This window comes from Rhizobium changzhiense, from assembly GCF_013087625.1.
Classification (GTDB): Bacteria; Pseudomonadota; Alphaproteobacteria; order Rhizobiales; family Rhizobiaceae; genus Rhizobium; species Rhizobium sophorae.
This window is the reverse complement of sequence record NZ_JABFCQ010000005.1, coordinates 57518-288203: the sequence shown is the minus strand read 5'-3', so window position 1 is coordinate 288203 and position 230686 is coordinate 57518. Positions and strand designations below refer to the sequence as shown.

General features: G+C 61.2%; 201 protein-coding genes, 2 tRNA genes, 2 pseudogenes and 1 riboswitch (2 of these 206 cut by a window edge). Of the genes and pseudogenes, 89 read left to right on the top strand and 116 right to left on the bottom strand.

The genetic code is table 11. From position 1 onward, the window contains the following. The 3 genes in view from G9X68_RS24205 to G9X68_RS24195 are tightly spaced (at most 2 nt apart) and all read left to right on the top strand, a layout consistent with a single transcriptional unit that may run on beyond the window. Positions 1–698, top strand: partial view of a heme ABC transporter permease gene (locus G9X68_RS24205; protein WP_171604548.1) — the 3' portion only. It extends 64 nt beyond the left edge of the window; only the last 698 of its 762 coding nucleotides appear in the window; its start codon lies beyond the left edge, outside the window; the stop codon is at positions 696–698. 2 nt (positions 699–700) lie between these two features. Then, positions 701–880, top strand: a complete 180-nt coding sequence (ccmD, locus tag G9X68_RS32085; protein ID WP_168312941.1) for a heme exporter protein CcmD — start codon at positions 701–703, stop codon at positions 878–880. Next, positions 877–1485, top strand: a complete 609-nt coding sequence (locus G9X68_RS24195; protein ID WP_171604547.1) for a DsbE family thiol:disulfide interchange protein — start codon at positions 877–879, stop codon at positions 1483–1485. The genes ccmD and G9X68_RS24195 overlap by 4 nt, the downstream gene beginning before the upstream one ends. Positions 1486–1561: 76 nt before the next feature. On the opposite strand, the gene G9X68_RS24190 is transcribed toward G9X68_RS24195, so the two are convergent. From G9X68_RS24190 to G9X68_RS24165, 6 genes are all read right to left on the bottom strand, one after another. After that, positions 1562–2149, bottom strand: coding sequence for a DUF2585 family protein (locus G9X68_RS24190; protein WP_171604546.1), 588 nt, complete (start codon positions 2147–2149; stop codon positions 1562–1564). Beyond that, positions 2146–2790, bottom strand: coding sequence for a septation protein A (locus tag G9X68_RS24185; protein ID WP_003543660.1), 645 nt, complete (start codon positions 2788–2790; stop codon positions 2146–2148). The genes G9X68_RS24190 and G9X68_RS24185 overlap by 4 nt, the downstream gene beginning before the upstream one ends. A 76-nt stretch (positions 2791–2866) precedes the next feature. Continuing rightward, positions 2867–4462 carry a signal recognition particle-docking protein FtsY gene (ftsY, locus tag G9X68_RS24180; RefSeq protein ID WP_171604545.1) on the bottom strand — a complete coding sequence of 532 codons (1596 nt, stop codon included), beginning with the start codon at positions 4460–4462 and terminating at the stop codon, positions 2867–2869. 16 nt (positions 4463–4478) lie between these two features. Continuing rightward, positions 4479–5753, bottom strand: coding sequence for a tRNA (N(6)-L-threonylcarbamoyladenosine(37)-C(2))-methylthiotransferase MtaB (gene mtaB, locus G9X68_RS24175; protein WP_171604544.1), 1275 nt, complete (start codon positions 5751–5753; stop codon positions 4479–4481). Next, positions 5750–6655, bottom strand: a complete 906-nt coding sequence (gene dapF / locus G9X68_RS24170; RefSeq protein WP_171604543.1) for a diaminopimelate epimerase — start codon at positions 6653–6655, stop codon at positions 5750–5752. The genes mtaB and dapF overlap by 4 nt, the downstream gene beginning before the upstream one ends. Positions 6656–6772: 117 nt before the next feature. Then, on the bottom strand, positions 6773–6997 hold the full coding sequence (locus tag G9X68_RS24165) for a hypothetical protein (RefSeq protein ID WP_017962453.1): 225 nt from the start codon (positions 6995–6997) through the stop codon (positions 6773–6775). Positions 6998–7489: 492 nt separating this feature from the next. On the opposite strand from G9X68_RS24165, the gene ffh reads away from it, so the two are divergent. The 9 genes from ffh (at position 7490) to leuC (ending at position 15553) form a co-directional block, all read left to right on the top strand. Then, on the top strand, positions 7490–9073 hold the full coding sequence (ffh, locus tag G9X68_RS24160) for a signal recognition particle protein (RefSeq protein WP_171604542.1): 1584 nt from the start codon (positions 7490–7492) through the stop codon (positions 9071–9073). A 16-nt stretch (positions 9074–9089) separates the two neighbouring features. Then, positions 9090–9410 (top strand): chorismate mutase, encoded by a 321-nt coding sequence (locus G9X68_RS24155; RefSeq protein ID WP_037101839.1) that lies wholly within the window; start codon positions 9090–9092, stop codon positions 9408–9410. 48 nt (positions 9411–9458) lie between these two features. Next, positions 9459–9830 carry a 30S ribosomal protein S16 gene (gene rpsP / locus G9X68_RS24150; protein ID WP_003543667.1) on the top strand — a complete coding sequence of 124 codons (372 nt, stop codon included), beginning with the start codon at positions 9459–9461 and terminating at the stop codon, positions 9828–9830. 113 nt (positions 9831–9943) lie between these two features. Beyond that, on the top strand, positions 9944–10513 hold the full coding sequence (rimM, locus tag G9X68_RS24145; protein WP_168312949.1) for a ribosome maturation factor RimM: 570 nt from the start codon (positions 9944–9946) through the stop codon (positions 10511–10513). Between the two features lie 4 nt (positions 10514–10517). Beyond that, positions 10518–11249, top strand: coding sequence for a tRNA (guanosine(37)-N1)-methyltransferase TrmD (trmD, locus tag G9X68_RS24140; RefSeq protein ID WP_171604541.1), 732 nt, complete (start codon positions 10518–10520; stop codon positions 11247–11249). Between the two features lie 286 nt (positions 11250–11535). Beyond that, positions 11536–12090, top strand: coding sequence for a 50S ribosomal protein L19 (gene rplS, locus G9X68_RS24135; protein ID WP_003582945.1), 555 nt, complete (start codon positions 11536–11538; stop codon positions 12088–12090). 145 nt (positions 12091–12235) lie between these two features. Next, positions 12236–13033: a basic amino acid ABC transporter substrate-binding protein gene (locus tag G9X68_RS24130; protein WP_171604540.1), complete on the top strand. Its 798-nt coding sequence runs from the start codon at positions 12236–12238 to the stop codon at positions 13031–13033. Positions 13034–13049: 16 nt separating this feature from the next. Beyond that, positions 13050–13862, top strand: a complete 813-nt coding sequence (locus G9X68_RS24125; RefSeq protein ID WP_171604539.1) for an amino acid ABC transporter permease — start codon at positions 13050–13052, stop codon at positions 13860–13862. A gap of 281 nt (positions 13863–14143) precedes the next feature. Next, positions 14144–15553, top strand: a complete 1410-nt coding sequence (gene leuC / locus G9X68_RS24120) for a 3-isopropylmalate dehydratase large subunit (RefSeq protein WP_020052055.1) — start codon at positions 14144–14146, stop codon at positions 15551–15553. Positions 15554–15710: 157 nt separating this feature from the next. Here leuC and G9X68_RS24115 read toward each other — a convergent pair whose 3' ends face one another. Both G9X68_RS24115 and G9X68_RS24110 read right to left on the bottom strand, forming a co-directional pair. Continuing rightward, positions 15711–16541, bottom strand: a complete 831-nt coding sequence (locus tag G9X68_RS24115; RefSeq protein ID WP_171604538.1) for an aldo/keto reductase — start codon at positions 16539–16541, stop codon at positions 15711–15713. Positions 16542–16669: 128 nt separating this feature from the next. Next, positions 16670–17191, bottom strand: a complete 522-nt coding sequence (locus G9X68_RS24110) for a L,D-transpeptidase family protein (protein ID WP_171604537.1) — start codon at positions 17189–17191, stop codon at positions 16670–16672. Between the two features lie 167 nt (positions 17192–17358). Here G9X68_RS24110 and G9X68_RS24105 point away from each other — a divergent pair, with 167 nt between their 5' ends. Both G9X68_RS24105 and G9X68_RS24100 read left to right on the top strand, forming a co-directional pair. Further along, positions 17359–18042, top strand: coding sequence for a response regulator transcription factor (locus G9X68_RS24105; protein WP_027666953.1), 684 nt, complete (start codon positions 17359–17361; stop codon positions 18040–18042). Between the two features lie 138 nt (positions 18043–18180). Continuing rightward, on the top strand, positions 18181–18636 hold the full coding sequence (locus G9X68_RS24100; RefSeq protein ID WP_029870886.1) for a cyclic nucleotide-binding domain-containing protein: 456 nt from the start codon (positions 18181–18183) through the stop codon (positions 18634–18636). A gap of 48 nt (positions 18637–18684) precedes the next feature. Here G9X68_RS24100 and G9X68_RS24095 read toward each other — a convergent pair whose 3' ends face one another. The 6 genes from G9X68_RS24095 to tesB form a co-directional block, all read right to left on the bottom strand. Next, on the bottom strand, positions 18685–19488 hold the full coding sequence (locus G9X68_RS24095) for an exodeoxyribonuclease III (protein WP_026230959.1): 804 nt from the start codon (positions 19486–19488) through the stop codon (positions 18685–18687). Positions 19489–19696: 208 nt separating this feature from the next. Continuing rightward, a complete protein-coding gene (locus G9X68_RS24090; RefSeq protein ID WP_171604536.1) occupies positions 19697–20365 on the bottom strand; it encodes an outer membrane lipoprotein carrier protein LolA in 669 nt (222 codons plus the stop codon). Positions 20366–20504: 139 nt separating this feature from the next. Further along, complete coding sequence (locus tag G9X68_RS24085) at positions 20505–23198, bottom strand: DNA translocase FtsK (RefSeq protein WP_171604535.1); 2694 nt, start codon at positions 23196–23198, stop codon at positions 20505–20507. Positions 23199–23446: 248 nt separating this feature from the next. After that, positions 23447–24874, bottom strand: coding sequence for an ammonium transporter (locus G9X68_RS24080; protein WP_171604534.1), 1428 nt, complete (start codon positions 24872–24874; stop codon positions 23447–23449). Between the two features lie 27 nt (positions 24875–24901). Continuing rightward, positions 24902–25252, bottom strand: coding sequence for a P-II family nitrogen regulator (locus G9X68_RS24075; RefSeq protein ID WP_017962468.1), 351 nt, complete (start codon positions 25250–25252; stop codon positions 24902–24904). Positions 25253–25463: 211 nt separating this feature from the next. Further along, a complete protein-coding gene (gene tesB / locus G9X68_RS24070; protein ID WP_171604533.1) occupies positions 25464–26348 on the bottom strand; it encodes an acyl-CoA thioesterase II in 885 nt (294 codons plus the stop codon). A gap of 83 nt (positions 26349–26431) precedes the next feature. Here tesB and G9X68_RS24065 point away from each other — a divergent pair, with 83 nt between their 5' ends. Continuing rightward, entirely contained in the window at positions 26432–27646 is a 1215-nt protein-coding gene (locus G9X68_RS24065; protein WP_171604532.1) for a ubiquinone biosynthesis hydroxylase, read from the top strand. 41 nt (positions 27647–27687) lie between these two features. Here G9X68_RS24065 and G9X68_RS24060 read toward each other — a convergent pair whose 3' ends face one another. The 4 genes from G9X68_RS24060 to G9X68_RS24045 form a co-directional block, all read right to left on the bottom strand. Beyond that, a complete protein-coding gene (locus G9X68_RS24060; protein ID WP_017966162.1) occupies positions 27688–27876 on the bottom strand; it encodes a Trm112 family protein in 189 nt (62 codons plus the stop codon). Between the two features lie 9 nt (positions 27877–27885). Continuing rightward, positions 27886–28572, bottom strand: coding sequence for an LON peptidase substrate-binding domain-containing protein (locus G9X68_RS24055; RefSeq protein WP_171604531.1), 687 nt, complete (start codon positions 28570–28572; stop codon positions 27886–27888). 244 nt (positions 28573–28816) lie between these two features. Then, entirely contained in the window at positions 28817–29791 is a 975-nt protein-coding gene (gene trxA, locus G9X68_RS24050; RefSeq protein ID WP_138389426.1) for a thioredoxin, read from the bottom strand. Positions 29792–29951: 160 nt separating this feature from the next. Further along, positions 29952–30461 carry a prolyl-tRNA synthetase associated domain-containing protein gene (locus tag G9X68_RS24045; protein ID WP_171604530.1) on the bottom strand — a complete coding sequence of 170 codons (510 nt, stop codon included), beginning with the start codon at positions 30459–30461 and terminating at the stop codon, positions 29952–29954. Positions 30462–30716: 255 nt separating this feature from the next. Here G9X68_RS24045 and G9X68_RS24040 point away from each other — a divergent pair. After that, positions 30717–30791 (top strand) — tRNA-Gly (locus G9X68_RS24040). Positions 30792–30928: 137 nt separating this feature from the next. Here the strand turns inward: G9X68_RS24040 and G9X68_RS24035 are convergent. Beyond that, positions 30929–31828: an HNH endonuclease gene (locus G9X68_RS24035; RefSeq protein ID WP_171604730.1), complete on the bottom strand. Its 900-nt coding sequence runs from the start codon at positions 31826–31828 to the stop codon at positions 30929–30931. 291 nt (positions 31829–32119) lie between these two features. Between G9X68_RS24035 and G9X68_RS24030 the strand changes: the two genes are divergently transcribed. From G9X68_RS24030 to G9X68_RS23990, 9 genes are all read left to right on the top strand, one after another. Beyond that, positions 32120–33562 (top strand): M81 family metallopeptidase, encoded by a 1443-nt coding sequence (locus tag G9X68_RS24030; protein WP_171604529.1) that lies wholly within the window; start codon positions 32120–32122, stop codon positions 33560–33562. 211 nt (positions 33563–33773) lie between these two features. Next, positions 33774–34505: a FadR/GntR family transcriptional regulator gene (locus tag G9X68_RS24025; RefSeq protein ID WP_171604528.1), complete on the top strand. Its 732-nt coding sequence runs from the start codon at positions 33774–33776 to the stop codon at positions 34503–34505. A 91-nt stretch (positions 34506–34596) separates the two neighbouring features. Further along, on the top strand, positions 34597–36105 hold the full coding sequence (locus tag G9X68_RS24020) for an ABC transporter substrate-binding protein (protein ID WP_171604527.1): 1509 nt from the start codon (positions 34597–34599) through the stop codon (positions 36103–36105). A 166-nt stretch (positions 36106–36271) separates the two neighbouring features. Beyond that, a complete protein-coding gene (locus G9X68_RS24015) occupies positions 36272–37219 on the top strand; it encodes an ABC transporter permease (protein ID WP_171604526.1) in 948 nt (315 codons plus the stop codon). Then, positions 37216–38091, top strand: coding sequence for an ABC transporter permease (locus G9X68_RS24010; protein WP_171604525.1), 876 nt, complete (start codon positions 37216–37218; stop codon positions 38089–38091). Before G9X68_RS24015 ends, G9X68_RS24010 begins: the two co-directional genes overlap by 4 nt. A gap of 21 nt (positions 38092–38112) precedes the next feature. After that, complete coding sequence (locus G9X68_RS24005) at positions 38113–39897, top strand: gamma-glutamyltransferase family protein (protein WP_171604524.1); 1785 nt, start codon at positions 38113–38115, stop codon at positions 39895–39897. A gap of 2 nt (positions 39898–39899) precedes the next feature. Further along, positions 39900–40655, top strand: coding sequence for a DUF1028 domain-containing protein (locus tag G9X68_RS24000; protein ID WP_171604523.1), 756 nt, complete (start codon positions 39900–39902; stop codon positions 40653–40655). Positions 40656–40679: 24 nt separating this feature from the next. Next, positions 40680–42518: an ABC transporter ATP-binding protein gene (locus tag G9X68_RS23995; protein WP_171604522.1), complete on the top strand. Its 1839-nt coding sequence runs from the start codon at positions 40680–40682 to the stop codon at positions 42516–42518. A gap of 254 nt (positions 42519–42772) precedes the next feature. Further along, complete coding sequence (locus tag G9X68_RS23990; RefSeq protein WP_171604521.1) at positions 42773–44107, top strand: glucoamylase family protein; 1335 nt, start codon at positions 42773–42775, stop codon at positions 44105–44107. A gap of 78 nt (positions 44108–44185) precedes the next feature. Here G9X68_RS23990 and G9X68_RS23985 read toward each other — a convergent pair whose 3' ends face one another. The 6 genes from G9X68_RS23985 to hglS all read right to left on the bottom strand — a co-directional run bounded on the left by G9X68_RS23985 (position 44186) and on the right by hglS (position 52613). Next, entirely contained in the window at positions 44186–45223 is a 1038-nt protein-coding gene (locus tag G9X68_RS23985; RefSeq protein ID WP_171604520.1) for an ABC transporter ATP-binding protein, read from the bottom strand. Continuing rightward, positions 45220–46887: an ABC transporter permease gene (locus tag G9X68_RS23980; protein ID WP_171604519.1), complete on the bottom strand. Its 1668-nt coding sequence runs from the start codon at positions 46885–46887 to the stop codon at positions 45220–45222. Before G9X68_RS23980 ends, G9X68_RS23985 begins: the two co-directional genes overlap by 4 nt. A gap of 149 nt (positions 46888–47036) precedes the next feature. Continuing rightward, positions 47037–48053, bottom strand: coding sequence for an iron ABC transporter substrate-binding protein (locus G9X68_RS23975; protein ID WP_171604518.1), 1017 nt, complete (start codon positions 48051–48053; stop codon positions 47037–47039). A 211-nt stretch (positions 48054–48264) separates the two neighbouring features. Next, positions 48265–49803 carry an L-piperidine-6-carboxylate dehydrogenase gene (gene amaB / locus G9X68_RS23970; RefSeq protein WP_171604517.1) on the bottom strand — a complete coding sequence of 513 codons (1539 nt, stop codon included), beginning with the start codon at positions 49801–49803 and terminating at the stop codon, positions 48265–48267. 24 nt (positions 49804–49827) lie between these two features. Further along, positions 49828–51111, bottom strand: coding sequence for an NAD(P)/FAD-dependent oxidoreductase (locus G9X68_RS23965; RefSeq protein WP_171604516.1), 1284 nt, complete (start codon positions 51109–51111; stop codon positions 49828–49830). Between the two features lie 68 nt (positions 51112–51179). Continuing rightward, complete coding sequence (gene hglS, locus G9X68_RS23960) at positions 51180–52613, bottom strand: 2-oxoadipate dioxygenase/decarboxylase HglS (protein ID WP_171604515.1); 1434 nt, start codon at positions 52611–52613, stop codon at positions 51180–51182. A gap of 84 nt (positions 52614–52697) precedes the next feature. On the opposite strand from hglS, the gene G9X68_RS23955 reads away from it, so the two are divergent. From G9X68_RS23955 to G9X68_RS23945, 3 genes are all read left to right on the top strand, one after another. Next, positions 52698–53606, top strand: coding sequence for a LysR family transcriptional regulator (locus G9X68_RS23955; protein ID WP_171604514.1), 909 nt, complete (start codon positions 52698–52700; stop codon positions 53604–53606). 68 nt (positions 53607–53674) lie between these two features. Beyond that, complete coding sequence (locus tag G9X68_RS23950) at positions 53675–53911, top strand: Lrp/AsnC ligand binding domain-containing protein (RefSeq protein WP_003543721.1); 237 nt, start codon at positions 53675–53677, stop codon at positions 53909–53911. A 251-nt stretch (positions 53912–54162) separates the two neighbouring features. Beyond that, on the top strand, positions 54163–55341 hold the full coding sequence (locus G9X68_RS23945) for a glycosyltransferase family 4 protein (protein WP_171604513.1): 1179 nt from the start codon (positions 54163–54165) through the stop codon (positions 55339–55341). 69 nt (positions 55342–55410) lie between these two features. Here the strand turns inward: G9X68_RS23945 and G9X68_RS23940 are convergent, their stop codons facing one another. The 9 genes from G9X68_RS23940 to epmA form a co-directional block, all read right to left on the bottom strand. Beyond that, on the bottom strand, positions 55411–58722 hold the full coding sequence (locus tag G9X68_RS23940) for an oligosaccharide flippase family protein (protein ID WP_171604512.1): 3312 nt from the start codon (positions 58720–58722) through the stop codon (positions 55411–55413). Between the two features lie 190 nt (positions 58723–58912). Next, on the bottom strand, positions 58913–60091 hold the full coding sequence (locus tag G9X68_RS23935; RefSeq protein WP_171604511.1) for a glycosyltransferase family 4 protein: 1179 nt from the start codon (positions 60089–60091) through the stop codon (positions 58913–58915). A gap of 109 nt (positions 60092–60200) precedes the next feature. Further along, a complete protein-coding gene (locus tag G9X68_RS23930) occupies positions 60201–62675 on the bottom strand; it encodes a glycoside hydrolase family 2 protein (protein ID WP_171604510.1) in 2475 nt (824 codons plus the stop codon). Between the two features lie 16 nt (positions 62676–62691). After that, entirely contained in the window at positions 62692–63684 is a 993-nt protein-coding gene (locus tag G9X68_RS23925) for a DUF1839 family protein (protein ID WP_171604729.1), read from the bottom strand. Continuing rightward, complete coding sequence (locus G9X68_RS23920) at positions 63675–64583, bottom strand: amino acid--[acyl-carrier-protein] ligase (RefSeq protein WP_171604509.1); 909 nt, start codon at positions 64581–64583, stop codon at positions 63675–63677. The genes G9X68_RS23925 and G9X68_RS23920 overlap by 10 nt, the downstream gene beginning before the upstream one ends. Positions 64584–64588: 5 nt before the next feature. Continuing rightward, positions 64589–65770 (bottom strand): acyl-CoA dehydrogenase family protein, encoded by a 1182-nt coding sequence (locus G9X68_RS23915; RefSeq protein ID WP_171604508.1) that lies wholly within the window; start codon positions 65768–65770, stop codon positions 64589–64591. Then, positions 65770–66021 carry an acyl carrier protein gene (locus G9X68_RS23910; protein ID WP_003543737.1) on the bottom strand — a complete coding sequence of 84 codons (252 nt, stop codon included), beginning with the start codon at positions 66019–66021 and terminating at the stop codon, positions 65770–65772. Before G9X68_RS23910 ends, G9X68_RS23915 begins: the two co-directional genes overlap by 1 nt. 264 nt (positions 66022–66285) lie before the next feature. Then, entirely contained in the window at positions 66286–67338 is a 1053-nt protein-coding gene (locus tag G9X68_RS23905; protein WP_171604507.1) for a lysine-2,3-aminomutase-like protein, read from the bottom strand. Next, positions 67335–68396 carry an EF-P lysine aminoacylase EpmA gene (epmA, locus tag G9X68_RS23900; RefSeq protein WP_171604506.1) on the bottom strand — a complete coding sequence of 354 codons (1062 nt, stop codon included), beginning with the start codon at positions 68394–68396 and terminating at the stop codon, positions 67335–67337. Before epmA ends, G9X68_RS23905 begins: the two co-directional genes overlap by 4 nt. 147 nt (positions 68397–68543) lie before the next feature. On the opposite strand from epmA, the gene efp reads away from it, so the two are divergent. Further along, complete coding sequence (efp, locus tag G9X68_RS23895; protein WP_028758989.1) at positions 68544–69113, top strand: elongation factor P; 570 nt, start codon at positions 68544–68546, stop codon at positions 69111–69113. A 61-nt stretch (positions 69114–69174) separates the two neighbouring features. Here the strand turns inward: efp and G9X68_RS23890 are convergent, their stop codons facing one another. From G9X68_RS23890 to metA, 6 genes are all read right to left on the bottom strand, one after another. Then, a complete protein-coding gene (locus G9X68_RS23890) occupies positions 69175–69903 on the bottom strand; it encodes an SIS domain-containing protein (protein ID WP_012759421.1) in 729 nt (242 codons plus the stop codon). 17 nt (positions 69904–69920) lie between these two features. Then, positions 69921–71072 (bottom strand): N-acetylglucosamine-6-phosphate deacetylase, encoded by a 1152-nt coding sequence (nagA, locus tag G9X68_RS23885; protein WP_171604505.1) that lies wholly within the window; start codon positions 71070–71072, stop codon positions 69921–69923. Continuing rightward, entirely contained in the window at positions 71072–72103 is a 1032-nt protein-coding gene (locus tag G9X68_RS23880) for an SIS domain-containing protein (RefSeq protein ID WP_017989786.1), read from the bottom strand. The genes nagA and G9X68_RS23880 overlap by 1 nt, the downstream gene beginning before the upstream one ends. Beyond that, the gene (locus G9X68_RS23875; RefSeq protein WP_171604504.1) at positions 72100–72873 is read right to left on the bottom strand and encodes a GntR family transcriptional regulator; all 774 of its coding nucleotides are present in this window, start codon (positions 72871–72873) and stop codon (positions 72100–72102) included. Before G9X68_RS23875 ends, G9X68_RS23880 begins: the two co-directional genes overlap by 4 nt. A 130-nt stretch (positions 72874–73003) precedes the next feature. Beyond that, on the bottom strand, positions 73004–74026 hold the full coding sequence (locus tag G9X68_RS23870; RefSeq protein WP_171604503.1) for an aldose epimerase family protein: 1023 nt from the start codon (positions 74024–74026) through the stop codon (positions 73004–73006). 225 nt (positions 74027–74251) lie between these two features. Next, on the bottom strand, positions 74252–75175 hold the full coding sequence (gene metA / locus G9X68_RS23865; protein ID WP_003543755.1) for a homoserine O-acetyltransferase MetA: 924 nt from the start codon (positions 75173–75175) through the stop codon (positions 74252–74254). A gap of 47 nt (positions 75176–75222) precedes the next feature. Next, positions 75223–75300, bottom strand: a riboswitch (SAM riboswitch). A 152-nt stretch (positions 75301–75452) separates the two neighbouring features. Here metA and G9X68_RS23860 point away from each other — a divergent pair. After that, on the top strand, positions 75453–77303 hold the full coding sequence (locus tag G9X68_RS23860; RefSeq protein ID WP_171604502.1) for an ABC transporter ATP-binding protein/permease: 1851 nt from the start codon (positions 75453–75455) through the stop codon (positions 77301–77303). A gap of 71 nt (positions 77304–77374) precedes the next feature. On the opposite strand, the gene G9X68_RS23855 is transcribed toward G9X68_RS23860, so the two are convergent. From G9X68_RS23855 to G9X68_RS23840, 4 genes are all read right to left on the bottom strand, one after another. Continuing rightward, a complete protein-coding gene (locus G9X68_RS23855; protein ID WP_171600247.1) occupies positions 77375–78004 on the bottom strand; it encodes a DUF5666 domain-containing protein in 630 nt (209 codons plus the stop codon). A gap of 120 nt (positions 78005–78124) precedes the next feature. Continuing rightward, positions 78125–79945 carry an ABC-F family ATP-binding cassette domain-containing protein gene (locus tag G9X68_RS23850; RefSeq protein WP_171604501.1) on the bottom strand — a complete coding sequence of 607 codons (1821 nt, stop codon included), beginning with the start codon at positions 79943–79945 and terminating at the stop codon, positions 78125–78127. Between the two features lie 3 nt (positions 79946–79948). Then, entirely contained in the window at positions 79949–80605 is a 657-nt protein-coding gene (locus G9X68_RS23845; protein ID WP_171604500.1) for a thiamine diphosphokinase, read from the bottom strand. 57 nt (positions 80606–80662) lie between these two features. After that, the gene (locus G9X68_RS23840) at positions 80663–81190 is read right to left on the bottom strand and encodes a MarR family winged helix-turn-helix transcriptional regulator (RefSeq protein ID WP_171604499.1); all 528 of its coding nucleotides are present in this window, start codon (positions 81188–81190) and stop codon (positions 80663–80665) included. Positions 81191–81305: 115 nt separating this feature from the next. On the opposite strand from G9X68_RS23840, the gene G9X68_RS23835 reads away from it, so the two are divergent. Together G9X68_RS23835 and G9X68_RS23830 are read left to right on the top strand one after the other, a co-directional pair. Continuing rightward, positions 81306–82844 (top strand): MDR family MFS transporter, encoded by a 1539-nt coding sequence (locus G9X68_RS23835; RefSeq protein WP_171604498.1) that lies wholly within the window; start codon positions 81306–81308, stop codon positions 82842–82844. A 390-nt stretch (positions 82845–83234) separates the two neighbouring features. Then, on the top strand, positions 83235–84779 hold the full coding sequence (locus tag G9X68_RS23830) for a M48 family metalloprotease (RefSeq protein ID WP_171604497.1): 1545 nt from the start codon (positions 83235–83237) through the stop codon (positions 84777–84779). Between the two features lie 134 nt (positions 84780–84913). On the opposite strand, the gene G9X68_RS23825 is transcribed toward G9X68_RS23830, so the two are convergent. The 5 genes from G9X68_RS23825 to G9X68_RS23805 form a co-directional block, all read right to left on the bottom strand. Next, on the bottom strand, positions 84914–85777 hold the full coding sequence (locus G9X68_RS23825) for an RNA polymerase factor sigma-32 (RefSeq protein ID WP_171604496.1): 864 nt from the start codon (positions 85775–85777) through the stop codon (positions 84914–84916). A gap of 375 nt (positions 85778–86152) precedes the next feature. Then, the gene (locus tag G9X68_RS23820; RefSeq protein ID WP_003543775.1) at positions 86153–86725 is read right to left on the bottom strand and encodes a CarD family transcriptional regulator; all 573 of its coding nucleotides are present in this window, start codon (positions 86723–86725) and stop codon (positions 86153–86155) included. 393 nt (positions 86726–87118) lie between these two features. Beyond that, positions 87119–87457, bottom strand: a complete 339-nt coding sequence (gene fdxA / locus G9X68_RS23815) for a ferredoxin FdxA (protein ID WP_003567552.1) — start codon at positions 87455–87457, stop codon at positions 87119–87121. 194 nt (positions 87458–87651) lie between these two features. After that, complete coding sequence (locus G9X68_RS23810; protein WP_171604495.1) at positions 87652–88056, bottom strand: RNA-binding S4 domain-containing protein; 405 nt, start codon at positions 88054–88056, stop codon at positions 87652–87654. 2 nt (positions 88057–88058) lie between these two features. Then, on the bottom strand, positions 88059–91331 hold the full coding sequence (locus G9X68_RS23805; RefSeq protein WP_171604494.1) for a helicase-related protein: 3273 nt from the start codon (positions 91329–91331) through the stop codon (positions 88059–88061). An 809-nt stretch (positions 91332–92140) separates the two neighbouring features. On the opposite strand from G9X68_RS23805, the gene G9X68_RS23800 reads away from it, so the two are divergent. Both G9X68_RS23800 and G9X68_RS23795 read left to right on the top strand, forming a co-directional pair. Continuing rightward, positions 92141–92296, top strand: a complete 156-nt coding sequence (locus G9X68_RS23800; protein WP_017962528.1) for a DUF3309 family protein — start codon at positions 92141–92143, stop codon at positions 92294–92296. A 27-nt stretch (positions 92297–92323) separates the two neighbouring features. Continuing rightward, entirely contained in the window at positions 92324–92584 is a 261-nt protein-coding gene (locus G9X68_RS23795; RefSeq protein WP_003543792.1) for a YMGG-like glycine zipper-containing protein, read from the top strand. A gap of 485 nt (positions 92585–93069) precedes the next feature. Here the strand turns inward: G9X68_RS23795 and phbB are convergent, their stop codons facing one another. Both phbB and G9X68_RS23785 read right to left on the bottom strand, forming a co-directional pair. After that, positions 93070–93795: a beta-ketoacyl-ACP reductase gene (gene phbB, locus G9X68_RS23790; protein ID WP_171604493.1), complete on the bottom strand. Its 726-nt coding sequence runs from the start codon at positions 93793–93795 to the stop codon at positions 93070–93072. 68 nt (positions 93796–93863) lie between these two features. Beyond that, positions 93864–95045 (bottom strand): acetyl-CoA C-acetyltransferase, encoded by a 1182-nt coding sequence (locus G9X68_RS23785; protein ID WP_171604492.1) that lies wholly within the window; start codon positions 95043–95045, stop codon positions 93864–93866. A 238-nt stretch (positions 95046–95283) separates the two neighbouring features. Here G9X68_RS23785 and phaR point away from each other — a divergent pair, with 238 nt between their 5' ends. Then, positions 95284–95856 (top strand): polyhydroxyalkanoate synthesis repressor PhaR, encoded by a 573-nt coding sequence (phaR, locus tag G9X68_RS23780; protein WP_064649540.1) that lies wholly within the window; start codon positions 95284–95286, stop codon positions 95854–95856. Here phaR and G9X68_RS23775 read toward each other — a convergent pair. The 5 genes from G9X68_RS23775 to mtgA all read right to left on the bottom strand — a co-directional run bounded on the left by G9X68_RS23775 (position 95851) and on the right by mtgA (position 98962). Continuing rightward, on the bottom strand, positions 95851–96258 hold the full coding sequence (locus G9X68_RS23775) for a hypothetical protein (protein WP_003543801.1): 408 nt from the start codon (positions 96256–96258) through the stop codon (positions 95851–95853). The genes phaR and G9X68_RS23775 overlap by 6 nt on opposite strands. 145 nt (positions 96259–96403) lie before the next feature. Continuing rightward, a complete protein-coding gene (gene rpmF, locus G9X68_RS23770) occupies positions 96404–96589 on the bottom strand; it encodes a 50S ribosomal protein L32 (RefSeq protein WP_003543812.1) in 186 nt (61 codons plus the stop codon). A gap of 155 nt (positions 96590–96744) precedes the next feature. Further along, positions 96745–97392 carry a glutathione S-transferase family protein gene (locus G9X68_RS23765; RefSeq protein WP_171604491.1) on the bottom strand — a complete coding sequence of 216 codons (648 nt, stop codon included), beginning with the start codon at positions 97390–97392 and terminating at the stop codon, positions 96745–96747. A gap of 13 nt (positions 97393–97405) precedes the next feature. Further along, positions 97406–98128, bottom strand: a complete 723-nt coding sequence (locus G9X68_RS23760) for a DUF1868 domain-containing protein (protein WP_171604490.1) — start codon at positions 98126–98128, stop codon at positions 97406–97408. 96 nt (positions 98129–98224) lie between these two features. Continuing rightward, positions 98225–98962, bottom strand: a complete 738-nt coding sequence (gene mtgA, locus G9X68_RS23755) for a monofunctional biosynthetic peptidoglycan transglycosylase (RefSeq protein ID WP_171604489.1) — start codon at positions 98960–98962, stop codon at positions 98225–98227. Between the two features lie 135 nt (positions 98963–99097). Between mtgA and G9X68_RS23750 the strand changes: the two genes are divergently transcribed. Further along, positions 99098–100012 carry a polyprenyl synthetase family protein gene (locus G9X68_RS23750; protein WP_171604488.1) on the top strand — a complete coding sequence of 305 codons (915 nt, stop codon included), beginning with the start codon at positions 99098–99100 and terminating at the stop codon, positions 100010–100012. Positions 100013–100021: 9 nt separating this feature from the next. Here G9X68_RS23750 and hisC read toward each other — a convergent pair whose 3' ends face one another. From hisC to G9X68_RS23730, 4 genes are all read right to left on the bottom strand, one after another. Next, positions 100022–101083 (bottom strand): histidinol-phosphate transaminase, encoded by a 1062-nt coding sequence (hisC, locus tag G9X68_RS23745; RefSeq protein ID WP_171604487.1) that lies wholly within the window; start codon positions 101081–101083, stop codon positions 100022–100024. A gap of 16 nt (positions 101084–101099) precedes the next feature. Then, positions 101100–102350: a flavodoxin-dependent (E)-4-hydroxy-3-methylbut-2-enyl-diphosphate synthase gene (gene ispG, locus G9X68_RS23740; protein WP_171604728.1), complete on the bottom strand. Its 1251-nt coding sequence runs from the start codon at positions 102348–102350 to the stop codon at positions 101100–101102. Between the two features lie 95 nt (positions 102351–102445). Further along, positions 102446–103639: an MFS transporter gene (locus G9X68_RS23735; RefSeq protein ID WP_171604486.1), complete on the bottom strand. Its 1194-nt coding sequence runs from the start codon at positions 103637–103639 to the stop codon at positions 102446–102448. 64 nt (positions 103640–103703) lie between these two features. Beyond that, entirely contained in the window at positions 103704–104480 is a 777-nt protein-coding gene (locus G9X68_RS23730) for a DeoR/GlpR family DNA-binding transcription regulator (protein ID WP_171604485.1), read from the bottom strand. Between the two features lie 210 nt (positions 104481–104690). Here G9X68_RS23730 and G9X68_RS23725 point away from each other — a divergent pair, with 210 nt between their 5' ends. From G9X68_RS23725 to G9X68_RS23710, 4 genes are all read left to right on the top strand, one after another. Next, on the top strand, positions 104691–105560 hold the full coding sequence (locus tag G9X68_RS23725; RefSeq protein WP_171604484.1) for an EamA family transporter: 870 nt from the start codon (positions 104691–104693) through the stop codon (positions 105558–105560). 154 nt (positions 105561–105714) lie between these two features. Continuing rightward, on the top strand, positions 105715–106488 hold the full coding sequence (locus tag G9X68_RS23720; RefSeq protein WP_171604483.1) for an amino acid ABC transporter substrate-binding protein: 774 nt from the start codon (positions 105715–105717) through the stop codon (positions 106486–106488). Positions 106489–106592: 104 nt separating this feature from the next. After that, positions 106593–107273: an amino acid ABC transporter permease gene (locus G9X68_RS23715; RefSeq protein WP_168309163.1), complete on the top strand. Its 681-nt coding sequence runs from the start codon at positions 106593–106595 to the stop codon at positions 107271–107273. Continuing rightward, on the top strand, positions 107270–108031 hold the full coding sequence (locus G9X68_RS23710) for an amino acid ABC transporter ATP-binding protein (protein ID WP_171604482.1): 762 nt from the start codon (positions 107270–107272) through the stop codon (positions 108029–108031). Before G9X68_RS23715 ends, G9X68_RS23710 begins: the two co-directional genes overlap by 4 nt. Positions 108032–108090: 59 nt before the next feature. On the opposite strand, the gene G9X68_RS23705 is transcribed toward G9X68_RS23710, so the two are convergent. From G9X68_RS23705 to G9X68_RS23695, 3 genes are all read right to left on the bottom strand, one after another. Beyond that, positions 108091–108663, bottom strand: coding sequence for an NADPH-dependent FMN reductase (locus G9X68_RS23705; RefSeq protein WP_171604481.1), 573 nt, complete (start codon positions 108661–108663; stop codon positions 108091–108093). Between the two features lie 189 nt (positions 108664–108852). Beyond that, on the bottom strand, positions 108853–112317 hold the full coding sequence (pyc, locus tag G9X68_RS23700) for a pyruvate carboxylase (RefSeq protein WP_171604480.1): 3465 nt from the start codon (positions 112315–112317) through the stop codon (positions 108853–108855). 217 nt (positions 112318–112534) lie between these two features. Continuing rightward, positions 112535–113290, bottom strand: a complete 756-nt coding sequence (locus G9X68_RS23695) for an autoinducer binding domain-containing protein (protein WP_171604479.1) — start codon at positions 113288–113290, stop codon at positions 112535–112537. A 319-nt stretch (positions 113291–113609) separates the two neighbouring features. Here G9X68_RS23695 and G9X68_RS23690 point away from each other — a divergent pair, with 319 nt between their 5' ends. Then, a complete protein-coding gene (locus tag G9X68_RS23690; protein WP_171604478.1) occupies positions 113610–115373 on the top strand; it encodes a glucan ABC transporter ATP-binding protein/ permease in 1764 nt (587 codons plus the stop codon). Between the two features lie 390 nt (positions 115374–115763). After that, positions 115764–116117 (top strand): VOC family protein, encoded by a 354-nt coding sequence (locus tag G9X68_RS23685; RefSeq protein ID WP_171604477.1) that lies wholly within the window; start codon positions 115764–115766, stop codon positions 116115–116117. 49 nt (positions 116118–116166) lie between these two features. Here the strand turns inward: G9X68_RS23685 and G9X68_RS23680 are convergent, their stop codons facing one another. Both G9X68_RS23680 and G9X68_RS23675 read right to left on the bottom strand, forming a co-directional pair. Beyond that, positions 116167–117405, bottom strand: coding sequence for an OpgC family protein (locus tag G9X68_RS23680; protein ID WP_171604476.1), 1239 nt, complete (start codon positions 117403–117405; stop codon positions 116167–116169). A gap of 100 nt (positions 117406–117505) precedes the next feature. Next, positions 117506–126025: a glycoside hydrolase family 94 protein gene (locus G9X68_RS23675; protein WP_171604475.1), complete on the bottom strand. Its 8520-nt coding sequence runs from the start codon at positions 126023–126025 to the stop codon at positions 117506–117508. 303 nt (positions 126026–126328) lie between these two features. On the opposite strand from G9X68_RS23675, the gene G9X68_RS23670 reads away from it, so the two are divergent. Continuing rightward, positions 126329–126487: a hypothetical protein gene (locus G9X68_RS23670; RefSeq protein WP_171604474.1), complete on the top strand. Its 159-nt coding sequence runs from the start codon at positions 126329–126331 to the stop codon at positions 126485–126487. A 215-nt stretch (positions 126488–126702) separates the two neighbouring features. On the opposite strand, the gene G9X68_RS23665 is transcribed toward G9X68_RS23670, so the two are convergent. The 11 genes from G9X68_RS23665 to G9X68_RS23615 form a co-directional block, all read right to left on the bottom strand. Continuing rightward, positions 126703–126867: a hypothetical protein gene (locus G9X68_RS23665; protein ID WP_171604473.1), complete on the bottom strand. Its 165-nt coding sequence runs from the start codon at positions 126865–126867 to the stop codon at positions 126703–126705. Between the two features lie 127 nt (positions 126868–126994). Beyond that, the gene (locus tag G9X68_RS23660; RefSeq protein ID WP_171604472.1) at positions 126995–127183 is read right to left on the bottom strand and encodes a hypothetical protein; all 189 of its coding nucleotides are present in this window, start codon (positions 127181–127183) and stop codon (positions 126995–126997) included. Positions 127184–127345: 162 nt separating this feature from the next. Beyond that, complete coding sequence (locus G9X68_RS23655) at positions 127346–128095, bottom strand: ABC transporter ATP-binding protein (protein ID WP_171604471.1); 750 nt, start codon at positions 128093–128095, stop codon at positions 127346–127348. Continuing rightward, the gene (locus tag G9X68_RS23650) at positions 128092–128925 is read right to left on the bottom strand and encodes an ABC transporter ATP-binding protein (RefSeq protein WP_171604470.1); all 834 of its coding nucleotides are present in this window, start codon (positions 128923–128925) and stop codon (positions 128092–128094) included. The genes G9X68_RS23655 and G9X68_RS23650 overlap by 4 nt, the downstream gene beginning before the upstream one ends. Next, positions 128922–129857 carry an ABC transporter permease gene (locus G9X68_RS23645; RefSeq protein WP_171604469.1) on the bottom strand — a complete coding sequence of 312 codons (936 nt, stop codon included), beginning with the start codon at positions 129855–129857 and terminating at the stop codon, positions 128922–128924. The genes G9X68_RS23650 and G9X68_RS23645 overlap by 4 nt, the downstream gene beginning before the upstream one ends. Next, positions 129854–130921 carry an ABC transporter permease gene (locus G9X68_RS23640; RefSeq protein ID WP_171604468.1) on the bottom strand — a complete coding sequence of 356 codons (1068 nt, stop codon included), beginning with the start codon at positions 130919–130921 and terminating at the stop codon, positions 129854–129856. The genes G9X68_RS23645 and G9X68_RS23640 overlap by 4 nt, the downstream gene beginning before the upstream one ends. A gap of 18 nt (positions 130922–130939) precedes the next feature. Next, entirely contained in the window at positions 130940–132583 is a 1644-nt protein-coding gene (locus G9X68_RS23635) for an ABC transporter substrate-binding protein (RefSeq protein WP_171604467.1), read from the bottom strand. Positions 132584–132620: 37 nt separating this feature from the next. Continuing rightward, on the bottom strand, positions 132621–133679 hold the full coding sequence (locus G9X68_RS23630; protein WP_171604466.1) for a dipeptidase: 1059 nt from the start codon (positions 133677–133679) through the stop codon (positions 132621–132623). A 147-nt stretch (positions 133680–133826) separates the two neighbouring features. Continuing rightward, positions 133827–134852: an ABC transporter permease gene (locus G9X68_RS23625; protein ID WP_011653996.1), complete on the bottom strand. Its 1026-nt coding sequence runs from the start codon at positions 134850–134852 to the stop codon at positions 133827–133829. 34 nt (positions 134853–134886) lie between these two features. Next, positions 134887–136428: a sugar ABC transporter ATP-binding protein gene (locus G9X68_RS23620; protein WP_171604465.1), complete on the bottom strand. Its 1542-nt coding sequence runs from the start codon at positions 136426–136428 to the stop codon at positions 134887–134889. A gap of 70 nt (positions 136429–136498) precedes the next feature. Then, positions 136499–137428, bottom strand: coding sequence for a sugar ABC transporter substrate-binding protein (locus G9X68_RS23615; RefSeq protein ID WP_171604464.1), 930 nt, complete (start codon positions 137426–137428; stop codon positions 136499–136501). Positions 137429–137799: 371 nt separating this feature from the next. Here G9X68_RS23615 and G9X68_RS23610 point away from each other — a divergent pair, with 371 nt between their 5' ends. Beyond that, a complete protein-coding gene (locus tag G9X68_RS23610; RefSeq protein WP_171604463.1) occupies positions 137800–138297 on the top strand; it encodes a DUF1993 domain-containing protein in 498 nt (165 codons plus the stop codon). Positions 138298–138403: 106 nt separating this feature from the next. Here G9X68_RS23610 and G9X68_RS23605 read toward each other — a convergent pair whose 3' ends face one another. After that, positions 138404–139948: an alkaline phosphatase family protein gene (locus G9X68_RS23605; RefSeq protein WP_171604462.1), complete on the bottom strand. Its 1545-nt coding sequence runs from the start codon at positions 139946–139948 to the stop codon at positions 138404–138406. After that, on the bottom strand, positions 139926–140909 hold the full coding sequence (galE, locus tag G9X68_RS23600) for a UDP-glucose 4-epimerase GalE (RefSeq protein ID WP_171604461.1): 984 nt from the start codon (positions 140907–140909) through the stop codon (positions 139926–139928). The genes G9X68_RS23605 and galE overlap by 23 nt, the downstream gene beginning before the upstream one ends. Before the next feature lie 245 nt (positions 140910–141154). On the opposite strand from galE, the gene G9X68_RS23595 reads away from it, so the two are divergent. Further along, the gene (locus tag G9X68_RS23595; protein ID WP_171604460.1) at positions 141155–141799 is read left to right on the top strand and encodes a ThuA domain-containing protein; all 645 of its coding nucleotides are present in this window, start codon (positions 141155–141157) and stop codon (positions 141797–141799) included. A 57-nt stretch (positions 141800–141856) separates the two neighbouring features. Then, positions 141857–142426, top strand: coding sequence for a GNAT family N-acetyltransferase (locus G9X68_RS23590; protein WP_171604459.1), 570 nt, complete (start codon positions 141857–141859; stop codon positions 142424–142426). 34 nt (positions 142427–142460) lie between these two features. Here the strand turns inward: G9X68_RS23590 and G9X68_RS23585 are convergent, their stop codons facing one another. After that, the gene (locus G9X68_RS23585; protein ID WP_171604458.1) at positions 142461–142715 is read right to left on the bottom strand and encodes a DUF2934 domain-containing protein; all 255 of its coding nucleotides are present in this window, start codon (positions 142713–142715) and stop codon (positions 142461–142463) included. A 200-nt stretch (positions 142716–142915) separates the two neighbouring features. Here G9X68_RS23585 and G9X68_RS23580 point away from each other — a divergent pair, with 200 nt between their 5' ends. The 5 genes and pseudogenes from G9X68_RS23580 to G9X68_RS23565 all read left to right on the top strand — a co-directional run bounded on the left by G9X68_RS23580 (position 142916) and on the right by G9X68_RS23565 (position 148875). After that, entirely contained in the window at positions 142916–144352 is a 1437-nt protein-coding gene (locus G9X68_RS23580; protein WP_171604727.1) for a DUF6880 family protein, read from the top strand. 36 nt (positions 144353–144388) lie between these two features. Beyond that, positions 144389–144949 (top strand): DsbA family protein, encoded by a 561-nt coding sequence (locus G9X68_RS23575; RefSeq protein WP_171604457.1) that lies wholly within the window; start codon positions 144389–144391, stop codon positions 144947–144949. Positions 144950–145252: 303 nt separating this feature from the next. Beyond that, a complete protein-coding gene (locus tag G9X68_RS23570) occupies positions 145253–146881 on the top strand; it encodes an ArnT family glycosyltransferase (protein ID WP_171604456.1) in 1629 nt (542 codons plus the stop codon). A 4-nt stretch (positions 146882–146885) separates the two neighbouring features. Next, positions 146886–146998, top strand: a pseudogene (locus G9X68_RS32075) (thioredoxin); the annotation flags it as partial. 428 nt (positions 146999–147426) lie between these two features. Further along, positions 147427–148875: an adenylate/guanylate cyclase domain-containing protein gene (locus G9X68_RS23565; RefSeq protein ID WP_171604455.1), complete on the top strand. Its 1449-nt coding sequence runs from the start codon at positions 147427–147429 to the stop codon at positions 148873–148875. 127 nt (positions 148876–149002) lie between these two features. On the opposite strand, the gene G9X68_RS23560 is transcribed toward G9X68_RS23565, so the two are convergent. Continuing rightward, positions 149003–149092 (bottom strand) — tRNA-Ser (locus tag G9X68_RS23560). A 304-nt stretch (positions 149093–149396) separates the two neighbouring features. On the opposite strand from G9X68_RS23560, the gene rplU reads away from it, so the two are divergent. From rplU to G9X68_RS23540, 4 genes are all read left to right on the top strand, one after another. Beyond that, positions 149397–149714, top strand: coding sequence for a 50S ribosomal protein L21 (gene rplU / locus G9X68_RS23555; protein WP_003543907.1), 318 nt, complete (start codon positions 149397–149399; stop codon positions 149712–149714). 33 nt (positions 149715–149747) lie between these two features. Beyond that, a complete protein-coding gene (gene rpmA, locus G9X68_RS23550) occupies positions 149748–150017 on the top strand; it encodes a 50S ribosomal protein L27 (RefSeq protein ID WP_003543909.1) in 270 nt (89 codons plus the stop codon). Between the two features lie 126 nt (positions 150018–150143). After that, the gene (locus tag G9X68_RS23545; RefSeq protein WP_027668026.1) at positions 150144–150800 is read left to right on the top strand and encodes a GNAT family N-acetyltransferase; all 657 of its coding nucleotides are present in this window, start codon (positions 150144–150146) and stop codon (positions 150798–150800) included. Then, positions 150797–151384, top strand: a complete 588-nt coding sequence (locus tag G9X68_RS23540; RefSeq protein ID WP_171604454.1) for a GNAT family N-acetyltransferase — start codon at positions 150797–150799, stop codon at positions 151382–151384. The genes G9X68_RS23545 and G9X68_RS23540 overlap by 4 nt, the downstream gene beginning before the upstream one ends. A 92-nt stretch (positions 151385–151476) precedes the next feature. Here G9X68_RS23540 and G9X68_RS23535 read toward each other — a convergent pair whose 3' ends face one another. Then, entirely contained in the window at positions 151477–152343 is an 867-nt protein-coding gene (locus tag G9X68_RS23535; protein ID WP_171604453.1) for an endonuclease/exonuclease/phosphatase family protein, read from the bottom strand. A gap of 84 nt (positions 152344–152427) precedes the next feature. Here G9X68_RS23535 and obgE point away from each other — a divergent pair, with 84 nt between their 5' ends. From obgE to modC, 7 genes are all read left to right on the top strand, one after another. Beyond that, positions 152428–153522 carry a GTPase ObgE gene (gene obgE, locus G9X68_RS23530; protein WP_171604452.1) on the top strand — a complete coding sequence of 365 codons (1095 nt, stop codon included), beginning with the start codon at positions 152428–152430 and terminating at the stop codon, positions 153520–153522. Beyond that, complete coding sequence (gene proB, locus G9X68_RS23525; protein ID WP_171604451.1) at positions 153509–154678, top strand: glutamate 5-kinase; 1170 nt, start codon at positions 153509–153511, stop codon at positions 154676–154678. The genes obgE and proB overlap by 14 nt, the downstream gene beginning before the upstream one ends. Continuing rightward, on the top strand, positions 154671–155954 hold the full coding sequence (locus tag G9X68_RS23520; protein WP_171604450.1) for a glutamate-5-semialdehyde dehydrogenase: 1284 nt from the start codon (positions 154671–154673) through the stop codon (positions 155952–155954). The genes proB and G9X68_RS23520 overlap by 8 nt, the downstream gene beginning before the upstream one ends. Before the next feature lie 37 nt (positions 155955–155991). Beyond that, positions 155992–156591: a nicotinate-nucleotide adenylyltransferase gene (locus G9X68_RS23515; protein WP_244956245.1), complete on the top strand. Its 600-nt coding sequence runs from the start codon at positions 155992–155994 to the stop codon at positions 156589–156591. A gap of 526 nt (positions 156592–157117) precedes the next feature. Continuing rightward, the gene (gene modA / locus G9X68_RS23510) at positions 157118–157909 is read left to right on the top strand and encodes a molybdate ABC transporter substrate-binding protein (protein ID WP_171604448.1); all 792 of its coding nucleotides are present in this window, start codon (positions 157118–157120) and stop codon (positions 157907–157909) included. A gap of 262 nt (positions 157910–158171) precedes the next feature. Next, positions 158172–158873 carry a molybdate ABC transporter permease subunit gene (modB, locus tag G9X68_RS23505; protein ID WP_138332029.1) on the top strand — a complete coding sequence of 234 codons (702 nt, stop codon included), beginning with the start codon at positions 158172–158174 and terminating at the stop codon, positions 158871–158873. Next, a complete protein-coding gene (modC, locus tag G9X68_RS23500) occupies positions 158870–159937 on the top strand; it encodes a molybdenum ABC transporter ATP-binding protein (RefSeq protein WP_171604447.1) in 1068 nt (355 codons plus the stop codon). The genes modB and modC overlap by 4 nt, the downstream gene beginning before the upstream one ends. On the opposite strand, the gene G9X68_RS23495 is transcribed toward modC, so the two are convergent. Beyond that, on the bottom strand, positions 159938–160315 hold the full coding sequence (locus G9X68_RS23495) for a winged helix-turn-helix domain-containing protein (RefSeq protein ID WP_171604446.1): 378 nt from the start codon (positions 160313–160315) through the stop codon (positions 159938–159940). A gap of 211 nt (positions 160316–160526) precedes the next feature. Here G9X68_RS23495 and rsfS point away from each other — a divergent pair, with 211 nt between their 5' ends. The 6 genes from rsfS (at position 160527) to G9X68_RS23465 (ending at position 166329) form a co-directional block, all read left to right on the top strand. After that, positions 160527–160970, top strand: coding sequence for a ribosome silencing factor (gene rsfS, locus G9X68_RS23490; RefSeq protein ID WP_032984631.1), 444 nt, complete (start codon positions 160527–160529; stop codon positions 160968–160970). A gap of 116 nt (positions 160971–161086) precedes the next feature. Further along, positions 161087–161569 (top strand): 23S rRNA (pseudouridine(1915)-N(3))-methyltransferase RlmH, encoded by a 483-nt coding sequence (gene rlmH / locus G9X68_RS23485; protein ID WP_112905560.1) that lies wholly within the window; start codon positions 161087–161089, stop codon positions 161567–161569. A gap of 173 nt (positions 161570–161742) precedes the next feature. Continuing rightward, the gene (locus G9X68_RS23480) at positions 161743–163158 is read left to right on the top strand and encodes a murein hydrolase activator EnvC family protein (protein ID WP_171604445.1); all 1416 of its coding nucleotides are present in this window, start codon (positions 161743–161745) and stop codon (positions 163156–163158) included. Then, entirely contained in the window at positions 163148–164470 is a 1323-nt protein-coding gene (locus G9X68_RS23475) for a S41 family peptidase (protein WP_065281649.1), read from the top strand. The genes G9X68_RS23480 and G9X68_RS23475 overlap by 11 nt, the downstream gene beginning before the upstream one ends. Before the next feature lie 77 nt (positions 164471–164547). After that, the gene (locus G9X68_RS23470) at positions 164548–165744 is read left to right on the top strand and encodes a divergent polysaccharide deacetylase family protein (RefSeq protein WP_171604444.1); all 1197 of its coding nucleotides are present in this window, start codon (positions 164548–164550) and stop codon (positions 165742–165744) included. Between the two features lie 51 nt (positions 165745–165795). Beyond that, entirely contained in the window at positions 165796–166329 is a 534-nt protein-coding gene (locus G9X68_RS23465) for an RNA pyrophosphohydrolase (protein WP_171604443.1), read from the top strand. 172 nt (positions 166330–166501) lie between these two features. On the opposite strand, the gene bfr is transcribed toward G9X68_RS23465, so the two are convergent. From bfr to G9X68_RS32065, 5 genes are all read right to left on the bottom strand, one after another. Then, a complete protein-coding gene (gene bfr, locus G9X68_RS23460; protein ID WP_003543950.1) occupies positions 166502–166987 on the bottom strand; it encodes a bacterioferritin in 486 nt (161 codons plus the stop codon). Next, a complete protein-coding gene (locus G9X68_RS32070) occupies positions 166953–167351 on the bottom strand; it encodes a (2Fe-2S)-binding protein (RefSeq protein ID WP_240603957.1) in 399 nt (132 codons plus the stop codon). Before G9X68_RS32070 ends, bfr begins: the two co-directional genes overlap by 35 nt. 122 nt (positions 167352–167473) lie before the next feature. After that, positions 167474–170938, bottom strand: coding sequence for an error-prone DNA polymerase (locus tag G9X68_RS23450; protein WP_171604441.1), 3465 nt, complete (start codon positions 170936–170938; stop codon positions 167474–167476). Beyond that, complete coding sequence (locus G9X68_RS23445; protein WP_342355382.1) at positions 170935–172380, bottom strand: Y-family DNA polymerase; 1446 nt, start codon at positions 172378–172380, stop codon at positions 170935–170937. Before G9X68_RS23445 ends, G9X68_RS23450 begins: the two co-directional genes overlap by 4 nt. Before the next feature lie 10 nt (positions 172381–172390). After that, positions 172391–173335, bottom strand: a complete 945-nt coding sequence (locus G9X68_RS32065; protein ID WP_244956239.1) for an ImuA family protein — start codon at positions 173333–173335, stop codon at positions 172391–172393. A gap of 161 nt (positions 173336–173496) precedes the next feature. On the opposite strand from G9X68_RS32065, the gene G9X68_RS23440 reads away from it, so the two are divergent. After that, a complete protein-coding gene (locus tag G9X68_RS23440; RefSeq protein ID WP_131628227.1) occupies positions 173497–173934 on the top strand; it encodes a metallopeptidase family protein in 438 nt (145 codons plus the stop codon). Positions 173935–174058: 124 nt separating this feature from the next. Here G9X68_RS23440 and G9X68_RS23435 read toward each other — a convergent pair whose 3' ends face one another. Next, positions 174059–174265, bottom strand: a complete 207-nt coding sequence (locus G9X68_RS23435; RefSeq protein WP_171604726.1) for a DUF1737 domain-containing protein — start codon at positions 174263–174265, stop codon at positions 174059–174061. Next, on the bottom strand, positions 174265–175185 hold the full coding sequence (locus G9X68_RS23430) for an HpcH/HpaI aldolase/citrate lyase family protein (protein WP_171604439.1): 921 nt from the start codon (positions 175183–175185) through the stop codon (positions 174265–174267). The genes G9X68_RS23435 and G9X68_RS23430 overlap by 1 nt, the downstream gene beginning before the upstream one ends. A gap of 139 nt (positions 175186–175324) precedes the next feature. Between G9X68_RS23430 and G9X68_RS23425 the strand changes: the two genes are divergently transcribed. The 3 genes from G9X68_RS23425 (at position 175325) to leuD (ending at position 176848) form a co-directional block, all read left to right on the top strand. Then, positions 175325–175558 carry a hypothetical protein gene (locus G9X68_RS23425; RefSeq protein WP_077977998.1) on the top strand — a complete coding sequence of 78 codons (234 nt, stop codon included), beginning with the start codon at positions 175325–175327 and terminating at the stop codon, positions 175556–175558. Positions 175559–175686: 128 nt separating this feature from the next. After that, positions 175687–176106 carry a VOC family protein gene (locus tag G9X68_RS23420; RefSeq protein ID WP_171604438.1) on the top strand — a complete coding sequence of 140 codons (420 nt, stop codon included), beginning with the start codon at positions 175687–175689 and terminating at the stop codon, positions 176104–176106. 133 nt (positions 176107–176239) lie between these two features. Continuing rightward, complete coding sequence (gene leuD / locus G9X68_RS23415) at positions 176240–176848, top strand: 3-isopropylmalate dehydratase small subunit (RefSeq protein ID WP_171604437.1); 609 nt, start codon at positions 176240–176242, stop codon at positions 176846–176848. A 32-nt stretch (positions 176849–176880) separates the two neighbouring features. Here the strand turns inward: leuD and G9X68_RS23410 are convergent, their stop codons facing one another. After that, a complete protein-coding gene (locus tag G9X68_RS23410; RefSeq protein ID WP_171604436.1) occupies positions 176881–177840 on the bottom strand; it encodes a pyridoxal-phosphate dependent enzyme in 960 nt (319 codons plus the stop codon). A 166-nt stretch (positions 177841–178006) separates the two neighbouring features. On the opposite strand from G9X68_RS23410, the gene leuB reads away from it, so the two are divergent. Together leuB and lpxE are read left to right on the top strand one after the other, a co-directional pair. After that, the gene (gene leuB, locus G9X68_RS23405) at positions 178007–179119 is read left to right on the top strand and encodes a 3-isopropylmalate dehydrogenase (protein WP_003543987.1); all 1113 of its coding nucleotides are present in this window, start codon (positions 178007–178009) and stop codon (positions 179117–179119) included. 175 nt (positions 179120–179294) lie between these two features. Further along, on the top strand, positions 179295–180029 hold the full coding sequence (gene lpxE / locus G9X68_RS23400; protein ID WP_171604435.1) for a lipid A 1-phosphatase LpxE: 735 nt from the start codon (positions 179295–179297) through the stop codon (positions 180027–180029). Positions 180030–180158: 129 nt separating this feature from the next. Here the strand turns inward: lpxE and G9X68_RS23395 are convergent, their stop codons facing one another. The 5 genes from G9X68_RS23395 to G9X68_RS23375 all read right to left on the bottom strand — a co-directional run bounded on the left by G9X68_RS23395 (position 180159) and on the right by G9X68_RS23375 (position 186615). Beyond that, a complete protein-coding gene (locus G9X68_RS23395; protein WP_171604434.1) occupies positions 180159–182045 on the bottom strand; it encodes an MFS transporter in 1887 nt (628 codons plus the stop codon). Positions 182046–182293: 248 nt separating this feature from the next. After that, complete coding sequence (locus G9X68_RS23390) at positions 182294–183610, bottom strand: ABC transporter permease (protein ID WP_171604433.1); 1317 nt, start codon at positions 183608–183610, stop codon at positions 182294–182296. Next, on the bottom strand, positions 183607–184299 hold the full coding sequence (locus G9X68_RS23385) for an ABC transporter ATP-binding protein (RefSeq protein WP_171604432.1): 693 nt from the start codon (positions 184297–184299) through the stop codon (positions 183607–183609). The genes G9X68_RS23390 and G9X68_RS23385 overlap by 4 nt, the downstream gene beginning before the upstream one ends. A 5-nt stretch (positions 184300–184304) precedes the next feature. Then, entirely contained in the window at positions 184305–184766 is a 462-nt protein-coding gene (locus G9X68_RS23380) for a hypothetical protein (protein ID WP_171604431.1), read from the bottom strand. Between the two features lie 94 nt (positions 184767–184860). After that, positions 184861–186615 carry an alkaline phosphatase gene (locus tag G9X68_RS23375; RefSeq protein ID WP_171604430.1) on the bottom strand — a complete coding sequence of 585 codons (1755 nt, stop codon included), beginning with the start codon at positions 186613–186615 and terminating at the stop codon, positions 184861–184863. Between the two features lie 90 nt (positions 186616–186705). Between G9X68_RS23375 and G9X68_RS32360 the strand changes: the two are divergent. From G9X68_RS32360 to G9X68_RS23365, 3 genes and pseudogenes are all read left to right on the top strand, one after another. Continuing rightward, a pseudogene (locus G9X68_RS32360) lies at positions 186706–186915 on the top strand (hypothetical protein); the annotation flags it as partial. A 112-nt stretch (positions 186916–187027) separates the two neighbouring features. Continuing rightward, positions 187028–188062, top strand: coding sequence for an aspartate-semialdehyde dehydrogenase (locus G9X68_RS23370; protein WP_012759513.1), 1035 nt, complete (start codon positions 187028–187030; stop codon positions 188060–188062). 278 nt (positions 188063–188340) lie between these two features. Continuing rightward, on the top strand, positions 188341–189162 hold the full coding sequence (locus tag G9X68_RS23365; protein ID WP_171604429.1) for a lytic murein transglycosylase: 822 nt from the start codon (positions 188341–188343) through the stop codon (positions 189160–189162). Between the two features lie 45 nt (positions 189163–189207). On the opposite strand, the gene G9X68_RS23360 is transcribed toward G9X68_RS23365, so the two are convergent. The 3 genes from G9X68_RS23360 to pdxY all read right to left on the bottom strand — a co-directional run bounded on the left by G9X68_RS23360 (position 189208) and on the right by pdxY (position 192512). Then, positions 189208–190827 carry a GGDEF domain-containing protein gene (locus G9X68_RS23360; protein WP_171604428.1) on the bottom strand — a complete coding sequence of 540 codons (1620 nt, stop codon included), beginning with the start codon at positions 190825–190827 and terminating at the stop codon, positions 189208–189210. 96 nt (positions 190828–190923) lie between these two features. After that, positions 190924–191565 (bottom strand): carbonic anhydrase, encoded by a 642-nt coding sequence (locus G9X68_RS23355; RefSeq protein WP_171604427.1) that lies wholly within the window; start codon positions 191563–191565, stop codon positions 190924–190926. Between the two features lie 71 nt (positions 191566–191636). Continuing rightward, positions 191637–192512 (bottom strand): pyridoxal kinase PdxY, encoded by an 876-nt coding sequence (gene pdxY / locus G9X68_RS23350; protein WP_062940004.1) that lies wholly within the window; start codon positions 192510–192512, stop codon positions 191637–191639. A gap of 276 nt (positions 192513–192788) precedes the next feature. On the opposite strand from pdxY, the gene G9X68_RS23345 reads away from it, so the two are divergent. Further along, positions 192789–197564 (top strand): NAD-glutamate dehydrogenase, encoded by a 4776-nt coding sequence (locus G9X68_RS23345; protein WP_171604426.1) that lies wholly within the window; start codon positions 192789–192791, stop codon positions 197562–197564. Positions 197565–197591: 27 nt separating this feature from the next. Beyond that, complete coding sequence (locus G9X68_RS23340; protein WP_171604425.1) at positions 197592–198980, top strand: MFS transporter; 1389 nt, start codon at positions 197592–197594, stop codon at positions 198978–198980. Between the two features lie 33 nt (positions 198981–199013). Here the strand turns inward: G9X68_RS23340 and purH are convergent, their stop codons facing one another. From purH to htpX, 4 genes are all read right to left on the bottom strand, one after another. Continuing rightward, complete coding sequence (gene purH / locus G9X68_RS23335; RefSeq protein WP_171604424.1) at positions 199014–200630, bottom strand: bifunctional phosphoribosylaminoimidazolecarboxamide formyltransferase/IMP cyclohydrolase; 1617 nt, start codon at positions 200628–200630, stop codon at positions 199014–199016. A gap of 107 nt (positions 200631–200737) precedes the next feature. Further along, the gene (locus tag G9X68_RS23330) at positions 200738–202411 is read right to left on the bottom strand and encodes a heparinase II/III family protein (RefSeq protein WP_171604423.1); all 1674 of its coding nucleotides are present in this window, start codon (positions 202409–202411) and stop codon (positions 200738–200740) included. Positions 202412–202630: 219 nt separating this feature from the next. Next, the gene (locus G9X68_RS23325; RefSeq protein ID WP_171604422.1) at positions 202631–204019 is read right to left on the bottom strand and encodes a transcription antitermination factor NusB; all 1389 of its coding nucleotides are present in this window, start codon (positions 204017–204019) and stop codon (positions 202631–202633) included. After that, on the bottom strand, positions 204010–204972 hold the full coding sequence (htpX, locus tag G9X68_RS23320; protein ID WP_171604421.1) for a zinc metalloprotease HtpX: 963 nt from the start codon (positions 204970–204972) through the stop codon (positions 204010–204012). The genes G9X68_RS23325 and htpX overlap by 10 nt, the downstream gene beginning before the upstream one ends. 109 nt (positions 204973–205081) lie before the next feature. Here htpX and G9X68_RS23315 point away from each other — a divergent pair, with 109 nt between their 5' ends. After that, a complete protein-coding gene (locus G9X68_RS23315) occupies positions 205082–205306 on the top strand; it encodes a DUF1674 domain-containing protein (RefSeq protein ID WP_065282598.1) in 225 nt (74 codons plus the stop codon). 226 nt (positions 205307–205532) lie between these two features. Here G9X68_RS23315 and acs read toward each other — a convergent pair whose 3' ends face one another. Next, positions 205533–207488 carry an acetate--CoA ligase gene (gene acs, locus G9X68_RS23310; protein WP_171604420.1) on the bottom strand — a complete coding sequence of 652 codons (1956 nt, stop codon included), beginning with the start codon at positions 207486–207488 and terminating at the stop codon, positions 205533–205535. 232 nt (positions 207489–207720) lie between these two features. On the opposite strand from acs, the gene G9X68_RS23305 reads away from it, so the two are divergent. Further along, positions 207721–208425, top strand: a complete 705-nt coding sequence (locus G9X68_RS23305; RefSeq protein WP_032984599.1) for a DUF1013 domain-containing protein — start codon at positions 207721–207723, stop codon at positions 208423–208425. A gap of 78 nt (positions 208426–208503) precedes the next feature. On the opposite strand, the gene G9X68_RS23300 is transcribed toward G9X68_RS23305, so the two are convergent. The 3 genes from G9X68_RS23300 to G9X68_RS23290 form a co-directional block, all read right to left on the bottom strand. Beyond that, positions 208504–209439, bottom strand: coding sequence for a flagellin N-terminal helical domain-containing protein (locus G9X68_RS23300; protein ID WP_168309228.1), 936 nt, complete (start codon positions 209437–209439; stop codon positions 208504–208506). 155 nt (positions 209440–209594) lie between these two features. Beyond that, positions 209595–211505 (bottom strand): propionyl-CoA synthetase, encoded by a 1911-nt coding sequence (locus G9X68_RS23295; RefSeq protein WP_171604419.1) that lies wholly within the window; start codon positions 211503–211505, stop codon positions 209595–209597. A gap of 75 nt (positions 211506–211580) precedes the next feature. Continuing rightward, positions 211581–212240 (bottom strand): YggS family pyridoxal phosphate-dependent enzyme, encoded by a 660-nt coding sequence (locus G9X68_RS23290; protein ID WP_171378220.1) that lies wholly within the window; start codon positions 212238–212240, stop codon positions 211581–211583. 201 nt (positions 212241–212441) lie between these two features. On the opposite strand from G9X68_RS23290, the gene leuS reads away from it, so the two are divergent. The 3 genes from leuS to holA are packed head-to-tail and all read left to right on the top strand — an operon-like array spanning position 212442 to position 216634. Continuing rightward, positions 212442–215072 carry a leucine--tRNA ligase gene (leuS, locus tag G9X68_RS23285; protein ID WP_171604418.1) on the top strand — a complete coding sequence of 877 codons (2631 nt, stop codon included), beginning with the start codon at positions 212442–212444 and terminating at the stop codon, positions 215070–215072. Continuing rightward, the gene (gene lptE / locus G9X68_RS23280; RefSeq protein WP_171378218.1) at positions 215062–215583 is read left to right on the top strand and encodes an LPS assembly lipoprotein LptE; all 522 of its coding nucleotides are present in this window, start codon (positions 215062–215064) and stop codon (positions 215581–215583) included. Before leuS ends, lptE begins: the two co-directional genes overlap by 11 nt. 10 nt (positions 215584–215593) lie before the next feature. Next, positions 215594–216634, top strand: coding sequence for a DNA polymerase III subunit delta (gene holA, locus G9X68_RS23275; RefSeq protein ID WP_171604417.1), 1041 nt, complete (start codon positions 215594–215596; stop codon positions 216632–216634). An 83-nt stretch (positions 216635–216717) separates the two neighbouring features. Here holA and G9X68_RS23270 read toward each other — a convergent pair whose 3' ends face one another. The 8 genes from G9X68_RS23270 to hemE all read right to left on the bottom strand — a co-directional run bounded on the left by G9X68_RS23270 (position 216718) and on the right by hemE (position 225498). Further along, the gene (locus G9X68_RS23270; protein WP_168314948.1) at positions 216718–217599 is read right to left on the bottom strand and encodes a ParB/RepB/Spo0J family partition protein; all 882 of its coding nucleotides are present in this window, start codon (positions 217597–217599) and stop codon (positions 216718–216720) included. Positions 217600–217631: 32 nt separating this feature from the next. Then, positions 217632–218426 carry a ParA family protein gene (locus tag G9X68_RS23265; RefSeq protein WP_011654065.1) on the bottom strand — a complete coding sequence of 265 codons (795 nt, stop codon included), beginning with the start codon at positions 218424–218426 and terminating at the stop codon, positions 217632–217634. A gap of 19 nt (positions 218427–218445) precedes the next feature. Beyond that, positions 218446–219063 (bottom strand): 16S rRNA (guanine(527)-N(7))-methyltransferase RsmG, encoded by a 618-nt coding sequence (gene rsmG, locus G9X68_RS23260; RefSeq protein WP_171604416.1) that lies wholly within the window; start codon positions 219061–219063, stop codon positions 218446–218448. 12 nt (positions 219064–219075) lie between these two features. Next, positions 219076–220965 (bottom strand): tRNA uridine-5-carboxymethylaminomethyl(34) synthesis enzyme MnmG, encoded by a 1890-nt coding sequence (gene mnmG, locus G9X68_RS23255; RefSeq protein WP_171604415.1) that lies wholly within the window; start codon positions 220963–220965, stop codon positions 219076–219078. A gap of 73 nt (positions 220966–221038) precedes the next feature. Continuing rightward, complete coding sequence (gene mnmE / locus G9X68_RS23250) at positions 221039–222358, bottom strand: tRNA uridine-5-carboxymethylaminomethyl(34) synthesis GTPase MnmE (RefSeq protein WP_171604414.1); 1320 nt, start codon at positions 222356–222358, stop codon at positions 221039–221041. A 106-nt stretch (positions 222359–222464) separates the two neighbouring features. After that, positions 222465–223730, bottom strand: coding sequence for a transcription termination factor Rho (rho, locus tag G9X68_RS23245; protein ID WP_011654069.1), 1266 nt, complete (start codon positions 223728–223730; stop codon positions 222465–222467). A gap of 197 nt (positions 223731–223927) precedes the next feature. Further along, a complete protein-coding gene (gene hemJ, locus G9X68_RS23240) occupies positions 223928–224464 on the bottom strand; it encodes a protoporphyrinogen oxidase HemJ (RefSeq protein WP_131708583.1) in 537 nt (178 codons plus the stop codon). Positions 224465–224466: 2 nt separating this feature from the next. Beyond that, positions 224467–225498, bottom strand: a complete 1032-nt coding sequence (gene hemE / locus G9X68_RS23235) for a uroporphyrinogen decarboxylase (protein ID WP_171604413.1) — start codon at positions 225496–225498, stop codon at positions 224467–224469. A gap of 401 nt (positions 225499–225899) precedes the next feature. Here hemE and G9X68_RS23230 point away from each other — a divergent pair, with 401 nt between their 5' ends. From G9X68_RS23230 to dnaQ, 5 genes are read left to right on the top strand one after another with little or no spacing between them, the layout of a single operon-like run. After that, the gene (locus G9X68_RS23230) at positions 225900–226721 is read left to right on the top strand and encodes a pyruvate, water dikinase regulatory protein (RefSeq protein WP_011649834.1); all 822 of its coding nucleotides are present in this window, start codon (positions 225900–225902) and stop codon (positions 226719–226721) included. 33 nt (positions 226722–226754) lie between these two features. Then, entirely contained in the window at positions 226755–227354 is a 600-nt protein-coding gene (locus G9X68_RS23225) for a Maf-like protein (RefSeq protein WP_171604412.1), read from the top strand. Continuing rightward, on the top strand, positions 227347–228204 hold the full coding sequence (locus G9X68_RS23220; RefSeq protein WP_171604411.1) for a shikimate dehydrogenase: 858 nt from the start codon (positions 227347–227349) through the stop codon (positions 228202–228204). Before G9X68_RS23225 ends, G9X68_RS23220 begins: the two co-directional genes overlap by 8 nt. Beyond that, positions 228204–228815, top strand: coding sequence for a dephospho-CoA kinase (gene coaE / locus G9X68_RS23215; protein ID WP_171604410.1), 612 nt, complete (start codon positions 228204–228206; stop codon positions 228813–228815). Before G9X68_RS23220 ends, coaE begins: the two co-directional genes overlap by 1 nt. Then, positions 228808–229530, top strand: a complete 723-nt coding sequence (dnaQ, locus tag G9X68_RS23210; RefSeq protein ID WP_171604409.1) for a DNA polymerase III subunit epsilon — start codon at positions 228808–228810, stop codon at positions 229528–229530. The genes coaE and dnaQ overlap by 8 nt, the downstream gene beginning before the upstream one ends. A 66-nt stretch (positions 229531–229596) precedes the next feature. On the opposite strand, the gene secB is transcribed toward dnaQ, so the two are convergent. Both secB and G9X68_RS23200 read right to left on the bottom strand, forming a co-directional pair. Further along, entirely contained in the window at positions 229597–230079 is a 483-nt protein-coding gene (secB, locus tag G9X68_RS23205; RefSeq protein WP_003544086.1) for a protein-export chaperone SecB, read from the bottom strand. Between the two features lie 114 nt (positions 230080–230193). Further along, on the bottom strand, positions 230194–230686 hold the 3' portion of the coding sequence (locus G9X68_RS23200; protein WP_342355381.1) for an FxsA family protein. 14 nt of this gene lie beyond the right edge of the window; the window shows 493 of its 507 coding nt (coding positions 15–507); its start codon lies off the right edge, out of view — the gene reads right to left on this strand; its stop codon occupies positions 230194–230196.

The window sequence follows — 230686 nt, the reverse complement described above, 5'->3', positions numbered from 1 at the left end:
CGCTGGCGGCGCGCGCCATTCCGTGGCTGGCCGGCATCACCGCCCTCTGTTTTATCGTCGGCCTCTATCTGAGCTTCGTCACCGAAGGCGATTACCAGCAGGGCGAGACCGTGCGCATCATGTATGTGCATGTGCCCTCAGCCTGGCTTTCGATGATGTGCTATACGATCATGAGCGTTTCGGCGATCGGCACGCTGGTCTGGCGCCATCCGCTGGCCGATGTCTCCACCAAGGCCGCAGCCCCGCTCGGCGCCGCTTTTACCCTGCTTGCACTTGTCACCGGTTCGCTCTGGGGCAAGCCGATGTGGGGCACCTGGTGGGTCTGGGATGCGCGGCTGACCTCCGTCTTCGTCCTCTTCCTGATGTATCTCGGGCTGATTGCGCTCAGCCGCGCCATCGACGATCCGTCGAAGGCCGCGCGCGTCAGCGCCGTGCTCATTCTCGTCGGCTTCGTCAACATCCCGATCATCAAATTCTCGGTCGAGTGGTGGAACACGCTGCACCAATCGGCAAGCGTGCTGCGCCTCGACGGCCCGGCGATCGATCCGGAATTCCTGCGGCCGCTCTTCGTCATGGCGATCGCCTTCACCCTGCTCTTCTTCACGCTGCACATCATGGCGATGAGGAACGAGATCTGGCGCCGCCGCATTGCCGCCCAGCGCCGTCTTGCCGCTCGCATGGCGAGCCGGGAGGATTAGTCGTGACTCATGCCTTCTACGTCTACGCTTCCTATGGCTTTGCCGCCCTGGTGACGGTCGCCGTCACCGCTTGGACTTGGATCGACGGCCGCGCCCGCCGCAGGGAGCTTGCAGCCCTTGAGGCTGCCGGCATCCGCCGCCGTTCGGCGCGCCCCAAGGATAGTGTGGGGGATGGCGAATGAACGACACGCCGGAAAACACCGCAGCCAAGCCGCGCGGACTGAGCCGTTACGCATTGGCGCTGTTGCCGCTCGTCGTCTTCGGCGGCATTGCGGCCACGGCGGCAAAGATGCTCTACGACCAGGACTTCCACGGCAAGAACATCGCCGAAATTCCCTCCGCCCTGATCGGCACCAAGGCGCCGGCGCTCAACCTGCCGCCGCTCGACGGCGCCAACCTTCCGGCGCTGACCGACGCGGCAATCAAGGGCAAGCTGACCCTCGTCAACGTCTTCGCCTCATGGTGCCTCCCCTGCCGGGACGAACATCCGCTATTGAAGGAACTGGCAAAAGACGGACGCCTGAACGTCGTCGCCATCAATTACAAGGACCAGGGCGACAACGCCCTGCGTTTCCTCAGCGAGCTCGGCAACCCCTTTCAGGCGATCGGCGTCGATCCGAACGGCAAGGCAGCGATCGACTGGGGTGTCTACGGCATTCCGGAAAGCTATCTGGTTGGTCCCGACGGCACCATCCTCTACAAGCGCGTCGGACCTTTCGACGATATCAGCCTGAAGGAAGGGCTGTTTCCAGCGATGGAAAAGGCGCTCGGCAAGCCGGTTTCGTAGCGATTACTCCACAAAGACCCCTCCCCACAATGGGGAGGGACTAACTCGTGGCAGGGGACTTAACGGAAAAGAAGCGTTAAAGCCCACCCTGCCAGACCTTGATCGCCTCAACCGGCCAGATCAGCATCACGACGTTGAGCGTCAGGTTGTCGCGGATTATGTAGCCGGTGAAAATCTCGAAGAAGATGGCAATCGCCACCGTCAGCGCCACCGGCGCGCGCCGCGCGAAGAAGAAGCCGACGCACATGAAGACGGTGTCCATCGCCGAATTCAGGATGCTGTCGCCGTAATAGTCGAGCGCGATCGTCGCCGTGCGGTAGCGGTCGATGATGAGAGGGGAGTTTTCGAGCAGCTCCCAGCCGGATTCGATGACGAGCGCCAGCAGCAGCCTTGCCGCCAACGGCTTGCCGCGCAGGATGAGATGCGCGAGCCCGTAAAACAGGAAGCCGTGGATGATGTGCGACGGCGTGTACCAATCCGACAGATGCTGCGAGTTGCCGCTGGTATTGACCCCGCCCTCCCACAGCTTGACATAACCGCAGGCGCAGATCGGCACGCGGCCCATCATAAATTCGGCAGCGATCTGAATGACCAGGACCACAAGGCAGGCGACAAACCAGAAGTTCTGGTGTCTTACGCGAGATTCTACATCGACCGCGCTCACTTCTCGCCTTCCGTTTCCAGGTTGACGCTATGTTTCAGCACCAGCGGCATCTGCGCCAGCGTGAAGATGATGGTGATCGGCATCGTGCCCCAGACCTTGAAGGCGACCCAGGTACCGTCGGAAAAATTGCGCCAGACGACTTCGTTCAGCACCGCGAGGAAGAGAAAGAAGATGCCCCAGCGGATGGTGAGCTTGCGCCAGCCCTCGGCATCGAGCTGGAAGGCGGCGTTGAAGACATAGCCGAGCAGCGACTTGCCGAAGGCCAGCCCGCCGAGCAGCGCCACGCCGAAGAGCGCGTTGACGATGGTCGGCTTCATCTTGATGAAGGTCTCGTTCTGCAGCCAGATCGACAGCGAGCCGAAGATGACGACGACGATGCCGGATACAAAAGGCATGATCGGCAGATGGCCGAGCACGATCTTCGAAACGATCAGCGAGATGATCGTCGCCGCCATGAAGAGCCCGGTCGCGACGAACAGCGGTCCGCCCAATTCGGAAAGAGCGGGAAACGTCTCCACCAGCCACTGGCCGCGCAGATTGGCGAAGAAGAAGATCATCAGCGGCCCGAGTTCCAGCGCCAGTTTCAGCAGCGGGTGATGCCGGTCGGCAGCAGACGGGGTGATATCGCTTTCGGTGCTCATGCGTTCTTCAAACCTGTTTTCCTGGAAACCTGTTTCCGGCCCTGCCCTGCAGGCTTTCGGCGGCATATCTGTGGCATCATTGCCCAAGTCCGGCAATGGCATGGGCAAAATCCTCGGCCTCGAACGGCTCCAGATCCTCGACGCCCTCGCCGACGCCGATGAAATAGACCGGCAGTTTGTGCTTGGCGGAGATGGCAACAAGAATGCCGCCGCGCGCCGTGCCGTCGAGCTTGGTCATGATCAGCCCGTTGACGCCGGCGACGTTGCGGAAGATCTCGACCTGGCTGAGCGCGTTCTGCCCCGTCGTGGCATCGAGCGTCTGCAGCACGGTATGCGGCGCATCGGGATCGAGTTTGCCGAGCACGCGGACGATCTTCTCGAGCTCGGCCATCAGCTCTGCCTTGTTCTGCAGGCGGCCGGCGGTATCGACGATCAGCACGTCGCATTTTTTTGCCTTCGCCTGCTCGAAGGCGTCATAGGCGAGGCCTGCGGCATCGGCGCCGAGTTTGGTGCCGATGAATTCGGATTTCGTCCGGTCGGCCCAGATTTTCAGCTGCTCGATCGCCGCCGCACGGAAAGTATCGCCGGCAGCCAGCATCACCTTCAGCCCGGCGCCGGAAAGCTTCGCCGCAAGCTTGCCGATCGTCGTCGTCTTGCCGGTGCCGTTGACGCCGACGACGAGGATGACATGCGGCTTATGCGAAAGGTCGAGCTGCAACGGCTTGGCGACCGGCTTCAGCACCTTGGCGATTTCCGACGCCATGATCCGGCTGACATCCTCGCCGGTGACATCCTTGCCATAGCGCTCGGAAGCGAGCGTATCGGTGACGCGCATGGCGGTCTCGACGCCGAGATCGGCCTGGATCAGCAGGTCTTCGAGATCCTGCAGCGTCTCGTCATCGAGCTTGCGCTTGGTGAAAAGCGCGGTGATCTGGCTGGTCAGCTGCGAGGACGTGCGCGCAAGGCCGTTGCGCAGGCGCTGGAACCAGCTGAGTTTCGGTTGCGGGGCAATGGGCCCCGGTTCGACGACCTTCGGGCCTGTTGCGAAGCCTTTGGGGAGGATGGGAGAGCCGGTCTCCGGTTCTGCCGGGGGGCTACCCCCCTCTGCCCTGCCGGGCATCTCCCCCACAAGTGGGGAGATTGGCTGGAAGGGCGAATCCAGCCCTGCATCATCCTCAGCCGGAATCTCTTCCGGCTCAGTGGGAATCTCTTCCGGAAGCTTTTCGACGATCTCTTCGAGGTCAGCCGGCTGTTCTAGCGCTCCGGTCTCCACAGGATCTCCCGCCTCGTGAGGGAGATGTCTCAGAGGGACAGAAGCGGGTATTTCCGCAACGGTTTCGGCGACCGCCTGGATTTCAGTCTCCGCCTCCGCTGCTGCCTCGGCTTCCAGCAATGAAAGCGGTACGACACCCATATCGAGGAGTTGGTCTGCAGCTGGCAGGATTGAGGGTTCGACATCATCGTCTGCAAACGGTGCTTCGACCCCGGCCTCGCCGATATCGGCAGCCGGTCCGCCGGCCGTGTCCATTTCTTCCGGAAGAACAGGATCATCCGCGATTGGCAGATCTTCGTCGCGCGAACGCGGCTCCAGCTCCCTTTCCACGGCCGCAGGCACAGGTTCTTCAGCCGGCTTGCCGAAGGTGAAGACCTTTTTGATGAAACTGAGCGCCATGAGGATTCCGTGAAAGTCAGGCCGCGGCTGCGGCCGTCAATTGCATGTCGAGATGCTTGCCATTGTGGCCGGTGATCGTGACCGGCACAAGTTCGCCGGGACGAAGGCCGGGGGCTGCGACCAGCGTGAAGTTCTCCGTGTGCGCCAGGCCGTTGTTTTCAACAAGCAGCCATTGCCGGGTTCCGATCATCTGATCGAGATGGGATTGATGCAGCCTATGTCCAGCGGCGCGCAGTCTTGCGGCGCGATCCTTGACCAGCGACCGGTCGAGCTGCGGCATGCGGGCGGCCGGCGTGCCGGGACGCGGGCTGTAGGGGAAGACGTGCAGATGGGCGATGTTGGCTTCTTCCGCCAGCCGCACGGCATTGTCGAACATCTCTTCGGTTTCCGTGGGAAAGCCGGCAATCATATCGGCGCCGAAGCTCATCTCGGGACGGAGGCGGCGCGCATCCTCGATGAAACGCAGCGCCTCGGCGCGTAAATGCCGGCGCTTCATGCGCTTCAGGATCATGTCGTCGCCATGCTGCAGCGAAAGATGCAGATGCGGCATGAAACGTTGCTCGTCGGCGATAAGATCCATCAGGTGGGCATCGGCCTCGATGCTGTCGATCGAGGAAAGCCGCAAGCGGCGGATATCGGGGATCTGCTTCAGAAGGGTCTTGGCCAAAAGCCCGAGCGTCGGGGTGCCCGGCAGATCGCTGCCATAGCTGGTGGCATCGACGCCGGTCAGCACGATTTCGCGATAACCGCCGTCGGCGAGCTTGCGGGCTTGGTCGACGACGGCTCCCATCGGCACGGAGCGGGAATTGCCGCGGCCATAGGGAATGATGCAAAAGGTGCAGCGGTGATCGCAGCCGTTCTGTACCTGGATGAAGGCGCGCACATGGCCGTCGATATGTCTGACCATCTGCGGCGCCGTCGCCTTGACGCTCATAATGTCGTTGACCCGGAGCTTCTCTTCGGCCGAAACACCGAAATCCGGCAGGCTACGATAGGAGGCGCTGGTCAGCTTCTCCTCGTTGCCGAGCACAGCATCGACCTCCGCCATTTCGGCAAAGGTCTGTTTTTCCGTCTGCGCGGCGCAGCCGGTGACGATGATGCGGGCATGCGGATTGTCGCGCCGCGCCCGGCGGATCGCCTGGCGGGCCTGGCGCACGGCCTCGCCGGTCACCGCACAGGTGTTGACCAGGATGGCATTGTTGAGCCCGGCCTTTTCAGCCTGCGCCTTCATCACTTCGGATTCATATGTGTTGAGGCGGCAGCCGAAGGTAATGACCTCGACGCCGCTCACTGCGCCTCCGCCTCTCGGGTACCATCGCGCGACCAGAGACCGGTCGAAGGATCGACCCTGCCGGACCATTCCCATTCGGCCGGACCGGTCATGATGACATGATCGTCGCGCTCGCGCCATTCGATGGAAAGCATGGCCGGCGGCTTGGCGCTTGCCACATTGATCGTCACCTTGCGGCCGGTGCGGCCGGTGCGCGCAGCACTGACGGCAGCAGAACAGGCAGCCGAGCCGCAGGCAAGCGTCAGTCCCGCGCCGCGCTCCCAGGTACGCGTCGTCACCGATGTCGGCGACGTCACTTGCGCCAGCGTGATATTGGCGCGCTCGGGAAACATCGGATGGTTTTCGAGCAACGGTCCGAAGCGGGCGAGATCATAGGACATCACGTCCCTGTCCACCCAGAAGATCGCATGCGGATTGCCCATCGACATTGCCGAAGGCGAATGCAGCACCGGCTTGTCGATCGGGCCGATCTGCAACTCGATGCGGCTGGTGTCGTGGAATTCTTCCGCCAGCGGGATCCTGTCCCAATCGAAGACCGGCCGGCCCATATCGACCGAGATCGTCCCGTCCTCGTGCTCGACGGCGTTGAGGATGCCGGCGACCGTCTGGAAGGTAAAGACCTTCCTGCCGGTCTCTGCGGCAAGCGCCTGCACGACGCAACGTGTGCCGTTGCCGCAGGCCTGCGCCTTCGAGCCATCGGAATTCAGGATATCGATGAAGGCATCGGTACCTTCGGCCTTCGGATCATGAATCGCCATGATCTGATCGAACTCAGTCTGCGGATCGGCATTGAGCACCACCGCCGCCGCCGGCGTCACCTTGTCCGGTCGGCCGCGCATATCGACGACCAGGATCTTGTTGCCAAGCCCGTTCATCCTCGCGAATTCGACCGTTGCGCTCATAGGTATCATTCCGTCTGTCTTTCCGGTGTATATGGCGGAAATGCGAAGGAATTACCAGTGGGTGAGTGCCGGGCAGGCGTTGCGGCCCGCTCACTCCTTCAAGCAGCAGTTAGGCTTTTACCGCTGTGCACCGTCAGGATCGAAGGACGCAGCATGGGCTTCGACAATAGCTGCGGTGATGACCTTTCTCAGCTCGTAGACCAGCGAGCGGGACCGTTTGCGATCCAGATCCTGTGCCGCCTTTGCAAGATTCAAGCCTTCATTCAGAACAATATGATGGGCCCGCGCCAGCGCCCAGCTCTCAATATCAGCATTTAGCATTCGATATCTCCGCCGATTCATTCGGCATCAAGGATATTCACGAATCATTTTACAGGACGCACTTAAGTAGAAAGTAGAATCATAAGCAGAATAATTTGCAACTGGCGTTGACAGCGAATTCAGCCGCCCGAGTGGCAATATTTATGGGCAAAACCTGAAACACTGGCGGATTGCCGAAGCCAATACATCGCTTTGTTTAAGTATGTACTTTCGCTGCAACCACTGGATGAGACGCTAGCGCCCTCTCGTCACACAGCTTTTGAGAAGTCGGGCATGCGGTCATTTGTCCGCATTGCCTTGACTTTCGCGCGGCTTTCCTGTTTATCGCGCCCAATCCGCGACGAGCCACACGACTCCGAGCCGCCGACCGGGACCTGAGATCCCGGAGGTCAACACCCGACAGCGCGATGCGCCCTCGGGTGCTTTTTGGCTTTGCGTCTTGTTTTCGTCAAGGAAAAGCACGACGTTTCCGGGCATATCCCAACCCGCCCGAAACGTATCAAGGAAGAGCCGATGTTTGAAAACCTCCAGGACCGTCTTGGATCCATTCTGAATGGACTGACAGGCCGTGGCGCGCTTTCGGAAGCCGATGTTTCCGCAGCGCTGCGCGAGGTTCGCCGTGCTTTGCTGGAGGCCGACGTCGCGCTCGACGTCGTGCGTTCCTTCACCGACCGCGTGCGGGAAAAGGCCGTCGGCGCCGAGATCCTGAAGTCGATCAAGCCCGGCCAGATGGTCGTCAAGATCGTGCATGACGAACTGATCGAGATGCTGGGCGGCGAAGGCGTCGGCATCGACCTGCATGCGGCCGCCCCCGTCGTCGTCATGATGGTCGGCCTGCAGGGCTCCGGCAAGACGACGACATCGGCCAAGATTGCCCATCGCCTGTCGACGCGCGAGAAGAAGAAGGTGCTGATGGCATCGCTCGACACGCGCCGTCCGGCAGCCCAGGAGCAGCTTCGCCAGCTCGGCGCGCAGGCCAATATCGACACGCTGCCGATCATATCGGGCCAGTCGCCGACGGATATCGCCGCCCGCGCCGTGCAGGCGGCCAAGCTTGGCGGCCATGACGTCGTCATCCTCGATACCGCCGGCCGCACGCATATCGACGAGCCCTTGATGGTCGAGATGGCCGACATCAAGAAGCGGTCGAACCCGCATGAAATCCTGCTGGTCGCCGATAGCCTCACCGGCCAGGACGCCGTCAACCTCGCCCGCAGTTTCGACGAACGCGTCGGCATCACCGGTCTGGTGCTGACCCGCATGGATGGCGATGGCCGCGGTGGTGCCGCCCTTTCGATGCGCGCCGTCACCGGCAAGCCGATCAAGCTGATCGGCGTCGGCGAGAAGATGAGCGAGCTGGAGGAATTCCATCCTCGCCGCATCGCCGACCGCATCCTCGGCATGGGCGACATCGTCTCGCTCGTCGAGCGCGCGGCTGAGAACATCGACGCCGAGAAGGCGGCGGCCATGGCCGCCAAGATGGCCAAGGGCAAGTTCGATCTCGATGACCTGGCCGACCAGCTGCGCCAGATGCAGAAGATGGGCGGCATGGGCGGCATCATGGGCATGATGCCCGGCATGGCCGGCATGAAGGACAAGATGGCCGCAGCCGGCCTCGACGACAAGCTTTTCGGCCGCCAGATCGCCATCATCCAGTCGATGACCAGGGCCGAGCGCGCCAATCCCGACCTGCTCAAGCATTCGCGCAAGAAGCGCATCGCCGCCGGCTCCGGCACCGATGCCGCCGCCATCAACAAGCTTCTGAAGATGCATCGGCAGATGGCCGACATGATGAAGATGATGGGCGGCAAGGGCAAAGGCGGCATGATGAAGCAGATGATGGGCGGCCTTGCCGGCAAGATGGGGCTGGGGGGCCTCGGCGGCATGGGCGGCATGCCCGATCTCTCGAATATTGACCCGAAGCAGCTCGAAGCGCTGCAGAAGCAGGCGGAAGCCGCGGGTCTCGGAAAACCGGGTGGGGGTATGCCCGGTCTAGGCGGAGGCTTGCCGGGCGGATTGCCCGGTCTTGGCGGCGCAAAGCTGCCGGGCCTTGGTGGTGGTTTCCCGGGCCTGCCCGGATTGCCCAAGAAGAAGTGAAAGGATCGCCTGCCCCATGATTGATCCAGACGTCAAAGCCCAGCTTTCGAGCTACCGCCAGTCGATCGACAATATCGACGCGGCGCTCGTCCACATTCTGGCTGAACGCTTCCGCTGCACCAAAGAGGTCGGCGTGCTGAAGGCCAAGTACAAGTTGCCGCCGGCCGATCCGGCGCGCGAGGAATACCAGATCGCCCGTCTTCGTCAGCTTGCCGAAGATGCGCATCTGGACCCGGATTTCGCCGAGAAGTTCCTGAACTTCGTCATCAAGGAAGTCATCCGGCATCATGAGCAGATCGCTGCTGATCACGCTGAACAAAGCGCTGCAGCCCGATAACCGTACCGCTTAACGAAGCGGTCAAGAAAAGCCCAAGGAGTAAACAACATGGCACTGAAAATTCGTCTCGCCCGCGGTGGTTCCAAGAAGCGTCCGTACTACCACGTCGTTCTCGCCGATGCGCGCAGCCCGCGTGACGGCCGCTTCCTCGAAAACCTCGGTTCCTGGAACCCGATGCTTGCCAAGGACGATGAGAAGCGCGTTCAGCTGAACGCCGAGCGCATCAAGCACTGGATCGAACACGGCGCCCAGCCGACCGACCGCGTTCTGCGCTTCCTCGATGAGGCCGGCGTTGCCAAGCGCGAAGTCAAGAACAACCCGGTCAAGGCAAAGCCTGGCAAGCGCGCCCAGGAACGCGCCGCCGAAAAGGCTCAGAAGGTTGCCGACGCCGCAGCTGCTGCTGCCGACGCCGCGGAATAATCGCGACTTTCCCTTCGAGCGGGCGGCATGGCGACATGCCGCCCGTTTTCGTTTCCAATCGCCCGCACTTCGTTTATGAGAAACCTGTCTTTCGGCTTCACATGAAGGAACCCATGACAAAGCTTGAAAACCCCGTTCTGATGGCGACGATCGGTGGCGCACAAGGCCTCCGGGGCGAGGTGCGCGCCAAGGCCTATACAGCCGATCCGAGCGCCCTTGGCGACTACGGCCATCTGCACAGCATGGACGGCCGCAGCTTCGAAGTCCTCGAAATCCGCGAGATGAAGAATGTCGTCGTCGTCCGTTTCCGCGGCGTCAATGACCGCAATGCCGCCGAGGCCCTGAACGGGCTTGAACTCTATATCGAGCGGGACAACCTGCCGGACGAGGAGCTGGAGGACGACGAGTTCTACTATGCCGATCTCGAAGGGCTCGAGGCGCGCGACGACAAGGGCGTCAGCTATGGCACGGTCACCGGCGTCTTCGATTTCGGCGCCGGCGACCTGCTGGAACTCAAAGGTCCGGGCAAACGCCCGGTGCTGATCCCCTTCTCCGAAGCCTCGGTGCTGGAGATCGACCTCGAGGCCGGCACGCTGCTGATCGATCCGCTGGCGGCGGGTCTGGCCGACGATCCGGAAGAACTTTCGAAATTCACTCCCGACAAGCCGAAAAAGAAGAAGTGACGCCATGGCTTTCCGGGCGAGCGTGCTCACACTTTATCCGGAAATGTTTCCGGGGCATCTGGGCTTCTCGCTCGCCGGCAGGGCGCTGGAGCGGGGGCAGTGGTCGCTGGACACGGTACAGATCCGCGACTTCGCCACCGACAGACATCGCACCGTCGACGACACCCCGGCTGGCGGCGGCGCCGGCATGGTGCTGAAGGCCGATATTCTCGCCCGCGCAATCGACAGCGCTTCAGAAAACGATACCCGCCCGCGGCTGCTGATGAGCCCGCGCGGCCGGCCGCTGACGCAGGAGCGTGTGCGCGAGCTCGCGGCCGGCGACGGCGTCATCATCGTCTGCGGCCGCTTCGAGGGCGTCGACCAGCGGGTGATCGAGGCGCGCGGACTGCAAGAGGTCTCGATCGGCGACTACGTGCTGTCCGGCGGCGAGCCGGCGGCGCTGATCGTCCTCGATGCGATAATCCGCATCCTGCCTGGCGTCATGGGCAACGATCTTTCCGGTCTGCACGAAAGCTTCGAAGGCGGACTGCTGGAACATCCGCATTATACTCGGCCGCAGGAGTGGGAAGGCCGGGAAATCCCCGCGATCCTAACCTCGGGCAACCACGGCGCCATCGACAAATGGCGGCATCAGGAAGCGGTGCGGCTGACGCGGGAGCGGCGGCCGGATCTGCTGGAAAAGGCTGGCGCAGCGCCCGGAAAATCGGGATCGAATTTCGGAAAGCACGATGCGTAGATTCAAAACGTTACAGCGTCCTTTCCGCGTCTGAAAACACGCGCGGCGCTGTAAAGTGAGAAAAACGGCTGATTTCGCAGCCCTTTTCACAAAAATGCCGTCCAAGGGATGACAAGCCCTGGCCTTTCGTGTATTGGCGCACGCGGAAATGGGGTTTATCCCCGTCTGCCAGCAAACAAAGAATGGCGAATCCGCTCCCGCCCTTGACGGGCAAAGTCCTGAGGCCAGTTCCGAAGGATCAGTGTTGAGCGCTCTGGCTGTTTCAGAAGAACCAAAGGTTAAGACGATGAACATCATTCAGCAGCTTGAGGCCGAACAGGCCGCCAAGATCGAAGCCAAGCGCACGCTTCCCGAATTTTCCCCGGGCGACACCGTCCGCGTCAACGTGAAGGTCACGGAAGGCACCCGTACCCGCGTTCAGGCCTATGAAGGCGTCTGCATCGCCCGCTCCGGCGGCGGCCTGCAGGAAAACTTCACGGTCCGCAAGATCTCCTACGGCGAAGGCGTCGAGCGCGTATTCCCGGTCTACTCGCCGATGATCGAAAGCGTCGACGTCGTTCGTCGCGGTAAGGTCCGCCGCGCCAAGCTCTATTACCTGCGCGACCGCCGCGGCAAGTCTGCCCGTATCGTTGAAGACACCGGCGTCCGCGCCCGCAAGCTTAACGACGCCGAGCGCGCCGCCATTGCCGAGGAAAAGGCACGCATCGAAGCTGAAAAGGTCGCAGCCGCTCAGGCGCTCGCCGCCGAGAAGGCAGCAGCAGAAGCTGCGGAAGCCAAAGCCGCTGCTGAAAAGGCCGCCGCAGAAGCAGCCGCCGCTGCAGCGGAACCGGCAGCAGAATAAGAACTGCGCTACGCAAATTTCTTTGCTTGGAAAGGCGGCCTTCAGGTCGCCTTTTCTATTTTTTGCTCGGGCACGCAGCGGGCGGCCTTGCCTTCGGCAGGCCTTCCGTGACAGTTTTTGCCGTTCAATTTTGGGGAACCGTTCAATGTTGTTTCGCCGTACCGTTCTTGCGAGCTTCGCCGCCCTTGGTCTTCTACCCCTCGCCGCATCGGCCGCCGAGCTGCCCGATCTCGGCGGCAGGAGCGTCGTCGTCGTCACCGAGAATGCCTATCCGCCGCTGCAATTCGTCGATCCGAAATCCGGCAAGGCGATCGGCTGGGAATATGATGCGATGAACGAGATCGCCAAGCGGCTGAATTTCAAGGTCGAATACCAGAACACCAGCTGGGACGCGATGATCCAGGCCGTGTCCGATGGCCAGTACAACATCGGCATGACCGGCATCACCATCAAGGAAGACCGCAAGCAGAAGGTGGACTTCTCCGATCCCTATATGCGCTCGCAGCAGTTCATGCTGGTGCGCGGCGACGAGAAGCGCTTCACCGATGCCAAGTCCTTCGGCGAATTCAAGGATGGCCTGGTCGGCGCGCAGCCCGGCACCACGCCCTTCTACACCGCCGTCTATGAAGTGCTTGATGGCAACGAGCAGAACCCGCGCATCAAGCTCTTCGAAACCTTCGGCGCCACCGTCCAGGCCCTGAAGGCCGGCGATGTCGACGTCGTGCTGACCGACGGCACCGCCGGCAAGGGCTATGTCGATGCCTCGAACGGCGCCCTCAAGCTGATCGGCGAACCGCTCGGCACCGAAGATTTCGGCTTCATCTTCCCGAAGGGCTCCGAGCTCGTCGCCCCGGTCAATGCCGCCATCGCCGCGCTCAAGGCCGACGGCACGCTGGATGGGCTGAACAAGAAGTGGTTCCTCGACTACAAGATGGGCGAATGACGCCGAGCTGCTGCTGATGGCCTTGCGACCATCTCCCGACAGATACGTCAAGGATGACTATCCCTGGTGGCTGGTCGCGCTTGTCGCGATCGGCATCATCCTTGCCGCCGTCATCGTTGCCAACGATATCTACGCCCAGGTCTTCCGCACCGTCGTCAACGGTGTCGGCATCACCGTCTTCGTCACGCTGGTCGCCTTCGTGCTCGCCACCGTGCTCGGCCTCGGCATCTGCCTGCTCGGCATGGCCGACAGCCAGGTGTTGCGGCAGATTGCGCGATTCTACATCGAGATCATCCGCGGCATCCCGATCCTCGTGCTGCTGTTCTACGTCGCCTTCGTCGGCGCGCCGGCTCTGGTTGCAGGCTATAATTTCCTGATTTCACCGCTGGTGACATCAGGCGTGGCCGAGCCCATCCTGGTGCGCGATCTCTCGCTGATGTGGCGAGCGATCATCGCGCTGACGGTCGGCTATTCCTCCTTCATCGCCGAAATCTTCCGGGCCGGTTTCCAGTCGGTCGATCTGGGCCAGATCGAGGCGGCCAAGGCGCTTGGCCTGTCGCGCTACCGGCGCTTTCGTTCCGTCGTCTTCCCGCAGGCGATCCGGGTGATCTTCCCGCCGCTCTCCAACGATTTCGTCTCGATGGTGAAGGACAGCTCGCTCGTCTCGGTGCTCGGCGTCGCCGACATCACCCAGATGGGCAAGGTCTATGCCGCCGGTTCCTTCCGCTTCTTCGAGACCTATTCGATCGTCACCTATATCTATCTGATCCTGACGATCGGCCTGTCGCTGGCGCTGCGGCGGACGGAGAAATGGATGAAGTCGCGGTAAGCAATCAATACCCGCCGCGCCGCTGAGAGGCCGCAGAGCGTCTGCTGATGATTCAAATTGAAGCCGCCGCGAAAAATCGCTATATGCAGGGCCATGGAATCCAAGTTCAGATGCATTGGCGCGCATATTTTCGTGCTGCAGGACCATTATCGCCTGCCGGCGCGGTTTTTTGCGTGCGTGTCCGGTGCGCTCAACAGCCGACTTCGTTGATCGAATGACGGCCGCGGAGCCTGATCCGCATTCTCGATTTTCCAAAAGCTTTAGAAAAACGGACTTACGCCATGAGCGCACCGCGTACCCTCTACGACAAGATCTGGGACGATCATCTGGTCGACGAACAGGCAGACGGCACCTGTCTTCTCTACATCGACCGCCATCTGGTCCACGAAGTCACCTCGCCGCAGGCGTTCGAAGGCCTGCGCATGACCGGCCGCAAGGTTCGCGCGCCGGAAAAGACGCTCGCCGTCGTCGACCATAACGTTCCGACCTCGCCCGACCGCCATCTCGGCATCAAGAACGAGGAAAGCCGCATCCAGGTGGAAGCGCTGGCGACCAATGCCGCCGAATTCGGCGTCGAATATTATTCGGCAAGCGACAAGCGCCAGGGCATCGTCCACATCGTCGGTCCGGAACAGGGCTTCACCCTGCCCGGCATGACCATCGTCTGCGGCGACAGCCACACCTCGACGCATGGCGCCTTCGGCGCGCTGGCACACGGCATCGGCACCTCCGAGGTCGAGCATGTGCTGGCGACCCAGACGCTGATCCAGAAGAAGGCGAAGAACATGCTGGTGCGGGTCGACGGCGTGCTTCCGCCGCACGTCACCGCCAAGGACATCATCCTTGCCATCATCGGCGAGATCGGCACGGCCGGCGGCACCGGCCACGTCATCGAATTTGCCGGCGAAGCGATCCGCGCGCTGTCGATGGAAGGCCGCATGACCATCTGCAACATGACGATCGAAGGCGGCGCCCGCGCCGGCCTGATCGCCCCGGACGAAAAGACCTTCGAATATATCAAGGGCAAGCCGCGCGCGCCGAAGGGCGAGGCGCTGGAACAGGCGATCGCCTATTGGAAGACCCTGCAGACCGACGAAGGCGCTCATTACGACCGCGTCGTCGTGCTCGACGCCGCCAGCCTGCCGCCGATCGTTTCCTGGGGCTCCTCGCCCGAGGATGTCATCTCCGTCCAGGGCATCGTTCCGAACCCGGACGACATTCCGGACGAAACCAAGCGCACCTCCAAGTGGCGCGCGCTCGACTATATGGGTCTGAAGCCGGGCACGAAGATGACCGACATCACGCTCGACCGCGTCTTCATCGGCTCCTGCACCAACGGCCGCATCGAGGATCTGCGCGAAGTCGCCAAGGTCGTCGAAGGCAAGACGGTTGCCCCAACCGTCGACGCGATGATCGTGCCGGGCTCCGGCCTCGTCAAGGAACAGGCGGAAGCCGAAGGCCTCGACAAGATCTTCAAGGCCGCCGGTTTCGACTGGCGCGAGCCGGGCTGCTCCATGTGCCTTGCCATGAACGACGACCGCCTGAAGCCGGGCGAACGCTGCGCTTCGACCTCGAACCGCAACTTCGAAGGCCGTCAGGGCTTCAAGGGCCGCACGCACCTCGTCTCGCCGGCAATGGCAGCCGCAGCCGCGATCGCCGGGCACTTCGTCGATATCCGCGAGTGGAACTGATCCGTCAAAACGGATGATAATCAAAAGCCCACCGATGCCCCTGCGCATCGGTGGGCTTTCACGTTTTATGCCGCCCCGCCTCAATCGCTTTTGCGACGGCCACCAGATGCGGTCTTTTGCGGGACGACCATTGACTTGCCGATAGTCGAGACGACGATCAGAAGGTCGCCGTGTGCGGATCCGGCCCCATGCGGGCACCGGCGCTGTCGAGTTTAGCGATCGCGGCCATATCGTCGGCATCAAGCTTGAAGTCGAACACCTGGAAATTCTGCTCGATACGCGACGGCGTTACCGATTTCGGGATGACGACGAGGCCGGTGTCGATGTGCCAGCGAATGATGACCTGGGCCGGCGTCTTCTGATGCTTCTTGGCGATCTCGCCGATCACCGCGTTCGAGATGAACTTGCCCTGGCCGAGCGGGCTCCAGGATTCGGTGGCGATATTCAGCTTCTGATGAGCCTCCTGCGCCGCTTTCTGCTGGAAATCGGGATGCAGCTCGATCTGGTTGATGACGGGAACAACGCCGGTTTCACCGATGATACGCTCGAGATGTTCAGGGTAGAAATTCGACACGCCGATCGAGCGGGCGCGGCCCTCTTCGCGGATGCGCACGAAAGCCTTCCAGGTCTCGGTATAAAGGCCGCGATGCGGCGATGGCCAGTGAATGAGATAGAGGTCGACATATTCGGAACCGAGCTTCTTCAGGCTGCCGTCGAAGGCGCGCAGCGTATTGTCATAGCCCTGATCGGTATTCCTGAGCTTGGTGGTGACGAAGATATCCTTGCGGTCGAGGCCGGAAGAGCGGATGCCTTCACCGACGCCCTCTTCGTTGTCGTAACCGGAAGCGGTATCGATGTGACGATAGCCGGCGGCGATCGCCGTGCGCACGGTGGGAGCGGCAATATCTTGCGGCGTCTGCCAGACGCCAAGGCCGACTTGTGGAATGGAATGTCCGTCATGGAAAGTGATGATGGGTTGAGCGGTCACAATATATCTCCGGGAGTTTGAAGAATTGGACGAGGCATGAGTTGCGCCCCTATGGGGCGTCCCTGAACGCATTTCAGCCCGAGCGTTCGGTCACCGAAAACATATAGGCGGCCGCATCCGGAAGACAATCAGACGACGCGGACAATCGTTCCCTTTCGAAGGTGGGGCAGCAGGCGGCGCATGTCGCGCAGGCTTACCGCCACGCAACCCGCCGTCGGCTCGTAGCCTGGCCGGATGAGATGAAAGAAGATCGCCGAGCCGCGATTGCGCGCACGCGAGGAAATGTTCCAGTCCATCACCAGGCAGATATCGTAGAGCCCGTCGCTGCGCCACATCTCCTCGTGACTTGCGCTGAACGGCGCGCGCACGAGGCGGTTGTAGCTGGCATTGCCAGACTGATCGCACCAGAGCATGTCGGGGCGGATGCGGCGGATGGAAAGGGAAGTGACGAGCCGGCCGTTCCGCTCGCCGCGCCGGAAGCCGGATATCAACCTCATCGAGGCGATCGGCGTGGCGCCGTCGCCCTCGCGTTTCATCACGGTGCGGCCGGAGCGGCCGATCGCAGCAGGCACGGTGATGGCGCCAAGCTGGACGATCGCCCGGCTCTTGCGCCCCGGCGCAGGACGCACCATGATCGTCGACGGCGTCATACCTCGCCTCTGCCTTGCTTTTTCCATTTTTCTCGCATGTCGTGCCTTGTCTGGGGCTTCGATTGAAATCATATCGAAACCGACCCGGCAACAGCCCGCTGCCCGATCCTTGCCAAACCAGGAATTTGGCGTAGGACTAGGGGACTTAACATGAGGACGCAAACGGCATGACCGCACGCACCATTCTTCTGGTGGATGACGACGATGACCTTCGACAGACGCTGACGGAGCAATTGTCGCTGTATGAGGAATTCACGGTTCTGCAGGAAGCTAACGCCGGCAAAGGTGTCGCGACCGCCCGCTCGATGCCGATCGACCTGCTGATCATGGATGTCGGCCTGCCCGATATGGACGGCCGCGAGGCAGTGAAGCTGCTGCGCAAGGGCGGTTTCAAGGCGCCGATCATCATGCTGACCGGCCACGATACCGATTCGGACACGATCCTCGGTCTCGAAGCCGGCGCCAACGATTATGTCACCAAGCCTTTCCGGTTCGCCGTGCTGCTCGCGCGCATCCGCGTGCAACTGCGCCAGCATGAGCAGAGCGAGGACGCGACCTTCACCGTCGGCCCCTACCTCTTCAAGCCGAGCCAGAAGCTCCTGACCACCGATAACGGCCAGAAGATCCGGCTGACGGAAAAGGAAGCGGCGATCATCCGCTATCTCTACCGCGCCGAACAAAAGGTCGTCACCCGCGACATACTGCTCGAAGAGGTCTGGGGCTATAATTCCGGCGTGACGACGCATACGCTGGAAACCCACGTCTACCGCCTGCGCCAGAAGATCGAGCGCGACCCCTCCAACGCCGAAATCCTCGTCACGGAAAACGGCGGCTACAAGATCATACCCTAGAGCATTTCCGTTTTTCCCTGAATAACGGAAGTGCTCTATCTCTTTGTTTTCACGCAATTCCCGGCAAAAGCGTTTCACGCTTTGCCTGGCAAAACCGCCAGGCACTTTGCTGGAATTGCTCTAAGGCGAAAAGCCCGCATGGCGCTGACCGACGACATTCACATGCTCGCGCAGCTTCCTCTGTTCAAGGACATGAACGAGGATCAGCTGCGGTTGATCGCCTTCGGCGCCGACCGGCGCATGATTGCCGCTGGCCAGATGCTGTTTCGCCAGGGCTCGCCCGCCGAGAGCGCCTATGTCATCCTCAGCGGCAGCCTGGAGCTGAGCGCGACGAGCAGCGACGGCATGCAGAGGACAGGGGGGATCGCCGGTCCGGGAACCCTGGTTTCCGAGCTGGCGCTGGTGACGTTGGTGGAGCGCAAGTTCACCGCGGTAGCACGCGAGGATACCAGCATCATCCGCATCACCCGCGCCCTCTTCCACCGGCTGATCGAGGAATATCCGGACGCAGCCCGGCTGATCGAGAACCGGATCCGCGACAATCTTGCCGAACTCGCGGCAAAGGCCGCAAGCCAGTTCTACCGCTTCAACTGATCCCGGTTAGAGCAGTTCTGCGCTTTAGGAAAGCTGAACCGCATCGTTTTAGAAATCAAAATGCGCCGTGACCGGTACGTGGTCGGAGGGCCGGTCCCAGCCGCGCGCCTCCTTCAGGATTTCTATCCGCTTGAGATGCGGCCCGAGATCTGACGACGACCAGATATGGTCGAGACGGCGGCCGCGGTCGGCGGCCTCCCAGTCCTTGGCGCGGTAGCTCCACCAGGTATAGAGTTTCTCGTTTTCAGGCACATGCTGGCGCATCAGATCGAGCCAGGCGCCGCGCTTCATCACCTCGAGCAGCCCCTCGGTTTCGACAGGCGTATGGCTGACGATCTTCAGAAGCTGCTTGTGCGACCAGACGTCATGCTCCAGCGGCGCGATGTTGAGGTCGCCGACGAGGATGGCCGAGGTGTTGGCCTCGCCATTGGCTTTCAGCAGCTTCATCTCCTCGATGAAATCGAGCTTGTGGCCGAATTTCGGGTTGATCGTGCGATCCGGCTCGTCACCGCCGGCTGGGACGTAGAAATTATGCAGCCGAACGCGGCGATTGCCGTGCTCGAAGATCGCCGAGATATGGCGCGCATCGCCGACGCCGCAATAATCCTGCCGGTGATCCTCGGTCAACGGAATGCGCGAGGCGATCGCCACGCCGTGATAGCCCTTCTGGCCATGGATGATGATGTGATTGTAGCCCATCGCCCTGAGTGGTGCCGCCGGAAACAGCTCGTTCGTCACCTTGGTTTCCTGCAGGCAGAGGATATCGGGCCTGTGCTTGAGAACGAGTTGCTCGACGATCGGCATGCGCAGCCGCACCGAATTGATATTCCAGGTGGTGATCGAAAAACCCATGCCCAAACCCTTTCACGCTTTCATGAAAGGGCTTTAAAACAAAGGCAGACGCGAGGGAACCGGCCATGAGCATGATGCCGAAAAGTGTGAGCGCTTTTCGGACGACATCATGCTCAAATCTTTGATAGAGATCCGGATGTTTTCAAGCCAAGCCGGCCTGAAAACATCCGGATCTTGTAAAAGGAGCAGCCGATCAACCGAAAAGCCCTCAGTTGCGCGACTGAGGCGTGCCTGGAATGGTCTCATAGGGCACGCGGAAGACGCGATCGTCGAACTGCATGCCGGTTTTGACATTGAAGATCATCACCGAGGTGTCCTTGCCCTGATTGTCGGTGATCGTCCACTGACGCAGGTCGTAGGTCTTCGGGTCGAACATCATGGTAATGGTCGAGTTTCCGAACACCGTATTGTTGCCGAGTGCGATCGTCGTCAGGTCAGACTCTTCCTTCACGCCCTTCACCATGCCGGCCGACAGATCGATACGCTGCGCCAGAAGCAGGCTGAGCGGGGTCTTGGAGAGCGGATAGAGATCCCAGGTCTTCAGCTTCATATTGCCGATGGCGACGTTCTTGCCGTCGGCGATCACTCGCATCGGCGACGGATCGTCATAGTTGAAGCGCAGCTTGCCGGGGCGCTGGATGAAGAACTTGCCGCCGGTCTGCTCGCCGCGCGGGCCGAACTGCACGAATTCGCCCTGCATCGTCGTGACGCCGGAAAAATGATCGGCGATCGCCTGCGCGGTGCCGGAGGCGGGAGCTGCCGCCTGCGCGTAAGCACCGAGGGGAATGGCGCTCGCTATCGCCGCGACGGCAAAGGCGCCGAGAAGGTGGCGGCGCGTTACCGTCAGGCCGGAGAGGAAGGTATCGGAGTGACTCATCTAAATCTCCTTTATGCGATCTGCATGCTGCCGAAAGGCGGCGTCTTCAAGGCGTTGCGATCGGCCTGCGAGAGGTAACGGCTTCGATGCTATCAGGTTTCCGCAAAAGCGGCTGCATCGGAAATATATGCCTGTAATGTCAACGGTCGAGGATGTCGCCTTCGGTCGGAACGAGAATCTCGCGTTTGCCGGCATGGTTGGCCGGTCCGATGATGCCCTCCTTCTCCATACGCTCGACGAGCGAGGCCGCACGGTTATAGCCGATGCCGAGCCGGCGCTGGACGTAGGAGGTCGACGCCTTGCCGTCGCGCAGCACGATGGCGACCGCCTGGTCGTAGGGATCTTCCGATTCGGAAAGATTGGACGTGCCGGCCGGACCGCCGCCACCACCGCCGTAGTCGCCATCTTCGTCGTCATCGGCGGTGATCGCGTCGAGATATTGCGGCGAGCCCTGGGTCTTCAGGTAGGAGACGATCTCTTCCACCTCGACATCCGAAACGAACGGACCGTGCACGCGCTGGATACGCCCGCCACCCGCCATGTAGAGCATGTCGCCCATGCCGAGCAGTTGTTCGGCGCCCTGTTCGCCGAGAATGGTACGGCTGTCGATCTTCGAGGTCACCTGGAAGGAAATGCGGGTCGGGAAGTTCGCCTTGATCGTGCCGGTGATGACGTCGACGGAGGGACGCTGTGTCGCCATGATCACGTGAATACCGGCGGCACGCGCCATCTGCGCCAGACGCTGGACGGCGCCTTCGATATCCTTGCCGGCGACCATCATCAGGTCGGCCATCTCGTCGATGATCACGACGATATAGGGCATCGGCCGCAGATCGAATTCTTCGGTCTCGTACATCGCCTCGCCGGTATGGCGGTCGAAGCCGGTCTGCACCGTGCGCGAGATCGCCTCGCCCTTCGACAGCGCCTGCTCGACGCGGGTGTTGAAGCCGTCGATGTTGCGCACGCCGATCTTCGACATCTTCTTGTAGCGCTCTTCCATCTCGCGCACGGTCCATTTAAGCGCGACGACGGCCTTCTTCGGATCGGTGACGACAGGCGAAAGCAAATGCGGGATGCCGTCATAGACGGAGAGTTCGAGCATCTTCGGGTCGATCATGATCAGCCGGCACTGCTCCGGCGTCATGCGGTAGAGCAGCGACAGGATCATCGTGTTGATGGCGACCGATTTGCCCGAGCCAGTGGTGCCGGCGACGAGCAGGTGCGGCATCTTGGCAAGATCGGCGATGACGGCTTCGCCACCGATCGTCTTGCCGAGCGCCATGGCGAGCTTCGCCTTGCTGCCTTCGAAATCCCGCGAGGCGATGAGTTCACGTAGATAGACGGTCTCGCGCGTCTGATTCGGCAATTCGATGCCGATCGCGTTGCGGCCGGGCACGACGGCGACGCGGGCGGCAATGGCGCTCATCGAGCGGGCAATATCGTCGGCAAGGCCGATGACGCGCGACGACTTGATACCGGGGGCCGGCTCCAATTCGTAAAGCGTGACGACAGGGCCGGGGCGGACATGGATGATCTCGCCCTTGACGCCGAAATCTTCGAGCACGCCTTCGAGCATGCGGGCATTCTGTTCCAGCGCATCGGCCGAAAGCGTGGAGTCGCGCACGACATTCTTCGGTTCGGCGAGCAGATGCATCGAGGGAAGCTGGAAGCCTTCGGGACGGATGAACGAGCCCTGCGCCTCCCGCTCGATGCGGGCGCTGGGCTTCGGACGCGCGACCACGGGGACGACGCGCGGTTCCGGCTTGCCGGCCGCCTTTGCCGGCGCGCGGATCATCCAGTCGTCGTCATCGTCGTCGGGCAGGATATCGGCCGGGCGCGGCGGCATGTCGTTATCGAAGGGCAGGTCGTCGTCATTATCGTCATCGTCATCGATGGAAAACGATGGCGCGGAGACGATGCGCCGCGGCGAAGCCGTCCTTGCCCCCATCGATGGCTCCATCGAGGGCTCCATGCGCTCGCCTCGGACGGTCGGCGCCTTGGCGCGGACGGGTTCGTTCAGTGTGCCGAACTCGTCATCGTTGAAATCATAAGGTGATTCGTAATCGCCCTGGCGCCGCTTGCGCGGCCCCATGCCGAAGAGCCGACGCAGCCGGCCCTGGCCCATGTACCAGGCATGCGTCACGGCACCGCTGAGAGCGACCCAGCGGGACTCGTCTTCCTCCTCGTCCTCGTCTCCGACGACGCGGGCCTTGCTACGCGTATCGACGTAGTCTTCCTCGATCTCCTCGTCGGCGTCGCTGCGGCCGACGAGCCCCGATGCAAAGAGCATCAGCCAGGCGGTCGGCGCGGCGAAGATGCAGCCGACGACCATGGCGAAGGTGCCCGTCGGATAGGCGCCGACGAAGAGTGCGGGAAAACGCAGGATCATGTCGCCGATGACACCGCCGATGCCGTTCGGGATCGGCCAGGTGAGCGGCGGCGGAAAGCAGCCAAGGACGGCGCAAGAGAGCACCGAACCGCCGAACCAGGCGCCGGTACGGGCAGGAATACGGCTGAAGCGGCGGCCCGAGATCAGCGTCAGCGCCCAGGCGACGATCGGCAACATCGAAACGACGCTGGCAAGGCCGAGGAACTGCATGACGATATCGGCAAAGGCAGCGCCGCTATAGCCGAGAATATTCGTCGGCAGGTTGGCGGTCGCATAGGAATAGCTCGGATCCGCAACATTCCATGTCGCCAGTGCCGCGACGCAGAACGCCAGCAGCAGAAAGATCGCAAAGCCGATGAGCGCCTGGATCTGCCGCAGCATGAATGCCGAGAAGGAGAACCGATCCGGACGGCCATCCATCGCCGGCGACGTGCTTCTTGCCATGTGTCTAACCCGTCCAATGCCTGAGGACACGCGAATCGCTGAAGCTTCGGTGCCAAAATGCGTCCGCTCTACCTAATCAGAGCCGGGTTAAAGCGATGTTAACCATGCATGCCTGGACGTGCATTCCGAACCGAGAAATGAAAAAAGCCCGAACCTTGAAAGGTCCGGGCCAAATGCGGTCTATGGTTAAATAGGCCGCGACGGGCTGTGAAGCGGCGCCCTTCTGCCGGGCGCCGCAAACCCTGTGATCAGGAAGAGTGGTAGGCGGCTTCGCCGTGGGTCGAAAGGTCGAGACCTTCGCGTTCGGCTTCGACGGTGACACGCAGGCCGATGATGACGTCGACGATCTTGTAGAGGAGCGCCGAGCCGATGCCGGACCACAGCAGCGTCGTCAGCACGCCCTTGGCCTGGTTCCAGACCTGGGTTGCCGTGCCAGCATAGGAGGCTGCGAAGTCGGCTGTGGAATAGTCGACGATGCCTGCACCACCGAGTGCCGGGTTGACGAGGATACCGGTGCCGAGAGCGCCGATGATGCCGCCAATGCAATGGACACCGAAGACATCGAGGCTGTCGTCGTAGTTGAACTTGTTCTTCACGACGTCGACGAAGAAGTAGCAGACCGGCGAAACGATGAGGCCGAGAACGATCGCGCCCATCGGGCCGGCAAAGCCTGCCGCCGGAGTGATGGCAACGAGACCGGCGACCGCACCGGAAGCGCCACCCAGCATGGAAGCCTTGCCGCGGGTCAGGCTTTCGACGATGCACCAGGACACAGCGGCAGCAGCCGTTGCGACAAAGGTGTTGATAAAGGCAAGCGAGGCATAGGCGTTGGCTTCGAGGTTGGAGCCGGCGTTGAAGCCGAACCAGCCGACCCAGAGCAGCGAGGCGCCGACCATGGTCAGCGTCATCGAGTGCGGAGCCATGATTTCCTTCTTATAGCCCGTGCGCTTGCCGAGCATGATGGCGCCGACGAGGCCCGCGATACCGGCATTGATGTGAACGACCGTGCCGCCGGCAAAGTCGATTGCGCCGTAGGAGAAGATCAGGCCGGCCGGCGAGGTGTAGGAGCTCGGACCGCCCCAGAACCAGACCATGTGTGCCATCGGGAAGTAGATGAAAGTCACCCAGAGCACGACGAAGAGCATGACGGCCGAGAACTTGATGCGTTCGGCGAATGCGCCGACGATAAGGCCGGGCGTGATGCAGGCGAAGGTCATCTGGAACACGATGAAGGTGTATTCCGGAATGGCGACGCCCTTCGAGAAGGTTTCGACGAGCGACGAGGTGTTGACGCCGGCGAGGAAGGCCTTGGAGAAGCCTCCGACGAAGCTGTTCAGCGAACCGCCGTCGGTGAAGGCGAGCGAATAGCCATAGGTCACCCAGATCAGCGCCACGACGGCCGTGATCATGAAGACCTGCATCAGCACCGAGAGCATGTTCTTGGCACGGACGAGACCGCCGTAGAAAAGCGCAAGGCCGGGGATGGTCATCAGAAGGACGAGCGCCGAGGAGACGAGCATCCAGGTATTGTCACCCTTGTCCATGGTGAGAGCAGGAGCAGCAGCGGCAGTGGCGGCTGGTGCAGCCTCCTGCGCGAAAGCGACGGCCGGCGCCAAAAGGGCGGCCGAAGCTGCGCAAAGACGCGCAAAGGTGGAAGAAAACTTCGAAATTGACATTGGAAAAAGCTCCTTGATCTGCCGTTCTTACAGCGCTTCTGAATCGGTTTCGCCCGTACGGATGCGCACGGCATGGTCGATCGAATAGACGAAGATCTTGCCGTCACCGATCTGACCGGTCTTGGCCGCTGCCGCGATGGCTTCGACCGCCCTGTCGACGAGTTCCGATGCAACCGCGATTTCGATCTTGAGCTTCGGCAGGAAGCTGACTGCATATTCGGTGCCGCGATAGATTTCGGTGTGCCCTTTCTGGCGCCCGTAACCCTTCACCTCGGTTACGGTCAGCCCCTGAATACCGATCGCCGTAAGGGCTTCGCGGACCTCATCGAGCTTGAACGGCTTGATAATGGCCATCACAATTTTCATCTGGTTTCCCATCCTTCGTTATCCTCGGCGCGGAGCCGACTCTCCTTGCCGCTGACGTTCCTGAACAGCGACCGGCCAATACACATTCAAGGGGCGTGCCAGATTCGAGGCAGTTCGTAAGTTATTGAAAAGTAAGGGTTATAATAAATAGTGCCAATAAACAGGCAAATGATCGGCCAATAAGCGCACAAATAACGCGCAAATTTATAAAGTTGCACACTTTTTATTCATTTGCCTTTTTCCGAATCAGGCCTTCCTGCGCGACCGATGCGATCAAGCTACCCGATCGTGTAAACAAGCACCCCCGGGTTAATCCTCTGGCGCCTGAAGCCGACGGACTGTCCTGCGTATAAAGCAGCCAGTCGTCGAGTTTGCAGGGTCTGTGGAACCACATGGAGTGATCGAGGCTCGCCACCTGCAGGCTCTGGTCGAAAATGGACGTTCCGTGCGCATAGAGCGACGTATCGAGCAGCGTCATGTCCGAAAGATAGGCAAGCACCGCCGCCTGATAGAGCCGGTCGTCGGGAACCGGCCCGGTGGCGCGCACCCAGACGTCCTGTTTGGGATCGAGCTTCCTGTCGGAAAAATAATGCGTCAACGAGACGGGACGGATCTCGATCGGCCGCTCGCGCTGCCAGTATTTTCGGATCGCTTCCGGGGCGTGCGCGAGATACTGTTCCTTGATCTGCTGTTCGCCGAGCAGCGCCTCCGGCATCTCGACTTCGGGCATCGCGATCTGGTGCTCGAAACCCGGCTCCTCTACCTGGAAGGAGGCCGACAGCGCGAAGATCGCCTTGCCGTGCTGGATGGCGACGACACGCCGCGTGTTGAAGCTCGATCCGTCGCGGATGCGCTCTGCCTGATAGATGATCGGCACCGTGGGATCACCGGGGCGCATGAAATAAGCATGCAGCGAATGGACGAAACGCTCGCCCTCGATGGTGCGCTGCGCCGCCATCAGCGCCTGGCCGATCACCTGGCCGCCGAAGACCCGCTGCCAGCCGACCTTGGGGCTGCGGCCGCGGAAGATATCGACCTCGATCGGCTCGAGGTCGAGCGTCGAAAGCAGCGTCTCCATCGCCGAAGGCCCTGATGTCTCGCCCGTCATTTCTATGTCTCCCAGCGGTAGGAAGTGAAGTTGCGATGATCTATATAGAGCACATCTGAGGCACAAGGTACGGGAGCGGCGCGATGCTGGACATGCTGGTTGTGGGCGGGGGTTACGTCGGCCTTTCCGCCGCTGTCGCGGTCAAACAGGCCGCCCCGCATCTGAATGTCGCCGTCGTCGAGGCGGCTCCCGAACATGTCTGGAAAAACGATACGCGCGCTTCCGCCATCATCGCGGCGGCGGCAAAGATGCTCGAGGTCTTCGGCATCTGGAACGAGATCGAGCCGGAAGCCCAGCCGATCACCAAAATGATCGTCACCGATTCCAAGACCTCCGATCCGGTGCGTCCGGTTTTTCTGACCTTCGATGGAGAAGTGGCCGACGGCCGGCCTTTCGCCCATATGATCCCGAATGTCGCGATGGTCGCGGCACTCCGCGGCGCCTGCGACCGGCTCGGCATCGACATCCGCCACGGGCTCGGCGCCACGGAGCTGAAGACCCATGACACCCATGTCACCGTCACGCTTTCGGACGGCAGCGCGCTGGAAACCCGGCTGCTGGTTGCCTGCGACGGCGTGCGCTCGACGCTGCGCGATCTCGCCGGCATCAAGACCGTCACCTGGGACTACGGCCAGTCCGGCATCGTTGCGACGGTCGAACACGAGCGGCCGCATGACGGCTGCGCCGAGGAACATTTTCTGCCGGCCGGTCCCTTCGCCATCCTGCCGCTGAAGAATAACCGCTCCTCGCTCGTCTGGACGGAGCGCACGCATGATGCCGACCGGCTGGTCGCCGCCGACGACCTGATCTTCGAGGAAGAGCTCGAACGCCGCTTCGGCCACAAGCTTGGGAACCTGAAAGTGATCGGCGACAAGCGCGCCTTCCCGCTCGGCCTCACCCTCGCCCGCGCCTTCGTCGCGCCGCGTTTCGCGCTGGCCGGCGACGCCGCCCACGGCATCCACCCGATTTCGGGTCAGGGCCTCAATCTCGGCTTCAAGGATGTGGCGGCACTCGCCGAGACCGTGGTGGAGGCCGACCGCCTCGGCCTCGATATCGGCTCGATCAACATTCTCGAGCGCTACCAGACCTGGCGGCGCTTCGACACTTTCCGCATGGGAGTGACGACGGACGTGTTGAACCGGCTCTTCTCCAACGACGCGACGCCGATCCGCATCGCCCGCGACGTCGGCCTCGGCATCGTCGACCGGCTGCCGCGTCTCAAATCCTTCTTCATCGGCCAGGCGGCCGGAACGACGGCAAAGGACAATCCGCGCCTGCTTGCCGGAGAGACGATTTAACCTTTACGCAATTCCCGGCAACAGCGCTTCCTGGAATTGCTTCAATCGTCGAGACGGCGAGCTTCGGACACCAGCATGATCGGAATGCCGTCGCGGATCGGATAGGCAAGCCGCGCCTTTTCCGAGACAAGCTCATTCTGCTCGCGATCATAGGAAAGCCGGCCCTTGGAGAGCGGGCAGACCAGGAGATCGAGCAGCTTTGGATCGACGCGGCTGAGTTTTTCATCCATCGCTGAAGTCTACTGCAGAACCGTGTCGGAGTCACCGAAGACGCGCGCCAGCACGATTTCGGTAATCGCGATCAGCGTCTCGGCCCGCGTCTTCAGGTCGGGCGCCTCCAGCAGCGCCTGTTTTTCTGCCGGCCCGAAGGGCGACATCATCGCCAGCGAATTGACGAGCGTCAGATTGCTCGCCCGCTCGACGCTCTCCCAGTCGGCCTCCAGCTTGTTGGCATCGAGATAGGCCTTGAAGGCGGTGAGAAGCGCTGCGCGGTCGACCGCCTCCTCCTCGTTTGCGGCCGAGAGATCGGCGATGAACGGGGCGATACGGAAGATGCGGAAGGGATCGCTGGTCGATTTCTCCTCCAGCAGCCGGAAGCGGCAGACGCCGGTCAGCGATACGATATAGCGGCCGTCGCCAGTCTCGGCGAAGGAGGTGATGCGGCCGAGGCAACCGACAGCAGCAAGATTGGGCTCGCCGCCCTTGTCCTCATGTTCGCCGAGCGCCGGCTGCACCATGCCGATCAGCCGGTTTCCGGTCAGGGCCGCATCTAGCATCGCCAGATAGCGCGGCTCGAAAATGTTGAGGGGAAGCTGCCCGGCCGGCAGGAGAAGGGCGCCGGTCAGGGGGAAGACAGCGATCGCATCAGGCAGATCGCCCGGCTTCAGGTATCTGGCATTCCCGACTTGCATGTAACCGTCCCGCATTCTTGTAACGGGCTTGCCCGTCCTGACGAGAATGTGGTGCCCTCGTCCGAAAACGCAAGGGCCGATGCTCGAACTTACAGCGCCGCACGTCTTTTTAGACGCGCAAAACACGCTGTAACACTTTGAATCGGTGCATAATTTAATCCTTAAATCGATTCCGATTTAAGGAATTTGCAGTGGCGAATACCCCGAAAATCGGAATCGACTTTCGTCCATGGCGCGTCCTGTCGGACGCGCGGGCGCCCTACGAGAACAGCATCGCCGAAAGCTTGCGGCGCGCTGCAACCGTCGCCGGATCCTTGAAGCCCCAGACCTCGAAGAACTGCAGCAGCTGGCGGCGGGCGCCATCATCGTCGAAGGCGCGGTCCTTGCGCATGATCAGCAGCAGATGGTCGGCCGCCTCGTCGCGCCGGCCTTCGACATTGCGAATCTTGGCAAGCTTGATCCGTGCCTCATGATCGTCGGGATTGGCGGCCAGTTCGCGCTCGAGCGCAACGGGATCGCCGAGCTTGCGGGCCTCCTCGATCTGCTCGAGCTTCATCAGCACGGCCTGGATGCCGGCGTCTTTCGCCAGCTCTTCCGGCAATTCCGTCAGGATTTCGCGTGCCCGCTGATGCTGGTTGGCGGCGATCATGCATTCGGCCATGCCGGCAAGCGCCTTGGCATTTTCGGGATCGGCCTGCATGACGGCGCCGTAGAGCTGAGCGGCCTCGTTGATATTGCCGGCGGCAAGCAGTTCCGCCGCTTCCGCAAGCACCGCTTCGATTTCGGCCGCCTCGTCGGCGCCGGCCGGACCGGCGATCCGGTCGATGAACTGTTGGATCTGGCTTTCCGGCACCGCGCCCATGAAACCGTCGGCAGGACGGCCGTTGACGAAGGCGATGACAGCGGGGATCGACTGGATGCCGAGCTGGCCGGCGATCGAGGGATGATCGTCGATATTCATCTTGACCAGCCGAACGCGGCCCTTGGCTTCGTTGACTACCTTTTCCAAGACCGGCGTCAGCTGCTTGCACGGACCGCACCAGGGCGCCCAGAAATCAACCAGCACCGGCTGCTTGCGCGATTCCTCGATGACGTCCTTGGCGAAACTCGCGGTCGTCGTATCCGTGATATAGCTGCCGGCCGCAGCCGCGGGTTCCGGCGCAGCACTAAAGCTTGTCGTCGCCGTCATCTGATTTCCGAAGGAACCGTTATAGGGGTTGTCGCTGCCGCTCATAGGTATCTCCCGCCGCGCCGATCCTGCCGGCGTCTTTGCTAAAGCATGTCGCGCAAAACTGTGTGGCGGTTTTGCGATAAAGACATGCGCAAAACCAAAGACTAAAGCGCGGCAAGCGAATCTAAAAGATCGCGACGCGCTTTAACGCTAAAATCGTATGTCAGGACGTCACTTTCAAGACAAGCGGCTTATGTCCCGTCGCTTCCATGAAGCGGATAAGGTCGCTGCTCGCAATCGAGGTCGTCGCATCGTTGGATAGCGGGTGGCAATTGACGATCTCGTGCGCCATTAGATCGGCATCGAGCACGAAGGTGACATTCTCTGCACTATCGTTGATCGCGCCGAAGGCCGTCACCGAACCCGGAGCAACACCGAGATACTCCATCAGCTTTTCCGCCCTGCCGAAGGAGACCCGGCCGGACCCGCCGATCAAATTATGCACCTGCTTGAGATCGACTTCGGCATTTTCCTCCACGGTCAGCAGAAAATACCTGTCCTTCTTGTCCTTGATGAACAGGTTCTTGGTGTGGCCGCCGGGGATCTCGTCGCGCAGGGCGACCGATTCCGCCACGGTGAAGACCGGCGCATGATAGATCGTCTTATGGGCAATGCCGAGCCCATCGAGAAAGGCAAACAATTCTTCTCTTGTCTTCGGGGCATTTTCGGACATGGGACAATCCATTGGACGGGAAGGGAAAAAGCGAGGCGTCCTGATTAAGTCGGTCCACATCGTTTGGCAATCTTTGCGACCGACGCTTTGCCCCGCATTTGCGGCCTTTCCGCCTGGGCTCTGCGAACACCAGAATTTTTCTTCGCCTCTCCGTCATTTCCCTGTTGCATTTGAAAACCCGTTAGGCCATATAGCGCCGGTCGCCGCGAGGCGGCGCCCACGGTCCAACAACTACCCCGGACCGATGCGGATTGAGCGGGTGTAGCTCAGGGGTAGAGCACAACCTTGCCAAGGTTGGGGTCGAGGGTTCGAATCCCTTCGCCCGCTCCAGTTTCTCCCGACTTGTTCAGCTTGGATACATGGACGGCACGATGTCCGTCCCGCTAGTTCGGGCGCTCGTAGCTCGCACATGCTTGTCAAGGTGCGGCTTCCTGGTTGCGCGATTGCCGAAAATAACGGCGACATATTTACTGCTTGAAGCAGTGCTCGCGGTGCCATTGCAGAAAATGCGCATGCGGTCGCTCAAATGCTCTTCGGGGCGCAATCGCGCGACCGGTTTTGTTGATAAAACCCCGTACTGCATCGGGATCATTGACCTGTCGTGAAATCAGAATCTCCAGATTGTCGGTGAGCCCGATCAATCCTCGGTCAAACATCCAATGGGCCGTGCCGGATAGAGCAATCCCATTGCTGACGATATCGGGACCGTTCGCCTCGACCGGCCGAATATGCGCCGCATCGACTTCTGCCCGCCCTCCGCCATTGATCAACTTGAGCCCGGTAATTGCGCAGCGCTTATCATAGGCGCTCAAAACGACTTGGCGAAAAACGCGATCCCGCACAATTCGGGACGCTATATAGCTCACTCGGTCGCGGCTCTGTTCGAATTGGAAAGGCGCTTGCTCTTCCCCAAAACCTGGAGGCGATGCCCTCGCATCGACGCGTGGCAACAATGGTTCGCGATCATCGAGGCCCAGCGCAACGATGCGGCTGAAGTCGTCCGTCGAGATTGGACGAACCGCCGACTGCGCGCGGCCGGAAATCCGACCTTCCGCGTTTAGCACACCGCGCTCGACGACACCGTCGGCACCGCTGAAGGGAACTGGGGGGACGAAGTCGAGATAACTTCCAGGTTCGATCAGCGCTAGATACATGCCCGATGTGGTGGAATCTCGAACGACTTGCTGCACCTTCGCTACAGCAAAATAACCTCGAGTCTCGGAGACCTTTCGAGGCTCGTAGTAAATAATCCAGTCGCCGACGCATGCTTGGACACGATGGAGATACTGGCTGGGAAACTGATATTGCTCCGCCGGGCTGTCGTCATAGATCGAATCTGAGCGGCGGATGAAAACCCCTAATCCCATGATCGTCGTATAACATATCCGTTTTGGCTGCACAGGCACCACACCACCCACTCGCCTGCGCCCCCCAATCAAGCTCGTAATTATTTTGGTTGATTGGTTCGATTGTAAATTTATTGTCGGGGCAAAATGGACGCGTCTTTGAATAGGGAACCTTCATGTTCAGCTTATCGCAACGCGAGTTCCTTTGGGCGACACCGATCCGCACGCAGCGCGACGACGCCGGCGCTCAGGCCACGGTGCCGCCACCACCCATAACTTCCTGATTGCTCCCAACATCAACTGAGGTTTCCTATGCGCATCGCCGTCGGTGGCATTCATATCGAATGCAGCACATACAATCCCGTCCTGAACGAGGAGAAGGATTTTCGCGTCGTGCGCGGCGAGGCGCTGCTGAAAGCGCCGTATTTCGGCTTCCTCAAGGATTACGATGCCGAGTTCCTGCCGACGATCCATGCCCGGGCCATTGCCGGCGGTCCGGTTTCGCGCGCCACCTACGAAGCCTTCAAGGGTGAATTCCTCGAGCGGTTGAAGCCGATGCTGCCGCTCGACGGTCTCTACCTCGCCATGCACGGCGCCATGTATGTCGAGGGCATGGAGGATGCCGAAGGTGATTGGATCAGTGCGGCCCGGGCGCTGGTCGGCGAGGATTGTACGGTTTCGGCAAGCTACGACCTGCACGGCAACGTCACCCAGCGCATCATCGATGCGCTCGATATCTATTCCACCTATCGCACCGCGCCGCATATCGATGTCGAGGAGACGATGCGCCGCTCCGTCTCCATGCTTGTGAAGAGCCTCAAAACCGGCGAGCGGCCGGTCGTTCTCTGGGCGCCGATCCCCGTCGTGCTGCCCGGCGAGCGCACCAGCACCGTCGATGAGCCGGCAAAGAGCCTCTATGACCTGCTACCTGGGATCGATGCGATCGATGGCGTCTGGGATGCATCGCTGATGGTCGGCTATGTCTGGGCCGACGAGCCGCGCGCCACCGCCGCCGCCATCATGACCGGCACCGACCGCACTGTGCTGGAGCGCGAGGCCAAACGTCTCGCGAGGGCTTATTGGGATGTGCGCGAAGACTTCGTCTTCGGCTGCGAGACCGGCTCGCTCGAAGAATGCGTCGCGAGAGCAATCGCAAGCCCGACCGCCCCTGTGGTGCTTGCCGAATCCGGCGACAACCCGACCGGCGGCGGCGTCGGGGACCGGGCCGATGTGCTGGCCGAGCTGATCGCCAGGGATGCCACCGGCGTGGTCTTTGCTGGCATCGCCGACAAGGCGGCGACCGAGGCCTGTTGTGCTGCCGGCATCGGCGCGGAACTGGAGCTCAGCGTCGGCGCCTCGCTCGACACCAAGGGTAGCAAGCCGGTCATCGCCCGCTTCACCGTCAAGTTCCTGCATGAGACATCAGATCCCGCCGACCGCCAGGCGGTCGTTTCGACCGGCGGCATCGATCTGGTGCTTTCCGCCAAGCGCCGGCCCTATCACAATATCGCCGATTTCACCCGGCTCGGACTCGACCCGCACCAGGCGAAAATCATCGTCGTCAAATCGGGCTATCTCTCGCCGGAACTGGCGCCGCTCGCCAATCCGAATCTGATGGCGCTATCAACAGGCGTCGTCGATCAGTTTGTCGAGCGCCTGCCGCGGCTGCGCAAGCAGCATCCGACCTACCCCTTCGACAAGGATTTTGCCTTCGAGCCGCAAGTCTTTCTCTCCGCACGCTCGACGCCGGCCTGAGCTTCACCTGAACCAATTGCGTTTGTCTGGATGATTAGTGTCGATCGCGGCGCCACCCTGTCGCCGCGATCGACTGTTTTCCGTATCGCGACAATAGCGGGATTTGAGCAAAAAACGGGCAGATTTCGGTTTGCACAAAAAAGCGCTTGACGGTCGGCGCGATTTGGTTTGCACTGAACCAATAGAAAATTGGTACGGACCATTTAAGCGAATGCCGATGGATGAGACGCAGGGCAATTCCAATTATGCGCTGGAGAGGCTGAGGGCTCTGCTGCGGTCCGACACTCTCGACGCCGACGGCAAGCTGCCGACCGAGCGCACCCTTTCGGAAATGCTTGGCGTCGGCCGCCGTGCCGTCCGCCGCGCCCTGGAAGTGCTGGAGGCCGAGGGTCGCATCTGGCGCCGCCAGGGCTCCGGCACCTATGCCGGCCCGCGCCCCGACGGCTGGAGCGATCATGTCGGCTCGATCGTTGCCGGCACCGATCTCATGGAAGTCATGGAAGTGCGCCTGCGCATCGAGCCGCAGCTCGCCCAGCTTGCCGCCATGCGCGCCAAGGCCGCTGATATCGAGCGCATGTATGATCTGGTGAAGAAGATCTACGAAAGCACCGACGCCGACGGGCGCGAACTCTGGGACGGGGCGCTGCACCGCCAGATCGCCCAATGCGCCGGCAACGGTTTCTTCCTCACCATCTTCGACGTCATCAACCGGGTGCGCCAGGACGAGGCCTGGCAGACGATCCGCGAGCGCGCCCGCAGCGCCAGCCGGACGCGGCCCGTTACCTTTAACCAGCACACGGCGATCGTCGATGCGATCGCCGCGCATGACCCGGCCAGGGCCGGCGAGGCGATGCGCCAGCATCTGCTGACGCTGCAGGAAAGCCTCGTCCGCATCACCTCGCTCGATCACAGCGAAACGGAGGTCGACAAGACCCTCGCCTGAACTGGGAGGCGAACAGAGAAAAGAGACAGGCGGGCCATAACCGCCGGAATGGAAGCAAAAACCAAGCAAAAACAGAACAGAGGAGAATGGAATGAAGATCGCCAAATTGCTGACCGCCACCGTTGCCGGCGCGCTGTTTGCGCTTCCTGCCTTCGCCGTCGACCTGAAGATCGGCCTGCAGGACGATGCCGACGTGCTCGATCCCGCGCAGTCGCGCACCTTCGTCGGCCGCATCGTCTATACCGCCATGTGCGACAAGCTGGTCGACGTCTCACCGGATCTGAAGATCGTGCCGCAGCTTGCCACCGAATGGAGCTGGTCGGCCGACGGCAAAGAGCTCACCATGAAGCTGCGCCAGGGCGTCAAGTTCCACGACGAGACCCCCTTTAACGCCGAAGCGGTCGTCGCCACGATCGAGCGCAACATCACCCTGCCGGAATCACGCCGCAAGAGCGAGCTCAGCTCGGTCGCAAAGGTCGAGGCGACGAGCGAATACGAGGTCAAGTTCACCCTCAAGGCGCCTGACGTCACCCTTCTTGCCCAGCTTTCCGACCGCGCCGGCATGATCGTCTCGCCGAAGGCCGCCAAGGAACTCGGCGCCAAGTTCGGCGATCATCCGGTCTGCGCCGGCCCGTTCAAGTTTGTCGAGCGCGTCCAGCAGGATCGCATCGTGCTCGAAAAGTTCCAGGACTACTGGAACAAGGACAAGATCTTCATCGACAAGCTCACCTATCTGCCGATCCCGGATACGACGGTGCGCCTCGCCAACCTGCGGTCCGGCGATCTCGACATGATCGAGCGCCTGGCGGCGACCGACGCTGAAGCCGTGAAGGCGGATTCGAGTCTCGTCTATGCCGACGCCGTCGGCACCGGCTATATGGCGCTTTACACCAATATCAGCAATGGTGCGCGCGCCGACAATCCGTTCGGCAAGGACAAGCGCCTGCGCCAGGCCTTCTCGCTGGCGATCGACCGCGATGCCGTGAACCAGATCGTCTATGAGGGCACGGCGGTTGCCGGCAACCAGCCCTTCCCGCCGAGCAGCCCGTGGTTCGATAAGGATATTCCCGTCCCCGCCCGCGATCTCGACAAGGCCAAGGCGCTGATCAAGGAAGCCGGCTTCGACCGCGTGCCGATCGAGCTGCAGATCCCGAATAATCCCGTCGCCATGCAGATGATGCAGATCATCCAGTCGATGGTCGGCGAAGCCGGCTTCGACGTCAGCCTCAAATCGACGGAATTCGCCACGCTGCTGAACGAGCAGACGGCCGGCAACTATCAGCTCAGCCGTTCCGACTGGTCCGGCCGCGTCGATCCCGATGGCAACATCCATCAGTTCATCACCTGCAAGGGCGGTATCAACGACACGAAATACTGCAATCCCGAGGTGGACAAGCTGCTGAACGAAGCCCGTGCATCGACCGACGATGCCGTGCGCAAGCAGAAATACGATGCCGCCGCCGTCATCCTCAATGATGATCTGCCGATCATCTATCTCGGCCATCAGTCCTGGATCTGGGCGCTGCACAAGAACATCACCGGCTTCGTTCCCTCGCCGGATGGGATGATCCGTCTCGTCGGTGTCAAGAAGGCCGGCTGATTAGAGGCAAATCATGCGGCGGAAACCCTCCGCCGCATGATTCTAAAGCGCGTCGCAATCTTTCAGATTCGCTTCACGCGCTTTAGCTTTTTGTTTTACGCATGTCGTTATCGCCAAACCGCTGCACACTTTTGCGCGACATGCTTTAGTCGTGTCAGGATCGCCCATGTATACCTACATCGCCAAACGGCTCTTGGTCGCCATACCGACGCTTTTGATCATTTCGATCTTCGTCTTCTCGCTGCAGAAGCTGCTGCCCGGCGATCCGATCCTTGCCATGGCCGGCGAGGAACGCGACCCGCAGGTTCTCGAATTCCTGCGCGAGAAGTACCGGCTGAACGATCCCGTGCCCTATCAATATGTGCGTTGGCTGGGTGCCGCCCTTCAAGGCGACCTCGGCATCTCGCTGCGCACCAACCAGCCGGTTCTGCAGCTCATTGGCGAAAAGCTGCCGGTCACCATCCAGCTCGCCATCATGTCGATGATCTTCGCCTTTGCGATCGGCGTGCCGATGGGCATCCTGGCAGCCGTCAAGAAGAACACGATGATCGACTATCTCGCCAACATCATCGCGCTGACCGGCCTGTCGATCCCGAATTTCTGGCTCGGCATCATGCTGATCCTCCTGGTTTCGGTCAATCTCGGCTGGCTGCCGGCATCAGGCTACGAACCCTTCTTCAGTAACCCGCTGCGTTCTCTGGAAACCATGCTGATGCCCTCCTTCGTGCTCGGCAATGCGCTGGCGGCGACCCTGATGCGCCATACCCGCTCGGCAATGCTGAGCGTGCTGAGCGCCGATTACATCCGCACCGCCCGAGCCAAGGGACTGCCGGAAAGCACTGTCGTGCTCGAACACAGCTTCCGCAACGCAATGCTGCCGATCGTGACGCTGACCGCGCTGCTCTTCGGCGAACTGCTTGCCGGCGCCGTGCTGACCGAGCAGATCTTCACCATTCCGGGTTTTGGAAAGCTCATCGTCGACGCCGTCTTCAACCGCGACTACGCCGTCGTCCAGGGTGTGGTGATCTGCACCGCGATCGGCTTCATCCTGATGAACCTCTTGGCCGATATTCTCTATGTCCTGCTCAATCCGCGCATGAGGGCCGCCCTATGACCGCGATTGGGGAGACCGGCATTCCCTCTGCGATCGACCGCACGCCGAGCCGTGCCTGGCGCAAGCTGAAGGCCAACAAGGGCGCCCTCGTCGGCCTTGCGATCATCGCCTTCTTCGCGATCCTCGCCATTGCCGCGCCCCTTCTTCCGATTCCCGATCCGAACGCCACAAGCTGGTCGGCGATCCGCAAGGCGCCCTCCGCCGCCCATTGGCTCGGCACCGACGACATCGGCCGCGACATTCTTTCCCGGATGATCTGGGGGGCGCAGGCCTCGCTGATGGCCGGCGTCTTTTCGGTGGCGATCGCCGTTGTCATCGGCGTGCCCTTCGGCCTTATCTCCGGTTATTTCGGCGGCTGGATCGACATGGTGATCTCCCGCATCACCGAAGCCTTTCTGGCCATGCCTTTCCTCATCACCGCGATTGCGCTTGCAGCCTTTCTCGGCCCGAGCCTGACCAATGCGATGATTGCGATCGGCCTTTCGGCCATGCCCGTCTTCGTGCGGCTGACGCGCGGCCAGGTGCTTTCGGTCAAGACCGAAGAATATGTCGAGGGCGCCCGCTCGATCGGGCTCCGGTCATCGAGCATCATTACCCGCTACATCCTGCCGAATGTCTTCGCGCCGATCCTCGTGCAGGCAACGTTGACGATAGCAACGGCGATCATCGCCGAAGCGAGCCTCTCGTTCCTCGGCCTCGGACAGCAGCCGCCGGCGCCGAGCTGGGGCTCGATGCTGAACGTCGCCAAGAATTTCCTCTCCCAGGCGCCATGGATGGCGATGTGGCCGGGTGCCGCGATCTTCCTCGTCGTCATCGGTTTCAATCTCTTAGGCGACGGCCTGCGCGATGCGCTCGATCCGCGCGAAACATGATTTCTCGAAAGGACATTTGACATGACCGCATTCACGACCCGTCCCGAGATCCTCGGCACTTTCGGCGTCGTCACCTCCACGCACTGGATCGCCTCAGCCGTCGGCATGAGCATTCTTGAAAAAGGCGGTAACGCCTTCGATGCGGCAGTGGCGACGGGCTTCGTGCTACAGATCGTCGAGCCGCATCTTTGCGGTCCGGGCGGCGATCTGCCGGCGGTGATCTATTCGAAAAAGAAGGACAAGGTCGAGGTCATCTGCGCACAGGGACCCGCCCCCGCCGGAGCGACGATCGAACACTATACGGCGGAAGGCCTGAGCCTGATCCCCGGCGATGGACTGCTTGCGACCGTCATCCCCGGCTCCTTCGATGGCTGGATGCTGATGCTGCGCGATTATGGCTCGATGAGCGTGCGCGATGTGCTGGAACCGGCGATCTATTACGCCGAGCACGGCCACCCGATGCTGCCGCGCGTCTCCGCCACCATCAAAGGGCTCGCCGCCTTCTTCGAGAAGGAATGGCCGACCTCCTACGAGACTTGGCTGCCGGGCGGCAGCGCCCCCGAAGCGCATGCGAATTTCAGAAATCCGGTGCTTGCCGAGACCTGGAAGCGCGTCATCGCCGAGGCCGAGACGAAAAGCGGCCGGGAAGCGCAAGTGCAGGCAGCCCGCGACGCTTTCTATCGCGGCTTCGTCGCCGAGAAGATCGACGACTATCTGAAGACCGCCGAGGTGATGGATGCGAGCGGCAACCGCCACAAGGGCGTCCTGACCGCCAACGACATGGCAAACTGGTCGGCAACGATCGAGGAGCCGCTGACCTATGATTATCACGGCTGGACGATTGCAAAGATCGGTCCCTGGGGCCAGGGTCCGGTCTTCCTGCAGACCCTGTCGATCCTCAAAGGCTTCGATCTCGCCGCGATGGATCCCGCTGGCGCCGATTTCGTCCATACCGTCGTCGAGGTGATGAAGCTCGCCTTCGCCGACCGAGAAGTCTATTACGGCGATCCTGATTTCTCGGAGATCCCTGTCGCGCATCTGCTGTCGGAGGCCTATGCCGCCGAGCGCCGCAAGCTGGTCGGCGCAGACGCCTCCTTCGATCTTCGCCCCGGCATCGTGCCTGGCTTCGAAGCGCAGCATGATCTGACGATGACGATGCTCGGCGCGGATTCGAAGACGGGCGCCGTCTACGAGCCGACCATGGCGCATCTTTCCGAAAAACGCGGCGATACCGTGCATATCGATGTGATCGACCGCGACGGCAACATGGTCTCCGTCACCCCGTCCGGCGGCTGGCTGCAATCCTCGCCGACCGTGCCCGGCCTCGGCTTCTGCCTCAATTCCCGCGCCCAGATGTTTTGGCTGAAACCAGGCCTGCCGACGTCGCTTGCCCCCGGCAAACGGCCGCGCACGACGCTGACGCCTTCGCTCGGCCTTTATGAGGGCCGCCCGACGCTCGCCTTCGGCACACCCGGCGGCGACCAGCAGGAACAGTGGCAGCTCTCCTTCTTCCTGCGCTACGCCCACCACAAGCTGAACCTGCAGGCGGCAATCGACCAACCGCTGTTCCACACCTCGCATTTTCCGGGCTCCTTCTATCCGCGCACCCGCGAACCCGGCAGCCTGATGGCGGAAGCGAATTTCGGCCCCGATGTCCTCGATGCCCTGCGCCGCAAGGGCCACAAGCTGACGGTCGCCGATCCCTGGACGATCGGCCGGCTGACCGCCGCAAGACGCGATGCCGATGGACTGCTGCGCGCAGCGGCCACCCCGCGCCTGATGCAGGCCTATGCGATCGGGAGATAGTCATGACTTGGTCGATCGTCGCCCGTGATCCCTTGACCGGTCATCTCGGTATTGCCGTCGCGAGCCGCTTCTTCGCCGTCGGCGCTCTCGTGCCGTATATTCGCGGCGGCATCGGCGCCGTCGCCACGCAGGCCTTCGTCAGCCCGCTTTACGGCGTCGATGGCCTGTCGCTGCTTGCCGCCGACAAGGCGCCGGAGGAGATCATCGCCGAGCTGACCACGCGTGACGCCGGCCGCAATCAGCGGCAGCTGCACCTCCTCGATGCGAAGGGGCGCAACGCCGCCTTCACCGGCGGGGCATGCATCGACTGGGCGGGGCATCTGGTCGACGAAAACGTCTCGGTCGCCGGCAACATGCTCGTGGGTCCTGACGTCATCACTGAGACGCTTGCCACCTACAACAAGGCGATGGACAAGCCCTTGGCCGAACGCCTGCTGCTGGCGATGCAGGCAGGCGAAGATGCCGGCGGTGATAAGCGCGGCAGGCAGTCTGCCGCCCTCGTCATCCATCGCGACCAGGATTATCCCTGGCTGAGCCTCCGCGCCGACGATCATCCCGATCCACTCGACGAACTTGTCCGCCTCCATGCAGTGGCGGGTGAACGCTACCTGCATGTCGCCGAGACGATGGCGACGCGACAAAATCCGAACGGCATGACCGACAGGCGCGAGATCGATGAAAAGATCGCGGCGCTGGAAGCGGCCCGCATCGCTGAAGGCAGGCCTTCCGCCTCCTTCGCCACGCCTTTGAAGACGTGAACCAGATAAGACCAAGGGAACGACATGAGTGATGTTTCTTCAGCCTCCGCCTCTCCGGTTCTCTCCGTCCGGAACCTGACGACTTCCTTCCTCGTCGATGGCGACTGGAAGCCGGTGGTGCGCGACGTCTCCTTCGACGTCACACCTGGCGAGACCGTGGCGATCGTCGGCGAAAGCGGCTCGGGCAAGAGCGTCACCTCCCTTTCGATCATGCGGCTTCTCGCCAAGGGATCGAGCCGCATCGATGGCGCCATCACCTTGAACGGCAAGGATGTTCTCGCCCTTTCGGAAAAGGAGATGCGCCGGGTGCGCGGCAACGACGCCGCCATGATCTTCCAGGAGCCGATGACATCCCTCAACCCGATCTTCACCATCGGCCGCCAGATCTCCGAAGCGCTCACCTGCCACGGCGATATCGGCAAGGCCGAGGCGCGGGCCGAAACCGTGCGCCTGCTGGAAAAGGTCCGCATCCCCAACGCCGCCTCGCGCTTCGATGAATATCCCCACCAGTTTTCAGGCGGCATGCGCCAGCGCGTGATGATCGCCATGGCGCTCGCCAGCCGGCCGAAATTGCTGATCGCCGACGAACCGACAACGGCGCTCGATGTGACGATCCAGGGCCAGATCCTCGACCTGATCAAGATGCTGCAGGAAGAAGAGGGCATGTCCGTGCTCTTCATCACCCACGACATGGGCGTCGTCGCCGAAATCGCCGACCGCACCATCGTCATGTATCGCGGCGAAGCGGTGGAAACCGGCACGACCGACGCCATCTTCCATCGCGGCAGGCATCCCTATACCCGCGCTTTGCTCTCGGCCGTGCCGCGCCTCGGCTCGATGGCCGACCGGAAATGGCCGCTGCGTTTTCCGGTCGTCGATACCACGACCGGCGAACGCCGGGAGCCGATCGAGGTGGCCGATACCGTCGACCGCCGCCGGACGCCAATCCTCGAAGTCAAGAACCTCGTTACCCGTTTCGACATCCGCGGCGGGCTGCTCGGCCGCAAGACCGGCGCGATCCATGCGGTCGAAGATGTCTCTTTCGATCTCTTCCAGGGCGAGACGCTGTCGCTCGTCGGCGAATCCGGCTGCGGCAAGTCGACCACCGGCCGCTCCATCACCCGCCTCGTCCAGCCGAACGGCGGTAGCGTCAGCCTCGACGGCTATGACGTGCTGAGCCTTGACGCGGCTAGTCTCAGACGGATGCGCCGCAGCATCCAGATGATCTTTCAGGATCCCTTCGCCAGCCTCAACCCGCGCATGACCGTCGGCGCCGCCGTCGCCGAACCCATCACCGAACATGGCCTCGGCACCGGCGCCCAGGCCCGCGACAAGGCGGCCGATCTCCTCGAACGCGTCGGGCTGAAACCCGATATGATGAAACGGTATCCGCACGAATTCTCCGGCGGTCAGCGCCAGCGCATCTGCATCGCCCGGGCGCTCGCACTCGATCCGAAGGTGATCGTCGCCGACGAAAGCGTTTCGGCCCTCGATGTATCGATCAAGGCACAGGTCTGCAATCTGCTGATGGACCTGCAGCAAAGCCTCAACCTCGCTTTCCTATTCATTTCCCACGACATGGCGGTGGTCGAGCGCGTCAGTCATCGGGTCGCGGTGATGTATCTCGGCGAGATCGTTGAGATCGGCCCACGCGCAGAATTGTTCAGCAATCCGCAGCACGCCTACACGAAGAGGCTGATGGCAGCCGTGCCCGTGCCCGATCCCGCGCGGCGCGGCATCAAGCGCAACCTCGGGACCGACGAGCTCAAGAGCCCGGTTCGCCCGGTCGGCTACGTCGCGCCGCCTCGCCGATATCGGGAAGTGTCGGCAGGTCATCTGGTGCGGCTCGACGAAGCCGCCTGAACGTGAAAACGCACTCTCTGGAGCATCCGATAAACAAGTATTGCGGGAAAATAACCCGTGCCGGTGGCGCGCGGGCCGTCTTTTTTGCTGCACCGCTTATATGACTTCTGCTAGATATTATTTTACCGATAATTATTAACGACCGATTCCCCCCTTTTGTGTTCTCTTATCCTTGCGAATCAAAAAGGTTTGATTTGCCCGGGGACGGCCCCCATGTTGAAGCATGGGGCGATGCAACAGTTGGGTAGGAGCCTATGCTGCAACGGATTGAAGACATTGATGCAGCACTCGTCGACAGGCTGCAGCATTCGGCGTTCAAGTACTTCCTGAAATATACCAATCCCGAAAATGGCCTGGTGGCGGATACCTCGATCGGCGGCGTGCCGGCGAGTATCGCAGCCGTCGGCTTTGCGCTTTCCTCCTATCCTGTCGGTGTCGAGCGTTGCTGGATCAGCCGCGAGGAAGCAGCCGAGCGTACGGTCAATACGCTGCGTTTCTTCGCCGAGGCGCGTCAGGGCGAGGAACGCCACGCGACCGGCCATCGCGGTTTCTTCTATCATTTCCTGCACATGGATACCGGCCATCGCGCCTGGAACAGCGAGCTTTCGACCATCGACACGGCGCTGCTCGTCGCCGGCATTCTGACGGCCGCACAGTATTTCAATCGCGAAGACGACGAGACGGAGACGGAAATCCGTCAACTCGCGACCTTCATCTACGAGCGCGTCGACTGGCGCTGGGCGCTGAACAAGGGCGACACTATTGCCATGGGTTGGAAGCCCTCTTCCGGCTTCCTGCGCTGGCGCTATCACGGCTTCGACGAGGCGATCATCCTCTATACGCTGGCGCTCGCCTCGCCGACGCATCCCATTCCGCAATCGAGCTACGACGCCTTTACGTCAAGCTATTCCTGGATGTTGCATGGCGAGCAGTCCTATCTCTATGCCGGGCCGCTCTTCATCCACCTCTTCTCGCATGCCTGGATCGATTTCCGCACCATTCAGGACAAGCCGATGGCGGAGCGGAACTGGGATTATTTCCGCAATACGCAGGTGATGATCAACGTCCAGCGTGACTATGCCGAGCGCAATCCCGGCCAGTTCGTCGGCTACAACAGGAATATCTGGGGTTTCTCCGCCTGTGACGGCCCGCCCCCGACACGGCGCATGCGCGGCGGTCGCCAGCCGAAGGTTCTGGGTTACGCCGCCCGCGGCGCACCGCTCGGCCCCGATGACGGCACGATCGCACCCTGGGCGGCACTTGCCTGCCTGCCCTACGACCGGCTGGCGGCTCTCGACGGCACCAAGGCGCTTCTCACCACCTATCCGAACCTGCTCTTGGAAGGCGGCTTTCCCGGCGGCTTCAATCCGACCGTCAAGACCAAGCGGCCGGAAGGCTGGGTCGACGACCGCACCGTCGGCATCGACCAGGGTCTTGTCGTCATGACCATCGAGAACGACCGTTCGGATTTCATCTGGAAACTGATGCGGCAATCACCGGTCATCCGCCTCGGGCTCGAACGCGCCGGCTTTACCGGCGGCTGGCTCGAAGGCATCGAGCCGGAAGAAGTGGTGCGCAAGTTCGGCTGAGCAATTCCAGCAAAAGTGCGCAGCGGTTTTGCGTCCGGGATTGCGCAAAGCAAAGATAGAGCCCCGCGGGGCTCTAACTCAGCTCTCGAAGACATGCGCCTTGCCGGCGATATCGAGGCGAACGAGGTCGCCTCGCGCCGGAAGCGCGACGCTCGAGGTCTTGATCAGGATCGGCGGCAGCGCAACGCCGTCTAGCGAAACCGCAACGGTGCAGATCGCGCCGCCGAATTCCACCTCAACGACACGCCCGCCATAATCGCGATCGCTTTCATCGGCGACGACACGAATCTGCTCGGGCCGCAGCATGATCTCCGCCTTGCCCTGACGACTGCCTTCGACGGCAACACGGCCGAGGGCGCAGTCTGCCAAACCGTTGCGAATGATGGCGGGAAGCAGCACGGCATCGCCCAGAAACAGTGCCGTCTCGCGATCGCGCGGATGCAGATATAATGATTGCGGCGACCCAGCCTGGATCAGTCGCCCTTCTCTCAAAACCGCCACCTGATCGGCAAAGGTCAACGCCTCTTCCTGGTCATGAGTGACGAGGATGGTGGTGATGCCGGCTGCCTGCAGCACGCGCGCAACCGCCTTGCGCATATTTTCACGCAGGCCGGTATCGAGCGCCGAGAAAGGTTCGTCGAGCAGCATCAGCCGCGGCTTGCGGCCGAGCGCGCGGGCTAGCGCCACACGCTGCTGCTGGCCGCCGGAAAGCTGATGCGGGCGCCGGACCAGCATGCCGCGGTCGAGCTCGACCATGTCGAGCAACTCGAGCACGCGCTTCTCGCGATCCGCAGCCCCTCGTTCGAAGCCGAAGCCGATATTCTCGGCAACGCTTAAGTGCGGAAACAGGGCGCCGTCCTGCGAAACGATGCCGATGCCGCGCTTGTGCGCCGGTACCGTCGCCGGACCGTCTGCGAGCAGGTCGCCATCCAGCGTCACCCTGCCGACATCGGGTTGCTCGAAGCCCGCAATGATGCGCAGCAGCGTCGTCTTGCCCGAACCGGACGGGCCGACGACGGCGGTGCGGCTGCCCGCCACGACGTCGAGCGAAATATCCTTCAGCGCCTGGACCGGGCCATAACGCTTGCTGATGTTTTCGATCGTGAGCAGCGTCATTGGCCGGCGGTCCGTTTCGATTGGGTATAAAGCATCAGGGTGAGCGGCAGCGACAACACGACCATCATGAAGGCGTAAGGGGCGGCCGAGACATAATCGATCTCGCTGGTCAGCGACCAGAATTTCGTCGCCAACGTATCGACGCCGTTGGGCGACAGCATCAGTGTCGCCGTGAGTTCATTGGTGATGCCGAGTGCAGCCAGCGCGACGCTGGCGGCCGCTCCCGGTGCTGCAAGCCGCATGGTGATCTGCCGCACCGCCTGACCCGGGGTGCGGCCGAGACCCATCGCGGCGCGCTCCAGCTCCACCGGGGCCTGGGCGATGCTGGCGCGCAGCCCGACCATGGCGCGCGGCAGAAAAAGCATCACATAGGCGACGATGAGCGTTGCGAAGGTCTGGTAGAGCGGCAGCACGAGACGCACGGTGATCGTCACCAGCGCCAGCGCCACGACGACGCCCGGCAGCGAGCCGACATAATAATGGCAGGCTTCAAGCACACGCTGGAAGCGGCCGGGCGCCCGCACGGAAAGCCAGGCCATCGGTGCTGCGGCCATCGTCGCCAGCACGCCGCCGGCAACTGCGAGCACGATCGTCTGCAGGAAGGCGCTGCCGACTTCGATGCGCCAGATATCGGTGCCGCCGAGATAGAGCCAGCGGCCAAGCGTCACCAGCGGCACGCCGAGCGTCAGCGCCGCCAGGACGACGGGCAGCAACATGGCTGGCGCCACGAACCAGCCCAGCCGGCGGCGGTCCGCCGGACGTGGCGAGCCGGAGCCGACGCGGGCATAACGTTCATTGCCGCGCACCAGCACCTCGAACCCGAGCAGAAAAAGACAGCAGGCGACGAGCACGCCGCCGAGCATGTTGGAGGCCGGGCTGTTGTAGGAGGACTGGAACTGGTCGACGATCGCCGTCGCGAACGTGTCGAACCGGATCATGACGAACAGCCCGTATTCCGACAGCAGATGCAGCGCGATCAGCAGCGAACCGCCACAGATGGCGAGTCTGAGCTGCGGCAGCACGGCGCGGAAGAAGACCCGCCAGGGATTAAGGCCCAGCGAGGCCGCGGCATCCTCGATGGCCGGATCGAGACGCCGCAGCGCTGCGGCGACCGGCAGGTAGAGGAACGGATAATAGGCGATGACCGAGACGAAGACGCCACTCTGCAGGCCACGCATGCCGGGAACGAGGCTGACCCAGGCATAGCTGTGCACGAAGGCGGGCACGGCGAGCGGGGCGATCGCCAGCCAGGCCCAGAGCCGCGCAAAAGGAATGTCCGTCCGCTCCGTCAGCCAGGCAAGCGTCACGGCAAGCGCGATCGACAGCGGGATGGTGATCGATTCCAGCAGAACCGTGTTGACGAGAAGTTCACCGACGCGCGGCCGGAAGACCAGGGCCTTCACTGTTTCCCAGCCGACATCGTAGGTGACCCAGCCGATGAAGCCGAGCGGCACGAGACTGAAGATCGCGACGAGGGTTGCAAGCAGGATCACTGAAGCGTCCGGCATGCGTCCGCGCGGCAAAACCATTCGCGCGACCCTCGGCGCGACCGGCGCCTCGTTGCCGGATGCGAGCAATCTGTTGTCCTGCAGCAAGGCCGATGCCTTTACACGCTGAAAAAGGAAGGCAACCGCCTTTGAAAGGCGGTTGCCGGATGTCGTCATGCCCTAAGGTTTTCTTGAGCCAAAAGCAACAGTTTTGGCCGGAAGACGCCTGCGGCAGAAAGGTCAAAGCATGTCGCGCAAAACTGTGCCGCGGCTTTGCGACGACGACATGCGGAAAACCAAAGATCTAAAGTGTGGCGCGCCACGCTTTAGATCAGGCCGGCGGCCGTCATCAGTTCGACGACCTTCTTGCTGTCGAGGGTCGAAGCTTCGACCTTCGGCGCATTGAGATCGGCAAGCGGAGTGAGCTTGTCGTTGGAAGGCGCATCCTTGCCCACGGCATATTCATAGGAGGTGCCGTCCTTGAGAATCGCCTGGCCGGCCTTACCGGTGACGAACTTCAGGAAAGCCTGGGCTTCCTTCATGTGCTGTGTGGACTTCAGGACGCCGCCGCCCGAAACGCTGACGAAAGCGCCCGGATCCTGGTTCTTGAAGTAATGCATGCCGACATTCTTGCTGTTCTCGCCGGTTTTCGCCTGATCGCCGAACCAGTAGTAGTGATAGATGACCGCGCCCTCGACTTCGCCCGCATTGACGGCCTTCATGGCGACGCTGTTGCCCTTGTAGGGGGTGGCGTTGTCCTTGAGGCCCTTCAGCCATGCCTTGGTGGCATCTTCGCCCTTCAGCTGCAGCAGGGCTGCGACGATAGCCTGGAAGTCGGCGCCGGCAGGTGCCGCGCCCCAGCGGCCCTTCCAGACCGGATCCTGGAGGTCGAGCAACGACTTCGGCAGCTTGTCTTCGGTGAGCTTGGTCTTATCATAGGCGAAAACCGTGGTGCGGGCGGCAATGCCGGTCCACATGCCGTCAGCCGGGCGATACTGATCCGGAACCTGATCCAGCGTTTCCTTTTCGATGGGAGCGAAAAGGCCCGCGCCATCGACCAACGTCATTGCCGGCGAATTCTCGGTCAGAAAGACATCAGCCGGAGAGGCGTCGCCTTCCTGGATGATCTGGTTGGCGAATTGCATGTCGCTGCCCTGGCGCATGGTGACCTTGATGCCGGTCTCCTTGGTGAAGGCATCGATCCATTCGCGGCCGAGGCTTTCGTGCTGGGCATTGTAAACGACGAGACCTTCATCCTGCGCATTGGCGCTGCCTGCAAGCGCGGTGACGGAAAGAAGCGAAGCGGCAAGCGCGAGGGAAAAACGGTTAAGAGCAGTGTTCATGATGGCCTCCGTAGCGATGTCACCCGAGCTCTCCAAGGGCGATCAGAGGCGTATATTTTTCCTGACTACCAATTTCAAGTTTGGCTTGCCCAGAAAAGACATCACAATATCTTGACTAAATATTTCATATTACAGGGAATAAATCTCAACTCGGTCAAAAAAGGCGACGCTCTGCAAGCGCCGCCTCTCTCTTGCAGCCTTTGCAGCCAGCTTATTCGACGTCGAACTTGACGCCCTGCGCCAGCGGCAGCGTCCTGCCGTAATTGATCGTGTTGGTGGAGCGGCGCATATAGGCCTTCCAGGCATCCGAGCCGGATTCGCGGCCGCCGCCGGTCTCCTTCTCGCCGCCGAAGGCGCCGCCGATTTCGGCGCCCGATGGCCCGAGATTGACGTTGGCGATGCCGCAATCCGAGCCGCGTGCGGAGACGAAGGTTTCGGCCTCGCGCATGTCGTTGGTGAAGATCGACGACGACAGCCCCTGCGGCACGGCATTGTGCAGCGCCAGCACCTCGTCGAAGTCACTGTATTTCATCACATAGAGGATCGGCGCAAAGGTCTCGTGCTCGACCGGGCCGGTCTGATCAGGCATTTCGACAAGCGCCGGGCGAACGTAGAAGGCCTCGGTCGAACCGGTTTCGACGCGGTCGCCGCCGGTTACGGTGCCGCCGGCCGATTTCGCCTCGCCCAGCGCCGCCTGCATGTTCTTAAAAGCTTGGCCGTCGATCAGCGGTCCCACAAGCGTCCCGGCCTCGAGCGGATTGCCGATGGTGACGGAACCGTAGGCCTTCTGCAGGCGCGGCACCAGCTGGTCGTAGACGCTCTCATGGACGAAGAGACGGCGCAGCGTCGTGCAGCGCTGGCCGGCCGTGCCCATGGCGGAGAAGGCGACGCCGCGCAACGTCAGGTCGAGATCGGCCGACGGGCAGACGATCGCCGCATTGTTGCCGCCGAGTTCGAGAATGGCGCGGGCAAAACGCTGCGACAGGCGCGGACCGACGGCGCGGCCCATGGCCGTCGAGCCCGTGGCGGAAACGAGTGGGATCTTCGGATGATCGACCAGCACTTCGCCGACCTCACGGCCGCCGATGATCAGCGTCGACAGGTTGGCCGGTGCGCTACCGCCCTCGGCGACGAAACGCTTCAGCGCCTTTTCGAACAGAGCCTGCACGGCAAGCGCCGTCAACGGCGTCTTTTCCGAGGGCTTCCAGACGGTGGAATTGCCGCAGACCATCGCAAGGGCTGCATTCCACGACCAGACGGCAACAGGAAAGTTGAAGGCGGAAATGATGCCGATCACGCCGAGCGGGTGCCAGCTTTCCATCATCCGATGCTCGGAGCGCTCGGTGGCGATCGTCAGGCCGTAGAGCTGGCGGGAGAGGCCGACCGCGAAATCGCAGATGTCGATCATCTCCTGCACTTCACCGAGACCCTCGGAGGTGATCTTGCCGACCTCGATCGAGACGAGACGACCGAGTGATGCCTTGGAGGCGCGCAGTTCCTCGCCGAGCAGGCGGACCAGTTCGCCGCGCTTCGGCGCCGGCACGGCACGCCATTCGAGGAAGGCCTGGTGCGCCGTTTCGATTGCCGCCTTCGCCTCGGAAACGGAATGTTCCCTGAGCCTGCCGATTTCCTTGCCGGTGACCGGCGAGGTGACGGAAAGCGTGCCGCCGTGATAGCGGCCGGCATCGACGCCGAGTTCGGCGAGCAGCTTGGCGGTTTCGGTGGCGAGATCGAGGACGGCGATGGTCATTGTCTTGGTTCCAATCTAATTTTCTCAGAAGCGGGCATCGGCGAAATGGGCGACCTGAGCGCCGGCTTCGTACCATATTTCCTTGAGCGCACGGAAGCTCGGTTCGCTGGGTGCCGTCGGCGGTAGTGGCAGATCGGCTTCCGGAAGCCGGCCGAGGATATGCTCCGCCAGCGTGCGGCCGAAGACCGTGCCGGGCGCAATGCCGCGGCCATTGTAACCCGAAAAGCCGACGACATTCGGGGCGAATTTGTGGAAGCGCGGCAGCGCATTGTCGGTCATGCCGATCTGGCCATACCATTCGCACTCGAATTCGACATCGCCGATGACAGGGAAGAGCCGCTTCAATGCGCGTTTCGCCCAGCCTTTGTGTACGGAAAGGCCGGTATTGCGCAGCGCCCCGACACTGCCGAAAACGAGACGCCCGGCCTGGTCCATGCGGAAGGATGAGAGGATTTCCTTGGTATCCCATGCGCCTTCCCGCCCCGGCAGGATCGACTGACGCAGATTATGGCCGAGCGGCACGGTGGCGAAATTGAAATAGGGCAGATAGATCTGTTCGTTGCGCACCTGCTCGAAAGGACCGGTGCTGTAGGCATCGGTCGCAACGATGATCCAGTCCGCGCTGACCTCGCCCTTTGCCGTCTTCACGATCCAGCGGCTGCCGTTTTGCTCCGTTGCAACGACCGGGCTGGACGTATGAATGACGACCCCGGTCTTGACGGCGGCATGGGCAAGGCCGCGGGCATAGGCAAGCGGTTGCAGCGTTCCGGCGCGTTTGTCGAGCAGCGAACCGGCATAGGCATCGCTGCCGATGCGTTTGGCCGTTTCCGTCGCATCGAGCAGCGTCACGGCTGCGCCGCGGGCGGACCATTGCGCCGCGCGATCCTCGATCTCCTTCAGCCCGTCCGCGCCGACCGCGCAATGCAGCGTGCCGTTCCGTTCGAGTTCGCAGGCTATCTGATGTTTGTCGATCAGCTCCATGACGAGCTTCGGCGCATTGGCGAGCAGGTCGAGCAGACGTTCGCCATGCACCGGGCCGAGCACGCCGGGCAGATCGTTCGGCATCACCCACATGCCGGCATTGATCAGCCCGACATTGCGCCCGGCACCGCCGAAGCCGATCTCCTTGGCCTCCAGTAGCACCACCTTCGACCCGGCTTCGGCAAGATGCAACGCGGAAGAGAGGCCGGTGTAACCGCCGCCGACGATGACGACATCGGCCGATACTGGGCCATCGAGAGGCGAGGTCGTCGGCGCTTCGGGCGCTGTCTTTTCCCAGAGACCGTGGGAGCGCGGATCATTCAGCATGGCTCAGTCCGATCGGAGCGAAATCGCGGATACTCTAATGCATAAAAGAAAGTGTTGAACCTGCCATTTCACGCAACCGTCTTCAGCGGCAGAGCCGTAAGGCCGAGCGCGGCCAGTGCCGAATCCAGCGACGCAGCCTGGCGTTCGGCGTAAAGTGCCAGCTCGTCCTGAACGGTCGCGCCCAGTGCTGCCTCGAAGGCGTCCCGGTTCGAGCGAGTCGCGTAGTTCTGCTGCTGGTCGGTGCCGAGGTTCGACTGGAAGATGCCGGCCGCGCTGACGGGCAGGAAGTCTTCGTAGACGATCGGGGTGAAGGTGAGGTAACCCGAGGCGATCAGTGCCTCCGGATCACCGGGCAGCATGCTGCCGGCCGCAGCGGCAATGCCTGCAGGCGTCGCGGCATAGCGGAAGAAGGCCAGATCCTCGTTGCGCAGCTCATCCCAGCTGTCCGGAAGTGCCTTGAAACGCGTGGCAAGTTCATCGTCGTAGGCGCCGGCCTTGGCGCCGCCGGCGCCCACCTGCACCTCGCCGCGAACCGAGGCGAGCAGCTGGTCGTAAAGCGCCCGGCCCTTCGCCGTCAGCGCCACGCCGCGTTGTTCGATCTCCCCGAAGCGGGCGGTATGTGTCCCTCGAACCGCGCCATCGTTTTCACCGGAAAAGGCGATCGTTTCCTCCAGCGCCTTGAAACTCGTCTGTCGCAGCAGGATATCGCAATGGCGGCGCGGCGGCCCTTCGATGACCGCCTTCGGCGTGATGCCGCGTTCCGGCATACGGGCCTGGACGGCGTCGATATCGAGCGTGCGCGGCGTCAGATGGTTGATGTGCGGCCCCTTGAAGCTGACGACGTCGGCGATCAGCCGATGTGCATCGTGCAGCCGCTTGTAGGTTTCGGCGCTGACTGTCGCTTCGCCATGCCAGCGGAAGGTTTCCAGCGCCTCGGCGACGAATTCCGTCGCTTCCGCCTCGCTCAGGCCGCCGTTCTGCTCGTGGCGCTCGATCAGCGCGACGGCACGCGGCGTGTAGATCCGCCGTTTCGCCAGAATGGCTTCGGCCTCGCGGCGCAGCCCTTCGTCTTCGATCAGTTCCAATCGCAGCAGCGAGGTGAAGACGCGGAATGGATTGACGTTGAGCGCCACCTCGTCGATCGGCCGGAAGCTGGTGGAATGAACCGGCACACCGGCAACCGAAAGATCGTAGTAGCCGACCGGCTGCATGCCCATGACCGCAAACAGCCGGCGAATGGTGAAGAGCTCGTCGGCCGTACCGAGCCGGATGGCGCCGTGGCGCTCGACATCGATGCGCTCCAACTCGCCGGCTTGAGCCAGACGTTCGCGCAGGTCAGGATCATTCTCGAGGCAGCCGGCATTCACATCCGCCACCAGCTCGATCAGCGTGCCGTATTGCGGCACCTCCGCCCGGTACATCTGCGACATCGCCTCGGTGAACAGCGATCGGATGCGGTCTGGGGAAACGAAGGCTTGGGGCATTGGGAAACTCCGGCTCATTCCGCTTTTGCAGGATGAACCCCTTTACACGCGCGACAAAGCCGCAAATATCGCTATTTCGGAAATAGCCCATTCTGAAACGGAATGATCATGCTGACGTCTAGACGTTTTCTGCCATCGATTTCGCATCTCGCCGCCTTCGAGGCGGTTGCCCGCACCGGCAGCGTGACGGCAGCAGCGCGCGAACTCGATCTGACGCAGAGCGCCGTCAGTCGTCAGGTAAGCGCGCTCGAGGAGCAGCTTGGTGTCGAGCTCTTCCTGCGCGAACGCCAGACCATGCGGCTGACGCTTGCCGGCGACGGATATGCCCGCGAGATTCGCGAGGCGCTGCGGCGGATATCGAGCGCCTCGCTGAACCTGCGAGCCAATCCGCATGGCGGCACGATCAATCTCGCCATCCTGCCGACCTTCGGCACACGATGGCTGGCGCCGCGCCTGGGACGCTTTCTCGCCGCCAATCCCGGCGTGACCATCAATCTGGTGACCCGGCTTTCGCCCTTCGATTTCCGCCTCGATTCGATCGACGCCGCCATCCATTTCGGCCATCCGCACTGGCCGGGCGCCGAACTCGCCCTTCTGATGTCGGAGCGCACGGTGCCGGCCTGCAGTCCGGATTTTCTGAAGCAATATGCGATCTCAGGACCGGAGGATCTGCTCGCCGTTCCGCTGCTGCACCTGACGACGCGTCCTGACGCCTGGGAACAATGGTTCGCCGGCAACGGCGTTTCCTTCGAAAATGTACACGGCATGCTTTTCGACCAGTTCGCCACCGCTGCGCAGGCGGCAATCGCCGGCCTCGGCGTCGCCCTGTTGCCGACATTCCTGATGCAGGAGGAGATCAAGCGCGGCGATCTCGTCGCCGCTGTCGACCGTGAAATGGAAAGTCGCGAGCGCTATTATCTCGCCTTTCCGCCCGAGCGCGCCGATTATGCGCCACTTGCCGCCTTTCGCGAGTGGATCGTCGCGGAAGCCACTACCAACCCAACTGCGTGACGAACGGCTTGCATCGGAAGGGCGCTTTCGACCATTATGCGCGCCAAACAACTTTGCAGGAAATCTTCATGAAGCCGATCTTCGTCCAGCTCCAATGCGCACCCGGCAAGACCTATGATGTCGCCGACGCCATCTACCAGACCGAACTGGTCTCGGAGCTCTATTCGACCAGCGGCGACTACGATCTGCTGCTGAAGGTCTATATCGAGGAAGGCCAGGATATCGGCAAATTCATCAACGACAACATCGCCAATATTCCCGGCATCGTCCGCTCGCTGACGACGCTGACCTTCAAGGCATTTTAGAGCAATTCCAGCAAAAGTGTGCAGCGGTTTTGCGTCCGGAATTGCGTGAAAACAAAAGAGATAGAGCGTTTCCGTGATTCGAGAAAAACGGAAACGCTCTGAAATTCCCGTCAGACACGGTTAACCTTTTTCGCGAAGAATCGCCCCCGCAGGACGTCGCCTAAACCGCGCCTTAACGCCGGGCATATCTGGTCGTTGTTATCACGGGGCCTGCATCAGCGCGGGCCGGCACGTGCAGCGATAGGTGGAAAATGTCGATCGTCGAGGCAGATAGGGCGCGCGCGAAGCCGCAGTTGGAAACGGCTCCGCTGATCGTCCATGTCGTACGCCAGTTCCTGCCCAATCGCGGCGGCCTGGAAGACGTGGTCGCCAATCTCGCCCGCCAGACTGTACGCCGCGGTTATCGCGTGCGCGTCGTCACGCTGGATTCGCTCTTCACCGCGCCTGAAGACAAGCTGCCACTTCGCGAAGATATCGACGGCATCGAGGTGGTGCGCATTCCCTGGTTTGGCACCAGCCGTTATCCACTGGCACCGCAGGTTTTCCGCCATCTCGCCGATGCCGATCTCGTGCATGTCCATGCCATCGACTTCTTCTTCGACGCGCTCGCCTGGGGCCGGCTGCTGCACGGAAAACCGATGATCGTCACCACCCATGGCGGCTTCTTCCACACGCGGAAATACGCGGCGATCAAGAAGATCTGGTTCCGGACGCTGACCCGCGCTTCGGCGATGGCCTATCGTCGCGTCGTCTGCTGCAGCGCCTCCGACCACAAGCAGTTTTCAGAAATCGTGCCCGACAGCCTGCTGATCGAAAACGGCGCCGATATCGGCAAGTTTGCCGACACCGCTTCACGCCGGGCGAAGCGCCGCATCGTCACGATCGGCCGGTTCTCGGTGAACAAACGGCTGGACCACCTGCTCAATGCGATGGCCATGTTGAGGACCCGCGATCCGGAATGGCATCTCGACATCGTCGGCGCCGAGTCCGACCTGAACCGGGCGGATGTCGACAGCGCCATCGAAAGCCGTCATCTGTCCGGCCGCGTCACCCTGCATGTGTCGCCCGAGAACGACACCATCCGGCGCATCATCGCAGAAGCCTCGCTTCTCGCTTCCGCCTCGGAATATGAAGGTTTCGGCCTGGTCGCGCTGGAGGCGATGAGCGCCGGCCTCCTGCCGGTGCTGAACGCCAACGATGCCTTTGCGACGCTTGCCGCCCGGCATCCCGTTCTCATGCTTGCCGATTTCACCAATCCTGAGAGTGCCGCCACGGCGTTCGAAACGGCCTATGAACACCTTTCGCGCCAACCGGACACCGTTCGCGCCGAGCTTCTCGACGCCGCCCGCGGCTATTCCTGGGATATCGTCGCCGGACGCTATATCGATCTCTACAGATCGCTTGATGTCGTCGCCGCGGAAAGCATCTGATCCCGTCTTCCTGCCGCATAAACTACAGCATTGCGCGTGTGAAACGACGCGGCGCTGTAGCATCGCCGGTTATGCTCTTGCCAGACGAATGATCTCCTCGAGCACGAATTTGCGCGATTGCGGCGGCGTCAGATTGTGGTCGGCATCCGCCAGCATCAGCAGGCGCACGTTCGGGTAGCGGGAAAGCCTGGCGCCGCGCGGCCCGAAGTGGAAATAGACGTGGTCGAGCCCGACATCGCCCTCGCTGTAGATCAGCGTCAGCGGCACCTTGCGTTTGCCGAACAACGCGAATGAGTGCCGGACCTCGCGGGCGATATGGCGCCGGTCGGGGAGCAACTCGAGCAGCGGCGCGATCCACGGCGACAGCCGGCGGCCGGCGGCGATGATGATATTCTGCAGCGCTGCAACGACGTCCACCTGGCCGCGCAACAGCCGCTTCAGCGTGTCGAGCCGCGCCAGGCGCTGGCTGTAATCATCAAGGCTACGCGGGACGGAAACGACATGCTCGCGGCGCACCGGCATGTCAGGATCCCAGTAATAGACGAAGGGATTGATCGACACGACTGCCTTCAAGCGTTCGTCGGCGACGCCGGCGCGGAAGGCGACATAGCCGCCGCTGCATCGGCCGGCGACCATGACGGGGCCGGCGACGACGGTTTCGAGCAGATCGAGTGCGGCGACAGCATCTGCGGTCTGCGTATCCGAATAAAGCACTTGTTCCGGCGCATCCGGCCGCGGCGGGCTGTCGCCGACATTGGCGGAATCGAAGCGCAGCGAAACGACGCCTTGGCGGGCGAGCTCGCGCGCCATATCAACCGTCGTCCGTCCCCAACCGGCATGCCGGTCATAGGCCGTCGACAGGAAGAGCACGGCATTGCCCTTGATCTCGCCAAGCGGCCGGCTGACGACGCCGACCAGATGATTGTGGCTTCCGAAACGCACCGGCGTTTCGGCAAAACCATCGCCGGCTAGCGGCGGGTTGTCGATCGCCGCCGGCGAATGGGCGGCGGATGTCTCTGTCGTCGTTGCCTCCAGCCACTTCGTCAGCAGCGCGACGACAGCCATTGGCGTCTTGGCAAACAGCGGATTGGTGGCGAGCTCGTCATAGCCTTCGAAAGCCGTCTGCTCGACATCGGCGCCAAGCGCCTTCAGCGCGTCGGCAAAGCCGGTATCCTCGGCCTTGGCAGGACGTTCGAGGATCAGATAGCGGGAGGCCGCAAGCCCCTGCGGCGAGGCAATGCTGAGCTTGCCGAGCTCGGCAGCGATCTCTTCGGGCATGACGAGCCCGGCGATCTGCACCTTCGCAGTCTGGACATGCTCCTTGCCGAGGCCGAGATCGGCATCGATGATCTTCGACCACATGTTGAGTTCGCGCAGATAGGCCCGGCCGCTCAGCACCGGCGCCAGCATGACGAGGCTGTCGACGCCTTCGATCGAGGAACCGACGCGATGGGCAAGCGTAGCACCAAGGCCCTGTGCGATGAGGATGATGCGGTCGCAGCCGGAGAGCGACTTCAGCTTGTCGGCGGCCGCACGGATCGAATCTTCCCAGGTTTCCAGCCTCGCCGGCAGTGCGTCGAAATCGAGCGCGTCGCCGGTGCCGCGATAGTCGAAGCGCAGGCTCGGCACGCCGATATCCGAGAAATGCTCCGCCGCGACGCGGAAGAATTTACGGCTGCACATCTCCTCGAAACCCCAGGGACTGACGAAGAGCACGGCGGCCGACCGTTTCTGGGCGAGAGGATTTTCAGGCATGAACAGCCCGATCGTGCCGTCGAAGACGACAGGCAGGGCAGCACTGCGTCCCGCACCTTCGGCCGGTTCGAGCGAGAATTCGCCGGGCGCGACCTTGGCGCGATCGGGATCGCCCGGAAGCCGCGGCGCGATGAAATTGATCGCATGACCAACCGGTCGCCGCAGCAGGGACGGCATCTTGTCGAGAATGGAGAGCATGACTTCGACATCTTCGCCCGGCACGGCGCGCAGCACCCGGAGAGCTGCGAAATAGGCGAATGCGCCGGCGATGATCGCGCCGACCAATCCGGCCGGCCCCTGGACGAATTCCAACACGGAAGTCGCTCCGCAAGCACAGAGGACGGAGGCGAGCGTCACCTTCGTCAAGCTTGCGTAGAGACCCGAAAGCTGGGATCCGAATCCTGTCTGTCTGATCATCATCACCGACATCGCAACGAATACGAGGATGCGCACGAGTGCGGCACCCTCGGCGGCAAGCCTAGGTACGATCAGTAAACAACCCGCTACCATCAGTAGGCCACCTATCACACTGATGTTCAGGCGGGAGCGGGCCCTGTCCATCGACAGCAGGTAGAGGCTAAGGATCTGCATGAAGGTATAGGCGGGAGCAACAAGCGCAAGCAGCGCCACCACCGTCCCGCTGCGGCGGAATGCTTCGCCGAACACCACGAGCACCAGTTCGCTGGAGATCGCGGCAAGCCCCAGGCTCATCGGCAGCACGATATAGGCCATGCTGCGGGTAACGGCGGTAAAGACCTCGACCGGCAATGTCGAATCGTCGCTGCTGTGCCGCCGCTCGGAATAATAGGGCAGCAGGCTGCCGGTCATCTGGATCGGCAGTTGCAGCGCGATATTCGCGATCGACAGGCCGACAGCATAATAGCCGACCATCTCCACCGACCAGAACTGCTGCAGGAAGAGAAGCTCGAGCCGGTTGAGGAAAATGGAATCGATGATGAACTGGATCGACAGGATGACGGAGGAGGAGGCGAGATATTTCAGCGAGACCCCGCACCAGTCGCGCCGCGCCAGAAGGATCGGCAGCGTGGCGAAAAACAGCACGAGCTGGCCGAGCGCATAGCCGACGAGAACGCCCTCGACGCCGTAGAAAACGGCGCCGACGGCAACGCCGGCAAGCTGCACGATCGAGACGGCAACCGTCAGCTTAAAGAAGGCGCCCAGCTTCTTTTCGCCGATCAGGTAGAATTTGACGAAGGATCCGATCGCCTGGATGAAAAACAGCACGCCCGTGACCAGAGCGACGGATGGCGCGGTATCGGCCCAATGCATCTTTTCGGAAGTCAGGAAGAACAGCGCATAGAGCGCTAGCAGCACGACGGTCGAGAACATCATGAAGCTGACGAGGATGGCGGCAAAACCCCGTCGGCGGCGCGCGTCGAAGCCTTCCGCCGAAAGTTGCGGCAACGTCTTCAGCAGCGTGATGCTGGAGCCGAGCTCGGCGATCGAGGCGCCGGTCACCACCAGCCAGAGCGAGAAGGCGACGATGCCGTTGGCTTCCGGCCCGAGCAGCCGCGCGGTTATGATCGATGAAACAAAGCCCGTCAGAAGCAGCAGCATGCCTGCCGCTGCGTTCATCACCGAGTTTGCGATAATACCCTTCGACATCTGTCCATCCGTCAGGATCGGCCTAAAGCGCGTCGCGATCTTCAGATCGCTCCTCGCACTTTAGGTTTTTGTTTTTACGCATGTCGTTATCGCAAAACCGCTGCACACTTTTGCGCGACATGCTCTAAAGCCGCATACCCGCCATCTCTAATGCGAAAATGTTAAAATAAAGCGGAGTGACGACCTCAGCTTAGCTCGCCTGCATCGCCGCCAGCGTCTGAAGCGCCTTCTCGTAGCTGTTTTCCGCGAGGTAACGCAGCAGGAACTCTCGCGCCTTCTCGGCCTTCTCTCGTGCACGCTCGGGTGTGCGGAAGATATCTTGCAGGTGCGCGGCGGCTGCTTCTGGAGAGGGATCGGCCCAGACCGCGCCTTCGAGCCCGGCAAATTCGGGATGGGTATCGACCACCGGAATGAGGGGAGAGGCAACCGGCCAGCTATTGTCGGGATCGCAGAAATCCACCGTGCCCGACCAGCCTGTGGAAATGACCGGCGTCCGCTGCATGATCGCCTCGGCTACCGTCAACCCGAAACCCTCGGAGCGATGCAGCGAAAGATAAGCGTCTGAACTGCGGATGAGGCCATTGATATCGGAATCCGACATCCTGTCGGTGACGATCCTGATCCGGGTATTGCCCGCGACCGAGGCGACCAATTCGCGCAGGCCCTCGTCCTTGTTGATATCGCCGCTGGCCTTCATCAACAGGAAGGCGCCGGGGCATTCGGCGGCAAATATCCGGAAGGCCTCGATGACGGCCTGCGGATTCTTCCGGTTGATCGAGGAGCCGGCGCTGAAGATGAAGCTGACGAGAAAGGCGTCTTCCTCGATGCCGAATTTCTGGCGCATGCCTTCCGTCGCCGGCTTCTCGGTGACAGGATGCGGAACGACGATGACCGGTGCCGCAGTGAGGGGCGCTATCGCCCGCCTGGTGAATTCCGACGGCACGAAGACGGCATTCATGTAATGCATCGCATTGCGCCACTCGGCCGGCACGACTTGGAGCTCCCAGGCGAAATAGCCGATGTTGAAGGCGCCGGTGAAATTGGCAACGCCCTTCTTCAGGATGGCGCGCGGCAGCAGCGGCGGATTGAGATGCCAGATCCGGCTCCCCACAGGTTCGGTGGAGAGATGCGACGGCATCCATCCGGCGAAGGAATTCTCGTCAGGATGCGTGCTGACGTCGGAGAGCGAAATCGCCCGCCCCGCCTCCGTCAATGCGCCGGCGCAGAGCCTTGCCGATTCGCCGACGCCGACCGCCATCGAGAGATAGCCGACGATTTCCACCGGCCTGCGCGGATTGAAGGCAAGACGCGACCGCGGGATCAGCCGCTGCAGAACATGGGCGCGCAGAAAGCGGTATATTGTTCTCAAATCACGGTCTTTCCCAATGGATCGGCATCATCCTTCGCAGCGCGTCAGCCCCAGAGCATGATGCCGAAAAGTGTGCGCGGTTTTCGGACGACAGCATGCTCTTTCTTTTCTAGAACGCGACGCGATGCGAACTGCCTAGACTTCTGACCTCGCCCGCAGGCGGAATATCGCTGTCCACGCCGGCCAGCGCGTGGAGCTTCACACGCCGCATCGCGCCGGGGGCAAGGTGGAACCAGTCGTCCTCGGCCCGATGGCCTTCGACGTCGATATGCACAGATTGCGCCAGCCGGTCGGTCCTGATGTCAACGAACCAGTCGACGCCGTCTCTGGTGAGTGATGCTTCGATCCCTGCATCATGAAGCGCCTTCCCCCGTCCGCACGGGAAGTGGAAGCTCTCGGCGAGAATGGCGCCGTCCGCCAGCGAGCGCAGGCGCGCCACACTTGCATCATGCGCCGGCGGCCCGAAGCGGAAGGCATAGGTCGTATCGAAGAAGGCGCCGAACAGCGCGGTGCAGGCAAGGCGCTCCGTGTCCCTTGCCGCCAGCTTGAAGGCCCTGCTGCCGCTGACGACCTGCTGTTTTCCGCCGCGCAGGCAGACAACCTCGAGCTCGACATCGAGTGCTGCATCCGTCTCGTTGACGACATGCAGGTCGAGACCGTTCGTTCCCTCGTCGGTGAAGACCACTTGCACCGGCCGGAATGCACGGCGCATCGCATACCAGACCGGCTTCGGCTCTCCGGTGGAGTCGATCACTCCCCAGCCGGGGCCGGGCAGCAAGTCCTGCAGTGTCCAGACGAGCGCGCCATTGCAGGCGGAGCCCCTGCGCCGCCATTCGGCAAAAACCTCCTCGATCACCTCGCCGGTCGCGGCGCGGGAGAGATCGAGATAGCGTTCCGGATCTTCGCGGCGCAGCTCAGCCGGATCGAAACCGTAGAGAAGCTGCAGGTAGAAGTCGCGAACATCCTCGAAATCCCACGATGCACTGCGGTCGCGCGGCACGCGGGCCTTCCATAGCGGGCTGTGGACGGCGGGCACATCGAGATGACGCTGCAGCGTCCTTTGCTGCGGCACATGCGCGAAGGCGAGGCTTTCGGAAGCAAAACGCACATCGGCGCGGCGTGCATCGGCAATCGGCCGCATATAGGCGCCGACGCCGTAATAATGCGCAATACCGGCATTGGGCGAAAAGGGCATTGCCCCGCCATATGGCGAGTTCGGCACATAGGGCACGTCGGGGCGCATGCGCGCGACGACCGCCGGGATGATTTCATCGGTGACCGGCCCGCTCCAGAATTCCGCCGGCAGGCCGAGCATGGCCGCCTGCTGGTGGATTTCGCTGCCACCGCAAAGCACCGCGAGGGAAGGCGCCGCCTGCACACCGTGCAGGAACTCCTCGACCTCCGCATGCACGTGACCGAGAAAAGCCTTGTCGTTGCGCGGATAATCGAAATTGGCGAACATGAAATCCTGCCAGACGAGCAGACCGAGCTCGTCGCAGAGCGCGAAGAAATCAGGCGTTTCGTAGGCCATGGTGCCGCCGATGCGGATCATGTTCATGCCGGCTGCAGCGGCAAGCCGCAGGAACGGCTCATAATCCGCCCGCCCGCCCGGCAATCGCACGATATCGGCCGTCGCCCACACCGCGCCGCGGCAGAAGAGGCGTTCGCCGTTGACGAGGAGCGCGAAATCATCGCCATCGGCACCGCGGTCGACGTCGATGCGCCGGAAGCCGGTCCTGCCGAGCGGATATTCCACGCCGTCGGAAACCAGCGTTAGCTCATAGAGACGCGGAGCGCCATGCGTATGCGGCCACCAGGCCTCGATGTCGGAAAGCTTCAGGATAGCCGAGTAATGACTGTCGCCGACCTTCTCGAAGGGCTGCTCCATCCCGCCGCAGCGCAGCAGCATTGCCGGATCCTCGGCATTGCTGTGCAGGGAAACGCTGAGGCGGCCGATACCACTCTCCTCCAATACGGCGCGTATGGAGACATTGTCGATCGAGACGGGATGACGCCGTACCATCGAAATCGGCCGCCATGGCCCGACGGCATGGATATCGGGGCACCAGCCCGGCATATGGCCGAGCAGCGTCGTGCGGAAATTCTTCAAGCCCGCCGGCGTGATCATCTGCGGCCGCCAGCGCGCACGCGGGCCTGGCTCGGACAGACGGGGGCCGAGCGCCCGGAAGCACAGTGCCAGTTCGTCGCCGCCCGAAAGCGTCACCGGAATCTCGTGCGCCGTGAACATGCTCTCGGAAAACAGGATTTCCTGGCCGTTCAGGAAGACATGGCAGAGCGTCGCCAGCCCTTCGAAACGCAGGATCGCATCGCCGGGCTCGGCATCGAAAAGCCGGCAGAGATACCAGGCATCCCGCGTGTTCAGCGGCTCGGGATTTTCCCGATCGAAGAGCCCGGCCTTTTCGAGGGCTGCGGCGACGGTGCCGGGAACGGGTGCTGGAATGAACTGCGCCGACAGCGGGATGTCATGCGGCACGGCGCAGGCGCCCGGCTCCGTCAGGATCAGGTTCCAGCCTTCGGAAAGTAGACTTTCCTCGGCACCGATGCTTGCCAAACGCCCCCGCATGGTTAGATCTCCGGCCTCAGATTCGCCCCGCAAGCGACGCCATCATGGAATCCCATGCATCGGCGGCCGGATCAAGAGCTGCCTGCAACGGCTCGAACTTCCTGCGGGTGACGGCGCGGGCAAGCTGGAACTGCACCGATTTCGCCACCTCCGAAATGCGCCTGGCATGCTCAGTGGCAGCAGCGAATTCACCAGGGGAAAGCCAGGTGAGGTGATCGGCCGCCAGCTCGAAATTGGCGCCCACCTGGCGAAGCGTGTTGAAGGCGTATTTGTGGAAGAAGCCGAACGGGCGTTCCGCCACCGCTTCGACCTGTTGCGGAAAGACGCTTGCAAAGGCGCGGATCGGGTTTTCGCGGGGACACCGGGCAAAATGAAAACCGGCAAGCCGCCGCGCGGTCGCGCGCAGATGCGCTTCATCTGCCGGCCTTTCCGGGAACCGGGCAAATTCCGTATAGGGCAGGAAGGGCGGGTCGTTTTCCGTCAGCTGCAGCTGGAACAGACCGTCGAAATCCTCGCCTTCGAGTCGGAAATAACCGGCATTGTGGAAATAATCGACGCGCTTGGTCGCAACATCAAGCCGGTTGATCGCAACGGTCGTCTTGCCGTGCTCCTGCCGGTAGGCAGTGCCGCGCGTATCCGGCATGTAGAAGGAATCCATTTCGATCAGGCAGAGACGGCCCCGCGCGATCTGCACCTCGACATGGCGTTCGACACTGTCGTAGATGGCAAGCTCGGTCGCACGAATGCCGTAGAGCGCTTCGAGATCCTCAAGCGGCACCTTGAAGAAGGTGAACTGGTCGCCCTCGAAATCCTGCGTCAGGGTAAAACCCAGCATCGCCTCCGGCGCAACGCCTGATGTCGCCAGAACTTCGATCCAGAGATCGACATAGCAATTGGTTTCCGGCCAGGCGCGCTCACCGGAATGCAGCGCATGCGCCCGGTAGGTTTCCGGGTCGATTCCCGAAAATACCCCCGAAAATACCGATGTCATCGATTTGCTCAGCCCCACAGCGCTTTCCGGACGCTGGCCGGCCATTGCGTCACATCGAGCCCGTGATGATGGAAGAGGGCAAGGGCGATGCGCTCCAGTCCGAAGCCGACGCAGGCGGTGTGCGCGACACTGCCGTCTTCGAGATTGAGACCCCACTTCGTGCCGAAGGCATCCTGATGGTAGTTGAAGCTCATGCAGGCGGTCGGATTGGCAGCCGAGGTGATCGGGATCAGCAGCTCGAACTTCAGGTTCTGGTCGCGCTGATTATTGGCGAGCATCTTACCGGCGCGGCCGAAGAACGGATCATTGGCGACGTCGATCGTCACCTCGAGGCCGACGGCCTTCATCATCTCGACGCCGCGATCCATCCAGCGCTGGCGGAAATCCGTGACGTGCAGCTCAGTGCCCATGCAGACATATTCACGCATGCGGAACAGCTGCTGGCGGGCCGGGTCTTTCGACGGCTCATGGCGGAAGCAATAGGATTGCAGGTCGAAGAGGCCGCCCGTCTTCGGCAGGTTGCCGCGCTTGGCGATCGTCGGATAGAGCGGATAGCAGGCCGCCGGCGTCAGCACGATGTCGGTCGCCTCCTGTCCCTTGGTCCAATCTTCGCCGACTTCCATGCATTGCAGCAGGCTGACATGATCGAGCTCGCTGCCGCAGAAGCTGTGCACCGTGCCGGCGAGCTGCGGAAAGCTCTTCATGTAGCCGCTCTTCTCGAAGAAGGCGCGGTTCATGCCGGGCGGAAAGCGCATGGCTTCGGCACCATCGGCGCCGCCGAACGTGTCGATCAGGCGCTCGAAGGCAGCGATCACATCTTCGAACTGGCCGCTGCGGCCGTAGAGCCCGTCGATGCCGGTATCGATCAGCAGACCGGATTCGAAAAGCCGGTCCAGAAACGAGGTCTGCATATCCATGACTGTCACCCCAGTAGGCTAGTGTCCTGCTTATGGACAAGAAGCATGCTCGACGTGTTGCCGAGGATGCGGTCATTCGAAATCATGAGCTGTGCGGAATGCGCGTCGCGCAGATGGCGTCCGAGGCTGAAGGGCGTGCCATTCTTGTAGCCCATGATGCCGCAGATCAGCATGGCATGGTTGACGATCTCCAGGATCGTCTCGGACGAGGCGATCTTGACGTTGTTCATCGCCACCGCAAATCCCATCGAAGACAGCCTGTCGGCATCGGCCTTAGCATCCTCATAGGCCCTGAGGCCGGCAACCACGTTGGATTTGACCATCTGCAGCAGGTTCGAAACCTCGGCGAGGCGCAGCGCGCCCGGCGGCTGGGCATCCGGCGCCTTGCGGGCGGCGGCACGCACGAAAGCCTGGGCACGCACAACGGCATCGACGGCGATGCCGTACCAGACGCCGCTCCACAAGAGGTGTGAGGAGGCAAGCATGGATTGCGCCGCGATCTCCGCGAAAGGCTTCGGCAGGATCTGGCAAGCCGGCGCTTGTCCCTTGAAAAGGAAACCGTCGGAGCAGGTTCCGCGCATGCCGAGCGTATTCCAGACATGCGTTTTCTCGAGCGTGTACTGGTCCTTGAGGAAGGCCGTCAGCACCTGATCGGAGGAAGCGGCCTGCGCGTGGGCACGCGAGGTGATGAGAATGGCGTCGGCGTGCGAGCCGTAGGAAATGACGGTCGCATCCTTTTCGAGGCGGCACGTGTCGCCATCGACCTCGACCGCGCAGATGCTGTTGCGCAGGTTTCCGCCGATACCGCCTTCGGTGGTGGCGGATGCGATCAGCAGCTGCTCGGCTGCGATGCGGCGCATGAAACCACGATGCCATTCGCTGTCGACGCCGTGTTCAACGAGGCTCGACAGCTTGATGTGGTGCATGGCGAAGACCATGGCGCTTGCGGCACAGGCCTGGCCGAGCATCGAGCACAATTCGGCGATCTCGGTGATCGAGGCGGACTCGCCGCCGAGATGGCGCGGCACCTGGATGCCGAGCAGCCTTTCAGCCTTCATCGCATCGACGGCTTCCCGGGGGAAGCGGGCCTCGGCATCAACGGTATCCGCGTGTTTCGCCGCAATTTCGGCGACACGGGCCACCCTTGTGACAAGACCGTCCTGCATGATCTTGACGGGGAAATTCATCAGGCGACCTTCCGGCTGTCCCTGATGAGATCGACGGTCCTGGCGATGGCCGAGATGCTCGCGAAGGATTTGCGGTTCAGGAGATTGTCGGGAAATTCGATGTCGAAGGCCTCTTCTAGGCCAAGCATCAACTGCACAGAAGCAAAGGACGTCAAACCTGCCGCATAAAGATCGGCGTCGTCGGCGACCTGGTCGATCGACCCAGGAAGCTTGCCGAATTTGGCTACGAGGTCGCGAATTGCCTTATTCATCCCATCACTCCAAGATTCTCATGATCCCGAACCGGCGTTCATCGCCTTGTCATGAGCGTTCTTTTAGTGCGGAAAACAGAACATTCCGCTAATTTATTGCGTTAAATATGACTGAGGCTCATAGTTAGGATTTTAGCGATCCTTCCCGAGCCGTCGTAAACAACCACCTTATATCAATGGCTTAAGGTAATTTGGACGCTGCGACACACTCTGGTTTCTGAAGTGGCGAGTACAGAAATGACACGCAAAACGCCGCGTTTTGCCTCAACCGGCCGGCGGATAGGAATGCGCGCCACCGCGATAATCGGTGACGGAATAACATCCGTCGCCTGTCGCCCGGATCGCGCTCCCACTGACGACGGCCTTGCCGTGACCGCCTGGGATATCGAGGATGTAGGCCGGCTGGCAGAGACCGGAAATCCGGCCGCGCAGCGCCGCGACGATCTCCTGCCCCTCCTCGATCGTCACTCTGAAATGACTGGTACCGGGCGCCAGATCCGGATGATGGAGGTAATAGGGTTTGACGCGGATTTCGACGAAGGCCTTCATCAGCTTCGCGAGCACGTCGGGATCGTCATTGACACCCTTGAGCAGGACCGACTGGCTGACCATGGCGATGCCGGCATCGACGAGGCGGCCGCAGGCGGCCCGCGCTTCCGGCGTCAGTTCGCTGACATGGTTGGCGTGCAGCGCCAGATAGACTGTCTTGCCGCTCGCCTTCAGCGCGGCGATCAGCGCCGCATCGATCTTCTCGGGATCGACGACCGGAACGCGCGTGTGGAAACGCACGATCTTCACATGCGCGATGCCGGCAAGCGCCTCCATGATCTCGCCGAGCCGGCGCGGCGAAAGCACCAGCGGATCACCGCCGGTGAGGATGACCTCCCAGATCTCCTCATGACCGCGGATATAATCGAAAGCGGCCTGCATGGCCGCGGCATCGAGCGTGCCGAGGCCCTGCGGCCCCACCATTTCGCGTCGGAAGCAGAAACGGCAATAGACCGGGCAGACATGCACGGCCTTGAGCAGCACGCGGTCAGGATAGCGATGAACGATGCCCTCGACCGGGCTATGGGCATGATCGCCGATCGGATCGGCGCGCTCTTCCGGGGCGATCGTGAGTTCAGCCGCATCGGGCACGAATTGCCGAGCAATCGGATCATCGGGATCGGCTCGATCAATAAGCTTGCTGATCGCAGGCGTCAGCGCAACCGCGTAACGCGCCGCCACCTCCTCGAGCGCTATGCGATCGGCAGGTGCGACCAGCCCCGCCTTCACGAGATCGTCGACACTCTTGATCGGTTTGACGACATTCATGTTCCATACTCCGCAACCGGCGCCCAGAGTACCTGGTCGATGCGCGATGCTCCCGTCGCCAGCATCACCAGCCGGTCGAAGCCGAGCGCGATACCGCTTGCGTCAGGCATCAGCGACAGCGCGGCGAGGAAATCCTCGTCGATCGGATAGGTCTCGCCGTAGACCCGCGCCTTCTCGGCCATCTCGATCTCGAACCGTCGCCGCTGTTCGGCAGCGTTGGTGAGTTCGCCGAAGCCATTCGCAAGCTCGACGCCGCAGGCATAGAGTTCGAAACGCTCGGCAACCCTCGGGTCGCGTGCCGAGGGACGCGCAAGGGCTGCCTCCGAGACCGGATATTCGTCGAGGATGGTGATGCGGCCGAAACCGAGACGCGGCTCGATCTTTTCGACCAGCACCCGGCTGAAGAGATCGGCCCAGCCGTCGTCATCGGCAACACGCATGCCAACGCGCGTCGTCTCGGCCGCCAGATGGTCGCGATCGGTCGAACCGTCGGCTGCGACCGAGGCGAGAAGATCAATGCCGGCATGACGCTCGAACGCTTCGGCAACACTGATCCGCTCCGGCCCGGCAAAGGGATCGCTCTCGGCGCCGCGATAGGCAAGCTTGCCGGTCTTTACCGTCTCAGTCGCAAGCGCCAGGATCCGCACGCAATCCATCATCAGGCTCTCGTAGCTTTCGCCGGCCCGATACCATTCGAGCATGGTAAACTCAGGATGATGCAGCGGCCCGCGCTCGCGGTTGCGATAAACATGGGCAAAACACGAGATGCGCTCCTCGCCCGCCGCAAGCAGCTTCTTGCAGGCAAATTCCGGCGAGGTATGCAGGTAGAACGGCGCCTTTTGCCCATCCGTCGTCAGTGCTTCCGTGGCGAAGGCATGCAGATGCGCCTCATTGCCGGGAGAGATCTGCAGCACCGCCGTATCCACCTCGATGAAATCCTCGCGCGCGAAAAACCCGCGCAACGCTGCCTGGATCGCATTGCGACCGATCAGGAACGGACGGCGGTCGGCATGCACAGACGGGGTCCACCAGGGGGACGCTTTCGCCGAAGAGTTCATTCCAAGCTTTCTTCGCCGGAGAAGCCGGTATGGGGGGTGGCTATTTCCCGGATTTTAGGTTAGTTGCGCCCCAAAGAAAAACATTTGCGTCTTCGGGCGTCTCGACAGTCATCTACGACGCCGAAAGCCGAGTTACAAGGAAGTCTTATGGTCAAGGTCATCGCCTCTTCGGTCCGCAAGGGCAACGTTCTCGATGTCGACGGCAAGCTCTACGTCGTTCTCACCGCCCAGAACTTTCATCCGGGCAAGGGCACGCCGGTCACCCAGGTCGACATGCGTCGCATCGTCGACGGCGTGAAGGTTTCCGAGCGCTGGCGCACCACCGAACAGGTCGAGCGCGCCTTCGTCGAGGACGTGAACCATCAGTTCCTCTACGAGGACGGCGAAGGCTTTCACTTCATGAACCCTGGAAACTACGATCAGGTCGTCGTCGATGTCGAGACGATGGGTGACGACAAGGCTTATCTGCAGGAAGGCATGACCTGCGTTCTGTCAATGCATGAAGGCATTGCGCTGGCGATCCAGATGCCGCGCCATGTCACGCTCGAAATCACCGAGACGGAACCGGTCGTCAAGGGCCAGACGGCATCGTCCTCCTACAAGCCGGCCATGTTGTCAAACGGCGTGCGCACCATGGTGCCGCCGCACATCAATGCCGGCACTCGCGTCGTCATCGCCACGGAAGACAATTCCTACGTCGAACGCGCCAAGGATTGATCCCTGGTTTCAGCCGATCGAAGAGGCCGGCTCATCCCGGCCTTTTTTGTGTCCGCCACCTTCAAAGATGCGGGTTGCGCGGCCGGTATTTCTTGACGAGCTTCTGGTTGATCTCGGCGGCACCCGGCATGTTGGCGCTGAGATAGATCGGTGCATCGCCGGATTTCGAAAGCTCCGAGGCAACTTCCGCGAAGATGGCATTGATCACTGTCACCCCGACCGCCGTCGAGACCGGCCCAACCCGAAGTCCGGTGCCTTCGAGATCGACAACGGCATCACCCGGCGGCAACCCGTTATCGAGCACCACATCGGCGACGTCGGCGAGCCGCCGGCGGCCATTGGCGATCGCTGAGGAATAGGCGATTGAAGTGATGGCAATCACCTTTGCGCCGATTTCGCGCGCATAGTCGGCGGCCTCGATCGGCGCGGCGTTCACGCCCGAATTGGAGGCAATGATGATGACATCGCCGGGCTGCATGCCGTAACGCTCCAGCATCGGCCGCACCAGGCCCTGTGTGCGCTCATAGACGGAGCTGATGACCGCACCCTCATGCAGCATGGCCGAGCCGACGAGCACTGGCACGGTGAAGGCGAGCCCGCCGGCACGATAGTGCACCTCTTCCGCCAGCATATGCGAATGGCCGGTGCCGAAGACATAGACGCGCTTGTCGCCGCGGGCGGCATCGAGGATGACGGCTGCTGCCTGCGCCATCGGCTGGGCAAGCGTCTGCTTCAGTTCCTCCAGCCGACCGATCAGATTGGAGAAATAGGCATCGGTAATGTCGGTCATCCCACTTCTCCTTGATTTCAGGCCGCTTCGCCGCTGAGCCAGGTGGCGGTGACGGCAAGCGCATCGGTGAGATGCACGAGATCGGCACGCGTACCCGGCGAGAGATGGCCGCGATCGGCAAGCCTGAGGAACCGGGCCGGATAAAGCGTCGCCATGCGCAAAGCCTCGGCGAGCGTCAGGTCGAGATAGGTGACGCCGTAACGGATCGTCGAGATCATATCGACATCGGAACCGGCCAGCGTGCCGTCTGACAGCACCAGCTTCGAGCAGAAGCCGCCCCTTTCGCGCCGGACGGTGCGCCCGTTCAGCGTGAACGAATCCTTCTCCGACCCGACGAGCGACATCGCGTCGGTGACGAAAAACAGCTTGCCTTCGCCGCGCTTGGCGCGCAGCGCCGTGCGCAGGGCCTTCGGATCGACATGATGGCCGTCGGCGATGATGCCGCACCAGGTCGAAGGATGATCGATCGCCGCGCCGACGAGGCCGGGCGTGCGGTGTCCGAGCTGGCTCATGGCGTTAAAGAGATGCGTGACGCCCCGCGCCCCGGCATCGAAACGTTCTTCCGCCGCCTCGCTCGAACAATCGGAATGGCCGATGCTGATGGTGACGCCTGCTTCCGCAAGCTCGCGCACCTGGGCAACCGTCACCTGCTCGGCGGCCATGGTGACGAGCAGCGTGCCGATCGCCTCGCGCGCCGCAATGAAAGCCTTGACGTCGCGGTCCTCCACCGGCCGCATCAGTTCGGCCAGATGCGCGCCCTTCCTCGCAGGCGCCAGATGCGGGCCTTCAAGATGGAGGCCGGCAACCCCGCGGTTCGCCTTCACGGCCTCCTTGGCCGCCTCGATCGCGGCAGCGGATGCTTCTGATGTATCGGTAATCAGCGTCGGCAACAGCGACGTTGTGCCATAAGGCCGGTGCCCGCCGGCGATAATGTCCATCGAGGCGGTGGAAGGCTCGTCGTTCAGCATCCGCCCGGCGCCGCCATTGACTTGCGCATCGATGAAGCCGGCCGACAGAACGCCGCCGGCAAGCGTCACGACCTCGCCATCCGGCAGGTCGTTTCTCGCGACGATCGCTTCGACGCGGCCATCGGCAACGATGAGTGCTTTCTCGTCATGGAAGCGCTCGCCGTCGAAGATGCGGGCGCCGAGGAAGATCTTGCGGACCATCAGACCGTCTCCGTCACCTTGAGCAGGTTTGCCGGCTTGTCGGGATCGAAGCCCTTACGGCGCGTCACCGACTCGATCAGCCGGTAATAGACAAGCAGCGAGACCAGCGGATCGACGAGGCCGTTGCCCGTCGTCGGCACGCGTAGATGGACACCGGAAAGCGGTTGCGTCGAGAAGCCGACGGTGGTGGCGCCGAGTTTCTGCAGGCGCTCCAGCGCCTGGACATTGTTGGCGAAGGCCGCATCGTCGGGCGCAAAGGCGACGATCGGGAAGCCCGGCTGCACCAGGCGCATCGGGCCATGCATCAGTTCCGCCAGCGAGAAGGCTTCGGCATGCAGGCCGGAGGTTTCCTTGGCCTTCAGCGCCGCTTCGAGCGCGATCGCGAAAGCCGGGCCGCGGCCGGCGGTATAGAGCGAGGTCGCGTTGAAGAGCACCTCCTCGGCTGCCGCCGTGTCGATGCCGGCAGTTGCCGAAAGCGCCTCCGGCAGTTTGCCGAGCGCGGCCTGCAGATCGGACGCGCCGCCGATCGCAGCCGTTACCCCGGAAAGGGCAGCAACCGAGGCGATGAAGGATTTTGTCGCCGCGACACTCTTTTCCGCGCCGGCATTGAGGCCGAGAACGATATCGGCCTGTTTGGCAAGCGGGCTGTCGGTAACGTTGACGACGGCGATCGTCGTCGCGCCGCCCTTCTTCGCCGCATCCTGCAGCGCGACGATGTCGGGGCTGGCGCCCGACTGCGAGACGGTGAAATGGACACCGCCCTTCAGATGCAGCGCCGCACCATAGACCGAAGCGATGGACGGGCCGACCGAGGCGACCGGAACGCCGCAGGTGATCTCGAAGAGATATTTGAAAAAAGTGGCGGCGTGGTCCGAGGAGCCGCGCGCTGCCGTCGTCACCACGCTCGGGCGGGCGGACGAAAACAACCGGGCGATCTCGGCAAAGACCGGTTTTTCCTTTTCGAGCAGCGTGGCGACCACCTCGGGCGATTGGCCGGCTTCCTGCAGCATCAGCGACTGGTTGTCATTCATAGGTCATCTCCGATTCTCAATTCGGCAACGAAATCATAGGCATCGCCGCGATAATGCGAGCGGGTGTATTCGACGACGCGCTGGTCTTCCAGGCGCGAGACACGTTCGATCAGAAGCGCCGGCGCGCCGGCCTTGACGTTCAGGATCGCGGCGGAGGACGGATCGAGCGTGACCGCTGTCAGCCGCTGCAGCGCGCGCACGGGCCTGTGGCCACTGGCCGTCAGCGCATCGTAGAGCGATCCCTCGCCGCCGGCATCGTGCCCCAGGAACTTGATCGGCACCACGGCGCGTTCGATCGCCAGCGGCAGGCCGTCGGCAAGGCGCAAGCGGTCGAGTCTCAGCACCGGCTCGTCACCGCCGAGGCCGAGCAGGAAGGATTCCTCCGGCGACGGCGTATTGACCGACCGCGACAATATCCGTGCGGCCGGCAGACGCCCGCGCGAGCGCATGTCGGCGGAGAAGGAGGAAAGCCGCCACAGCGACTGTTCCATGCGTTCCACCCTGCTCGAGACGAAAGTACCGCTTCCATGGCGCGATTCCAGTGCGCCGGATGCCATCAGATCGCGATAGGCGGTGCGTACGGTGACACGGCCGAGCTTCAGAGCCTCGGCAAGGTCGCGCTCGCCCGGGAGTGCGGTGCCGGGCTTCAGTAGCCCTTCCTGAATGAGGCCGGTCAGCGTCTGCGCCAGCCGCTTGTAAAGCGGCCCGGTCAGCGCCTCGTCACGCAGGCCGCGGCTATTCAGTTCCGCTATCAGACTGGTTCTATCCATGGGGACGCAATAGAACCTATATAGAACCAATCGGCAAGGCAGAATCGAACACGGAACGAAAAAACCCTCGCCGGCGGACCAGCAAGGGTTTCATAACGGTCAAATTTGACGGTCGTGCGTCCGTAGACGCTCAGTTCTTGGTGAAGATATAATCCGTCTCCTGGCGCAGCACTTCGCCGGGGCGCAGGACCGCATTCGGAAAACCTTGGTGATTGACGGCATCCGGCCAGACCTGCGTCTCCAGGCAGAAGCCGGCGAATGGGCCGTATTTGCGACCGCCGATGCCGGGAGCCCCGACATCGAGCTTGAAGCCGGCATAGAACTGCACACCTGGCTCCGTGCTGCGCACTTCCAGCGACACACCGGAATACAGGCTGCGGGCAAGCGCGACGCTCCGCTTGGCAGTACGCTCGCCCGACAGGCAGAAATTATGGTCGTAAAACGCTTGTTCATTGCCGACGAAACGCTTCATCGGCGCCATCTCGCGGAAATCGAATTCCGTGCCCTCGACGGGACGGATCTCACCGGTCGGCACCTGCTTCTCATCGGTCGGCAGATAATGATCGGCAGCTATCATGATGTCATGGCCAAGTGCATCTTCGCGGCCGTCGAGATTGAAATAGGCGTGCTGGCAGACATTGGCGAGCGTCGGCTGGTCGCTGGTCGATTCATAGGTGATCGACAGTTCACCATTGCCATGCACCCGGAACGTCGCCTGGATGGTGCAATTGCCGGGATAGCCGGCGCGGCCATCGGGATCGACGATCTTCAGCACCACGCGGTCGACGTCATGCTCGACGATCGTCCAATTGCGTTTGGCGATATTGTCGCTGCCGCCATGCAGATGCGTCACGCCGTTTTCATTCAGTTCGAGCTGATAGTCCTTGTCGTCAAGCGTGAACCTGCCGCCGCCGACGCGGTTGGCGCAGCGGCCGGGCGTCGCGCCGAAATAGGACGAATAAAGGAGATAGCTGTCGAAATCATCGAAGCCGAGCTGCAGCGGTGCATCATGTCCCTCGAGACGCAGATCCTGGATGACCGCGCCCCAGCTGATAATCTTGGCCGTCAGCCCGCCGCCCTTGATCACGACGCGATAGACGGTCTCGCCCGCCTGCGTCTGCCCGAAAACGTCCCGCTCCAACTTATCCGACATGATCAACCGTCCATTCTGTCCCTGCTGCAAATTCCTCAATTCGGAATCGATTTGAGGATTTGCAGCGATTCAAAGTGTGCATTGCACGTCCGACGAAGACGCGCGGTGTGGTAGGCTTCGGGACAGGAACCTGCCCGCATTTGCTCCGATCCGCAACCGGCAGATCGGAAAGAAAAGCCGCAGCAGCGGTGCAGCGACATCGGCTCGCGGCGTGATCGGCAACGGTCAGAGATCGGTGCCGATCTCTTCCACATCAAAGGGCGTCGTCTGGTAGATTTCGTTGATCCAGTTGCCGAACAAGAGATGCGCATGGCTGCGCCAGCGGTTCTGCGGCGCAAGCGCCGGATCGTTATGCGGGAAGTAATTGTGCGGCATCTTGATCGGCACGCCGGCATTGACGTCGCGGAAATACTCGTCGGAAAGCGAGGTGGAATCATATTCGACATGGTTGAACATGTAGAGCCGCCGGCCCCTCTTTTCGTGCACGAGGCAGACGCCCATTTCGCTGGACTCCATCAGGATCTCCAGGCTTTCGGATTTCTCGATATCGGCGCGGCGCACTTCGGTCCAGCGCGACACCGGCACTTCGAAATTGTCGGAAAAGCCGTTGAGATAGATCGAGGAAGGCTTCAGGTTCCGGTGGCGGTAGACGCCGAAGGCCTTCTCTTTCAGCTCGTATTTCGGAACGCCGTGAAAATGATAGACCGCCGCCATCGCACCCCAGCAGACGTTCATCGTCGAATGGACATTTGTTTCCGTCCAGTCGAGAATCTCCTGCATCTCCGGCCAATAGGTGACGTCCTCATAGGGTAAAAGCTCAATCGGCGCCCCGGTGATGATGAAGCCGTCGAACTTGCGGTGCTTTACCTCCTCCCAGGTCTGGTAAAAGGCTAGCAGATGATCCTCGGACGTATTCTTCGCCTTGTGGCCGCCGATGCGAATGAGCGACAGCTCCACCTGCAGCGGCGAGGCGCCGACGAGGCGGGCCATCTGCAGTTCGGTCTTGATCTTGTTCGGCATGAGGTTGAGCAGCCCGATCTGCAACGGTCGGATATCCTGACGGATCGCCAACGTCTCGGTCATCACCCGCACCCCCTCCTGAACCAGGGTTTCGAAGGCGGGCAGCGTATCGGGGATCTTGATGGGCATTGCGGTCACTCGATCAAAAACAAAAACCGGCGGCGACAAAAATCGCTACCGGTCCGCACGCGGCCCTTTAGCGACTTTTTTAACGTGGCTGCAAGCCGGCCGGCCAAATCACCACGGAGGCCTTAATTAGACCCAGTCTGATTGCGAATCAACTGGCGAATGCATGCAGGAGAGACTCATGCAAGCATCATCACAGTTTAATGACTGATAGAATCTGTTGATAGACCCGTAACGCCACCATGTTATTTATAGGGCATGGGCGATTTGGAAAAGCGTAATGGCAGATAAGACCGAGGGGAGGCCAGGAATCCGGAGGCAGGATAGGGTAGGGTATGATCTCAGCCTGACATATCGCCTCGGGGTGATGTTCTCAGCATTCTGGAATTCGGAAGTGCGTGGCAAGGTGCTGTTTCTGGCGACCGTGCTGATCCTCGTCATCCTGGCGACATCCTACGGCCAGGTCATTTTGAACGAGTGGAATGCTCCCTTCTACGACTCGCTGGAGCGCCGCGACCTTGGCGAATTCTTCCACCAGCTCGAAATCTTCGCGATGATCGCCGGCACACTGCTGCTGCTCAACGTGCTGCAGGCCTGGCTGAACCAGATGACCGCGCTCTATATGCGCGAAGGCCTGTCACGCGATCTGGTCGACCAGTGGCTGAAGCGCAAGCGGGCGCTACGGCTTGCCTCCAGCGGCCTGATCGGCGTCAATCCGGACCAGCGCCTGCACGAGGATTCCCGCAACCTCGCCGAAAGCACGACAGGGCTGGTTCTCGGCCTGCTGCAGTCGACCATTCTTCTGGTGAGCTTCATCGGCGTTCTCTGGGAGCTTTCGAGTGGCTTCATCTTCCGCATCAGCGGCCATAGCTTCTCCATTCCGGGTTACATGGTCTGGGCGGCGATTTTCTATGCCGCTTCTGCCTCGGTGCTGAGCCAGGTCGTCGGTCGCAAGCTGGTGAAGCTCAATGCCGACCGTTTTTCGAAAGAAGCTGAGCTTCGCTTCACGCTGATGCATGCCAATGAGAACATGCCGGCAATTACCGTTGCCCGCGGCGAGGAGAACGAGCGCCGGCGCATTAACACCGACATCAGTTCGGTCCTGACAGTCGTCAAGCGGCTTGCCATGGCCAATACCAATCTCACTTGGGTTTCGGCCGGTTATGGCTGGCTGGTGATCGTCATCCCGATCATCGTTGCCGCCCCCGCCTATTTCTCCGGCGGTCTCACCCTCGGCCAGCTGATGATGTCCGTTGGTGCCTTCAACCAGGTCAACACCGCGCTGCGCTGGTATGTGTCCAATTTCGGCCCGATCGCCGAATGGCGCGCCACGCTGATGCGCGTCACCGATTTCCGCCAGGCGCTGGTCGACATGGAAGACGACTTCGACCTCAAGGACAGCATCGCCTATGAAAACGCCGCGCCCGACACGCTGACGCTGAAGGACGTGGTGATCGTCGCCAAGGTCGGCGAAGACATCGAGGAATGCGGCGGTTTCCGTCTGCGTGAAACCAATGTCGTGATCAAGGCCGGCGAAAAAGTCATGATCAACGGCGATCACAGCGTCAATCGCAAGCTGCTCTTCCAGGCGATGGCTGGCCTCTGGCCGTGCGGCAGCGGCACGATGGGCCTGCCGCCAATCGACGACATGCTCTTCGTTCCCCAGCTCGCCTATGTCCCCGGCGGCTCACTGCGCGAGGCGCTGGCCTTTCCCGAACGTCCCGAAGCCTACGAGAAAGCCGACGTGGAGGCGGCCCTCGACAAGGTTGGTCTCCATTCGCTGATCGCAAGGCTCGAGACCCGTGCCCGCTGGGACAAGCTGCTCGACAGCGACCAGCAGAAAGCGATCGGCTTCGCCCGGCTGCTTCTTGTGCGCCCGCGCTGGATCATCTTCGACGAAGTGCTGGAAGGCATGGAGCCGGAATTGCAGGAAACGATGGCTAAACTGCTCACCTCGATGCCCGAAAGCGGCATGATCTATATCGGCCGCTCCGAGGCCTATCTCGAGGCGCTGAAGCCGCGCGTGCTGCATCTACAAGCGCTGCCGTCAAAATCCGAGGAGCCGCCTGTCGTCCAGACCGGGGCCAGCGCCAGTGCGGGCGCTGCCGCCGTGCCTGCGCCGGCGCTTTAATGCATGCCGCCCAAAAGTGTGGAGCGGTTTTGGTATAACGGCATGCATAAGATGAGGATTTAAGCCGCTGGTCACATCGGCGGTATGACGCCGTTGAGGCCGACGGCGATCTGGCTGGCCGAGATGCTGCCATCCGCCGCCTTCTCGCCGGTGACGACGACGCCGGCGCCGGGCTTCAGATCATCTTTGGTCGCAGGCGCCAACGTCACGATCGGCGTGCCATCGGCAATCGAGATGGTCTTTTCCTTGCCCTGATAGGTCAGCGTGATTGTGTGGCCGTCGACGGACTTGACGGCATTGCTGACGGTCGCGTTGGTCATCTGGCTGTTTGGCTGCGCATCCCAGGGACGGTTGCCCTCACCGGTTCCCTTCATCGACGCCGGAAAGATCAGCACCTCGATCGCGCCGTCCGGGCCGGTGCCCTTCGGAAGCGAAGCGACGCCGACGAAATCGCCGGGTTTGATATCCTCGACCGAAGCTTGTCTGATACCGCCGACCTTCCAGCCGGCTTTCAGCGCGACCGTCGCATCGCTGCCCTCGCGCGTCTTGACGACGAGCGTATCGCCGCTGAGGCTTTCGATTGCGCCGCGAACACGAATGCGCTGGGCATCCTGCGCCTGTGCGGCTTGCGACAGGGCAAGCGCCACGAGGCTGCCGGCAGTAAGTGCTGTGAGAAAACGGGAATGAGGCTTGCGAGACATATGACTTTTCCTTGTCGCCATTGCGATCGGCAATATCCCCGGCTGCCGGACGGCACCTTATGCCGCAGGACGGCACACTGACGAATCAAGGAAAAGTGAGCCTTCAGCCTCGAGAAAATCTCAGCCCTCCAGCTCTTCCCGCAGCATTTCGAGCTCCAGCCACTCTTCTTCCATCTCCGTCAGGCTGGCGCGCAGTTTTTCCATCTCGCCGGCAAGCCGGTTGAAGGCTGCGGGATCGCGCGTGAAAAGATTGGGATCTGCCATCACCTGTTCGCGTTTGGCGATTTCGGCTTCGGCCTTCGCCATTTCCTTTGGCAGGTTTTCCAGTGCGAATTTCTGCTTGAAGGAGAGCTTGCTCCTCGTGCTTCCCGCGGACGGCGCTGCCTCCTGCGTCTTCGGCTTCTCCGCTGCCTTCTCTGCCCTCTTGCGCTCCTCAAGCGCGCCCTTGCGTTGCGTAAGCATGTCGGAATAGCCGCCGGCATATTCGATCCAGCGGCCGTCCGGCGCATCCGGAACGGCGGGTGCAATCGTCGAGGTCACGGTGCGGTCGAGGAAATCGCGGTCGTGGCTGACGAGAATGACGGTGCCGGGAAAGCCGGCGACAATTTCCTGCAGGAGATCGAGCGTTTCGATATCGAGGTCGTTGGTCGGTTCGTCGAGGATCAAAAGGTTCGTTGGGCGCGAAAGGATGCGCGCCAGCATCAGCCGGGCGCGTTCGCCACCGGAGAGGTTTCTGATCGGCGTACGCGCCTGTTCCGGCTGAAACAGAAATTCCTTCATGTAGCCGGTGACATGACGCTGTTCGCCGTTTACGAGCAGGTTTTCGCCGCGCCCATCCGTCAGATAGTTGGCAAGCGTATCCTCGGGATCGAGATCCTCGCGTTTCTGGTCGAGCGTCGCGATCTCCAGATTGGTGCCGAGTTTGACGATGCCGCTATCGGGTGAAAGCTGCCCGGTCAGCATCTTCAGCAGCGTCGTCTTGCCGGCGCCGTTCGGCCCGACCAGACCGATGCAGTCGCCGCGATGCACGCGGATCGAAAACGTCGTGACGATTGCCCGCTCGCCGAAGCTCTTGGTGATCTTGTCGGCCTCGATCACCAGCTTGCCGGATTCCTGCGCGTCCGAAACCGTCGCCTGCACCGTGCCCTGCGGCCCCTTATGGCCGCGATAGTTCGAGCGCATCGTCTGCAGCTCGCCGAGACGGCGCATGTTACGTTTGCGCCGCGCCGTGACGCCATAGCGCAGCCAGTGCTCCTCGCGCTCGATCGACTTGCCGAGCTTGTGCTGCTCCAGCTCCTCGGCCTCCAGCACCTGGTCGCGCCAGGCTTCGAAATGCGCAAAGCCTCTGTCGAGCCGGCGTGAGGTGCCGCGGTCGAGCCAGACGGTTGCCGTCGACACCTTTTCGAGGAAACGCCGGTCGTGCGAGATCAGCACCAAGGCGCTGCGTGTCTTTTGCAGCTCGCCTTCCAGCCATTCGATGGTCGGCAGGTCGAGATGGTTGGTCGGCTCGTCGAGCAGCAGAATGTCCGGCTCCGGGGCCATAACCCGGGCAAGGGCTGCGCGCCGCGATTCGCCACCGGACAGCATTTTAGGGTCTTCATCGCCGGTCAGCCCGAGATGGGAGAGGAGATAGGTGACACGATAGGGGTCATCGCCTGGCCCGAGGCCGGCCTCGGCATAGGCCTGCACCGTGGTGAAGTCGGCAAAATCCGGCGCCTGTTCGAGATAACGCACCGTCGAGGACGGATGGCGGAAGACCTCGCCGGACTGCGCCTCGACCAGGCCGGCGGCAATCTTCAGCAGCGTCGATTTTCCCGAGCCGTTGCGCCCGACGAGACAGATTTTGTCACCGGGCTCGATCTGCAGGCCAGCACCGGCCAGAAGCGGCGCACCGCCAAAGCTCAGGAAGATATCGTCGAGTTTCAGAATGGGAGGGGCCAAAAATCAGACTCCGGAAAGATCATAGGGCCGGGCGAGCACGATTGCCCGGCCGCTGCGGAGCGAAAAGCGAACCTTGCCTTCCGCAACATTGGAAATGGTGCGCGACGAGCCGAAAGGCAGATGGAAATCCACCAGCGGATAACGCGCATTCTCGATGGTAAGCCCTCTCAGCTCGCTGAATCCGGGCACGGAAAACAGGCTGCCTTTGGGAAGGTCCAGTTCGATCGTACCGGCCACCAGCGGCACGGCCTCTTCCTTGCCCGAGGTCAGCAGCAGGTCGAAACCCTCTTCCGCCATGCTGACGGCCGACAGCAGATGCTGAAGCGCGTGGTCGGAACGTTCACCGCCGAGCGCACCGGCGAGGATGAGCCGCCGGGCACCCCGCGCGATTGCTTCCGCCACTGCGATTTCGCCGTCCGTCGCCGCCTTCGCTGCCGGATAGGGCTGTTTCGGCACATCGGGAAATGCACCCGCGAGATCATCAGGCGTCGAATCGAAATCACCGACCCAGAGCTCCGGCGTAATACCGAGTGCTGCCGCATGCCGCATGCCGCCATCGGCCGCAATGAAGCGGCTGTCTTCGATGGCATCGCGCAGGCGCTCCGTCAGGCTGAGTTCGCCGCCAAGGAGAATGGTGAATGTGGATTGGCTCATGGGCATTGCCCTTAGCGCAAACGAGGGGTCGAGGGGAAGGGCCGGCGAACTACGGCGTCTGCCTCAGCCCGGTGTATCCTTGTCGCGCGACAGGAAAACCGCCTCGTAGCCGCCGATGAAGCGCTCGAAAAGCGCTGCGAAACGCTCGACATCTTCCTGCGGCCAGTCGGAAACGATCTCGGAAATGATTGCAAGCTTCTGCGCGACGATCTCGGCAAGCAGGTCCTGGCCGACCTCGGTCATGACGACGACGATCCGCCGCGCATCGGCCTGCGAGGCCTCGCGGCGCAGCACGTTGCGCCCGACCATGTCGGCCACCACCCGGCTTGCCCGTGACGGATCGATGCGCAGCATCTCCGCGATCATGCCGACCGTGACCTCGCCGGCAGGCTGCGCCCTCCGCACGGCATCGAGCACGTCGAGATGCGAAAGCTCAAGGCCCGGTGCAGCACTCTGGATCGCCAGCCGGCCGATCAGCCGCCGCCCGGTCATCAGCCGCATGCGCGCCATGCTCCGGCCGATACGCGGCACGTTTTCACGATCCGGCTCGGCCGGCTCCGCAAAAGGGGTCTTGGTCAGGACGTCGCTCATCACAGGACCATAACAGAGCCGATTCAAAAATTGAATATGCTGATGTCATTAATGTGCCATTGACAATTATATGCTGTTAGCACATAAAAGCACTTCAACCCGGAACGATGCCTCCATGGACATGCAACTCGCGCCTGCGCCGCTCGTGACGGATCCTCGTCGCCGGCTTATCCTCTTCTTCTTCCTGATGACCGCCATGTTCATGGCGACGCTTGATAATCAAATCGTCTCCACGGCGCTCCCGACGATCGTCGGCGAATTCGGCCATCTCGAGCGCTTCGGCTGGATCGGCTCGGCCTATCTCCTGTCGCTGAGCGCCGTCATGCCGCTCTACGGCAAGCTCGGCGATCTGTTCGGCCGCAAATACGTGATGATGACGGCTATCATGATCTTCACCGTCGGATCGACAGTCTGCGGTCTTGCGGTTTCGATGAATACGCTGATCGCCGCCCGCGTGCTGCAGGGCCTTGGCGGCGGCGGCATCATGGTGTCGATCTTCGCCGTCAACGCCGACCTATTCGAGCCACGCGAGCGGGCGCGCTATCAAAGCTATTCCAGCCTGGTGCTGATGGCATCGGGCGCGATCGGCCCGGTGCTCGGCGGGACGATGAGCGATCTCTTCGGCTGGCGTTCGATCTTTCTCGTCAACGTGCCGATCGGCTTTATCGTGCTCACCGGCCTTGCCTTCATGCTGCCGTACCGCAAACCGCATCGCCGCCCCAAGATCGATTATGCCGGTGCGCTTCTGCTTGCCATGACGACGACAAGCATCGTGCTTGCCACCGACAGCAGCGAACTGTTCGGTGCATTGATTTCGCCTGAGAGCATCGGCATCGTTGTCTTCGGCCTCGTCTGCGCCGTCACCTGGGTGTTCGTCGAGCGCCGCGCGCCGGAGCCGATTGTTCCCCTGCAGCTGTTTCGCAATTCGACCTTCAGCCTGCTCCTGGTGATCTCGATCATGGGCGGCGCCATCGCCATCGGCATGGTCAATTATCTCGCCCTCTTCCTGCAGACCACGACCGGCCTTTCGCCGTCGGCCGCCGGTCTGCTCTTCATCCTTCTGACCGGCGGCCTCGTCTGCGGGTCGCTTTCCGCAGGCCGCATCATCTCGAAGACGGGGCGCTACAAGCCCTTCGCCATCGCAAGCCTCACCTGCAGCGCCATCGCCTTTGCGCTGATGTCGCAGATCCATGCGGGAACGCCGATCGCCTTCATCGGTGCGGTCATGATGCTGCACGGCATCGGCATCGGCCTTGCCCAGCAAGTTCCCGTCATCGGCGTACAGAATGCAGCACCCGCCCGCGACGTCGGCGCCGCCACCGGCTCGGTGACGCTGTCGCGCATGGGCGGCGCCTCGATCGCCATTTCCATCTATGGCGCCATCATCGCCTCCGAGCTCGGCAAGGTCGGCGTCTCCATTCCCGGCGTCGCCGATATCGAGCAGCTGACGCCGAAAATGATGGCCGCCCTTCCCGAAGCGAGCCGTCAGGCCGTCGCCGATACCTATGCCGCCGCTTTCTCGCCGCTCTTCATGACCTCCTGCGCCATTGCGCTGATCGGCCTTGCCGCCGCCATCATGCTGAAACCCGTGCAGCTGCCCCGCGCCGGCGAGACGACAAAGCCGCAACCGGCGACCGCGGAAGCTGCCGAATAGTCGACTCGTTACTGCGAGAGAATGCTTCATCAGGAGGCGTTCCCTCTCGATGCCTGTATCAAGGGTTGCAATTTTCCCGCTGGACTGTCGCTATCGAGTCGGTTGCTTCAATCGGGCCGTTCTTTTTCCGCACCGTCGACGAATCTCCGCTTTGTGACGGAACTTTCGCCATAATTTCATCCGAGCGAAGGGAAGCCTTAATGCCTGAGGCTTGCTAAAATGCAACGGCGCCACATTTAAACAGAGTCTCGCTATGCAACCGATGCGTAAATCAGCTACAGCAACGACTTGTATCGGCCGATTGTGCAGCGCGAGATCAGGGGTGCGCACCTGTTGAGTTCCCCTTGCCACGGTCGGTCCGAATCTGCGGCAAACCGGCAAAACAGCGACATGATGCGGAGAATCAGACTGGACAGCTTGACGACGTGGAATTCGCCCGCGCTTTCCAGTGATGCCATCTCCGCGCCACGGCGCTTCGCGCGTCGCCTGATGCTGCTTTCGGCACTCGCAATGGTGCTGAATGGCTGTCAATCGCTGATCGACCAATCCTATCAGCCCAGTGTCTCTCCTTCTTCCAACCCGCAGATCGTCGACGAGGTGCAGAAGAACGATCCGCGCGCAGCGATGGGCGCCCGTGAGCATCCGCGCATCGTGGCGAGCTACGGCGGCGAATACAAGGACGCCAAAACCGAGCGCCTCGTCGCCCGCATCGCCGGCGCGCTGACGGCGGTGTCGGAAAATCCGAGCCAGTCCTACCGCATCACCATTCTGAATTCGCCGGCGATCAACGCCTTCGCGCTGCCGGGCGGTTATCTCTACGTTACCCGCGGCCTGCTCGCCCTTGCCAACGACGCCTCGGAAGTCGCCGCCGTGCTGTCGCACGAAATGGGCCATGTGACGGCAAACCACGGCATCGAGCGGCAGAAGCGCGAAGAGGCTGAGGTCATCGCCAGCCGTGTCGTCGCCGAGGTCCTCTCCAGCGACATCGCCGGCAAGCAGGCGCTTGCCCGCGGCAAGCTGCGGCTCGCCGCCTTTTCCCGCCAGCAGGAACTGCAGGCCGATGTCATCGGCGTGCGCATGCTCGGCGAAGCCGGCTACGACCCTTATGCCGCCGCCCGGTTCCTCGATTCGATGGCGGCTTACAGTCGCTTCATGTCGGTTGATCCCGAAGCCGACCAGAGTCTCGACTTCCTGTCGAGCCATCCGAATTCGGCCCAGCGCATAGAGCTAGCCCGCACCCACGCCCGCGCCTTCGGCCAGGAAGGCTCGGTCGGCGACAAGGGTCGCAATTATTATCTCGACGGCATAGACGGACTGCTCTACGGCGATAGCCCGGAGGAAGGCTATGTGCGCGGCCAGACCTTCCTGCATGGCGGTCTCGGCATCCGCTTCGACGTGCCGCCGGATTTCCACATCGACAACAAGGTCGAAGCTGTGATGGCCACCGGCCCGAACGACATTGCCGTCCGCTTCGACGGCGTCGCCGACAATCAGAACCAGAGCCTCACCAACTATATATCCAGCGGCTGGGTGACCGGCCTCGACCCATCGACCATCCAGCCGATCACCATCAACGGCATGGAAGCAGCCACCGCGCGCGCCAGCGCCGACCGCTGGGATTTCGATGTGACCGTGATCCGCAACAATTCGCAGATCTTCCGTTTCCTGACCGCCGTGCCGAAAGGCAGCGGCGCCCTTGAGCCGACGGCCAATGTGCTGCGGGCAAGTTTCCGTCGCATGACGCCGGCAGAGGCCGCCTCGCTGAAGCCGCTGCGGATCCGCGTCGTCACCGTCCGGCCGGGTGAGAACATCTCGACACTCGCCGCCCGCATGATGGGCACAGACCGCAAGCTCGATCTCTTCAAGCTCATCAACGCCCTGCCCACGGGCGCAGCCGTTTCAACAGGCGATCGCGTCAAGATCATCGCCGAATAAAAAAGGCCCGGCTTGCGCCGGGCCAGTCTGTGCTGCTGGAGGGGATAAAACATCTCGCGCAAAACTGAGCGGCGGTTTTGCGACAATGACCTAAATCGCGACAAGCGAATCTAAGGTCGAGACGCACTTTAAGTTCAGGCGTAGGCCGCCATATGCGGATCGGCGCTGACGAGCGCGCTGCGAAGCTTCTCCATCGCCCGGCTTTCGATCTGACGCACGCGCTCCTTGGAAATGCCGAGATCGGCACCGAGTTCTTCGAGCGTGGCACCGTCTTCCGCCAGACGCCGGGCGCTGATGATCTTCATCTCGCGTTCGTTGAGGTGTTTCAGCGCCGAGGCGAGCCAGATGCGGCGGCGCTCGCCGTCGATCATGTTGGACACCTGCTCGTCCGGCAGGGGATCGTCGCTGACGAGGAAGTCCATCTTCTCTGCACTCTCGGCATCGCCGGAGACTGAAGGCGCCTGCAACGAGGCGTCGTTGCCGGAAAGCCTGGCATCCATCGTCTGCACATCCGAGAGGCTGACGCCGAGAGCGGCGGCGATTTCCTGGTGAATGGATTGCAGCGTCAGCTGCGTGTCGCCCTTGGCGAGCTTGGCGCGCAGACGGCGCAGATTGAAGAACAGCGCTTTTTGCGCCGAGCTCGTGCCGCCCCGCACGATCGACCAGTTGCGCAGGATATAATCCTGGATCGACGCCCTGATCCACCAGCTTGCATAGGTGGAAAAGCGCACGTCGCGTTCCGGCTCGAAGCGGGCGGCGGCCTCGAGCAGGCCGACATAACCTTCCTGCACCAGATCGCTCATCGGCAGGCCGAAATTGCGGAACTTGCCGGCCATGGATATGACGAGGCGCATATGCGCCATGGCGATTTGGTTGCGCGCGCCGCGGTCTTCGTGATCCTTCCAACGGGTGGCGAGATCGTGCTCTTCCTGGCGGGCGAGATAAGGAGCGGCCATCGCGATTTTGATCATGCGCCGATCTGCAGACATGTTCTTCATTTCGATCTCCTGAACAGGCCTCTCGCCCTGAAATGAACAATAAAACTCATGTTCCGGAACATCGCTGTCCGGATTGAATGGGTTCTGAATGCATAAAAGCCTCGCCCTGGACTTTTCAGGGGAAGGCTCTATTTCTCATCATGTGCCGGTAAGACGGCCGGGCTGGACCTGTTTCTTCAGTTTGCCGGATGGGCAATCTAGAAAAGGCATGATCCGCTCCTCATCGAACATTGACGGAATAGCAGTTCGCCCGTTGAGGCCGTTGCCCGACGAGCAGTCCGCAATTACGTGTGATAAACGCGGCAGCCGGGAAAAAGTTCCAATAAAAAAACCCGGCGCAAAGGCCGGGTTTTTTTACAAAATATCAGGGTCGCTTTATGCGGCTTCGTCCTGTGAATCGTCTTCTTCGATCGCCTTGCCGCGCTTCGGACCCTTGTTGAGATTGGTCTCGACGAGGCGAACGGCTTCGGTTTCCGACATCTTGTTGACGGCGGCGATTTCGCGCGCCATGCGGTCGAGTGCAGCCTCATAAAGCTGGCGCTCGGAATAGGACTGTTCAGGCTGGTTCTCGGCACGATACAGATCGCGCACGACCTCAGCGATGGAAATCAGGTCACCGGAATTGATCTTGGCATCATATTCCTGGGCGCGGCGGGACCACATGGTGCGCTTGACGCGCGCCTTGCCCTGCACGACCTTCAAAGCACGCTCGACGAAATCCGTTTCCGAAAGCTTGCGCATACCAATGCTCATCGCCTTCGCGACCGGAACCTTCAGACGCATCTTGTCCTTCTCGAAATCGATAACGAAAAGTTCGAGCTTCATGCCGGCAACTTCTTGCTCTTCGATAGCGGTGATGGTACCGACGCCATGAGCGGGGTAGACGATCGATTCACCGGTCTTGAAGCCGTGACGTGCTGTAGAAGGCTTTTTCTGCTGAGTCGTCATTCTATTCAAAAACTCCCTGTTACGCTTCCGGCGGCGGCCGGAGCCGGGTCAGTCAGGCCCGGGTGAGACGGTAGTATCCGTCGGGTGACTTCACTCTGGTCCCATCGGGCAAAAGCAAAGACTTCTTGCGCACGATCTTGGGACCCGGCGCTCAAAGCGTTGATATGTCACGGAAACCGTGTACGGATTTGTTTTGCTTTCGTGATGGTTTTGGGCATGCGTTATGCCACAAATGGAACAGTAGACGAAACCTATCATAAAAATATGAGGAAATCAATAATTTGCTTCGCTTGAGTCATGCGAGCAACACATGTCACCCATATGCCTCACGCAGCTTTTAAAACGTTTCGCGCCGCGGTCGCCCGAATCCGGGGGCCGAATGTGGGCGCTGTCTCAATCGCCGGAACCGGGCTTCTCCGAAAAATACTTCTCGAATTTTCCGGTCTCGCCATCCATTTCCTTGGCCTCGGGCAACGGGTCCTTCTTGACCGTGATATTCGGCCAGATCGTGGCATATTCGGTATTGATCTTCAGCCATTTGTCGAGGCCCGGCTCGGTATCGGGCTTGATCGCCTCGGCGGGACATTCAGGTTCGCAGACGCCGCAATCGATGCATTCGTCGGGATGGATGACGAGGAAATTCTCGCCCTCATAGAAGCAGTCGACAGGGCAGACTTCCACGCAATCGGTGTATTTGCACTTGATGCAATTGTCGGTCACGACATAGGTCATGAAGAACTCCAGGATTTCCATGCGGATGGGGCCGGGCAACCTGGAACGTCGCGCCTATCCCCGTGCCGGAAGAAAAGCGTGAGCAGGCTTGGGAGGCAAGCACGCTTCCGGCAGGTTGTCAGTGACCTATCGGCTTTGGCGCCGGATTTCAAGGATAAACGATCTGCAAAAGCCGCCACCGCAGACAGAGTTTTCTAATCCTCGTCCGACATCAGCCTGTCGATTGCACGTCTTTCCTTTTTGGTCGGACGGCCGGTGCCGGTGGCCCGGATCGCCTGCTCGTAGGGCGTGAGACGTTTTGTCTCATCGGGCGGCGGGGATTGGTCGTCGTAGAGCAGGCGCGCCTCCTCGTATGGCCCCCGCCGTTCGCCGGCAAGGCGCATGACGAGAACGACATCGCGCCGCTCCAGCGTCAGGTCGATACGGTCGCCCGGCTTGACCATCTGGCTTGGATGGTTGCAACGCTCGCCGTTGATGCGCACATGGCCTGATTGGATATGGCTCTGCGCCAGCGAGCGCGACTTCACCATGCGCGCGAAGAACAGCCACTTGTCGATGCGCTGGCGCGAACCGCTTGTCGGCTGTGTCTCCCCGCTCATGATTACTTCTTCATCTGCTCCTTGAGAGCTGCGAGCTTGGCGAAGGGCGAATCCGGATCGATCGGCTTCTCCTTGCGCGGCGGCTTGGCCTCGAAGCGCAACGGCTGCGAGCCGCCACGATTGTTGTTGCGGTCGTTGCGATCGTTACGCTCGCCGCGATCCTTGCGATCGCCGCGGTCCTGCCGGTCGCCGCGCGGCTGGTCGCCACGCGGTTGGTTGTTGCGGTCGCCTCTTGCCTGCTGCGGCCGGCCACCATCGCGACCGCCGCCTTCCTTGCCGCGGTTCTGGCGATTGTTGTCGCGGCCGTCGCCGCCGCGATTGCCCTCGCCGCCTTCACCGCCGCCCGGCCGGCGATTGCGGTCGCCGCGCTCCTGATTTTGACCGCGCTCTTGGCCCTGGCCGCCACGGCGTTCGCCATGCCCGCCGCGCCCCTGGCGCTGATTGTCGTTGCGACCGCCAAGACGCCACAGAAGAACCGGCTTCGGTTCCGCCGGCTCGCCGGCTTCCCCAGGAGCAGATCCTGCTTCCCCGGAAGCCGATACCGCTTCCACAGGAGCGGAGGTTTCCCCGGAAACAGAGGCTTCCGCCGGAGCAGATGCCTCGATCGCTTCGGCCGGAGCGGGGCTTTCAACCGCTTCCGCCACGGGCGCGTCGGCAACCGCCGAAGCCGCCTCGGTTACGGATGGCTCGGCAGCAGTCTCTTCCGCGGCGCCATCGGCATCGTCGTGATCGGCCTTTTCGGCTGTCTCTTCCGCAGGCGTTTGCGCGCTGGCGGCAGGTACTGAGGCCGCATCCTGCGCCGCAAGATGGACCGATGCTTCTTCCGCCTTCACGGCATCGGCGCGATAGCCGAGACCCTTGAGGATTTCTTCCATGTCCTCGAGCGTCGCACCGAGGATCGACAGCATCGCCGTCGTCGTCGTGAAGCGGCGGCCATCATAAGCACCCTCCGGACGGTTGTTCTGACCAGGCTTCCATTGCAGCAGCGGACGGATAATATCGGCAAGCCGTTCCAGGATGTCGATACGCACGGCACGCTTGCCGAGGAAACGGAAGCCGGCGAGTTTGTAGAACATCCGCTCGAAGCTCGGATCGGTGACGACGGAGGTGCGGCCGGCGGCAAGCACGGGAATGAGATCGCCATAGCCCGGCTTGTCGAGACCGTCGTTCTTCAGCGCCCAGAGCAGCGTGATGAGCTCGGCCGGCGCCGGCTTCAGAAGTGCGGGAACGAAGATATGATAGGCGCCGAAACGCACGCCGTAGCGGCGCATGGAGGCACGGGCCTCTTGGTCCAGCGACTTCACCTCCTCGGTCACGTCGCGGCGGAACAGTACCCCGACATTCTCGACGAGCTGGAAGGCAAGCCCCTTGGCGAGACCCTGCAGGTCTTCGGCACGCGACAGATCGTCGAGCGGCTTCAGCACCGTGCTGATATGATGATTGACGAAGCGCTCGATGCGGGCGGCAACATGATCGCGGGCATTGCCCGTCAGTTGCTCGTCGGCCAGCAGAATCACGCGCGGACGCATGATGTGATCGCTGCCCGAAAGCCGCGCCACCGGGTCGCCCAGCCAACGGATCAGCCCATCCGAACCGATCACCAGATCGCTGTTGCCGGCGGCATGCATCCGGGCCGCGCGGGCTTCGAACTCGAGCCCGAGCGCCTTCTGCGACGCAGCCTGAACCGCCTTGGCATCCGGCCCGTCCGTTCCCGCCACCGGCGTGAAACGGAATCCGCTCAACTGCCCTACATGATGTCCTTCAACGAAGACATCGCCATTCACACTGATTTCAGCTTCCAGCATCGCATTCTCTCTCAGGCGCTTCATGAGCACAGATGTCCTGCGATCAACAAAGCGTTTCGTCAACCTTTCATGTAACGCGTCGGACAATCGATCTTCGATTTCCCGCGTCTTTTCCTGCCAGTGTGTCGGATCGGCAAGCCAACCGGGCCGATTCGAAACGTAGGTCCAGGTCCTTATCTGCGCGATTCGCGCCGAAAGCGTGTCAATTTCGCCATCTGTTCGATCGGAGCGATGAACCTGCTCCGCAAGAAACTGCTCATTCACCGTGCCATAGCGGACGAGATCGGAAAAGAGGGTCGAGATAAGATCGGCATGTTGTGCTGGGGTGATACGCCGATAGTCGGGAAGTGCGCAAGCCTCCCAAAGTTTTTCGACGCGCGCCGGCCTGTCGGCGAGATCGATGACCTCTGGATAACGCGAAAGCTGTTCCAGCGCCTGCTGGTCGACCGCAGGCAGCGCCCGCGTCAGCCCCGGCACGCGCGGTCCCGTCTCAAGGCTGGCGCGCAGCGATGCGATTGAAGAGAAGTCCATCTCGGTCGTGCGCCACTGCAAAACCTTGACGTTGTCGAACTCGTGGCCCTCGATGCGCTGCACCAGCTCCTCGTCGAAGGGCGAGACTTGCCCGGTGACGCCGAAGGTTCCGTCCCGCACATGCCGCCCGGCGCGCCCCGCGACCTGGCCGAGTTCGCCCGGATTGAGATTGCGAAACTGGTAACCGTCGAATTTCCGGTCCTGGGCAAAGGCGACGTGATCGACATCGAGGTTGAGGCCCATGCCGATCGCATCGGTCGCCACCAGATATTCGACGTCGCCGGCCTGATAGAGCGCCACCTGAGCATTGCGGGTGCGCGGGCTGAGCGCGCCGAGCACGACCGCCGCGCCGCCGCGCTGCCTGCGGATGAGCTCGGCGATGGCATAGACCTCGTCGGCGGAAAAGGCGACGATGGCCGAGCGCTGCGGCAGCCGTGTGATCTTCTTCTGCCCGGCATAGAAAAGATGCGAAAGCCGCGGCCGCTCGACGATAGTGATGCCGGGCAGGAGCTGCTGCAGGATCGGCCGCATCGTCGCCGCGCCGAGCAGCAGCGTTTCCTCGCGGCCGCGAAGATGCAGGATGCGGTCGGTGAAGATATGGCCGCGCTCGAGATCGCCGGCGAGCTGCACCTCGTCGATCGCGACGAAGGCGGCTCTGGTTTCGCGCGGCATCGCCTCGACAGTGCAGACGGAAAAACGCGCATTGGGTGGCGAAATCTTTTCCTCGCCGGTGACCAGCGCCACATTCTGTGCGCCGACCTTCTCGACCACCCGCGTATAGACCTCGCGCGCCAGCAGCCGGAGCGGCAGGCCGATCACGCCCGTCCCGTGCGCGACCATGCGCTCGATGGCATAATGGGTCTTGCCGGTATTGGTCGGCCCGAGCACCGCGGTCACACCGCGCCCACTCAGAATCATCGGCTGCGAAGTCAGTGTCATGGGTCCATGCAAATGAGGCGGGGTGGCCCCAGGAAAATCTCGGCTCCTCGATGGGAGCTGGACAACACATGGACAGCTGCCGCCGCAAACGCAAGGGCAGATTTCAAAATGCCTCGGGGATTGCGACCTTTGCGAGTCGCCCGGAACGGCCGAATTTCCGATTCGGAACAGCGTGAGAACGAATCAGCGACGAATCGATGACTCCGGCTGATTCAGCTTTTGTTCACGGCTAAGTATTGATTTTGAATCACTTTTTCCCACTAGATGCTGAATCGCGAAACTCTCTCCTCTTCCCATTTTCGCCGTCGTAAGTGACGATCTTCGCCCGATCTCGAACAGGCGAAAATCCGCCCGAAATTAACCTCTCGACCAAAGCCGGAACGAATCGGAGACGAATCGCTGACGCTGGCATTTTCGCCTTTCGTTCACGGCCACATCTGGTAGCCTTATCAGGTCCAGGCCCTAGATGCGCATTGGCGGCAGATCGCCTCGCTCCGCCTCGTCGTATCAGCATTAATCTTTCAGGCGCCGGATTCAGACAGCGTTAAGTCAGGGCGGCCAATTGTGGCGCGCCGATCAAAAACGGAACGAATCGCTGACGAATCGGCGACATCGCGATTTTCCCACTTTGTTCACCGCAACATATTGTATTTAAATGTCTTTTTAACCATAGCGGCGTTTTTACGAGATGACGGAAATTAAACCGTGAATCAGGCTTCGACACATTTCCGGAGCTTAACCGGGAACAAAAATCGCCAATACGTGTTTCTCGTCCATCCAAATTGCGGATGAAATGAAGGAAACACACCATGCTTGGCACGATACTTCTTATTATCCTCATTCTGCTCTTGATCGGAGCCTTGCCGAATTGGGGTTACAGCCGTGGCTGGGGCTATGGACCTTCTGGTGGTTTGGGGCTAGTTCTCGTGATTATCATTATCCTTGTACTAATGGGCCGCATCTAAAGCCCAACTAACCTGGGGAGTTACGACATGATGAAGAAGATTGTTCTTATTGGTGCCCTCGTCGGCGCCTTGGCATCCTGCACAGCGACCGAGCAAGGTACGGCGATCGGTGCCGGCACCGGCGCGGTTATCGGCGGTGCCGTCACCAACAGCTGGGGTGGTGCCGCCGTCGGCGCCGTTGCCGGCGGTTTGACCGGCGCGCTGATCGGCCAGTCGGTCGAACGCCGCGGCTACTGCGTCTATCGCGACCGCTACGGCCGCCGCTACGAGGCCCGTTGCCGCTACTGATCGGCAAAGCATATCGGACTCCCAACGGGCGCTTCGGCGCCCGTTTTCTTTTGCCGGTCGCATCCGTCAACGAGACGTTGACAATCGGTTACGAAAGTCAAACCTACCACCGCCCAACGGGCAGGCACATATTTCCTTCAGAGCGCAACGGGCAGGCACAGCCGCCCGGCGCACCGGAAAGGAAACGCTTCCATGATTCAGATTTTGCTGAGTTCCCTCGTCGCCGTTCTCATCGCGTCGGCTTTCCTGACGACCGCGATATCAGCCCTCGGCACCGATGATCCTTCGCTACGCAAAGTGCCGGCCAGAGCTCGGCCACAGCGACGTCCGAACACAGACCGCCGCTCTTGATCTTCCCGAAAACGCACCACTACACCGGCCACAACCGGCATCACGAGACGTTCAAAAAACAGCGATAGCGCGTCCTGCCGGACGCGCTATCGCTTTGAATCTAATCTCTACCGTCGACTCGAAGACAGAAATACCTAGGCGAAGAACTGTCCGCCATTGGCCGTGAGCGTCGAACCGGTGATGAAGCCGGCGTCGTCGGAGACGAGGAAGGTGACGCAGCGCGCGATCTCTTCCGGTTCGCCGAGACGGCCGACCGGGATCTGCGGAATGATGCGTTCGTTCAGCACCTTCTCCGGCACGGCAAGCACCATTTCGGTTCCGATGTAACCGGGGCAAATAGCGTTGACGGTGATGTTCTTGGCAGCACCCTCCTGAGCCAGCGCCTTGGTGAAGCCGAGATCGCCCGCCTTGGCCGCCGAATAGTTCACCTGGCCCATCTGGCCCTTCTGCCCGTTGATCGACGAGATATTGACGATACGGCCGAAGCTGCGGTCACGCATGCCGGTCCAGACCTGATGCGTCATGTTGAAGAGGCCGGTGAGATTGGTATTGATCACCTCATGCCACTGCTGCGGCGTCATCTTGTGGAACATCGCGTCGCGGGTGATGCCGGCATTGTTGACGAGGATTTCGACCGGCCCGATCTCGCGTTCGACCCTGGTGATCCCCTCGCCGCAGGCAGCGTAGTCCGAAACATCCCATTTGAACACCGCAACACCGGTGACGTCATGGAAGGCTTTGGCCTTCTCGTCATTGCCGGCATAAGTGGCTGCAACCCTGTATCCGGCGTTTTTCAGCGCCATGGATATTGCTGCGCCGATGCCGCGCGTACCCCCAGTGACCAGAGCCACTCTGCTCATGTTCCGCTCCCCTTGTGTTTTCGCCCGCTCGTGGCGGGATCTTCAATCGAATATGGATCGTATGCTATTTAAAGCGCTTCAAAGCACATGGCCACACCCATGCCGCCGCCGATGCAAAGCGTGGCGAGACCCTTCTTGGCGCCGCGGCGCTTCATTTCGAACAGCAGCGTGTTGAGAACGCGCGCACCCGAGGCGCCGATCGGATGGCCGATCGCGATCGCTCCGCCATTGACGTTGACGATCGACGGATCCCACCCGAGATCCTTGGTGACGGCGCAGGCTTGCGCCGCGAAGGCCTCGTTGGCTTCGACGAGATCGAGATCGTTGACCGACCAGCCGGCCTTTTCGAGCGCCTTGCGCGAAGCCGGGATCGGTCCGGTACCCATGATCTGCGGATCGACACCCGCCGTTGCCCAGGAAACGATGCGGGCGAGCGGCTGGATGCCGCGCCGGACTGCCTCAGCTTCGCTCATCAGCACCGCCGCAGCGGCACCGTCGTTGAGGCCGGACGCGTTCGCGGCCGTGACCGTGCCATCCTTGTCGAAGGCCGGCCGCAGTTTCCCCATCGCCTCTATCGTCGCGCCGTGACGGATATATTCGTCGGCATCGACCGTAACGTCGCCCTTACGTGTCTTGATGACGTAGGGGATGATCTCGTCGGTAAAGCGGCCGGCCTTCTGCGCCGCCTCCGCCTTGTTCTGCGAGCTGACCGCGAACTGATCCTGGTCGTCGCGCGAAAGCTGCCACTGGCGCGCGATATTCTCGGCGGTGATGCCCATGTGGTAGCCATGGAAGGCGTCGGTCAAGCCGTCCTTGATCATCGTGTCGATCATCTTCATGTCGCCCATCTTGACGCCGCCGCGTAGATGCGCGGCATGCGGCGCCATCGACATGGATTCCTGGCCGCCGGCAACGATGATCTTGGCGTCGCCGGTGGCGATCTGCTGCATGCCGAGCGCGACCGCGCGCAGGCCCGAGCCGCAGAGCTGGTTGACGCCCCAGGCCGTCGCTTCCTGCGGAATGCCGGCCTTCATCGCCGCCTGGCGAGCCGGGTTCTGGCCTTCGCCGGCGGCAAGCACCTGGCCGAGGATCACCTCATCCACCTCGCCGGCATCGACGCCGGCGCGCTCGAGCGCGCCCTTGATGACGGCCGCCCCGAGCTCATGCGCGAGGACTGTCGCGAAAGCACCATTGAAGGCGCCGACTGCTGTTCGCCCTGCGCTGGCGATGACGATGGATGAATTGCTCATGGGGACGCTCCTCGTTTTCGTCTCACTTACATAAGTGGAAACTGGCAAAGCTTGGAGCACAAGTCAAACGCGAAGACCGGCTGCCGTCATTTTTAGGCAGCGCCCGTCAAACCCCGATTCATCTGCTCTGTTAAAGGTTTGCCGCATCGCACAAAGAGATTGTCACCGGGCTTCTTTTGCGTTTACAGTCTCAAATGGAGGAATATCCATAAATCAGACGGGGGTTCAGGAGACTGATATGGCGAAGCATGAGGGTCAGATCGTTATCAAGAAATACGCCAATCGCCGCCTATACAACACGGGCACCAGCACCTACGTGACGCTGGAAGACCTGGCGGAGATGGTGAAGAAGGGCGAAGAATTTACCGTACAAGATGCAAAAAGCGGAGATGACATCACCCATTCGGTGCTGACCCAGATCATCTTCGAACAGGAATCGAAGACCGGCAACACGTTGCTCCCGATCTCCTTCCTGCGACAGCTCATCACCTATTACGGCGACCAGATGCAAATGGTCGTGCCGAGCTTTCTCGAACATTCGATGCGCTCCTTCACCGAACAACAGGCCCAGATGCGCGAGCAGGTAAACCGCGCCTTCGGCGAAACGCCGCTCGGCAAGAACCTGCAGTTGCCGTTGCAGATGGTCGAGGACCATGTTCGCCGCAACACCGAGCTGTTTCAGCAGGCGATGCAGATGTTCTCACCCTTCATGACGCCGCCTGCCAAGGAAAGCCGCAAGGCCGAGGCCAAGGATATCGATGAGCTGAAGGAACAGCTCCGCGCCCTTCAGAACAAGCTCGACAACCTATAAACCGATCGAGACGTCCCGCCCGGCGCTCCGGATCGACACGGCAAAACCGCCGATGACATCGATCAGAGCGATCGTCATCAAAATGAAGAAGACCTGTGTCGCAGCATCCCGGACGAGCAAAAACTCGACCAGGAAGGCGATGAACACCAGCATCGACAGCATGTGGTTGACGAGATTGCCGGGACCGGTTCTGGTGGCTTTGAGAATTTCGAAGAACAGCACGACAAGTGCGATGACGATGAAAAGATCGCCGAGCGCCATGCTCCAGATCGCGCCCGAGATCATCGACAGCACGATGATATCATGTTGCAGTGCCGGAATGCCGCCGTCGCCCATCAGGCCCAGCATCGCAAGATTGTAAAGAATAAACGGGATAATCATCAGGGGCATGGCGGCTATCATCGGCAATCTCCCAGCGCATCATGGAAGAATACTGCCGCAAACCCTTGCCCCACCGCAAGTCATTGCAAATATTATATTGTCGAAACGCAAAAGGCCGGCATGACGCCGGCCTTGAAACTTCGATCGGACAAGCCGGATCGGGAAATTATGCGCTTTCCTTCGGCGTCAGAACCTGGCGGCCGCGATACATACCGGTCTTCAGGTCGATATGATGTGGGCGGCGCAGTTCGCCGGAGTTCTTGTCTTCGACGTAGGTCGGAGCCTTCAGGGCGTCTGCCGAACGGCGCATACCGCGCTTGGACGGGCTTGTTTTTCTCTTCGGTACAGCCATTTCTCTTACTCCACTTGCGGGCAAAACATTCCCACGGCCAGACTGGCGGCCGAAACGGACATGTCGCGATTTCGGAATTTGGCGCGCTTATACATGCAAGGGGTGACCTTGACCAGTCCCCATGCGTATTTTTTGCGAAGCCGATGATTCCCGGCTCAGACTTCGTCTTCCGGCACGATCCAAGGCTCGGCGCGGGCCGCCTCTTCCCATTTCCGCCAGGCCGGATGCGCCCTCATGGTCTCCATATAGGCCAGCGTATCGTTTTGGCTGACGAGATCATAAATGTCGAACCGGTTGACGACAGGCGCAAACATCGCATCCACCCCGCTGAACGCGCCAAACAGAAACGGTCCGCCGGATTGCTGCAGGAGGTCGCGCCAGATCGTCTCCATGCGGTTGATATCGGCGTCGACACCATCCGGCAATGCGATCCTGCCCTTCGGCCGGCGGATATTCATCGGGCAGGCGCTGCGCAGCGCCCGGAAGCTCGACAGCATTTCCATCGAAACCGAACGGGCGAGCGCCCGCTCGGCGCGATCCCTCGGCAGAAGGCCGGCGTCCGGATAAAGCTCGGCGACATATTCGATGATCGCCAGCGATTCCCAGATCTTCAAAACGCCGTGCTGCAGAAGCGGCACCCGCCCGGTCGGCGAAATCGCCTTGATATTGGGATTGCCACCAGGATAGTCGAAGGGGATCAGGACCTCCTCGAAATCGACGCCGGCCCCCGTCAGCGCCATCCACGGCCGGAACGACCAGGAGGAATAATTCTTGTTGGCGATGTAGAGCGTCGGTCTATCCATGGGCCTCTCCCGTTCAGGCTTCGAAATCGAAAATCAGCAATTCGTGGAAATGGTTCATGTCCTCGAATACGCAGAATGCCGGCGGGGTCAGCTCGAAAACAGGGGCCTTGCGGCGGACATCGTCGGCCACATTGTCGAGCATTGCCTGCCAGCGCGGCAAGGCTTCGTCCTCCAGCCGTTCAATCGCATAGGCGAAGGTCATATGGAACTTATAGTCGTCATGGTTCGGCTGGCGATAGCCCAGAAGCTCGGCCAGCGCATTGCGCCAGGCGCGCATGACCTTGCGGTCCCTCTCGCTCGCTCCGTCGACGAGCAGGCCCGACGGGCGAGCGTCGACGACGGCGACCTTGAAGGGATCGAACACCGAGAAACCTTCGAGCCGGGCCGCCATCAGCTCGGTCATGTCGTCGATCGGTGTATCGAGCGGCAGATCGCCCGGCCAGCAATCCTGCCGGCGCCTGGTTTCGATCACGCCTTCGAAAAGCGTCATGTGAATGCTTGATATCGGCGTGAAGAGGAACTGCGAGGCCTCGGGCATCGCCAGATATGTCTCACGCGCCTCGATCAGCACCTTTTGCGTCTGCGAACCTTTCTCGGCATGGCAAACGATGGTGTTGCCGGCTTCCGGAAGAAAGCCGCCGACCTTGCGATAGCGGCTGCCGAGATGCGTGGGCGGGTTCGGATTGTGCGTCTTCGAGTAGAAGAGAAGCTCGGGCGAAAACGTCGTGATGTTCATGGGCGACTCGCGGCTCTGGTTGGGGCGGCATTCGCCCATATGGCAGAACCACGAATGTCAGATGACGGTCACTGCTTCCAACGACAAGTTCTGATCTCAATCATAGATGCACTTGATGTAATCGCCCGAACCTTGTGCACGTCTCTCGATCACGCCGGCGAGCCGGCGAAGACCTCGTCCGGGCTTGCCGGCATTGCGGTCGATGGGGTTCGGCAGCGAGACGGCAAGCAGCGATGCCTGGCGCCGCGTCAGCTTCGAGGCCGGCACCTTGAAATGGTGTTGGGCCGCCGCCTCGATGCCGTAGATGCCGGGACCCCATTCGGCGATATTGAGATAGATTTCCATCAGCCGCCGTTTCGACAGGACGAAATCCGTGGTCACCGCGAGTGGAAGTTCCAGCGCCTTGCGCACGAAGGAGCGGCCGTTCCAGAGGAAGAGGTTTTTCGCCGTCTGCATCGGGATCGTGCTGCCGCCACGCGTCGCCTGACCTTTCAGCGTATCCTCGACCAGCATGCGCATTTCCGCCCAGTCAACACCGCCGTGAAAGCAATATTGTCCATCCTCCGACATCATCACCGACTGCACCACAACCGGGGCGATCTTGTCCAGCGACACCCATTGCCTGTCGTAACCACGCAGCAGCACGAGATCGCGCAGCATCAGCGTCGAGACGGGATGAATGAAGGGCAGCAGATAGAAAAAGATCAGCGCATAGGGAAGGATCAGCATGATCAGCACGGCAAGAACAATGCGTTTCAATATACGCCGGTCTTCGAACCATCGCCGACGAGCCGGCATGTCGACGCTGTCCTCTCTCTCTGGCGCTATATCCAATGTCCCCAGTCCGATTTCGCTCCTGTCGTTCTCATAACGCCTGTGCGGAGCTTATGCCAGAGTGCGCGGCGAATCTTGCTGCCGCCATCGACAATTCCGTTGCAAGCCCGGGGGCGCTCATGCCAAACAGCGCCCATGGACGCGAACCGGGACACTTTCGAGACGAGGCTGAAGAACAACGCCCGCGACATCGAGGCGCTGCTCGACCTATTGCTTTCGCCGAGTGCCCTTTCCGATGAAATCGCCAGGCCCGAGACGCTGCGCGATGCCATGCATTATGCCGTGCTGAACGGCGGCAAGCGGCTACGCCCGTTTCTCGTCGTCGAAAGTGCCGCTCTTCTCGGCGGCGACGCCGAGGCGGCCCTTCGTGTCGGCGCAGCCCTCGAATGCGTCCACTGCTATTCGCTCGTGCATGACGATCTGCCCGCCATGGACGATGATGATCTGCGCCGTGGCAAACCGACGGTCCACATCAAGTTCGACGAAGCGACGGCGATCCTCGCCGGCGACAGCCTGCTGACCTACGCCTTCGACATCATAGCCGCGCCGGAAACGGCCCTTCCCGATACGAGCAAGGTAGCGCTCGTGCTGGCCCTTGCCCGCGCAGCCGGTCTCGGCGGCATGGCCGGCGGCCAGGCGCTTGATCTCGCGGCGGAAAAGCAGGCGCCCGACGCGGCCGGCATCATCCGCCTGCAGGCGATGAAAACAGGCGCGCTGATCCGCTTCGCCTGCGAAGCCGGCGCCGTCATCTCGGCAAGCCCGCCGGAAGATCGCCGCCGCCTGCGCGCCTTCGGCGAAAAGATCGGCCTTGCTTTCCAGCTTGCCGACGACATTCTCGACCTGACCTCGGATGCGGCGACCATGGGCAAGGCGACCGGCAAGGATGCGGCCCGCGGCAAGGGAACACTCGTCGCCCTGCGCGGCATGGAATGGGCCGAGACCCAGCTCCGTGAGCACGTCCGCGATGCCGAGGCGCTGCTTGCCCCCTACGACGCCCGTGCTTCGATCCTCATTGCTGCGGCGCATTTCATCGCCGACCGGAAGAGCTGAAGCGGCAGGTCAGGCTGCCAGTATCTCCTTGAGAGCGGAAACCAGACGGGCACACTCTTCATCCGTGCCGATGCTGATCCGCAGGAAGTCCGAAATACGCGGCTTGGCAAAATGCCGGACGAGAATGTTCCGCTCGCGCAGAGCGGCGAGAAGCGCCGCGCCCGACTGGCTTTGGTGCCTCGCGAAAACGAAATTCGCCTGGGACGGCAGAACCTCGAAATCCAACGCCTCTAGTTCCCCAACAAGGCTTTGCCGGTTGGCAATGATCTTCCTCCGGCATGTCTCGAACCACGCCTCGTCCTTGATCGCCGCCGTTGCGGCAAGCTGCGCCAGGCGATCGAGCGGATAGGAATTGAAGCTGTCCTTGACCCGCTCGAGCGCCTCGATCAGCGGCCGCTGCCCCAGTGCGAAGCCGATGCGCAGACCGGCAAGCGAACGAGACTTCGACAGGGTCTGGATCACCAGCAGGTTGGGATAGGTTGAAACGAGCCCGGCGGCGCTCTCGCCGCCGAAATCGATATAGGCCTCGTCTATGACGACGACTGCATCCGGATGGGCGGCAAGAAGTGCCTTTATCCCGGCAAGCGGCAGGCCGATCCCGGTCGGCGCATTCGGATTGGGGGTGATGATCGCGCCGCATGGCCTGTCGTAATCCGCCAGTCGGATCCGGAACCTGTCATCGACAGGTACTTCGATCGCTTCGACGCCGTATAGCAGGCTATAGGTCGAATAAAAGGCGTAGGTCACATCGGGATAGAGAAGCGGCCGCTCATGTTTCAGGAGCGCTTGGAATGCATGCGCGAGAACCTCGTCGGAGCCATTGCCGACGAATACTTCCTCAGCCGTCACGTCGAAACGGGCCGCGATCGTCTCGCGCAATTCCGTGGCAGTTGGGTCTGGATAGAGCCGCAGACGATCGTCCGCCGCTTCCCGGATCGCCTCGAGCGCCTTCGGAGACGGCCCGTAAGGATTTTCGTTGGTATTGAGCTTGACCAAGCCGGCGGTACGGGGCTGCTCCCCGGCGACATAGGGCTGAAGCTTGCTGACGATTGGCGACCAGTACTGGCTCATCCGAAGTGGCGGTCGGTCATTCCGCCGCCGTCCGCTGGCCGAAACGCTTCTCGATATAGTCGACGACAAGCGCCTCGAAATCGGCGGCGATATTGGGACCGCGCAGCGTCAGCGCTTTCCGGCCGTCTATGAAGACGGGAGCGGCCGGCGTTTCGCCAGTGCCCGGAAGCGAAATGCCGATATCGGCATGTTTGCTTTCGCCCGGCCCGTTGACGATGCAGCCCATGACGGCAACGTTCAGTGCCTCGACGCCAGGATATTTCTCGCGCCAGACCGGCATGTTCTTGCGGATGTCGTTCTGGATGTTCTGGGCAAGCTCCTGGAACACCGTCGACGTCGTGCGCCCGCAGCCGGGACAGGCCGCAACGACAGGTATGAACTGGCGAAAGCCCATGACCTGCAGGATTTCCTGCGCCACCTGGACTTCGCGCGTGCGGTCGCCGTTCGGCTCGGGCGTTAGCGACACGCGGATCGTATCGCCGATGCCGTGCTGCAGCACGAAGCCCATCGCCGCCGACGAGGCGACGATGCCCTTGGTGCCCATGCCGGCTTCGGTCAGGCCGAGATGCAGCGCATGATTGGAGCGTTCGGCGAGCATGGAATTGACGGCGATCAGGTCCTGCACCTGGCTGACTTTGGCCGACAGGATGATGCGGTTGCGCGGCAGGCCGATCTCTTCGGCAAGGGCTGCCGACAGCAGCGCCGACTGCACGATCGCCTCGCGCGTTACCTGCCGGGCCGAAAGCGGCGACCCAGCCTCGGCGTTCCGGTCCATCAGCGCTGTCAGCAGATCCTGATCGAGCGAACCCCAGTTGACGCCGATGCGCACCGGCTTGTCATAGCGGATCGCCATCTCGATGATCTCGGCGAACTGCTTGTCCTTCTTGTCCTTGAAGCCGACATTGCCGGGGTTGATGCGGTATTTCGCCAGCGCTTCGGCACAAGCAGGATGATCGGCAAGCAGCTTGTGGCCGATATAATGGAAGTCGCCGATCAAGGGCACGTCCATGCCGAGGCGCAGTAGCCGCTCGCGGATCTTCGGCACAGCGGCCGCACTCTCGTCGCGGTCGACGGTGATGCGCACCAGCTCCGAGCCCGCCCGGAACAGCGCGGCGACCTGCGCGACGGTGGAATCGATATCGGCCGTATCGGTGTTCGTCATGGACTGCACGACGACCGGCGCCCCGCCGCCGACGATGACGCCGCCGACATCGACGGCAACGGAAGCGCGGCGCGGTTTCGGATCAAAATCGGCGGCTGACAACATGAAGCGCTTTTCACCCCTAAAAACAGTGCCTTTCAGGTGGATCATGACCGCTTTCTTGTCAACCGCCCCTGATATCACTTTTGTTGGGAGGCGGCTCAGTGACTGCCTCCGGAGGTCTCATCGGCATAATGGGCCAGCTTGGAAAGCAGCAGAACGACGAGCAGCAGCACCGGCAGCGCCATGAAAACGACGGCAAAACCGATATGCTCTGCGACGAAGCCGATCAACGATGGTGCCACCAGCATCCCGGAATAGCCCATGGTCGTGACCACCGAAATACCGATGCCGGGCTTGAGGCCGGGAATGTTGCCCGCCGCCGAGAAGGCGATCGGCACCATGTTGGAAATGCCGATACCGCAAAAGGCAAAGCCTAGGATGGCAAGCTCGGCATTAGGCGCCAAGCCTGCAAGCAGCATGCCGACAATGGCAAACAAAGTGCAGATGCGTAGCGTCTTGACGCCGCCCAGACGGTCACGCACCAGGTCGCCGGCAAAGCGCATGATTGCCATGGTGGCCGAAAAGGCTGCGAAACCAAGACCGGAAAGTGCCACGGACGCATCCATTTCCTGCCGAAGATAGAGCGCGCCCCAGTCGAGAACAGCGCCTTCCGGCACCATGCTGAACAGCGCCATCAATCCGAGCAGCCACGGCAGCGGCACCATCGGCAGCTTCGTCTTTTCCTTCTTGGTGTCGGGATGCGGCGGATCGGCAAGGATCATCGGCCAGGCGACGGCAAGGAAGATCGCCGCCAGCACCGTCGCCAGTTGCGCATGGCCGAGAATGCCGAGCTTGGAGATCACGATGCCGCCGAGACCTGAGCCGATCAGTCCGCCAAGGCTCCAGAAAGCGTGGCAGGACGACATGATGGCGCGACGCATGGATTTCTCAACCGACACCGCATTGGCATTCATCGCCACGTCCATTGCGCCGATGAAGCCGCCGAACAGGAAGAGTGAGATCGCCCCGGTGATCACATTTGGCGCCAGCGTCAAAGCCAATAGCAATGGCAGCACGCAGGCAGCCAGGACCTGAACGACGATGCGCGAGCCGTGTTTGGCAATCTGCGCACCGGCGATCGGCATCATGACCAGCGAGCCGACCCCGAAGACCAGGATCATCAGCCCAAGCTCGAACTTGGTCAGCGCCAGACGCTCGGCAAAATCCGGGATCTTCGGCGCCCAGCAGCCGACAACAAAACCATTCATGAGAAAGAGCAGGGAAACTGCAGCCCTGCTTCTGGTAATGAAGCCGCTCCGGGCTCCGGGTGGCGCACTTACATGACTGTCCATTTTCCGTCTTTCCTCATTGCCGGGCTTGCTCACGCCCGGTTTCCCTAAACTCTGTGACGTCGCCTCAGTTCGTTTTCTCGGCGAGAACAGTTCTGCATCCGCGCTCGCGATAACGGGCGAGAATGGCCGGATCGGCATCGTGCTCGACGACCAGGCATTCGCAATGGGCAACCGGCAGGATGCTATGGGGGGCCGCAGTGCCGAATTTCTCCGAGGTTGCAGCCACCAGCACTTTTCTGCTCCTGGACGTCGCAAACCGCTTGAACTCCGCATCCTCGAAGCCGAACACAGTGATGCCGGCTTCGAGATCGACGCCGCAGGCGCCGAGAATGCAGAGATCGGGCGAAATCTGTTCCATATCCCGCAAGGCCTTGGCGCCGAGCGAACCGCCCGTCTGCCGGTCGACCATCCCGCCGATCAGAATGACGTTGACGCCAGGCTTGTCGATCAGCGCTGCGGCAATCGCCGGCGCATTCGTCGCAGCCGTGAGCGCAAGTTCGGCCGGCAATGCGTTGGCAATCGCCAGATTGGTGCTGCCGGCATCGAAAAACACGGTCGAACCGGCGGCAATCTGCTTTGCCGCAGCGCGCGCCAGCGCCTGTTTCCGGTCAGCGGCAAAGCCGATGCGCTGCGTCAGGCTTCCATGCGCCGGCGAAACCGGCAAGGCGCCGCCATAGACCCGCTCGCAGAGCCCGGCCGCGGCCATCTCGCGCAGGTCCCGCCGCACCGTATCCTCGGAGACACCAAATTCCATCGCAAGTTCCGCCGCCAGCACGCGGCCATTGAGCCGCAGCCTCTCGGAAATCAGCGCCTGGCGCTCTCGCAACAAAAAATCCTGCATGTTTCTACCGGATCTATAAATAAGACATGAAAACGTGCATAAACGCTGATAACCGTGCAGGCAATATGCACGATCACACGTTTTCTGACGTTATGAAACAAAGCTCCCACTACCGGAGCGAAATATGGCCTATTGACCGGCCCGAGGGCCGGGGTTACCGATCGCATATTCTCGATTCCCGCCGGCATATCCGCCATCTGGTGCATTTCCGTGAAAAACTCCGTCAGCCTGGGCATTCTGCTCACGAGCGTCGCCTATATGGCGTTCACCTTCCATGACGCGATCATCAAGATCCTGACGGTCACCATCCCGGTCTGGCAGATCCTGTTTTTCCGCAGTCTCACCATCCTTGTCGGTTGTCTCGCTTATGGCCGCGGCAAGCTCGTCCATCAAACGATGACATCGCCGATCATCAAGCCGATGATCGTCCGCAGCATCCTTCTTCTCTCTGCCTGGCTTTCCTATTATTCCGCCGCAAGCCGCCTGCAGCTGGCTGAAGTAACGACGCTTTATTACGCCGCACCCATCGTCGGCACCCTGCTTGCATGGCTCATCCTGAAGGAGGAGGTCACGCCGGTGCGCTGGCTTGCCGTCGGCGTCGGCTTCGTCGGCGTGCTGATCGCCTGCAACCCCATCGGTCTTACCATCTCCTGGCCGGTCTATCTGGCGCTGCAGGCCGCCGTTCTCTGGGCCTCCGCCATGGTATTGCTGCGCAAGACCTCACTGCACGAGAAGACCATCGTCCAGCTTGCGGTCTCCAATGTCTTTTTCCTTGTTATGACCGGCGTTGCCGTTCTCTATACGTGGCGGACGCCTGACATGACGCAGCTGGCGCTGCTCGTCGCCACCGGCGTTGTTGCCGGCTCGGCGCAGTTCGCCCTCTTCGAAGGCATGCGCCGGGCGCCCGTCTCCGTGCTTGCGCCATTCGAATATACGTCTCTCGTCTGGGCCTTCCTCCTCGGCTACCTGATCTGGGCAGATGTCCCCACGCATAATGTCATCGCCGGCGCATGCATGATCCTCGGGGCCGGGTTGATCATCATCGTCAGCGAAAGGCTGCGCCGTCGCATCGCTGTTTGATGCGAATTTTCCAAGAGATTCACGGTTCAACCGGTAGCTTGAGAAAAATATTTGCAGTTGCTGCTTTTATTCGCAGTTTTTTACGCTTCCCGCGCCCTAATTTTCTGCGAACTATCCCTCATCCGATGACAACCTCCCAAGGATGGATACAACAATGAACTGGCTGAAAACCGTCGCCGCTGCCGCCCTCATTCAGGCTGCGGCCCTTCTGCCCGCCCATGCCGGCGAAAACCTCGCCGCCATCAAATCGGCTGGCGTTTTCAAGATCGGCACCGAGGGCACCTATGCACCCTTCACCTATCATGACGAAAGCGGCAAGCTCGTCGGCTTCGATGTCGAGATCGGCGAAGCGATCGCCGCCAAGCTCGGCGTCAAGGCCGAGTTCGTCGAAGGCAAGTGGGATGGCCTGATCGCCGGCCTCGACGCCAAGCGCTACGACACCGTCATCAACCAGGTCGGCATCACCGCAACCCGCAAGCAGAAATACGATTTCTCCGAGCCCTATATCGCCTCCAAGGCCGTGTTGATCGCCCGCGACGGCGACGACAGCATCAAGTCCTTCGCCGATCTGAAGGGCAAGAAGGCCGCCCAGTCGCTGACCAGCAACTTCGGCAAGCTCGCAACCGAAGCCGGTGCCGAGCTCGTCGGCACCGACGGTTTCGATCAGTCGATCCAGCTGGTGCTGACCAAGCGCGCCGACGCCACGATCAACGACAGCCTCTCCTTCCTGGACTTCAAGAAGCACAAGCCGGACGCGCCGGTAAAGATCGTCGCCGAGCAGGAAAACGCCGACTATTCCGGCGTCATCATCCGCAAGAACGAGCCGGAGCTTCTGGCCGAAATCAACAAGGCGCTTGCCGACATCAAGGCCGACGGCACTTACAAGAAGATCGCTGACAAATATTTCGGCCAGGACGTTTCGAAGTAAGCCCTGACACCAGCGGTTTCCCACTGCCGTCATATCATTTATAGCTGCATGGAAAAGCGTTCGGCGAAACCTCGCCGGACGCGTCTTTTCTTGAGGAAACGCCCTTGCCGCACTGGCTCCAACTGATGGCGGAATCGCTTCCCTCGCTCCTCTGGGCAGGGCTGATCTTCACCATCCCCTTGACCCTGCTTTCCTTCGCGTTCGGCCTGATCTTGGGCTTGGCCACCGCAATCGGACGTCTCTTCGGCCCGGAGCCAGTTGCAGCCATTGCCCGCTTTTATGTTTGGGTCATCCGCGGCACGCCGCTGCTCGTCCAGCTCTTCGTCATCTTCTACGGCCTGCCGAGCATCGGCATCCTACTCGATGCCTTTCCGGCCGCCCTCATCGGCTTCACCCTGAATATCGGCGCCTATAGCTCCGAGATCATCCGCGCCGTCATTTCCTCGGTGCCGAAGGGCCAGTGGGAAGCCGCCTATTCGATCGGCATGAGCTGGCGCCAGGCGATGAGCCGCACCATCCTGCCGCAGGCGGCCCGCGTCGCCGTGCCGCCTTTGTCGAACACCTTCATCTCGCTGGTCAAAGACACCTCGCTTGCCGCTGCCATCACGGTGCCCGAGCTCTTCCAGGCGGCGCAGCGCATCGTCGCCACCACCTATGAGCCGCTGATCCTCTATATCGAAGCGGCGCTGATCTATCTCGTCCTGAGCTCCGTTCTCTCGCAGCTGCAGGTACGGCTGGAGCGCCGCTTCGCGCGGTACGGCGGCATGCTGGAGGCAAATGCATGATCGAGCTTTCCAACATCGAAAAGCGCTTCGGCGACGCCGTCATCCTCAAGGATATCAGCATCCGCATCCCCGAAGGCAGCGTCACCGCGCTAGTCGGGCCTTCGGGCGGCGGCAAGAGCACGCTGCTGCGCTGCATCAACCTGCTCGAAATTCCGACCGCCGGCTCCATCCGCCTCGGAGAGGAAACGCTGGCCTTTGCACCGGGCAAACGAACGAGCTGGCCGGCGATCCAGAAGATCCGCCGCCAGACCGGCATGGTCTTCCAGAACTTCCAGCTTTTCCCGCATCAGACCGCGATCGAGAATGTCATGGAAGGCCTGGTGACGGTGTTGAGATGGCCACGGCAAAAGGCCCGCGAGCGCGCAATGGAGCTGCTGGCCAAGGTCGGCATGACCGAAAAGGCGAACGCCTGGCCCTCGACGCTTTCAGGCGGCCAGCAGCAGCGTGTGGCGATTGCCCGGGCGCTGGCGCCGTCGCCGCGCGTGCTTCTTTGCGACGAGCCGACCTCGGCGCTTGATCCGGAGCTTTCGGCCGAGGTGGTCGATGTGCTCGGCCGTTTGGCCAGCGAAGGCACGACGATGGTGATGGCGACCCACGATCTCCGGCTCGCCTCGAAGATCGCCAATGACGTCGTTTTCCTGGAAGCCGGCAGCGTGGTGGAAACGGGCAGCGCCAAAGCGATCTTCAGCGCACCGGAGCGCGAACGCACCAAGCGCTTCATCTCGACGATCAACGCCGCCCATACTTACGATATCTGAGACTTACGATATCTGAGCCAATGCCGGGATGCGAACATCCCGGCTGGCTGGAACGCCAATCAGGAGGCCGTGACGACCGAGCGCGCCGCCTTCAGCGCATTGCCCCACCAGGTGAGCTGGTCGAGCTGGTTCTTCGCCGCTTCGTTGAGATGCGCGTAGTCGCTGAGGCTCTTGCCTTCCTTGAGGACGCCGAGATATTCGCCAAGCGCGATATGCACGCCCGTTTTCACCGAAGCCGCGCCCATTTCCACGAAAATCAGCCGGAGATGCTCGACTGCGCGTGCGCCGCCGACACCGCCGTAACCGACGAAGCCGACCGGCTTGTGGATGAACTCGCCGAGGTCGATGGCGTTCTTCAGAACCGCCGTCGGAGCGTGATTGTACTCGGCAACGGTGAAAATGAAGCCGTCGAATTCACGCAGCTTCTTTTTCCAGCGCTCTGCCGTCTCGCTTTCAGCGGTCGTGGCACGCTGCTCACCGAAAAAATGCATGGGGTATTCGAGCAAGTCGAGAACCTCGACCTCGATGTCCTGGCGCTCTGCAGCGATAGCGGCAATCCACTTGGCCGGATGCTCGGCAAAACGGCCAATACGCGTGCTGCCGATGATGACGGCAATCTTCAACTTGCTCATGGATATCATTTCCTGATTGGTCTTGGGGGCGGATGATGGGAGCGCAACTTTATGAGAAAGCCTCCGCGCCGGGCAAGGCGCGAAGGCTTCGAAAAATCAGCTTTTTGACAGGCCGATCATACACAATCGAGTGAATGGAGCCCGCTCGCAAAGTCGGCTGATAGGCGCCTTTGCGAAGATGGCAGCTCTTCAGCCTGCGTAGACGACGAGCAGGTCCTTGGCATCGATCTGATCGCCGGCCCGCACCAGCACTTCGGAAATCGTCCCATCCTTTTCCGCATGCAGCGCCGTTTCCATCTTCATCGCCTCGATGGAGACGAGCACGTCACCGGCATTGACGGCCTGGCCGGGCGAGACGAAGACACGGCTGATGACACCCGGCATCGGCGCGCCGACATGAACGGCATTGCCTGGTTCGGCCTTGCGGCGGACGGCGGCACCCGTCGCCCCATGGGCCCGGTCCGGCACTTTGATGCGGCGCGGCTGGCCGTTGAGCTCGAAGAAGATGGTCACCATGCCCTGGCTGTCGGTCGCGCTCATCGCCTGGTTGACGATGACGAGCGTCTTGCCACGCTCGATATCGGCAAACAGCTCCTCGCCGTCCTTGAGACCATAGAAATAGGCGGGCGTCGGCAACACCGAGACCGGGCCGTAGGTATCTGAGGCGAGCGCGAAGTCGGTGAAGACCTTCGGATACATCAGGTAGGACGCAAATTCGAAGTCGCTGACCTCGCGCTCGAGTTTCGTTTCGATGACTTTGCGCTCCGCATCGAGATCGGCCTCCTTGAGCAGCGAGCCGGGGCGCACGGTATAGGGCTTGTCGCCCTTCAGCGCCTTCTTCTGCAGTGCTTCGGGCCATCCTGACGGCGGCTGGCCGAGATCGCCCTTCAGCATCGAGACCACCGATTCCGGGAAGGAGACTTCCTTGTCGGGGCTGACGACGTCGGCGACCGTCAGGTCCTGGGACACCATCATCAGCGCCATGTCGCCGACGACCTTGGAAGACGGCGTCACCTTGACGATATCGCCGAACATCCGGTTGGCGTCGGCATAGGCCTGCGCCACCCGATGCCAGCGGGTTTCGAGGCCGAGCGAGCGGGCCTGCTCCTTGAGGTTGGTGAACTGGCCGCCCGGCATTTCGTGCAGATAGACTTCGGATGCCGGCCCCCTCAGATCGCTTTCGAAGGCGGCATATTGGTTCCGCGCCGCTTCCCAATAGAAGGAGATGCGGCGGATCCATTCCGGATCGAGGCCCGGATCACGCTCCGTACCGCGCAATGCCTCGACGATCGAGCCGAGACAGGGCTGCGAAGTATTGCCGGAAAGCGCATCCATGGCGGCATCGACGGCATCGACGCCGGCATCGACGGCGGCAAGAACGGTCGCGGCCGCAATACCCGATGTATCATGCGTGTGGAAATGGATCGGCAGGCTGGTCGCCTCGCGCAGCGCCTTGAACAGAACCTTCGCAGCCGCAGGCTTGAGGAGGCCTGCCATATCCTTGAGCGCGATGATATGCGCCCCGGCCTTCTCGAGCTCGACGGCAAGGTCGGTATAGTATTTCAGATCGTATTTCGGACGGGCCGAGTTCAGGATATCGCCGGTATAGCAGATCGCCGCCTCGCAGAGCTTGTTCTCCTCGGCTATGGCATCCATCGAGACGCGCATGTTCTCGACCCAGTTCAGGCAGTCGAAGACACGGAAGAGATCGATGCCGCCCCTGGCCGCCTGGCGGACGAAATATTTGACGACATTATCAGGATAATTGGTGTAGCCGACCCCGTTGGCGCCGCGCAGCAGCATCTGCAGCAGAAGGTTCGGCGCGCCTTCGCGGATCAGCGCCAGGCGTTCCCACGGATCCTCCGTCAGAAAACGCATGGAGACGTCGAAGGTCGCGCCACCCCAGCATTCGAGCGACAAAAGGCCTGGCAGCGCATGTGCATAGGTATCGGCAATGCGGGCGATGTCATAGGTGCGCATGCGGGTGGCGAGCAGTGACTGGTGACCGTCGCGCATCGTCGTGTCGGTCAAGAGCACGCGCTTCTCGTTGCGCATCCATTCGCCGAATTTCTTCGGGCCGAGCGTGTCGAGGAGCTGCTTGGTGCCGTCCTTGACGGTGTTGCCGTTGGCGTAGGGCACCATCGGCTCGGCAGCGTTTTCCAGCGGCCTCGGCCTATCCTTGGCCTCGGGATGGCCATTGACGGTGACGTCGGCGAGATAGGTCAGGAGCTTCGTAGCGCGATCCTGGCGCTTCACCTGCTGGAAGAGTTCCGGCGTCGTGTCGATGAAGCGTGTCGTGTAGCTGTTATCCCTGAACTTGGGATGGCCGATGATCGCTTCGAGGAAGGTCAGGTTGGTTGCCACGCCGCGAATGCGGAATTCGCGCAGCGCCCGGTCCATGCGGGAAATCGCTTCGGACGGATTGGGCGCCCACGCCGTGACCTTGACGAGAAGCGGATCATAAAAGCGGGTGATGATCGCACCCGAATAGGAGGTGCCGCCATCGAGACGGATGCCGAAACCGGACGCCGAGCGATAGGCGGTGATGCGGCCGTAATCCGGAATGAAATTATGCTCCGGATCTTCCGTGGTGATGCGGCACTGCAGCGCATGGCCGTTGAGACGGATATCCTCCTGGCGCGGCACGCCAGATTCCGGCGTGCCGATCGCAAAGCCGTCGAGGATGTGGATCTGCGCCTTGACGATATCGATGCCGGTGACGACTTCGGTCACCGTATGCTCGACCTGGATGCGCGGATTGACTTCGATGAAGTAGAATTTGCCGGTATCGGCATCCATCAGATATTCGACGGTGCCGGCGCCGATATAATTGGTCGCCGCCGCGATCTTCAGCGAATAGGCGGCGAGTTCCTGGCGCTGCGCCTCAGAGAGATAGGGCGCCGGCGCGCGCTCGACGACCTTCTGGTTGCGGCGCTGGATCGAGCAGTCGCGCTCGAAGAGATGCACGACATTGCCATGCGTATCGCCGAGAACCTGGCTTTCGACATGGCGTGCGCGCTCGACGAGCTTTTCCAGATAGACCTCGTCCTTGCCGAAGGCCGCCATCGCCTCGCGCTTGGCTTCCGTCACCTCGCGGGCAAGATCCTTTGGATCGCGGATCGCGCGCATGCCGCGCCCGCCGCCGCCCCAGGAAGCCTTCAGCATGACAGGGTAGCCAATCCCTTCCGCCATCTTCGCCACTTCGGCCATGTCCTCCGGCAGCGGCCCGGTGGCCGGCACTACGGGAACGCCGACCGAGATCGCCAGGTTGCGCGCTGCGACCTTATTGCCGAGCTGGCGCATCGTATCGGCCTTCGGGCCGATGAAGATGATGCCGGCCTTGTTGCAGGCATCGACGAATTCGGGGCTTTCCGACAGGAGGCCGTAGCCGGGATGGATGGCATCGGCCCCGGAGAGTTTCGCAACGCGGATCACCTCCTCGATCGACAGATAGCTCTCGATCGGGCCCATGTCCTTGGAAAGATGCGGGCCGCGGCCGACCTGGTAGCTCTCGTCCGCTTTGAAGCGGTGCAGTGCCAGCTTGTCCTCTTCCGCCCAGATCGCCACCGTTTTTATTCCAAGTTCGTTGGCCGCACGGAACACGCGGATGGCAATTTCAGAGCGGTTGGCAACGAGAATCTTGGAAATGGGCAAAACGGTCTCCTCAGACGTTCAGACGCGGGAATGCTGCACCCGCGAAGGAAATTCTTAACTTCTTGTCACAAGAAGTTCAATTTATCTTGCGACTGCGAAATGCAATTTTTCGACATTCTGAAGCAACTCCAGGAAAAGTCCGAAACGGTTTTCCGTCCGGAGTTGCGCAAAAACAAAAAACCAGAGCAATTCCGCTTCGATGAGAAGCGGCATTGCTCTAACTTATCAGGCCATGACGGAAGGCAAGTGCCACCGCCTGCTGCCTGTTTTTCGCCTTCAGCTTGTCCTGCAGGCCGTTCATATACCAGTCGACGGTGTGGTTTGAGATCTTCAGCATCTTACTGATCTCCATCGAAGTCATGCCTTCGGCGAGATAGTGCAGGATTTCCATCTCGCGCCGCGTCAGCGGCGTGTCGGCCAGCAGCACGGTTTCCAGTGCCTGCGCCTCGCCCTTCAGATCGAGCAACCGCCAGAAGGCCCTGCGCGCCACCGCCTCCAACAATGCGATCTCCACCGGCGACAGCTCGATCGGCTTGCCGGCGAGACTAAGGCTGGCGAGAATGCCGTTGCGCCCGTGGATCGGAAAGATGTAGCCATCCTCCAATCCATGCCCGAAGGCATCGACCATCATCTGCTCCATGCGGCGCTCATGTGCGTTCTTGTGGAAGGCCGCCATCGCCTCCCGCCAGCGGAAAGGCCGCTGCGCATGAGCGAGATAGCGCACCATCGGATCGATCAGAGCATATTTTTTCGCGGTATATATCTGTGGCCATTGTTCCGGCCAGCGGCCGGCAAGCGCCGCAGCCCAGGGGTCCGGATTCTGCTGCAACGGGTTCTGCGGCACATGGCGCAGCAGGCCGTAATATTCGAAGCCGCAACCGCGGAGGATCTGCTCCAGCTCGGTGACGACGGCTTCAGGATTTGAGCATTCTTCCAGAATTACAAGTAATTGAATTAACGAATTAATATTCACAAAAATGCCCCTTGCCCGGACCTGATGCCCGCATGAGGCCGTCGGCGGCTGGTCGAACTGGCCGCGAAACGGTCTTCAATAAATGCAGTCTGTAATTTAATGCTGCGCTAAACATTTAATAAAATGCAAGCGCAAATTGTTGCGGGATATAGCCGAACGGCAAGTTCCGCGCCATGCCCATCTCGTCGCATCCTGCGATAGTATGATCGTATTAATCATCACACCGGTTGAAGCCTGAATACTCCGTTAATCGCCCGTTCAGGTAGCCTTTTGTAGCATCGCATCATCCCGTTTTTCGCAGATGCACAAGAGGTTCCACGTGACGCTATTCAAGGTCTATGCAAGAGCTCTGCGCTATCTTGGCGCCTACAAGCTGCGCGTATCCCTGGTCGTTGTCGCAAACATTGTTCTTGCGACGATCACCATCGCGGAGCCGATCCTGTTCGGTCGCATCATCGATGCGATTTCGGGCAAGGGTGAGGTCAAGCCCATCCTCTTCATGTGGGCGACTTTCGCCGTCTTCAACACCATTGCCTTCGTTCTGGTGGCCCGCGAGGCCGACCGGCTGGCCCATGGCCGGCGGGCGACGCTGTTGACGGAAGCCTTCGGCCGCATCATTTCCATGCCGCTCGGCTGGCACCATCAGCGCGGCACTTCCAACGCACTGCATACATTGCTGCGCGCCTGCGAGACGCTGTTCGGCCTCTGGCTGGAATTCATGCGCAACCACCTCTCGACGGTCATCGCGCTTGCTCTTCTGATACCGACCGCAATGTCGATGGACCTGCGCCTTTCCGCCGTGCTCATGGTGCTCGCCATCGCTTATTGGCTGATCGGCCGCGTCGTCATGGGCCGCACCAAGGACGGCCAGGCTTCGGTCGAGAACCATTATCATACCGTCTTTTCGCATGTCAGCGACTCGATCAGCAACGTTTCGGTCCTGCACAGCTATAACCGCATCGAGGCCGAAACTAGGGCGCTGAAATCCTTCGCCGACCGTCTGCTCGAAGCTCAGTATCCGGTCCTCGACTGGTGGGCGATCGCCAGCGCACTGAACCGCATGGCGTCGACCATCGCGATGATGGTGGTCCTGATCATCGGCACCATGCTCGTCCAGGCCGGCGAGCTGCGCGTCGGCGACGTCATCGCCTTCATCGGCTTTGCCAACCTGTTGATCGGCCGTCTCGACCTGATGCGCCAGTTCGCTACGCAGATTTTCGAGGCCCGTTCCAAGCTCGAGGAATTCTATGCGCTGGAAGACTCGGTGCGTGAACGTGAAGAGCCTGCCGGCAACGGCGAGATCAAGGACGTCAAGGGTGCGATCGAGTTCCGCGACGTGTCCTTCGGCTTCGGCAACAGCTCGCAGGGCCTGCACAACGTCTCCTTCTCGGTGAAAGCAGGCCAGACGGTCGCGATCGTCGGCCCGACCGGCGCCGGCAAGACGACGCTCGTCAACCTGCTGCAGCGTGTCTACGATGCCCAGGGCGGCAAGATCCTCGTCGACGGCACCGATATCACCAAGGTGACCCGCAAGTCGCTGCGTCGCCACATCGCCACCGTCTTCCAGGATGCGGGGCTGCTGAACCGTTCGATCAGCGACAATATCCGCCTTGGCCGCGAGGGCGCTAGTGAAGAGGAAATGCGCCGTGCGGCCGAAGCCGCCGCCGCTGCCGACTTCATCGAGACCCGCGAGGATCGCTACGATACGCATGTCGGTGAACGAGGCAACAAGCTCTCCGGTGGCGAGCGCCAGCGCATCGCGATCGCCCGCGCCATCCTCAAGGACGCGCCAATCCTGGTGCTCGACGAGGCGACCTCGGCGCTCGACGTCGAAACCGAAGCCCGCGTCAAAGCCGCGATCGACAATCTGCGCCAGAACCGCACCACCTTCATCATCGCACACCGCCTGTCGACGGTCCGCGAAGCCGATATGGTGCTCTTCCTGGATGACGGCCGCGTCGTCGAACAGGGTAGCTTCGATGAACTCAGCCACAGCAACGGCCGCTTCGCCGCCCTGCTGCGCGCCAGCGGCATCCTGACGGACGAAGAGGTCCGCAAGGCCCACACCACCGAAGCCGCCTGATCGGTTCGGGTTTGAAGATAAAGGCCGGAAGGTAACTCCTTCCGGCCTTTTTGTTTGGCTGAGCCCTGGAAGCGGCGCCTTACCGTGTGACACCCCCCTCTGCCCTGCCGGGCATCTCCCCCACAGGTGGGGAGATTGGATGGGCGCGACGGCTTCCCCAAACAACTAGCCGTCACATGAATCTAAACTGAAAGGGATTTGGCACGCCAACCGGAGCGGTTGACGCCTCACGGGGAGCAAGCTCCTTGCCGATCTCTCTCCTTGTGGGGGAGATGCCCGGCAGGGTAGAGGGGGTATCACACGCAGCAACGTCTCCGCTTCCCAGGGCGGATTGATCACCCCGCCGATCTTCCCTAACCTTCGCCAGTCAACGAGCATAGGGAGCAAACCATGAAGGTCCTGCGCATCGTCGCCAATATCCAGGCAGCGGATATCACTCTGGCCCGGCGCTTCTATCAGGATATCCTCGGTCTTGACGTCATCATGGATCACGGCTGGATCACAACGTTCGGCACCGCGCTCTCGATGAACGTTCAGCTCAGCATCGCCAGTCAAGGCGGTTCCGGAACGGAGGTGCCCGCCCTCTCGATCGAGGTCGACGACCTCGATGCTGCTTTCGAGGCGATGTCGGCCTCAGGTTTCCCGATCGAGTACGGCCCGGCCGACGAGCCTTGGGGCGTCAGACGCTTTTATGTGCGCGATCCCTTCGGCAAGCTGGTGAACATCCTCGTGCATAAAAATTGAGCCGGCGACCATCGGCCACCGGCTCCTTCATGTCGGGAAAATCCGAACCCTATTTCCGATCGTTCCGGCGATAGGCATTGACCGTCCCGCCAATGCGGACGGGAACGGGGATAGTGGCGGTATCGGCGACAAGTTTCCCCTTGACCTTGCCCTGCTGGCGCTTGCGCTCGAGATAATAGGCATAGGCGAATTGTATCGCGATCCCTGCAATCACGAAGAGCGGACCGGCCAGCTGATCCTTGTTGGTGATGTAGAGCACCACCTGGCCGATCATGGCGAGGATCGTGCCGGCGACGAAGATGTTCAGCGAATGACGGCCGAGGATCGTCAGCGGATGGTCCGCAGGACGGCGCAGGATGCGTGAGAGCGCCGGGATGCTGATGACGAGATAGGTCAGCGCCAGCACATGCAGCAGCCGTGGCAGCGACAGGAAGGTCTTGTCGAAACCGGTGATGACCGTCGGCAGGCCGAGTGCCGCCAGAGAATTGCCCCAGATCCAGAGATGGCCGGTCACCCAGATGAAGGACAGCATGACGTAACCGGCAGCGGCCGCAAGCAGCAGCGGATGGCGCGGGATCGCACCACCGCGCTTGATATGCAGCATCGAGACGATGCCGATCGTAAACAGGAACTGCCAGGAGAGCGGATTGAGGAACCAATAGTCTTCAATCAGCATGTTGTGCGGCGCCACCTGGTAGATGCCCGCAAGCAGCCAGACCGCGGCCGAGACGCCGAGCGCCAGCCAAGGGCTGCGCGCATTCAACAGCAGGATGATCGGCACCATCAGCATCAGCGCGCCGTACATCGGCAGGATATTGTTGTAGCCGATCTGGTGGCCGAGCAGGAGCAGTGCCGGAATGCCTTCCTTCAGGTTCATCAGAACCGCCAGGATATTGATTTCTACCAGCAATCCCGGCCGATGGAACAGCCAGGCACCGCAGATGAAGAGCGCGAGCGTCATGAAGGTGGTGATCATATGGGCGAGATAGAGCGTGAAGGCGCGCTTTACCGCCTTGATCGCCACCGTGAGCCGGTTACCCGGCTGGAATCGGGATCCATAGGCAAGGCCGACGGCAATGCCCGAGATCAGCACGAAGGCTTCGGCGGCATCGGAGAAACCGAAATTCTTCGTCGTTACATATTCGAAGATCTGGCCGGGAACATGATTGATAAAGATCATGATCAGGGCCACGCCACGCAAGACGTCGAGCCTCGTGTCACGCACTGGCGCAGCTACGGATAGGGAACTGCGCCCCGTGGCGATGGCTTCGGTCGGCGTGCTTGCCATTGATCTCTCCTTATTATCCGATTTGCAAACGCGACGACGGCCAAAAGGGTTCCCTTTTGGCCGTCGCGAATCGCCGTGTTTTTCAGCGTGGAGAACGCTGTTATCCGAGCGGATATCCCTCTTCGGGATCGGTGACTTCGCAGCCGTTGATCGACAGAGTGTAGCCGCTATCATTGGACGCTTTTGAGACCGAAATGCGGTATTTGCCGCCGCCTTGCTCCACCTCTGCCGCAAAACCGTCCCATTCCGAAGGGAGCGACGGGCGCACATAGAGCCGGCCATCCTTCAGCCGGATACCGAGGATGCCCTCGACCGCGGCGCGGTAGAGCCAGCCGGCTGACCCAGTATACCAGGTCCAGCCGCCGCGCGATGCATAGGGCTCATGTCCGTAAACGTCGGCTGCCACGACATAGGGTTCAACGCGGTATTGCTCCGCTGAAGCCTTGTCGAACGCATGGGTGATCGGGTTGAGGATCTGGAAGCAGCGGAAAGCATCGTCGCCCCGCTTCAGCTCCGCCAGCGCCATCACCACCCAGGTTGCGGCATGGGTATATTGCCCGCCGTTTTCCCGCACACCCGGCGGATAGGCCTTGATATAGCCGGGATCCTTGGCGGAATTGGCGAAAGGCGGCGTGAACAGCCGGATGATGCGGGCATCCTCATCGACCAGCTGATCGAGCACTGCATCCATCGCCTTGACGGCGCGGGCCGGGTCGCCTTCGCCGGACAGAACGCTCCAGGACTGCGCGATCGAATCGATCCGGCATTCGGGGCTTTCGAGGGAGCCAAGCAGCGTACCGTCGTCGAACGTGCCGCGGCGATAGTAGCCGCCATCCCAGGCCGCAGTTTCGAGCGCCTTCTTCAGCTCGGTAAGATGCGCCGACCAGCGCTCCGCACGGGCCGTGTCGCCGCGCTCTTCGGCATAGGGAATGAAGGAGCGCAATGCACCCGCCAGGAACCAGCCGAGCCAGACGCTGGTGCCGCGCCCGCCGATGCCGACGCGGTTCATGCCGTCGTTCCAGTCGCCGCCAAGGAATAGCGGCAGGCCGTTTGTCCCCTTGCGGGCGATGGCGAGATCGAGCGCCAGCGCCGCGTGTTCGTAGACGGTCGCCTTGTCCTCGGAGATCTCCGGCTTGTAGAACGAGTCGTGCTGGCCTTCGAGCAGGGCCGGCCCTTCCAGGAAGGCGATCTCCTCGTCGAGCACGTCTTTGTCGCCGGTGACGCTGCAATAATGATGGATTGCATAGCTGAGCCAGACGACGTCGTCCGAGATCAGCGTGCGCACGCCGGCACCCGTTCCGGGCAGCCACCAATGCTGTACATCGCCTTCGCGGAATTGTCGCGAAGCGGCATTCAGGATCTGCCGGCGGGCAAGAGAGGGTTCGTGCAGCACGAAGGCCAGCGTGTCCTGCAGCTGATCGCGGAAGCCGAAGGCGCCGCTTGCCTGGTAGAAGGCGGTGCGGGCCATGATGCGGCAGCCGAGGCTCTGATACGGCAGCCAGGTATTGACGAGATTGTTCATCCCGCGATCCGGCGTCGATATCTGGAGCCTGCCGGTGAAGTCGCGCCAGAAGGCGCGGTTCGCCTCGACGGCATCGTCGAACGACGCCTTGCGAATATCGGCGATGACACCGCGCGCTTCTTCTTCCGTCGGCGTGTCGCCGAGGAAGAAGGTAAAGTCGCGCTCCTCGCCGGCGCCGAGCTCGATGTCGATTGCAACAGCCGCGGCCGGATCACCGTCGAGATCGGTCGTACCGGAAAGGGCAGCTGCGGAGGTGACGGCCTGCGGCGTCTGGATCGTTCCCGCCTTGCCGATGAATTCGCGCCGGCTTGCCGAGAAGCTCGAAAGCGTCTCGCTCGCCGCGAAGAAGGCGGTGCGGTTGGAAAAATCGATGCTGTAGGGATTGGTGGCAAACAGCGCCCCCGTCTCCTCGTCATGGCTCGACAGTATGAAAGGCACCGTGCGGGCCGGATTGCTGCCGAGGACCCATTCGACATAACCGTAGAGACGCAGCTTACGGCTGGCCGAATCGGTGTTGCGCAGGCGTAGGCGCTGCAGTTTCACCGGCTTTTCGCGGTGGATCGTCTGCGTCAGCTCGAGCGCGATCTCGTGCTGAACGCTGGAGAAGACGGAATAACCGAGCCCGTGGCGGGCTTCGAAGCGGATGTCCGGGCGGCGGGAAAGCGCTGCGAACGGCGTCATGACGGCACCGCTGTCCAGATCGGTGAGATAGAATGCCTCGCCCGAACGGTTGACCACCGCATCGTTCGACCAGGAGGTCAGCTGATAGTCGCGCGAATTGGCGCTCCAGGTGAAGCCCGAGCCCTCGGCCGACACATGGAAGCCGAATCTGTCATTGGAGATGACATTGATCCAAGGCTGCGGCGTCGCATGACCTCCTGGCAACCGAACGACATATTCGCGCCCGTCGCGGGCAAAGCCGCCGATGCCGTTCCAGAAGTCGAGATCGCCTTCCTCCTCGATGACGACGGCCGGCACGACAGGTGGCGGCACCGGCGCGATACGCTTGACGGGGGCTTTGTTGCGCTCGGCCCGTTCCATCTCCTGCAGCTCCTCCTTGGAGGGTGCAAACAGCGCGACGGCGCGGTTGATCTGGTCGACCACCTTGCCGTTCTTGGTATGCAGCGTGACGCGGGAGGCCGCGATCAGCGCATGGTAGGTGCTTTCCTCCATCAGGTCCTTGCGAACCGCAAAGATATGCTGGCGCAATCCGTCGGCCTGGCCCATGCGGCGCACGTTTTCGCACATGGCGTCAAGCGCATGCTGCATGTCCTGCGCATAGGACGAAGCGCGTTCGTTCATGATGACGAGATCGGCGGTGACGCCGCGCGAGCGCAGATATTCCTGCGCCAGCAGCGCCTCGCGGGCGATCTCGAGATCCATGTCGTCGTTGATGCGCAGCGTGAAGATCGGGAAGTCGCCGGAGATTGCCAGCGGCCAAAGCGCCGATTGCGACTGCAGGCCGGCCTCAACGGTCGCCTCGTCCTTGCGCAGTTGCATGTCGGGATAGACGAGATAGCGTCCGAGATGCTGAAAGGCCGCCGCCTGCTGCGAGGTGACGCCGACATGGCGCATCTGCACCTGCGTGCGTGTCCAGGCCTGGACGAGCTCGTGAGTGAAGGCATCGGGATGACGGTAGCGATTGACCGCCTTGTCGACTTCTTCGCGGCTTGGGGCAGCGATCGTCCAGAAGATCACGCTGACTTTCTTGCCGGCCGGCACGCGGACGGTTCGACGCAGCGACATGACGGCATCGAGCATGAAGCCGTCGCTGCCGGAAAGCGTAGCACCCGGATCGAAGGCGGCCGCATCGGCAAGACTGCGGCCACGGCCGATGAACTTGCGCCGGTCGGTCTCGAATTCGGTATGGCGGGTGTCGCCGGCATTGTCGACGATCAGATGGGCGATGCTGATGTTCGGCTCGTTCGGATCGCGCTTGTTGCGTTCGGCGCGGATGACGTCGCCGCGCTTGCCGATCTCGGTCTTGACGAACATGCGGGCGAATGCCGGATGCGCATTGTCGGTATCGTCGGAGGTAATCACCGGTTCGAGATAGGAGGTGACCTCGATGAAACGGTCTTCCGTGCCCATGTTGAGCAGGGTGACGCGGCGGGCCTCGGCATCATGCTCGGTCGCGATGATGCACTCCACCTCGCTTGTGAGGTCGCCGACCGTCTTGGTGAACTGCGCCTTCTCGTCGGCGAATTCGACCTTGATCTTTTCGCCTTCGACACCCTTCGGCTCGGCGCTCGTCGACCACCATTCATTCGTGGCGGTATCGCGCAGGAAGATGAAGCTGCCCCAGCGGTCTTCGGTCGGATCGGCTTTCCAGCGCGAAACGGCAAGGCCGTTCCAGCGGGAATAGCCGGCGCCCGTTGCTGTCAGCATCAGCGAATAATGGCCGTTCGACAGGAACACCACTTCTCGGTCGCGCGACGCCGGATCGCTGATCTTTCTGATCTCCGGCCGCAGGAGATCGTCCTGGATGCTGGCCGGCGTATCGGATTCATGCTTGCCGCTCATGACCGGAATGTCGCGCGGCGCCTTTTCCTGCAGCAGCAACTCCGCTGCCTCGATGACGGGATCGGCGTGGAAGAGCTCGCGCAGATGACCGTTGAAGGCGACGTTGGCGACTGCCGCGATCGACATGCCGTGATGGTGGGCATAATAATTGTAGACCACCGCGCATTTCTTGCCTTCCGGCACGCGCGTCGGCGTGAAGTCGACGGCGTCGTGGAAGCCGAACTTGCCGAGCGCACCGACCTTACGCAGCCTCTGCAGGTTTTCAAGCGCCCCCGGCGGGTCGTACTGGGCAGCGAGCAGCGAGGCGTAAGGCGCGATGACGGCATTGTGGCCGAGACCGCGCTTCAGGCCGAGTGTCGGCACGCCGAAATTCGTGTACTGATAATTGAGGTTATGGTCGCGGGCGTTGAAGGCCGCTTCCGAAATGCCCCAGGGAATACCGAGCTTGCGGGCGTAATTCATCTGCTCGACGACGACCAGATTGTTCGTCTGGTTGAGAATCCCCCCGCCGCGCTCCTGCATGACGAGCGGCGGCATCAGATATTCGAACATCGAGCCGGACCATGAAACCAGCGCACCGCGCGAGCCGACTGGCACGACCTGGCGGCCGAGGCGGTACCAGTGTTCCGTCGGCAGATCGCCCTTGGCGATGCCGAAGAGGCTGGTCAGGCGGCATTCCGAGGCGAGAAGGTCATAGCAGGCCTGGTCGAGTTCACCGCTTTCGACGCGGTAGCCGATCGACAGCAGACGCCGCTCCGGCCGGAACAGGAATCCGAAATCCATCGAGAAGGCGAGATCGCGCGCCTTGTCGCGCAGCGCCACCAGCCGCGGCCTCAACGCATCGACCTTGGAAAGGTCGAAGGTGCTGTCGGAAATATGCGCCTCGCAGACCTTCACCAGCGATGCCGCCCACAGGGTGACCTCTTCGCTCTGCTTCGACTTGACCTCATGGTCGAGATTGGCGGCGAGCTTCTCGATGTCGCGCGCGAGAACGGCGAGGTTGATGATGCGGATCGAGGCGAATTCGTGCTCGCGCTTGACGGCGGCAAGCGCGTTCTGGAAGCCGACGATGCGCTCCTCCAGGCGCCGGCGCAGCGGGCGCACGGTCTTGCGGTCGTCGGGCAGGTCCGCCAGCACTTCGCCGAGAATGCCGGCCGTGTCACCGACGCCGTCGAGATTGCCCTGCATATGGGCGGACGGCGCCTCGGCCCAGTTGCGGCAGGCCGACGAAATAGCGATCAGATGGCCGGCGAGATTGCCGCTGTCGACAGCGGAGACATAACGGGGGCCAAGCGTCTGCAGCGTATCGGTGTGGTACCAGTTGAACAGGTGACCGCGGAATTTCTCCATTCTATCGATCGTCGCGATCGTCTGCTCCAGCCGCTCGAGCGTCTCCTCGAAGGAGAACCAGCCGAAATGCCGGCCGGAAACGACGGAAAGCAGATAGACGCCGATATTGGTCGGCGAGGTGCGCGCCGCGACGATCACATGCGGCGTTTCCTGGACATTGTCCGGCGGCAGATAGTTCTGCTCGGCGGTCGTGAAGGTCTCGAAATACCGCCAGGTGCGCCGGGCGATCTTGCGCAGTTCGCTCGACACGGAATCGGCGACCTCGAGCCGGTCCTCGGTCTCCGCCGACTGGCTGACATACCAGGCGACAACCGGCGACAGGATCCACAGCAGCGCGAAGGGAATGCCGACGAGGAAGGCGTTGTCGCCGGGAAGGGCAGCAAAACCGAGCGCCAGCAGTGCTAGCACCGGTGCATGCCACATCGCCTTGTAATAGGAGATCAGCGTGCCCTGGCCGCCAGCCTGAACGCTGGCGGCGGTCCGCCACTGCAGCATCAGCTTGCGGCTGACGAACAGGCGGTAGAGCGAACGGCCGATCGCATCCGCCATCATGCAAGCCGAATCGGCGATGAAAACGATGCGCAGCGCAACCTGCGCGTTGGCGGCGGTAATATCGGACCAGACCGTATAGAGATGGGCGCGGGCGATGATATCGCTGGTGCGCGGGATGATGCCGTTGATGAGCGACAGCGTCGGCGCGACGAAGAGGCAGAAGATCAGCAGAATCTGCCAGATGAGTGCGCCGAGCGGACCCATGAAATACCAGCCGAGCACGGAGGCGAAGAACCAGGCGATCGGCGTCAGCGAGCGGCGCAGATTGTCGAACATCTTCCAGCGGCCGAGTGCCGTGACGCCGTATTTCGGATTGAACATGTAGGGGAGAAGCTGCCAGTCGCCGCGCGCCCAGCGATGCTGGCGCGAGGTTTCCACCTCATAGCGGATCGGGAAATCCTCGACCAGTTCGAGATCGGTGACGAGCGCGCAGCGCGCCATCGAGCCTTCGAGAAGATCGTGGCTGAGCACGGAGTTCTCGTCGATCCGGCCCTTGAGCGACGCTTCGAAGGCGTCGACATGGTAAAGGCCCTTGCCGGTGAAGGTGCCTTCGCCGGCGAGGTCCTGATAGACGTCGGAAACGGTGAAGACATAAGGATCGAGGCCGCGGTTGATCGAAAAGACGCGCTGGAAGACCGACGCGTCCTTGCCCGTCGTCAGCGACGGCGTGACACGTGGCTGCAGCACGCCGTAGCCGCTTTCGACGCGGCCGGTTTTCGGATTGATGACCGGGCGGTTGATCGGATGATAGAGCTTGCCGACCAGCTTGGTGACGGCATCGCGCATCAGGCGCGTATCGGCATCGAGCGTCATGACATATTGCACATTGGCCGGCACAGTATTGGCGCCCGGCAGGTAGGTCGTGTCGCGGTCGCCGCGCAGAAGCATGTTCAGCTCGTGCAGCTTGCCGCGCTTGCGCTCCCAACCCATCCAGACGCCTTCCGAGGGATTGTAGAGGCGGCGGCGATGCAGCAGATAGAAACGCGTCTTGCCGTCATAGGCATAGCGGGCGGAGAGATTGGCGATCTCGCGTCGCGCATAATCGAGAACCTCGAGATCGGCGGGCGTTTCCTCGACGTCGCTGTCCGGCCAGTCGCTGAGCATCGCGAAATAGATCTCGCCGCGAGGATTGGCGAGATAATGGACCTCGAGATTGCGCACGTGGTCGTCGACGCTGTCGCGGTTCGAGATCAGGCAGGGCACGACGAGCAGCGTGCGCGCATCTTCCGGAATGCCTTCCTTGAACTCATAGCCGACGAGGCGCGCCGGCGTCACGAAGAAGGACAGCAAGGTGTTGAAGAGGCCTGTCGCCCCCTCCGACGCCGGCACTGAGAACATGATCAGCAGCAGGGCGATTTCAAAAGCACCCATGCCGGCGTTCGCCATGAACTTGCCGACGATCGCCATGGCCATAACCGTCAGCAGCATGACGGGCACGGCAATCGCCAGCCAGTTGAACCGGCGCACGGCGCGCACGAAATGCTGGGTGACCGTCGGGCGATAGTTCGCCCGCGCCTCGAGCTTCGGCCGCTGCGCGCCCGACAGGAAGCCGCCGACATTCGGTTCGTGCGGCTGCGGCTCCTCGGAGGCCTTGGCGGCATCGGTCATGTCGAGCGCCAGCTGGGCGATTTCCATTTCTGACAGCGGCGAGCGCTTGGCCAACTTCTCTATCTGCTTGCGATATTTGTTGCGCGAGCCGGAATCGAGGATGCCGTAATCCGAATGCTCCCAGAGCAGCTTGTCGACATGGCTGACCTGCTCGACCCAGACCGACCATTCGGCATCATCGATCTCGCGAAGGCTGCGGATGATGTTGCCCATCGTCACATTGCCGGAAGAGAGCCGGCTGTGTTCGGCCGTCGTCGCCTCTTCGGTGTTGCGGCCGAGCTCTTCCAACCGCTCGTCGAGCCAGGTGATCGCCAGGCTCGATGTCTGCGAGCCGTCGCGCAGGCGATAGAGGAACTGCGTCGAGAAGGTATTGTCTTCGGCAAGCGGTTCCAGCGTCTTCAGATAGGCGGCCGCCGCGGCCGGATCGGTCAGTCGCACCAATTCGTCGGCTGCCTCGTTGGCGCGGCGGCGCAGCCGGCGGCTGGCCTCGACACGGCTCGAAATACGGCGAAGGTTTTCCACGAGCACGTAGCGTACGAGAGAGGGCAACGCCCACAATTCGCCGATCCTGAGCGTCTCGCTGGCCTGGAAGCCGTCGACCAGCGCCGTCAGACTTTCCTGCGAGATCGTGCTGTGGGTATGGGCGACATAGAGCCAGGCAAGCACGAGGGTGCGCGGCACCTCGACGCCGCCGACGACCATGGTCGGCAATTCGCGATAGAAGCGGCGGGGGAAGTCGCGCCTTACCTCCTGGATCGCCTCTTCGACGATATAATGGTTGTCCAGCAGCCATTCTGCCGCCGGCGTAATCGTCTCGCCGGCCTCGACGTCGGTCGCCGTGGTCCGGTAGACGCGCAGGATTTCCTTCTCGTTTTCCTTATGCCGAGCAAAGAAATCAAAGGGGGCGAAAGCCGGCAGCTTGTCGACGCCGTTGCGGGCGACCGCATCGCCCATCGCCTTGATGTCCTCGTTCGAAAGATAGGTCGAGCGGATCGAACCGTTGTGATCGATCTGCTTCGTCTCGGGTTCGCGCGGAAGGCTCGGAGAAAGATGAGAAATAGACATGGGTTCGGTTCTGGATCCAAACGAAGTTATGGCTGTTTTGCTCAGCCTTTTGCACTGCTTATCATGACTGCTACATGAACGGAGCCCTATTCTTCGAAGATCGATGAATCGGGATAAATGACGCTTCGGCCAGCGATGCGAACGGGCGAAGCCCCGGTCTCAGCGCGGCTCAACGGATGATCGAGACCATCGATACCCTCTCCGCGAAAGCCATGGCGAAAACTTGGCCATCATCGGAATAATTCAAGTCAAGAGGCAGGAGTCGGTACCCCCCGCGCTCGTCCGGGCGGCCGGATTGACAAAATGCCGGCACTGTTCCGGCAATGCGACAGCTCTTTGATTTCGGGAAGGAACGGGTGTGGCGTCACCGGCAAAACCTATCTCGTCCGGCCGGGCTCAGGAGTGCTGATGGCGGTCGTCCAGGTGCGCACCGGAAATATGAAGCCCAGCCACATCGCATGAAGACGTTCGATGCGATCGCTTCAGATGGTATGAAAAGAATATGGAAGAAGGACGATGAGGATCGGAATGCCGACCACCGGAGCAAGATAGCTCTCATGACCACTCTCCATTCGGCGAGTGTCAGGAGAATGACGGGACAATCAAACGTTCCGGAATCCAATAAAGGCGAAAACCGCCGCAGCGCCGGCATCTGCCGACGCTTATCATCGACCGGATTATCCGACGACGCCGCAAACCATCGCCACGACGAACAGGAATGCCGCCGTGAAGATTGCTCCATGGAGCACCGTCTGAAGCCGGTGACGCGTTGTGAGCGGCTTTTTCGTCGCCACGGAACCGTATTGGTTCACGTGAGTATGCGAAATACCCAGATCTGCCATATGTCGCCTCCGTTGTTCTCGTGCGGCCGGTTGTGCGGCTCGCGCTTATATTCTTATTTTCTCTATCAAGTAGGTAGAGATAAATTTCCGTCCAGAGCGAACGGAAGAGAAAATTCAACCAGCCCTTTTAGCAGAGCGTGCGCCAAGCCCAGATCCACGAGCGCTCGACGGCACTCTCATTCTCAGGCGGGTTGGAGGAAGTCTCGATCAGCCGGCGGTCCTTCTCCGCAGGAAGGGATACCGAAGCCTGCTCTTGGCGATCGGTTCTCACGGGAGGATCGAGGTAGCCCATGGTCATCCCACCGAGAAAGAACATGCTTCAACCTCCATCGATCACGAAAGCTAACAAACGTTAACGGGATCATGACAGAAGCAAGTCAGCTGTCAATAGTCTAGTTGAATGGTCGTCTTTTAGCGAAGCATTATCCTTAACGCCGCAATCGATCTTTCCTTTTCAAGGGCTTGAAAAGATTGCCGTTCAGGCTTTGACGAAACCCTTGCTCGCGATCATCAAATTTCGCGTGTAGTCCTCATGAACCGCGCCGCCCGCCAGCTCTTGCGAGCTCAGCCGCTCGACGACGGCGCCGTTGCGCATCACGGCGAGCCTCTCACACATATGGGTGACGACGCCGAGATCATGGCTCACCATCACGAAGGTGAGCTTGCGGTCGCGCCGGATCTCTTCCAGCAGGTTCAGCACCTCGGCCTGCACCGAAGCGTCGAGCGCCGATGTCGGCTCGTCGAGTAGCAGGATCGACGGTTCCACGATCAGCGCCCGGGCGATCGCCACGCGCTGTCGCTGGCCGCCGGAGAGCTGGTGCGGGTAGCGGAAACGGAAACCATTGCCGAGGCCGACCTCGTCAAGCGCGCGGGCGATCCGCTTCTCGCTGTCGGCGATGCCGTGGATTGCAAGCGGTTCGAGCAGAAGCCGGTCGATCGTCTGACGAGGATGCAGCGAACCATAAGGATCCTGAAAGACCATTTGCACGCGTCGATAGAAGGTTTTGCTGCGTTTCGAACCTTTCAGCGGCTCGCCATCGATGTTGATCGTGCCGCCGCTGACCGGCGCAAGTCCGGCAACGGCCCGCAGCAAGGTCGATTTTCCCGAGCCGGACTCGCCGACGAGACCAAAGGATTCGCCGCGTTCGACACTGATGCTGACATTCTTCAAGGCATGAAAATGGTCGTAGACGACACTGAGATTGTCGACTTGGAGAGCTGCGCTCATGCCGCCCACTCCGGCTTGCGGTCGAGCACCGGCAGCGGATGACGGTTTGCGCCGATCTCGGGCATGCAGTTCAGCAGGCCCTGCGTATAGGGATGCTGTGCATGTCTGAGATCGGCCGCCGCCAGCTCCTCGACGATCTTTCCGGCATACATGACGATGACGCGGTCGCAGAAGGAGGAGACCAGCCTCAGATCGTGGGAGACGAAGATCAGCCCCATCCCGCGCTCGGACACCAGTCTGTCCATGATCCTCAGCACGTCGAGTTGCACCGTTACGTCAAGCGCCGAGGTCGGTTCGTCGGCAATCAGCAATTCAGGGCCGGCAATCAGCATCATGGCGATCATCGCGCGCTGCCCCATGCCGCCCGAGACCTCGTGCGGATGCAGGTCGAAGACACGTTTCGGATCGCGGATCTGCACCGCTTCCAGCATGGCGAGCGCGCGCTCGCGGGCCTCCGCCTTGCCCACCTTCTCATGCGTGCGCAACGTTTCGCAGATCTGCCGTCCGATCGACATGACGGGATCGAGCGAGTATTTCGGATCCTGCAGGATCATGGCGATGCGCTTGCCGCGCAGCCTGCGCCTTTCGCCGGCAGACACATTGATAAGATCGATGCCGTTGAAGTTAAGCCTCTCGGCCGTGACGACACCGTGTTTCGGCGTCAGACCCATGATCGCCCGGCCGGTCTGCGACTTGCCCGAGCCGGATTCGCCGACGATGCCCAGCCTTTCCTTGCCGAGCGTGAAGGAGACGCCGCGCACGGCCTCGATCACCCCGGTGCGCGTGGGGTAGCTGACCTTGAGCTTGTCCACCGTCAGAAGTGTCGTCATTGGCCGCTCTCCTTCGGATCGAGCGCGTCGCGCAGGCCGTCGCCAAGCAGATTGAAGCCGAGGCTGACGACAAGGATGGCGATGCCCGGCATCGCCGCAACCCACCATTGATCGAGGATGAAGCGCCGTCCCGAGGCGATCATCGCACCCCATTCCGGCAGCGGCGGCTGCGCCCCGAGGCCGAGGAAACCGAGACCGGCAGCCGTCAGGATGATCCCCGCCATGTCGAGCGTTACACGCACGATCAGCGAGGAAATGCAGAGCGGCATGACATGGCGTACGATAATGCGGAAAGGCGAGGCGCCCATCAGCTTCACTGCCGAAATATAATCGGAACGCCGGACCGTCAGCGTCTCGGCGCGCGCGATACGGGCATAGGGCGGCCAGGAGGTGATGGCGATGGCGATGATCGCGTTCTGAATGCCGGGGCCGAGGGCTGCGACGAAGGCGAGCGCCAGCACCAGCTTGGGAAAGGCGAGGAAGATATCGGTGATGCGCATCAGCGTCGCATCCACCCAGCCTCCGGCATAACCGGAGACCGTACCGACGATCAGCCCGATCGGCGCCGAGATGACGGCGACGAGCACGACGACGAGCAGCGTCAATCGCGATCCGTAGATCAGCCGCGAATAGATATCACGACCCTGATCGTCCGAACCGAGCCAGAATTCCCCCGTCCCGGGCGGCAGCAGGCGGGCATTGCGCAGATCGCCGACAACGGGATTGTGGGTGGCGAGCACATCGGCAAAGGCGGCGATGAAGAGCAGCGCCACGATGATCAGCAGGCCGACGACGGCGAGCCTGTTTGCCGTGAACTGCCGCCAGGTGACGTAGGCACGGCCGAGGCGGGCTTGCAGGCGCGATTGCGGCCGGTCGGAAAGCAGCCATTCGCGGCGGCTCATCGCAGGAGATGGGCTGGCATTGGCCGTCATCGGTTTCGCGTCCTCGGGTCGAGCGTCCGGTAGAGAAGATCGGACAGAAGGTTGATGCCGATGAAGACCGTACCGATAACGATCGTGCCGCCGAGCACGGCGTTCATGTCGGCATTCTGCAGCGAATTGGTGATGTAGAGCCCGATGCCCGGCCAGGAAAAAACGGTCTCGGTCAGCACCGATCCTTCGAGCAGGCCGGCATAGGAAAGTGCAATCACGGTGACGAGCGGCACAGCGGCATTGCGCAGCGCATGGCCCCAGATCACCCGCGTTTCCGAAAGTCCCTTGGCGCGCGCGGCAACGATATATTCCTGGGAAAGTTCGTTCAGCATGAAGCTGCGCGTCATGCGGCTGATATAGGCGAGCGAGAAATAGCCGAGTAGTGAGGCAGGCAGGATGATGTGGCGGAAGACATCATAGAAGACGTCCCATTGCCCCTGCCAGGCGCTGTCGAGCAGGTAGAGGCCGGTGATCGGCGTGAACGTATATTCGAAGACGATGTCGATGCGGCCGGGAAAGGCCACCCAGCGCAGTTGCGCATAGAAGATGACGAGCGAAATCAGCGCCAGCCAGAAGATCGGCACCGAATAGCCGACGAGGCCGATGACGCGCACCACCTGGTCGACGATGCTGCCACGACGCACCGCGGCGAGAACGCCAAGCGGCACACCGACGAAAGCACCGATAAGCGTTCCGACCGTTGCGAGTTCGATCGTCGCCGGCAGCACCCGGCGGATATCGACCATGACGGGATTGGTCGTCAGCACCGAATTGCCGAAATCGCCGGACAGGATGCCTTTGATATAGATAAAAAACTGCTGATAGAGTGGCAGGTTGAAGCCCATTTCCTGTCGTACGCGCTCGACGACGTGGTTGGGCGCGCGGTCGCCGAGAATGGCGAGCACGGGATCGATCGGCACGACGCGGCCGATGAAGAAGGTGACGGCCAGAAGGCCGAGATAGGTGGTTACGGCGGCAAACAGAAACCGCCCTAGCGCCTTCGCAAAGGCCCTAGCACGGCCCTTCCGGGGCCGCGCCGCCAGTGTTGTTTCGACGGTGCTCAAGCGACCAATCCTGCCGGACTATTCCTTGGCGATCGGACCGACGAAATTGGTGTCGAAGCTCGGACCCAGTTTGAAGTCCTTCAGGCTCTTGCGGTAGCCGGCCACCTCGATCTGCTGGAAGATGAAGATGAAGGGGCTGTTTGCCAGATACTTCTTCTGGATATCCTGGTACATGGCGGCGCGCTTGGCGGCGTCGCGCTCCAGAAGTGCCGCCTTGGCTTGCTTGTCGAGCTCCGGCGCTTCCCAGCTGTTGCGCCACGCGAGCGTCTTCACCGTGCCCGCATCGGAATTGTCGGGATTGCCGGTAAAGGTATCGGCATTGGAATGCGGATCGAAATAGTCCGAGCCCCACTGGCCGATATACATATCGTGGGTACGGGCGCGGTACTTGGTCAGCGTCTGCTTGCCGTCGCCGGGGATGATTTCCATCTTGACGCCGGCCTGCGCCAGCGTCTGCTGCATCGATTCGGCGATACCGGTCACCGGCTGGCTGTTGCGCACATCCATGGTGATCGAGAAACCGTCGGATACGCCGGCCTTGGCCAGCAGTTCCTTGGCCTTGGCGACATCGAGCTTGTAGGGATTCTCATCGAGTGCGCCGAGCTGGCCCTTCGGCAGGAAGGTCTGGTGGATCTCGCCGATCCCCTTGATCAGCGTTGCACCGATCGCATCGTAGTCGACCAGGTATTTGAAGGCCTCCTGGACTTCCGGCTTCTTCAAGTTCTCGTTCTTGTTGTTCAGGCTGACATAATAGATCGTGCTCTTCGGCGCACTCGTCGTCGCCAGATCGGCATTCTTCGAAACGGCGTCGAGGTCACCCGGCTCGAGATTGCGGGCGATATCGATGTCGCCGGCTTCGAGCGCCAGCCGTTGGGCCGAACTTTCCTTCATGTAGCGGTAGATGACGCGGTTGAGCTTTGCCTTGTCGCCATAATAATTGTCATTGCGCTCCAGCACGACGACTTCGTTGGCGCGCCATTCGCGCATCTTATAGGCGCCGGAGCCGGCATAGCCGGTCTTAAGCCATTCATTGCCGAAGTCGTTGTCGTATTTGTGCTCGGCATCCGGCGTCACCGCCTTCACATGCTCCAGCACCAGCTTCTTGTCGACGACGGAAGCGACCGTTGCCGTCAGGCAATTGAGCACAAAGCTCGGCGCATAGGCCTTGTCGACCGTGAAGACGAAGGTGCCGGCATCGGCCGCCTTGGCCTTTTCCGTGACGTTGTCGCCGGTCAGGCCGAATTGGGTGAGGATGAAGGCCGGGCTCTTGTCGAGCTTGACAGCACGCTCGAACGACCAGGCGACGTCTTCGGCGGTGATCGGGTTGCCGGAGGCGAATTTCAGACCTGACTTCAGCTTGAACGTATAGGTAAGGCCGTCATCGGAGACGCTCCAGCTCTCGGCCAGATCGCCCTTCACCTTGGACGTGTCGTCCATGTCGAGACGGACAAGCAGGCTGTAGCTGTTGGTGGTGATTTCGGCCGTCGAAAGCTCGAAAGCCTCGCCCGGATCCATCGTGATGATGTCGTCGATGGCGAAGCCTTCGACCAGCGTATCCTTCGGCGTCTCGGCAAAGGCCGAGGGTGCCGCCATCATCAGGAGCGAAAGAGCGGCTCCCGCCGAAAGCAGGCGAAAACTGCGGCTGAGTTTGGTCATCATCATGGTCTGTTCCCCTGTTTTTTGATTGGATACGAAAGGCTTAGGCGTGGTCCTCCCGCCAAGCTTGAGCCAGAATACGAAGCCAGTTTTCACGGGCAAGTTTTGCCAGGTCGGCGTCAGCATAGCCAACCTCTCTGAGAGCGGCAATCAGCTTCTGATTACCGGCTGCATCACCGATTTCCTCGGGAATGGTGGCCCCGTCGAAGTCCGATCCGAGCGCCACGCAGTCGATGCCGATGCGGTTCACGAGATAGTCGATGTGGCGGATCATATCGGCAAGCGGCGTATCACTGTCCGAGCGACCGTCGGCGCGCAGCATGGCGGTGGCATAATTGATGCCGACCAGCCCGCCGCTTTCGCGGATCGCATCGAGCTGCCTGTCCGTCAGGTTGCGCGCGACCGGCGTCAGGGCGTGGGCATTGGAATGGCTTGCGACCAGCGGCTGGTCCGTCTTCTTCGCCACGTCCCAGAAACCCTTCTCGGTGATATGAGCAAGGTCGATCAAGATACCGAGGCGATTGCATTCCCTGACCAGCGCGAAGCCGGCATCGGTGAGGCCGGGCGCCGTGTCCGGTGACATCGGGAAGGCGAAGGGCACGCCGTGACCGAACACATTGTGCCGGCTCCAGACCGGCCCGAGCGACCGCAGCCCTGCCGCATAGAATACCTCGAGCGCCGCGAGATCGGCGCCGATCGCCTCGCAGCCTTCCATATGCATGACGGCGGCGAAAATGCCGTCCGCCATAGCGCCGCGGATATCCTTCACCGTCCGGCAGAGCCGCCAGGCGCCGGCCTGATCGAGCCGCAGCGCGATGGCCGCCATTTCATTGGCGATGGCAAGGGAAGGCAGCGGATCGAGAGGGGCCGCCATCGGCGTCACATAGCGGCCATCGGCATCCGGATCGGCGAAGACGAGATCGCCCGAGGGAATGTAGATGGCGCAGAGACCGCCTGAAAGACCGCCCTCTCTCGCCCGATGCGCATCGATATGGCCGACCGTCGTGCCGTCTGCGAATTCCGCGATCGGGTCGCTGCCGTCTTTTGAATGTGTCCAGAGTCGAAGGAGAACGTCGTTGTGACCGTCAAATACGAATTGCATCTGTCTTCCTGCGCTGCCCGATCGGGCGAATGAAGCGGCCAGAATAGAAAAGCTGACGGAATTCGCCACCTCTTTTTTTAGAAATCCATCGGCGCTGAAAACGAAACGGGGGCCGAAGCCCCCGCAAAAACCATCGTATGCCAGAGATCAGTGCTTGCGGCGTTTCTTCTGTCTGTAGACGTCGATGACGACGGCCGCGACAATGATAAGGCCTTTGACGATCTCCTGGTAATAGGCATCGATCCTGAGGAACGTGAAGCCGGAGGTCATGACGCCGAGAATGATGGTGCCGATGACGGTGCCGGTGATGCGCCCGACACCGCCGGTGAGCGAGGTGCCGCCGATGACGGTCGCGGCGATCGCGTCGAGTTCATATCCGACGCCCATGCTGGCCTGTGCAGTTTCAGCACGCGCCGCGGTGACGATACCCGCAAGGCCCGCGAGCAATCCGGCAATCACATAGACCTTGACGAGATGCGCCTCGATGTTGATGCCGGAAACGCGCGCGGCCTGCGGGTTCGCGCCGATGGCATAGGTAAACTTTCCATAACGGGTGTAGCGCAGCGCAATATGAAAGATCAGCGCAACGACCAGGAAGACGACAACCGGCCAGGCTTTCGTCCCGATGAAATGAAACTGTTCGGTGATCCCCGAAACCGGCTGTCCCTTCGTATACCACTTGGCGACGCCTCTGGCTGAAACGAACATGCCAAGCGTTGCAATGAACGGCGGGATCTTCGTATAGGCGATGAGCGCGCCGTTCGCGAGACCGGCCGCCGCCCCGATTAGCAGACCAACGACGATCGGCACGAAAGCCGGCAGGTCGGTCAGCGAGGGAAAAACGGCCCGTCCCCAGGTCGAGGACTGGGCGAAGCTTGTTGCGATCATCGCCGTCATGCCGACGACCGAGCCCGACGAAAGATCGATGCCGCCGGTGATGATGACCTGCGTAACGCCGACGGCAATAATGCCGATGACGGAGACCTGCAGGATCATGATCGTCAGACGCTGCGAATTCATCAGGAAGCTTTGGCCGATGAACATCCAGCCGAGCACTTCGTAGATGAGCGCGATGCCGACGAGCACGAGGAAAATGCTGAGTTCCGTCGGTATGCGCCGCCGCCTTTGCCGGGTTGCGAGCGGAGCCGCGCCCTCTGCTGCCTTGGTAGTCATGTCAAACCTCCCTTGGATGATCGCCGTCGACGCATCACTGCGCAGCCAGCTCCATCACCTTGATCTGCGTTGCTTCGTCGCGATTGAGGAAACCGGTCACGCGCCCCTCGTGCATGACCATGATGCGGTCGCTCATCCCGAGAACCTCGGGCATCTCGGACGAGATCATGACCACCGCCACACCGTCTCGCGCCATCTCCACGACCAGCCGGTGGATTTCCGCCTTGGCGCCGACATCGATACCACGCGTCGGCTCGTCGAGGATGAGGATGCGCGGATTGGTGAGCAACCAGCGCCCGATCAGCACCTTCTGTTGATTGCCGCCCGAAAGATTTTCCACTCGCTCGTAAAGATTGGGCGTTTTCACGCGCAGCTTTTTTGCCATGTCTTCGCAGGTTGCCTCGACTGCGCCCTGCTGCACCAAGCCGCCCTTGACGTATCTGTCCTGCAGAACGGCGATCTGCATGTTCTCGAGAATATCGAGGATCAGCAGGCAGCCGGTATCTTTCCGGTCCTCGGTCAGGAACGCCATCCGATTGCGGATGGCCTCGGTCGGCGAAGAAATGGTGACTGGCTTGCCGTAGAGCTCGATCGAGCCAGAACTTGCCGGCGTCACCCCAAACAGCGTTTCGGCGACATTCGACCGGCCGGAGCCGACGAGGCCGGCCACGCCGAGGATTTCGCCGGCCCTGACCTCAAAGGAGACGTTCTTGAAGACGCCGTTGAGACAAAGATCCTTGACCGAGAGCACGACCTCGCCGATCGGCACCTCTTCCTTGGGGAACATCTGGGTGATCTCGCGCCCGACCATCATGCGGATGATGTCGTCGCGGGTGACGTCGGTCGAGGCATGGGTGCCGATATATCGGCCGTCGCGGAAGACGGAGAACTCGTCGGCGATCTCGAAAAGCTCGTTCATCTTATGGGTGATGTAGACGATGCCGATGCCTTGGGCCCTAAGGTCGCGGATAATACGGAAAAGATGCTCGACCTCGCGCTCCGTCAATGCCGAGGTCGGCTCGTCCATGATCAGCACGTCGGAATTATAGGAAACCGCCTTGGCGATCTCAACCATCTGCCGGTTGGCGACCGAGAGGTGCCGAACCTCGATATCGGGATCAATGTCGATATTGAGCCGGGCAAACAGCTCCTCGGTCATGCGATGCATGCGGCCGTGATCGATGAAACCCAAGCGGTTTTTCGGTTCGCGGCGGATCCAGATATTTTCCGCGACCGTCATGAATGGCATCAGGTTCAGTTCCTGATGGATCATGGCAATCCCGTTCTCCAGCGCATCGAGCGGAGATTTCAGCCGGATCTCGATCCCTTTCAGGCGGATATCGCCCTTGTCGGGGATATAAATGCCGGCGAGGATCTTCATCAACGTCGATTTGCCGGCACCGTTTTCGCCCATCAGCGCATGCACGGAGGCGCGCTTCAGCCGGAACTGCACGTCGTCGAGTGCGACGACACCCGGAAATTCCTTGCGAACGCCCTCGGCGCTCAAGAGATATTCCGCATTCGGAACTGCACCACTCGCGCGCACGGCGGCCATGGTTGTCGGGCTGACGGCCATATCATCTCCTCCGGATACGGACAGGCGGAAAGGATGCGGGCAAAGCCCGCATCCTGCTTGGCATTTCGCCTCAGTTCTTGGTGACGAAGTCCTTGACGTTCTCAGGCGTGACGAGCTGGAAGGGAATGTAGACCTTCTTGTCGACCTTTTCGCCCTTGGCAAGCTTGAGCGCCGCGTCGAGCGAGCCCTTGCCCTGGCCGGCAGCATCCTGGAACACGGTGACGTCAAGATCACCCGCCTGCATGGCAGCAAGCGCGTCCTGCGTGGCGTCGACGCCGCCGACGACGACCTTGGTCATATCCTTGCCGGCTGCCTTCAGCGCCTGGATGGCACCGATCGCCATTTCGTCGTTGTTGGAGATCACGGCGTCGAATTCGATGCCGCTGGAGAGCCAGTTGGTCATCAGGTCGGCACCCTGAGTGCGGTCCCAGTTCGCCGTCTGCTCTTCGACGATTTCCAGGCCCTTGCATTCATCCGTCTTGATGACGTCATGGATGTCCTGGGTGCGCATGCGCGCAGCCTGGTTGGAGAGCTCGCCCATGATGACAACGGCCTTGCCCTTGCCGCCGAGAATGCGGCAGATTTCCTTGGTTTCCAGCGTGCCGGATTCCTGCTCGTTGGAGGCGACGAAGGCCTGATTGTCCGGCAGCGTGTCGACGTTGACCGGCTGACGGTTGACGTAAACCAGCGGAATGCCCGCATCAGCCGCGAGCTTCGACATTGCCGTGGTGGCATCGGTGTCGACCGGGTTGACGATGATTGCATCGACCTTGGAGGCGATGAAATTCTGGATCTGGCTCTGCTGCTTGGAAACGTCGTTCTGCGCGTCTTCGACCTGCAGCGTCACACCGCTCAGTGTCTTTGCATAATCGGTCATTCCGTTGCGCAGAACCGTCAGGAAATTGTCGTCGAACTTCGCCATCGAGACGCCGACGGTTTCCGCGTGAGCGGCCGTCGACATGACGAGCGCCATCGCAGTGCCCAGGATAAACTTTTTCATTTTACTTCCTCCACAAAGCGGTGCCCGGCTGCACCCTCCTCACGCCGGAGCTCCAGGCATTTGCTCTGAAGCCGCAATTCCTTGCGCCACCTCTCCCGCGGCGCTCCGCAAAACGGAACAAACAAACCGTCAAATCTGTTCTGCGGAATATTCATTCCATTTTCTGGGAACGGCGTCAAGTATCTTTAGCGGCGACCAGATACGGATGAAGCGCAATGCCGCGGGCGTTCACCGCCGGCGCCTGCATTTCCTGCGTTGTGAAAGGCGAAGCGAGCATCCATCTATGCGGGGTCGAAGACAGGCCGAGAGCCGCAGGCGTCTTTGATCTCTCGCCGCGGCCCAATCATTTGAAGATTTTGGAGACAGGACAGATGTCCATTTCGATCTATCGCCTTACCGTTCCGATGTTCCAGCGCGGCCTCGCCGGCCTGAAAACCTACCTCGACAAGGCCGAAGCCTATGCCACGGAAAAGAATATCGATCCTGCCATATTGGTCGCCGCTCGCCTTGCGCCCGACATGCTGCCGCTCTCCGGCCAGTATCAGCGCGCCAGCGACAGCGCCAAATTCGCGCTCGCCCGCCTGACCGCGACCGACGCCCCGAAGTTCGAAGACAACGAAACGACGCTCGATGCCCTGCGCGAGCGCCTGGCAAAAACCGAAGCCTATCTCGCCACCTTCTCGGCCCAAGCGCTGGAAGGCGCTGAAAGCCGTGAGATCACCCTGCCGGGGAAGAGCGGTATCGTACTCCCCGGTGACGAATATATCGCCACCTTCGCCCTGCCGAACTTCTATTTCCACGTCGCGACGGCTCACGCCATTCTGCGCAACCAGGGCGTCCCGATCGGCAAGCGCGATTATCTCGGCTGAGCCACTGCATAATTCCTTAAATCGGAATCGATTTAAGGATAAAATTATGCAGTGATTCAAAGTGTTACAGCGCTGCGCGTCTGAAAAGACGCGCAGCGCTGTAATGTCAGGGCCGGTGCGTCACCGGCCCTCTTTCCGTCAGCTCGGTATAGGCAAGCGTCTGGTCGAGATGCCGTGCCCGCAGCGACAGCAGCTTCTCGGCATAGGCGAGCCGTATCGCCGCATAGGCCGGATCCGCCGCGACATTGTCGAGCTCCATCGGATCGTTGCGAAGATCGAAGAGCAGCGGCGGCAATGCGGTAAAATGCACATATTTGAACTGTCTGTCGCGGATCACCGCGAGATTGCATTGGTTGGACCGGAGCCCGAAATGCCGCTCGGCCTCGCCATGCGCAATGTCGCGGAAATCGAATTCCCAAAATACCACATCCCGCCAACCCTGTCCGCTCCCGCCGTTGACGAACGGCATGAGCGACCGGCCGTCGAGCCCGTTCTTCGCGTCGATGCCGAGCCTTTGGCAAAGTGTCGGAAAAATATCCGCAGCACTGGTGAAATCGTCGACGATCCCGCCCCGAGCACCGCTTGCGGGATCGCGAATGACAAGCGGAATATGATAACTGCCGTCGAAGAAGCCGCCCTTGCCGAGCGTCCAGTGATCGCCCGCCATCTCGGCATGGTCGGAGGTGAAGACGATCAATGTATCGTCCCAGGCGCCAGCATCCTTCAGGGCTTGCCAGATGCGGCCGAGCTGCGCATCGACCTCCGATATCATCCCGTAATAGATCGCCCTTATCGTGGCGAAATCCTCGGCGTTCCAGTCGCCGAGCGGTCCCGTTGCGCCGTGGATGAAGTTGCCCTTCTCAACGCGCGGCATGGCATAGGCGAGATAGGGATGACTGTTCTCTTCCGCTTCGCGGTCTTCCGCGCGTGCAAAAACCGGTCCGTCCCCCGGCTTGAACATTCGGTTGAACGGCTCCGGCACGGAGAATGGCGGATGCGGACGTAAGAAAGAGACATGCGCGAACCACGGCCCGTCCTGTTCGCCCATCCAGCGGATGAACTCGCCGGCCAGGAACGCCGTCTGGGTCTCGTCACGCGAATAGGCTGGCGCTGCGGTTGAAATTTCTCCGGCTCTAGCACCAACAGGAATATGGATATCGCGGCTGACGGCATCCGCATGGCCGCGGGACCTGAGCCAGGAGAGCCATTGTCTTTCATGCTCTGGCAGAAGCTGGCGGGCGGTAAAACCCGGGAGCACGCCTTCATAACTCGTCAGATGCGGATCGCCGGCATCCATGCCGCGCGGATCGGGTGCCGTATCCGTATAGCCGAACAGCGTCGGGTCGTATCCCGCCCGCCGGGTCGCCAGTGCCAAATTGTCGAAGCGGGCATCGAGCGGCGAACCGTTGCGGCAGACCCGGTGGTTCATCTGATAGAGACCGGTATAGAGTGTGGCCCTCGCCGGCGAGCATGGTGCCGCCCCGGCATAGTGCCGCCGGAAGAGCGTGCCTTCGCGCGCCAGCGCATCGACACCAGGCGTCTTCACGCAGGCATGACCGACGGCCGACAGGCAATCGCCGCGCCACTGGTCCGCCGTGATCAGCAGGATGTTCGGCCGACGCGCCTTTTCAATGCTGGTTGGATTTCGCATGCCAGTCCCAGGCGGAGCGGATGATCTCGGACAGATCATACTGCGGCACCCAGCCGAGCACGTCGCGCGCCTTGTCGTTATTGGCGACCAGCGTATGCGAATCGCCTTCGCGACGGCCGATATATTCGACCGGGAAAGGCCGGTTCGACACGTCCTCGATGGCGCCCAGCAATTCCTTGACTGTCGTGCCGGTGCCGGTGCCAAGGTTGAGCGCGACGGAATCGCCGCCCTTCAGCAGATATTCGACGGCGCGCACATGCGCATCGGCAAGATCGAGCACATGAATATAGTCGCGCACGCAGGTGCCGTCGCGGGTCTCGTAGTCACTGCCGAACACCTTGAAACCCTGGCGGCGACCGAGCGCCGCGTCGATCGCTAGCGGTATCGCATGCGTTTCCGGCTGATGCCATTCGCCGATCCGGCCCTCGAAATCGGCGCCAGCCGCATTGAAATAACGCAACACCACCGAGCGCAGGCTCCTGTACTGGTCGTAATCGGCAAGCGCCTGCTCGACGATATATTTCGTCCGCCCGTAGGGATTGATCGGCACCTGCCGGTGCGTTTCGTCGAGCGGCACGCTCTGCGGCAGGCCGTAGGTCGCGCAGGTAGAGGAGAAGACGAAGGCGTTGATATCAGCCGCCTGGGCTGCTGAAAGCAGCGTCAAAGTACCGATCACATTGTTCTCGTAGAAGGAAACCGGATCCTTGACCGATTCGCCGACCTCGATCAGCGCCGCGAAATGCAGGATCGCCGCCGGCTTGTGCTTGGCCAGCACCTCATCCAGCCGGGCGCGATCGCGAATATCGCCCTCTTCGGCCGGCCCCCATTTGACGAACTCGCGATGGCCGTTCGAAAAATTATCGAAGACGACAGGCCTATAGCCCTTGTTCGCCAGGTCGAGGCACGTATGCGAGCCGATATAGCCGGCACCGCCGACGACAAGAACCGTTTCACCTGCCATGCACCACCCTATTATTCGTGAGAGATGAGGGAAACCTAGACGAGATACACGTCAATAAAAAGAAAGAACTGCGATCGGCGTCAACGGACAATACGTCAAATGCCGAAGCCGCCCGCCCGTGCCCTTGTGCCGGGCCGGCAATATTCATGAATTATTCGCGTGATTTGCATAGCCGCCCGATCTAAGGGGCTTGCACCAGCATATGATGATCAACGGTCTACAGCCATCAGGCAGGGAGAGCGCGAATGAGGAAGGCATTGGTCGTTTGGGGAGGCTGGCAGGGCCACGAGCCGGAGCAATGCGCTCATATTGTCGCCGATCTGCTGCGCGAGGACGATTTTACGGTCGAGGTGACCGGCGATCTCGGCGCGTTCGGATCTCCGACGCTGGCGAAAGCCGATCTGCTGGTGCCGATCATCACCGGTGAAAAGCTTGAGAAGGAACATGCCACTGCCCTCGTCGAAGCCGTGCGCGGCGGGCTCGGGCTTGCCGGCCATCATGGCGCGCTCGCCACGTCCTTCAAGGAAAGCGCGCCTTTCCGCTATGTCTCCGGCGTCACCTGGGTCGCTCACCCCGGCAATATCATCGACTTCCGCGTCGCCGTCACCCGCCAGAACGATCCCGTCATGGAGGGCATTCCGGACTTCGACTATCGTTCGGAGCAATATTATCTCCACTATGATCCGACCGTCGAAATCCTGGCGACCACCACCTTCACCGGCGCCTACGATCCGGCAGCCCGCAATGTGGTGATGCCCGTCGTCTTCAAGCGCCATTTCGGCGCCGGCCGCATCTTCTATTCCGCCCTCGGCCACGTCGCGGCCGAATTCGACCATCCCTACATGCCGCTCATCCTGCGGCGTGGTCTGAGTTGGGCCGCCCGTCAGTAGCGTTGGAGAACGGGGGAGCGGTCTTGCCAATCGCCCACCCGCGCCTAATCTCCCCGTATGCCGGATCGCTTCTCTTTCCTTCCCGCCACTGCCGACCGCTTGACCGATATAGAAGCAGTCTTCGACGATTGCTCCGGCGGCCGGAATTGTCGCTGTGCCTACTGGTACCTTCCGAATGCCGACTACAAGGCAGGTTGGGGCGAGGGAAATCGCAACTGGTTCCGAAGCCTGCTCGCCGGCTCGCGCGCGCCGGGCATTCTCGGCTATCACGAGAATGAGCCGGCCGGATGGTGCGGTGTCGCGCCACGCGCCGTATTCGACCGGCTGCACCGTTCAAAACCCTTTGCTCCAGTCGATGACAGGCCGGCCTGGTCGATCAATTGCTTCATCGTCCGCAAGCCGTTCCGGCGGCAGGGCCTGTCGCGACTGTTATTGAAACACGCCGTCGAATTCGCAAGCGCGAACGGCGCCGAATGTCTCGAAGCCTACCCCGTCGATCAGGCAGCCCGTACTTCGAACGGAGCCGAGCTCTATCCGGGAGCGCTCTCGATGTTTCTGGATGCCGGCTTCGTCGAAGTGGCAAGACGCCTGCCGGCAAGACCGATCGTCCGCCTGGAATGCCGCTGAATATTTCGGCAACCCAGGGATTGATAAATACGGCCTAGCGAGCTGCCTTGATCTGCCGGTCGTTCTCGACGGCGGGCGCCCCCGCGTCATATATCCGCATCAGCCGCCCGGCTGCTTTCAGCTTCTCGATGAGATCGTTTCCGTCAGGCGAGGCCTTCGTCAGCTCGAGCTGCTCGAACTCCCTCAACGCCTGCGCCCAATGGCTTTCCCCGCGGCCATCCGGCCTGCCTTCCGATTCCCATAGTGAATAAGCGCGCTGGCTGACCCAGGCGTCTTTATTATGACTCATAATCAACCCCAGCGAGAAATTTGGAAGCAATATTCGACAGGCACCAAGGTGCCAAAACCGGCTTTAGGAGTCGTTACGAGGCAGCGTTAGTTTTTAGCTAATAGCGAGGTGCCGAAGGATTATCCCGTGCATACATTCCCGGACCTTGGCCTCGTACTGCCTGCAGGGTAGGGTCAGCCGCAGAAACGACAGCGATGACGATGGCAGCCAAGACGACACTCAATGCGAAAAATCTCGAATCCCTTGGAGCGCAGCGCCTTGCCGAGCTGCTGATCGAGGTCAGCATGGGCAGTGCCGCCCACAAGCGACGGCTTCGAATGGAGCTTGCCGGCAATCACGGCAGCGCCGAGGTGGCGCGTGAGGTGCGAAAGCGGCTTGCGAGCATTGCCCGGGCTCGCACTCTCATCAACTGGCACAAAGTGAAGGCGCTGAAGAGCGATCTGGAAACGCAGCGCAAAACGATCGCAGAGACCGTTGCTGCCGATGATCCCCAGGAGGCTTTCGAACTGATATGGCAGTTCCTCGCACTGGCCGATTCGATCTTTGAGAGGTCCAACGACCGCGGCGGTTCGCTCATCCAAAGTTTTCACCAGGCTTGCGAGGATGCTGCTGCAATTGCTGAGTCCGCCAAAATCGATGCCCATGTTCTGGCCGATAAGGTGTTCAAAGCCGTGCAGGACGATAGCTACGGCCAGTACGACAACCTGATTGCCGCGATGGTGCCAGCCCTCGGCAAGGATGGTCTCGATCGCTTGAAAACCCTCGTCGCCCAATGGTCCAAGGAGCCGAAAGACAAGCCGGCGGAAGAGGAGCGCAAGGTCATTGGCTGGGGCAGCGGCGGCGCGATTTACCAAGATGAGATCGCCGGCACTCACCGGGATCTGACGGTGCGCATAGCCTTGCAGCAAATTGCTGACGCTCAGGGCGATGTTGATGCCTACATTGGCCAGCATCCCGAGGAGACGCGCAAGGCGCCGATGATTGCGGCCGACATCGCCAATCGTCTGCTTTCGGCCGGGCGGGCGAAGGAAGCGCTGCAGACGCTGGATGGGGCCGACAGGAGAGGCTGGGCCGAAATGCCATTCGAATGGCAGCTTGCTCGCGTCGAGACGCTTGAGGCTCTGGGGCGCGCAGAGGAGGCACAGACCTATCGATGGGCGTGCTTCGAGCGGTCGCTGCATGCCGGGCACCTCAAGGCCTTCCTCAAGCGATTGCCGGATTTCGACGATCTTGAGGCCGAGGAGAAGGCATTTGCCCATGCCCGGGCTTTCCCGGACGTCCACCAGGCACTTGTCTTTTTTCTGAATTGGCCGGCACTTGCCGAGGCGGCAAAACTGGTGGCGATCAGGAAAGCGGAACTGAACGGCGATCTCTATGAGCTGATGACGCCGGCGGCCGAAGCTCTGGCGGAGAAACATCCGCTCGCAGCGACCATTGTCTTGCGCTCCATGATCGATTTCGCACTCGATGACTGCCGGCCCAGCCGCTATAAACACGCGGCGAGGCATCTTGCGGACTGCGCGTCGCTTGCGCCTCATATCGATGACTTCAGCAACATAAGATCCCATGACGCCCATGTCGCGGAACTCAAGCGCCGGCACGGCAAGAAGCATGGCTTTTGGAGACTGGTACCTTAAGTCGCTTCGGATGTTTTACCTTCAGAAAGGAATCCCATGACGACCCCTTCCTGGCACGCCGATCCGCTCACCTGGGGAACCGGCCCCCGCATCTTCGAAGCCTTTCTGGAGCCGACTTGCCCTTACTCGGTCAGAGCGTTCAACAAGCTCGACGAACTGCTCAGCCATGCGGGCGAAGACAAGATCACCGTGAAGATCCGCCTGCAGTCACAACCTTGGCACATGTATTCCGGCGTCCTTGTCCGCTGCATCATCGCAGCCTCGACGCTGGAAGACGGCAAGCAGACAGCAAAGAAAGTGATGGCCGCCATCGCAGCCCATCGCGAGGAGTTCGAATTCGAGCGTCATGCCGGCGGCCCGAATATGGATGTGACGCCGAACCAGATCATCGAGCGCCTGGAAGGCTACAGCGGCGTCAAGCTGAAGGAAGCCTTCGCAATCCCGGACCTCGACCGGGAGATCAAATGGCATTGCAAATATGCCAGGCAGAACGGCATCCATGTCTCGCCGACCTTCATGATAGATGGGCTGGTGCAGCCCGATATGAGCAGCGGCGATGAGGTCGGAGTCTGGGTGAAGAAGGCGCTGGGGAGCTGACGCTGGCCATGTGCCAGAGACTATCAAAAGGTGAGCCGTCTCTCACCGATGCCCTATCGTGTTCGTACGGGGATGGAATCAGTAATCAATCTGGGCTAATTGCTTTTTGAGGCATTGCTGATGAACTGCCATCATGACAAAGCCGCCCCGCAAGCCTTCCAAACCGGTGCTCGGTGAAGCCTACGAGCCACTTCGCAGCCGACAGCGCCGACGGCCTAATCCCGCTCAACCAAATCTTCCTCTCGATCAGATGCCGGCGCGTATCGCGCGGTGTCGGGCGTCAGTGGGAAGGACACGGTTCAGATGAGCGACGACCCGAAATTGAATCGAGCCGAAGGTCAGCAATGTCAGCAGCAGACGAGCGACTGGGACATGGTTGCTCGCAAATACCCGAGCCTCGACACTGCGATCTTGCTGGGGATCCTGTTTATTGCCATCGTCTTCAGGTTTCATAAGATCACCTTACCACTGGTCGACGGCTTCAGCTGGCGCGAGATAAGCACCGCAATGATGGCCGACAATTTCCAGCAGCGCAGCTGGAACATCTTCTTTCCGGAGGTCAGCTGGACCGGGCCCGTGCCAGGCTATCAGGGCCGCGAATTCCAGATCGTCAGCTATCTCACAGCCTTGCTCTACCAACTCTTCGGTTGGCACGACTGGTTCGGCCGCGTGGTTGCGGCATTCTTCGGTCTGGTGACGGTGTTTTCGCTACACAGGCTGACGGCACTATGCTGGGACAGGATGCACGCCCACGCGGCGGCACTCGCCTACGCGCTGATGCCGGCGGCGATCATGATCGACAGCTCGTTTCTTCCCGATCCCGCGATGCTCGCCTTGGTGACCCTTGGCGTCTGGCTGTTCGTCAAATACTGGACCGGCGGCAGCCCCTGGCTCTTGCCGCTTGCCACGGTCAGCTTCTCGCTCGGCGCACTGTCAAAGCCGCCAGGCCTCGTCGCCGGCGCCGTTATCTTCTATTTGATGGTTTGCTGGATTCTGGAGAAGAAGCAGAAGCAGGCAACCGCAGTCTTCCTGTGGGGGCTTCTGAGCCTGGCTATCATCGCCGCTTATTACATCTGGGCGATTTATCTCGGCCGCAGCTATCCGCCCTTTCATATCGCCGGCGGCGGTTATATCTGGGATGACGGCTTCCGGGCATACGTTAAACAGAGGTTCTACTTCAAATCGGCGTGGAACACGTCGGTCTGGTGGTTCTACGGCTATCCGTTCATGGTGCTGCTCGCGGTCGGCTTATGGATGCCGCCCAGACCCGCCGAAGACCCGAAGCAACGCACCCTTTCGGCCATTCCCTATGTGTGGCTGGCTGCGGCCTTGATCATCTATCTGGCGGCGGCAGGCGAGATCACCAGCAATGTGTGGAACTTCCACATCTTCCATGTGCCCGTCGCGATGTTCTGCGGCCGCGGCGGGCTTCTTCTGGCAACGCTTGCATCGCGAACGGTTCTGACCCCCGCCGTCGTGCTTCGCGCGATCTTCATCGTGGCCATCGCGCTTGCCTGGTCGACCTTGCCCCTCGTCAGGACAATGAAGAAGCCAATCGCCATGAACGGCAAGCTGCTTGGCGAGGAACTAGCGCGGCTGGCGCGACCGGGCGATCTCGTTGTCGCCACCGCACCCGACGTCGGCGACCCCGTCGCAGTCTACTACAGCAGGGTGCGCGGCTGGGTGTTCCCGCCTGGAGGAGGCGATGCGGACTGGTCGAAATTCGTAGCGGATGACGCCACTGCCATCGCGCAGCTCGATGAACTGCGCGCGCAAGGCGCGGATCTGTTCGGGGTGACCAAGAACGCCACCGACCATCAGGACTTGCGGTTCGTCGAGCATCATGTTGGCGTCATCGATTATCTGGACAAGACCGCAACCAAGCTTGTGGATTCGGACGATTTGCTGGTCTATAGGATCACCCGCCCATGAGCCGCGACAGTCTGGCATCCATGTCTCGCCGACCTTCATGATCGACGGGCTGGTTCAAGCCGACATGAGTTAGCGGCGATGAGGTTGGAGTCTGTGATGAAGGCGCTGGGCAACTGAACCTGGCCGAGTGCCAGAGGCTACCTCCCCCGCTTATTTGTCTGCTGCCAGTTCTTGACCGCCATGAATATCATGTGTCGCGATCTTCCCAATCGCTTATTCCCTGGTTCAAGACTGGTTTCGCAAGCTAAACGCCATGTAGCTGCGTGCCACGCCGCCGGACCCAGGCTTGCCAGCGGCCTCTGAGTTTTCGGATCGTCCGCCATCTGGTCTCCAATAACTTGGTGACGACCTGCATCGTGCGCCTCTGGAAGCGTATTCGCAAAACCCCCGCTCCGGTCACGACCTTGTGTCAGCAGGGTTCATTCGGTAGAATTGGGGCTGGCAATCTACAGCGGCGGGTGAAGGTTCGAACATGTAGGTCATTGGGAACTCGATCCCGGCGACGCACTGAAATTCCGCTCGTAACGCCTTCGGACAAGTTGACCATGACTGGCGTCGACGATCGGCTTCTCGAAAGTAAGATGATCCAGATCGAGCAGGCTCGATCCTGGAGCCCGCGCGTGATCTCTGAGTTCGAAGCGCTAATCAGGGACGGCAACGATCTCTCCCTTTATCGTGTCAATCCGCTGGCGTTCGCACGTGACCGCGCGATAACTGACACGGAATCCATTGATCTGTTCCTCCATGCCACCCGATGCGGCCTGTTCGAGATGACTTGGGATGTGCTTTGTCCCCAATCTGGAATGGTGCTCGACAGCTTTGGCGCCTTGCGCACGCTCAAGACCCATTATGTCTGTGGCTTGTGCGACGTATCGGGTGAAACTGACCTCGATGACTTCATCGAAGTTACGTTCTCCGTGTCGCCGCATCTTCGGCGGCTGCCGTTTCATGATCCCGACTCGCTCTCGGTCGAAGACTTCCACTGGAAGCTTCGCTTCGCCAACGACGGCAAGCTGCCCGGCCAGCAAGCTCGATTTCTCGACTACCTGCGCGGACTGGTCCGAGGCCTCACTTATCTGCCGCCGAGCTCGAGCGTCACGCTACGGGCGGAACTGGGTCCTGGTGTTCTCTCCGGCGTGAATGTCCAAACGCAAGCCGCCTTCATGACGCCGATATCGGGTGAGCCGGCCACAGCGCCGACGCTGCTGCGGGTCAGGTATGATGGGCAACGCTTTTCCCCGACCCTCGCCGTTTTATCGCCGGGTCCTTGTATTATCGAGGTGGAAAATACAGGACTCGTTCGTGGCTCACTGCTTTTGATAAACTGGCCGCCCGAGGTGGCAGCCCTGACAATCAAGCCGCAGCTCGAATTCGAGCCGTATATCTCCGGCGGGATGTTGCTGGCAAGGCAGACCTTCAGGCGCCTGTTCCGGTCCGAGCGAGTCGACGAGCGGGAAGGGCTCGGCATTCGCCAAGTGACTTTCCTCTTCACAGACCTAAAAGGTTCAACGGCTCTGTATGAGCGCCTGGGCGACCTCAACGCCTACGCCTTGGTGAGAGAGCATTTTGCTCTCCTCGAATTGACGGCACAGCAACATTCCGGCGCCATCGTAAAGACGATCGGCGACGCAGTGATGGCCGTCTTCTGTCGCCCAACAGACGCAGTCTCGGCCGCATTGCAGATCTTAAAGGAAATCGAGCGTTTCAATCTCGAACATGGTGAGCCGGGGATCATCCTCAAAATCGGCGCACACTGCGGTCCATCGATAGCTGTCACGCTAAACGATAATCTCGACTATTTTGGTCAGACCGTAAATGTTGCCGCCCGCGTGCAATCTCTGGCAGATGCTGGCGAGATCTGTATCTCGGAAGCGCTCTATACGGCGCCAGGCGTCATTCATCTCCTGACCGGCCACCATGTCGTGGAATTTGGTTCCTCACTCCACGGAGTTGAAGGCAATGCTTCCGTGTATCGCATCATCAACGGGCCATAACCGCCTGCGTCGCCCCTCTTGTGGACGGGTTGCTTCATCCGCGCCGCGGATGCGGCCCTGCAATCGAATGTGGCGTACGCCAACCGTACGTTTTCGCACGTGCTCCATTGCATGATAATTATGTTTATGGCGGAGAGGGTGGGATTTGAACCCACGATACCCTTGCAGGTATGCCGCATTTCGAGTGCGGTGCATTCGACCACTCTGCCACCTCTCCGCGGTCTGGTCGGCGCTTGTTCGGCGCGGGCGTTCTCATAACGGGCAAATGACAGGCTGGCAAGCCGAAAAGTCGAAGCATTCCATCCTTTTGCCTTGACACCTTTTTGTCACTCGCGTATCTCGACCGCGCAATAGGTTTGGAGAAATCCGCGCCTTGGCCGTCCCGCGCTCGCGCGGGGCTTCACCGGCAGGACGAGTTCGAGGATTACACCTCTGAAATCCCTGCTTAACTTCGACTGATAAAAAGACAGCCACCTGCTGGATTAGCGGGGAGCGCTGGAACGAACATGAAAGGATAAAAAATGTTCGCAGTCATCAAGACCGGCGGTAAGCAGTACCGTGTGGCAGCCAACGACGTACTGACCATCGAAAAGCTGGAAGCCACCGCTGGCGACTCCATTGAATTCACCGAAGTGCTCGTGATCGGCGAAGGCGCCGACGCTGCGATCGGTGCGCCCTTCGTTACCGGCGCCTCTGTCAAGGCAGAAGTCGTCGAACAGAACCGCGGCAAGAAGGTCATCGCCTTCAAGAAGCGCCGCCGTCAAAATTCGAAGCGTTCGCGCGGCCATCGTCAGCATCACACGGTCGTCCGTATCACGGACATCGTGGCTGCCAAGTAAGATCAACGGGACAAGGTTTAAAGGAGAACTCCAATGGCACACAAAAAAGCTGGCGGTTCCTCGCGCAACGGTCGCGATTCTCAGTCCAAGCGCCTTGGCGTGAAGAAGTTCGGCGGCGAAGCCGTCATCGCAGGCAACATCATCGTGCGTCAGCGCGGTACTGAGTGGCATCCGGGTTCCAACGTCGGCCTCGGCAAGGATCACACGATTTTTGCACTTACCGCCGGCAATGTGAACTACCGAACGAAGGCCAACGGTCGCGTCTACGTGTCTGTCATGCCGAAAGCGGAAGCAGCGGAATAAGCCGGTAGCGCTCAAAAACAGCCGGCGTCTCATCGACCCGGCTGGCCGTATCAGGTTCAGTCTAGAAAACAGGGGAGATGGGGCGCCATCTCCCCTTTTTCTTTACCCCTCAAGGAGGACTGAACCATGCAAGGCGAATTGTTAAGGGTAGACCAATCAAGGTCTCCCCGGGAAGACCAGCGGTCTTCCACGGAGCGGCTGAGGCCGGAACGGTTAAGGACCGATTGCCCTGTCTTGTTATCGGAAAGGCTCGTCATGCGCGCGCCCCACGAAGAAGACATCGACGCCCTTGCCCATCTCGCCAATAACGCCAAAGTCGCCACCATGGTATCGCGTATGCCGCACCCTTATACCGCCGATGATGCTGCCGACTTCGTGCGTCGCACGAAAAATGGCGAGATTGGCAAGTGCGTCTATGCGATCACCAAGGCCGAAAACGGCGCCTTTATCGGCTGCTGCGGTGTGGAACCGCAGACGGACGGCAAGACCGTCGAGATCGGCTACTGGCTGGGCGAGCCCTATTGGAACAAGGGTTATACGACCGAGGCCTGCCATGCCCTGGTCGATATGGTATTCAGGACCCGCCAGGACGTCGATCAGATCGACGCCCGTTGCCGGGTAATGAATGTCGCCTCGCGCCGCGTCATCCAGAAGTGCGGCTTCCAGTTCCAGGGTTCGGGGCTCGCCGCCTCGCTGGCGCTCGGCAGCAACGTGCCGGTGGAATGGTACAGGCTCGACCGCAAGACCTGGATGTCCCTCAGAAGCTGGGGGAACATCGCATGAGCACGACTGCGCTGCAAAGGCCCGAGGTCAAGCCGATGATGCCCGGCCCCGCGCCGGTCATCTCGACCGCCCGGCTGACGCTCCGCCCCCACAGGCTGAGCGATGCGCCTGATATCGCGGAATCGCTCTCCGATTTCGCGGTCACGCGCATGCTGTCCCGCGTACCCGCGCCGTTCGACCGGCAGGATGCGCTGGACTGGCTGGTCCCGGTCACCTCGGGCACCCTGCCCGACTGGCCGCTGGCGATCACCGATAAGGACGATGTCCATATCGGCAACGTCTCGATCGAGCTGCGCCACGGCCGCTGGCACCTCGGCTACTGGCTGAACCGCTACTACTGGCGGCGCGGCTATATGAGCGAGGCGGTGGCGGCGATCATCGAGCGCTTCTCGCGCCGCATGCCGGAGACGCCGATCTATTCCGGCGTCTTCGCCGACAACCCGGCTTCGCTGCGATTGCAGGAGAAGCTCGGTTTCCGCATGACGGGTTGCGGCGAAATCTACTGTTTCGCCCGCAACACCATGGTGTCGCACATCGAAACCGTGCTGCAGCCGGGCATGCTGCAGCCACGGAAGGTTGCCTGATAGAGCATGATGCCGAAAAGTGTACGCGGTTTTCGGACAACATCATGCTCAAAGACTAGAAAGGAGGCGTCGCCGCACCGGCGGCGTCTCCTTCAATCGCCGATCTCGACCCATAGAGGGAAATGGTCGGAACCGACGGATTGCGTATCGATCCGGGCGGATTTCAACCGGCCCTCGAGGCCGCAACTGACGAAGCAATAATCGAGATGCATGCGTTTGCCGTGATCTTCGGGATTCATCCAGCTGTAGCTCTCCGGGGAGTAGGCCTTCAGCGCCGCAAAGGCGTCGACCGGCGTGCCGATCCTCGCCACGCGGCCGTAATATCCGCCGCCAGCCCCGGCCAGCGCGCAATATTCCGGCGATTCCGGCTCCATGTTGAAATCGCCCATGATGATATAATCCTCCGGCAGCGGCGGCTCAGGCAGGTCGAATTCACCACCTCCCGTCAGCGACCCACCCTCCTGGACGAAGGCATTGATATGCGTGTTCAAGAATTGCAGCTGGCGGATGCGCTCGTCGGCGGAGACATGGTCGAGATGCACGGAATAGACGCGGACCGCACCGCCGGGTGCGTCGATCACCGCCTCGGTTGCGCCGCGCTGCAGATTGATCTTGCCGATCGTCCGGCTGCGCGGCAGAAGCAGCGTCCGGGTCGAGAGGATCGGCCATCGCGACAGCACCATATTGCCGAACTGAAAACGGGTACCCGGCACCGGCTGGAGCCCGCCTTCGGCCGCTTCGACATGCATGTCGCAGGCTGGCCCATACACCCAGAAATAGTCGGGAAAGAAGGCTGCAACATCGGCCACCATGTCGGCAAAACCGTTGCGGGAGAAGCCGCGGGTCACCTCCTGCAGCGCGATGACATCGGCACCCTCGAGGCCCCGGGCAATCCGCGCCAGATCGTATCTGCCGTCGAGACCGAAGCCGTACTGTATGTTATAGCTCGCAAAATTCACGATAGTCTTTGACCTCCGTCGGAACCGCCTATATCGAATGGGCCAAGACGGGCCGTCCAACTGCCACTGAATATTGGAAGTAAAATGAAATTTCTCGACGAAGCAAAGGTCTATATCAAGTCCGGGGACGGCGGCGGCGGCAGCGTTTCCTTCCGACGCGAGAAATTCATTGAGTTCGGCGGCCCGGATGGCGGTGATGGCGGACGCGGCGGCGACGTCTGGGTCGAGGCCGTCAACGGCCTGAACACGCTGATCGATTTCCGCTATCAGCAGCATTTCAAGGCGACGATCGGCACCCATGGCATGGGCAGGAATCGCACCGGCGCCAATGGAAGCGACGTGACGTTGAAGGTTCCCGTGGGCACCCAGATCTTCGAGGAAGATCAGGAAACGCTGATCTGCGACCTGACCGTCGAAGGCCAGCGTTACTGCCTCGCCCATGGCGGCAATGGCGGCTTCGGCAACGCCCATTTCAAAACTTCGACCAACCAGGCGCCGGATTGGGCCAATCCCGGTCTGCCTGGCGAGGAAAAAACCATCTGGCTGCGCCTGAAGCTGATTGCCGATGCCGGCCTCGTCGGCCTGCCCAATGCCGGCAAGTCGACCTTCCTGGCTGCCGTCACCCGCGCCCGGCCGAAGATCGCCAACTATCCCTTCACCACGCTGCATCCCAATCTTGGCGTCGCCACCATCGACGAGCGCGAATTCATCCTTGCCGACATTCCGGGCCTAATCGAAGGCGCCCATGAAGGGGTCGGCATAGGTGACCGTTTCCTCGGCCATGTCGAGCGCACCCGCGTGCTGCTCCACCTCATCTCCGCCCAGGAGGAAAAGGTCGGCAAGGCGTATAAGACGGTCAAGCACGAACTCGAAGCCTATGGAAACGATCTGACCGACAAGGCCGAGATCGTGGCGCTGTCACAGATCGACGTGCTCGATGATGCCGAACTGAAGAAGAAGACCAAGGAATTGGCCAAGGCCTGCGGCAAGACGCCGTTCCAGATTTCGGCCGTCACCGGCAGGGGCATGACCGAGGTGCTGCGTGCGCTGCGCGACATCATCGTCGAAGCCAATACCGAGGAGAAGCCGGCCAAGGTGCCGAAGCTGCGCCATCGCGACATGGTCGTCACCGATGAGGGCCAGGACAAGGGTGGGGACGAGGACGATGACCAGCCGTAAGCCGCTTGGCCGCTACCGCCGCATCGTCATCAAGATCGGATCCGCGCTTCTCGTCGACCGCAAGGCCGGGCTGAAGAAAGCCTGGCTTGATGCCATGTGCGCCGATATCTCCGGCCTGAAGGCCAAGGGCATCGATGTGCTCGTCGTCTCCTCGGGCGCAATCGCGCTCGGCCGCTCGGTGCTCGACCTGCCGTCAGGTCCGCTGAAGCTGGAGGAAAGCCAGGCGGCGGCGGCCGTCGGCCAGATCGCGCTGGCGCGCGCCTGGTCGGAAAGCCTGTCGCGCGACGAGATCGTCGCCGGCCAGATCCTGCTGACGCTCGGCGATACCGAGGAGCGCCGCCGTTATCTCAATGCGCGCGCCACCATCAATCAGCTTTTGAAGATCGGCGCCGTGCCGATCATCAACGAGAACGACACCGTCGCCACCAGCGAGATCCGCTATGGCGACAACGACCGGCTGGCCGCCCGCGTCGCGACGATGACCGGTGCCGATCTGCTCATCCTTCTCTCCGACATCGACGGCCTCTACACCGCGCCGCCGCATCTCGACCCGAACGCGACGTTCCTGGAAACGATTGCCGCAATCACCCCGGAGATCGAGGCGATGGCCGGAGGTGCGGCCTCCGAACTCTCGCGCGGCGGCATGCGCACCAAGATCGATGCCGGCAAGATTGCGACGGCATCAGGCTGCGCCATGATCATCACCTCCGGCAAGACCGACAACCCTCTGTCGGCAATCGAAAACGGCGCGCGTTCCTCCTGGTTCGCGCCGTCGGGCACACCCGTTACCGCCCGCAAGACCTGGATTGCCGGGCAGCTGCAGCCGGCCGGCGAACTGCATGTCGACGACGGCGCCGTCGTCGCCCTCGGTGCCGGCAAGAGCCTGCTTCCGGCCGGCGTGCGCAGCGTTTCTGGCCTCTTCAGCCGCGGCGATACGGTGGCGATCATCGGCCCGGCCGGCCGCGAGATCGCCCGCGGTCTGGTAAGCTACGATGCCGACGACGCCCGTCGCATTGCCGGCCGCAAGTCGGCGGAGATCGAGGCCATTCTCGGTTATGCCGGGCGCGCCGCCATGGTCCATCGCGACGACATGGTGATGACCGCGCAGATCGGATCAAAATCGGAAAGGCAGAAGAAGGACGCGAGCTATGCTTGATACCGTTGCGCCGGGCCCTGACATTGACCTGCTGATGAACGACATCGGCCGCAAAGCAAAGGCTGCCGCACGACCGCTGGGCTTTGCGTCCACCGAGGCGAAGAACAGCGCGCTGAATGCCATGGCCGATGCGATCCTGGCGAACAAGGCGCAGATTCTTGCCGAGAACGCCAAGGACCTGAAGGACATCGAAGGCACCGAGATGCTCGCTTCCTTCGTCGACCGGCTGACGCTGAACGACAAGCGCATCGCCGAAATGGCCGAGGGAATCCGCGCCATCGCCGCCCTTTCCGATCCGGTCGGCGAAGTCATCGCTGCCTGGGACCGGCCGAACGGCCTGAAGATCGAGCGCGTCCGTACGCCGCTCGGCGTCATCGGCGTGATCTTCGAAAGCCGGCCGAACGTCACCGCCGATGCCGGCGCCCTCTGCCTCAAGGCGGGCAATGCCGTCATCCTGCGTTGCGGCTCGGATTCGCGCCGTTCATCGCAGGCTATCCATGCCTGCCTGGTCGAGGGCCTGAAGGCGGCGGGACTTCCAGAGCATGCTATCCAGCTCGTGCCGGTCACCGACCGCGCCGCCGTCGGCGCCATGCTGCGCGGCCTGGACGGCGCAATCGACGTCATCGTGCCGCGCGGCGGCAAGAGCCTGGTTGCCCGCGTGCAGAGCGAGGCCCGCGTGCCGGTTTTTGCCCATCTCGAAGGTCTTTGCCATATCTATGTCGATGCCTCGGCCGACATCGAAATGGCGAAAAAGATCATCGTCAACGCCAAGATGCGCCGCACCGGCATCTGCGGCGCAGTCGAAACCCTGCTCGTCGATGGTGCTGCGATCGGCACGCATCTGACGCCGCTGCTCGAGGTTCTGACAGAGGCCGGCTGCGAGGTCCGTGCTTCGCCGACGGTGCTGAAGGTTGCACCCGGCATGAAGCCCGCGGCCGAGGAGGACTGGTCGACCGAATATCTCGATGCGATCATTTCAGTTGCCGTCGTCGACGGCATATCGGGCGCGATCGCCCATATCCAGACATATTCCTCGAACCACACCGAGGCGGTCATCGCCGAGGACCCTGACGTCGTCGCGCGTTTCTTCACCGAGGTCGATTCGGCGATCCTGCTGCATAATGCCTCGACGCAGTTTGCCGATGGCGGCGAGTTCGGCATGGGTGCGGAAATTGGCATCGCCACCGGCAAGATGCATGCCCGTGGCCCGGTCGGCGTCGAACAGCTCACCTCCTTCAAATATCGGGTGCACGGTGCCGGACAGACGCGGCCCTGACGTGACGAATGAGGATGTGGACCGGCGCTATCTCCGCATGCCGCACAGCGAGCGCGGCATGGTCGTCGGTCTGTTCGGCGGTTCGTTCAATCCGCCGCATCAGGGCCACGCGCTCGTCGCCGAGATCGCCCTCAAGCGGCTTGGCCTCGACCAACTCTGGTGGATGGTCACCCCGGGCAATCCGCTGAAGAGCCGCAACCAGCTCGCTCCGCTTGCCGAACGCATTGCCGAAAGCGAGCGTGTTGCCGCCGATCCCCGCGTCAAGGTCACCGCCTTCGAACAGACGCTCGGCACCAGCTACACCGCCAACACGCTTGCCCGCGTCAAGGCCCGCAATCCGCATGTGCATTTCATCTGGATCATGGGCGCAGACAGCCTGCAGAGCTTTCACAAATGGCAGAAATGGCAGGAGATTGCCCGCACCTTCCCGATCGCGGTGATCGATCGGCCGGGCGCGACGCTGTCCTTCCTGTCCTCGAAAATGACAAGGACCTTCGATTTCGCCCGGGTCGACGAGGATGACGCCCGTGTTCTCTGGAAGAAACGTGCGCCGGCCTGGACCTTCATCCACGGACCGCGCTCCGGCCTGAGCTCGACGGCAATCCGCAACGGCTCTTCGCACGGCGACGCCGAATAGAGCGCCGCGCGCCCAGCAAGACGCATGCACCAGTCTGATTTCAGAAGATCCCGAAAACGAGAAAGCCCGACGGGGGAGGAGATCCGTCGGGCTTATAAACTCGATCGACAACTGGGAGGAGGAGTGTTGTCGATCCTACCGAACGGCTATGGGAGGAGGAGAAGCCGTTTCGATGAGTGTGTTGTACCATATTTCGCAGGAAGATGAATATCGATTGGTGCATTGCAGCAATGCATCGCGTGCAATCCTGTGCAGCCTTGTGGCTTTGGCATTGCCGTTTTTCTTAGCAGAATCGACGGAGCATTCTCTGCCGCCGGGAGTTCTTGCGGTTTGCCAACCTGTCGCTCGGGTATTTCCACCCTATGGATCTCACGCCGCGGTTCAAGCCATGCACTTCAACAATGCGTAACCATGGGTCGTTGCGTATATGGCGGCCTAATATGGTTATATTTTCCTGGATATATCCCTAGCCAAGATGCCTCGCCCGTTATATTCGTCGCAATATTTCGAAACCTGGGGAGAAATCATGCAGAACCGCCGCCGATGGATGAAACTGGCAACCGCCGCGATCCTGGCCCTCTGGCTTGGCGCAGCAGCGTTTCCAGCGCCTGCCGCCGCAGCCGAAAAACTCACCGTCTTTGCGGCGGCGAGCCTCAAGGATGCGCTCGACGCCGCCAATGCCGCCTGGGCAAAGGAAAGCGGCAAGGAAGCCGTCACCTCCTATGCGGCAAGCGGGGCGCTGGCCAAACAGATCGAAAACGCGGCACCCGCCGATATTTTCATCTCGGCCGATCTCGACTGGATGGATTATGTCGCCAAGAAAAACCTGATCAAGGCCGATAGCCGCTCCAACCTGCTCGGCAACAAGATTGTGCTCGTTGCGGAAAAGGACGGGGCAAAGCCGGTCGAGATCAAGCAGGGCTTCGACCTCGCCGGGCTTTTGGGTGACGGCAAGCTTGCGATGGGTGAGCCGAAATCGGTTCCGGCCGGCAAATACGGCATGGCCGCACTCGAAAAGCTCGGCGTCTGGAAATCGGTCGAAACCAAGGTCGCCGGCGCCGAAAGCGTGCGCGCCGCCCTGGCCCTCGTCTCTCGCGGCGAAGCGCCCTTTGGCATCGTCTACCAGACGGATGCCGCAGCCGATAAGAGTGTCGCCATCGTCGGCACCTTCCCCGCCGATTCCCATCCGCCGATCATCTATCCGATCGCCATCCTCGCCGAAAGCAAGAACCCGGATGCATCAGCCTATCTCGACTTCCTGAAATCCGACAAGGCAGCCGCCTTCTTCACAGCGCAGGGTTTCACCATCCTGAAATGATCGAGGCCTGAAATGATTGCGGGATTTGCACGTCAGTGCCTGACTTGCGGCTCACATCACGATGTTTCAGTCTACTGACGAAGACCGCTAACTCCTCTATCGTCATGCTCGGGCCTGTCCCGAGCATCTGCATCCGGTCGATTTTGGAGAGGCAGCAGATCCTCGGCACAAGGCCGAGGATGACGCCGAGTAAAGAGCAAGATTTGGCAACAAACGGCTTGCATGTGCAAGCCTTCACTTTTGAGAGGAATAAAGGCGCTTGTTGGACGCTCTGGGCTTGAGCAATGAGGAATGGACGGCGATCCTGCTCAGCCTGCGCGTCTCGATCGTCGCCATGCTGGCAAGCCTGCCCTTCGGCATCCTCGTCGCACTGCTGCTTGCCCGCGGCCGCTTCTGGGGCAAGTCGGTGCTGAACGGCGTCGTTCATCTGCCGCTGATCCTGCCTCCGGTGGTCACCGGTTTTCTTCTCCTCATCCTGTTTGGCCGCCGCGGTCCGATCGGCAGCCTGCTCGATCAATATTTCGGCATTGTTCTCTCCTTCCGATGGACCGGTGCGGCTCTGGCCTGCGCCGTCATGGCCTTTCCGCTGATGGTGCGCAGCATCCGCCTGTCGATCGAGGCGGTCGACCGCAAGCTGGAAGAAGCAGCCGGAACGCTCGGCGCCGGCCCTGTCTGGGTCTTCCTGACGATCACCCTGCCGCTGACCCTGCCCGGCATCATCGCCGGTATGATCCTTTCCTTCGCCAAGGCGATGGGCGAATTCGGTGCGACGATCACCTTCGTCTCCAACATTCCGGGCGAAACCCAGACGCTGTCGGCGGCGATCTATACCTTCACCCAGGTGCCGGGCGGCGATGCTGGCGCGCTCCGCCTGACGCTCGTCGCGGTCGTCATTTCCATGGCCGCCCTGCTCGCCTCCGAATTCCTCGCCCGTCTTGCCGGCCGGAGGATCGATCCGGAATGACGCTGATCGTCGCGGCAAAACAGAGGCTCGGCGCCTTTTCGCTCGATGCCGCCTTCACCTCCGAGCGAGGCGTCACCGCGCTGTTCGGCCGCTCCGGCTCCGGTAAGACCTCGATGATCCGCATCATCGCCGGCCTCGCCCGCCCGGACGAAGGCCGCGTCGTCCTCGACGGCGAGGCCTTGACCGAAACCGAAACCGACATCTTCGTCCCGAAACATCGCCGCCGCTTCGGTTATGTCTTTCAGGAAGCGCGGCTTTTCCCGCATCTCAGCGTTCGCGCCAATCTATTCTATGGCCGCTGGTTCGCGGCGAGAACGGCGCGCGGCGAGAGCTTCGATCGCATCGTCGACCTGCTCGGCATTGAGACGCTGCTGGAGCGTAGCCCCTCGAAACTCTCCGGCGGCGAGAAGCAGCGCGTCGCCATCGGCCGCGCCCTTCTCTCCTCGCCCCGCCTGCTGTTGATGGACGAACCGCTCGCCGCCCTCGACGAGGCGCGCAAGGCCGAGATCCTGCCTTATCTGGAGCGATTGCGCGACGAAACCGACATCCCGATCGTCTATGTCAGCCACTCGATCGCCGAGGTGGCACGGCTGGCCAACCAAGTCGTCGTCATGCGTGACGGCACAGTGGAAGCGACAGGCTCCGCTATCGACATATTGAGCCGCCCCTCCGCCGCCTCCGACCGGCGAGAAGCGGGCGCACTGCTGGAAGGCACGGTGGAGAGCTTCGATGCACGTCACTGTCTATCGACGGTCGCGCTGAAATCCTGTCAGCTCCATATTCCGGGTGCGGCCCTTGCGCCCGGCAAATCGGTCCGCATCCGCATTCCTGCCCGCGATGTCATGCTGGCGACCGCAAGGCCCGAGGGGCTGAGCGCGCTGAATATCCTGGAAGCAAAGATAGACGGGATATCGTCGACCGAGGACGGAACGGTGGAAATCCGGCTCGATTGCGGCGGCGATATCGTTCTTTCCCGGATCACGACGCTCTCCTGCGAGCGTCTCGATCTTCGACCGGGAAGGGTGGTCTTCGCCGTCATCAAGACGGTTGCCCTGGAGGCCTGATCAGCCGCGCTCGCTTTGCTGCAGGTTGCGCTTGGCCTCGAGCCAGGCGAGGTCCTCCGCAAGGCTGGTCCGCACCGTCTTTTCCATCCGACGGAAACGGTCGAGCAGTTCCTCGCCGAACGGCGTCAGCACCGCGCCGCCGCCCTTTTGCCCGCCGCGCTGCGATTCCACCACCTGCTCGTTAAACATCCGGTTCATCTCGCTGACCAGCAGCCATGCCCGCCGATAGGACATGTCCATCGCCCGCCCCGCCGCCGAGATCGATCCGGTCTGGCGGATATGCTCCAGCAGTTCCATCTTGCCATGGCCGAGGCGATCCTCGTCCGGAAAGCTGATTCGCAGGACGGGCACGAGTGTTTTTGCGGCTGAGTCGGTCATTGAATCTGGAGATCGTGGAATTTGCCGCACTTTACGCTGCGGCAGGGAAACTGTACACCGCCCGCACAAGGCCGCCCCGAGCAGTCAAATACTTCAATTCGAAGGGCAGATCGGATTTTCGGCCGTTCCGTACCTTAGCATGTCTTGAAACATTAATGGTTTGATGCCTATCTTAACCATGATCCGGTCTCGATCGGATCTCGTGTTGTGCATAGTTTGTCATTCCAGGAAAGGGAAAGCACTGACAACAGTACACGCCAAGGGAAAAACGCTCGCCGTTATCCCGAAGAGTGCGGAACGTGGCGCCGATGCCGCCGCCCGTGCCCTAGAAACCGTCCTCGCCAGCCTCGAGGACTCCAAAGCTGAAGATATCGTTACCATCGACATTGCCGGAAAATCGGCGCTGGGAGACTACATGATCGTCGTCTCCGGCCGCTCGAACAGGCATGTCATGGCGATCTCGGATCACCTGCTCACCGACCTTAAGGACGACGGCCTCGGTACGGCCCGCGTCGAAGGTCAGGAAGGCGGCGATTGGGTCCTGATCGACACCGGTGACATTATCGTGCATGTGTTCCGGCCCGAAATCCGCGAGTTCTACAACATCGAAAAGATGTGGGCGGCTCCGGATATGGATGAAGAAACACGGCACTGACAGGCGAGCCGGCATTCTGTCCGGCGCCTGAGACGTGGCATTGGCTGGCCGGCAACAGATAAGCCGGCCGGTGGCGTGGTGTGCGCCCGATGTGCTGCATGAGCGGGAGCGGATGAATGCGAATAGGTCTTTTTGCGGTGGGACGGCTGAAGTCCGGCCCGGAAAAGGATCTTGCCGCCCGTTATTTCGACCGTTTCGCCAAGGCCGGCCCTGCCGTCGGCCTCGAACTGACCCGTGTTGCCGAAGTTGGCGAAAGCCGCGCCTCCAATGCGGAGACCCGCAAGCGCGAAGAGGCGGCGATGCTTCTCAAATCGCTTGCCGATGGCAGTATCCTCATTCTTCTCGATGAACGCGGCAAGGCGCTCGACAGCGAAGCCTTCGCAAACCTGCTCGGCTCCTATCGCGACCAGGGCAAACGCGAGCTGACAATCGCGATCGGCGGCGCCGACGGCCTCGATCCCTCCCTTTACGACCGTGCCGACGCCACGCTGTGCCTGGGCAAAATGACCTGGCCGCACCAGCTCGTACGCACACTGATCGCCGAGCAGCTCTATCGCGCCGTCACCATCCTTTCCGGCCACCCCTATCATCGCGTCTGATGCCGCGTCGGCCCCGATGCGTCGACAATCGCAATGTCACGCAGGCGTGTTTTGCTAGGCAGCCCGTTCTCCTGCAAACGTTATGGCAAAGCGCACCAAATCAGCTTAGTCTCCGCGCGATTTGAGAAAGTGCCCCAACACGCATGACGAGAGCATCCACCAGGCGACACCGCATGATCCTGCCGGCTATCGCGGCCGGTGTCGGTGTGGCGGCGATTGTCGTGTCGGCAAATCCGTTCAGCGTCCGGGCGCAGGAAGCCGGCCCCGAGGCGGCACAGCCTTCGACCGAGCTGGCCGCACCTCCGCCGGCAGCCGAGCCGCCGCCGCCCGATCCGGCCGCCGAACTTGCCGCCAAGCGTGACCAGACCCGTGCCGAACTCGAAACCCTGTCGAAAACGATCAGCCTCTCCGCCGACAAGGTGAGCGCGCTTCAGCAGGGCATCGCCGATCTCGAAAAGAGCACGGAAAGCATCCGCCAGGCGCTGATCGATTCAGCTACCCGCCGCAAGACGCTCGAAAAACAGATCCTCGAAAGCGAGAAGAAGCTTGCCGATCTCGGCGTCAAGGAGGATGGCATTCGCCGCTCCCTGCACGAGCGCCGCGGCCTGCTGGCCGAGGTGCTGGCAGCGCTCCAGCGCATGGGCCGCAACCCGCCGCCCGCTTTGCTCGTCACCCCCGACGATGCGCTCGCCTCGGTGCGCAGCGCCATTCTGCTCGGCGCCGTCGTGCCCGGCATCCGCAAGGAGACCGACAAGCTTGCCGCAGACCTTGCAAGCCTCGCCGCATTGCAGACCGCAAGCGCTGCCGAGAAGACCTCGCTGACCGCGACGATGACCAACGGCATCGAGGAAGAGCGGCGCATGGATCTGCTGCTTGCCGAAAACGACAAGCTCAGCCGCAGCAACGCTGCCGAACTCGCGGCCGAAAGGAAACGTTCCGAGGAGCTGGCGGGCAAGGCGACGAGCCTTGAAGGCCTCGTCGCCTCGATGGAATCCGAGATCGCTTCGGTGCGGGATGCCGCCGCTGCCGCCCGTCAGGCCGAGGAGAACCGCAAGCTTATGACGGACGAGCAGCGCGCCCAGGCCAAGGCGCTTGCCGACAGCGGCGTGCCCGATAAAAACCGCATTGCGCCCGCATATCCCTTCGGAGAATTGAAGGCGAAATTGGAGGTGCCCGTTACGGGCGATATCCTGCGCCAGTTCGGCGATGCCGACGGCACCGGGCACGAGGCCATGGGAATGACGGTCGCCACCAATCCAGAGACAGTGGTGACGGCGCCTGCGGATGGTCTGGTGGTTTTCGCCGGCGCATTCCGTAGTTACGGCCAGATGATCATCCTCGACGCGGGCGATGGATACCACCTGGTTCTCTCGGGAATGGATACGATCAATACCCGTCAGGGAAAGTTCGTTTTCTCCGGCGAGCCGCTTGCCGTGATGGGCGCGAAAAGAGTGGCAAGCGCAACTGCATTGGCGCTGGAAACGAACCGGCCAACGCTTTACATTGAATTTCGAAAGGACGGTAAACCGGTCGATTCCCGGCCGTGGTGGACCGCCAAAGACACTGGAAAGGCACGCAATGATTCGTAGGGCTTCTCTTGTTCTGGTCGGCGCATTGATGGGTGCGACCGCAATGAGCGTCATTTATTCGGCAGGTGTGCCGGCAGAAGCGGCCGGATCCTCGACCTACAAGGAACTTTCGGTTTTCGGAGATGTCTTCGAGCGTGTGCGTGCGCAATATGTGACGCCGCCTGCGGAAGACAAGCTGATCGAGAACGCCATCAACGGCATGCTCTCCTCGCTCGATCCGCATTCGAGCTACATGAATGCGAAGGACGCCGAGGACATGCGCACCCAGACCAAGGGTGAGTTCGGCGGCCTCGGCATCGAAGTCACGATGGAAGACGAACTCGTCAAGGTCATTACCCCGATCGACGATACGCCCGCCGCCAAGGCCGGCGTTCTCGCCGGCGACTACATCTCCGAGATCGACGGCCAGTCCGTGCGCGGCCTGAAGCTGGAAGACGCCGTCGAGAAGATGCGCGGCGCCGTCAACACGCCGATCAAGCTGACGCTGATCCGCAAGGGTGCCGACAAGCCGATCGAGCTGACGATCGTTCGTGACGTCGTCGCCGTCCAGGCAGTCAAGTCGCGTGTCGAGGACGATGTCGGTTATCTCCGCATCATCTCCTTCACCGAGAAGACCTATCCTGACATGGAAAAGGCGATCAAGAAGATCAAGGACACCGTTCCGGCCGACAAGCTGAAGGGTTATGTTCTCGACCTGCGCCTCAATCCGGGCGGCCTGCTCGACCAGGCGATCAACGTCTCCGATGCCCTGTTGCAGCGAGGCGAAGTCGTTTCGACCCGCGGCCGCAATCCGGATGAAACCCGCCGCTTCAATGCCGGCCCGGGCGACCTGACGGATGGCAAGCCGGTGATCGTGCTGATCAACGGCGGTTCGGCTTCCGCATCGGAAATCGTCGCCGGCGCTCTTCAGGATCTGCGCCGTGCCACCGTTCTCGGCACGCGCTCCTTCGGCAAGGGCTCCGTCCAAACGATCATCCCGCTCGGTGAAAACGGCGCGCTGCGTCTGACCACGGCGCTCTACTACACGCCGTCGGGCCGCTCGATCCAGGGCACCGGCATCGCCCCCGACATCAAGGTCGAGGAGCCGCTGCCGGAGGAACTGCAGGGCAAGATGGTGACCGAAGGCGAATCCAGCCTGCGCGGCCACATCAAGGGTCAGAGCGAAACCGACGAAGGTTCGGGCTCCGTTGCCTACGTGCCGCCGGACCCGAAGGACGACGTTCAGCTGAACTACGCGCTCGACCTTCTGCGCGGCAAGAAGACCGATCCGGCCTTCCCGCCGAACCCGGACAAGGCCGTCGTCGCCAAGTAATCGATCAGCTCAAGGCCGGGCACCTCGCCCAGCCTTGAGCCTTTCTGCTGTTTCCCGGTTTTGGAGCGGGCAAAAAATTGGGAACGGACCTGCATGCGCCTCTGGGCCGCAACCGCAAAACCGGCCGCCGGCGCCCAGGCGTCCTGCGCCTCGGCCGTATCGCCGCCAGCCTTTGCCTTTTTGCGATAGGCGGCTTTTCGCTCTATACGGCATTTCGCGGCGATGGGCTCGACCGCACCAAACCGCCGGCGGCCGAACAAGCCGCAACGCCGCCTGCCAACGCCCCTCAGCCGCCGACGGCCACTACGGGCCAAGCGGCAGACGGCATGCCCCGCGCCGACCCGCGCTCGGGCGCCAATGTCGAGCAGATGGTCACCGGCGACGGCTCGGTCGTCACCAAATACAGTCCCCGCCCGCGCGACGGCGGCGGGCCGGTGCTGGTCGACGCCATGCAGATCGGCCAGGATCCGCGCATGGCAGCTCAGCCCAATGAAGCGCTGCTCGAAGAGACGCCTTTTGGCAGGCTGCCGATCGTCGGCCCCGATGGCCGGCGACCGATGGATCAATATGCGCGTCCCTCGTCCGGCGCGCGCGGCGTCCGCATCGCCATCGTCGTCAGCGGCCTCGGGCTCAGCCAGACCGGAACGCAGCGCGCCATCGCCGAACTCCCGGAAGAGATCACCTTCGCTTTTGCCGCAAGCGGCAACAGCCTGCAGCGCTGGATGCAGGAAGCCCGCCGCGGCGGTCACGAGATCCTTCTCCAGGTGCCGCTCGAACCCTTTGATTACCCGGCGAACGATCCAGGCCCCGAAACGCTGCTGACCACGAAGCCGGCCGCGCGGAACATCGAAAACCTGCACAAGGCGATGGGCGAGATCACCAACTATACCGGCGTCATGAATTATCTCGGCGGCCGTTTCCTGTCTGATCCCGCCGCCATGGAACCTGTCATGCGCGACATCGGCAAGCGCGGCTTGCTGTTTCTCGACGACGGCACATCGGCGCAGTCGAAGACGGCTGCGATCGCCAAGGGAACCGAACTGGCCTATGCCTTCGCCGACCTGCAACTCGACAGCCAGCTCGATATCAACGCTGTCCTGAAGAAGCTCGACGAGCTCGAGCGCATCGCCCGCAAGAACGGCCAGGCGATCGGCGTCGCCTCGGCTTTCGATGAGAGCGTTGACGCCATCGCCAAATGGAGCGAGGAGGCCGCGATGCGCGGCATCGAGATCGTCGGCGTCGCCGCCCTTTCCAACGACCCCCGGAATCCTTGAGAAGAATCCTTGAGAGGGATCCTTGAGAGGAATCCCAGAACGGAGAAGAAGATGAGCCAGGCGACCGTGAAAGCCGAGGATCTGCCCTACCGCCCCTGCGTCGGCGTGATGATCCTGAACCGCGATGGCCTCGTCTGGGCGGGAAGGCGCATCTCCGACGGCAATTCCGAATATGACGGCTCGCCGCAGCTCTGGCAGATGCCGCAGGGGGGCATCGACAAGGGCGAGGATCCATTGGACGCCGCCTACCGCGAGCTTTACGAGGAGACCGGCATCAAGACGGTAACCCTGCTTGCCGAAGCGAGAGACTGGATCAACTATGATCTGCCACCGGCACTGATCGGCATCGGGCTGAAGGGGAAATTCCGCGGCCAGACGCAGCGCTGGTTCGCCTTCCGCTTCGAAGGCGACGACAGCGAGATCGCTATCAATCCGCCGCCTGGCGGCCACGAGCCGGAATTCGATGCCTGGGAATGGAAGCCGATGCAGCAACTGCCGGGGCTGATCGTGCCCTTCAAGCGCGGCGTCTACGACCAGGTGGTGGCCGAGTTCCAGCATCTAGCAGCCCTACAATCGGAAGACTGATTGATACAGCATGATCGCGATTGATCAGGTCCGTTTTTGATTTCAGCAGATGGAAATGAAATAAGGGGCACCGGTTTCGACCCGGTTTGATGCAGCCGATCGCGGTGGCTGGCAGCGGATAATTCGATAGGTAACCCCGGCCGCCATGGGCGGCCGGTATCTCGTTCGAACCTTATTCGGCTTCGTTGGCGGAATCGGCGTTGAGCTGGCCGTATTTGCTCTCGCCGATTTTCTCGAGCAGGTCGATCTGTGTTTCGAGGAAGTCGATATGACCTTCCTCGTCCGCCAGCAGCTCCTCGAAAAGTTTCATGGAAACGTAGTCGCCGGCGTCATGACAGATATCGCGCGACTTTTTGTAGGCCGCGCGGGCGTCGTACTCGCCGGCAAGATCGGCTTCCAGAACTTCCTTGACGTTCTGGCCGATGCGCAGAGGTGCAAGAGTCTGCAGATTGGGATGGCCTTCGAGGAAGATGATGCGTGCAACGAGCCGGTCGGCATGGTGCATCTCTTCGATGGATTCGGCGCGCTCCTTCTTGGCGAGCTTGGTGTAGCCCCAGTCCTCAAGAAGACGATAATGAACCCAGTATTGGTTGACCGCACCGAGTTCGAGGAACAACGCCTCGTTAAGCCGCTCGATGACCTTTTTGTCGCCTTTCAATGTCCGCTCTCCTGTTTTCCTCATGGAATTGTTTCAAGCGGGACATGAAATCAAATATTTCGGTCTCCGTCGAGTGGCGACGGGCGTGATATTCCTCGGTCGTCTGGATAATGATGTCGACGACGTTGGGGAAACAACCGCAGCAGCGGCCGCGTTTTTCCATGGCGTGGTAGACCTTCGCAGGCACGATAAGCTGCCAACAGTCTTCATCGAGAAGGTTGGTGATAACCTCCCGAATTTCTTTATCGGTTATATAATTGCAGCTGCAGACAAGCACGTCTTCATTCCAAACATGACACTGACTATCGTGTTTTCTGCTAAAGAAGATGGTGGCTGTCAAGAAAAAATTCGAGTCCTGCATCATTGAACAGCGGTGTCCGGTGAGATCTCGATGCATATCGTCCGGGATTATGCAGCGGTTTCAGGATGATGACGCCATAAGCAAATAAAGGCGCGTCGTATGGTCCTTATCGGTGCGACGCATTTTTAATGAAAGTTGCGTCCGCGCGGCATCACTTGGGCGGTTTCTGCCGCGCCAGCATGGCGGCCTGTGGCAACAATCCGTTTTTCCAGCTCGGCCCTCTCCTGCACATTCGCAAGCTTTTTCTGCCGCTGATCGGCACCCGGCCTCAACACCTCGTCTGCCCGCTCGCAGACGCCGAAACGCCGGGCCTCGCGTTGCAGGATCCCGAGCGCCGGCGTCATGTCCTCGATATGCTCGACGACGGTATGGATCACGCCGCTCTGGCTTTGCAGCCTGCCGCGGATTTTCACCAGCCGGGCGCCCATCACGACCGAGCGGTATTTGTCGAATATCTTGTTCCAGACGATCGCATTGGCAACCCCGGTCTCGTCTTCCAACGTCATGAAGATCACACCTTTGGCCGAACCCGGCCGCTGGCGCACCAGCACGAGGCCCGCGATCGTCACCCTCTTTCCGTTCGCAACCTTCAACAGATCGACATTGCGCGTCACACCGGCCTTGCGCAATTCCTCACGCAGGAAGGAGACGGGATGCGCCTTCAGCGACAGTGAGAGATAACGATAGTCCTCGATGACCTGCTCTCCGGGCAGCATTTCCGGCAACTTTGCCGCAGGCTCGGCCTGGAGGTCGACATGACGGACCCGCTCGAAAAGCGGCAGCTCCTCAGTAGCGCTCCTCACATCCAGCGCCCGCACCGCCCAGAGCGCGTCGCGTCGCGATAGTTTAAGGGATTGGAACGCATCGGCATCCGCCAGTCGCTCGATGACCGACTTCTGCAGACCGGAGCGTAGCCAGAGATCCCGCACCGAGCTGTAGCCTTCGCCTCGATGACTGACCAGCTGTTCCATATCGTCTGTCGAAAGGCCCTTGATCTGCCGGAAGCCGAGCCGCACCGCATGCCGGGTCTTGATGATCGCGCGCATCTTCTCATGCCGGAAATCGACGGCATTCTGATCGAAGACAGCCTCTTCCAGCCCGCAATCCCAGTTCGATTCATTGATATCGACCGGCAGGATCCTTACCCCGTGCTCGCGTGCATCCCGCACCAGCTGCGCCGGTGCATAAAAGCCCATCGGCTGAGAGTTCAGCATCGCCGCGCAGAAGACGTCGGGATAATAGGCCTTGAGCCATGAGGAGGCATAGACGAGCAGCGCGAAGGAAGCGGCATGGCTTTCCGGGAAGCCGTATTCGCCGAAGCCCTTGATCTGGTTGAAACACTGCTGCGCGAATTCCTGGGCATAACCCTTTGAGACCATTCCCTCGATGAACCGCTTTTCGAAATTGCCGATCGTACCGGTTCTTTTGAATGTCGCCATCGCTCTGCGAAGCTTGTCGGCTTCCGCCGGTTTGAAGCCTGCGGCGGTAATGGCGATCTGCATAGCCTGTTCCTGGAACAAGGGCACGCCGAGGGTTCTTTCCAGAACCGTTTCCAGCTCCTTGCTCGGATATTCGATCGGGATGTTCTTGGCTCGCTGCTCCCGGCGCTTCAGATAGGGATGCACCATGTCGCCCTGGATCGGCCCTGGCCGCACGATCGCCACCTCTATGACGAGATCGTAGAATAGCGTCGGCTTCAGACGCGGCAGCATGCTCATCTGCGCCCGGCTTTCGATCTGGAAGACGCCGAGCGTATCGGCCCGGCCCATCATCTCGTAAACCGGCTCGCCTTCGTCCCCATGCTCCTTGTTGCCGAGGTCTGCGAGCGTCTTCTTCACGTCGTAATGCAATTCAAGCAGCGAGAAGGCCTTCCGCAGGCAGGTCAGCATGCCGAGCGCCAGCACATCCACCTTGAGGATCTTGACGTTGTCTAGGTCGTCCTTGTCCCACTCGATCATGTAGCGATCCGGCATCGCCGTCTTCATGATCGGCACCACCTCGTCGAGCCGATCCCGTGTGATGACGAAGCCGCCGACATGCTGGGTGAGGTGGCGCGGGAAGCCGAGAAGCTCGGAGGCATATTTCAGCACGTTCCGTGTCACAGGATCCTTGATATCGAGGCCAGCTGCCTTGGCATCTCGTTCCGAGAGATTGTCTTCGGACCAGCCCCAGACAAGGCTGCTGATCGCCGACTGAACATCCTTCGACAGACCGAAGGCCTTGGCGACCTCGCGGCCGGCCGAACGGGTGCGGTAGGTGGTCACCCCCGCCGTCAGCCCGGCATGTTCTTTTTTGTAGGTTTTGTAGATGAACTGGATGACCTCTTCACGCCGGTCATGTTCGAAATCGACATCGATATCCGGCGGCTCGTCGCGATCCATCGAAATGAAGCGGTCGAAGAGCAGTGTGCTCTTTTGAGGGTCGACTTCCGTTATCTCGAGGCAATAGCAGATGACCGAATTTGCCGCCGATCCGCGCCCCTGGCACAAGACCTTGAGTTCATAGCGGGCATGCTGAATGATCCTGTAAACCGTCAAGAAATAGGAGGCATATTTCTTCTGACGAATGAGATCGAGTTCATAATCGATCTGCTGTGCCACCTTGGGAGGGATACCCTCGGGATAGCGTCTTGCGGCTCCCGCTCTCGTCAACCTTTCGAGGGTCTCCTGCGGCGTTTCGCCGGGATCGTTTTCTGGCGGATAATTGTGCTCCAGTTCCTTCAGCGAGAAGGTCAAGCTGTCGAAAAATACCTGCGTATTTTCAATCGCACCAGAATAGTCCCGGAAGATCCGGACCATTTCACGTGAATCCTTGAGGTAACGCTCGGCATTCGGCGCCAGCAGGAATCCGGCTTGCGCTATCTGTACATGCTCCCGGATCGCGATCACGACATCCGAAAGCGGCCGGCGTTCAGGATGATGGTAAAGCGGTTGGTTGGTGGCAATCAGCGGCACACGGTTTCGGGCACCAAGCATGGCAAGCACCGCAAAGACCTGCCTGTCGCGGCCGTCATAGGCTGGCGCCAGCGTCATAAAAAAAGCCTTGCGGAAGCGTCTGCGAAACCGTTCCAGATAATCTTCCAGCGTCGACTGACCCGCCTGATGACCGACAAGGGTGCGATCCGGAACGAGGGCAAGCATCATCTCGTCCCCCCATTCCATGAGTTCCGCTTCTGTCAGAATGCAGCTTCCCTTGACCGATTCCTCCTTCAGATTGCCGGCGCTGAGCAGACGGCAGAGATTTGCCCAGCCTCGCCGGTTGCGCGGATAGGCGAGGATATCAGGCGTTCCATCGCAAAAGACGAGACGGGCGCCCGGTTGAACCCGGATAGGATCGAGAATGACCTCCGTTTTTCCTTTCTTCTTCGCCTCGGCTAAAATCGCATCCTTGTTTTTGTATCTCTCCTCAAGCTGCTCCGCCTGTGCATGCGCCCGCACCACGCCTGCAACCGAATTACGGTCCGCAATCCCGAGTCCGCCGAGCCTGAGATGAGCGGCCTGTACGACCATCTCTTCCGGGCCGGAGGCGCCTTCGAGAAACGAGAAATTCGTTCTCGTGCCGATCTCGAAAAATGCGGGTTCGCTCTTCATGCGAAAACACCGTGCATGAACCAGCGAGGATGGAATTCCTGACCATAGAAGCCGCGACGATAGATCCAGAAGCGATGTCCGGTCTCGTCCTCGATGCGGAAATAGTCACGCGCCTCGGCATCATCCCCATCGATCCACCATTCCATGGCAATCCGTTCCGGCCCTTCGCTTCTTGCCACCTGATGCTGCATGCGCCGCCAGCGGAAGATCTGCGGCGGACCATCGGGCACTTCGGCAAGTATGGTCTCGACGGGCTCCGGCGTTGCAAAGAGCCGCAGCGGGCGCTCTTGGCGGAAAGGAAGCTGGATGTCCGGCGCGGCCTTCCGCCTGGGAAGGCTCTCCATCACAGGAACCGTAATGACGGCGCGTTCGGGCACATGGCTCTCGCGGAGCTGGAAGCTCTGCAGGCAATCCGCACCAAGCCGGGCCGAAACCCGGTCGACGAAGGCCGAAAGCGAGATCTCTCCCTGACGGTCGCCCTCGAAATCACCCTGCGCCTCGTTGAAGGGATCGTGCCGCAACACATTCAACCGCAGGATCTCGAAACCATAGCCGGCATCGAGATCGTCATAGACCGCCTGCAATCGCTCGGAAAAAAGTCCGGCGATGAACTTTGGTTCGCGAAGCGGCCGAGAAGCGCCGACGGAGATACGAAAGACCCTGCCGTCGACACGGAACAGCACCAGTTCGAACACCCGCCCGCCAGCCCCCCGCGCCTCCAGCGACGGCTGCAGCGATAAGGCGACCTGGCTGGTGACGGCAAGGATCTGCTCTTCCGTCCCGATGGGCTCGATCAGCCGGCTTTCGGCCGAGAGGCTGGCAACAGGACGCCGGGGCGAGACCGGCTCCTCTTCACGTCCCAGCGCCTGGTCGAGACGCAGAAGCAGCTCCGGGCCGAACCGGCGGGTCAGCGGCGCTCGCGGTGCATCGATAACGTCGCCGATATATTTCAGACCGAGCTTCTTCAGGGCATCGACGGTTTGTCCTTCCAGCCGCAAGGCTGCAACCGGCAAGGACGTCAGCACATGTTCCGTCTCTTCGTCCTCGATCACGCCGCCTTGCCCGAAGCGGGACGCGGCCCAGGAAAGGCCGGGCGACGATGAGATCGCGCCGCAGGCATCGAATCCCATATGAAAAAGCCGCGACAGCACATCCTTGAGAAGCGCCTTTTCACCGCCGAAAAGATGGGCGCAGCCGCTAATGTCGAGAAACAGGCCGTCCTTGCCGTCAAACGCCACCAGCGGCGTATAGCGGTCGCACCAGTCGGCAATTGCCTCCAGCAACCGGCGGTCGGCCGCCGGATCCTCTTCCGCGACCTCGAGCATCGGGTACATGGCGCGCGCTTCGGCAACGCCCAGCTCCTTCTTCAACCCCAGCCTCTCGGCCAACTCGTCCAGTGCCGTCAGCCGCATGGCATTGTTGAGCTTGCCGGAACAGACGATAGGCGGCGTCTCAGGACGCCCTTTCGAACGCCAGGAGAGCCCCCATCGCCTGCGGGCGATGCGGTCCGTTGGCAGATGCGGGAAGCTGAGCGCCAGAATGCGCTGATTGTTCGCCTGAAGGACGAACGAGGTTTGGTTCGGCGACAGGGAGAAATTCGCGTTCATGGGGATTCCACTCCAGAAGAAAGGAGAGCGGGGCCGGATTTCGGCTCTTCTCCAGCGTCAGACGGAAAATCGGATTGCCGATGCTGCCGGAAAGTTTCGATCCATCCGGCAACGACCGCAGAGCGGACGAGGCTGGTTCGACCTGCAGACGGAAGGCCGCACTGCTTGCCTCCTCCGCTCCGGCCTGACGGACAAGAAAGAGCGGACAGCGGGCAGCATGCGCCCTGAGACTGAGCCTGCGGCTTTCGGTCAGGCCGAAATGGGCGGGATTGCCCCGCACTTCGAAGATGACGGCCGAGAAGGCAGCGCTTTCCACCGCCACTTCCGCCAGCCAGAGCGCCTCGTCCAGCTTGCGCGGGGCGGCATGGAGAAACCGCTCCGGGCTCAGCCCGAAATCCCGAAGCCCGGGGGCATAGGGACGACCGGCCTCCAGCGTGCCGACGGCATCGCCAATCCAGAGCAACGGCAGAAGGCGGCCGGCATCCGCTTCCTGCTTTTGCAGTCGCGCTGCAACAGCCATCGCCAGCCCGCTTGCAGCACCGGCATCACGAGACAGAGCCGAACGGAATTCGGTGATCGCATCGAGCGGCAGGCCGCCTTCCAGCGCCCCATCGAGAAACTCCACCCCAAACGGCAGGGGCGGCAGCGTGCGCTCCTGGCGGGTCTTACGTCCTTCCGCCAGGGCTTCCCGTTCCGCTGCAGCAAGCGCCGGCGCGGGCCTTCCCTCCAGTCTGGCGATGGTTTCGCGGAGCGCAAAAAGCCGCTCGCGCGCCAGGGCGTGCTGCGCCATGGCGTTCTCCGATCCGTCTTGTTCCTGTTATGTTCTTATAGATTCCAGAGAGCTAATGAAGAGTCAACGTCCATTTTCTATGAAAATATTCCTGCCTTTGATTCCGCACTCGAAAATCGGCGATAAAGGTTCTATATGGGCCCGCAAAGGAAGGAATATTCATGGCCCGCGTAGACCAGAGCGATGATTGGCAAGACCGCCATGCACCGACGATCAGCACCTTCGAGTCGCTGGCCATGGAGGCCTACAGCCATCTGCCGGATGAATTCCGCCAACTGACGACCAACCTCACGATCGAGATCGAAGATTTCCCCGATGACGACGTTTTCGAGGACATGGCCCTGGAAACCCCTTTCGATCTGCTCGGTCTTTTCGAGGGCAGGGGCATTTCCGAACGTTTCACGGTGGAAACCGGCGAGATGCCGAACCGCATCCGTCTCTACCGCCGTCCCATCCTCGATTACTGGGCTGAGAACGACGAGACGCTCGGCGATATCATCACCCACGTCCTGATCCACGAGATCGGCCATCATTTCGGGCTGAGTGACGATGACATGGAGCGGATCGAGGCAAGCGCCGAGGAAGCCGCCGAGCGCTAGAGCAATTCCAGGAAAAGTGCGAAGCGGTTTTCCGTCCGGAATTGCGTAAAAACAAAAGGCTAGAGCGGTCCTGCGTTTCCGTTAAAAGCTGAACCGCTCTAGCCCGCGCGTTCGGCAGAACGCGCTATTGCTCGGAGAGTTTCATCTCGGGATTGTAATCCTTGCCTTCGACCTGCTTGACGACGGCCTGGCCGCACTGCATCGCGCCGGTTGCGGCATTGAAGGCATAGCTCGGCGAGCCCTCCAGCGCCCAGCCCTTGTTGAGGGCGGCAGTGACCTTATGGCAGAAGGAAGCATCGTCGGGACCGGTCAGGAAGCGGTAGAGTTTCATCACATCGTCTTTCGTGCTGCAGCCTGGCGGGCTGCGATCAGGCGGGCTTTATGGACCAGACTTTCCGCTTGGACAAGATGCAGCCGCTCGACCATCCGCCCGCCTGCATTGATGACGTTCAGCCCATCGGAAGCGGGATCGGCAAAGGCTGATATGATCGCCTCCGCTTCCGCAATCGCTGCCGGATCCGGGCCGAAATGGCGGTTGGCGGGCTCGATCTGCGCAGGATGGATCAGCATCTTGCCGGCAAAGCCCATGGCCCGGCCCTGCAGACATTCGGCATCGAAACCCTGTTCGTCCCTGAAATCGTTGAAGACGCTGTCGATCGCATCGAGCCCATAGGCGCTGACCGCAAGGACGACCTGCATCAGCCACGGCACGAGATAGCTCCGCCCCGGCTGCGGCAGCACGCCGGTTTCCTTGCGCAGGTCGTTCAGCCCGACGACGAGACAATCGAGCCGCGAGCCCGGCGTGCGCCCGGCCTCGGCGATCGCCGCCACATTGAGGATGCCGCGCGGTGTCTCGATCATCGCCCAGATGCGCAGATCTTCCGGTGCATCGGCCTCGGAGAGAAGGTCACTGAGCGCCATGACATCCTGCGGTTCGTCGACCTTCGGCAGCAGCACGGCATCGGGACCAAGCGCCGTCACCAGCTCCATGTCCGCCAGGCCGAAATCGGTGGACAGACTGTTGATGCGGATGATCCGCTCCTTGCCTTGGAGCGACCGAGCCAAAAAGAAATTCCTCAGGTTTTCCCGCGCTTCCGCCTTCTTTTCCGGCGCCACGGAATCCTCGAGATCGAAGATCACCGCATCGCAATCGACCGCATGGGTTTTTTCGAGGGCGCGGGGATTGATGGCAGGCACGCTCAGCACCGAACGGCGCAGGCGGACGGAGCGGGTCATGTGGTTTCGGCTCATGGCGAATTAGTGCCAAGCTTTGACAGCCGAAGCAAGCAGCCCACCCCAGAACCTCCTACAGAACAACAAAAAGCCATGCTTGCCTTGCAGAGAGGAAAGAGAAGGACCACATTCCTTTCCGAAGAAAGGTCTCAAACCAATGCAGAACATTCGCTCCATCTTCCTCATGCTTGCCGGCGCCACCGTTTTCGTGGCCATGCTGCTTTTCACCTTCTCGGTGACGCTTGCCGTCGGCGGCATCCTGACCGTGCTCATGGTCGGACGCGCGCTTTCGATGAAGATGAAGCCCGCTCCGGTCCGCGCCAAGGCAAACAATGGCAAGCGCGAGATGCGGGTGTGGAACGACGGTCGCGGCACGATCATCGATCTCTGATCACCTTTTCGCTGAAAATTTTGGTTCGATGAAAATTTTCGGCCGGCACTGTCGGATCACGCTTCCATGCCACGTCCTTGAAGCAGCCAGGCATTCAGCCGGCGTTCAAAAACGAATGGAGGACAAGCATGGATGCGACGACAGAGAGCAACCCGACCAAGATGCCACCGGTCAAGAACGGCCTGCTGCCCTATCTGACGGTCAGCGGCGCGGTGAAAGCTGCGGAATTCTACAAGAAGGCTTTCGGCGCCGAAGAAGCCTATCGCGTGCCGGTCGACGAGAACGGCCGGACGATGCATGTGCATCTCTACATCAACGGCAGCTCCCTCATGCTGTCGGATGCCTATCCCGAATTCGGCCCCTTCAAAGGCCATGAAGGCTTCGCCATCCAGCTTATTATCGACGATATCGATTTCTGGTGGGATCGCGCGGTTTCCGCCGGCGCCGAAGTCGTCATGCCGGTCGAACTGATGTTCTGGGGCGACCGCTATGGCCAGCTTCGTGATCCGTTCGGCGTCCTCTGGGGGTTGAACGCACCGTCCAAATAACCAAACACGCACAATGGCAGGCCGCGCGAAACGTCGCGCGGCCGCCACTTTAGAAAGATTCTCCTTCATTTCGGCGAAAAACTGGACTAGATGCAAATTCAGGAAGTAGATTTGCAGAAATGGAGCATGGGTCATGGATAAATTCGTGAAGCTCACGGGCGTTGCTGCGCCCTTGCCGGTCGTCAATATCGACACCGACATGATCATTCCGAAGGATTATCTGAAGACGATCAAGCGCACCGGCCTCGGCACCGGCCTCTTCGCGGAGGCTCGTTATAACGAAGACGGTTCCGAAAACCCGGATTTCGTGCTGAACAAGCCGGCCTATCGCGATGCCAAGATCCTGGTTGCCGGCGACAATTTCGGCTGCGGCTCCTCGCGCGAGCACGCGCCCTGGGCGCTTCTGGATTTCGGCATCCGCTGCGTCATCTCGACCAGCTTCGCCGATATTTTCTACAACAACTGCTTCAAGAACGGCATCCTGCCGATCAAGGTCAGCCAGGAAGATCTCGACAAACTGATGGACGACGCCTCGCGCGGCTCCAACGCCATCCTGACCGTCGACCTCGAAACCCTCGAGATCACCGGCCCCGATGGTGGCTCGATCAAGTTCAATCTCGACGAGTTCAAGCGTCACTGCCTGCTGAACGGCCTCGACGATATCGGCCTGACGCTGGAAAAGGGCAAGGCGATCGACAGCTTCGAAAAGAAGAACGCCGCTTCGCACCCCTGGGCAGCCTGAGCCCTTCCAATCGGTTACCGATCAAGCCGGGCTTACGCCCGGCTTTTTCTTGGGTGTGGATCAAAGAAACTTTCTTTCCAGGCCCTGAGTTTTTCGAGCGACACGCCAATGCCGCCGCAGACTTCGATAAGCGGATGATCGAAGCGTTGAAGCAGCCCGGCATGCACATCGGCAACCGCAAGCGCCGCACCGCAAGCCGGCTCGACCAGAATGCGCTGCGCATCGGCAAATTTCAGGCAGGCGGCAACGGCATCGGCGTCGCTGACGACAACACTTTCGATCGGATGCTGCTTCGGCAGGTCGAAGACATGCTGCGCCACCTGCCGCGCCCCGAGCGAATTGGCAATCGAGGTAATGGCGGAAAGGGTGATACGCTCATTCGCCTTGAGGCTGGCATGAAGTGAAGCCGCCCCTTCCGTTTCGACGGCGATAACAGGTACCTCGGAGAGCCCGTTGCGCTTCAACCCCTCGACGATGCCGGCAAGCAGCCCGCCGCCGCCGACGCTGGTGACCACGCAATCGAATTTTGCCCCTTTCGCCACCACCTCGTCGATCAGCGTGGCATGGCCATCCCACAGAAGCGGATGGTCGAAGGGGTGCACATAGGTTGCCTTGCGGCTCCGGGCGAGTTCGACCGCATGGGCATTGGCCTCATCGAAAACCGAACCATGAACGAGGACATTCGCGCCCGTTGCGGCAATCGTCTGCCTTACGTCGGCCGCCGTCGTCTCCGGCACGACGATGGTGACCGGCACACCGAGCGCCCGGCCGGTATAGGCCGCCGCAATGCCGGCATTGCCGCCGGAAGCGCAGAAGATTTCGCGCGCCCCATTTTCCACCTCGTGCTGGCAAAGCCGGCCGACGCCGCGCAGCTTGAAGCTGCCGGAAGGCTGCAGCGCATCGAGCTTCAGCCAGAGCGGTTTGCCGCTGACGCTGTAGCCAGGCGCCGTCTGGAGCAAGGGCGTATCGAGGTGGAGAGGCGCGAAAAGCATAGGAACCATCCAGGATAAAGATAGGGTCACCGTTCTAATCCGTTTGCGGACGCAGGAGCAACCGTCGCGGCGAAGAGCGAAGCGTACCGATTCACTGCTTCTGTCGCTTGAAATGCCCATTTCCGGGGTCTAAGAAACCGCAACTTGTTTTTCCCAGGAGGGCTTCATGACAGCGCGCAATCTTTTCCTGCTGCCGGGTGACGGCATCGGTCCCGAGGCCATGGGCGAGGTCCGCAAGATCATCGCCTATATGAACGAGGCAATGAATGCCGGTTTCGTCACCGACGAAGGCCTTGTCGGCGGCTGCGCCTATGATGCGCATGGCGCTGCCATCTCGGAAGCCGACATGCAGAAGGCGCTTGCCGCCGATGCCGTTCTGTTCGGCGCCGTCGGCGGTCCGAAATGGGATAGCGTGCCTTACGAAGTGCGCCCGGAAGCCGGCCTGCTGCGCCTGCGAAAGGATCTGCAGCTCTTCGCAAACCTGCGCCCCGCCATCTGCTATCCGGCCCTTGCTGCGGCCTCGTCGCTGAAGCCGGAGCTGGTCGAAGGCCTCGATATCTTGATCATCCGCGAACTGACGGGCGGCGTCTATTTCGGCGAGCCGAAGGAAATCATCGACCTCGGCAACGGCCAGAAGCGCGGCATCGACACGCAGGTTTACGATACTTACGAGATCGAGCGCATCGCCGGCGTCGCCTTCGAAATGGCCCGCACGCGGCAGAATCGCGTCTGCTCCATGGAAAAGCGCAACGTCATGAAGTCGGGCGTGCTCTGGAACCAGGTGGTGACCGAGACGCACAAGGCAAAATATTCCGACGTCCAGCTCGAACACATGCTGGCCGATGCCGGCGGCATGCAGCTGGTGCGCCAGCCCAAGCAGTTCGACGTCATTGTCACCGACAATCTCTTCGGCGATATGCTCTCCGACGTTGCCGCCATGCTGACCGGCTCGCTCGGCATGCTGCCTTCGGCCTCGCTCGGCGCGCCTGACGGCAAGACCGGCAAGCGCAAGGCGCTTTACGAGCCGGTGCACGGCTCGGCCCCTGACATTGCCGGCAAGGGCATCGCCAATCCGATCGCCATGATCGCCTCCTTCGCCATGTGCCTGCGTTACTCCTTCAATCTGGTGAAGGAAGCCGACGATCTGGAAAAGGCGATCGCCAACGTGCTCGACAAGGGCATCCGCACCGGTGACATCATGGCCGATGGCGCAAGACAGGTCGGCACCGTCGAGATGGGCGATGCGATCCTCGCCGAGTTCAAGACGCTTTCCGCCTGATATTTCACGTGAAACAGTACCGGCCCTTCGCATGAGGCATGCGGAGGGCTTTTTTCTTGAGAGCGCTCGCCGGACCGGTTTGGTGGAATTATCCTAAACGGACTATTCCTAGCCACAATCTCGTGTATTTTTGCGCCGGATTTTAACGAGCGGACAAATTCGAACGGACGACGAAATGCGGGCATTTTGGGCTTCCCTGGACAGGCGCTGGCGCCGGAGCGATGCTGGCCTGCCGCCTTTGCGCTGGCAGGCCTGCCTCTTCGTCACGCTCAATGCCGTGATCCTTTCGATGCTGCTCTTCGACGCGCCGATCGGCGCCAGCGAAGTTCCCGCACCGGTGAAACACCTCGGCGAGTTGCTGACCGGTTTCGGCGATTCCGCCTGGCTGATCTACACCAGCATCCTGCTGTTCTTTCAGGGCAGGGCAGGTTACAAGCTTTTGAAGACAGCGCGTTCCAAGGCGCAAGCGCTCTATGTCAGCTGGATCGGCGCCTATCTCTTCGCCACGGTCGTTTTCTCAGGACTTCTCGCCAATCTGCTGAAGCGTGCGATCGGCAGGGCGCGTCCCGATCATTTCCATGACTACGGCATGTTTTCCTTCACGCCCTTTTCGGGCCATTCCGCTTTCGAAAGTTTCCCGTCCGGCCACTCCACCACGGTCGGCGCCTTCTTCGCCGCCTTCGCCCTCCTGTTTCCGCGCTACCGTGTTGCCTTCATCGCTTGCGCCATCTGGCTGGGCATGACGCGCGTCATGGTCGGCGCCCATTATCCGAGCGACGTCATCGCCGGCCTTGCCTTCGGCGGCTGGTTCTCGCTGCTGACGGCGATTGTCTTTGCCCGCTGCGGCTTGCTCTTCACGTTGGCGCCGGATGGCTGGCCGCTCTCGAAGCGCCTGTTTCGCACTGCATAATTCCAGCAATTCAAAATGTTACAGCGTCCTTGCGCGTCCGAAAAGACGCGCGGCTGTAATATGGAAAAGCCCGGCGCCTTGTGAGCGCCGGGCCTTTTTCTCAAGCAGGGATTGGCCTCAATCGGCCGCTTAATCCATGGCGTGGATATCCCTGTTCTTCGTTTCCGGCAGGAAGATCAGGCCGATCACCAGCGTGATCGTCGCAAAGACGATCGGGTACCAGAGACCGTAGTAGATATCGCCTGCGGCAGCGCTCATCGCGAAGGCTGTCGCCGGCAGCAGGCCGCCAAACCAGCCGTTGCCGATGTGATAGGGCAGCGACATGCCGGTATAGCGGATACGGGTCGGGAAAAGCTCGACCAGCAGAGCGGCGATCGGGCCGTAGACCATCGTCACATAGAGGACGAGGACGAACAGCACGGCGATCGTACCGATCCAGTTGACGCGGGCGGGATCGGCGGTCATGGCGAAGGTACCGCCATTGGCGATGTTGTAGACCGCCATGTCGGTGACGCCATTGGCCTCATCCGCCGTCAGCAGCTTGCCTTCGACCAGCTTCGCCGCCGGCATGGTTTCCTTCTCGCCGGCGCGCACGGTATCGGCGTTGAGCGCCAGTTCAGGATTGGCGGCGATGAAGGCATCGAGCTTGGCATCCGGCACCTTGACGGCGCCGCGGTTCAGCGGGTAGCCGGCACCTTGGAGCGCGATGTTGACGCCCTTTTCAAAGGCCGCCGTCATGCCCTTGGCCTTGTCGCCGGCAGCGACGACGTCGAAGCTTGGGATCGTCGCGTTGCCGACCTTCACCGTTGCCGGCTGTCCGGCAGGACCGGGCACGACATCGTAGGGCACCGAGTTCCTCGTCAGGAACGCCGTTGCCACGTCGCAGGAGCTGGTGAACTTTGCCGTGCCGGTCGGGTTGAACTGGAACCTGCAATCGGCCGGATCAGCCGTCACCGTTGCCCGAATCGAAGCCTGCGCTTCGGCAAGCGCCGGGTTCGCCGTCCAGGTCATCGCCTTGAATAGCGGATTATAGGTCACCGCTGCGATGAGAAGGCCTGCCATGATGATCGGCTTGCGGCCGATCTTGTCGGAGAGGCCGCCGAAGATGACGAAGAACGGCGTGCCGAGGAGAAGTGCGATGGCGACCATGACATTGGCCGAGAACAGGTCCACCTTCAGCACGTTCTGCAGGAAGAACAGTGCATAGAACTGGCCGCCGTACCAGACGACCGCCTGGCCCATGGTGGCGCCGAGCAGCGCGATGATCGCGATCTTGGCATTTTTCCATGTCCCGAAGGCTTCGGTCAGCGGCGCCTTGGAGCCCTTGCCTTCCGCCTTCATCCGCTGGAACGCCGGCGATTCGTTCATCTTCAGGCGGATCCAGACGGAAATGCCGAGCAGGACGAACGAGAGCAGGAACGGAATGCGCCAGCCCCAGGCGGCGAACTCAGCCGCACCCATCAGATATTGAACAAAGACGATGACGATCAGCGACAGGAACAGGCCGAGCGTCGCCGTCGTCTGGATCCATGAGGTGAAGTAGCCGCGGCGTCCGTTCGGCGCATGTTCGGCGACATAGGTTGCCGCACCGCCATATTCACCGCCCAGTGCCAGACCCTGGAGCAGGCGAAGCGCGATCAGGATGATCGGGGCTGCGATACCGATGGTGGCGGCACCCGGCAGGATGCCGACGAGGAAGGTCGACAGACCCATGATCATGATCGTCACCAGGAAGGTGTATTTACGGCCGACGAGATCGCCGAGACGGCCGAACACCAGCGCGCCGAAAGGGCGGACCAGGAAGCCGGCGGCAAAGGCGAGCAGCGTGAAGATGTTACGCGTTGCCTCGGGATATTGGGTGAAATAGGTCGCGCCGATATAGGTGGCGAGCGAACCATAGAGATAGAAATCGTACCATTCGAAAACGGTGCCGAGCGACGAGGCGAAGATGACCTTCTTCTCCTCGCCGGTCATCGGAGCGGCCTTCGCGCCGTCGATGCTTGCGACATTTGCCATTGTCTGTCCTCCACAGAGTGATGATCAACGCGCGCGACCTACTTTCCTCAAAGCATACCCCTGGCCGCGACACGCCTGACGGGAGTGTGCCAGAAACGACAGATCAAAAAGAGAGAGGCTTTCGGATTATGACTTTAGTCTAATAATGGCGCCCGGTTCTCACGCACATCAGCCCCGCCGCCGCCCGTGAGGATTTCGCTGCCGGAGGTTTGGAAGCAGGTATCACTGCGGTTTGCGACGTGGACCCGTTACGCTCTCAGCGCCTGCGCCGGCGATTGCCGGTAGGCGAGCACTGCCGGCAGCGCGGCAAGAATTGTGGCAAAGGCAAGCAGCACCGCTGCAAGCGCGGTATCTTCACGGGCGAAGCCGACCGGCATGGTGATCCCGCTCGTCTGCGAGAACATATTGGACAAAGTGAGGGCCGCGGCATAACCGAGCGCGAATCCGAGTGCGATGCCGACCGCGACCAGGAAAAAGAATTCCAGCCAGACGATGCCGAAAATCGCGCCGCGCGGGGCGCCGAAGGCCCTGAGTGCGCCGATCTGACGGCGGCGCTGGCCGATATGGATGACCGTGACCAGCACCAGCGAGGCTGCGACGAGAGCTTGCGCGCCGGAGGCGACCGCGACGAGGATCTGCTTGGCGTCGCCGAGCGTGGCGTAGAGATTGGTCAGCACCTCGCCCGGAAAGACGGCGACGGTATCACCGCTGCGATAGTCCTGCCGCAGCTTGTAGGCATCGGCGATCGTTTTTGGCTTGACGAGAATGGCGGGAAGGCCGGGAGCGCCCGCAGTCCAGCTCTCATCAAGCGCGGCATCCGGATCAGCTTCCCCGTGATGCTCATGCCCATCGTGATCAGCGCCGGCTTTCTCATGCTCATGACCATGTTCAGCGCTAGCCGTGCCGGACGCCACTTTATGATCGTGCTCGGCTTCGGCACCATCCTCCAAATGCTTTTCCGCCTCCATGCCATGGATGTGCCAGACGGCCTGGATCGGAACGAGAATGGCCCGATCCCAGGCGGTGCCGGTCGGCCGCAAGCGGCCGGCGATACGATAGATGAGCTCGGTATGGGTCTCGCCGCCCTCGTCCAGCGACCCGTGCATCGGCTTGATCTCGGCGCCGAGCGACAGCTTGACAGCGGCGCCGATCACGGCTTCGCCCTCGCGCCCGAAAATCTTGCCTTCGGCCAGACCGCCGGACAGGTTCTGCGCCAGCATGGTCGTCGTGCCGATGATCGGATAGCCGGAGAAGGAATCGCCGAAGCCGATCGGAGCTGCCCAATCGACCCGTGGATCCGCGGCAAGCCTGCCCAGCACTTCGCCCGGCATGAGCGGCAAAGGCGAGGGCTGCAGGAAGACGGAGGACAGCACGAGCTGCGTCTCGCTGCCGCCGGCGCCGATGACAAGATCGAACTTGTCGGCAGCGCGTGCGCTGCCGAGACGAAGCGCCCGCTCCTGCAGGACGACGGAAACGCCGAGCGCGGTCGCAAGCGCCACCAGCAGCACGACCACCAGCGATCCCGCCCAGAGGCGACGAAGATCGGAAAGGATGAAGCGGATCATGCAGCTTCTCCTGCCGTTGCCGCGGAATCTTCGCTGATCCGGCCGGAACCGAAGGTGATGCGCCGATCGAGGCGGCTGGCCAAGCGCTGGTCGTGTGAAACGACGATCAGCGTGCTGCCTTCGGCCATGGCCAGATCGAGGATGAGATCGCCGACCGCCTCGCCGCTTTCGGCATCGAGGCTTGCGGTTGGCTCGTCGGCGATGATGACGCCGGGCTTGCGCAGCAGCGCCCGGCCGATCGCCACGCGCTGCATCTCGCCGCGCGACATGGTTTCGATCTTCTGGCCCGGACGGGAAAGACCGACGGTGCTCAAAAGCGAATGCGCCCGCTCGATGACATCATCCGTGGCGGCGCCGGCAAGACGCGCCGGCAGCAGCACGTTTTCCAGCGCCGACAGGCCGGGGAAGAGATGGAACTCCTGCATAACCAGGCCGATATTGGCGGCACGGAATCGGTCGCGCCGGCTTTCTGAAAAATTCGCGATATCCTCGCCGTTCCAGCGGATGCGGCCTTGGCGTGTCCGCTCCAGCCCGGCAACGATATTGACGAAGGTGCTTTTGCCGGAACCGGAAGCGCCTGTAATGGCGACCCTGCTGCCGGCATCGATCGACAGGCGGCCGATCGCAAGGGCCGGCGAGGACAGGCCCCGGAAGGCAACGGAAAGGTTTTCGATATCAAGAGCGAGCATATCGTTCAGGCAGCGGAATATTCGGCTTGGCGGAGGCGCAGCAGGCTGACGAAGCCGGTGTCCGGGTCCGTCCAGGAACCGTATTCCAGCGTGCCGCGCACTTCTATCGTCTGGCGCGGCTGCACGAAGGTCTGCTTCTCGCCGAGATAGACGACGACGATATTATCCGGCCAATCCGCATCCGAGGAGCAGAAGGGGCAGAGCGACATCGGCACCTCGGTGAGCACGAAGAACTGGGCCTCGGCCTTCAATGGCGGCGCCATGAAACCTTTCATGGCGACGTCGTTGCCGGCAAGGCGCTTCACCTTGTCGGAAAATTCGAGGCCGAGCACGCCGAACTTGCCGTAAAGTTCATCGAACGCAAGCGAAGAATCGGCAGCGCGAACGAGGGAAGCGGTGAAGGGAAGCACCATGGCGGCGCCGATCAGCTGGCGGCGGCTGAGATGCAGCGAAGGGAGCTTTTCCATGGCGATCTCCAAGAATGAAGTCCCGGCCGCTGAACGGCCGGGACCATGATCGGTGAAAGGGGCAAGGCCGGCAAGCGGCCTTGCCGGATTCAGATCAGTTCGTCTGCTTGGCGCCGAGAGCGAAGGTGTGGGCAAGCACGCGATAGACGTCGCTCTGTTCCATGTAACCATGGAACTCTTCCGAACCCGGGCCCGCCGACTGCAGGACGACGTCGTCGACCGCATGGACGCCACTTTCGCTGCTCTTCGGAAGATTGCCCTGAACGAAGACCGCGCCGGGAACATCCTTATACTGCTCGTTGGCGACATATTCCTTCTTTTCGTTCTGGACAGCAGGAACGAACGGACCGTCGAGCTTCGGACGGAAGGTCTCGTAGTGATCGGGGCCGTTATTGGCGCTCAGGAACAGCCGGCGGCTGACGTCGACCTTATCGGGATAGCCGTCGCCGTTTTCGTCCTTGTAGTTCGGGAAGCCAGCCTCGGCATAGGTCCCGACCTTTTCGCGCATTTCCGTGCCGGGCTTCTCATCATCGACGGTACCGATGATCGATACGCCGTGGGTGTGGTCGCCGGTGACGACGATCAGCGTATCAGGATGGGCCTTCTGGAACTCGCGGGCAACACCGATCGCCTTGTCGAATTCGATGGTGTCGATGACCGCACGATCCCAATCGAGTGGATGCGACATCTTGTCGATGGAGGAGCCTTCGACCATCAGAAAGAAACCCTCCGGATTCTTCGAGAGGCGATCGAGCGCAACCTTGGTCATATCAACGAGGCCCGGCTGGTTCGGGAACTTATCGACCGTGCCCTTCTTCAGGAACTCTCGATCGAGCGTGACGTCCATGTTGCCGGTGTGGAAGAGACCGAGGAGATTGCCTTCAGCCGAGGCATTGGCGGCGAGCTCGTTCTTATCGGTCGCCAGCTTATAGCCGGCATCCTGGAACAGCTTGATGTAATCCTGGTTATCCTTGCGCTTCGAACCGGCAACCTCCTTGCCGAGGAAATAGGCCGAACCGCCGCCAAGGATAACTTCCGGCTTCACCTCAAGCAGCATGCCGACGATGTCGGCCTTGTCGTTGCGGCTGCGGGTATGGGAAACGACCGCAGCTGGCGTCGCGTCCTCGACTTCGGAGGTCGCGACGATACCGATCGACTTCTTGGTCGTGCGGCGAACGGCTTCCCCAAAGGTTTCGACCCGCGGATCATCGAGCGGAGCCGGCGTACGGTCCGCATAAACGCCGAGTGCGTTGACGGCCGTCTTATGGCCCGTCATGAAGGCCGACATGGTGTTGGCCGAGTCGGTGGCAACCGCATTCGTCGCCGACGTGCCGATGAAAGCCATGCGATCGAGGTCGTCCATGTTCAGCCGGCCATTGGCCTTCCCTTCGGTCATGCCCTTGGACATGATGCGGGCGGCGGTGCGGTGCGCAACGGAAAGCCCATCACCCAAGAGGAAGATGATGTTCTTGGCCTTCGGCTGAGCCGCGGTTTCGTAGACGTTCCAGGTAACGGACTTCGTTTCGTCGCCGGCAGCGACCTCGACCTTATAGGCGCCGGGAGCGGAAATCTTCAGGCCGCGCAACAAGAGAGCGGAGCCGAGCGCCTTGTCTTCCTTGCCCTTTTCCAGCTCGACGAACTGCGCCTCGCCGCCGAGAACGGTCTTATAGTCCTGGCCGTTGACGGTAATCTTCACGTCTTCGGGCTTGACCTGCTTGTTGAGCTCGACCTTGAAATCGAACGGCGAGCCGGCAAGAATCGTGGCGCGATCGAGCGGATAGACCGTCGTCGCCTGAGCGGCGCCCGCAAGGATGGTGGTGGCCGCAAAGGCGGCGAGAAGCGTACGCATGGAAAACCCCCGTTTTCGTTGCAGACATTGATAACCGCGCCGGGATACCTCCCGAGGATGACAGCGGCATGACAAAACGTCGCAGCATGGCGGCCGCCGCTCTCGCCTGCCGGCTCTGAGCGCAAAAACCTTGACTCCTGTAGAAAACCTTCTAAGAGCAACAGCGGAAAAGGAATCTCCATGGTTCGCGACGAACACGCCATTGCCGAATGCAATGACCGGGCACGGGTTGCCGGGGTGGACATTGCCGTTCCGGTTTCTGCCAAAACCAAGGCCAAAACGACGACGAAAACCGTCTGACGTCTCTGGCCTGCCGCTCTCTCCCCGGCTCGGCTGGGGACAGGAAGACGCGATCCGTCGCGCCTTTCCCCCTCACCGGACAAGAGGAGAGAAGAGAAAGAGAGCTTGAGAAATGGGTTTCAAAGTAGCAGTTGCGGGAGCGACCGGAAATGTCGGCCGGGAGATGCTCAACATCCTCTCCGAGCGAGGCTTCCCCGCCGATGAGGTCGTGGCACTCGCCTCCTCGCGTTCGCAGGGCACCGAGGTTTCCTACGGTGACCGGACGCTGAAAGTCTCCAATCTGGAGAATTACGATTTCTCCGATACCGACATCTGCCTGATGTCGGCCGGCGGCGAGGTCTCCAAGAAGTTCTCGCCGAAGATCGGCCAGCAGGGCTGCATCGTCATCGACAATTCCTCGGCCTGGCGCTACGACGCCGACGTGCCGCTGATCGTGCCGGAAGTGAACCCGGATGCCATCAGCCAGTTCACCAAGCGCAACATCATCGCCAATCCGAATTGCTCGACCGCCCAGCTGGTGGTGGCGTTGAAGCCGCTGCACGATTTTGCCAAGATCAAGCGCGTCGTCATCTCGACCTACCAGTCGGTCTCCGGCGCCGGCAAGGACGGCATGGACGAGCTCTTCAACCAGACGCGCGCCGTCTTCGTCGCCGATCCGATCGAGAACAAGAAGTTCACCAAGCGTATTGCCTTCAATGTCATCCCGCACATCGACGTTTTCATGGAGGACGGCTACACCAAGGAAGAGTGGAAGGTGCTGGCCGAGACGAAGAAGATGCTCGACCCGAAGATCAAGGTGACCTGCACGGCGGTGCGCGTGCCGGTTTTCATCGGTCATTCGGAATCGGTCAACATCGAATTCGAAAACGAGATCACCGCCGACCAGGCCCGCGACATCCTGCGCGATGCACCGGGCTGCCTCGTCATCGACAAGCGCGAGGATGGCGGCTACATCACGCCTTATGAATCCGCCGGCGAGGATGCGACCTACATTTCGCGCATCCGCGAGGATGCGACGGTCGAAAACGGCCTCAACATCTGGGTGGTCTCCGACAATCTGCGCAAGGGCGCTGCGTTGAACGCCATCCAGATCGCCGAGCTGCTCGTCAATCGTGGTCTCGTCAAGCCGCGCAAGCAGGCCGCCTGATACCATTTGTAAACCATAATATGCTAAAGCCCTGCTGCTGATGAAGGCAGGGCTTTTTGCCGAATTGTGGACGCTTCTGTCCATAGGCGCTTGCTGAAAAAGGTGACCGTGACAAGATCGCCTTCGGCTGGCATTCTGCCCGGCATCAAGCCAAAGCATGCCGTCCAAAACCGTGCAGCGGTTCGGGACAGCGACATGAACAGAACGAAGACTTTGAGCGCGTCGCATGGCCCCGATCGGCCGCGGCGCGCTTCAGTAGATCGGAAGCGGGGTTTCTCATGCGCATGACAACATTCTTTCTGGCGGCTTTGACGGCGGCGGGCGTCCTCCAGGCGCTGCCGGCAGCGGCCCAGGGCGCTCAATGCGGCAATAATAGCAGCGGTTTCGGTGCATGGGTCGCCGACTTCAAGCAGGAAGCGGCGGCAAACGGCGTCAGCCGCTCGGTCCTCGACCGCGCCTTCGCCAACGTCAATTACAACAGGCCGACGATTGCCGCCGACCGTGGCCAGAAGAGCTTCAAGCTCTCCTTCGACGCTTTCATGCAGAAGCGCGGCGGTGCCGCGATCATCTCCCGCGGCCGCAGCATGAAGGCCGCCAATCAGGCGCTTTTTGCCTCGATCGAGCGCCGTTTCGGCGTTCCGGCCGGCCCGCTAATTGCGATCTGGGGCATGGAGACCGGTTTCGGCAGCTATATGGGCAACCAGCATACGCTGTCGGCTGTTTCGACCCTCGCCTATGACTGCCGTCGTTCGCAATATTTCACCGACCAGCTCTATGCAGCACTCCAGCTCGTCTCCGAGGGTTATCTGAGCCCGCAGGCCAAGGGCGCTGCCCATGGTGAAATCGGCCAGACGCAGTTTCTGCCGCGCAATGTGGTGCGCTTCGGCGCCGACGGCGACGGCAACGGCCGCGTCGACATGGTCGGTTCCCGCGCCGATGCACTGGCCTCGACGGCGAATTTCCTCAAGGGCCACGGCTGGCGCGCCGGCGCCGGCTATCAGCCGGGAGAGCCGAATTTCGTTGCCATCCAGGGCTGGAACGCCGCCAGCGTCTACCAGCAGGCTATCGCCTATATCGGTCAGCAGATCGACGGCAGATAGGCCCGATAAAATACGCGAAAACGCCGCTGCGATATGCGGCGTTTTTCATATGCGGGAATCAAAGCCGCCGCCGGACGCCGCCTTGCGTCGCTCCTCCTGCACCGGGGCCGGCAGGATTGGTCCCGAGACGACGCAATTGCGGCCGGAGGCCTTGGCGGCGTAAAGCGCCAGGTCGGCGCGCTTGACCAGATCCTCGAAGTTCCGGTTGGTGGCTTCATTTGCCCGTCCGGCGCATCCGAAACTCGCCGTCACCTTGAGAACATCGCCGCTCGGCAGGGGGATTTCCGCCGCCTCGATCGCCAGCCGCACACGCTCGGCAACGATTGCGGCATCGTCAGGCGTCGAATCCGGCAGAAGCGCCAGGAACTCCTCGCCGCCATGGCGCACCAGCAGATCGAAGGAACGAAAATTCTCACGCGCGACCCCCGCGACATGCCGGAGCACGGCATCGCCGGCGTCATGCCCGTGAACGTCGTTGGTCTTCTTGAAGTGATCGAGGTCGAAGAGCACGACGGAAATCCAGCGTGATCCGTGTTCGGCCTGTGTGAGAAGTGCGGATGCGGCGACCTCGAAGCCGCGCCTATTGTAAAGGCCGGTCAGAAGATCGGTCTGGGCGGCGCTGCGCAACTCGCCCACCAGCGTCTCCCGATCCTGGGTCAACCGGTCGATCAGGCGCAGACCCTTTGCCGCCAGCAGCAGCACCAATGTGGCGAGAATCAGCAGGCCGGCACACAGAGCCAGAATCCGCGTCAGGTGTATGTGCGAGCGCGTCGAAAGGTTTTCGCCGGTCTCGTGAATATCCTGTGCGGCCTCGATCATCTTCTGCTGCAGGAAGCTCATGCGCTCGCTCTGCGCGGCGGCCCAGACGTCATGCACGGCGCGTGTCGGCCGCGATCCGGCGAGAATGGCATCGGTGATCGCATCCGCCTTCACCTGGCTGCTGCGGCCGAGATAAGCAACGATGTGGCGCACGACCGGCGCGGAGGAATGGAAAACCATGTGATCCATGCCCTCGCCGAGCATGACCTTGCCCTGCACGAAGAGCTCCACCGGCAATCTGGCGGAAGCCCCTTGGTCGAGATAACGGGTGCCGATCCCGGTGATCAGCCTTTCGCCGTAATAGGTCAGCAGGATGCCCATCAGCTGGTTGGATTTCTCAAGCAGCACCGGATCGCTGATCAGCGGCGAAAGCGCATCGACGACGGCAAGCTGCTTGAGAGCCGCATACCAGTAGATGGAACCGGGATCGCTGCCGGTATAACGGCCCTGGTCGACGGCGCTGCGCGCCGCGACGATGCGGCTATAGGCAAGGCTGAGAATCGATAATTCGCCGACGAGACCCTCGTCGAGCGCATCGCGGGAGGGCAGGCTGGCGTAAAAAGCGCGGCGTTCGCGATCGAGCGTCACCCGGCTTTGCTGCATGTCGATGGCAGTCCTGCTGCTGGGATGTGCAAGGTAGCGGCGGGTCGCGCCAATTTCGGTCAGAATCTCCGTGGCGGCGATCGACCCGCCACGGGCAAGCACGTCGGCGAACTGCCGGTCCTTTTCGAGGTTCCAGTATTGATTGACCGAAGAACGTATGACGACGACGCCTTCAATGAGCATGAAGACGAAGGGCAGCATGATGGCGGCCAGGATAACCCTTTTGATGGTTTCGAACTTCATCGCCAATCGCCACGGTGATCAAAACGTCGGTCGTGCGCGACCAATTGACGGCAAGCTTAACAACAATCCTTAAAAAACTGATAAACTGGCATGTCCCTAAATTTCGGGACGAATGAAGTCGCGTGTCTCGGCGTCCATGACCCAGAGTTCACCGGTCGAAATGTCGAACCAGGCGCCGTGGAGATGAAGCTTTCCCGCTTCCTCGAGCGCCTTGATGTCGGGAAAGCTTCTGAGATTGGTGATCGAATTGCGGATGGAGACACGCTCCAGCGCCGTCTGCCGCTCTGCAGCCGTCATCACGTCGTTGCTCTGGATCTGCTCGGCGGCGGGTTTGACCAGCGACATCCAGCGGCCGATGAAATCGCCGGGCGACAATGGCTCGGCATTTGGATCGAGTGCTGAGCGGATGCCGCCGCAGCGGCCATGGCCCATCACGACGATATCCGAGACCTTCAGCACCTGCACGGCAAATTCGAGTGCGGCCGAGGTCGAATGAAAGTGACCGTCCGGCTCGTAGGGCGGCACCATGTTGGCGACGTTGCGGATGACGAACAATTCGCCTGGGCCGGCATCGAAGATCAGCTCCGGTGCCGCGCGAGAATCCGAACAGGCAATGACAAGCGTATGGGGACTCTGACCGTTTTCGGCAAGCTGCCGGTACCTGTCGCGGGCGTCGGCATAACGCCCGTTCATAAAGTTGCGATAGCCGTCCAGAAGGGGATTTGGAAAACGCTGCATGCTTCTGGATTAGCGCGCGCCGAAGACAAGATCAACTGCTGCACCGCAAAATGAACATATTGGCAGATGCGTCATTTTTTTCGCCGCTGCGCCGGGTGCACGAGCCGGCGCATCTGCACCATGGCCATCGGCGTCGAAAGGCTGGAAGCATCACTTGCCAGCATCAACTCGTTGCTGCCGCGCTTGACGGCACGCGCAAGCACCTCGAAGACGCTGGCGGTGGCAAGCTGCAGCGCCTTTTCGTCCTCGATCCCGGAAAGCAGGCGCGACAGGAAGACGGCGGCGATGAGGTCACCGAGACCATTCGGCGGGTTGTCGACGACGCGATGCTCCGCAAGAAGCGCGTGACGGCCGGAAAGATAGAGATTGCCGGTGCCACCCGCCATCATCGGCACCGCCGAAGTGACGAGCATGCGCGATGGTCCGAGCGCGAGCGCCGCCTCCATGATCGCACTGTTGTCTTCGAGGGCTGCCCCCGAAAGCCATGCGAGCTCGTAGCGGTTCGGCGTCGCGAGCGAGGCGAGCGGAATGAGATGATCGCGAATGGCCTCAGCGGTCGCTTCCGGCACGTAAAGGCCGCCGAGATCGCCCATGACCGGATCGCAGACATAGAGCAGCTCGGGATTGTTTTGTCTCAGCGCACCGATCAGCCGGGCGACGGAGCGCGCCTGGGCGGCATTGCCGAAATAGCCTGAAAGCACAGCCTTGACTTCGCCGATCCAGGGCGCGCGGATCAGATCGTCGATTGCCGCATCGAAATCCGTTTCCGCAAAAGTCAGCCGCGTCGAGCGGCCGTGGCCGGGATGCCAGGGCAGCACGATGGTCGGCAGGGCCCAGACCGGATGACCGAGCGTCTCCAGCGCAAAGACGGCTGCCCGGTTTCCGACCGAGCCCCGCACCACATGGCTGGAAATGACGATGACTGCGCCCGCTGCATTTTCCGACATGATATCCAAAATCCGAATGATGACCGCGTTTGATGATCTTTTTGACGCCACGCTGTCAACCATTCTTCATGCGGGCGTGGAAATGTTCGGCAGTACGAAAAACCGGAAGACGGGACTTTCGCTTTCGCTTGGCGAAGAAAGCGGAAAATTTCTTAGAATTTCTCTTTTCCAGCGCCAAAAAAGCGTCAAAACAATCCTTCGGACCTCTCTTTTAGAGATTTTTTCGAAGAATCTTCTGCTAGCTTGCAAAAAATCAGACATTGAGGGAGGCGATCCATGGCTGCCAGAAACAATCCGAAACGGGAAAAGCAGATCGAAAGCGCGCGCAAGATCGCCAAGGCGACAGGCGAGGCGCATCTCGATCCGGAAATTCTCTTCGGCCGGGCAAGCAATGACGATCTCGAACTCTATACGCCGGAAATGCTGGCGCTCTCCGCCGTGCATTCGGCAAAGGAACTTGCTGCCTGGAACGGCAAGGCGCCCCGCGTCAGCATCGACACGATTGCCGATGTGACGCCTGATGGCATCGCCGTCTCGGTGCTTTCAGTCACCGACCAGAACATGCCTTTTCTGTTTGAATCGGTCATGGGCGAAGTGACGAGCACCTATCGCGACCTGTTCATGGCCGTGCATCCCATCCTGGTCATGGAAAAGGGCAAGGCGCCGGCGATGTATTCCGCCGATCACCCGAGCGATCCGGCCAACCGCGTCAGCCATATCCAGCTTCATATTGCCCCCCTCAATTCTGCCCAGGCGGCCGATCTCGTCAAACGCATCGAAAAAGTCCTCGAACAGGTTCGCCTGTCGGTTTCCGACTGGAAGCCGATGCTTTCCAAGATCGACGGAGTGATCGCCGAGCTTGCGGCCAATGGCGCCAGCCGGAAGAAGGCCGATCGCGACGAAGCCGTCGCTTTCCTGACCTGGCTGCGCGATGAGAATTTCACTTTCCTTGGCATGCGGGAATATGTCTATTCCGGCAAGGGGACCGATGCCAAGGTCGAACGCGACAAGGGTGCAGGCCTCGGCATCCTCTCCAATCCCGATGTTCTGGTGCTGCGCACCGGCAAGGACGCCGTAACGACGACGCCTGAGATCCTCGCCTTCCTCGACGGCCCCGACTTCCTGATCGTCACCAAGGCGAATGTGAAATCGATCGTCCATCGCCGGGCCTATATGGATTATGTCGGCGTCAAGCGCTTCGACGCTGAGGGTAACGTCACCGGCGAGCTGCGCATCGTCGGCCTTTTCACCTCGACCGCCTATACCTCGCTCGCCTCGGAAATCCCGCTGCTGCGTTCCAAGATCGAGAAGGTGAAGGAACATTTCGGCTTCGACCCGATGAGCCATTCCGGCCGTATGCTCGACAACACCCTGGAATCTTATCCGCGCGACGATCTTTTCCAGATCGACACGACGCTGCTTGCAAGTTTTGCCGAACAGATCAACGACTTGGCTGATCGGCCGCGCGTCCGCGTCCTGCCGCGCATCGACCATTTCGACCGTTTCGTCTCGGTGATCGTCTACGTGCCGCGCGAGGAGTATGACTCGATCGTCCGCGAACGGATCGGTACCTATCTGAAGACTGTCTATGACGGCCGTGTTTCCGCCTATTACCCGGCCTTCCCGGAAGGCGGCGTGGCGCGCGTGCATTTCATCATCGGCCGCTCGGGCGGCAAGACGCCGCGCATTCCGCAGGCAAAGCTCGAGCAGGTGATCCGCGAGATCACGGCCCGCTGGGACGACCGTTTCGAGGCGCTGGCCGGGGCCAAGGCCCCGAAGATATCCGTCGACCAAGCCTTCCAGGATTCCTTCACACCGGAGGAAACCGTGGCCGACCTCGCCGATATCGGTGCCTGCGCCGCCGGCGAACCGCTGCGCATCCAGTTCTACCATCGTCAGGAAGAACAGGGCCGCATCCTTTCCTTGAAGATTTTCCACGCCGGCGGCCAGCTGGCGCTGTCGCGCCGCGTGCCGCTTCTCGAGAATCTCGGCTTCAACGTCGTCAGTGAACGCACTTTCGACATCGGGGTGCCGGCCGCCGATGGAGAAAAGAAACTCGTCGTGCTGCACGACATGGAGCTCGAGGCCCGCAATGGCGGCGAAATCGATCTGCAGCGTTACGGCGCCGCCCTCGAGGAAGGCTTCGTTGCCGCCTTCGCCGGCACGATCGACAATGACAGCTTCAACCGGCTGATCCTTTCGGCCGGGCTCTCGGCGCGCGAGACGAATGTGCTACGCGCCTACGCGCGTTATCTCCGTCAGGCCGGCATCGCCTATTCGCAGGATTATATCGCCACGACGCTCGACAAATATCCCGGTGTCGCCGCTGCTATCTTTCGTCTCTTCCATGACACGCTCGACACCAGGCTTACGGAGAAGGCCCGCGTCAAGAAGCTTGCCGAACTGCACCAGGCGATCGAGGCCGAGCTTGCCGACGTGCCGAGCCTCGACGACGACCGTATCCTGCGCCGCTACGTCAACATCGTCGATGCGACGCTGCGCACCAATTATTTCCAGAAGAACCCGGACGGCTCGCCGAAACCGATGCTGGCCTTCAAGCTCGATCCGCACCTGGTCGATGGGCTGCCGGAACCGAAGCCCTTCCGCGAGATGTTCGTCTATGGCGTCGAGGTGGAAGGCGTGCATCTGCGTTTCGGCAAGGTGGCGCGCGGCGGCCTGCGCTGGTCGGATCGCGCCGAGGATTACCGCACCGAGGTGCTCGGCCTCGTCAAGGCGCAGCAGGTCAAGAACGCCGTCATCGTGCCGGTCGGCGCCAAGGGCGGCTTCTATCCGAAGAAGCTCCCCGTCGGCGGCAGCCGCGACGAGATCTTCAATGCCGGCCGCGAGGCTTACAAGACCTATATCCGCACACTGCTTTCGATCACCGACAATATAGCGGGCGCCGACATCGTCCCGCCGAAGGATACCGTCAGGCTCGACGGTGACGATCCCTATTTCGTCGTCGCCGCCGACAAGGGCACCGCGACCTTTTCCGACACCGCCAATGCACTTGCGCAGGAAGCCGGCTTCTGGCTGGACGATGCCTTTGCCTCCGGCGGCTCGGCCGGTTACGACCACAAGAAGATGGGCATCACCGCCCGCGGCGCCTGGGAAACCGCGAAACGCCATTTCCGGGAAATGGACATCGACATCCAGACGACACCCTTCACCGTCGCCGGCGTCGGCGACATGTCGGGCGACGTTTTCGGCAACGGCATGCTGCTCTCTCCGAAGATCCGGCTCATTGCCGCCTTCGATCACCGCGACATCATCATCGATCCCGACCCCGATATGGAAAAGACGCTGACTGAGCGCCAGCGGCTCTTCGACCTGCCGCGTTCAAGCTGGCAGGACTTCGATAAGAGCGTGCTGTCGAAGGGTGCAATGATCATTTCGCGCGCAGCGAAATCGGTCACGCTGACGCCGGAAGCGGTTGCCGCGATCGGCATCGACAAGGCCGTGGCCACGCCCTTCGAGATCATGACGGCGATCCTGAAGAGCCCGGTCGACCTGCTCTGGTTCGGCGGCATCGGCACCTATGTGAAAGCGCCGTCCGAAACCGACGCCGAAGTCGGCGACCGCGCCAACGACCCGATCCGCATCACCGCGGTTGAGGTGCGCGCCAAGGTGATCGGCGAAGGCGCAAACCTCGGCGTCACCCAGAAGGGCCGCATCGCCTATGGCCTCAAGGGGGGGCGCTGCAATTCCGACGCCATCGACAACTCGGCCGGTGTCAACACCTCGGACGTCGAGGTCAATATCAAGATCGCGCTGGCAGCCGCCATGCATGACGGGCGCCTGACGCGTGCAAAACGCGACCAGCTTCTTTCGTCGATGACCGGCGAAGTCGCGACCCTGGTGCTGCGCAACAACTACCTGCAGTCGCTGGCGATCTCGCTGACGGAACGCAAGGGTACGGCAAACGGCCTGGAACTTGCGCGCTTCATGACGGTTCTGGAGGGCGCCAAGCAGCTGAATCGCAAGGTCGAGACGCTGCCAGATGACCAGACCCTGGCGGAGCGCTATGCGGCCGGCAAGCCGCTGACCCGGCCGGAAATCGGCGTGCTGGTGTCCTATGCCAAGATCGTGCTCTTCGATGCGCTCGCCGCAAGCGATCTGCCGGACGATCCCTATTTCATCGCGACGCTGTCGAATTATTTCCCCGTCAAGATGCAGAAGTCGAACGCCGGCGATATCGCCGGCCACCGGCTGAAGCGTGAAATCATCGCGACCGTGCTTGCCAACGAGGCGATCAACCGCGGCGGGCCGAGCTTCACCGTCGCCATGATGGACGCAACGGCGGCTTCGGCACCGGAAGTGGTGCGCGCCGCAATCGTCGCTAGAGACGGTTTCGACCTGACCAGCCTCTGGGCCGGGACGGACGCCCTGGACGGCAAGATATCAGGCGAGATGCAGAACCGCATCTACGAGGAGATCAGCCACAGCTTTGTCGTGCTAACGCGCCTGCTGCTGAAAACGGGCATGACCAAGGCCGATATGGCGGAAGTGATTAGCCGGCTGCAGGCAGCCCTGAAGAAGCTGAAAACCGCCTTCGCCGGACAGGTGGCCAGCGAGGTCGCCGTGCGCCAGGCAGAGTATAAACAGGCGGGCCTGCCCGAAAAACTCGCGGCCGAGATCGCCAGCCTCCCGATCTTCGCACTGGTGCCGGAGATCATGCAGATCGCCGAGCGCACCGGCGAACCTCTGGTGCGCGCCGCCGAGAACTACATCGCCGTGTCGCAGACCTTCCGTATCGGCAGGCTGCTGGCGGCGGGCGGCCGGATCCTCACCTCAGACCATTACGAGAATCTGGCGCTTGCCCGCAGCATCGACCAGATCGCCAGCGCAAGGCGCGACATCGTCATCTCGGCCCTTTCCGATCACGGCAAGGAAAAGCTTCCCGTTCAAGCCTGGCATGCACAGGATCGTATCCGCATCAACCGTATCCTCGAGGAGCTTTCAAGCCTCAGCGATGGCGGCGATCCCAATCTCGCGCGTATTACCGTTGCTGCAGGTATCCTGACCGATCTTGCGCGCGACCGGGTGAGGTGAGACAGTCCGCGTCAAAACAAGGAGCGGATGTTGAATCGCATTGACTGGACAGGAACGCAACCGCCGAAGGCCACGGAGAAGGGCATCTGGGGGTGGATGTTCTTCGATTGGGCAGCGCAGCCCTTCTTTACCGTAGTCACGACCTTCATCTTCGGGCCTTATTTCGTTTCCCGCCTGACCGATGACCCGGTTTCCGCGCAGACGATGTGGAGCAACATGGCGACGATCTCCTCGGTGATCATCGCCCTGCTCTCACCCGTCCTCGGCTCGATCGCCGACCAGTCCGGCGCACGCAAACCCTGGATCGGCTTCTTCGCGATCATCAAGATCGCCAGCCTTTTCTCCCTGTGGTTCGCCGCACCCGGTTCACCCGTTCTCTATCCCGTCATTTTCATGATCCTCGCCTCGATCTCGGCCGAGTTTTCGATCGTCTTCAACGATTCGATGATGCCGCGCCTGGTCGGCAAGCACGAGGTCGGCAGGCTCTCTAACACCGCCTGGGGGCTCGGCTACCTCGGCGGCATCATCGTGCTCATTGCCGTCGTCACGCTTTTGGCGGCGAGCCCCGAGAGCGGCAAGACCATCCTCGGCCTTGATCCGCTGTTCGGTCTCGATCCGAAGACCGGCCAGGATGCCCGCATCACCGGGCCGATCTCGGCCGTCTGGTATCTGATCTTCATCCTGCCGATGTTCTTCTTCACGCCCGATGTCGGCAAGGGTCTTCCCTTCGGCACCGCGGTGCGCTCCGGCTTGCGGGAACTCAAAAACACGCTTGGCGAACTCAGAGAGCGCCGCGACATCCTGACATTCCTCATCGCCCGGATGATCTATCAGGACGGCGTCAACGGCCTGCTGATCCTTGGCGGCATCTTCGCGGCCGGCATGTTCGGCTGGGCGACGATCGAGATCGGCATCTACGGCATCATCCTGAATGTCGTCGCGATCTTCGGCTGCCTGATCGCCGGCCGCATCGACAAGGGCGTCGGTTCAAAGGTGACGGTCGTCATCAGCCTGACGATGCTGCTTCTCGCCACCATCGGCATCATCTCGACAGGACCGGGTTACACCCTGTTCGGACTGATGCCGCTGCCAGCGGCGGATTCCGGCGGTCTCTTCGGTACGGCTGCAGAAAAGGCCTATATCCTCTATGGCCTGCTGATCGGGCTCGCCTTCGGGCCGGTGCAGGCCTCGTCACGCTCCTATCTCGCCCGCAGCGTCAACATCGAGGAAGCCGGCCGCTACTTCGGCATCTATGCGCTTTCGGGGCGCGCCACCAGCTTCATGGCAACGCTGCTCTTCTCGCTGGTGACCTATATCAGCGGATCGCCGCGGCTTGGAATGGCAACGCTGATCCTGTTCCTCGCCGGCGGCCTGGTGCTCCTGATCCGCACGCCCTATCCGGCCGATCGGGCATAACAACCGGCCCGTCGGGCCGGTTGCCCAAACCTCTCAGTGACGGAAATGACGCATGCCGGTGAAGACCATCGCGATGCCGTGTTCGTTGGCGGCGTCGATGACTTCCTGGTCGCGCATCGAGCCGCCCGGCTGGATGACCGCCGTCGCCCCTGCTGCGATCATCGACAGAAGACCGTCGGCAAAAGGCAGGAAGGCTTCGGAGGCAACTGCCGAGCCATGCGTCATCGGCACTGCGAGGCCGAGCGCCTTGGCCGCCTCTTCGGCCTTCAGCGCGGCGATGCGGGCGGAATCGACGCGGCTCATCTGGCCGGCGCCGATGCCGGCCGTCTGGCCGTCCTTGGCATAGACCACGGCGTTCGACTTCACATGTTTGCCAACCTTGAAGGCAAACTTCATGTCTTCCAGTTCCTGCGCCGTCGGCGCGCGCCTGGTGACGACCTTGAGTTCCAGATCCTCGACCATGCCGTTGTCGCGGCTCTGGACGAGCAGGCCGCCGGAAACGGTCTTTGCCGTCAGGCCCGCGGCACGCGGATCGGGTAGCCCGCCGGCAGACAACAGCCGCAGGTTCGGCTTACGGGCGACGATCGCCTTCGCTTCGTCAGTCACATCGGGCGCGATGATCACTTCGGTGAAGAGCTTGACGATTTCCTCGGCCGTTTCGGCATCCAGCGTCCGGTTGAGCGCGATGATGCCGCCGAAGGCGGAAACGGAATCGCAGGCAAGCGCGCGGCGATAGGCCTCGACCAGGCTCGCTCCGGTGGCAACGCCGCAGGGATTGGCATGCTTGATGATCGCGCAGGCCGGCGCCTTCTCCGGCAGGAATTCGGCGACGAGCTCGTAGGCGGCATCCGTATCGTTGATGTTATTGTAGGAGAGCTGCTTGCCCTGGAGAAGAGCGGCCGTCGAAACACCCGGACGCTTCTCGCCGGTCACATAGAAGGCGGCCTTCTGGTGCGGGTTTTCGCCGTAACGCATTTCTTCCTTCAGCGCACCGCCGATGACCCGGTGGCGCGGCGTGTCGATCGACAGCGCCTCGGCAAACCAGTTGGAGATCATTGCATCATAGGCGGCGGTGCGGGCGTAGGCCTTGGCGGCCATACGCTGGCGGAAAGCATAGGCGGTCTTGCCGTCATCTGCGGAAAGCTGCTCCAGCAGTTCGGCATAATCGGCCGGATCCGTCAGGATCGTCACATAGGCATGGTTCTTGGCCGATGCGCGGATCATCGCCGGGCCGCCGATGTCGATATTCTCGACGGTTGTCGGATAGTCGCCGCCGGCTGCGCGCACCTCCTCGAAGGGATAGAGGTTGATGACGGCGAGATCGATGCCCTCGATGCCGTGCTGTTTCATCGCGTCCTGGTGTTCGCTGTCGTCACGGATCGCCAGCAGGCCGCCATGCACCGTCGGATGCAGTGTCTTCACACGCCCGTCCATGATCTCCGGAAAACCGGTGATTTCGGAAACATCGGTGACGGAAAGACCGGCATCGGTGATCGCTTTAAACGTGCCGCCGGTCGAAAGCAGGCGCACACCTCTGGCAGACAAGGCGTGGGCGAGGTCGACGATCCCGGTCTTGTCGAAGACGGAGATGAGCGCGGTCTTGATTTCGACCTTGTCGGGGGCGGGGATCTTCTTGGAAATGACGGCCATGAAACCTTCTCCGTTCGGGCTTCGGGAGGACATCCGCAAGGGATGTTCGCATGCTGGCGCCGCGTTAGCACAGCTTTGCCGCCGCGCAAACAGGATCAACGCATGATCTAGCCTTTGCGGGATAGGAACCAGCGGATTTCGGTCTTCTCGGCAAGATCGAAATCGATTTCGATCTGGTCCGAGCCGCAGATGCCGGAGCTGTCGGCAAAGAAGATGTCCTCGGCAATCAGCACTTCATTGCCGGGCGCGGAAAACAGCCAGCTTTCGCCGTCCGGCGCCGTCAGCAGCACGGATTCACCGTCACTCTGATGCAGGACGATCGAAGGATGGATATGAAAACGGGCGACGGCCTTCAGGGGCTCGTCGCTCTCATATCCTTCGCGGACAACGAGCCGGTCGTGGCCGGTCACGATCGAGCCTGCGGCATTGAGCGTCAACTCACGCTCGTGCAGCACCCCGAACACCCTGAGATAACCGTCGTGGCTGAGCTTGATGCCGTCGCGTCCGTCTTCGGTTTCGGCACGCTCGACGGTGATTGTCCTCACCGGTTCGATGATTGCGTGGTTAAGGAAGGGCGAGGGCGAAAAACGGCTGGACGAGGTGTCGTTGAGGATGACGGTCGAATGCGCCGCCGTCGTGCGCGCCATCTGGACATAACGATGCCCGGCAAATTTCGGTGAACCCGAATTGACGATGAAGCGATGACGGCCGGACGACATCTCGAAGGAGAGGCTGCCGGCATGCACGGTGCGAAGCGCGCCTCCTGAAGGCGGCGTACCGGTATCGACAATGATCACCGTCTTTCCCCCGGAAAGCCGCTGATAGCGCGAATGCGGCAAAGCCTTGAACGGCTGACCGGCAGTCTCGTCATATCGCAGCACGGACATCAGCTCGTTTGCGAGCGTGGAAGTCGCCCCGTTGAAGAGCGCCAGGTCCCCGTCCTGATGGCGAAAGAACCGCAACGCCGGATACATCCGGTCTATGCCGGAGATCAGCTTCTGGGGCAGGTCATGGCCGAGATTGACGTAGGTCTGCCGGAGCGGCAGCAGATCGAGCAGCAATTCCAGCCCGACGCGCGGATTGCGCGACACATGGCCGCCATCTGATAGAATCTGGCTATCGAACTCACGGTCGAGCGCCTGCGCCGCCCTTCTCAGCGTAGAGGCGCGCGCCGGCATGGCGACGGAGGCCATGGCCAGCGCGATACGCAGCCGAAACAGCTCCAGGCCGCCGAGGGTGAACGGCGCCATCCGGTGCAGGAACCTCACCTGGAACGCCAGCGACTTCATGAAGCGGCGATAGAAGCCTCGGTCGGCGTTCTGCAGCACCACCGGCGAATGCGACAGCCAGGCGATGACGCGTTGGGCGGTGACGTCGGTCTCCCAGGCAATCCCCTCCATGCGACCGGCATGGATGGAAAGCCAGCTGTCGACAATCGCACGGGCGGCAGCCGAACTACGCTCCGTCTTGTTCGCCCGCATATGCCGCAGCCAGCCGAAGCTGTGAAGACGGATCGCGAAAGGGCGTGAGGGCAAGGTGAAGGTGAAGGGCGACTTTCCGTTCGTTTCCAGCATGCGCCCGGCCAGGAGAAACCGTCCGTTGAGGATCTCGTCGGCCACATGCGGATCGATGCTGCGCAGATCGGTCGGCGCGACGATCAGACGCTCCGGCACTTTGATCGAATGGCGAAAGAGCTTCAGGCGCAGCAACGCGACGCGGCGCAAGGCGCGCCGCCAAGCCTCCCGAACATACATGCTCGCAAAACGCCAACCGGACTGCATATTCTATTGTCTATTGACCCTCGTGGTTAAGAATAGGTGAAAAGCGGCCGATTTCATCGCCCACAATGAATTAATTTGTGACAAGGTTCGAATATACGCAAATTAACGCCTTTCACCTGAAATCATGCGGGCGGTTTTGGAGAGAACGGCATGCGTGAGACGAGGCTATGAAGCACCTCGTATCGTGCGCGCTCGTCGCGAACGTTCACGGCCTTGCAATCAGGGCAGGCGCCGCAGCACAGCCGCATAGAAGCCATCGAGGCCGGAGCCGATGCCGTCAGGCATTTTCAGCATGGTGGGAAGCGTGCGGAATTCGCCGAGCGGGGTGATCGCCGTCTCAAGGCCCGGCCAGTCACCAGCGCCGATCGGAACGCGCTCGACCGCATCCGTATCGGAAAGAACACGGGCGACGACGTCCTCACCCTCGACAGGATCGAGCGAACAATTCGAAAAAACCAGTGTGCCGCCCGGCTTCAGCAATGTCAGCGCATGACGCAGCATCCGTTCCTGCAGCGCCGCCAGCCTGGCGATATCCTCAGCTCCCTTGGTCCACAACACATCAGGGTGCCGGCGTGTCGTGCCGGTGGAAGAGCAAGGGGCATCAAGCAGGATCGCATCGAAACGCTCCGTCGGCTCGAATGTCGTCAGATCTGCTGCAATTGTCTCCGCCTTGAGGCCGAGCCGGTCGAGATTCGAGCGCAGCCGTCTCAGCCGGTTTTCCGACTGGTCGAGCGCGGTGACTGCGCCGCCGGCAAGGATGAGCTGCGCCGTCTTGCCGCCGGGCGCAGCACAGAGATCGGCGGCACGCTTGCCCGAGAGATCGCCGAAAAGCTTCGCAGGAATGCTTGCCGCCGCATCCTGCACCCACCACGCGCCCTCGTCGAAGCCTTCGAGCGAGGGGATGCCGCCGTCGAAGGCGGCGAGACGAATGCCGCCTGTGGGCAAAACAACGCCGTTCAGCCGCTTCGCCCAGCCTTCGGCGTCGGACTTGACGGTCAGATCGATTGCCGCCGGTTCGAGCTGGGATTCCGAAATTGCCAGCGCCGCGTCCCGGCCATAGGCCTTTTCCAGCCTGGCGATGAACCAGGCCGGCATCGGCGCGACCTTGCCGATCTCGGCGAGCACCTGCTCCTTCTCGCGGCCGAGACGGCGGAGGATGGCATTGACCAGCTTGGCGAAACGGCGATTGCGCGGATCCTGATTGGCCTGCTCGACGGCGAGATCGACAGCCGAATGATCCGGCACGTCGAGATAAAAGATCTGCGCCGCCCCGATTGCGAGCACGTGATGCAGCGCCCTTGCCCCCTCCGGCAGCGGCGAATCCAGCAGCCCGGCAATCGCAGCATCGATGCGCGGCAGGTGGCGCAGCGTCGTGTTCAGGATGGCGCGGACGAGCGCCCGGTCGCTTTCGCCGAGCGCCCTATAGGCCGGATTGCCGTGTTCATGATCGAGAGCGCCGTCGAGCGGCAGCTTGCGGTCGACGACGGCGGCAAGAATTTTTGCCGCCGCGGCCCGGGCCTGCAGGCCGGGCTTTGCCGGAGCAGATCGCTCGGTGGAGGGCTTATGCTTGCGGAATGGCTTCTTCGTGCCGTCTGAATTCAAGACCACGGACCTTTTGGCGGTTGCGAGCCACCGCGACCAAGACCCGTATCCGGAACAGAGCGCGATTTGCGCGACGGATTAGCAGCACGCGCCGGCGACGTCGAGACATTCATGCCGCTTTGCGCCATGTCATGCAGCGCAGCAATGCGGTTTTCCGTGTTCGGATGGGTGGAAAACAGATTGTCCATGCGTTCGCCGGAGAGCGGATTGATGATGAACATATGCGCCGTCGCCGGATTGCGCTCAGCATCTTCGTTCGGCACGTGGGCAGCGCCGCGCGCGATCTTGCCGAGCGCCGAAGCGAGCCAGAGCGGGTTGCCGCAGATCTCGGCGCCGCGGCGGTCGGCCGAATATTCGCGCGTGCGGCTGATCGCCATCTGCACCAGCATGGCGGCGAGCGGCGCCACGATCATCGCGACGATGACGCCGACGAAGCCGAGGGGATTGCTGTTGTTGTCACGGTTGCCGCCGAAGAAGAAGGCGAAGTTGCCGAGCATGGAGATCGCACCGGCAAGCGTTGCCGTGATCGTCATCGTCAGCGTGTCGCGGTTCTGGATGTGGGCCAGTTCATGCGCCATCACGCCTGCGACCTCCTCGGCAGACAAGGCGCTCAGCAGGCCGGTCGAGGCGGCGACGGCAGCATTGTCGGGATTGCGGCCGGTGGCAAAGGCATTCGGCTGCGGGCTGTCGTAAAGATAAACCTTCGGCATCGGCAGGCCGGCATTACGGGCGAGATCGCGCACGATCCGGAAGAATTCCGGCGCGTTCCGCTCGTCGACCTCCTGGGCGCGATAGGCCGAAAGCACCATGCGGTCGGAATTCCAGTAGGAGAAGAAATTCATGCCGGCGGCGATAACGAAGGCAATCATCATGCCGGCCCGACCGCCGATCAGGAAGCCGACAAACATGAAAAGCGCCGTCATGAAGGCAAGCAACATGGCAGTGCGAACGAGGTTCATGGCGGATCTCCATCTCCAATTTCGGCGTCGCAAGCTTTCAATCCCGGCACCGGCGCATTATGATTTGGTTATTCATCAGCCATTTTCAATATTCCGGCAGGAGACGGCCATGCAGGACGCCGATAATGACAACAGCGAAACGCCGACGGCTGAGGGATCGGAGCCGCCACGCAAGATGCTGTCCCCGGCTGCCCGGCGCGCCCTTGCCGAAGCCGAGGAGCGGCGAAAGAACCAGAAGCCGCTGGAACTGCCGCCGGAGATCGGCGGCCGCGGCGGAGCCGAGCCGGCGCGCTTCGGCGATTACGAAATCAATGGCAGGGCAATCGATTTCTAAGCCAATATTTGTGTTGGCATCCTCGGCCGCAGCAGAATGGAACTAAGACTCCGGCTAACGACATCTGGCCGGCAGGTATTTCAGCCGCATCTAGCTTGCGTGACCTCGCCGCCAATATTCTCAGAGCTTCGCCCGTGAACATGCTTGGATGCCGCAAACACGCATCGAATACGGAAACAAAAGAGCCGCCCCGGAAGCCCGAAGGGGACCGGAACGGCTCGATCTATCAGGCGGTCGCCTTGTTCTGCCGGTTGGCGATCAGATCGTCGACCACTGCCGGATCGGCAAGCGTCGAGGTGTCGCCGAGAGCGCCGAAATCGTCTTCGGCGATTTTGCGCAGGATGCGGCGCATAATCTTGCCGGAACGGGTCTTCGGCAGGCCGGGCGCAAACTGGATCTTGTCGGGTGCGGCGATCGGGCCGATTTCGGCCCGCACATGTTTCACCAGTTCCTGGCGAAGCGTATCCGACCCCTCGTGGCCAGCCATCAGCGTCACGTAGCAATAAATGCCCTGGCCCTTGATCGGATGCGGATAACCGACGACTGCGGCTTCCGAAACCAGATTATGCGAGACGAGGGCGGATTCCACCTCTGCCGTGCCGAGCCGGTGGCCGGAGACGTTCAGCACGTCGTCGACGCGGCCGGTGATCCAGTAATAGCCGTCCGCATCGCGCCGGCAGCCGTCGCCGGTGAAATACTTGCCCTTGTAGGTGGAGAAATAGGTCTGAATGAAGCGCTCGTGATCGCCATAGACCGTGCGCATCTGGCCTGGCCAGCTGTCGGTGATGCAGAGATTGCCGTCGGCCGCGCCCTCCAGCACCTTGCCTTCATTGTCGACCAGCTGCGGCTTGATGCCGAAGAATGGCACCGTCGCCGAACCGGGCTTCAGATCGGTGGCGCCAGGCAGCGGCGTGATCATATGGCCGCCGGTTTCCGTCTGCCACCAGGTATCGATGACGGGGCAGCGCTTGTCGCCGACGACATTGTAATACCATTCCCAGGCTTCCGGGTTGATCGGCTCGCCAACCGTGCCGAGCAGGCGCAGCGAGGAGCGCGAGGAGCGGGTGACGAAGTCGTCGCCGGCACCCATCAGCGAGCGGATCGCCGTCGGCGCCGTATAGAAGATGTTGACCTTGTGCTTGTCGATGACTTCCCAGAAACGGCCCTGGTCCGGGAAATTCGGCACGCCCTCGAACATCAGCGTCGTCGCGCAGTTCGCAAGCGGCCCATAGACGATATAGGAGTGGCCGGTCACCCAGCCGACATCGGCCGTACACCAGTAGACGTCGCCATGGTGATAATCGAAGACATATTCATGCGTCATCGCCGCATAGACGAGATAACCGCCCGTCGTGTGCAGCACGCCCTTCGGCTTGCCGGTCGAGCCGGACGTATAAAGAATGAAGAGCGGATCTTCCGCCTTCATCTTCACCGGCGGGCATTCCGCCTTCACCGTGGCGATTTCCTGGTGATACCAGAGATCGCGGCCGGGCGCCCAGCCGGTCTTGCCGCCGGTGCGGCGAACGACCAGCACCTTGCTGACATTGACGTGCTGGCGGGCGGCGATGTGGATCGCCGTATCGGTATTGTCCTTCAGCGGCACCGGCTTGCCGCCGCGCAGGCCTTCGTCGCAGGTGATGACGAAGGTGGATTCGCAGTCGACGATGCGTCCCGCCAAGGCCTCCGGCGAGAAACCGCCGAAGACGACCGAATGCACCGCGCCGATACGGGCGCAGGCGAGCATCGCATAGGCCGCTTCCGGGATCATCGGCATATAGATGGTGACGCGATCGCCCTTCTTGACGCCGTGCTTCTTCAACACGTTCGCCATCCGGCAGACATGCTCGTAGAGCTCGTTATAGGTGACCTTCTTGTCGATATAGGGGTTGTCGCCTTCCCAGATGATCGCCACCTGGTCGCCATTCGTTTTCAGGTGACGGTCGATGCAGTTGTAGGAGACGTTTGTCTGACCGTCCTCGAACCACTTGATCGAAACCTTGCCGGTAAAGGAAGTGTTCTTGACCTTGGTATAGGGCTTGAACCAGTCGATCCGCTTGCCGTGCTTGCCCCAGAACTTGTCCGGGTTCTCGACGCTTTCCTCGTACCATTTCAGGTACTTTTCCTTATCGATCAGGGCGCGCGCCTTCACCGGCTTCGTGACCGGATAGATCTTCTCCGACATGCAACTCCTCCTCATGGGACATGCGACGGGCCAGGTGAGCTATGCAGGGCCCGGACTTGAAATCACGGCAATTCATAGCAGTTCGCATCGCCACGGCAATTAGACAAAGGTCATTTCATTTCGGAAGAATTGCAATTCTGCGACAGTGCGGTTATATAGCGCCATATTTCCCGGACATTGTGGTGACAATCCACGGACCGCGACCGGCGCGGACGATAGAAGGACTATATCCATGGCTCAAACACTGCTCATGCCGAAGGCGACAGCCATTTGGCTCGTCGACAATACGGCACTGTCTTTCGATCAGATCGCGCAGTTCTGCAAACTGCATCCGCTCGAAGTCAAGGCGATCGCCGACGGCGAAGCGGCGCAGGGCATCAAGGGCCTCGACCCGATCTCGACAGGACAGCTTTCCCGCGACGAGATTGCCCGCGCCGAGGCCAATCCGAACCATAAGCTGAAGCTTTCCGAACCGAAGGTGCGGGTGCCGGAATCCAAGCGCCGCGGTCCGCGTTATACGCCGGTTTCCAAGCGTCAGGACCGCCCGAACGCCATTCTCTGGCTGGTTCGCAACCATCCGGAGCTGAAGGACGCGCAGATTTCCCGCCTCGTCGGCACGACGAAATCGACGATCGAGCAGATCCGCGAGCGCACCCACTGGAACTCCGCCAACCTGGCGCCGATGGATCCGGTCACGCTCGGCCTTTGCAGCCAGATCGATCTCGACATGGAAGTGGAAAAGGCCTCCAAGGGCCGTCCGCTGCCGACCGCTGCCGAGCTCGGCGCAACGCTGCAATCGGCCCAGGACACCGAGCGCCTGACCCCGAGCTACGAGCGCGAGGAGGAAAAGGAAAAGGAAATCGACGCCGACGCCGTCTTCCGCAAGCTGAGCTCGCTGCGCTCGGCGCCGAAGGACGAGGACGACGATCAGTACTGAGATACCAGTCATCTCATGAAAACCCCGCCGGTATGAGCTGACCGGCGGGGTTTTTTATTGCGGATGGCCTGTTTCGGATTAGCTGCGGAACAGGGTGAGGATGTTCTGCGCCGAGGTATTGGCGATAGAGAGCGACTGGATGGCGAGCTGCTGCTGCGTCTGCAACGCCGAGAGCTTACTCGATTCCTCTTCCATATCGGCGTCGACCAGGCGTCCGACGCCGGAGTCGATCGAATCGTGCAAGCCGCTGACGAACGTTTCCTGCAGCTGGATACGGGTCGAGATCGAGCCGAGCGCCGAGCCGGCGGCGGTCATTGCGCCGAGAACCAGTTCGATACCGGTCAAGGCTGCGTCGAGCTGACCCTGAGTGAAATTGGTGATGTCGAGAGCATATATCGACGGCATGACGATGACGGCACCGCCATAGGTCCCGTTGAAGGCCGTACCGATGATACCGCTGGTCGTCTCGATCGCACCGGTACTGGTCATGCCGAAAAGCACGTTTCCAAGCGTGCCCGCATTGAGCACGTAGTCCGTCATCTTGACCGAAACGGCATTGCTGCCGTCGCGCACGAAGGACGAAACGACGCTCTTCGTGCCGGAGGCGCCGGCAACCCAGTTTTCGCCGGAGAAGGACGCCGATTGAGCAATGCTGAGCAGCTGCTCCTGAAACTGGTCGAGTTCCTGCTGGATCTTCGTCTTGTCGACGCCTTTTTCGGTGGCGGCGACGATCTTGGCCTTGATTTCGCTGACGACATCGAGCGCGCTATCCATGGCCGAATAGGCGGTATCGACCTTGGCCGCGCCAAGCCCGAGCGCGTCGGAGACGGCCGAAAGCGCCTTGTTGTCAGAACGCATGGTCGTGGCAATCGACCAGTAAGCGGCATTGTCAGCCGCCTTCTCGACACGATAACCCGATGAAACGCGACCCTGGGTGTCCTTGAGGCTATCGTTTACGCCGCGCAAAGTCTGCAGCGCTGCCATGGCAGCGTTGTTGGTGAGGATGCTTGTCATGATCCGTTCCACAATCGTTGAGATAGGGGCAATCCGGACTAAGCCGGTAACGGCGACCGCGTCATGCAAAGCCTGCTATGCAAGCCATTGCCGTTAACAAATGCTTGCATCAACATGGTTAACAATTCCTCAATTAGGCTTACCGAAAGTTTAATTCACATCGGCAGGGAGCCTAAACCGCGCCCGCGCAGCGCCTCGGCAATTTCCTCTAAAATCGTTGGATCATCGATGGTTGCAGGCATTTTCCAGGGTATGCCGTCGGCGATTTTCTGCATTGTTCCACGCAGGATTTTGCCGGAGCGTGTCTTCGGCAACCGGTTAACGGTGATGGCCGTCTTGAAGGCGGCAACAGGCCCGATCGAATCACGAATCATCGACACGACCTCTGATTCGATCGCCGTTGGATCACGGAAAACATGTCGCTTCAGCACCAGGAAACCGCAAGGCGCCTGACCCTTCAGCACATCGATCACGCCGATGACCGCGCATTCGGCGACATCGGGATGACGCGCACAGATCTCCTCCATCGCCCCGGTCGAGAGCCGATGCCCGGCGCAATTGATGATGTCGTCGGTGCGCGACATGATGAAGAGATAGCCGTCCTCATCGACATAGCCGGCATCGGCCGTCTTGTAGTAGCCGGGGAACTCATCGAGATAGGCCGAGCGAAAACGGTCGTCCGCGTTCCAAAGGGTCGGCAGGCAGCCGGGCGGGAGGGGCAGCTTCACGACGATATTGCCGAGCGTTCCCGCCTCTATCGGATGACCGGCATCGTCCAGCACCGCAATATCATAGCCGGGCATCGGCAGCGCCGGCGAACCGTGCTTGACGGGAAGGGCGCCGAGACCCAGCGGATTTGCGGCGATCGGCCAGCCGGTCTCCGTCTGCCACCAATGATCGATGACGGGTATGCCAAGCATGCGCTCGGCCCATTTCAACGTCTCCGGATCCGCCCTCTCGCCGGCAAGAAACAGCGCCCGTAGATCCAGCATGGGATATTGGTGCATCAGTTCACCGTCACCGTCCTCCCGCCGGATGGCGCGGAATGCCGTCGGCGCCGTGAAGAGCACCCGCACCTGATATTCTGAAACGATGCGCCAGAATGCGCCTGCATCCGGAGTGCCGACCGGTTTTCCCTCGAAGATCAAAGTGGTTACGCCGGCGAGCAGCGGGGCATAGACGATATAGGAATGCCCGACAACCCAGCCGATATCCGAAGCCGTCCAGAAGACCTCGCCCGGTTTCAAGCCGTAGATATTCTGCATCGACCAGTTGAGCGCGACCATATGGCCGCCATTGTCGCGCACGACGCCCTTGGGTTGGCCCGTCGTGCCCGAGGTATAGAGGATGTAGAGCGGATCGGTCGCCTTGACGGAGACACAAGCGATCTCATCGCCACGATGCTGCGCCACCGCCACCTCGAAATCCTGATCTCGACCGCTGACGAGATCTGCCCGAAGCTCCGGCCGCTGCAGCACCAGACAGCGCTCCGGCTTCGAACGCGCAATCTCGATCGCCTGATCGACCAGTGGCTTGTAGGCGACGATGCGACCAGGCTCGAGCCCGCAGCTCGCGGTGATCACCAGCTTCGCACCGCAATCGTCGATGCGCGCCGCAAGTTCGCTGGCGGCAAACCCGCCGAAAACGACGGAGTGAACCGCACCGATGCGGGCGCAGGCGAGCATCGAAAAGACCGCCTGCGGCACCATCGGCATATAAAGGATGACGCGATCGCCTTTGCCGACGCCGCGCTCGACCAAGGCTGATGCGATGGCCATCACCTCGCGAAGCACCTCATCATAGGTGAAACGGCGCTTCTCGCCGTTCATTGCGCTGTCGAAGATGACCGCTGTCTCGCCGCCGCGGCCGGCAGCCACATGCCGGTCCAGGCAATTGTGGCATGTATTGGTTTCGGCATCTGAGAACCAACGGCCATAGACGCCGTCATTCGGCGAGAACACCCGCTCCGCCGGCTTGAACCAGTCGATGTCACTGGCCGCTTCGCGCCAGAAGGCTTCGGGATCGCGCTTCCAGGCCGCATAGGCCTGATGATAGCCGTTCTGCATCTGCTCCTCCCCAGGACATGCAAACCTAATCTAGGCGGCATTAAGGGGAACAGGAAGCCCGACCAAAGCAGCGTTTCAGCGCGTGCCGAAAATCGCTGATCCCACACGCACGCTGGTGGCGCCGAAGGCGATCGCCGTCCCGTAGTCGCCCGACATGCCCATGGAAAGTTTTTCGACGCCGCATTTGAGCGCGAGCTTCGCCAAGAGGGCGAAATGCGGCCCGGGATTTTCCTCGGCTGGCGGAATGCACATCAAACCTTCGATCGAAAGGCCGAGTTCGTCGCGGCAGAAGGCGACGAAGGCCGGCGTGTCGTCAGGAGCGATGCCGGCCTTCTGCGGTTCGAGCCCGGTATTGACCTGGACATAGAGCCGCAGCGCCTTGCCTTGCCGCTTCATCTCCTCGGCAAGCGCGCGGGCGATCTTTTCCCGATCTACCGTCTCAATGACGTCGAAAAGCGCCACAGCATCCGCCGCCTTGTTCGATTGCAGCGGTCCGATCAGATGCAGCTCGATATTCTGATGCTCTGCTTTCAGCGCCGGCCACTTGCCCTGGCTTTCCTGCACCCGGTTCTCGCCGAAGACACGCTGCCCGGCTTCGATGGCCGGGCGGATCGCGTCCGCCTCGAAGGTCTTCGACACCGCGACGAGCTGAACGGAACCCGCCGAACGACCTGCCTCGCGTTCCCCGGCCGCAATCCGCGACCGCACGTCGTTCAAGCGCTCTTGAAGTTCCATCGTTCTGCCTCGACATACCAGCATGAAAGGATCGGCAATGAACTAACTAGCCAGCCTGTGCTTGCCAAGACCCGCCTTCGCGAAATCGCCTGGTCATGATCAAGATCGGACGCTCGCAGCGCCTGCAAAACTTGACGCTACGGTGGTTTCATGGTGAAGGTCTCGACCAACCTCCCCTGATTTTCCGGAAATACGAATACCATGGCCACCGAACGTTATAATCCGCGCGATGCCGAGCCCCGCTGGCAGCAAAAATGGAATGAAGACAAGGTCTTCGAAACCGACAATGCCGATCCGCGCGAAAAATATTACGTCCTCGAAATGTTCCCCTATCCCTCGGGGCGCATCCACATGGGTCATGTCCGCAATTACGCCATGGGCGATGTCGTCGCCCGCTACAAGCGCGCCCGCGGTTACAACGTGCTGCATCCGATGGGCTGGGATGCCTTCGGCATGCCGGCGGAGAATGCCGCCATGGAGCGCGGCGTGCATCCCGCCTCCTGGACGTACCAGAATATCGGCTCGATGAAGGCGCAATTGAAGGCCATGGGTCTTTCGCTGGACTGGAGCCGCGAATTCGCCACCTGCGACGTCGAATATTATCAGCACCAGCAGCATCTCTTTCTGGATTTCCTGGAGAAGGGCCTGGTCTATCGCAAGCAGTCCAAGGTCAACTGGGATCCTGTCGACAACACCGTGCTCGCCAACGAACAGGTGATCGATGGACGCGGCTGGCGTTCCGGCGCGCTCGTCGAACAGCGTGAACTGACACAATGGTTTTTCAAGATTACCGACTTCAGCCAGGATCTGCTCGACGCGCTGGATACGCTCGACCAGTGGCCGGAAAAAGTGCGCCTGATGCAGAAGAACTGGATCGGCCGTTCGGAAGGCCTGACGATCCGCTGGGAGATCGTGCCGGAAACGGCACCTGCCGGCGAAAGCGAAGTCACGGTCTATACGACCCGGCCGGACACGCTCTTCGGCGCTTCCTTCCTGGCAATCGCCGCCGATCATCCGCTGGCAAAGGATGCCGCCGCAAAGAACCCTGATATCGAAGCCTTCTGCGAGGAGTGCCGCCGCGCCGGCACCTCGCTCGCAGCACTCGAGACCGCCGAAAAGAAGGGTATGGATACCGGTATCCGCGTCCGGCACCCGCTCGATCCCTCCTGGGAGCTGCCGGTCTATATCGCCAATTTCGTTTTGATGGATTATGGCACCGGCGCGATCTTCGGCTGCCCGTCGGGCGACCAGCGCGACCTTGATTTTGCACGCAAATATGGCCTGCCGGTGGTGGCCGTCGTCATGCCGAGGGATGGCGATGCCGCAAGCTTCTCCGTCGGTGACACCGCCTATGACGGCGATGGCGTGATGATCAATTCACGCTTCCTCGACGGCAAGACGACCGAAGAAGCCTTCAATGTCGTCGCCGACCGGCTGTCGGCCGCTTCGCTCGGCAATGCGCCGCAGGGCGAACGCAAGGTCAATTTCCGCCTGCGCGATTGGGGCATTTCCCGCCAGCGTTATTGGGGCTGCCCGATCCCGGTCATCCATTGCGATGATTGCGGTGTTGTTCCGGTGCCGAAGGCGGACCTGCCGGTCAAGCTGCCCGACGACGTCACCTTCGACCAGCCGGGCAATCCGCTCGACCGTCATCCGACCTGGCGCCATGTCTCCTGCCCGAACTGCGGCAAGGATGCCCGCCGCGAGACGGATACGATGGACACCTTCGTCGATTCGAGTTGGTATTTCACCCGCTTCACCGCGCCCTGGGAAGAAAAGCCGACCGATCCGGAGGCGGCAAACCGCTGGCTGCCGGTCGACCAGTATATTGGCGGCATCGAGCACGCGATCCTGCACTTGCTCTATTCCCGCTTCTTCACCCGCGCCATGCGCGAGACCGGTCACGTCGCCGCCACCGAACCCTTCAAGGGTCTCTTCACCCAGGGCATGGTGGTCCACGAAACCTATAGCCGTGGCGCCGGCGCCAGCCGCGAATGGGTGGCACCCGCTGATATCCGTATCGACGAACTCGACGGCAAACGCCGAGCTTTCCTGCTGACGTCGGGCGAGGAAGTCGCGATCGGCTCGATCGAGAAAATGTCGAAATCGAAAAAGAACGTCGTCGATCCCGACGATATCATCGCCTCCTACGGCGCCGATACCGCCCGTTTCTTTGTTCTGTCCGACTCTCCACCCGAGCGTGATGTCATCTGGTCCGAGGCAGGCGTCGAGGGCGCCCATCGTTTCACCCAGCGTCTGTGGCGCCTGATTTCCGAGGCAGCGGACGCGCTCTCCGCCGTTGCACCTGCGCCGGCAACCGATGGGGAAGCCTTGTCGATCTCGCAGGCCGCCCACAAGACGCTGAAGGCTGTCGAGAACGACTATGACAAGCTCTGGTTCAACAAGGCCGTTGCCCGAATTTACGAACTCGTCAACGCGCTGGCCGCACCGATGACGAGAGTTGCGGCAGGCGAGGGTGATGCCACCTATCGCTCGGCGGTGCGCGATGCCGTGGAGATCCTGATTCAGCTCGTCTCTCCGATGACGCCGCATCTGGCTGAGGAGTGCTGGGCCGCGCTCGGCAATGAAGGCCTGCTTGCCCGGACAGACTGGCCGCGCTACGACGAAACACTCGTCATCGAAAACGATGTCGTCCTGCCGGTACAGATCAACGGCAAGAAACGCGCTGAATTGACAATTTCTCGCGATGCAGATCAGAATGCCGTCACCGACGCCGTGCTGGATCTGGATGCGGTGAAGAACGCGCTGAACGGACAGGCACCGAAGAAGATCATCGTGGTTCCCCAAAGGATTGTAAACATTGTCGTTTGATATCGCTTGCAAGCTGGCCCGCAATGCCGGCATCGCCATGATCTTTGCCTCGGCGGCTTTTCTCTCCGCCTGCCAGGTCCGACCGCTTTACTCCGAGAATTCCGGTGTCGTCGAAAAGCTTTCCTCGGTCGGCTTTTCCCCAGCAAGCAGCCGCGTCGAGCAGCAGGTGCGCAATCGCCTGATCTTCCTTGCGTCGCGCGGTGCCGGTGAAGCGGTAAACCCGCAGTATCAGGTTGAGCTTCGCGCTACCTCGTCGGTTGCCGATACGCTCCTGACGGATTCCTCGGATACGTCGCGCGCCGGCCGTGTGACCGTCAGCGTCACCTACACGCTGCGTTCGGCAACCGACGATCACATCATCAAGGCCGGCAGCCGCGCTACCACGGCGCTGGTGGATTTTTCCGAACAGGAATTCGCCAAGCAGCGGGCGATCCGCGACGCGGAGAACCGCGCGGCGGATCAGGTGGCGGAATTCGTGGGAGCCGATATCGCCGCTGCCCTCAGCCGCTGAGGGCGGAGACGTGGCAGAGATAAAATCCCACGAATTCGAGACATTCCTGCAGAAATCGGCACGGAACTATCGGATTTACGTCATCTACGGACCGGATCGTGGTCTTGTTTCCGAACGGGCAAGCCAGCTCGCCGGCAAGAGCGGTGTTGCTCTCGATGATCCCTTCTCGCTGACGAAGCTCGATATCGGCGACCTGCAGAAAGACCCCGGTCGGTTGGTCGACGAGGTCCAGTCGATCGGCCTGTTCGGCGGTGAGAAACTGATCTGGATCCGCGGTGCTGCCAACGAGAAATATCTCGTCGATTCTTTGGCGCTGCTGGCCGAAAAACCACTCGAAGCCGCTTATCTGATCGTCGAGGCCGGTGACCTCAAGAAGGGTTCCCTGCTGCGCAAGACCGCGGAAGCCGCACGATCTGTCATGACGATCCCCTCCTATGCCGATGACAGCCGGGCCTTGAATGCTTTGATCGATACGGAGCTCGGTGCAGAAAAGCTCGGCATTACGCCGGCCGCGCGCCAGGCGCTGATCGCGTTGATCGGCGGCGACAGGATCGCTTCCCGAAACGAGGTGCGCAAGCTTGCTCTTTACTGCCGCGGCTTCGATACGGTCGAAGAACATCACGTTACCGAAATAATCGGCGACGCCAGCGCCATCTCGGTTGACGACGCCGTCGACGCCATTCTCGGCGGTGATCTCAACGCCTTTCTACACGCCATGCAAAAAATCAGCAGCTCGAAAACTGCAATCTTTCTCGTACTGCAGGCATGCCTGAAGCAATTCCAGCTTCTGGATTCTATGCGTGCCGAAATGGATGAAAAGCGGCTACAGCCGCCACAGATCATGCAGATTATGGGGCGGCATCTGCATTTCCGCCGCAAACCGATCATCGAACAGGCGCTGCGCCAATGGACCGCGGAAAGCATCTCCCGTGAATCCAATCGGCTACAGGCCGCTATTCTGCAAAGCAGACGACGGCAGGTGCTGGAAGACAGCGTTGCGATGCAAACGCTGCTGTCCACCACCCTTCAATCCGGTCGGAAATCCGCCTGACCAGGGCACATTGACTGAAAATCACAACCGTTTTCTGAAAGCACGACGCGTTGATTCAAGGAGTTAAAGCGTCCGACAGCGCTCTAGCGCCTCTCGAGCAAACGGCAGATTTCCTCGAGCTGCTCTAGCGACTTATAGGAAATTTTGATCTGGCCGCCGCTTGCCTTGTGATTGATCGCAACATCAAGGCCGAGTGCATCGGAAAGTGTCCGTTCCAGCGCCAGCGTATCGGAATCTTTCTGATCTCGCCGCAATGTCGCCTGCTGCGGCTCCGATTGGGCCTTGATATTGTTTTGCGCCAGCTTTTCCGCATCACGCACCGACATGCCCTTGGCAACGATCGTACGGGCAAGACCTGCCGGGTCGGATGTCGAAACCAATGCTCGCGCGTGCCCGGCCGATAAGCTGCCGGCGGCAAGCAGATCGCGAACCGGATCGGGCAATTTCAACAGGCGCAACGAGTTGGCAACGTGGCTGCGGCTTTTGCCGATGATTTCGCCAAGGTCGTTCTGGGTGTAGCCGTATTCCGAGATAAGCTGTTCATAACCCAACGCCTCTTCCAGGGCATTGAGATCCGCGCGCTGCACGTTTTCGACAATCGCGATTTCCAGCGCCGTCTTGTCATCCACATCACGGACGATGACAGGAATCTCGATCAGCCCGGCAAGCTGAGCGGCGCGCCAGCGTCGCTCGCCGGCGATGATTTCATATCGATCCCGCGACATCGTCCGCACAACAATCGGCTGAACGATACCATGTTGACGAATGGAGCTTGCGAGATCGTGCAACTCCGAGTCATCGAAGAACCGACGGGGATTGCGGGGATTACGGCTGACGAACTCGATCGGGATCATTCTGTCGGCGCTGATAGTCCGCTCGGCTTCCACCGGGACAGGCTGGTCCATTTCACCAATCAGCGCCGCAAGGCCGCGGCCCAGTCGCCGCTTTGATACATCGTCATTCATGATCTAAACTCACCTACACCCCCAAAATGATATCACGCGGCCAGTCTTTGGCGTTCTCGCTGAATGACCTCGGAGGCCAGTTGCAGATAGGCCTGACTGCCCGCGCACTTCAAGTCATAGAGAATAGCCGGCTTACCGTAGGACGGAGCTTCGGAAACCCGGACGTTGCGCGGAATTAACGTGTGGTAAACCTTGTCCCCGAGATGCGTACGCACGTCATTGACAACCTGCTGGGCAAGATTGTTGCGCGCATCGAACATCGTCAAGACGATACCCTGAATATCCAGACGCGGGTTAACTGTCCGGCGCACCTGGCTGACCGTCTCAAGCAGCTGACTCAGCCCTTCCAGGGCAAAGAATTCACATTGCAGCGGCACCAGGACCGAATGCGCTGCCGCCATGGCATTCATCGTCAGCAGATTGAACGACGGCGGGCAATCCAGAAGAATGTAAGAAAACGCCATGGCTTCGGGCGAAGACAGCGCCTTCCGCAATTTAAACACCCGATCGCTCTGCTGCGAGATTTCCATCTCGATGCCGAGCAGATCCATCGTCGAGGGGACGATAAACAGATTAGGAACCGCTGTTTCGAGAGTCACTTCGGGGATCCCCCGATCACCGACCATAAGGTCGTAGGAGGACAGCTTGCGATCACGACGATCGATACCGAGGCCAGTGCTGGCATTGCCCTGCGGGTCGAGATCGACGATCAAGACGCGCTCGCCTATAGCAGCAAGCGCCGTTGCCAGATTGATTGCTGTGGTGGTCTTACCAACGCCACCCTTCTGATTTGCGATGGTGATAATCCGATGTCGTTCGCCAGCCATTGCCGCAATATCCGATCTGTTAAACCAAGCGCCGGAGATTTGATATTTCCAGAATAACAGATTCCTGCTCGACGGCGCTCTTATGTTCTAACAGATCGAATTCCCACCGACCACGTGCTTTGTCAATTTCCCTGAGATAATCCCGGCCTTTATGAAAGAAGCCACGACAATTTTCCTTGCCAAGCATCCAGGGGGATGAATAACCGATGAGCGCCTCAAGATCCGCAAGGGCACGCGCTGAAATCGCACCACATTCGCCAACCTCCGTATAAGCATCTTCGATTCGAATGCTATGGACGCTGCCGCGCGCATTTGTCTCCCGCAGCGCTGTCCGCAGAAACGCTGCCTTTTTGTGGTTGCTTTCGACCAGATGGACCCACCCACCTTGCAGCTCGGCCAGAAAAATCGCCGTAATAACACCTGGAAAGCCGCCACCACTGCCGAGGTCCGCCCAAATAATCGGTTGAGGATGAATCTGAAAGATCTGGCTGCTGTCAGCGATGTGCCGGTGCCAGAGATCATCGAGTGTCGACGGCGCCACCAGATTGATTGCTTTTGCCCACTTCTGAAACAGCGCTGCAAAGTGTTCCAGCCGTTCCTGTGTTTCACGTGAAACACGCAAACCGTTTAATTCCATTCTGAAAGACTCTCAAATCTTGTAATCAAGCGCTATGCGCTCGGCAGAGGATAGTCGACGCAAGTGCACGAGCAGCAATGCGATTGCCGCAGGCGTCATCCCTTCAACGATTGCAGCCTGGGCAATATTGAAAGGACGAGCAGCGCTGAGCTTGAGCTTCAGCTCGTTCGAGAGACCGGCCAGTGCGTCATAGTTGAAATCAAGCGGTATCTGTCGCTCCTCGTCGCGTTGCTGATCGGCAATCGCCGCGGCCTGCCGATCTAGATAAACCGAATACCCCGCCTCGATTTCCAGCGCTTCCGCGACCTTCCGTCCAACCATGCCGAGCTTCTCCGGCCAAACATGCCGGAGCGCGGCGAAGTCATAACTCGGATAGGACAATAAATCATACGCTGTTCGGCGCTGCCCATCGAGATTGATATTCAAGCCAGCGCGGCGCGCCTCATTCGGGGTAACCGCCAGCGACTGCAACAGCGCTCGACCGCTTTCGATCTCTGCTTGATAGGTTGTGAATCGCTGCACTCGCGCGTCACTGACGCAGCCAAGCCGCATGGCCAGCGGCGTCAAGCGCATATCGGCGTTGTCAGCCCGCAAAGTCAGCCGATACTCCGCGCGCGAGGTAAACATTCGATACGGCTCCGTAACGCCTCGCGACGTGAGATCGTCGATCATGACACCGATATAGGAACTCGTTCGGCTGAAATGGAACGGATCCGAATCGCTGCTTCGCAATGCGGCATTCAGCCCGGCTGCCAACCCCTGCGCGGCGGCCTCTTCATATCCGGTGGTGCCATTGATCTGGCCGGCAAGAAACAGGCCTCTCAGCCGTTTAACCTCCAGCGACGGAGTGAGCTCTCTGGGATCGACATGATCATATTCGATCGCATAGCCCGGTTGCAGTATTCTTGCCGTTTCAAGGCCGGGAATCGTTTTGATGAAGTCGGCCTGTACCTCCGCCGGCAAGGAGGTAGAAATCCCGTTCGGATAAACCGTGTCATCGTCCAGTCCCTCGGGTTCGAGAAAGACCTGATGTCCATCCCGCTCTCCGAATTTCACCAGCTTGTCTTCGATCGACGGGCAATAACGAGGCCCGACGCCTTCGATCTGCCCGGAATACATTGCCGAGCGCATGATGTTGTCGACAATGATGCGGTGGGTTGCTTCGGTCGTCCTGGTGACCCCGCATTCGATCTGTGGCGTAGTAATCGTATCTGTCATAAAGGAAAAGGGGACAAGCTCCTCGTCAGCTCCCTGTCGACCGATGGATTGCCAGTCGATCGTCTTTCCGTCCAGTCGGGCGGGTGTGCCGGTCTTCAGACGTCCCAGCCGCAGTCCCAGCCGGGCGAGGGTCGCAGACAGTCCGACCGACGGCGCCTCGCCGACACGCCCGGCCGGTGTCTTTTCCGACCCAATATGAATAAGACCGCGCAGAAAGGTTCCCGTGGTCAAAACCACCGCCGGCGCTTTCAGGGTCCGACCGTCCTTCATAATCACGCCAGCGACGCAACCATCGACAACGTCTAGGTCAAAGGCATCGCCTTCGATGATATCTAGGTCCGGCGTCGCTTCGATCGCCGCCAGCATTGCCAGGCGATAAAGCTTTCGATCCGCCTGCGTCCGCGGTCCTCGGACAGCTGCACCTTTCTTCTTGTTGAGCATCCTGAATTGAATGCCGGCAACATCGGCGACGCGACCCATCAGGCCATCCATCGCATCGATCTCCCGAACAAGATGGCCCTTGCCCAGCCCGCCAATCGCCGGATTACAGGACATCACCCCGATCGTGTTCCGCCTATGCGTAATCAGAGCGGTTTTTGCCCCGAGGCGCGCAGCTGCGCTGGCAGCCTCCGACCCCGCATGGCCGCCACCGATCACAATCACATCGAACACATTATCAGTCATTCAAGACTCCACATCCGGCAGACGTTTCACGTGAAACCGTGCAGGGGCCTTAGCCCTAAAGGTTTCACGTGAATCATTTGCCAATACAAAATTCGGAGAAGATTACCCCGAGCAGTTGTTCGACATCCACTCGTCCGGTAATTCTGCCCAAATACTCCGCTGCAATTCGCAGCTGCTCGGTCCGCAGTTCAAGATCGACATCTGGCTGCGATATGGCCGCATCAAGCGCCGCTAAACATTTCGCTAGCGAATCCTTATGCCGCTGCCGGCTGGGAATTGCCATAGAAAGACCGGCAAAACGTCTCGCGACGATGTCGCCGATCAACCGCCGAAGTTCCGGCAGACCGTCGCCCGTCGCGGTCGAAATCTGCAGATCATACCGGCCCGAAGCGATTTCGGTCAGATCCTTCTTTGTCCCGACAGTAACATGCGAAGAGGACTGCTCCAAGTCGTCGGGAATCAGAGGTTTCGTCATGTCGACCAGCAACAGGACAAGATCGGCATCACGCAGTGCTACGCGCGCGCGCCGCACACCTTCCATTTCGACCCTGTCATCCGCCTCGCGAAGACCCGCAGTGTCATAGAGCCTGATCAGGTAACCATCGATGTCGAGATCAACCTGCAGGACGTCGCGGGTGGTTCCGGCGATCTCCGTGACGATGGCGACGTCTCGACGCGCTAAGGCGTTCAACAGGCTCGATTTTCCAGCATTCGGAGCGCCGGCGATGACCACCTTGAAGCCGTCTCGGATAATCTCGCCGGCAGAAGCTGCCGCTAGGTGATCCCGGATACCGCTGCGAAGCTTCGCCATATCGGCCCAAACCATATCCGATGCCGACCCTGGAACGTCATCCTCGTCGGGGAAATCAAGCTCCGCCTCAATTAGCGCCCGGGCACGCGTCAATCGTTCCGCCCACGAATCGTAAATTGCGGATAGCCCGCCTGCGCTATGTTCGACTGCAAGGCGCCGCTGCATTTCGGTCTCGGCGCCAATGAGATCGGCCAGCCCCTCAACTTCGACCAGATCAAGTTTACCGTTCTCGAAAGCCCGACGCGAGAACTCACCCTCGACTGCCATCCGAACACCCGGAATGTCGCCAAGCGCGTGAAACAGCGCCGCCAGCACGGCTCTGCTGCCATGGATCTGCAGCTCGGCAACATCCTCGCCGGTAAACGAATTCGGAGCCGGGAAAAACAGCACCAGGCCGGAGTCGATCGGTTGATTGTTACGAGTCCGAATCGTTCGGTAAGACGCATGCCGGGCTGCCGGAACGGATCCGACCAGCTTCACCAATAGGTCTCTGGTCAGCGGGCCGCTGATTCGAACGACTGAAACACCCGAAGGCAGGGCACCGCTCGATAGCGCATATATGGTATCATTCAACATGGCCATATCGCCTGGTTCATCGGTTGGAATCGAAATCGATTCCTCTCAAATAGAAAAGCTGGCGACACCGTGACGATGCCTCCAGCTTCTGGAAGTTGAATCCGGCTAAGGATCAGGTATTCATCGAATCGAAGAAGTCGGAATTGTTCTTCGTCTGCTTGAGCTTGTCGATAAGGAATTCGATCGCATCGGTCGTGCCCATCGGAGCCAGGATGCGGCGGAGCACGAAGATCTTCTGCAAATCCTGGCGTGGAACGAGAAGATCTTCCTTGCGTGTGCCCGACTTCAGGATATCCATCGCCGGGAAGATACGCTTGTCGGCGACCTTGCGGTCGAGGACGATTTCCGAGTTGCCGGTACCCTTGAATTCTTCGAAGATGACTTCGTCCATGCGGCTGCCGGTATCGATCAGCGCCGTCGCGATGATCGTCAGAGAGCCGCCTTCCTCGATGTTACGCGCAGCGCCGAAGAAGCGCTTCGGCCGCTGCAGAGCGTTGGCGTCCACACCGCCGGTCAGGACCTTGCCTGACGAGGGAACGACCGTGTTATAGGCACGGCCCAGGCGAGTGATCGAATCGAGCAGAATGACAACGTCGCGGCCGTGTTCGACAAGGCGCTTGGCCTTCTCGATGACCATCTCGGCGACCTGCACGTGACGCACGGCCGGTTCGTCGAAGGTCGAGGAGATAACCTCGCCGCGAACCGAGCGCTGCATGTCGGTCACTTCTTCGGGGCGTTCATCGATCAGCAGGACGATCAGATAGCACTCCGGATGATTGGCGGTGATCGAATGCGCGATGTTCTGCAGCAACACGGTTTTACCGGTACGCGGTGGTGCGACGATCAATCCACGCTGGCCCTTGCCGAGCGGCGCCACCAGATCGATCACACGCGGCGACAGATCCTTGGTGGTGGGAATATCCAGTTCCATCTTGAAGCGCTCGTTCGGATAGAGCGGCGTCAGATTGTCGAAATGAACCTTGTGACGAATCTTTTCCGGATCGTCGAAATTGATGGTGTTGACCTTGAGCAGCGCGAAATAGCGCTCGCCTTCCTTCGGCCCCCGGATAGGGCCCTCGACCGTATCGCCGGTTTTCAACGAGAAACGGCGGATCTGCGATGGGGAGATATAAATATCGTCCGGGCCCGGCAGGTAATTTGCATTGGCCGAACGCAGGAAGCCGAAACCGTCCTGCAGCACTTCGACGACGCCTTCACCGATGATTTCGACATCCTGGCTGGCAAGCATCTTGAGGATCGCAAACATCAGCTCCTGCTTGCGCATCGTGCTTGCATTCTCGACCTCGAGCGATTCGGCAAATGCCAGCAGATCCGTCGGGGATTTACTCTTAAGTTCCTGAAGCTTCATTTCAGCCATGAAGTGACCAATACTCTTTTCAATTTCAAAGGGGAAAGGCGATGTTGGGTCGTATTCGGTACCGCGAAAGGGCTCGCAGACGACTGAACTCTACACACATGCCACGTAGATGAGATGCGCGGAAAATAGCGACTCGCAATCGCTGCCGCAAGAGGGCTGCTTAAAATGAAGCAAATTTAACCTGAGGACGATTTTCCTCAGAACGGCTTCACCACGACGAGGATGACGATCAGGATCATCAGCACTGTCGGAGCTTCGTTCATGAACCGCCAATAGCGCGCCGAGCGGCGGTTTTCATCCCGCTCGAAGGCCCTGACAGCGCGGCTGAAGAACATGTGAACACCGGTCAGCAACACGACGAGACCGATCTTGGCATGCAGCCAGCCGCCCTGGAATCCATAAACCGACCAGGCGAGATAGAGACCAAAAATCCACGTCAACATCATCGCCGGCGTCATGATGATCCGAAGCAGCCGGCGCTCCATCACCTTGAAGGTTTCCGACTGCACCGAGCCGGGCTCCGCATCGGTGTGATAGATGAACAGCCTCGGCATATAAAACAGCCCGGCCATCCAGGAAATGACCGCGATGATGTGCAGCGCCTTGATCCAGAGATAGAGATTATCGGGGTTCCAGGCAAAAAGTCCGACCGCCATCAGCGCAAAGAAGGCCAGCGCAAAATGAGCCCGGCGCCGGGCGTAGGCGCCAGATCTCCGATCGGTCTGTTTTTCCATCGTCACGCTCCGCCTCGCACGCGATCCACCAGCAGACGCACATGCTCTGGATCGGCCTGCGGTGTAATGCCGTGACCGAGATTGAAGATCAGCGGACCATTGCCGAGATGCTGCAGAATATCGTCGATGCCTTCCTCCAGCGCCCGGCCGCCGGCAACGACCCGCATCGGATCGAGGTTGCCCTGAACCGGTCCATCTTTCTGAAGTTCGGCTGCAAAGGCCAGCGGGACCGACCAGTCGAGACCGATTGCATCAGCACCCGTCTTCTGGCGATAGGTCTTGAGCTGATAGCCGGCGCCTTTGGCAAAAGCGATGATGCGAGCATGCGGCCGTCGCGATTTGACGGAAGCAATCATCCGCGCAACCGGCCTGATCGCAAACGCCTCGAACTCCTTCTCGCCGAGAACACCTGCCCAGGAATCGAAGATCTGCACGGCGTCGGCGCCGGCATCGATCTGGGCAACGAGATAATCGGCCGATACGTCGGCAAGCAGCATCAGCAGATGCTCGAAAGCGCGGGGATGCTTGTAGGCGAAGAGACGGGCAGGGGCCTGATCCGGCGTGCCGTGACCGGCGATCATGTAGGTCGCAACCGTCCATGGCGCACCGCAGAAGCCGAGCAGCGTCGTCTCGACTGGCAACTCCTCGCGCAGCCGCCGCACCGTCTCCAGAACCGGCCGGAGATAATCGACAACCTCTTCGCCGTTCAAACTGCTGATACCGGCTTCATCGATCGGATCCATCTCCGGGCCATAGCCCTCGGTGAACCGGACATTCCGCTTCATTGCGTCTGGAATGACCAGGATATCGGAAAACAGAATCGCAGCATCGAAGCCATAGCGGCGGATCGGCTGCAATGTCACTTCGACGGCGTGGTCAGGCGTGTAGCAGAGATCGAGAAAACTCCCTGCCTTTGCCCGTGTCTCCCGATATTCCGGGAGATAACGTCCTGCCTGTCTCATCAGCCAGAGAGGAGGAGGGGAGAGGCTCTCGCCACTCAAAACCCTCATGATCTTTCGGCGCGTATCGCTCAAGCGCTTCTTCCCTATAAAAAAACAAAGATATTTTAAAAGGTTTCTATTTCTTAGAGTCGGTGACTATCAAGGATTAAAATCCATCCACCGCCGATGCCATTCGTCGCGCGCCCACAAAAGAACATCGGACGGATTTGTCGATCTCGTCCGAATCTCGGGGAGAAGCCGAATCCGAAAATGATTCCAAATCCTTCCGGATCGGCAATTTTTCTCATCGCTGTGGATAGGCTGTGGACCAGCTCTCAAGAAATAGATCTCTTCCCCATCGTCCACAGGGCCAATCGAAACCGATCCGCAGAATCCGAAATGTGGATAAGGAGGCATGTTTTCCCTTGCCGGAGACTGCCTCGCCGCCGTAGCTCTGTTTCATCCAGTCTTTTCAACAGGCAGCGGAAAATAGCGTGGAGAACAGAACGAACTTCTTTCATCTGCATCTGATTTCTGACTCAACGGGAGAGACTCTGATCTCCGCCGGGCGCGCCGCGTCGGCGCAGTTCAGATCGGCGCAGCCGATCGAACATGTCTATCCGCTGATCCGCAATCGCAAGCAGCTGCTGCCGGTTCTGCAGGCGATCGATGACGCCCCCGGTATCGTGCTCTACACCATTGTCGACCGGGAGCTTGCAAGCCTGATCGATGAGCGCTGCATCGAGATGGGCGTCGCTTCGGTGAATGTGCTGGAGCCGGTGATGAATGCCTTCCAGATCTATCTCGGCGCCCCATCGCGCCGTCGTGTCGGGGCCCAGCACGTGATGAATGCCGGCTACTTCGCGCGCATCGAAGCGCTGAATTTCACCATGGATCATGACGACGGTCAGATGCCCGATGACTACAACGACGCCGATGTGGTGATCATCGGCATCAGCCGTACGTCGAAAACACCGACCAGCATCTACCTCGCCAACCGAGGCATCAAGACGGCGAACATTCCGATCGTCTATGGCGTGCCATTGCCGGAGAGCCTCTTCGTTGCGAGCAAACCGCTGATCGTCTGCCTGATCGCCACCACCGACCGTATTTCCCAGGTGCGGGAAAACCGGGTGCTCGGGGTGACGCAGGGTTTCGATCGCGAACACTACACCGATCGCGCCGCGATTTCGGAGGAGCTGAAATATGCCCGCTCTCTTTGCGCCCGTCATAACTGGCCGCTGATCGACGTCACCCGCCGCTCAATCGAGGAAACAGCCGCGGCAATCGTTGCCCTGCGGCCGAAGCTGCGCTAAGCGCTGACGAAAAGCCGGCACGCCGAGGAACCCATGACGCCGAAACTCATCCTTGCATCGTCGAGCCCCTTTCGCCGGATGCTGATGGAAAATGCCGGTCTATCCTTCGAGGCGCATGCCGCAAGGATCGATGAACGGGCCGTCGAAGCGCCGCTGGAAAAAGCCGGCGCCAAGCCTGATGCCGTGGCCCTCGTCCTGGCCAGGGCCAAGGCCGAGGAAGTCAGCAGCCGTTTTCCGGAAAGCCTGGTCATCGGTTCGGATCAAACGATGTCGCTCGGCGACAGCGTCTTCCATAAGCCGAAGGACCTGGCCGACGCGGCTAGCCATCTTCAAGCACTTTCGGGCGTAACCCATCGATTGAACAGCGCCGTCGCGATCGTCAGCGACGGCGTGGTCTTGTGGGAACATCTTGCGCATGCGGAATTGACGATGCGGCCGCTGACGGTGGAGTTCATCGCCAGACATCTGGCGCGGGTTGGCGAACGGGCGCTTTCCAGTGTCGGCGCCTATCAATTGGAGGGGGAGGGCATCCAGCTCTTCGAAAAGATCGAGGGTGACTATTTCACCATTCTCGGCCTGCCGATGCTGCCGCTCTTAAAAAAACTGCGAGAACTCGGAGCAATCGATGGGTGATTCACGTGAAACATTGGGGCCGAAAGCGTTTGTCACCGGCTTTCCCATCAAGCATTCGCGCTCACCACTGATCCACGGATATTGGCTGAAGACGCTTGGCCTGCCAGGCAGCTACTGCGCTCATGAAGTGCCACCCGAGGCCTTTGCCGATTTCATTCACTCGTTGAAGGATGGCAGTTCCGGCTTTACCGGAGGCAATGTCACCATTCCTCACAAGGAGTTGGCGTTCCGCCTCGCCGACAAACCGGACGCGCTGTCGCGCGAACTCGGTGCAGCCAACACGCTCTGGCTGGAGGATGGCGCTTTGCACGCGACGAATACCGACGGTCGTGGTTTCATCGCCAATCTTGATGAACGCCATCCCGGCTGGGACCGGCATGGCACGGCCGTCGTCTTTGGCGCCGGCGGCGCCAGCCGGGCGATCATCCAGGCAGTCCGTGATCGTGGTTTCAAGGAGATCCACGTCGTCAACCGCACCGTCGAACGCGCGCGTGAACTCGCGGATCGTTTTGGCCCGCGTGTCCAGGCCCATTCGGCCGGGGCGCTTGCCGAAGTCATGAAAGGGGCCGGCCTCTTCATCAATACCACCTCGCTCGGCATGGACGGCGAGGCGGCGCCGCAACTCGATTTCTCGCCTCTGGCAGCCGATGCCGTCGTCACCGACATCGTTTATGTGCCCTTGAAGACGCCGATCCTGACGCAGGCGGAAGAGCAAGGATTTTCGACCGTCGATGGTCTGGGGATGCTCTTGCACCAGGCCGTGCCCGGGTTCGAAAAATGGTTCGGCCAGCGTCCCATCGTCGATGCAGCGCTGCGCGCGCTCATCATCGCGGATATGGAAGCACACTGATGCTGAAGATCGGTCTCACCGGCTCCATCGGAATGGGAAAATCGACGGCGGCAAAGCTCTTCGCAGATGCCGGAATCCCGGTGAACGATTCGGATGCCGTGGTCCACGATCTCTATGCCGGCGAGGCTGCACCCCTGGTGAATGCCGCCTTCCCCGGCACGATGAAGGATGGAGCAGTCGACCGGCGTGAACTCGGCCGCCAGCTCGCTCTTGATCCTGACGGCTTCAAACGCCTGGAAGCGATCGTCCATCCGCTGGTTCGCAAACGTGAGACGGAATTTCTGAAGCGACAACGCGCCGCCGGCGCCGACATGGTATTGCTCGATATTCCATTGCTTTTCGAAACCGGCGCCGAGGCAAGAGTGGATGTCATCGTCGTCGTCAGCACTGATCCACAGATTCAGCGCCAAAGGGTGCTTGCGCGCGAAGGCATGACCGAGGAAAAATTCGACATGATTCTCTCACGCCAGACGCCGGACACGGAAAAACGGCGCCGGGCCGATTATCTGATCGACACCAGTCACAGTATTTCGACGACGAGGGAACGGGTGTTCGAGATCGTCGCCGACCTGAAAACGCGGATTGCCAAGGGAGATTTCCGGAATGCGTGAGATCATCTTCGATACGGAAACCACCGGCCTCGACAACCGCGCCGACCGCATTATCGAAATCGGCGGCATCGAGCTCTTCAATCATTTCCCCACAGGCAACACGATCCACATCTTCATCAATCCTGGAGATCAGAAGGTTCATCCGGATGCGCTCGCCGTGCACGGCATTACTGATGAATTCCTGAAGGACAAGCAGCCTTTCGGGGAAGTCGCCGAACAAATCCTCACCTTCTTCGGCGATGCGAAGTGGATTGCCCATAACGCCACCTTCGATATGGGCTTCATCAACGCGGAATTCGCGCGGATCGGTTTGCCGCCAATCCTGCCGGAAAGGGTGCTCGATACGCTGTCGATGGCGCGGCGCAAACACCCGATGGGACCGAATTCGCTCGATGCGCTCTGCCGGCGCTACGGCATCGATAATTCGCACCGCACCAAACACGGCGCGCTGCTCGACTCCGAACTGCTTGCCGAAGTCTATATCGAGATGATCGGCGGCCGACAGGCGGCCCTCGGCCTCGGCATGGTCGGCAAATCCAACCAGGCAGCTCGCGGTGACATGGCGATGGAAGACGATGTCGTGATTGCTGCCGTGCTCGAGCGGCCCCGGCCGCTCGCCCCGCGCCTCAGCCAAATCGAGGAGCAGGCGCATGAGGCGCTCGTCGCCAAGCTCGGTGAAAAAAGCGTCTGGGCGAAATACGCGAATCTCGATTAAACCGTCCTCAATTGAAAATGCCCGGGACCAGCCCGGGCATCCGCATTTCAGACAAAAAAGAGCCGGTCAGTTCGGAACGGCCTGAACCTTGGCGCGGGCCTGTTCTTCGGCAACGCGCTGAGCGAACATTTGCGTGAAGTCGATCGGGTCGATCATCAGCGGCGGGAAACCGCCGTTGCGGGTGACGTCGGCGATGATCTGACGGGCGAAGGGGAAGAGCATGCGCGGGCACTCGATGAAGAGAACCGGCAGCATGTGTTCCTGCGGGAAACCGGCAACGCGGAAAACGCCGCCATAGGTGAGTTCGGCATGGAAAACCGTCTTGTCGCCGTCCTTGGCTTCGGCATTCAGCGACAGCACGACATCGAAATCCGTATCGGAAAGCGGGTTGGCGTTAACGTTCACATTGATGTTGATCGTCGGCGCCTTGTCGCGAGCCTGCAGCGAACGCGGCGCACCCGGATTTTCGAAGGACAGATCCTTGGTATATTGCGCAAGGATCGAAAGGGTGGGGTTGGCCGCACCGTTGCTGTTGTTATCGTCTGCCATTGGCTTTTCCTCGAGGGGCATGGGAATGGTGCCGCCATCTAACATTTCAGGGAAGGGCTTACAACCCTGAGCGCTTGGCCTGAGCGCTTGGCCCGGTTGATCAGCCGCAGTGCCTCAATCGCCAAGATGCTTGCCGGACCACGGCGAGTTGCGATCCGGCTCTCTATGATAGTCCTCCTCGTCGAGATCGACCACCTTCGAGTTCGGCTTGCGGTCGCGGAAATCGGGTTGCGGACCGGAAGAAGAGCCGCCCTTGGCATTGACGACGACGAAGCGTTTGGCGATTGCCCGCCAGACGAGATCGCGTACCGGCGGAATGAGAATGAGGATCGCGATGATATCCGTGAGGAAGCCGGGAATGATCAGGAGCAGCGAGGCGATGACGTTCATCGCCGGCCGCAGCAGGTCGCGGCCCGGCATCACCCCGTTTCGTCCTTCGCTCGACATGCGGCGCAAAATACCGATGCCCTGCCGGCGCAGCAGAATCACGCCGAGAACGAAACCCAGCATCACGAGCGCGAGCGTCAGCCACAATCCGATAGCCCGGCCGATGACGACGAAACCGGCAATTTCGGCGAGCGGCAGCAGCAGAATGAACGCTGGCAGG

Excerpts from the sequence above, each read along its gene's own strand:
- G9X68_RS24195 (WP_171604547.1), top strand. The coding sequence starts at position 877 with ATGAACGACACGCCGGAAAACACCGCAGCCAAGCCGCGCGGACTGAGC.
- G9X68_RS24185 (WP_003543660.1), bottom strand. The coding sequence starts at position 2,790 with ATGAGCACCGAAAGCGATATCACCCCGTCTGCTGCCGACCGGCATCAC.
- ftsY (WP_171604545.1), bottom strand. The coding sequence starts at position 4,462 with ATGGCGCTCAGTTTCATCAAAAAGGTCTTCACCTTCGGCAAGCCGGCT.
- dapF (WP_171604543.1), bottom strand. The coding sequence starts at position 6,655 with ATGAGCGCAACGGTCGAATTCGCGAGGATGAACGGGCTTGGCAACAAG.
- G9X68_RS24165 (WP_017962453.1), bottom strand. The coding sequence starts at position 6,997 with ATGAATCGGCGGAGATATCGAATGCTAAATGCTGATATTGAGAGCTGG.
- ffh (WP_171604542.1), top strand. The coding sequence starts at position 7,490 with ATGTTTGAAAACCTCCAGGACCGTCTTGGATCCATTCTGAATGGACTG.
- G9X68_RS24155 (WP_037101839.1), top strand. The coding sequence starts at position 9,090 with ATGATTGATCCAGACGTCAAAGCCCAGCTTTCGAGCTACCGCCAGTCG.
- rpsP (WP_003543667.1), top strand. The coding sequence starts at position 9,459 with ATGGCACTGAAAATTCGTCTCGCCCGCGGTGGTTCCAAGAAGCGTCCG.
- rimM (WP_168312949.1), top strand. The coding sequence starts at position 9,944 with ATGACAAAGCTTGAAAACCCCGTTCTGATGGCGACGATCGGTGGCGCA.
- trmD (WP_171604541.1), top strand. The coding sequence starts at position 10,518 with ATGGCTTTCCGGGCGAGCGTGCTCACACTTTATCCGGAAATGTTTCCG.
- rplS (WP_003582945.1), top strand. The coding sequence starts at position 11,536 with ATGAACATCATTCAGCAGCTTGAGGCCGAACAGGCCGCCAAGATCGAA.
- G9X68_RS24130 (WP_171604540.1), top strand. The coding sequence starts at position 12,236 with ATGTTGTTTCGCCGTACCGTTCTTGCGAGCTTCGCCGCCCTTGGTCTT.
- G9X68_RS24125 (WP_171604539.1), top strand. The coding sequence starts at position 13,050 with ATGGCCTTGCGACCATCTCCCGACAGATACGTCAAGGATGACTATCCC.
- leuC (WP_020052055.1), top strand. The coding sequence starts at position 14,144 with ATGAGCGCACCGCGTACCCTCTACGACAAGATCTGGGACGATCATCTG.
- G9X68_RS24110 (WP_171604537.1), bottom strand. The coding sequence starts at position 17,191 with ATGACGCCGTCGACGATCATGGTGCGTCCTGCGCCGGGGCGCAAGAGC.
- G9X68_RS24105 (WP_027666953.1), top strand. The coding sequence starts at position 17,359 with ATGACCGCACGCACCATTCTTCTGGTGGATGACGACGATGACCTTCGA.
- G9X68_RS24100 (WP_029870886.1), top strand. The coding sequence starts at position 18,181 with ATGGCGCTGACCGACGACATTCACATGCTCGCGCAGCTTCCTCTGTTC.
- G9X68_RS24095 (WP_026230959.1), bottom strand. The coding sequence starts at position 19,488 with ATGGGTTTTTCGATCACCACCTGGAATATCAATTCGGTGCGGCTGCGC.
- G9X68_RS24090 (WP_171604536.1), bottom strand. The coding sequence starts at position 20,365 with ATGAGTCACTCCGATACCTTCCTCTCCGGCCTGACGGTAACGCGCCGC.
- G9X68_RS24085 (WP_171604535.1), bottom strand. The coding sequence starts at position 23,198 with ATGGCAAGAAGCACGTCGCCGGCGATGGATGGCCGTCCGGATCGGTTC.
- G9X68_RS24080 (WP_171604534.1), bottom strand. The coding sequence starts at position 24,874 with ATGTCAATTTCGAAGTTTTCTTCCACCTTTGCGCGTCTTTGCGCAGCT.
- G9X68_RS24075 (WP_017962468.1), bottom strand. The coding sequence starts at position 25,252 with ATGGGAAACCAGATGAAAATTGTGATGGCCATTATCAAGCCGTTCAAG.
- tesB (WP_171604533.1), bottom strand. The coding sequence starts at position 26,348 with ATGACGGGCGAGACATCAGGGCCTTCGGCGATGGAGACGCTGCTTTCG.
- G9X68_RS24065 (WP_171604532.1), top strand. The coding sequence starts at position 26,432 with ATGCTGGACATGCTGGTTGTGGGCGGGGGTTACGTCGGCCTTTCCGCC.
- G9X68_RS24060 (WP_017966162.1), bottom strand. The coding sequence starts at position 27,876 with ATGGATGAAAAACTCAGCCGCGTCGATCCAAAGCTGCTCGATCTCCTG.
- G9X68_RS24055 (WP_171604531.1), bottom strand. The coding sequence starts at position 28,572 with ATGCGGGACGGTTACATGCAAGTCGGGAATGCCAGATACCTGAAGCCG.
- trxA (WP_138389426.1), bottom strand. The coding sequence starts at position 29,791 with ATGAGCGGCAGCGACAACCCCTATAACGGTTCCTTCGGAAATCAGATG.
- G9X68_RS24045 (WP_171604530.1), bottom strand. The coding sequence starts at position 30,461 with ATGTCCGAAAATGCCCCGAAGACAAGAGAAGAATTGTTTGCCTTTCTC.
- G9X68_RS24035 (WP_171604730.1), bottom strand. The coding sequence starts at position 31,828 with ATGGGATTAGGGGTTTTCATCCGCCGCTCAGATTCGATCTATGACGAC.
- G9X68_RS24030 (WP_171604529.1), top strand. The coding sequence starts at position 32,120 with ATGCGCATCGCCGTCGGTGGCATTCATATCGAATGCAGCACATACAAT.
- G9X68_RS24025 (WP_171604528.1), top strand. The coding sequence starts at position 33,774 with ATGCCGATGGATGAGACGCAGGGCAATTCCAATTATGCGCTGGAGAGG.
- G9X68_RS24020 (WP_171604527.1), top strand. The coding sequence starts at position 34,597 with ATGAAGATCGCCAAATTGCTGACCGCCACCGTTGCCGGCGCGCTGTTT.
- G9X68_RS24015 (WP_171604526.1), top strand. The coding sequence starts at position 36,272 with ATGTATACCTACATCGCCAAACGGCTCTTGGTCGCCATACCGACGCTT.
- G9X68_RS24010 (WP_171604525.1), top strand. The coding sequence starts at position 37,216 with ATGACCGCGATTGGGGAGACCGGCATTCCCTCTGCGATCGACCGCACG.
- G9X68_RS24005 (WP_171604524.1), top strand. The coding sequence starts at position 38,113 with ATGACCGCATTCACGACCCGTCCCGAGATCCTCGGCACTTTCGGCGTC.
- G9X68_RS24000 (WP_171604523.1), top strand. The coding sequence starts at position 39,900 with ATGACTTGGTCGATCGTCGCCCGTGATCCCTTGACCGGTCATCTCGGT.
- G9X68_RS23995 (WP_171604522.1), top strand. The coding sequence starts at position 40,680 with ATGAGTGATGTTTCTTCAGCCTCCGCCTCTCCGGTTCTCTCCGTCCGG.
- G9X68_RS23990 (WP_171604521.1), top strand. The coding sequence starts at position 42,773 with ATGCTGCAACGGATTGAAGACATTGATGCAGCACTCGTCGACAGGCTG.
- G9X68_RS23985 (WP_171604520.1), bottom strand. The coding sequence starts at position 45,223 with ATGACGCTGCTCACGATCGAAAACATCAGCAAGCGTTATGGCCCGGTC.
- G9X68_RS23980 (WP_171604519.1), bottom strand. The coding sequence starts at position 46,887 with ATGACGACATCCGGCAACCGCCTTTCAAAGGCGGTTGCCTTCCTTTTT.
- G9X68_RS23975 (WP_171604518.1), bottom strand. The coding sequence starts at position 48,053 with ATGAACACTGCTCTTAACCGTTTTTCCCTCGCGCTTGCCGCTTCGCTT.
- amaB (WP_171604517.1), bottom strand. The coding sequence starts at position 49,803 with ATGACCATCGCCGTCCTCGATCTCGCCACCGAAACCGCCAAGCTGCTC.
- G9X68_RS23965 (WP_171604516.1), bottom strand. The coding sequence starts at position 51,111 with ATGCTGAATGATCCGCGCTCCCACGGTCTCTGGGAAAAGACAGCGCCC.
- hglS (WP_171604515.1), bottom strand. The coding sequence starts at position 52,613 with ATGAGCCGGAGTTTCCCAATGCCCCAAGCCTTCGTTTCCCCAGACCGC.
- G9X68_RS23955 (WP_171604514.1), top strand. The coding sequence starts at position 52,698 with ATGATCATGCTGACGTCTAGACGTTTTCTGCCATCGATTTCGCATCTC.
- G9X68_RS23950 (WP_003543721.1), top strand. The coding sequence starts at position 53,675 with ATGAAGCCGATCTTCGTCCAGCTCCAATGCGCACCCGGCAAGACCTAT.
- G9X68_RS23945 (WP_171604513.1), top strand. The coding sequence starts at position 54,163 with ATGTCGATCGTCGAGGCAGATAGGGCGCGCGCGAAGCCGCAGTTGGAA.
- G9X68_RS23940 (WP_171604512.1), bottom strand. The coding sequence starts at position 58,722 with ATGTCGAAGGGTATTATCGCAAACTCGGTGATGAACGCAGCGGCAGGC.
- G9X68_RS23930 (WP_171604510.1), bottom strand. The coding sequence starts at position 62,675 with ATGCGGGGGCGTTTGGCAAGCATCGGTGCCGAGGAAAGTCTACTTTCC.
- G9X68_RS23920 (WP_171604509.1), bottom strand. The coding sequence starts at position 64,583 with ATGGATATGCAGACCTCGTTTCTGGACCGGCTTTTCGAATCCGGTCTG.
- G9X68_RS23915 (WP_171604508.1), bottom strand. The coding sequence starts at position 65,770 with ATGAATTTCCCCGTCAAGATCATGCAGGACGGTCTTGTCACAAGGGTG.
- G9X68_RS23910 (WP_003543737.1), bottom strand. The coding sequence starts at position 66,021 with ATGAATAAGGCAATTCGCGACCTCGTAGCCAAATTCGGCAAGCTTCCT.
- G9X68_RS23905 (WP_171604507.1), bottom strand. The coding sequence starts at position 67,338 with ATGAATGTCGTCAAACCGATCAAGAGTGTCGACGATCTCGTGAAGGCG.
- epmA (WP_171604506.1), bottom strand. The coding sequence starts at position 68,396 with ATGAACTCTTCGGCGAAAGCGTCCCCCTGGTGGACCCCGTCTGTGCAT.
- efp (WP_028758989.1), top strand. The coding sequence starts at position 68,544 with ATGGTCAAGGTCATCGCCTCTTCGGTCCGCAAGGGCAACGTTCTCGAT.
- G9X68_RS23890 (WP_012759421.1), bottom strand. The coding sequence starts at position 69,903 with ATGACCGACATTACCGATGCCTATTTCTCCAATCTGATCGGTCGGCTG.
- nagA (WP_171604505.1), bottom strand. The coding sequence starts at position 71,072 with ATGGTCCGCAAGATCTTCCTCGGCGCCCGCATCTTCGACGGCGAGCGC.
- G9X68_RS23880 (WP_017989786.1), bottom strand. The coding sequence starts at position 72,103 with ATGAATGACAACCAGTCGCTGATGCTGCAGGAAGCCGGCCAATCGCCC.
- G9X68_RS23875 (WP_171604504.1), bottom strand. The coding sequence starts at position 72,873 with ATGGATAGAACCAGTCTGATAGCGGAACTGAATAGCCGCGGCCTGCGT.
- G9X68_RS23870 (WP_171604503.1), bottom strand. The coding sequence starts at position 74,026 with ATGTCGGATAAGTTGGAGCGGGACGTTTTCGGGCAGACGCAGGCGGGC.
- metA (WP_003543755.1), bottom strand. The coding sequence starts at position 75,175 with ATGCCCATCAAGATCCCCGATACGCTGCCCGCCTTCGAAACCCTGGTT.
- G9X68_RS23860 (WP_171604502.1), top strand. The coding sequence starts at position 75,453 with ATGGCAGATAAGACCGAGGGGAGGCCAGGAATCCGGAGGCAGGATAGG.
- G9X68_RS23855 (WP_171600247.1), bottom strand. The coding sequence starts at position 78,004 with ATGTCTCGCAAGCCTCATTCCCGTTTTCTCACAGCACTTACTGCCGGC.
- G9X68_RS23845 (WP_171604500.1), bottom strand. The coding sequence starts at position 80,605 with ATGCCCATGAGCCAATCCACATTCACCATTCTCCTTGGCGGCGAACTC.
- G9X68_RS23840 (WP_171604499.1), bottom strand. The coding sequence starts at position 81,190 with ATGAGCGACGTCCTGACCAAGACCCCTTTTGCGGAGCCGGCCGAGCCG.
- G9X68_RS23835 (WP_171604498.1), top strand. The coding sequence starts at position 81,306 with ATGGACATGCAACTCGCGCCTGCGCCGCTCGTGACGGATCCTCGTCGC.
- G9X68_RS23830 (WP_171604497.1), top strand. The coding sequence starts at position 83,235 with ATGATGCGGAGAATCAGACTGGACAGCTTGACGACGTGGAATTCGCCC.
- G9X68_RS23825 (WP_171604496.1), bottom strand. The coding sequence starts at position 85,777 with ATGAAGAACATGTCTGCAGATCGGCGCATGATCAAAATCGCGATGGCC.
- G9X68_RS23820 (WP_003543775.1), bottom strand. The coding sequence starts at position 86,725 with ATGACGACTCAGCAGAAAAAGCCTTCTACAGCACGTCACGGCTTCAAG.
- fdxA (WP_003567552.1), bottom strand. The coding sequence starts at position 87,457 with ATGACCTATGTCGTGACCGACAATTGCATCAAGTGCAAATACACCGAT.
- G9X68_RS23810 (WP_171604495.1), bottom strand. The coding sequence starts at position 88,056 with ATGAGCGGGGAGACACAGCCGACAAGCGGTTCGCGCCAGCGCATCGAC.
- G9X68_RS23805 (WP_171604494.1), bottom strand. The coding sequence starts at position 91,331 with ATGACACTGACTTCGCAGCCGATGATTCTGAGTGGGCGCGGTGTGACC.
- G9X68_RS23800 (WP_017962528.1), top strand. The coding sequence starts at position 92,141 with ATGCTTGGCACGATACTTCTTATTATCCTCATTCTGCTCTTGATCGGA.
- G9X68_RS23795 (WP_003543792.1), top strand. The coding sequence starts at position 92,324 with ATGATGAAGAAGATTGTTCTTATTGGTGCCCTCGTCGGCGCCTTGGCA.
- phbB (WP_171604493.1), bottom strand. The coding sequence starts at position 93,795 with ATGAGCAGAGTGGCTCTGGTCACTGGGGGTACGCGCGGCATCGGCGCA.
- G9X68_RS23785 (WP_171604492.1), bottom strand. The coding sequence starts at position 95,045 with ATGAGCAATTCATCCATCGTCATCGCCAGCGCAGGGCGAACAGCAGTC.
- phaR (WP_064649540.1), top strand. The coding sequence starts at position 95,284 with ATGGCGAAGCATGAGGGTCAGATCGTTATCAAGAAATACGCCAATCGC.
- G9X68_RS23775 (WP_003543801.1), bottom strand. The coding sequence starts at position 96,258 with ATGATAGCCGCCATGCCCCTGATGATTATCCCGTTTATTCTTTACAAT.
- rpmF (WP_003543812.1), bottom strand. The coding sequence starts at position 96,589 with ATGGCTGTACCGAAGAGAAAAACAAGCCCGTCCAAGCGCGGTATGCGC.
- G9X68_RS23765 (WP_171604491.1), bottom strand. The coding sequence starts at position 97,392 with ATGGATAGACCGACGCTCTACATCGCCAACAAGAATTATTCCTCCTGG.
- G9X68_RS23760 (WP_171604490.1), bottom strand. The coding sequence starts at position 98,128 with ATGAACATCACGACGTTTTCGCCCGAGCTTCTCTTCTACTCGAAGACG.
- G9X68_RS23750 (WP_171604488.1), top strand. The coding sequence starts at position 99,098 with ATGGACGCGAACCGGGACACTTTCGAGACGAGGCTGAAGAACAACGCC.
- hisC (WP_171604487.1), bottom strand. The coding sequence starts at position 101,083 with ATGAGCCAGTACTGGTCGCCAATCGTCAGCAAGCTTCAGCCCTATGTC.
- ispG (WP_171604728.1), bottom strand. The coding sequence starts at position 102,350 with ATGTTGTCAGCCGCCGATTTTGATCCGAAACCGCGCCGCGCTTCCGTT.
- G9X68_RS23735 (WP_171604486.1), bottom strand. The coding sequence starts at position 103,639 with ATGGACAGTCATGTAAGTGCGCCACCCGGAGCCCGGAGCGGCTTCATT.
- G9X68_RS23730 (WP_171604485.1), bottom strand. The coding sequence starts at position 104,480 with ATGCAGGATTTTTTGTTGCGAGAGCGCCAGGCGCTGATTTCCGAGAGG.
- G9X68_RS23720 (WP_171604483.1), top strand. The coding sequence starts at position 105,715 with ATGAACTGGCTGAAAACCGTCGCCGCTGCCGCCCTCATTCAGGCTGCG.
- G9X68_RS23710 (WP_171604482.1), top strand. The coding sequence starts at position 107,270 with ATGATCGAGCTTTCCAACATCGAAAAGCGCTTCGGCGACGCCGTCATC.
- G9X68_RS23705 (WP_171604481.1), bottom strand. The coding sequence starts at position 108,663 with ATGAGCAAGTTGAAGATTGCCGTCATCATCGGCAGCACGCGTATTGGC.
- G9X68_RS23685 (WP_171604477.1), top strand. The coding sequence starts at position 115,764 with ATGAAGGTCCTGCGCATCGTCGCCAATATCCAGGCAGCGGATATCACT.
- G9X68_RS23680 (WP_171604476.1), bottom strand. The coding sequence starts at position 117,405 with ATGGCAAGCACGCCGACCGAAGCCATCGCCACGGGGCGCAGTTCCCTA.
- G9X68_RS23675 (WP_171604475.1), bottom strand. The coding sequence starts at position 126,025 with ATGTCTATTTCTCATCTTTCTCCGAGCCTTCCGCGCGAACCCGAGACG.
- G9X68_RS23670 (WP_171604474.1), top strand. The coding sequence starts at position 126,329 with ATGCCGGCACTGTTCCGGCAATGCGACAGCTCTTTGATTTCGGGAAGG.
- G9X68_RS23665 (WP_171604473.1), bottom strand. The coding sequence starts at position 126,867 with ATGGCAGATCTGGGTATTTCGCATACTCACGTGAACCAATACGGTTCC.
- G9X68_RS23660 (WP_171604472.1), bottom strand. The coding sequence starts at position 127,183 with ATGTTCTTTCTCGGTGGGATGACCATGGGCTACCTCGATCCTCCCGTG.
- G9X68_RS23655 (WP_171604471.1), bottom strand. The coding sequence starts at position 128,095 with ATGAGCGCAGCTCTCCAAGTCGACAATCTCAGTGTCGTCTACGACCAT.
- G9X68_RS23650 (WP_171604470.1), bottom strand. The coding sequence starts at position 128,925 with ATGACGACACTTCTGACGGTGGACAAGCTCAAGGTCAGCTACCCCACG.
- G9X68_RS23645 (WP_171604469.1), bottom strand. The coding sequence starts at position 129,857 with ATGACGGCCAATGCCAGCCCATCTCCTGCGATGAGCCGCCGCGAATGG.
- G9X68_RS23635 (WP_171604467.1), bottom strand. The coding sequence starts at position 132,583 with ATGATGATGACCAAACTCAGCCGCAGTTTTCGCCTGCTTTCGGCGGGA.
- G9X68_RS23630 (WP_171604466.1), bottom strand. The coding sequence starts at position 133,679 with ATGCAATTCGTATTTGACGGTCACAACGACGTTCTCCTTCGACTCTGG.
- G9X68_RS23625 (WP_011653996.1), bottom strand. The coding sequence starts at position 134,852 with ATGACTACCAAGGCAGCAGAGGGCGCGGCTCCGCTCGCAACCCGGCAA.
- G9X68_RS23620 (WP_171604465.1), bottom strand. The coding sequence starts at position 136,428 with ATGGCCGTCAGCCCGACAACCATGGCCGCCGTGCGCGCGAGTGGTGCA.
- G9X68_RS23615 (WP_171604464.1), bottom strand. The coding sequence starts at position 137,428 with ATGAAAAAGTTTATCCTGGGCACTGCGATGGCGCTCGTCATGTCGACG.
- G9X68_RS23610 (WP_171604463.1), top strand. The coding sequence starts at position 137,800 with ATGTCCATTTCGATCTATCGCCTTACCGTTCCGATGTTCCAGCGCGGC.
- G9X68_RS23605 (WP_171604462.1), bottom strand. The coding sequence starts at position 139,948 with ATGCGAAATCCAACCAGCATTGAAAAGGCGCGTCGGCCGAACATCCTG.
- galE (WP_171604461.1), bottom strand. The coding sequence starts at position 140,909 with ATGGCAGGTGAAACGGTTCTTGTCGTCGGCGGTGCCGGCTATATCGGC.
- G9X68_RS23595 (WP_171604460.1), top strand. The coding sequence starts at position 141,155 with ATGAGGAAGGCATTGGTCGTTTGGGGAGGCTGGCAGGGCCACGAGCCG.
- G9X68_RS23590 (WP_171604459.1), top strand. The coding sequence starts at position 141,857 with ATGCCGGATCGCTTCTCTTTCCTTCCCGCCACTGCCGACCGCTTGACC.
- G9X68_RS23585 (WP_171604458.1), bottom strand. The coding sequence starts at position 142,715 with ATGAGTCATAATAAAGACGCCTGGGTCAGCCAGCGCGCTTATTCACTA.
- G9X68_RS23580 (WP_171604727.1), top strand. The coding sequence starts at position 142,916 with ATGGCAGCCAAGACGACACTCAATGCGAAAAATCTCGAATCCCTTGGA.
- G9X68_RS23575 (WP_171604457.1), top strand. The coding sequence starts at position 144,389 with ATGACGACCCCTTCCTGGCACGCCGATCCGCTCACCTGGGGAACCGGC.
- G9X68_RS23570 (WP_171604456.1), top strand. The coding sequence starts at position 145,253 with ATGAGCGACGACCCGAAATTGAATCGAGCCGAAGGTCAGCAATGTCAG.
- G9X68_RS23565 (WP_171604455.1), top strand. The coding sequence starts at position 147,427 with ATGACTGGCGTCGACGATCGGCTTCTCGAAAGTAAGATGATCCAGATC.
- rplU (WP_003543907.1), top strand. The coding sequence starts at position 149,397 with ATGTTCGCAGTCATCAAGACCGGCGGTAAGCAGTACCGTGTGGCAGCC.
- rpmA (WP_003543909.1), top strand. The coding sequence starts at position 149,748 with ATGGCACACAAAAAAGCTGGCGGTTCCTCGCGCAACGGTCGCGATTCT.
- G9X68_RS23545 (WP_027668026.1), top strand. The coding sequence starts at position 150,144 with ATGCAAGGCGAATTGTTAAGGGTAGACCAATCAAGGTCTCCCCGGGAA.
- G9X68_RS23540 (WP_171604454.1), top strand. The coding sequence starts at position 150,797 with ATGAGCACGACTGCGCTGCAAAGGCCCGAGGTCAAGCCGATGATGCCC.
- obgE (WP_171604452.1), top strand. The coding sequence starts at position 152,428 with ATGAAATTTCTCGACGAAGCAAAGGTCTATATCAAGTCCGGGGACGGC.
- proB (WP_171604451.1), top strand. The coding sequence starts at position 153,509 with ATGACCAGCCGTAAGCCGCTTGGCCGCTACCGCCGCATCGTCATCAAG.
- G9X68_RS23520 (WP_171604450.1), top strand. The coding sequence starts at position 154,671 with ATGCTTGATACCGTTGCGCCGGGCCCTGACATTGACCTGCTGATGAAC.
- G9X68_RS23515 (WP_244956245.1), top strand. The coding sequence starts at position 155,992 with ATGCCGCACAGCGAGCGCGGCATGGTCGTCGGTCTGTTCGGCGGTTCG.
- modA (WP_171604448.1), top strand. The coding sequence starts at position 157,118 with ATGCAGAACCGCCGCCGATGGATGAAACTGGCAACCGCCGCGATCCTG.
- modC (WP_171604447.1), top strand. The coding sequence starts at position 158,870 with ATGACGCTGATCGTCGCGGCAAAACAGAGGCTCGGCGCCTTTTCGCTC.
- G9X68_RS23495 (WP_171604446.1), bottom strand. The coding sequence starts at position 160,315 with ATGACCGACTCAGCCGCAAAAACACTCGTGCCCGTCCTGCGAATCAGC.
- rlmH (WP_112905560.1), top strand. The coding sequence starts at position 161,087 with ATGCGAATAGGTCTTTTTGCGGTGGGACGGCTGAAGTCCGGCCCGGAA.
- G9X68_RS23480 (WP_171604445.1), top strand. The coding sequence starts at position 161,743 with ATGATCCTGCCGGCTATCGCGGCCGGTGTCGGTGTGGCGGCGATTGTC.
- G9X68_RS23475 (WP_065281649.1), top strand. The coding sequence starts at position 163,148 with ATGATTCGTAGGGCTTCTCTTGTTCTGGTCGGCGCATTGATGGGTGCG.
- G9X68_RS23465 (WP_171604443.1), top strand. The coding sequence starts at position 165,796 with ATGAGCCAGGCGACCGTGAAAGCCGAGGATCTGCCCTACCGCCCCTGC.
- G9X68_RS32070 (WP_240603957.1), bottom strand. The coding sequence starts at position 167,351 with ATGATGCAGGACTCGAATTTTTTCTTGACAGCCACCATCTTCTTTAGC.
- G9X68_RS23450 (WP_171604441.1), bottom strand. The coding sequence starts at position 170,938 with ATGAAGAGCGAACCCGCATTTTTCGAGATCGGCACGAGAACGAATTTC.
- G9X68_RS32065 (WP_244956239.1), bottom strand. The coding sequence starts at position 173,335 with ATGGCGCAGCACGCCCTGGCGCGCGAGCGGCTTTTTGCGCTCCGCGAA.
- G9X68_RS23440 (WP_131628227.1), top strand. The coding sequence starts at position 173,497 with ATGGCCCGCGTAGACCAGAGCGATGATTGGCAAGACCGCCATGCACCG.
- G9X68_RS23435 (WP_171604726.1), bottom strand. The coding sequence starts at position 174,265 with ATGAAACTCTACCGCTTCCTGACCGGTCCCGACGATGCTTCCTTCTGC.
- G9X68_RS23430 (WP_171604439.1), bottom strand. The coding sequence starts at position 175,185 with ATGAGCCGAAACCACATGACCCGCTCCGTCCGCCTGCGCCGTTCGGTG.
- G9X68_RS23425 (WP_077977998.1), top strand. The coding sequence starts at position 175,325 with ATGCAGAACATTCGCTCCATCTTCCTCATGCTTGCCGGCGCCACCGTT.
- G9X68_RS23420 (WP_171604438.1), top strand. The coding sequence starts at position 175,687 with ATGGATGCGACGACAGAGAGCAACCCGACCAAGATGCCACCGGTCAAG.
- leuD (WP_171604437.1), top strand. The coding sequence starts at position 176,240 with ATGGATAAATTCGTGAAGCTCACGGGCGTTGCTGCGCCCTTGCCGGTC.
- G9X68_RS23410 (WP_171604436.1), bottom strand. The coding sequence starts at position 177,840 with ATGCTTTTCGCGCCTCTCCACCTCGATACGCCCTTGCTCCAGACGGCG.
- leuB (WP_003543987.1), top strand. The coding sequence starts at position 178,007 with ATGACAGCGCGCAATCTTTTCCTGCTGCCGGGTGACGGCATCGGTCCC.
- lpxE (WP_171604435.1), top strand. The coding sequence starts at position 179,295 with ATGCGGGCATTTTGGGCTTCCCTGGACAGGCGCTGGCGCCGGAGCGAT.
- G9X68_RS23395 (WP_171604434.1), bottom strand. The coding sequence starts at position 182,045 with ATGGCAAATGTCGCAAGCATCGACGGCGCGAAGGCCGCTCCGATGACC.
- G9X68_RS23390 (WP_171604433.1), bottom strand. The coding sequence starts at position 183,610 with ATGATCCGCTTCATCCTTTCCGATCTTCGTCGCCTCTGGGCGGGATCG.
- G9X68_RS23385 (WP_171604432.1), bottom strand. The coding sequence starts at position 184,299 with ATGCTCGCTCTTGATATCGAAAACCTTTCCGTTGCCTTCCGGGGCCTG.
- G9X68_RS23380 (WP_171604431.1), bottom strand. The coding sequence starts at position 184,766 with ATGGAAAAGCTCCCTTCGCTGCATCTCAGCCGCCGCCAGCTGATCGGC.
- G9X68_RS23375 (WP_171604430.1), bottom strand. The coding sequence starts at position 186,615 with ATGCGTACGCTTCTCGCCGCCTTTGCGGCCACCACCATCCTTGCGGGC.
- G9X68_RS23370 (WP_012759513.1), top strand. The coding sequence starts at position 187,028 with ATGGGTTTCAAAGTAGCAGTTGCGGGAGCGACCGGAAATGTCGGCCGG.
- G9X68_RS23365 (WP_171604429.1), top strand. The coding sequence starts at position 188,341 with ATGCGCATGACAACATTCTTTCTGGCGGCTTTGACGGCGGCGGGCGTC.
- G9X68_RS23360 (WP_171604428.1), bottom strand. The coding sequence starts at position 190,827 with ATGAAGTTCGAAACCATCAAAAGGGTTATCCTGGCCGCCATCATGCTG.
- G9X68_RS23355 (WP_171604427.1), bottom strand. The coding sequence starts at position 191,565 with ATGCAGCGTTTTCCAAATCCCCTTCTGGACGGCTATCGCAACTTTATG.
- pdxY (WP_062940004.1), bottom strand. The coding sequence starts at position 192,512 with ATGTCGGAAAATGCAGCGGGCGCAGTCATCGTCATTTCCAGCCATGTG.
- G9X68_RS23345 (WP_171604426.1), top strand. The coding sequence starts at position 192,789 with ATGGCTGCCAGAAACAATCCGAAACGGGAAAAGCAGATCGAAAGCGCG.
- G9X68_RS23340 (WP_171604425.1), top strand. The coding sequence starts at position 197,592 with ATGTTGAATCGCATTGACTGGACAGGAACGCAACCGCCGAAGGCCACG.
- purH (WP_171604424.1), bottom strand. The coding sequence starts at position 200,630 with ATGGCCGTCATTTCCAAGAAGATCCCCGCCCCCGACAAGGTCGAAATC.
- G9X68_RS23330 (WP_171604423.1), bottom strand. The coding sequence starts at position 202,411 with ATGCAGTCCGGTTGGCGTTTTGCGAGCATGTATGTTCGGGAGGCTTGG.
- htpX (WP_171604421.1), bottom strand. The coding sequence starts at position 204,972 with ATGAACCTCGTTCGCACTGCCATGTTGCTTGCCTTCATGACGGCGCTT.
- G9X68_RS23315 (WP_065282598.1), top strand. The coding sequence starts at position 205,082 with ATGCAGGACGCCGATAATGACAACAGCGAAACGCCGACGGCTGAGGGA.
- acs (WP_171604420.1), bottom strand. The coding sequence starts at position 207,488 with ATGTCGGAGAAGATCTATCCGGTCACGAAGCCGGTGAAGGCGCGCGCC.
- G9X68_RS23305 (WP_032984599.1), top strand. The coding sequence starts at position 207,721 with ATGGCTCAAACACTGCTCATGCCGAAGGCGACAGCCATTTGGCTCGTC.
- G9X68_RS23300 (WP_168309228.1), bottom strand. The coding sequence starts at position 209,439 with ATGACAAGCATCCTCACCAACAACGCTGCCATGGCAGCGCTGCAGACT.
- G9X68_RS23295 (WP_171604419.1), bottom strand. The coding sequence starts at position 211,505 with ATGCAGAACGGCTATCATCAGGCCTATGCGGCCTGGAAGCGCGATCCC.
- G9X68_RS23290 (WP_171378220.1), bottom strand. The coding sequence starts at position 212,240 with ATGGAACTTCAAGAGCGCTTGAACGACGTGCGGTCGCGGATTGCGGCC.
- leuS (WP_171604418.1), top strand. The coding sequence starts at position 212,442 with ATGGCCACCGAACGTTATAATCCGCGCGATGCCGAGCCCCGCTGGCAG.
- G9X68_RS23270 (WP_168314948.1), bottom strand. The coding sequence starts at position 217,599 with ATGAATGACGATGTATCAAAGCGGCGACTGGGCCGCGGCCTTGCGGCG.
- G9X68_RS23265 (WP_011654065.1), bottom strand. The coding sequence starts at position 218,426 with ATGGCTGGCGAACGACATCGGATTATCACCATCGCAAATCAGAAGGGT.
- rsmG (WP_171604416.1), bottom strand. The coding sequence starts at position 219,063 with ATGGAATTAAACGGTTTGCGTGTTTCACGTGAAACACAGGAACGGCTG.
- mnmG (WP_171604415.1), bottom strand. The coding sequence starts at position 220,965 with ATGACTGATAATGTGTTCGATGTGATTGTGATCGGTGGCGGCCATGCG.
- mnmE (WP_171604414.1), bottom strand. The coding sequence starts at position 222,358 with ATGGCCATGTTGAATGATACCATATATGCGCTATCGAGCGGTGCCCTG.
- rho (WP_011654069.1), bottom strand. The coding sequence starts at position 223,730 with ATGGCTGAAATGAAGCTTCAGGAACTTAAGAGTAAATCCCCGACGGAT.
- hemJ (WP_131708583.1), bottom strand. The coding sequence starts at position 224,464 with ATGGAAAAACAGACCGATCGGAGATCTGGCGCCTACGCCCGGCGCCGG.
- G9X68_RS23225 (WP_171604412.1), top strand. The coding sequence starts at position 226,755 with ATGACGCCGAAACTCATCCTTGCATCGTCGAGCCCCTTTCGCCGGATG.
- G9X68_RS23220 (WP_171604411.1), top strand. The coding sequence starts at position 227,347 with ATGGGTGATTCACGTGAAACATTGGGGCCGAAAGCGTTTGTCACCGGC.
- coaE (WP_171604410.1), top strand. The coding sequence starts at position 228,204 with ATGCTGAAGATCGGTCTCACCGGCTCCATCGGAATGGGAAAATCGACG.
- dnaQ (WP_171604409.1), top strand. The coding sequence starts at position 228,808 with ATGCGTGAGATCATCTTCGATACGGAAACCACCGGCCTCGACAACCGC.
- secB (WP_003544086.1), bottom strand. The coding sequence starts at position 230,079 with ATGGCAGACGATAACAACAGCAACGGTGCGGCCAACCCCACCCTTTCG.